At 57.0% G+C, this 203,995-nt stretch carries 190 protein-coding genes, 1 tRNA gene, 1 other RNA gene, 2 pseudogenes and 1 other annotated feature; of the genes and pseudogenes, 112 read left to right on the top strand and 82 right to left on the bottom strand.

Features of this window, described 5'->3' with window-relative positions; genetic code table 11:
* Positions 1-171: 171 nt before the first annotated feature.
* Positions 172-3,303, bottom strand: a complete 3,132-nt coding sequence (gene sbcC, locus AB6V08_RS11030) for an exonuclease subunit SbcC (protein ID WP_368542690.1) — start codon at positions 3,301-3,303, stop codon at positions 172-174.
* Positions 3,300-4,505: an exonuclease subunit SbcD gene (sbcD, locus tag AB6V08_RS11025; protein ID WP_368542689.1), complete on the bottom strand. Its 1,206-nt coding sequence runs from the start codon at positions 4,503-4,505 to the stop codon at positions 3,300-3,302. Before sbcD ends, sbcC begins: the two co-directional genes overlap by 4 nt.
* Before the next feature lie 188 nt (positions 4,506-4,693).
* Between sbcD and phoB the strand changes: the two genes are divergently transcribed.
* The 8 genes from phoB to AB6V08_RS10985 all read left to right on the top strand — a co-directional run bounded on the left by phoB (position 4,694) and on the right by AB6V08_RS10985 (position 15,178).
* Positions 4,694-5,383, top strand: a complete 690-nt coding sequence (gene phoB / locus AB6V08_RS11020) for a phosphate response regulator transcription factor PhoB (protein WP_010428026.1) — start codon at positions 4,694-4,696, stop codon at positions 5,381-5,383.
* A gap of 21 nt (positions 5,384-5,404) precedes the next feature.
* Positions 5,405-6,688 (top strand): phosphate regulon sensor histidine kinase PhoR, encoded by a 1,284-nt coding sequence (phoR, locus tag AB6V08_RS11015; RefSeq protein ID WP_368542688.1) that lies wholly within the window; start codon positions 5,405-5,407, stop codon positions 6,686-6,688.
* Between the two features lie 421 nt (positions 6,689-7,109).
* Positions 7,110-8,429, top strand: coding sequence for a branched-chain amino acid transporter carrier protein BrnQ (gene brnQ / locus AB6V08_RS11010; protein WP_368542687.1), 1,320 nt, complete (start codon positions 7,110-7,112; stop codon positions 8,427-8,429).
* An 80-nt stretch (positions 8,430-8,509) separates the two neighbouring features.
* A complete protein-coding gene (gene proY, locus AB6V08_RS11005; RefSeq protein WP_368542686.1) occupies positions 8,510-9,883 on the top strand; it encodes a proline-specific permease ProY in 1,374 nt (457 codons plus the stop codon).
* Between the two features lie 149 nt (positions 9,884-10,032).
* Complete coding sequence (malZ, locus tag AB6V08_RS11000; RefSeq protein ID WP_368542685.1) at positions 10,033-11,850, top strand: maltodextrin glucosidase; 1,818 nt, start codon at positions 10,033-10,035, stop codon at positions 11,848-11,850.
* Positions 11,851-12,051: 201 nt separating this feature from the next.
* On the top strand, positions 12,052-12,693 hold the full coding sequence (locus tag AB6V08_RS10995) for a hydrolase (RefSeq protein ID WP_234675132.1): 642 nt from the start codon (positions 12,052-12,054) through the stop codon (positions 12,691-12,693).
* Positions 12,694-12,742: 49 nt separating this feature from the next.
* The gene (locus AB6V08_RS10990; protein ID WP_368542684.1) at positions 12,743-13,288 is read left to right on the top strand and encodes an antibiotic biosynthesis monooxygenase; all 546 of its coding nucleotides are present in this window, start codon (positions 12,743-12,745) and stop codon (positions 13,286-13,288) included.
* A gap of 21 nt (positions 13,289-13,309) precedes the next feature.
* Positions 13,310-15,178, top strand: coding sequence for an amidohydrolase (locus tag AB6V08_RS10985; RefSeq protein ID WP_368542683.1), 1,869 nt, complete (start codon positions 13,310-13,312; stop codon positions 15,176-15,178).
* Positions 15,179-15,224: 46 nt separating this feature from the next.
* Here AB6V08_RS10985 and AB6V08_RS10980 read toward each other — a convergent pair whose 3' ends face one another.
* Complete coding sequence (locus AB6V08_RS10980) at positions 15,225-15,827, bottom strand: peroxiredoxin (protein ID WP_131633292.1); 603 nt, start codon at positions 15,825-15,827, stop codon at positions 15,225-15,227.
* Between the two features lie 112 nt (positions 15,828-15,939).
* A complete protein-coding gene (gene acpH / locus AB6V08_RS10975) occupies positions 15,940-16,521 on the bottom strand; it encodes an ACP phosphodiesterase (RefSeq protein ID WP_368542682.1) in 582 nt (193 codons plus the stop codon).
* Positions 16,522-16,614: 93 nt separating this feature from the next.
* Between acpH and queA the strand changes: the two genes are divergently transcribed.
* The 7 genes from queA to AB6V08_RS10940 all read left to right on the top strand — a co-directional run bounded on the left by queA (position 16,615) and on the right by AB6V08_RS10940 (position 23,282).
* Positions 16,615-17,685, top strand: a complete 1,071-nt coding sequence (queA, locus tag AB6V08_RS10970) for a tRNA preQ1(34) S-adenosylmethionine ribosyltransferase-isomerase QueA (RefSeq protein WP_368542681.1) — start codon at positions 16,615-16,617, stop codon at positions 17,683-17,685.
* A 55-nt stretch (positions 17,686-17,740) separates the two neighbouring features.
* A complete protein-coding gene (gene tgt / locus AB6V08_RS10965) occupies positions 17,741-18,868 on the top strand; it encodes a tRNA guanosine(34) transglycosylase Tgt (protein ID WP_020885227.1) in 1,128 nt (375 codons plus the stop codon).
* Positions 18,869-18,890: 22 nt separating this feature from the next.
* Complete coding sequence (gene yajC / locus AB6V08_RS10960; RefSeq protein ID WP_003021544.1) at positions 18,891-19,223, top strand: preprotein translocase subunit YajC; 333 nt, start codon at positions 18,891-18,893, stop codon at positions 19,221-19,223.
* Positions 19,224-19,250: 27 nt separating this feature from the next.
* A complete protein-coding gene (gene secD, locus AB6V08_RS10955; protein ID WP_368542680.1) occupies positions 19,251-21,098 on the top strand; it encodes a protein translocase subunit SecD in 1,848 nt (615 codons plus the stop codon).
* Positions 21,099-21,108: 10 nt separating this feature from the next.
* Positions 21,109-22,080: a protein translocase subunit SecF gene (gene secF / locus AB6V08_RS10950; RefSeq protein ID WP_368542679.1), complete on the top strand. Its 972-nt coding sequence runs from the start codon at positions 21,109-21,111 to the stop codon at positions 22,078-22,080.
* Between the two features lie 141 nt (positions 22,081-22,221).
* On the top strand, positions 22,222-22,587 hold the full coding sequence (locus AB6V08_RS10945) for a VOC family protein (protein ID WP_368542678.1): 366 nt from the start codon (positions 22,222-22,224) through the stop codon (positions 22,585-22,587).
* Positions 22,588-22,601: 14 nt separating this feature from the next.
* Positions 22,602-23,282 (top strand): helix-turn-helix transcriptional regulator, encoded by a 681-nt coding sequence (locus AB6V08_RS10940; RefSeq protein WP_368542677.1) that lies wholly within the window; start codon positions 22,602-22,604, stop codon positions 23,280-23,282.
* A 108-nt stretch (positions 23,283-23,390) separates the two neighbouring features.
* On the opposite strand, the gene AB6V08_RS10935 is transcribed toward AB6V08_RS10940, so the two are convergent.
* Entirely contained in the window at positions 23,391-24,275 is an 885-nt protein-coding gene (locus AB6V08_RS10935) for a nucleoside-specific channel-forming protein Tsx (RefSeq protein ID WP_368542676.1), read from the bottom strand.
* A 267-nt stretch (positions 24,276-24,542) separates the two neighbouring features.
* A complete protein-coding gene (locus tag AB6V08_RS10930; protein WP_368542675.1) occupies positions 24,543-25,082 on the bottom strand; it encodes a DUF3251 domain-containing protein in 540 nt (179 codons plus the stop codon).
* Positions 25,083-25,235: 153 nt separating this feature from the next.
* On the opposite strand from AB6V08_RS10930, the gene nrdR reads away from it, so the two are divergent.
* The 5 genes from nrdR (at position 25,236) to thiL (ending at position 28,840) form a co-directional block, all read left to right on the top strand.
* Positions 25,236-25,685, top strand: coding sequence for a transcriptional regulator NrdR (gene nrdR / locus AB6V08_RS10925; RefSeq protein ID WP_234675142.1), 450 nt, complete (start codon positions 25,236-25,238; stop codon positions 25,683-25,685).
* A gap of 4 nt (positions 25,686-25,689) precedes the next feature.
* Positions 25,690-26,793 carry a bifunctional diaminohydroxyphosphoribosylaminopyrimidine deaminase/5-amino-6-(5-phosphoribosylamino)uracil reductase RibD gene (gene ribD, locus AB6V08_RS10920; protein ID WP_368542674.1) on the top strand — a complete coding sequence of 368 codons (1,104 nt, stop codon included), beginning with the start codon at positions 25,690-25,692 and terminating at the stop codon, positions 26,791-26,793.
* Between the two features lie 87 nt (positions 26,794-26,880).
* On the top strand, positions 26,881-27,351 hold the full coding sequence (gene ribH / locus AB6V08_RS10915) for a 6,7-dimethyl-8-ribityllumazine synthase (RefSeq protein ID WP_014882758.1): 471 nt from the start codon (positions 26,881-26,883) through the stop codon (positions 27,349-27,351).
* A gap of 21 nt (positions 27,352-27,372) precedes the next feature.
* Entirely contained in the window at positions 27,373-27,792 is a 420-nt protein-coding gene (gene nusB, locus AB6V08_RS10910) for a transcription antitermination factor NusB (RefSeq protein ID WP_014069107.1), read from the top strand.
* A gap of 76 nt (positions 27,793-27,868) precedes the next feature.
* Positions 27,869-28,840: a thiamine-phosphate kinase gene (gene thiL / locus AB6V08_RS10905; protein WP_368542673.1), complete on the top strand. Its 972-nt coding sequence runs from the start codon at positions 27,869-27,871 to the stop codon at positions 28,838-28,840.
* Positions 28,841-28,941: 101 nt separating this feature from the next.
* On the opposite strand, the gene AB6V08_RS10900 is transcribed toward thiL, so the two are convergent.
* The 4 genes from AB6V08_RS10900 to xseB all read right to left on the bottom strand — a co-directional run bounded on the left by AB6V08_RS10900 (position 28,942) and on the right by xseB (position 33,008).
* Positions 28,942-29,916 carry an aldo/keto reductase gene (locus AB6V08_RS10900; protein WP_368542672.1) on the bottom strand — a complete coding sequence of 325 codons (975 nt, stop codon included), beginning with the start codon at positions 29,914-29,916 and terminating at the stop codon, positions 28,942-28,944.
* Positions 29,917-29,978: 62 nt separating this feature from the next.
* On the bottom strand, positions 29,979-31,841 hold the full coding sequence (gene dxs, locus AB6V08_RS10895) for a 1-deoxy-D-xylulose-5-phosphate synthase (protein WP_368542671.1): 1,863 nt from the start codon (positions 31,839-31,841) through the stop codon (positions 29,979-29,981).
* Between the two features lie 24 nt (positions 31,842-31,865).
* Positions 31,866-32,765 carry a (2E,6E)-farnesyl diphosphate synthase gene (ispA, locus tag AB6V08_RS10890; protein WP_368542670.1) on the bottom strand — a complete coding sequence of 300 codons (900 nt, stop codon included), beginning with the start codon at positions 32,763-32,765 and terminating at the stop codon, positions 31,866-31,868.
* Complete coding sequence (gene xseB, locus AB6V08_RS10885) at positions 32,766-33,008, bottom strand: exodeoxyribonuclease VII small subunit (protein WP_112018191.1); 243 nt, start codon at positions 33,006-33,008, stop codon at positions 32,766-32,768.
* 192 nt (positions 33,009-33,200) lie between these two features.
* On the opposite strand from xseB, the gene thiI reads away from it, so the two are divergent.
* Positions 33,201-34,649, top strand: coding sequence for a tRNA uracil 4-sulfurtransferase ThiI (gene thiI / locus AB6V08_RS10880; protein ID WP_368542669.1), 1,449 nt, complete (start codon positions 33,201-33,203; stop codon positions 34,647-34,649).
* Between the two features lie 117 nt (positions 34,650-34,766).
* Here thiI and yajL read toward each other — a convergent pair whose 3' ends face one another.
* A complete protein-coding gene (yajL, locus tag AB6V08_RS10875) occupies positions 34,767-35,357 on the bottom strand; it encodes a protein deglycase YajL (RefSeq protein ID WP_368542668.1) in 591 nt (196 codons plus the stop codon).
* On the bottom strand, positions 35,320-36,231 hold the full coding sequence (gene panE / locus AB6V08_RS10870) for a 2-dehydropantoate 2-reductase (protein ID WP_368542667.1): 912 nt from the start codon (positions 36,229-36,231) through the stop codon (positions 35,320-35,322). The genes yajL and panE overlap by 38 nt, the downstream gene beginning before the upstream one ends.
* A gap of 124 nt (positions 36,232-36,355) precedes the next feature.
* Here panE and AB6V08_RS10865 point away from each other — a divergent pair, with 124 nt between their 5' ends.
* The gene (locus AB6V08_RS10865; protein WP_182059823.1) at positions 36,356-36,847 is read left to right on the top strand and encodes a YajQ family cyclic di-GMP-binding protein; all 492 of its coding nucleotides are present in this window, start codon (positions 36,356-36,358) and stop codon (positions 36,845-36,847) included.
* Positions 36,848-36,878: 31 nt separating this feature from the next.
* On the opposite strand, the gene AB6V08_RS10860 is transcribed toward AB6V08_RS10865, so the two are convergent.
* The 8 genes from AB6V08_RS10860 to AB6V08_RS10825 all read right to left on the bottom strand — a co-directional run bounded on the left by AB6V08_RS10860 (position 36,879) and on the right by AB6V08_RS10825 (position 45,759).
* The gene (locus AB6V08_RS10860) at positions 36,879-38,240 is read right to left on the bottom strand and encodes an MFS transporter (RefSeq protein ID WP_368542666.1); all 1,362 of its coding nucleotides are present in this window, start codon (positions 38,238-38,240) and stop codon (positions 36,879-36,881) included.
* A gap of 154 nt (positions 38,241-38,394) precedes the next feature.
* Positions 38,395-39,282, bottom strand: a complete 888-nt coding sequence (gene cyoE, locus AB6V08_RS10855) for a heme o synthase (protein ID WP_368542665.1) — start codon at positions 39,280-39,282, stop codon at positions 38,395-38,397.
* An 11-nt stretch (positions 39,283-39,293) separates the two neighbouring features.
* The gene (locus tag AB6V08_RS10850) at positions 39,294-39,620 is read right to left on the bottom strand and encodes a cytochrome o ubiquinol oxidase subunit IV (protein WP_006176899.1); all 327 of its coding nucleotides are present in this window, start codon (positions 39,618-39,620) and stop codon (positions 39,294-39,296) included.
* Positions 39,620-40,234 (bottom strand): cytochrome o ubiquinol oxidase subunit III, encoded by a 615-nt coding sequence (locus AB6V08_RS10845; RefSeq protein WP_368542664.1) that lies wholly within the window; start codon positions 40,232-40,234, stop codon positions 39,620-39,622. The genes AB6V08_RS10850 and AB6V08_RS10845 overlap by 1 nt, the downstream gene beginning before the upstream one ends.
* Positions 40,224-42,215 (bottom strand): cytochrome o ubiquinol oxidase subunit I, encoded by a 1,992-nt coding sequence (gene cyoB, locus AB6V08_RS10840; protein WP_368542663.1) that lies wholly within the window; start codon positions 42,213-42,215, stop codon positions 40,224-40,226. Before cyoB ends, AB6V08_RS10845 begins: the two co-directional genes overlap by 11 nt.
* A gap of 16 nt (positions 42,216-42,231) precedes the next feature.
* Complete coding sequence (cyoA, locus tag AB6V08_RS10835; protein WP_368542662.1) at positions 42,232-43,179, bottom strand: cytochrome o ubiquinol oxidase subunit II; 948 nt, start codon at positions 43,177-43,179, stop codon at positions 42,232-42,234.
* A 479-nt stretch (positions 43,180-43,658) separates the two neighbouring features.
* Positions 43,659-45,134 carry a muropeptide MFS transporter AmpG gene (gene ampG, locus AB6V08_RS10830; RefSeq protein WP_368542661.1) on the bottom strand — a complete coding sequence of 492 codons (1,476 nt, stop codon included), beginning with the start codon at positions 45,132-45,134 and terminating at the stop codon, positions 43,659-43,661.
* 46 nt (positions 45,135-45,180) lie between these two features.
* On the bottom strand, positions 45,181-45,759 hold the full coding sequence (locus tag AB6V08_RS10825; protein WP_063144771.1) for a lipoprotein: 579 nt from the start codon (positions 45,757-45,759) through the stop codon (positions 45,181-45,183).
* Between the two features lie 305 nt (positions 45,760-46,064).
* Here AB6V08_RS10825 and bolA point away from each other — a divergent pair, with 305 nt between their 5' ends.
* The 11 genes from bolA (at position 46,065) to AB6V08_RS10770 (ending at position 57,156) form a co-directional block, all read left to right on the top strand.
* Positions 46,065-46,382, top strand: coding sequence for a transcriptional regulator BolA (bolA, locus tag AB6V08_RS10820; RefSeq protein ID WP_368542660.1), 318 nt, complete (start codon positions 46,065-46,067; stop codon positions 46,380-46,382).
* Between the two features lie 331 nt (positions 46,383-46,713).
* Positions 46,714-48,012, top strand: a complete 1,299-nt coding sequence (gene tig / locus AB6V08_RS10815; protein ID WP_368542659.1) for a trigger factor — start codon at positions 46,714-46,716, stop codon at positions 48,010-48,012.
* A gap of 260 nt (positions 48,013-48,272) precedes the next feature.
* Positions 48,273-48,896: an ATP-dependent Clp endopeptidase proteolytic subunit ClpP gene (clpP, locus tag AB6V08_RS10810; protein WP_014069126.1), complete on the top strand. Its 624-nt coding sequence runs from the start codon at positions 48,273-48,275 to the stop codon at positions 48,894-48,896.
* 127 nt (positions 48,897-49,023) lie between these two features.
* Complete coding sequence (clpX, locus tag AB6V08_RS10805; RefSeq protein WP_006176908.1) at positions 49,024-50,298, top strand: ATP-dependent protease ATP-binding subunit ClpX; 1,275 nt, start codon at positions 49,024-49,026, stop codon at positions 50,296-50,298.
* 183 nt (positions 50,299-50,481) lie between these two features.
* Positions 50,482-52,836 (top strand): endopeptidase La, encoded by a 2,355-nt coding sequence (gene lon / locus AB6V08_RS10800; protein ID WP_368542658.1) that lies wholly within the window; start codon positions 50,482-50,484, stop codon positions 52,834-52,836.
* Positions 52,837-53,046: 210 nt separating this feature from the next.
* Positions 53,047-53,319 (top strand): nucleoid-associated protein HU-beta, encoded by a 273-nt coding sequence (gene hupB / locus AB6V08_RS10795; RefSeq protein WP_002444653.1) that lies wholly within the window; start codon positions 53,047-53,049, stop codon positions 53,317-53,319.
* 212 nt (positions 53,320-53,531) lie between these two features.
* Entirely contained in the window at positions 53,532-55,403 is a 1,872-nt protein-coding gene (ppiD, locus tag AB6V08_RS10790) for a peptidylprolyl isomerase (RefSeq protein WP_368542657.1), read from the top strand.
* 151 nt (positions 55,404-55,554) lie between these two features.
* Complete coding sequence (locus AB6V08_RS10785) at positions 55,555-55,941, top strand: helix-hairpin-helix domain-containing protein (protein ID WP_368542656.1); 387 nt, start codon at positions 55,555-55,557, stop codon at positions 55,939-55,941.
* A 99-nt stretch (positions 55,942-56,040) separates the two neighbouring features.
* The gene (locus tag AB6V08_RS10780; RefSeq protein WP_368542655.1) at positions 56,041-56,439 is read left to right on the top strand and encodes a YbgC/FadM family acyl-CoA thioesterase; all 399 of its coding nucleotides are present in this window, start codon (positions 56,041-56,043) and stop codon (positions 56,437-56,439) included.
* 47 nt (positions 56,440-56,486) lie between these two features.
* Positions 56,487-56,840 (top strand): type II toxin-antitoxin system RelE/ParE family toxin, encoded by a 354-nt coding sequence (locus AB6V08_RS10775; protein WP_368542654.1) that lies wholly within the window; start codon positions 56,487-56,489, stop codon positions 56,838-56,840.
* On the top strand, positions 56,827-57,156 hold the full coding sequence (locus tag AB6V08_RS10770; RefSeq protein WP_368542653.1) for an addiction module antidote protein: 330 nt from the start codon (positions 56,827-56,829) through the stop codon (positions 57,154-57,156). Before AB6V08_RS10775 ends, AB6V08_RS10770 begins: the two co-directional genes overlap by 14 nt.
* 2 nt (positions 57,157-57,158) lie before the next feature.
* Here AB6V08_RS10770 and queC read toward each other — a convergent pair whose 3' ends face one another.
* Positions 57,159-57,854, bottom strand: a complete 696-nt coding sequence (gene queC / locus AB6V08_RS10765) for a 7-cyano-7-deazaguanine synthase QueC (protein WP_368542652.1) — start codon at positions 57,852-57,854, stop codon at positions 57,159-57,161.
* 65 nt (positions 57,855-57,919) lie between these two features.
* Positions 57,920-59,620 (bottom strand): SgrR family transcriptional regulator, encoded by a 1,701-nt coding sequence (locus AB6V08_RS10760; RefSeq protein ID WP_368542651.1) that lies wholly within the window; start codon positions 59,618-59,620, stop codon positions 57,920-57,922.
* 101 nt (positions 59,621-59,721) lie between these two features.
* On the opposite strand from AB6V08_RS10760, the gene cof reads away from it, so the two are divergent.
* Positions 59,722-60,540 carry an HMP-PP phosphatase gene (gene cof, locus AB6V08_RS10755; protein ID WP_368542650.1) on the top strand — a complete coding sequence of 273 codons (819 nt, stop codon included), beginning with the start codon at positions 59,722-59,724 and terminating at the stop codon, positions 60,538-60,540.
* A 41-nt stretch (positions 60,541-60,581) separates the two neighbouring features.
* On the opposite strand, the gene AB6V08_RS10750 is transcribed toward cof, so the two are convergent.
* The gene (locus tag AB6V08_RS10750) at positions 60,582-61,628 is read right to left on the bottom strand and encodes a PLP-dependent cysteine synthase family protein (RefSeq protein WP_368542649.1); all 1,047 of its coding nucleotides are present in this window, start codon (positions 61,626-61,628) and stop codon (positions 60,582-60,584) included.
* A 115-nt stretch (positions 61,629-61,743) separates the two neighbouring features.
* On the opposite strand from AB6V08_RS10750, the gene AB6V08_RS10745 reads away from it, so the two are divergent.
* The 5 genes from AB6V08_RS10745 to amtB all read left to right on the top strand — a co-directional run bounded on the left by AB6V08_RS10745 (position 61,744) and on the right by amtB (position 67,683).
* The gene (locus AB6V08_RS10745; protein WP_368542648.1) at positions 61,744-62,202 is read left to right on the top strand and encodes an Lrp/AsnC family transcriptional regulator; all 459 of its coding nucleotides are present in this window, start codon (positions 61,744-61,746) and stop codon (positions 62,200-62,202) included.
* A 51-nt stretch (positions 62,203-62,253) separates the two neighbouring features.
* Positions 62,254-64,026, top strand: coding sequence for a SmdA family multidrug ABC transporter permease/ATP-binding protein (locus AB6V08_RS10740; RefSeq protein WP_368542647.1), 1,773 nt, complete (start codon positions 62,254-62,256; stop codon positions 64,024-64,026).
* Positions 64,019-65,800: a SmdB family multidrug efflux ABC transporter permease/ATP-binding protein gene (locus AB6V08_RS10735; protein WP_368542646.1), complete on the top strand. Its 1,782-nt coding sequence runs from the start codon at positions 64,019-64,021 to the stop codon at positions 65,798-65,800. The genes AB6V08_RS10740 and AB6V08_RS10735 overlap by 8 nt, the downstream gene beginning before the upstream one ends.
* Positions 65,801-66,022: 222 nt before the next feature.
* Positions 66,023-66,361 carry a P-II family nitrogen regulator gene (glnK, locus tag AB6V08_RS10730; RefSeq protein ID WP_008503304.1) on the top strand — a complete coding sequence of 113 codons (339 nt, stop codon included), beginning with the start codon at positions 66,023-66,025 and terminating at the stop codon, positions 66,359-66,361.
* A 35-nt stretch (positions 66,362-66,396) separates the two neighbouring features.
* Complete coding sequence (gene amtB, locus AB6V08_RS10725; RefSeq protein WP_368542645.1) at positions 66,397-67,683, top strand: ammonium transporter AmtB; 1,287 nt, start codon at positions 66,397-66,399, stop codon at positions 67,681-67,683.
* 89 nt (positions 67,684-67,772) lie between these two features.
* On the opposite strand, the gene tesB is transcribed toward amtB, so the two are convergent.
* Positions 67,773-68,633, bottom strand: coding sequence for an acyl-CoA thioesterase II (tesB, locus tag AB6V08_RS10720; RefSeq protein ID WP_368542644.1), 861 nt, complete (start codon positions 68,631-68,633; stop codon positions 67,773-67,775).
* Positions 68,634-68,836: 203 nt separating this feature from the next.
* Between tesB and AB6V08_RS10715 the strand changes: the two genes are divergently transcribed.
* On the top strand, positions 68,837-69,367 hold the full coding sequence (locus tag AB6V08_RS10715) for a YbaY family lipoprotein (protein ID WP_368542643.1): 531 nt from the start codon (positions 68,837-68,839) through the stop codon (positions 69,365-69,367).
* 34 nt (positions 69,368-69,401) lie between these two features.
* Here AB6V08_RS10715 and AB6V08_RS10710 read toward each other — a convergent pair whose 3' ends face one another.
* Positions 69,402-69,737 carry an MGMT family protein gene (locus AB6V08_RS10710; protein ID WP_368542642.1) on the bottom strand — a complete coding sequence of 112 codons (336 nt, stop codon included), beginning with the start codon at positions 69,735-69,737 and terminating at the stop codon, positions 69,402-69,404.
* A gap of 179 nt (positions 69,738-69,916) precedes the next feature.
* Here AB6V08_RS10710 and ffs point away from each other — a divergent pair.
* The 3 genes from ffs (at position 69,917) to AB6V08_RS10695 (ending at position 70,741) form a co-directional block, all read left to right on the top strand.
* Positions 69,917-70,013: signal recognition particle sRNA small type (ffs, locus tag AB6V08_RS10705), an RNA gene on the top strand.
* Positions 70,014-70,277: 264 nt separating this feature from the next.
* Positions 70,278-70,529: a hypothetical protein gene (locus tag AB6V08_RS10700; protein WP_368542641.1), complete on the top strand. Its 252-nt coding sequence runs from the start codon at positions 70,278-70,280 to the stop codon at positions 70,527-70,529.
* Positions 70,526-70,741 carry a hypothetical protein gene (locus tag AB6V08_RS10695; protein WP_368542640.1) on the top strand — a complete coding sequence of 72 codons (216 nt, stop codon included), beginning with the start codon at positions 70,526-70,528 and terminating at the stop codon, positions 70,739-70,741. The genes AB6V08_RS10700 and AB6V08_RS10695 overlap by 4 nt, the downstream gene beginning before the upstream one ends.
* A gap of 141 nt (positions 70,742-70,882) precedes the next feature.
* On the opposite strand, the gene AB6V08_RS10690 is transcribed toward AB6V08_RS10695, so the two are convergent.
* Complete coding sequence (locus tag AB6V08_RS10690) at positions 70,883-72,304, bottom strand: PLP-dependent aminotransferase family protein (protein WP_368542639.1); 1,422 nt, start codon at positions 72,302-72,304, stop codon at positions 70,883-70,885.
* 86 nt (positions 72,305-72,390) lie between these two features.
* Here AB6V08_RS10690 and AB6V08_RS10685 point away from each other — a divergent pair, with 86 nt between their 5' ends.
* From AB6V08_RS10685 to AB6V08_RS10675, 3 genes are all read left to right on the top strand, one after another.
* Positions 72,391-73,002: a YitT family protein gene (locus AB6V08_RS10685; RefSeq protein ID WP_368542638.1), complete on the top strand. Its 612-nt coding sequence runs from the start codon at positions 72,391-72,393 to the stop codon at positions 73,000-73,002.
* A gap of 78 nt (positions 73,003-73,080) precedes the next feature.
* Positions 73,081-74,151, top strand: coding sequence for a LacI family DNA-binding transcriptional regulator (locus tag AB6V08_RS10680; protein ID WP_368542637.1), 1,071 nt, complete (start codon positions 73,081-73,083; stop codon positions 74,149-74,151).
* Between the two features lie 103 nt (positions 74,152-74,254).
* Positions 74,255-77,347, top strand: a complete 3,093-nt coding sequence (locus AB6V08_RS10675; protein WP_368542636.1) for a beta-galactosidase — start codon at positions 74,255-74,257, stop codon at positions 77,345-77,347.
* A gap of 32 nt (positions 77,348-77,379) precedes the next feature.
* Here AB6V08_RS10675 and AB6V08_RS10670 read toward each other — a convergent pair whose 3' ends face one another.
* The gene (locus tag AB6V08_RS10670) at positions 77,380-78,939 is read right to left on the bottom strand and encodes an EAL domain-containing protein (RefSeq protein ID WP_368542635.1); all 1,560 of its coding nucleotides are present in this window, start codon (positions 78,937-78,939) and stop codon (positions 77,380-77,382) included.
* Between the two features lie 231 nt (positions 78,940-79,170).
* Here AB6V08_RS10670 and AB6V08_RS10665 point away from each other — a divergent pair, with 231 nt between their 5' ends.
* Positions 79,171-79,431 (top strand): type B 50S ribosomal protein L31, encoded by a 261-nt coding sequence (locus tag AB6V08_RS10665; RefSeq protein WP_368542634.1) that lies wholly within the window; start codon positions 79,171-79,173, stop codon positions 79,429-79,431.
* A 2-nt stretch (positions 79,432-79,433) separates the two neighbouring features.
* A complete protein-coding gene (ykgO, locus tag AB6V08_RS10660) occupies positions 79,434-79,574 on the top strand; it encodes a type B 50S ribosomal protein L36 (protein ID WP_003859006.1) in 141 nt (46 codons plus the stop codon).
* On the opposite strand, the gene AB6V08_RS10655 is transcribed toward ykgO, so the two are convergent.
* Positions 79,571-80,281, bottom strand: coding sequence for a GNAT family N-acetyltransferase (locus AB6V08_RS10655; protein WP_368542633.1), 711 nt, complete (start codon positions 80,279-80,281; stop codon positions 79,571-79,573). The genes ykgO and AB6V08_RS10655 overlap by 4 nt on opposite strands.
* A gap of 99 nt (positions 80,282-80,380) precedes the next feature.
* On the opposite strand from AB6V08_RS10655, the gene AB6V08_RS10650 reads away from it, so the two are divergent.
* Positions 80,381-81,841 (top strand): PLP-dependent aminotransferase family protein, encoded by a 1,461-nt coding sequence (locus AB6V08_RS10650; protein ID WP_368542632.1) that lies wholly within the window; start codon positions 80,381-80,383, stop codon positions 81,839-81,841.
* Here the strand turns inward: AB6V08_RS10650 and AB6V08_RS10645 are convergent.
* From AB6V08_RS10645 to acrA, 6 genes are all read right to left on the bottom strand, one after another.
* On the bottom strand, positions 81,813-82,280 hold the full coding sequence (locus AB6V08_RS10645) for a YlaC family protein (protein WP_368542631.1): 468 nt from the start codon (positions 82,278-82,280) through the stop codon (positions 81,813-81,815). The genes AB6V08_RS10650 and AB6V08_RS10645 overlap by 29 nt on opposite strands.
* Before the next feature lie 113 nt (positions 82,281-82,393).
* On the bottom strand, positions 82,394-82,945 hold the full coding sequence (gene maa / locus AB6V08_RS10640; RefSeq protein ID WP_368542630.1) for a maltose O-acetyltransferase: 552 nt from the start codon (positions 82,943-82,945) through the stop codon (positions 82,394-82,396).
* 212 nt (positions 82,946-83,157) lie between these two features.
* Positions 83,158-83,376: an HHA domain-containing protein gene (locus AB6V08_RS10635; RefSeq protein ID WP_334403273.1), complete on the bottom strand. Its 219-nt coding sequence runs from the start codon at positions 83,374-83,376 to the stop codon at positions 83,158-83,160.
* Between the two features lie 27 nt (positions 83,377-83,403).
* The gene (gene tomB, locus AB6V08_RS10630; protein WP_368542629.1) at positions 83,404-83,778 is read right to left on the bottom strand and encodes an Hha toxicity modulator TomB; all 375 of its coding nucleotides are present in this window, start codon (positions 83,776-83,778) and stop codon (positions 83,404-83,406) included.
* Positions 83,779-84,291: 513 nt separating this feature from the next.
* The gene (acrB, locus tag AB6V08_RS10625) at positions 84,292-87,438 is read right to left on the bottom strand and encodes a multidrug efflux RND transporter permease subunit AcrB (protein WP_368542628.1); all 3,147 of its coding nucleotides are present in this window, start codon (positions 87,436-87,438) and stop codon (positions 84,292-84,294) included.
* 22 nt (positions 87,439-87,460) lie between these two features.
* The gene (acrA, locus tag AB6V08_RS10620) at positions 87,461-88,654 is read right to left on the bottom strand and encodes a multidrug efflux RND transporter periplasmic adaptor subunit AcrA (RefSeq protein WP_368542627.1); all 1,194 of its coding nucleotides are present in this window, start codon (positions 88,652-88,654) and stop codon (positions 87,461-87,463) included.
* Between the two features lie 141 nt (positions 88,655-88,795).
* Here acrA and acrR point away from each other — a divergent pair, with 141 nt between their 5' ends.
* On the top strand, positions 88,796-89,449 hold the full coding sequence (gene acrR, locus AB6V08_RS10615; RefSeq protein ID WP_368542626.1) for a multidrug efflux transporter transcriptional repressor AcrR: 654 nt from the start codon (positions 88,796-88,798) through the stop codon (positions 89,447-89,449).
* A gap of 114 nt (positions 89,450-89,563) precedes the next feature.
* Positions 89,564-92,911: a mechanosensitive channel MscK gene (mscK, locus tag AB6V08_RS10610; protein ID WP_439649876.1), complete on the top strand. Its 3,348-nt coding sequence runs from the start codon at positions 89,564-89,566 to the stop codon at positions 92,909-92,911.
* Positions 92,912-92,927: 16 nt separating this feature from the next.
* Here mscK and rsmS read toward each other — a convergent pair whose 3' ends face one another.
* Positions 92,928-93,098, bottom strand: coding sequence for a pleiotropic regulatory protein RsmS (gene rsmS / locus AB6V08_RS10605; RefSeq protein ID WP_368542624.1), 171 nt, complete (start codon positions 93,096-93,098; stop codon positions 92,928-92,930).
* A 12-nt stretch (positions 93,099-93,110) separates the two neighbouring features.
* Positions 93,111-93,638 carry a primosomal replication protein N'' gene (gene priC, locus AB6V08_RS10600; protein ID WP_368542623.1) on the bottom strand — a complete coding sequence of 176 codons (528 nt, stop codon included), beginning with the start codon at positions 93,636-93,638 and terminating at the stop codon, positions 93,111-93,113.
* 50 nt (positions 93,639-93,688) lie between these two features.
* Between priC and AB6V08_RS10595 the strand changes: the two genes are divergently transcribed.
* The 14 genes from AB6V08_RS10595 (at position 93,689) to AB6V08_RS10530 (ending at position 109,049) form a co-directional block, all read left to right on the top strand.
* On the top strand, positions 93,689-94,066 hold the full coding sequence (locus AB6V08_RS10595; protein ID WP_368542622.1) for a DUF454 family protein: 378 nt from the start codon (positions 93,689-93,691) through the stop codon (positions 94,064-94,066).
* Between the two features lie 153 nt (positions 94,067-94,219).
* On the top strand, positions 94,220-94,771 hold the full coding sequence (gene apt / locus AB6V08_RS10590; RefSeq protein WP_368542621.1) for an adenine phosphoribosyltransferase: 552 nt from the start codon (positions 94,220-94,222) through the stop codon (positions 94,769-94,771).
* Between the two features lie 88 nt (positions 94,772-94,859).
* Positions 94,860-96,785, top strand: coding sequence for a DNA polymerase III subunit gamma/tau (dnaX, locus tag AB6V08_RS10585; protein WP_368542620.1), 1,926 nt, complete (start codon positions 94,860-94,862; stop codon positions 96,783-96,785).
* Positions 96,115-96,179 (top strand) — a sequence feature (DnaX frameshifting element). It overlaps the preceding gene by 65 nt.
* Before the next feature lie 54 nt (positions 96,786-96,839).
* Positions 96,840-97,172, top strand: coding sequence for a YbaB/EbfC family nucleoid-associated protein (locus tag AB6V08_RS10580; protein WP_010428194.1), 333 nt, complete (start codon positions 96,840-96,842; stop codon positions 97,170-97,172).
* Between the two features lie 367 nt (positions 97,173-97,539).
* Positions 97,540-98,070 (top strand): fimbrial protein, encoded by a 531-nt coding sequence (locus tag AB6V08_RS10575; RefSeq protein ID WP_368542619.1) that lies wholly within the window; start codon positions 97,540-97,542, stop codon positions 98,068-98,070.
* Positions 98,071-98,112: 42 nt separating this feature from the next.
* Positions 98,113-98,799: a fimbria/pilus periplasmic chaperone gene (locus AB6V08_RS10570; RefSeq protein ID WP_368542618.1), complete on the top strand. Its 687-nt coding sequence runs from the start codon at positions 98,113-98,115 to the stop codon at positions 98,797-98,799.
* A gap of 37 nt (positions 98,800-98,836) precedes the next feature.
* Positions 98,837-101,389: a fimbria/pilus outer membrane usher protein gene (locus AB6V08_RS10565; RefSeq protein ID WP_368542617.1), complete on the top strand. Its 2,553-nt coding sequence runs from the start codon at positions 98,837-98,839 to the stop codon at positions 101,387-101,389.
* A 29-nt stretch (positions 101,390-101,418) separates the two neighbouring features.
* Positions 101,419-101,952: a fimbrial protein gene (locus AB6V08_RS10560; protein ID WP_368542616.1), complete on the top strand. Its 534-nt coding sequence runs from the start codon at positions 101,419-101,421 to the stop codon at positions 101,950-101,952.
* A gap of 20 nt (positions 101,953-101,972) precedes the next feature.
* Positions 101,973-103,076 (top strand): type 1 fimbrial protein, encoded by a 1,104-nt coding sequence (locus AB6V08_RS10555; RefSeq protein WP_368542615.1) that lies wholly within the window; start codon positions 101,973-101,975, stop codon positions 103,074-103,076.
* Between the two features lie 78 nt (positions 103,077-103,154).
* Entirely contained in the window at positions 103,155-103,760 is a 606-nt protein-coding gene (gene recR, locus AB6V08_RS10550) for a recombination mediator RecR (RefSeq protein WP_368542614.1), read from the top strand.
* 110 nt (positions 103,761-103,870) lie between these two features.
* The gene (gene htpG, locus AB6V08_RS10545) at positions 103,871-105,745 is read left to right on the top strand and encodes a molecular chaperone HtpG (protein ID WP_368542613.1); all 1,875 of its coding nucleotides are present in this window, start codon (positions 103,871-103,873) and stop codon (positions 105,743-105,745) included.
* Positions 105,746-105,950: 205 nt separating this feature from the next.
* Positions 105,951-106,595, top strand: a complete 645-nt coding sequence (gene adk, locus AB6V08_RS10540; RefSeq protein ID WP_022647279.1) for an adenylate kinase — start codon at positions 105,951-105,953, stop codon at positions 106,593-106,595.
* A 125-nt stretch (positions 106,596-106,720) separates the two neighbouring features.
* Positions 106,721-107,683 carry a ferrochelatase gene (gene hemH, locus AB6V08_RS10535; protein ID WP_368542612.1) on the top strand — a complete coding sequence of 321 codons (963 nt, stop codon included), beginning with the start codon at positions 106,721-106,723 and terminating at the stop codon, positions 107,681-107,683.
* A gap of 61 nt (positions 107,684-107,744) precedes the next feature.
* A complete protein-coding gene (locus AB6V08_RS10530; protein WP_368542611.1) occupies positions 107,745-109,049 on the top strand; it encodes an inosine/guanosine kinase in 1,305 nt (434 codons plus the stop codon).
* A 141-nt stretch (positions 109,050-109,190) separates the two neighbouring features.
* On the opposite strand, the gene ybaL is transcribed toward AB6V08_RS10530, so the two are convergent.
* Together ybaL and AB6V08_RS10520 are read right to left on the bottom strand one after the other, a co-directional pair.
* Positions 109,191-110,867 carry a YbaL family putative K(+) efflux transporter gene (ybaL, locus tag AB6V08_RS10525; RefSeq protein ID WP_368542610.1) on the bottom strand — a complete coding sequence of 559 codons (1,677 nt, stop codon included), beginning with the start codon at positions 110,865-110,867 and terminating at the stop codon, positions 109,191-109,193.
* A gap of 232 nt (positions 110,868-111,099) precedes the next feature.
* Complete coding sequence (locus tag AB6V08_RS10520) at positions 111,100-112,305, bottom strand: MFS transporter (RefSeq protein ID WP_368542609.1); 1,206 nt, start codon at positions 112,303-112,305, stop codon at positions 111,100-111,102.
* A gap of 169 nt (positions 112,306-112,474) precedes the next feature.
* Here AB6V08_RS10520 and ushA point away from each other — a divergent pair, with 169 nt between their 5' ends.
* A complete protein-coding gene (ushA, locus tag AB6V08_RS10515; protein WP_368542608.1) occupies positions 112,475-114,127 on the top strand; it encodes a bifunctional UDP-sugar hydrolase/5'-nucleotidase UshA in 1,653 nt (550 codons plus the stop codon).
* A 90-nt stretch (positions 114,128-114,217) separates the two neighbouring features.
* On the opposite strand, the gene ybaK is transcribed toward ushA, so the two are convergent.
* The 3 genes from ybaK to copA form a co-directional block, all read right to left on the bottom strand.
* A complete protein-coding gene (gene ybaK / locus AB6V08_RS10510) occupies positions 114,218-114,697 on the bottom strand; it encodes a Cys-tRNA(Pro)/Cys-tRNA(Cys) deacylase YbaK (protein ID WP_368542607.1) in 480 nt (159 codons plus the stop codon).
* 199 nt (positions 114,698-114,896) lie between these two features.
* A complete protein-coding gene (locus AB6V08_RS10505) occupies positions 114,897-115,691 on the bottom strand; it encodes a TraB/GumN family protein (protein WP_368542606.1) in 795 nt (264 codons plus the stop codon).
* Positions 115,692-115,741: 50 nt separating this feature from the next.
* Entirely contained in the window at positions 115,742-118,240 is a 2,499-nt protein-coding gene (gene copA, locus AB6V08_RS10500) for a copper-exporting P-type ATPase CopA (protein ID WP_368542605.1), read from the bottom strand.
* A 108-nt stretch (positions 118,241-118,348) separates the two neighbouring features.
* Here copA and cueR point away from each other — a divergent pair, with 108 nt between their 5' ends.
* Positions 118,349-118,759, top strand: a complete 411-nt coding sequence (gene cueR / locus AB6V08_RS10495; protein WP_368542604.1) for a Cu(I)-responsive transcriptional regulator — start codon at positions 118,349-118,351, stop codon at positions 118,757-118,759.
* Here cueR and AB6V08_RS10490 read toward each other — a convergent pair.
* The 4 genes from AB6V08_RS10490 to AB6V08_RS10475 all read right to left on the bottom strand — a co-directional run bounded on the left by AB6V08_RS10490 (position 118,756) and on the right by AB6V08_RS10475 (position 123,181).
* Positions 118,756-119,208, bottom strand: coding sequence for an NfeD family protein (locus tag AB6V08_RS10490; protein WP_368542603.1), 453 nt, complete (start codon positions 119,206-119,208; stop codon positions 118,756-118,758). The genes cueR and AB6V08_RS10490 overlap by 4 nt on opposite strands.
* Entirely contained in the window at positions 119,205-120,119 is a 915-nt protein-coding gene (locus AB6V08_RS10485; RefSeq protein WP_368542602.1) for an SPFH domain-containing protein, read from the bottom strand. Before AB6V08_RS10485 ends, AB6V08_RS10490 begins: the two co-directional genes overlap by 4 nt.
* Positions 120,120-120,270: 151 nt before the next feature.
* Positions 120,271-121,125 carry a hypothetical protein gene (locus AB6V08_RS10480; RefSeq protein ID WP_368542601.1) on the bottom strand — a complete coding sequence of 285 codons (855 nt, stop codon included), beginning with the start codon at positions 121,123-121,125 and terminating at the stop codon, positions 120,271-120,273.
* A gap of 367 nt (positions 121,126-121,492) precedes the next feature.
* Positions 121,493-123,181, bottom strand: coding sequence for a hypothetical protein (locus AB6V08_RS10475; protein WP_368542600.1), 1,689 nt, complete (start codon positions 123,179-123,181; stop codon positions 121,493-121,495).
* A gap of 388 nt (positions 123,182-123,569) precedes the next feature.
* Between AB6V08_RS10475 and fetA the strand changes: the two genes are divergently transcribed.
* Together fetA and fetB are read left to right on the top strand one after the other, a co-directional pair.
* Positions 123,570-124,247, top strand: a complete 678-nt coding sequence (gene fetA / locus AB6V08_RS10470; protein ID WP_368542599.1) for an iron efflux ABC transporter ATP-binding subunit FetA — start codon at positions 123,570-123,572, stop codon at positions 124,245-124,247.
* The gene (gene fetB, locus AB6V08_RS10465; protein WP_368542598.1) at positions 124,234-125,016 is read left to right on the top strand and encodes an iron efflux ABC transporter permease subunit FetB; all 783 of its coding nucleotides are present in this window, start codon (positions 124,234-124,236) and stop codon (positions 125,014-125,016) included. The genes fetA and fetB overlap by 14 nt, the downstream gene beginning before the upstream one ends.
* A gap of 41 nt (positions 125,017-125,057) precedes the next feature.
* Here the strand turns inward: fetB and AB6V08_RS10460 are convergent, their stop codons facing one another.
* The 3 genes from AB6V08_RS10460 to tesA are packed head-to-tail and all read right to left on the bottom strand — an operon-like array spanning position 125,058 to position 127,394.
* Entirely contained in the window at positions 125,058-125,912 is an 855-nt protein-coding gene (locus tag AB6V08_RS10460; protein ID WP_368542597.1) for a co-chaperone YbbN, read from the bottom strand.
* A 59-nt stretch (positions 125,913-125,971) separates the two neighbouring features.
* Entirely contained in the window at positions 125,972-126,742 is a 771-nt protein-coding gene (locus AB6V08_RS10455) for an SDR family oxidoreductase (RefSeq protein WP_368542596.1), read from the bottom strand.
* A 19-nt stretch (positions 126,743-126,761) separates the two neighbouring features.
* Positions 126,762-127,394, bottom strand: coding sequence for a multifunctional acyl-CoA thioesterase I/protease I/lysophospholipase L1 (gene tesA / locus AB6V08_RS10450; RefSeq protein WP_368542595.1), 633 nt, complete (start codon positions 127,392-127,394; stop codon positions 126,762-126,764).
* Between tesA and ybbA the strand changes: the two genes are divergently transcribed.
* From ybbA to AB6V08_RS10435, 3 genes are all read left to right on the top strand, one after another.
* Positions 127,365-128,051: a putative ABC transporter ATP-binding protein YbbA gene (gene ybbA / locus AB6V08_RS10445; RefSeq protein ID WP_368542594.1), complete on the top strand. Its 687-nt coding sequence runs from the start codon at positions 127,365-127,367 to the stop codon at positions 128,049-128,051. The two genes, tesA and ybbA, sit on opposite strands and share 30 nt — an antisense overlap.
* Entirely contained in the window at positions 128,048-130,462 is a 2,415-nt protein-coding gene (gene ybbP, locus AB6V08_RS10440) for a putative ABC transporter permease subunit YbbP (protein WP_368542593.1), read from the top strand. Before ybbA ends, ybbP begins: the two co-directional genes overlap by 4 nt.
* Before the next feature lie 182 nt (positions 130,463-130,644).
* Positions 130,645-131,790, top strand: coding sequence for a porin (locus AB6V08_RS10435; RefSeq protein WP_368542592.1), 1,146 nt, complete (start codon positions 130,645-130,647; stop codon positions 131,788-131,790).
* Positions 131,791-131,945: 155 nt separating this feature from the next.
* On the opposite strand, the gene mnmH is transcribed toward AB6V08_RS10435, so the two are convergent.
* From mnmH to ppiB, 7 genes are all read right to left on the bottom strand, one after another.
* Positions 131,946-133,016, bottom strand: coding sequence for a tRNA 2-selenouridine(34) synthase MnmH (gene mnmH, locus AB6V08_RS10430; RefSeq protein WP_368542591.1), 1,071 nt, complete (start codon positions 133,014-133,016; stop codon positions 131,946-131,948).
* An 85-nt stretch (positions 133,017-133,101) separates the two neighbouring features.
* Positions 133,102-134,169: a 5-(carboxyamino)imidazole ribonucleotide synthase gene (purK, locus tag AB6V08_RS10425; protein ID WP_368542590.1), complete on the bottom strand. Its 1,068-nt coding sequence runs from the start codon at positions 134,167-134,169 to the stop codon at positions 133,102-133,104.
* Positions 134,166-134,675, bottom strand: coding sequence for a 5-(carboxyamino)imidazole ribonucleotide mutase (gene purE / locus AB6V08_RS10420; protein ID WP_368542589.1), 510 nt, complete (start codon positions 134,673-134,675; stop codon positions 134,166-134,168). The genes purK and purE overlap by 4 nt, the downstream gene beginning before the upstream one ends.
* A gap of 172 nt (positions 134,676-134,847) precedes the next feature.
* Positions 134,848-135,033 carry a hypothetical protein gene (locus tag AB6V08_RS10415; RefSeq protein WP_368542588.1) on the bottom strand — a complete coding sequence of 62 codons (186 nt, stop codon included), beginning with the start codon at positions 135,031-135,033 and terminating at the stop codon, positions 134,848-134,850.
* Positions 135,034-135,103: 70 nt separating this feature from the next.
* Positions 135,104-135,313, bottom strand: a complete 210-nt coding sequence (locus AB6V08_RS10410) for a YdgH/BhsA/McbA-like domain containing protein (RefSeq protein WP_234674915.1) — start codon at positions 135,311-135,313, stop codon at positions 135,104-135,106.
* Positions 135,314-135,464: 151 nt separating this feature from the next.
* The gene (lpxH, locus tag AB6V08_RS10405) at positions 135,465-136,187 is read right to left on the bottom strand and encodes a UDP-2,3-diacylglucosamine diphosphatase (protein WP_368542587.1); all 723 of its coding nucleotides are present in this window, start codon (positions 136,185-136,187) and stop codon (positions 135,465-135,467) included.
* A gap of 3 nt (positions 136,188-136,190) precedes the next feature.
* The gene (ppiB, locus tag AB6V08_RS10400; RefSeq protein ID WP_010428247.1) at positions 136,191-136,685 is read right to left on the bottom strand and encodes a peptidylprolyl isomerase B; all 495 of its coding nucleotides are present in this window, start codon (positions 136,683-136,685) and stop codon (positions 136,191-136,193) included.
* Positions 136,686-136,859: 174 nt separating this feature from the next.
* Between ppiB and cysS the strand changes: the two genes are divergently transcribed.
* Positions 136,860-138,245: a cysteine--tRNA ligase gene (gene cysS / locus AB6V08_RS10395; protein ID WP_368542586.1), complete on the top strand. Its 1,386-nt coding sequence runs from the start codon at positions 136,860-136,862 to the stop codon at positions 138,243-138,245.
* Between the two features lie 99 nt (positions 138,246-138,344).
* Here cysS and malI read toward each other — a convergent pair whose 3' ends face one another.
* The 4 genes from malI to folD all read right to left on the bottom strand — a co-directional run bounded on the left by malI (position 138,345) and on the right by folD (position 142,679).
* Positions 138,345-139,361 carry a Mal regulon transcriptional regulator MalI gene (gene malI, locus AB6V08_RS10390; protein WP_368542585.1) on the bottom strand — a complete coding sequence of 339 codons (1,017 nt, stop codon included), beginning with the start codon at positions 139,359-139,361 and terminating at the stop codon, positions 138,345-138,347.
* Between the two features lie 83 nt (positions 139,362-139,444).
* Positions 139,445-140,944, bottom strand: a complete 1,500-nt coding sequence (locus tag AB6V08_RS10385) for a PTS transporter subunit EIIC (RefSeq protein WP_368542584.1) — start codon at positions 140,942-140,944, stop codon at positions 139,445-139,447.
* A gap of 654 nt (positions 140,945-141,598) precedes the next feature.
* On the bottom strand, positions 141,599-141,811 hold the full coding sequence (gene ybcJ / locus AB6V08_RS10380; protein ID WP_004143016.1) for a ribosome-associated protein YbcJ: 213 nt from the start codon (positions 141,809-141,811) through the stop codon (positions 141,599-141,601).
* A gap of 1 nt (position 141,812) precedes the next feature.
* Complete coding sequence (folD, locus tag AB6V08_RS10375; RefSeq protein ID WP_112011366.1) at positions 141,813-142,679, bottom strand: bifunctional methylenetetrahydrofolate dehydrogenase/methenyltetrahydrofolate cyclohydrolase FolD; 867 nt, start codon at positions 142,677-142,679, stop codon at positions 141,813-141,815.
* 309 nt (positions 142,680-142,988) lie between these two features.
* Here folD and fimA point away from each other — a divergent pair, with 309 nt between their 5' ends.
* The 6 genes from fimA to sfmF all read left to right on the top strand — a co-directional run bounded on the left by fimA (position 142,989) and on the right by sfmF (position 149,028).
* Entirely contained in the window at positions 142,989-143,552 is a 564-nt protein-coding gene (fimA, locus tag AB6V08_RS10370) for a type 1 fimbrial major subunit FimA (RefSeq protein WP_368542583.1), read from the top strand.
* 66 nt (positions 143,553-143,618) lie between these two features.
* Positions 143,619-144,161: a type 1 fimbrial protein subunit FimI gene (gene fimI / locus AB6V08_RS10365; protein WP_368542582.1), complete on the top strand. Its 543-nt coding sequence runs from the start codon at positions 143,619-143,621 to the stop codon at positions 144,159-144,161.
* Between the two features lie 42 nt (positions 144,162-144,203).
* Positions 144,204-144,896, top strand: a complete 693-nt coding sequence (fimC, locus tag AB6V08_RS10360; protein WP_368542581.1) for a type 1 fimbria chaperone FimC — start codon at positions 144,204-144,206, stop codon at positions 144,894-144,896.
* A 14-nt stretch (positions 144,897-144,910) separates the two neighbouring features.
* A complete protein-coding gene (locus AB6V08_RS10355) occupies positions 144,911-147,475 on the top strand; it encodes a fimbrial biogenesis usher protein (protein ID WP_368542580.1) in 2,565 nt (854 codons plus the stop codon).
* Between the two features lie 10 nt (positions 147,476-147,485).
* A complete protein-coding gene (fimH, locus tag AB6V08_RS10350; RefSeq protein WP_439649874.1) occupies positions 147,486-148,493 on the top strand; it encodes a type 1 fimbria D-mannose specific adhesin FimH in 1,008 nt (335 codons plus the stop codon).
* A 10-nt stretch (positions 148,494-148,503) separates the two neighbouring features.
* Positions 148,504-149,028, top strand: coding sequence for a fimbria assembly protein (gene sfmF / locus AB6V08_RS10345; RefSeq protein WP_439649873.1), 525 nt, complete (start codon positions 148,504-148,506; stop codon positions 149,026-149,028).
* 51 nt (positions 149,029-149,079) lie between these two features.
* On the opposite strand, the gene fimZ is transcribed toward sfmF, so the two are convergent.
* The 3 genes from fimZ to AB6V08_RS10330 form a co-directional block, all read right to left on the bottom strand.
* Positions 149,080-149,712, bottom strand: a complete 633-nt coding sequence (fimZ, locus tag AB6V08_RS10340; protein ID WP_368542579.1) for a fimbria biosynthesis transcriptional regulator FimZ — start codon at positions 149,710-149,712, stop codon at positions 149,080-149,082.
* Positions 149,713-150,287: 575 nt separating this feature from the next.
* Positions 150,288-151,004 (bottom strand): helix-turn-helix transcriptional regulator, encoded by a 717-nt coding sequence (locus AB6V08_RS10335; protein WP_368542578.1) that lies wholly within the window; start codon positions 151,002-151,004, stop codon positions 150,288-150,290.
* A 24-nt stretch (positions 151,005-151,028) separates the two neighbouring features.
* Positions 151,029-151,691: an EAL domain-containing protein gene (locus AB6V08_RS10330; RefSeq protein ID WP_368542693.1), complete on the bottom strand. Its 663-nt coding sequence runs from the start codon at positions 151,689-151,691 to the stop codon at positions 151,029-151,031.
* Positions 151,692-151,998: 307 nt separating this feature from the next.
* Here AB6V08_RS10330 and AB6V08_RS10325 point away from each other — a divergent pair.
* A tRNA-Arg gene (locus AB6V08_RS10325) sits at positions 151,999-152,075 on the top strand.
* A gap of 101 nt (positions 152,076-152,176) precedes the next feature.
* Here the strand turns inward: AB6V08_RS10325 and AB6V08_RS10320 are convergent.
* Positions 152,177-153,289, bottom strand: a complete 1,113-nt coding sequence (locus AB6V08_RS10320) for an acyltransferase family protein (RefSeq protein ID WP_368542577.1) — start codon at positions 153,287-153,289, stop codon at positions 152,177-152,179.
* Positions 153,290-153,401: 112 nt separating this feature from the next.
* Between AB6V08_RS10320 and AB6V08_RS10315 the strand changes: the two are divergent.
* Positions 153,402-153,971 (top strand): annotated as a pseudogene (locus AB6V08_RS10315) (MFS transporter); the annotation flags it as partial.
* 104 nt (positions 153,972-154,075) lie between these two features.
* Positions 154,076-154,852, top strand: a complete 777-nt coding sequence (locus tag AB6V08_RS10310; RefSeq protein ID WP_368542576.1) for a phosphotransferase — start codon at positions 154,076-154,078, stop codon at positions 154,850-154,852.
* A gap of 75 nt (positions 154,853-154,927) precedes the next feature.
* Here AB6V08_RS10310 and AB6V08_RS10305 read toward each other — a convergent pair whose 3' ends face one another.
* Entirely contained in the window at positions 154,928-155,239 is a 312-nt protein-coding gene (locus tag AB6V08_RS10305) for a hypothetical protein (RefSeq protein ID WP_368542575.1), read from the bottom strand.
* A 271-nt stretch (positions 155,240-155,510) separates the two neighbouring features.
* Here AB6V08_RS10305 and AB6V08_RS10300 point away from each other — a divergent pair, with 271 nt between their 5' ends.
* The 3 genes and pseudogenes from AB6V08_RS10300 to AB6V08_RS10290 form a co-directional block, all read left to right on the top strand.
* On the top strand, positions 155,511-156,146 hold the full coding sequence (locus AB6V08_RS10300) for a DUF2268 domain-containing protein (protein WP_368542692.1): 636 nt from the start codon (positions 155,511-155,513) through the stop codon (positions 156,144-156,146).
* Between the two features lie 1,072 nt (positions 156,147-157,218).
* Entirely contained in the window at positions 157,219-157,587 is a 369-nt protein-coding gene (gene iraM, locus AB6V08_RS10295) for an anti-adapter protein IraM (RefSeq protein ID WP_368542574.1), read from the top strand.
* A gap of 101 nt (positions 157,588-157,688) precedes the next feature.
* Positions 157,689-157,778: pseudogene (locus tag AB6V08_RS10290) on the top strand (helix-turn-helix domain-containing protein); the annotation flags it as partial.
* Between the two features lie 89 nt (positions 157,779-157,867).
* On the opposite strand, the gene AB6V08_RS10285 reads toward AB6V08_RS10290, so the two are convergent.
* On the bottom strand, positions 157,868-158,278 hold the full coding sequence (locus tag AB6V08_RS10285) for an ASCH domain-containing protein (RefSeq protein ID WP_368542573.1): 411 nt from the start codon (positions 158,276-158,278) through the stop codon (positions 157,868-157,870).
* Between the two features lie 134 nt (positions 158,279-158,412).
* Between AB6V08_RS10285 and AB6V08_RS10280 the strand changes: the two genes are divergently transcribed.
* The 7 genes from AB6V08_RS10280 to yahO all read left to right on the top strand — a co-directional run bounded on the left by AB6V08_RS10280 (position 158,413) and on the right by yahO (position 164,191).
* Positions 158,413-158,931, top strand: coding sequence for an AAA family ATPase (locus AB6V08_RS10280; protein ID WP_368542572.1), 519 nt, complete (start codon positions 158,413-158,415; stop codon positions 158,929-158,931).
* 131 nt (positions 158,932-159,062) lie between these two features.
* The gene (locus AB6V08_RS10275; protein WP_368542691.1) at positions 159,063-159,437 is read left to right on the top strand and encodes a cell envelope integrity TolA C-terminal domain-containing protein; all 375 of its coding nucleotides are present in this window, start codon (positions 159,063-159,065) and stop codon (positions 159,435-159,437) included.
* A 196-nt stretch (positions 159,438-159,633) separates the two neighbouring features.
* Complete coding sequence (locus tag AB6V08_RS10270) at positions 159,634-159,852, top strand: DUF1272 domain-containing protein (protein ID WP_368542571.1); 219 nt, start codon at positions 159,634-159,636, stop codon at positions 159,850-159,852.
* Between the two features lie 299 nt (positions 159,853-160,151).
* Positions 160,152-161,168: an iron ABC transporter substrate-binding protein gene (locus AB6V08_RS10265; protein WP_368542570.1), complete on the top strand. Its 1,017-nt coding sequence runs from the start codon at positions 160,152-160,154 to the stop codon at positions 161,166-161,168.
* 23 nt (positions 161,169-161,191) lie between these two features.
* A complete protein-coding gene (locus AB6V08_RS10260; protein WP_368542569.1) occupies positions 161,192-162,766 on the top strand; it encodes an ABC transporter permease in 1,575 nt (524 codons plus the stop codon).
* Between the two features lies 1 nt (position 162,767).
* Positions 162,768-163,790, top strand: a complete 1,023-nt coding sequence (locus AB6V08_RS10255; protein ID WP_368542568.1) for an ABC transporter ATP-binding protein — start codon at positions 162,768-162,770, stop codon at positions 163,788-163,790.
* 125 nt (positions 163,791-163,915) lie between these two features.
* Positions 163,916-164,191, top strand: coding sequence for a DUF1471 family periplasmic protein YahO (gene yahO, locus AB6V08_RS10250; protein WP_368542567.1), 276 nt, complete (start codon positions 163,916-163,918; stop codon positions 164,189-164,191).
* 36 nt (positions 164,192-164,227) lie between these two features.
* Here the strand turns inward: yahO and AB6V08_RS10245 are convergent, their stop codons facing one another.
* The 3 genes from AB6V08_RS10245 to AB6V08_RS10235 form a co-directional block, all read right to left on the bottom strand.
* Entirely contained in the window at positions 164,228-165,085 is an 858-nt protein-coding gene (locus AB6V08_RS10245) for an EAL domain-containing protein (RefSeq protein ID WP_368542566.1), read from the bottom strand.
* Positions 165,086-165,139: 54 nt separating this feature from the next.
* Positions 165,140-166,975, bottom strand: a complete 1,836-nt coding sequence (locus AB6V08_RS10240) for a methyl-accepting chemotaxis protein (RefSeq protein WP_368542565.1) — start codon at positions 166,973-166,975, stop codon at positions 165,140-165,142.
* A gap of 228 nt (positions 166,976-167,203) precedes the next feature.
* Positions 167,204-167,644 (bottom strand): transcriptional regulator, encoded by a 441-nt coding sequence (locus AB6V08_RS10235; protein WP_368542564.1) that lies wholly within the window; start codon positions 167,642-167,644, stop codon positions 167,204-167,206.
* A gap of 563 nt (positions 167,645-168,207) precedes the next feature.
* Here AB6V08_RS10235 and AB6V08_RS10230 point away from each other — a divergent pair.
* The 5 genes from AB6V08_RS10230 (at position 168,208) to pheP (ending at position 174,538) form a co-directional block, all read left to right on the top strand.
* Positions 168,208-168,990: a transcriptional regulator gene (locus AB6V08_RS10230; RefSeq protein WP_368542563.1), complete on the top strand. Its 783-nt coding sequence runs from the start codon at positions 168,208-168,210 to the stop codon at positions 168,988-168,990.
* Complete coding sequence (locus tag AB6V08_RS10225; RefSeq protein ID WP_368542562.1) at positions 168,977-169,441, top strand: hypothetical protein; 465 nt, start codon at positions 168,977-168,979, stop codon at positions 169,439-169,441. The genes AB6V08_RS10230 and AB6V08_RS10225 overlap by 14 nt, the downstream gene beginning before the upstream one ends.
* Before the next feature lie 283 nt (positions 169,442-169,724).
* Positions 169,725-170,807 (top strand): YncE family protein, encoded by a 1,083-nt coding sequence (locus AB6V08_RS10220; protein ID WP_368542561.1) that lies wholly within the window; start codon positions 169,725-169,727, stop codon positions 170,805-170,807.
* 53 nt (positions 170,808-170,860) lie between these two features.
* A complete protein-coding gene (locus AB6V08_RS10215; protein ID WP_368542560.1) occupies positions 170,861-173,047 on the top strand; it encodes a TonB-dependent receptor in 2,187 nt (728 codons plus the stop codon).
* 102 nt (positions 173,048-173,149) lie between these two features.
* Positions 173,150-174,538: a phenylalanine transporter gene (gene pheP, locus AB6V08_RS10210; RefSeq protein ID WP_368542559.1), complete on the top strand. Its 1,389-nt coding sequence runs from the start codon at positions 173,150-173,152 to the stop codon at positions 174,536-174,538.
* Positions 174,539-174,580: 42 nt separating this feature from the next.
* Here the strand turns inward: pheP and AB6V08_RS10205 are convergent, their stop codons facing one another.
* Positions 174,581-174,880 (bottom strand): helix-turn-helix domain-containing protein, encoded by a 300-nt coding sequence (locus AB6V08_RS10205; RefSeq protein WP_368542558.1) that lies wholly within the window; start codon positions 174,878-174,880, stop codon positions 174,581-174,583.
* Positions 174,881-174,889: 9 nt separating this feature from the next.
* Entirely contained in the window at positions 174,890-175,231 is a 342-nt protein-coding gene (locus AB6V08_RS10200; RefSeq protein ID WP_368542557.1) for a type II toxin-antitoxin system RelE/ParE family toxin, read from the bottom strand.
* 209 nt (positions 175,232-175,440) lie between these two features.
* Between AB6V08_RS10200 and AB6V08_RS10195 the strand changes: the two genes are divergently transcribed.
* The 4 genes from AB6V08_RS10195 to AB6V08_RS10180 all read left to right on the top strand — a co-directional run bounded on the left by AB6V08_RS10195 (position 175,441) and on the right by AB6V08_RS10180 (position 179,902).
* Positions 175,441-176,679 carry an MFS transporter gene (locus AB6V08_RS10195; protein ID WP_368542556.1) on the top strand — a complete coding sequence of 413 codons (1,239 nt, stop codon included), beginning with the start codon at positions 175,441-175,443 and terminating at the stop codon, positions 176,677-176,679.
* A gap of 15 nt (positions 176,680-176,694) precedes the next feature.
* The gene (locus AB6V08_RS10190) at positions 176,695-177,720 is read left to right on the top strand and encodes a sugar phosphate isomerase/epimerase family protein (RefSeq protein ID WP_368542555.1); all 1,026 of its coding nucleotides are present in this window, start codon (positions 176,695-176,697) and stop codon (positions 177,718-177,720) included.
* A complete protein-coding gene (locus tag AB6V08_RS10185; protein ID WP_368542554.1) occupies positions 177,713-178,855 on the top strand; it encodes a Gfo/Idh/MocA family protein in 1,143 nt (380 codons plus the stop codon). The genes AB6V08_RS10190 and AB6V08_RS10185 overlap by 8 nt, the downstream gene beginning before the upstream one ends.
* 75 nt (positions 178,856-178,930) lie before the next feature.
* A complete protein-coding gene (locus tag AB6V08_RS10180; RefSeq protein ID WP_368542553.1) occupies positions 178,931-179,902 on the top strand; it encodes a LacI family DNA-binding transcriptional regulator in 972 nt (323 codons plus the stop codon).
* 1 nt (position 179,903) lies between these two features.
* Here AB6V08_RS10180 and AB6V08_RS10175 read toward each other — a convergent pair whose 3' ends face one another.
* Together AB6V08_RS10175 and AB6V08_RS10170 are read right to left on the bottom strand one after the other, a co-directional pair.
* Complete coding sequence (locus AB6V08_RS10175) at positions 179,904-181,148, bottom strand: mechanosensitive ion channel family protein (RefSeq protein ID WP_368542552.1); 1,245 nt, start codon at positions 181,146-181,148, stop codon at positions 179,904-179,906.
* Positions 181,149-181,215: 67 nt separating this feature from the next.
* Entirely contained in the window at positions 181,216-182,652 is a 1,437-nt protein-coding gene (locus AB6V08_RS10170) for an MFS transporter (RefSeq protein ID WP_368542551.1), read from the bottom strand.
* Positions 182,653-182,759: 107 nt separating this feature from the next.
* Between AB6V08_RS10170 and AB6V08_RS10165 the strand changes: the two genes are divergently transcribed.
* The 3 genes from AB6V08_RS10165 (at position 182,760) to AB6V08_RS10155 (ending at position 185,454) form a co-directional block, all read left to right on the top strand.
* Complete coding sequence (locus AB6V08_RS10165; RefSeq protein ID WP_368542550.1) at positions 182,760-183,644, top strand: helix-turn-helix transcriptional regulator; 885 nt, start codon at positions 182,760-182,762, stop codon at positions 183,642-183,644.
* A gap of 18 nt (positions 183,645-183,662) precedes the next feature.
* Positions 183,663-184,697, top strand: coding sequence for a DUF2157 domain-containing protein (locus AB6V08_RS10160; RefSeq protein WP_368542549.1), 1,035 nt, complete (start codon positions 183,663-183,665; stop codon positions 184,695-184,697).
* Between the two features lie 154 nt (positions 184,698-184,851).
* The gene (locus AB6V08_RS10155) at positions 184,852-185,454 is read left to right on the top strand and encodes a hypothetical protein (protein WP_368542548.1); all 603 of its coding nucleotides are present in this window, start codon (positions 184,852-184,854) and stop codon (positions 185,452-185,454) included.
* A 28-nt stretch (positions 185,455-185,482) separates the two neighbouring features.
* Here AB6V08_RS10155 and nfsB read toward each other — a convergent pair whose 3' ends face one another.
* From nfsB to AB6V08_RS10140, 3 genes are all read right to left on the bottom strand, one after another.
* Positions 185,483-186,136: an oxygen-insensitive NAD(P)H nitroreductase gene (gene nfsB / locus AB6V08_RS10150; RefSeq protein WP_368542547.1), complete on the bottom strand. Its 654-nt coding sequence runs from the start codon at positions 186,134-186,136 to the stop codon at positions 185,483-185,485.
* Positions 186,137-186,256: 120 nt separating this feature from the next.
* Positions 186,257-186,625 carry an MmcQ/YjbR family DNA-binding protein gene (locus tag AB6V08_RS10145; protein ID WP_368542546.1) on the bottom strand — a complete coding sequence of 123 codons (369 nt, stop codon included), beginning with the start codon at positions 186,623-186,625 and terminating at the stop codon, positions 186,257-186,259.
* Positions 186,615-187,205, bottom strand: a complete 591-nt coding sequence (locus AB6V08_RS10140; RefSeq protein WP_368542545.1) for a TetR/AcrR family transcriptional regulator — start codon at positions 187,203-187,205, stop codon at positions 186,615-186,617. Before AB6V08_RS10140 ends, AB6V08_RS10145 begins: the two co-directional genes overlap by 11 nt.
* A 190-nt stretch (positions 187,206-187,395) precedes the next feature.
* Between AB6V08_RS10140 and AB6V08_RS10135 the strand changes: the two genes are divergently transcribed.
* From AB6V08_RS10135 to AB6V08_RS10125, 3 genes are all read left to right on the top strand, one after another.
* A complete protein-coding gene (locus AB6V08_RS10135) occupies positions 187,396-188,499 on the top strand; it encodes an MBL fold metallo-hydrolase (RefSeq protein ID WP_368542544.1) in 1,104 nt (367 codons plus the stop codon).
* 32 nt (positions 188,500-188,531) lie between these two features.
* Positions 188,532-188,873: a RamA family antibiotic efflux transcriptional regulator gene (locus tag AB6V08_RS10130; protein WP_020885132.1), complete on the top strand. Its 342-nt coding sequence runs from the start codon at positions 188,532-188,534 to the stop codon at positions 188,871-188,873.
* A gap of 178 nt (positions 188,874-189,051) precedes the next feature.
* Positions 189,052-190,620, top strand: a complete 1,569-nt coding sequence (locus tag AB6V08_RS10125) for an alpha/beta hydrolase-fold protein (protein ID WP_368542543.1) — start codon at positions 189,052-189,054, stop codon at positions 190,618-190,620.
* Here the strand turns inward: AB6V08_RS10125 and AB6V08_RS10120 are convergent.
* The gene (locus AB6V08_RS10120) at positions 190,606-190,854 is read right to left on the bottom strand and encodes a DUF1158 domain-containing protein (RefSeq protein WP_368542542.1); all 249 of its coding nucleotides are present in this window, start codon (positions 190,852-190,854) and stop codon (positions 190,606-190,608) included. The genes AB6V08_RS10125 and AB6V08_RS10120 overlap by 15 nt on opposite strands.
* A gap of 499 nt (positions 190,855-191,353) precedes the next feature.
* Between AB6V08_RS10120 and AB6V08_RS10115 the strand changes: the two genes are divergently transcribed.
* The 3 genes from AB6V08_RS10115 (at position 191,354) to AB6V08_RS10105 (ending at position 198,349) form a co-directional block, all read left to right on the top strand.
* Complete coding sequence (locus AB6V08_RS10115) at positions 191,354-194,074, top strand: cation-transporting P-type ATPase (RefSeq protein ID WP_368542541.1); 2,721 nt, start codon at positions 191,354-191,356, stop codon at positions 194,072-194,074.
* A gap of 105 nt (positions 194,075-194,179) precedes the next feature.
* Positions 194,180-195,244: an efflux RND transporter periplasmic adaptor subunit gene (locus AB6V08_RS10110; RefSeq protein ID WP_368542540.1), complete on the top strand. Its 1,065-nt coding sequence runs from the start codon at positions 194,180-194,182 to the stop codon at positions 195,242-195,244.
* A gap of 9 nt (positions 195,245-195,253) precedes the next feature.
* Positions 195,254-198,349: an efflux RND transporter permease subunit gene (locus tag AB6V08_RS10105; protein WP_368542539.1), complete on the top strand. Its 3,096-nt coding sequence runs from the start codon at positions 195,254-195,256 to the stop codon at positions 198,347-198,349.
* Here the strand turns inward: AB6V08_RS10105 and AB6V08_RS10100 are convergent.
* Together AB6V08_RS10100 and AB6V08_RS10095 are read right to left on the bottom strand one after the other, a co-directional pair.
* A complete protein-coding gene (locus AB6V08_RS10100) occupies positions 198,339-199,460 on the bottom strand; it encodes a YbdK family carboxylate-amine ligase (protein WP_368542538.1) in 1,122 nt (373 codons plus the stop codon). The two genes, AB6V08_RS10105 and AB6V08_RS10100, sit on opposite strands and share 11 nt — an antisense overlap.
* Before the next feature lie 120 nt (positions 199,461-199,580).
* On the bottom strand, positions 199,581-199,799 hold the full coding sequence (locus AB6V08_RS10095) for a hypothetical protein (protein WP_368542537.1): 219 nt from the start codon (positions 199,797-199,799) through the stop codon (positions 199,581-199,583).
* 123 nt (positions 199,800-199,922) lie between these two features.
* Here AB6V08_RS10095 and AB6V08_RS10090 point away from each other — a divergent pair, with 123 nt between their 5' ends.
* Positions 199,923-200,396 carry a cold-shock protein gene (locus tag AB6V08_RS10090; RefSeq protein ID WP_368542536.1) on the top strand — a complete coding sequence of 158 codons (474 nt, stop codon included), beginning with the start codon at positions 199,923-199,925 and terminating at the stop codon, positions 200,394-200,396.
* A gap of 57 nt (positions 200,397-200,453) precedes the next feature.
* On the opposite strand, the gene AB6V08_RS10085 is transcribed toward AB6V08_RS10090, so the two are convergent.
* A complete protein-coding gene (locus AB6V08_RS10085; protein WP_368542535.1) occupies positions 200,454-200,909 on the bottom strand; it encodes a hypothetical protein in 456 nt (151 codons plus the stop codon).
* 384 nt (positions 200,910-201,293) lie between these two features.
* On the opposite strand from AB6V08_RS10085, the gene AB6V08_RS10080 reads away from it, so the two are divergent.
* Positions 201,294-201,989, top strand: coding sequence for a GNAT family N-acetyltransferase (locus tag AB6V08_RS10080; RefSeq protein ID WP_368542534.1), 696 nt, complete (start codon positions 201,294-201,296; stop codon positions 201,987-201,989).
* 11 nt (positions 201,990-202,000) lie between these two features.
* Here the strand turns inward: AB6V08_RS10080 and AB6V08_RS10075 are convergent, their stop codons facing one another.
* Genes AB6V08_RS10075 through AB6V08_RS10065 form a run of 3 tightly spaced genes read right to left on the bottom strand, consistent with a single transcriptional unit; the run spans position 202,001 to position 203,805 of the window.
* Positions 202,001-202,648: an anti-sigma factor gene (locus AB6V08_RS10075; RefSeq protein WP_368542533.1), complete on the bottom strand. Its 648-nt coding sequence runs from the start codon at positions 202,646-202,648 to the stop codon at positions 202,001-202,003.
* Positions 202,645-203,199 (bottom strand): RNA polymerase sigma factor, encoded by a 555-nt coding sequence (locus AB6V08_RS10070; protein WP_368542532.1) that lies wholly within the window; start codon positions 203,197-203,199, stop codon positions 202,645-202,647. The genes AB6V08_RS10075 and AB6V08_RS10070 overlap by 4 nt, the downstream gene beginning before the upstream one ends.
* 42 nt (positions 203,200-203,241) lie before the next feature.
* Positions 203,242-203,805 (bottom strand): fasciclin domain-containing protein, encoded by a 564-nt coding sequence (locus AB6V08_RS10065; protein WP_368542531.1) that lies wholly within the window; start codon positions 203,803-203,805, stop codon positions 203,242-203,244.
* Positions 203,806-203,995: the final 190 nt, after the last annotated feature.

The following is a 203,995-nucleotide window of genomic DNA, read 5'->3' as shown; positions in this document are numbered from 1 at the left end:
AGCCTCCCTGACACGTTCACAGGTCGTGTGGTAACAGAGAAGCAGGGAACGTAAGGTGAACGGAACGACCGCCAGAGCCGTATGCACCCCTCACCCTGGCCCTCTCCCCACAGGGGCGAGGGAATTGTTACGTGCGGGCATTATTCATGAAGATGCGGGTGAAGACCCCACTCACTCCACCGCAAACACCCTGTCCAGCTTGCTATACCCCAGCCCGTTGATCTTCTTCACCTTAATCTGCACCGGAATGCGCTCCTTCATCGCCTCGACGTGGCTAATCACTCCGATGGTCTTCCCGGTGGCGTTGAGCGCGTCGAGCGCGTCCAGCGCCGTATCCAGCGTTTCGCTGTCCAGCGTGCCGAACCCTTCATCCAGGAACAGGGAATCAATCCGCGTTTTGTGGCTCACCAGGTCAGAAAGCGCGAGCGCCAGCGCCAGGCTCACGAGGAAGCTTTCGCCGCCGGACAGCGTACGGGTGTCGCGCACCGCGTCGGCCTGCCAGGTATCCACCACTTCCAGCTCCAGCGCGTCGCTTGCCTTGCGCTGGAGCAGATAGCGCCCGTGCAGGCGGTTAAGCTGCTGGTTTGCCAGCCAGACGAGGTTATCCAGCGTCAGCCCCTGGGCGAACTTACGGAAACGATCTCCGGTGCTGGAGCCAATCAGCGCGTTCAGATACCCCCAGTCGTCCGCAAGACGGGCGGCCTCGTCAATTTGCTGCATCAGCGCCTGCTGGTGCAGACGGTTGTCGCTGTCCTGCTTAAGCTGCTGGCGGATCTCGCCCTGACGGGTCGTGTTCTCCCGCAGCTGCAGCGCAAGCTGCTGCAGCTGAGCCTGCAGGGTCGCGGCATCGGCCTCCAGCCCTTCCGGGCGCAGCGCCTGATGCGCCAGTCGCTGCTGGCTGGCCTGCCCGAAGAGCGCCGCAGCCTGCTGATTCTGATTTTCCAGCGTCTGCTTCAGCTGCTCCAGGCGGCGAAGCGTGTCGCTATCCAGCAGCGCGCTCAGGAACGCCTCCTGGCTGGCAAATTCGCTTGCCGCGAGCGCGGCGGCAAACTGCGCCTGCGCCTGCTGCATACGGTCGTTTTCCAGCCCCTCCTGCTGCTGGAGCGTCGCGAGCTGGCTTTGCAGGGAAACGCACTCAGTGTGGATCTCGCGCCAGTTGTCCGGGATAAGCGTTTCGGCCTCCGGGCTATCGGCCTGCGGAAGCGCGTCGAGCAGCGGCGTCAGGGCGTTAATGCGTTCCTGAATAGCCGCGTGCTGAGCCTGATTCTCCTGCCAGCGTGCGGATTCACCTTCGCGCTCGGCCAGCCACGCCGCCTCTGCACCTTCTTCAGGGGCATCAAGCGACAGCGCGCGCAGCGCGGTTTCCAGCGTCTGACGGCTCGTTGCAAGCTGCTGCTGGTGCTGGCGCTGCTGCTCTTCCTGCTCGTTGAGCTGGCTTTGCAGGGTCAGGCGCTGGCTGAGGTGATAAAGCTCGCGCTCGTACCGCTCCTGCTCGTTCATCCACGGGGCGATATCATCCTGAATGTTCAGGCTCACGTTCAGGCTGGCGCAAACCTCCTGCCACTCCTCGGTGAGCGCTTGCGCTTCCCGGGAAAGCGTCTGCCCCTCGTCGGCGTCGCGCTGGATCTGCTGCGTGAGGGCATTTACCTGCCCAAGCACCAGCAAACCTTCTTCTTTCAGCGCCGCCACCTCTTTTGCCATCTCGTCGCGGCGGCGCTGGTTGGCGCTCAGCTCCAGCGCCTGATACGCCGTAACCGCCGGATGCGCGGTGGAGCCGCACAGCGGACACGGCTGCCCGGCCTGAAGCTGGGCGCGCTCTGCCTCCAGGCTTTTGATTTTTTCCTCTTGCCTGCACAGCAGCTCAACGTCCAGATAATGCTGGTTTTTCTCTTTGTACTGCTGCCTGCGCAGGGCCAGCGTGTCGTTGAGCCTGACCTGGTCAGCCTGGGCTTTGTGCAGGCTTTCCGCGTTTTGCGTCAGGCGCTTTTGCAGCGGCTGGTAGCGGGCATGAAGCGCGGTCAGGCGCTGGCGTGCGCTGCGTGAGCGGGTTTGCTGCTCCATCGCCGCACCCACTTCGTCCGCGGTGAGCGTCAGGCTGATCTCCGGCAGGGCGGCGAGCTTCTGGCGCAGCTCCTGGATGCGCGCCGCGAGCGCAGCAAGCTGGCTTTTATCGCGATTAAGCTGGCCGAAGTGCGCGCGCCAGCCGGCAATCTCCTGGCCCCACTGACGATAGCGCTCATGCTCCGCCAGCCAGCGGGCAGCGGACGTTAGCTCGGCCTGGAGCCGCTCCCGGGCCTGCTGCGCGCCGTTGCGAATGCGCGCGCGCAGCGCGGTTCTGGCCTGTAAGCGAGTATTTACTTCATTGATTTGCTGACGGGTCTGCGCAAGGCGAGCGGTCTGCTCCTGCTGGCTTTCCCATAGCGGACGCAGCTGCGCCGCGGGCTGCGCCTGCTGGAGCTTCGCCAGATCGGGAGCGGCCTCCGCGAGCGCCTGCCGCGCCTGCTGCTGCTGGGCCTCCGCGCGCTGCTGTTCGCGCGCCAGCTCGTCCTGACGCGTAAGCCATTGATACTGGTTCTGCTGAATTTGCTGCTGCGCCAGCAGGGTTTTCTCTTCGTCAGTGAGCACCTGCAAACTTTGCTGCAGCTGCTGTTGCTGCTCTTCGCTCAGCAGCACCACGCCGGCGGCCTGGGCTTCGCACATCTCCAGCGCGCTGCGGGCGGCCTTGTGTTTTTCAAAGACCTTCGCTGAAATCTGGCCGTAAATCTCCGTGCCGGTTAGCTCCTCGAGCAGCTCGGCGCGGTCGCCCGGTTTGGCGTTAAGGAAGGCGGCAAACTGCCCCTGGGAAAGCAGCATCGAGCGGGTAAAGCGATCGTAATCCAGCCCGGTTAAGGTGGCGGTTTGCTCCAGCTTGTCGGTGACTTTATCCGCCAGAATTTTACCGTCTTCGCAGCGGGCCAGCTCCACGCGAGGCGCCTGTAAGTTCCCGTCCGGCTGGTTGCGCGCGCGGTTCTGGCTCCAGAATGCGCGGTAGGCGACGCCCTTCACCTCAAACTCGACTTCCGCCAGACACTCGGCGGTGTCGCGGGTCATCAGATCGTTTTGCGCCTGAGACACTTTTTGCAGGCGCGGCGTTTCGTGGTACAGGGCCAGGCAGATGGCGTCCAGCAGCGTGGTTTTACCCGCCCCGGTTGCGCCGGTAATGGCGAACAGGCCGTTGCTGGCAAACGGCTCGGCGGTGAAATCAATTTTCCACTCGCCCTTCAGGGAGTTGAGGTTTTTCAGACGCAGGCTCAGGATTTTCATGCGTTTTCCTCCTCGTCGTTCAGCGTGGCAAGCGTATGGCTGAACAGCTCGTTGAGACGCGCGCGTTTCGCGTCGTCTATTTCTTCCTGCGCCAGCCGGCGCTCAAAAACCTCTTCAACCTTCAGCTCGCTCAGGGTTTCACGCTGCGCGCTGAGCAGAATTTTCTCGCGCTGTTCCCGGCTGCGGCGCACCAGAAGCACCTCGACGGGCAGATCGTCGGTCAGGGCCTGGATTTTGCGCTGCATATCGTGCAGGTATTCGTCGGTGGTGATTTCGATATCCAGCCAGACGGGCGGGTTCAGCGCCGCGCCGCGCCACTGCTCAAGCTGGGCGGTAATGGACGCCAGATCGCCTTTCAGCACCGCCAGCGGCTGGGTGACGGGCACTTCCAGGGACTCCACCGCGCCGAGCCTGCCGTCGGTGAAGCTCACCAGATGCACGATTTTGGCCTTGCCGGTTTCATCAAAGCTCAGCGAAATGGGCGAGCCGCAGTAGCGAATATGCTCGCAGCCGCCAATCATCTGCGCGCGGTGAATGTGCCCAAGGGCGATGTAGTCGGCAGGGGGGAAGTTTTGCGCCGGGAAGGCGTCCAGCGTGCCGATGTAGATGTCGCGTACCGCGTCACTTTTGCTCGCCCCGACGGTGGTCAGGTGCCCGGTGGCAATCACCGGAATGGCGAGATCGCCGCGCAGGGCGCAGGCGTCGGCGTACTGCTGGTGATAATAGTCGGTAATGCTCTGCAGCAGGTGCTGCTGCTTCTCGCCGCCGGAGAGCCCCGCCTGGCTCTGCACGATATCCCGGGGACGCAAAAACGGCACCGGACACAGCACCGCGCCCGGCGTACCGTCGCGCTTTTTCAGGATTTGCGGCGCGTGCCCGGCGCTGGCGACCACGGTGGTGTTAAGGAAGGCGAGGATATCGCGAGACTCGTTCAGCGTCGCCACCGAGTCATGGTTGCCCGCCACAATCACCAGATGACAGCCGGTTTGCTGCAAATTCACGACAAAGCGGTTATAGAGTTCGCGCGCATAGCTCGGCGGCTGTCCGGTATCAAAAATATCGCCCGCCACGATGATGGCATCCACCTCGTGCGACGCGGCGGTTTCCAGCAGCCAGTTCAGGAAGGCTTCATGTTCCGCGGCGCGGCTTTTGCTGTAAAAATTTTGACCCAGATGCCAGTCCGAGGTGTGAAGTATGCGCATAGCGGTTCCGTGGCAAAAAAAAGATGAGGGGGATTATAAGCTTTCGGCGAGGGGAAAATAACCGCTGTAATAAAACAACGGTTTGCCCGTTTTAGTGGTAATGTTTTTCATAAATCTGTCATAAATCTGACGCATAATGGCGCCGCATTACAAACTTGTAACTTAAATAAGATAAGACAGGGCAAAGTATGGCGAGACGTATTCTGGTCGTAGAAGATGAAGCTCCTATTCGTGAAATGGTGTGCTTCGTGCTCGAACAAAATGGCTTTCAGCCCGTTGAAGCTGAAGATTATGACAGCGCGGTGAATCAGCTGAACGAACCCTGGCCCGATTTGATTCTGCTTGACTGGATGCTGCCCGGCGGCTCGGGACTGCAGTTTATCAAACACCTCAAGCGCGAGGCCATGACCCGCGATATCCCGGTTGTGATGCTAACGGCGCGCGGTGAAGAAGAGGATCGCGTGCGCGGTCTGGAAACCGGCGCGGACGATTACATTACCAAACCCTTCTCACCTAAAGAGCTGGTGGCCCGTATTAAGGCCGTGATGCGCCGCATTTCACCGATGGCGGTGGAAGAGGTGATTGAGATGCAGGGGCTGAGCCTCGATCCCACCTCACATCGCGTGATGACCGGCGAAAACCCGCTCGACATGGGCCCTACCGAATTCAAGCTGTTGCACTTCTTTATGACGCACCCGGAGCGCGTCTACAGCCGCGAGCAGTTGCTGAATAACGTCTGGGGAACTAACGTCTATGTCGAAGACCGGACGGTTGATGTACATATTCGCCGCCTGCGCAAAGCGCTGGAGCTGAGCGGGCACGATCGCATGGTGCAGACGGTCCGCGGTACGGGTTATCGATTCTCAACCCGTTTCTGAACAATGACAGGAGTGTGATGCGTGCTGGAACGTCTGTCATGGAAAAGGCTCGTTTTTGAACTCATCTTATGCTGTATCCCGGCCCTCATTCTGGGGGCGTTTTTCGGCCATCTGCCGTGGTTTTTGCTGGCGGCGGTAACCGGCCTTCTTATCTGGCATTTCTGGAATTTACTGCGCCTTTCGTGGTGGCTGTGGGTTGACCGTAGCATGACGCCTCCGCCGGGAAGCGGAAGCTGGGAGCCGCTGCTCTACGGCCTGCACCAGATGCAAATGCGTAATAAAAAGCGTCGCCGCGAGCTGGGCAGCCTTATCAAACGCTTTCGCAGCGGCGCGGAGTCGCTGCCGGACGCGGTGATCCTCACCACTGAAGAGGGCACCATGTTCTGGTGTAACGGCCTCGCGCAACAGCTGCTCGGGCTGCGCTGGCCGGACGATAACGGCCAGAACATTTTGAACCTGCTGCGCTACCCGGAGTTCACGCTGTATCTGAAAAAGCGCGACTTTTCGCGTCCGCATAATCTGAAGCTGAACAACGGTCGCCATCTGGAGATCCGCGTGATGCCCTACAGCGATAGGCAGTGGCTGATGGTGGCGCGCGATGTCACCCAGATGCACCAGCTTGAGGGTGCCCGGCGCAACTTCTTTGCCAACGTCAGCCACGAGCTGCGCACGCCGCTGACCGTGCTGCAGGGCTACCTGGAGATGATGCAGGAGCAAACCCTGGAAGGGGCGCCGCGCGAAAAGGCGCTCCATACCATGCGGGAGCAAACGCACCGTATGGAAGGGCTGGTGAAACAGCTTCTGACGCTCTCTAAAATTGAGGCGGCCCCGTCGCTGGCGCTCAATGAAACCATCGACGTGCCGATGATGCTGCGCGTTGTAGAGCGCGAGGCGCAGACCTTAAGCCATAAAAAACATCAGCTTACTTTTGATGTCGATCCCGCGCTTAAGGTGCGCGGCAGTGAAGATGAGCTGCGCAGCGCCATTTCGAACCTCGTTTACAACGCGGTGAATCACACTCCGGAAGGGACGCACATCACGGTGACGTGGAAGCGTCTTTCGTCCGGCGCGGAGTTTAGCGTGGAGGATAACGGGCCGGGCATTGCGCCTGAACACATTCCACGCCTGACCGAACGGTTCTACCGCGTGGATAAGGCGCGCTCAAGGCAAACCGGCGGCAGCGGGCTGGGGCTGGCGATTGTGAAGCATGCGGTGAATCATCACGAGAGCCGTCTTGATATTCAGAGTACGTTAGGCAAAGGCACGCGTTTCAGTTTTGTCATCCCGGAACGATTAATTGCCTGAATGAGTGCCTGATGGCAGGCGTGTCACCTTAGCTTTCCACGAGCCAGCCATTGCTGGCTCGTTTACTTTGCAGTCAAGCGAAACGCGAATGAATATTATACAGTTGATGGTTTTTTGTTCGCATTATTAACCACGGGTTTTTCCAGTATTTAGCGTATTGTTCTGGTCTGAATTTTCATGCTGGCATATTGTTCTGGTTTTACGATCCCTCCTTGCCTTTAAACGTTATAAGCGTTTAAATTGCGCACCATATACTGTCATACCGACTGTATTTGCGTGGTAAATCGAAAAACTATTCTTCGCCACGACAGGACGGGAGCATTTCCCGCTGAAATTGAGCAAATTTTCCGCTGTATCGTCCCGTTAGGGATAGCGAAAATCTCAACGTTTTCAACACCACATCCACAGGCAGTAAGGTTTTATGACCCATCACTTAAAATCGCGTGACATCATCGCACTGGGCTTTATGACATTTGCGCTGTTCGTTGGCGCAGGCAACATCATTTTCCCTCCAATGGTTGGCTTACAGGCAGGCGAACACGTCTGGACTGCGGCTTTTGGTTTTCTGATCACCGCGGTGGGCCTGCCGGTGCTGACCGTTGTCGCGCTGGCGAAAGTGGGTGGTGGCGTTGATAGCCTCAGCTCGCCGATCGGTAAAGTGGCGGGCGTTCTGCTGGCGACCGTGTGTTATCTGGCCGTTGGCCCGCTGTTTGCGACCCCGCGTACCGCAACCGTCTCTTTCGAAGTGGGGATCGCCCCGCTGACCGGCGACGGCGCGATGCCGCTGTTTATCTACAGCCTGGTCTACTTCGCTATCGTGATTCTGGTTTCCCTCTATCCGGGCAAGCTGCTGGATACCGTGGGTAACTTCCTTGCGCCGATGAAAATCGTCGCGCTGATCGTGCTGTCCGTCGCCGCCATCATGTGGCCGGCAGGTCCTATCAGCGAAGCGATGGACGCCTATAAAAACGCCGCGTTCTCTAACGGTTTTGTGAACGGCTACCTGACGATGGATACGCTGGGCGCAATGGTGTTCGGTATCGTTATCGTGAACGCCGCGCGTTCCCGTGGCGTGACCGAAGCGCGTCTGCTGACCCGCTACACCATCTGGGCTGGCCTGATGGCGGGCGTTGGCCTGACTCTGCTGTACCTGGCGCTGTTCCGCCTGGGTTCAGACAGCGCGATGCTGGTTGATCAGAACGCGAACGGTGCGGCTATCCTCCACGCTTACGTGCAGCACACCTTCGGTGGTGCAGGCAGCATGCTGCTGGCGGTGCTGATTTTCCTGGCGTGTCTGGTGACCGCCGTTGGCCTGACCTGCGCGTGCGCCGAGTTCTTTGCGCAGTATCTGCCGCTCTCCTACCGCACGCTGGTGTTCATCCTGGGCATCTTCTCTATGGCGGTATCGAATCTGGGTCTGAGTCACCTGATTCAGGTTTCCATCCCGGTGCTGACGGCCATTTACCCGCCGTGTATCGTGCTGGTGGTGCTGAGCTTCACGCGTCCGTGGTGGAATAATTCCTCCCGAATTATTGCTCCGGCAATGTTCATCAGCCTTATTTTTGGTATCCTTGACGGGATCAAAGCATCAGCATTCAGTGAAGTGCTGCCAGCCTGGACGCAGCGTCTGCCGCTGTCCGAACAAGGTCTGGCATGGCTGATGCCTACCGTTGTAGCGCTGGTTCTGGCCATTATCTGGGACCGTGCAGCAGGGCGTCAGGTTACTTCTAACGCGCATTAATCAACGGCAACAAACTGTTTAACCACGGGGCTTAAGGCCCCGTGGTTTTTTGTTTTTTCGTGTTGAATGGCAAGATTTAAATGGAAAGCACTAACAAACTTAAACGTGGACTGAGCACCCGCCACATCCGCTTTATGGCGCTCGGCTCGGCGATCGGTACTGGCCTTTTTTATGGCTCGGCAGATGCCATTAAAATGGCAGGTCCAAGCGTGCTGCTGGCCTACATCATTGGGGGTGCTGCGGCGTATATCATTATGCGCGCGCTGGGCGAAATGTCCGTACACAACCCGTCCGCAAGCTCTTTCTCCCGCTACGCTCAAGAGAACTTAGGCCCGCTGGCCGGGTACATCACGGGCTGGACCTACTGCTTTGAGATCCTGATTGTTGCCATTGCCGACGTGACCGCGTTTGGCATCTACATGGGCGTCTGGTTCCCGACGGTGCCGCACTGGATTTGGGTGCTAAGCGTGGTGCTGATTATCTGCGCCATCAACCTGATGAGCGTGAAGGTGTTTGGCGAGCTGGAGTTCTGGTTCTCGTTCTTTAAAGTCGCCACCATCATCATCATGATTGTCGCCGGTTTCGGCATCATCATCTGGGGGATCGGCAACGGCGGGCAGCCAACCGGCATTCATAACCTGTGGAGCAACGGCGGCTTCTTCAGCAACGGCTGGCTCGGCATGGTGATGTCCCTGCAAATGGTGATGTTCGCCTACGGCGGTATCGAGATTATCGGTATCACCGCCGGGGAAGCGAAGAACCCTGAGAAGTCCATCCCGCGCGCGATCAACTCCGTGCCGATGCGCATTCTGGTGTTCTACGTGGGAACGCTGTTCGTCATCATGTCCATTTACCCGTGGAACCAGGTCGGCACTCAGGGCAGCCCGTTCGTGATGACCTTCCAGCATCTGGGCATTACCTTCGCCGCCAGCATTCTGAACTTCGTGGTGTTGACCGCATCTCTGTCGGCGATTAACAGCGATGTGTTCGGCGTGGGGCGTATGCTGCACGGGATGGCAGAGCAGGGCAGCGCACCGAAAGTCTTCGCCAAAACCTCGCGCCGCGGCATTCCGTGGGTGACGGTGATGGTGATGACCATCGCGCTGCTGTTTGCGGTGTACCTCAACTACATCATGCCGGAAAACGTCTTCCTGGTGATTGCGTCGCTGGCGACCTTCGCCACCGTCTGGGTGTGGATCATGATCCTGCTGTCGCAGATCGCGTTCCGCCGCCGCCTGCCGCCGGAAGAAGTTAACGCGCTGAAATTCAAAGTGCCGGGCGGCGTCGTCACCACTGCTGTCGGGCTGGTGTTCCTGGTCTTTATTATCGGCCTGATTGGCTATCACCCGGATACCCGTATCTCGCTGTACGTGGGCTTCGCGTGGATTGTGCTGCTGCTGGTGGGCTGGATGTTTAAGCGCCGCCGCGACCGTCAGCTGGCGCAGGCGCAGTAATCCGCAATGCCCTCTCCCCGTGGGAGAGGGCATCACGCTGCACTGGCGCCTCCTCCCCCGTCCTCCTCCCCCAATAAATCTCTTCATGATGAACTAACCTGAACTACCCTGTGGCAAGGTGACGTCAATTTCATCAAAGGGGATTCGTGATGTTGAACGCCTGGCACCTACCGGTTGCCCCATTTGTTAAGCAAAACAAAGACAACCTCGTCATAACGCTCTGGCTGGCGGGTGAAAATCAGCCTGAACGCGTAACGCTCCGCGCCGAAGTGGATAACGAAGAGACGTCGCTGACCATGCACAAGCAGCGCAGCCAGCCGCAGCCCGGCGTGACGGCGTGGCGGGCGAATATCGATCTCCGCAGCGGGCAGCCGCGGCGGCGCTACAGCTTTAAGCTGCTGTGGAATAACCGCCAGCTGTGGTTTACCCCGCAGGGGTTCAGCCGTTTTCCGCCCGCGCGGCTGGAGCAATTCGCCGTTGATTACCCGGATAATGGCCCGCAGTGGGTCAACGATCAGGTCTTCTACCAAATCTTCCCTGACCGCTTCGCGCGCAGTAAAAAGCGCACCGCGCAGCAGGATAAGGTCTATTACCACCACGCCGCGGGTCACGACATTATCTTTAAGGACTGGGACGAGCCGCTGACCGCCCAGGCGGGGGGCTCCACCTTCTATGGCGGCGATCTGGACGGTATCAGCGAAAAGCTGCCGTATCTGAAAAAGCTGGGCGTGACGGCGCTGTACCTCAACCCGGTCTTTAAGGCGCCGAGCGTACACAAGTACGACACCGAGGATTATCGCCACGTTGACGAGCAGTTTGGCGGCGACGACGCGCTGCTGCGCCTGCGGGAGAACACCCGGCGGGAGGGAATGCGCCTGATTCTGGACGGCGTGTTTAACCACAGCGGCGATTCTCACGCCTGGTTTGACCGTCACAATCAGTCGATGGCCGGCGCGTGCCACAACCCGGATTCGCCGCAGCGCGAGTGGTACAGCTTCGATGACGAGGGCCGCGCGCTGGACTGGCTCGGCTACGCCAGCCTGCCGAAACTCGATTTCCAGTCCCCGACGCTGGTTGACGAAATCTACGGCGGTGAGGACAGCATCGTGCGCCACTGGCTGAAGGCGCCGTGGAGCATGGACGGCTGGCGTCTGGACGTGGTGCATATGCTCGGCGAGGCGGGGGGCGCGCGTAATAACCTTCAGCACGTCGCCGCCATCACCCGCTCGGCGAAAGTGGCGCAGCCGGAGGCCTTTGTATTTGGCGAACACTTTGGCGATGCCCGCCAGTGGCTGCAGGCCGATGCCGAAGACGCCTCAATGAACTATCGCGGCTTTACCTTCCCGCTGTGGGGCTTTCTCGCAAATACCGATATCTCTTACGATCCGCAGCACATCGATGCGGAAACCTGTGCGGCGTGGATGGACAACTACCGCGCCAGCCTGTCGCAGCAGCAACAGCTGCGCATGTTTAACCAGCTGGATAGCCACGACACCGCGCGCTTTAAGTCTCTCCTCGGCAAAGACGTGGCGCGGCTGCCGCTGGCGGTGGCCTGGCTGTTCACCTGGCCGGGCGTCCCGTGTATCTACTACGGCGACGAGGTGGGCCTGGATGGCAACAACGATCCGTTCTGCCGCAAGACCTTCCCGTGGGAGTCGGACAAGCAGGACAAGGCGCTGTTCGGCCTCTATCAGCGTCTGGCGAAGCTGCGCAGGCAAAATCAGGCCCTGCGCTACGGCGGCTGTCAGGTGGTTTACGCCCACGATAACGTGGTGGTATTCGTCCGCGTCTATAACCAGCAGCGGGTGCTGGTGGCGATAAACCGGGGCGAGGCCTGCGAAGTGGTGCTGGACGATTCCCCGCTACTTAACGTGAAGGCCTGGCAGCTGAAAGAGGGCAAAGGCGCGCTGCAGGAGGGAATACTCTCTCTGCCGGCCATTTCCGCCAGCGTGTGGTTTGGTAATTAATCTTTGCCTGCAGCCGGTGTTATTCACCGGCTGCAGAATATATTTTTAAGTCGTTCTGTTTAATTAAACAGAGCAGACAAATTTCTTTAATATCCCCTAATTCAATTCTCGCTATACTCAATTTGCTTTATCAGTCAGGGCCCTTTCTCATATAGCACACAAAACTTTTGGCTTTTAACATTTTGATTAAAAGGTACTTTTATGTCTATTCGTGAACTGATTGACCCATCCAATTCCGCACTGATTTTTATCGATCACCAGCCGCAAATGTCATTTGGCGTTGCCAATATCGATCGTCAGCTGTTGAAGAATAATACGGTCGCCCTGGCGAAAGCCGGCAAAATATTTGATGTTCCGGTTATCTACACCTCAGTCGAAACTAAAAGTTTTAGCGGCTATATCTGGCCGGAATTACTGGCCGTTCACCCTGACGTTAAGCCTATCGAACGGACGTCAATGAACTCCTGGGAAGATGAAGCGTTTGTTGCGGCGGTAAAAGCAACGGGCCGCAAAAAACTCATCATCTCTGCCCTGTGGACCGAAGTGTGCCTGACCTTCCCGGCGCTGATGGCGCTGGACGAAGGCTTTGAAGTGTACGTGGTGACCGATACCTCCGGCGGCACCTCCGTGGATGCGCACGAACGCGCTATCGACCGCATGGTGCAGGCGGGCGCGGTGCCGGTGACCTGGCAGCAGGTTCTGCTCGAATACCAGCGCGACTGGGCGCGCAAAGGCACCTATGACGCGGTGATGGATCTGGTGCGCGAGCACAGCGGTGCTTACGGGATGGGCGTTGATTATGCCTACACCCTCGTTCACGGTGCGCCAGAGCGCAAAGCGTAATCCTTTCCGGGCGGGGTCATCCCGCCCTTCTACAATCCAGGGAACCTTTATGGCGCAAACTTCACATGTGACGCTGGTGATCACCCATACGTTGCTTCCGGGGCAAACCGAGCGTTATGAGCAGTGGCTGGGCAAAATTATGCCCATCGCAGCGGAATTTCCCGGTCATCTTGGCGCGAACGTGATCCGTCCGTCCGGGGAGCAATCCCCGTGGACGGTGATTATTCGCTTCGACACTATCGAGCACCTCTACGCCTGGACGCAGTCCGACACCCGCAACGTGCTGGTGAAAGAGATTGAACCGCTGCTGGCGGAAGGGGATAAAACCGAGGTTCGCACCGAGGCGGCGTTCTGGTTTACCCCGCCGGAGCCGCACGTGCGTAAGCCGAAGCAGTGGAAGCAGTTTCTTATTACGCTGCTGGTGATCTTCCCGAGCACCAACGTAGTGCCGCTCGTCACCGGGGCGCTCCTGCCCGGCCTGAAAGGTTCTTTACTGCTGCATTTGATTAACGATGCCTGTGTGGTCGCGCTGGTGGTCTGGCTGTGGATGCCCATCGTGACCCGTCTGTTTGCCGGATGGCTAAAAAAAGCCTGATCCGGCCCAAAGGAGTACGTTATGTCTCAAACTGCTACGCTGATCTTAACCAAAGGTCAGATCCATACGCTTGACCGCGAAAACCCGATTACGGAAGCGGTGGCGATCGCCAACGGTAAGATCCTCGCGACCGGAAACCACGATCGCATCATGAGCTATGCCACCCAGGGCACGCAGATTGTCGATTTACAGGGAAGCACGGTGATACCGGGTCTTAACGATTCGCACCTGCACCTGATCCGCGGAGGGCTGAACTACAACCTCGAGCTGCGCTGGGAGGGCGTCCCGTCCCTGGCCGACGCGCTGCGTATGTTGAAAGATCAGGCCGACCGCACGCCGTCGCCGCAGTGGGTGCGGGTGGTGGGCGGCTGGAGTGAATTCCAGTTCGCCGAGCGCCGGATGCCAACTATTCAGGAGCTTAACGACGCCGCGCCGGATACCCCGGTGTTTGTTCTCCACCTGTACGATCGCGCGCTGCTGAACCGCGCGGCGCTGAAGGCGGTGGGCTATACCAAAGAGACCCCGAATCCCCCGGGCGGTGAGATCGTGCGCGACAACAACGGCAATCCGACCGGCATGCTGATCGCCAAACCGAACGCCATGATCCTCTACTCGACGCTGGCGAAAGGGCCGAAGCTGCCCCTTGAGCAGCAGGTGAACTCGACGCGCCAGTTTATGCGCGAGCTGAACCGCCTGGGGCTGACCAGCGCCATCGATGCGGGGGGCGGTTTCCAGAACTACCCGGAAGACTACGAGATCATCGAGCAGCTACACGCCAAAGAGCAGATGACGGTGCGTATCGCCTATAACCTCTTCACCCAGCGTCCGAAGCAGGAGCTGGAGGATTTCGAGCGCTGGACAGATATGCTCAAGCCGGGGCAGGGAACCGATTTCTACCGCGCCAACGGGGCGGGCGAGATGCTGGTCTTCTCGGCGGCCGATTTCGAAGACTTCCTCCAGCCGCGTCCGGATCTGCCGGAAGGCATGGAGGATGAGCTGGAGCGCGTGGTGCGTCACCTGGTAGAAAACCGCTGGCCGTTCCGCCTGCACGCCACCTACGACGAATCCATCAGCCGGATGCTGGACGTGTTCGAGAAGGTGAACCGCGATATTCCGTTCAACGGGCTGCACTGGTTCTTTGACCATGCTGAAACCATCACCGAGCGCAATATCGAGCGCGTGAAGGCGCTGGGCGGCGGGATTGCGGTGCAGCACCGTATGGCGTTCCAGGGCGAATATTTCGTCGATCGCTACGGCAAAGAGGCGGTGAAACACACGCCGCCGGTAGCGAAAATGCTGGAGCTGGACGTGCCTGTCGGGTTAGGCACCGACGCCACCCGCGTGGCGAGCTATAACCCGTGGACGGCGCTCTACTGGCTGGTGTCCGGGCGCACCGTGGGCGGGCTGGCGATGTATGACGATAACAACCGCCTGCCGCGCAACGTGGCGCTTGAGCTGTGGACGGCAGGCAGCGCGTGGTTCTCCAGCGAGCAGGGCAAGAAAGGCCGTCTGGTTGAGGGGCAGCTCGCGGATCTGGTGGTGCTGTCGAAAGATTACTTCAGCGTGCCGGAAGAGGAGATCAAGGGTATTGAGTCGGTGCTGACCGTGGTGGACGGCAAAGTGGTTTACGCCGCCGGGCATTTCAGCCCGCTTGCGCCGCCGCCGATCCCGGTTCTACCGGAGTGGTCGCCCGTGGTCAAGGTGCCGGGGCATTATCGCTCCGCGCCGCCGGCCGCCAGCAAGGTGGGTGCGGTAGTGCAGATGCACCAGTGCATCGGCAGCTGCGGCGTGCATGGCCATGCGCACGGCATTGCGCGCCAGTCGGCTATTCCGGTATCCGATGAGCAGGCGTTCTGGGGCGTGCTCGGCTGTTCATGCTTCGCGTTCTAAAACAAAAAGGCCCGCGTATGCGGGCCTTTTTCGTAAACCGTGCCGATTACAGGCTGGATACGTTCTCGGACAGGTATTTAGCAACGCCGTCTGGAGAGGCGTTCATACCTTCTTTGCCTTTTTCCCACTGAGCCGGGCACACTTCACCGTGCTCTTCGTGGAACTGCAGCGCGTCAACCATGCGCAGCATTTCGTCGATGTTACGACCCAGCGGCAGATCGTTCACAACCTGGTGACGAACGATGCCGTTCGCGTCGATCAGGAAGGAGCCGCGCAGCGCAACGCCAGCGTCCGGATGTTCGATACCGTAAGCCTGCTGGATTTCGCGTTTGATGTCCGCAACCATCGCGTATTTCACCGCACCGATGCCGCCGTTGTCGACAGGGGTGTTACGCCATGCGTTGTGTACAAATTCAGAGTCGAAGGACACGCCTACCACTTCAACGCCACGTTTCTGGAATTCTTCGTAACGCTTGTCGAATGCGATCAGTTCAGACGGGCAAACGAAGGTGAAGTCCATTGGCCAGAAGAACAGAACGGTCGCTTTACCGTTGGTGTGCTGTTTGAAGTTGAAGTTTTCAACGATTTCACCGTTGCCCAGAACTGCTGCAGCTGTAAAATCCGGAGCCGGACGAGTTACCAGAACCATGTGATTCTCCTGTAGATACTAAGGTTATTTGGAACGCAACGCGGGCCAGTATAGAGCCTGTTCATCAGGAAGACAAAGAGGCGATAACAATCGTTCAACAAGTTTTCACCTATCAAAGCGATTTGTTTTTCGCCTGGTTCATCATGCGCGGGTAAAACTGCCAGAAACGCGTTTCCAGCGCAGCGTAATGTTCGTCCAGATCATGCCAGGAGTCGCGCAGGGCGTCGAGACGCGGGCGGCGGCTCGCCATCCCGTTCAGGACGTTCTGGATAAAGGCCATTTCGCGATACCGCTCGAGCCAGCGCTCGGACCACAGGTAGTTATTCAGGTTAACGAAGCGGGGCGGCGATTCCGGCAAAATCAGCGACACCTGCGCGTGGGCGTACTGGACGAAATCCTGCAGCGGCATATCCGGCGAAAGCTGCGCCCAGTGGCGCGACAGGAAATGATCCCACATCACGTCGAGCGTAATCGGCGCCACGCGGCGGGTCTGCGGGCGGAACCACTCTTTCGCCTCTTTCACTTCGGGCAGGTTGTCCGTCAGCACGTCGATGCGGCGATGCATAAAAATCCCTTCAACAACGTCAGCGGAATAGGCTTCCGCGGGATTGCCGCGCACAAAATCAGCCAGCAGGTTCCCGGAAAGGGAGCTGTCGGCGAGGTGGGCGAGGTGCAGGTGAGCGAGAAAATTCATGCGTTTTATTTGTCCAGAAGGCGGCTAGTTGTTGCAGCAAAAGGGTGTGAGCACTAGACTATGCCGCCTGTTTTTAAGTCACGAGTATACGTCATGCGCGTCACCGATTTTTCCTTTGAACTACCTGAGTCCCTGATTGCTCACTATCCAATGCCTGAGCGCAGTAGCTGCCGCTTACTGTCACTGGACGGGCCAACGGGCGCGCTGACGCACGGTACTTTCACCGATTTGCTCGACAAGCTCAACCCTGGCGATCTGCTGGTCTTTAACAATACCCGCGTGATCCCGGCGCGTCTGTTTGGCCGTAAAGCCAGCGGCGGCAAGATTGAAGTGCTGGTCGAACGTATGCTCGATGATAAACGTATTCTGGCACATATTCGCGCATCCAAAGCGCCGAAGCCGGGCGCCGAGCTGCTGCTGGGCGACGACGAAAGCATCAAAGCGACCATGATCGCGCGCCACGACGCGCTGTTTGAGGTGGAGTTTAACGACGAGCGCACGGTGCTGGATATTCTGAACGCCATCGGCCACATGCCGCTGCCGCCGTACATCGAGCGCCCAGACGAAGAGGCCGACCGCGAGCTGTATCAAACCGTTTATAGCCAGAAGCCTGGCGCGGTTGCCGCCCCGACGGCGGGCCTGCACTTTGATGAACCGTTACTGGAAAAGCTGCGCGCAAAAGGCGTTGAGATGGCGTTCGTGACGCTGCACGTTGGCGCGGGAACCTTCCAGCCGGTGCGCGTCGACACCATCGAAGATCACATCATGCACTCCGAGTATGCGGAAGTGCCGCAGGAGGTGGTTGACGCGGTGCTGGCGGCGAAAGCCCGCGGCAGCCGCGTTATCGCGGTGGGGACGACCTCCGTGCGCTCCCTTGAGAGCGCCGCGCAGGCCGCGAAAACGGATTTGATTGAGCCGTTCTTTGGCGATACGCAAATCTTTATCTACCCGGGCTATCAGTACAAAGTGATTGATGCGCTGGTGACCAACTTCCATCTGCCTGAATCAACGCTGATTATGCTGGTTTCCGCTTTTGCGGGGTATCAGCACACCATGGCCGCCTACAAGTCTGCGGTAGAACAAAAATATCGCTTTTTTAGCTACGGGGACGCGATGTTTATCACGTACAATCCGCAAGCTTTGAATGAGCGTGTCGGGGAATAAGTCCGCGGCACCAGAATAATGTGTTGGACTGTTTTTCTGGCACAGAGGAAGAAAAATGAAATTTGAACTCGATACCACCGACGGTCGCGCGCGCCGCGGTCGCCTGGTGTTTGATCGCGGCGTGGTCGAAACCCCCGCGTTTATGCCTGTGGGGACTTACGGCACCGTAAAAGGGATGACGCCGGAAGAAGTTGAAGCCACTGGCGCACAAATTATCCTCGGTAACACCTTCCACCTGTGGCTGCGTCCTGGCCAGGAAATCATGAAGCTGCACGGCGACCTGCACGACTTCATGCAGTGGAAAGGCCCAATCCTGACCGACTCCGGCGGTTTCCAGGTCTTCAGCCTGGGCGATATCCGTAAGATCACCGAGCAGGGCGTCCACTTCCGTAACCCAATCAACGGCGATCCGATCTTCCTCGATCCTGAAAAATCGATGGAGATTCAGTACGATCTGGGCTCAGACATCGTCATGATCTTCGATGAATGTACGCCATACCCTGCCGACTGGGACTACGCGAAGCGCTCTATGGAGATGTCCCTTCGATGGGCGAAGCGCAGCCGCGACCGTTTTGACTCGCTGCAAAACAAAAACGCGCTGTTCGGCATTATCCAGGGCAGCGTTTACGAAGATTTACGCGATATCTCGGTTAAAGGTCTGGTAGAGATAGGCTTTGATGGCTACGCTGTCGGCGGTTTGGCTGTAGGTGAGCCAAAGGAAGACATGCATCGCATTCTTGAACATGTTTGCCCGCAAATCCCTGCAGATAAACCCCGTTACCTGATGGGTGTGGGTAAACCAGAAGATCTGGTTGAAGGCGTGCGTCGCGGCATTGATATGTTCGACTGCGTCATGCCAACCCGTAACGCGCGTAACGGCCATTTGTTCGTTACCGATGGCGTGGTGAAAATCCGTAACGCGAAGCATAAGAGTGACACCAGTCCGCTCGATTCCGAGTGCGATTGCTACACCTGTCGCAATTACTCTCGTGCGTACCTGCACCATCTCGATCGTTGCAATGAGATTTTGGGTGCGCGTCTGAATACCATTCATAATCTTCGTTATTATCAGCGCTTAATGGCTGGTTTACGTAAGGCTATCGAAGAGGGTAAATTAGAGAGCTTCGTGACCGATTTCTACCAACGTCAGGGTCGAACCGTTCCACCTTTGAACGTTGATTAATATTAATAATGAGGGAATTTGAATGAGCTTTTTTATTTCTGATGCGGTAGCGGCAACAGGTGCTCCAGCGCAGGGCAGCCCGATGTCTCTGATTCTGATGCTGGTTGTGTTCGGTCTGATCTTCTACTTCATGATCCTGCGTCCACAGCAGAAACGCACCAAAGAGCACAAAAACCTGATGAACTCCATCGCGAAAGGCGATGAAGTCCTGACCAACGGTGGCCTGGTCGGTCGCGTAACCAAAGTAGCGGAAAGCGGCTACATTGCAATCGCACTGAACGACACCACTGAAGTGGTTATCAAACGTGACTTCGTAGCTGCCGTTCTGCCGAAAGGCACGATGAAGGCGCTGTAATTCAAACTTTTCCCAAAGGGAACTGCCGTGTTAAACCGTTATCCTTTGTGGAAGTACATCATGCTGGTCGTCGTGATTATCGTCGGCCTGCTGTACGCGCTTCCCAACCTGTATGGTGAGGATCCGGCCGTTCAAATCACTGGCGCGCGCGGTGTCGCCGCCAGTGAGCAAACGCTGATCCAGGTCCAGAAAACGTTACAAGAAGAAAAAATTACCGCGAAGTCTGTGGCACTGGAAGAGGGCGCAATTCTTGCTCGCTTCGACACCACCGACACGCAGCTCCGCGCTCGCGAAGCGCTGATGGGCGTGCTGGGTGATAAATATGTCGTGGCGCTGAACCTTGCTCCTGCAACGCCGCGTTGGCTAGCTGCACTGAATGCAGAGCCAATGAAGCTCGGTCTTGACCTGCGTGGTGGTGTTCACTTCCTGATGGAAGTGGATATGGACACCGCTCTGGGCAAACTGCAGGAACAAAATATCGACAGCCTGCGCAGCGATCTGCGTGAAAAAGGCATCGCATACACCACCGTGCGTAAAGAAGATAACTACGGCATGAGCATCACGTTCCGCGACAGCGCGGCACGCGATCAGGCTGTATCTTACCTGTCTCAGCGTCACCGTGACCTGGTGATCACCTCTCAGGGGAGCAACCAGCTGCGTGCGGTCATGACGGACGCGCGTCTGAGTGAAGCGCGTGAGTACGCCGTTCAGCAGAACATCAACATTCTGCGTAACCGTGTGAACCAACTGGGCGTGGCGGAACCGCTGGTACAGCGTCAGGGTGCTGACCGTATCGTGGTTGAACTGCCGGGTATCCAGGATACCGCGCGTGCGAAAGAGATTCTGGGTGCAACCGCAACCCTGGAATTCCGTCTGGTTAACTCCAACGTCGATCAGTCTGCTGCTGCCTCTGGGCGTATCCCGGGCGACTCCGAAGTGAAACAGACCCGCGAAGGTCAGCCGGTTGTGCTGTACAAACGCGTGATCCTGACCGGTGACCACATTACCGACTCCACTTCCAGCCAGGACGAATACAACCAGCCGCAGGTTAACATCTCGCTGGATAGCGCGGGTGGTAACATCATGTCTAACTTCACCAAGGACAATATCGGCAAACCGATGGCGACCCTGTTCGTGGAGTACAAAGACAGCGGTAAGAAAGATGCCAACGGGCGTGCCGTGCTGGTGAAAGAGGAAGAGGTGATTAACATCGCCAATATCCAGTCTCGTCTGGGTAACAGCTTCCGCATCACCGGTATCAGCAACCCGAACGAAGCGCGTCAGCTCTCTCTGCTGCTGCGTGCCGGTGCGCTGATTGCGCCAATTCAGATTGTTGAAGAACGTACTATCGGCCCAACCCTGGGTATGCAGAACATCAAGCAGGGTCTGGAAGCGTGTCTGGCCGGTCTGGTGGTCTCCATCCTGTTCATGATCTTCTTCTATAAGAAGTTTGGTCTGATTGCGACCTCCGCGCTGGTGGCTAACCTGGTGCTGATTATCGGCATCATGTCCCTGCTGCCGGGTGCGACGCTGACCATGCCGGGTATTGCGGGTATCGTTCTGACCCTTGCGGTGGCGGTCGACGCCAACGTACTGATAAACGAACGTATTAAAGAAGAGCTGAGCAACGGTCGTTCTGTGCAACAGGCGATTGAAGAAGGCTATAAAGGCGCGTTTAGCTCCATCTTCGATGCGAACGTAACAACACTGATTAAGGTTCTGATCCTGTATGCAGTGGGTACCGGCGCGATCAAAGGCTTTGCTATCACCACCGGTATCGGTGTGGCAACGTCGATGTTTACCGCTATTGTCGGCACCCGTGCCATCGTGAACCTGCTGTATGGCGGCAAGCGCGTCAAAAAGCTGTCTATCTGAGGAGTGCGTTGTGGCACAGGAATATACTGTTGAACAATTGAACCACGGCCGTAAAGTCTGGGACTTTATGCGCTGGGACTACTGGGCCTTCGGCATTTCGGGTTTCCTCCTGATTTTGTCCCTCATCATTATGGGCGTGAAAGGCTTTAACTGGGGTCTGGATTTCACCGGTGGTACGGTGATTGAAATTACCCTGGAAAAACCGGTCGATATGGACCAGATGCGTGACGCTTTGCAAAAAGCGGGCTTTGAAGAGCCACTGCTGCAGAACTTTGGCAGCAGCCGCGACATCATGGTGCGTATGCCGCCGGTACACGATGCCAACGGCAGCCAGGAGCTGGGCAGCAAGGTCGTACACGTGATTAACGAAACGACCAGCCAGAACGCGACCGTTAAGCGTATTGAGTTTGTCGGCCCGAGCGTGGGTGCAGACCTGGCGCAGACCGGCGCGATGGCGCTGATGGTGGCGCTGATCTCCATCCTGATTTACGTCGGTTTCCGCTTCGAGTGGCGACTGGCGGCAGGTGTGGTTATCGCTCTGGCGCACGACGTGGTGATCACCATGGGCGTACTGTCTCTGTTCCACATTGAGATCGACCTGACGATTGTGGCATCCCTGATGTCCGTTATCGGTTACTCACTGAACGACAGTATCGTGGTATCTGACCGTATTCGTGAAAACTTCCGCAAGATCCGTCGCGGTACGCCGTACGAAATCTTCAACGTGTCGTTGACCCAGACGCTTCACCGTACGTTGATCACATCCGGTACCACCTTGATGGTTATCCTGATGCTGTATCTCTTCGGTGGCCCGGTGCTGGAAGGCTTCTCGCTGACCATGCTGATCGGTGTGTCTATCGGTACTGCTTCGTCTATCTACGTTGCATCCGCGCTGGCGCTGAAGCTTGGCATGAAGCGCGAACACCTGCTGCAGCAGAAAGTCGAAAAAGAAGGGGCGGATCAGCCGTCAATTCTGCCGTAATCCGACGCTTAACGCTGTATCGAATCCCGGTCTTATGGCCGGGATTTTTTTTGCCCGCGGCTGATAAACACTCCTGACAGTATGCTGTCAGGAGCCCTGTCGTAGACTCCTTCTGAACCCAAACAACAGGCAGGAGGAAGTATGAAAAGTGTCATTAACTGGTTTGAAATCCCGGTCGCCGATATGGATCGCGCCATCAAATTTTATGAGCCGGTGATGCAGGTTGCGCTGCGTCGCGAGAAGATGGACGTCGCGGAGCTGGCCATTTTCCCGCACGACGACCCGGCTACCGGCGGCGCGCTGGCAAAATTTGACGGCATTACACCCTCGTCGCAGGGCGCTATTATTTACCTGCATACCGACAACCTGGCGGCGACGCTTGACAGAATCGCCTCCGCAGGCGGCGAGTGCGTGTTTGGCCCGCTGGCGCTGCCAGAGGGGATCGGCACCATTGCCCTGTTTACCGACAGCGAAGGCAATCGCGTCGGGCTCCATCAACCCGCTTAAGAGTTAAAAAGACCATGACCCGACGCGCTGACCGTTTGTTTCAGATTGTGCAGATCCTGCGGGGCAGGCGACTGACGACGGCAGCACATCTGGCGGAGCGGCTTAATGTGTCCGAGCGCACGGTGTACCGCGATATTCGCGACCTGTCGCTTTCCGGCGTGCCGGTGGAAGGCGAGGCGGGGAGCGGGTATCGGCTGATGTCGGGTTTTGACCTGCCGCCGCTGATGCTAACCAGCAAAGAATCCGAGGCGCTGATAGTGGCGATTCGCCTGCTCAAAACCTGGGGCGGCGAATCGCTGTCGCGCGAGCTGGAGTCGGCGCAGGAGAAGGTGCTGGCGATCCTGCCGGAGGAGAGCCGCCGCAGGGCAGAGCAGACGCGGATCTACGCTCCGGACATTGCCCTCCAGCCGCATTCCCGCAGCGGGTTTGATGCGATCCATCAGGCGATATCCGCCCAGCGCGTGCTGGCGCTGCACTATCGCGATGAGGCCGGGCAGTTAACCTGGCGTGAGGTGCAGCCGCTCGGGCTATTCTTCTGGGGGGAGCACTGGCTGCTGGCCGCGTGGTGTGAACGACGGGATGACTACCGCTGTTTCCGGCTCGACAGATGCCTCAATATTGTGACTACGGAAAGGCGGTTTAGCGAGAGTGCGGACAGGTCTCTGGCAGATTTTTTGCGCAAGGTGAAGCAGTAAAAAGCCGGGTGGCGAGGTAAATGCAAAACGGCAACGATGTTGCCGTTTTTTGTGTTTGCGCCCTCTCCCGTGGGAGAGGGAAGGGGTGAGGGCACCAGCCCGCACAGATTAGAAGTTGTAACCCACGACCAGGTAACCACCCCAGCCGGTAGAACGGACGCTGAAATCGCCATTACCGAAGTTCAGGCTTGCATCGTCGTTCCACTGACCACCGTTGTGCCAGTAACGCGCCACCACCGAGTAGTGCCAGTGATCGTAGTTCAGCGCCAGGATGTGGCTGGAGGCGATGGAGTCGTTGGTGCGCGCTTTCTTACCGTTCAGATCGCGGAAGTCGTTGTCGCCCAGGTCTGAGCCCCAGTCAAAGTTGGTGAAGCCGATATAGCTCAGGTTGCCGCCCCACAGCTGGGTGATTGGCACAAAGTATTTCACTTTGAAACGGTAGCCATCCCACTCGTTTTCGTTCGCTGCACCGTAGTTCTGCCACTGGTATTTAGCATACACGTTCAGGGACAGGCTCATCGGCAGGCCGGTGTCGATGTCAGTACCCAGACCCATGTACCAGGTGCTCTGGCGACCGGACGCGTTGCGGCCCATGTCGTAGATGTAGTTGTTCGCGAAGTACCACTCTTTGAACGGCCCGAAGCTCAGGTCAGTGCCGGTCAGCTTGTCGATGGAGAAGCGCGGTTCGATTTCCATGAACAGCGGAGAACCGTGGTTCCAGATACCTTTCGCATCGGTGTTACCGCCGAAGAAGACTGGCGCATCCATGTAACCATAGAAATCAAACCAGTCTTTCTTGGCGAACGCTTCGTATTCCAGGTAGGTATCGTTGCGGATCTGTGGCCCGAAACGGGTGTGGTAGCTGCCCACCACGTTAACGCTCTGGTGCCACCAGTCGGACAGGTATTGTGGTTTATCGTTTTCCGCTGCGTTAACAGTGAAAGAGGAGGAGAGTGCCAGCACTGCGCCAGCTGCGAGTAATGTTTTTTTCATAATCATGCCACTGATTGAAATTCCCTTCCGGGAGTGAAAAATGCGCGAATTGCGTTTCTAAATATTTCGTGTTTCTGCGGAGCCTATTATAGGAATCCTTGCTCACAAAAATATGTGTTGTTTCACATATCTCTCATGCGCGTAATCGATTGCGTTCACGTTTGCGTACTTTAAACGGCGGGGATTGTAACGGCAACCATTTATGTTGCCAATGTTTGCGGAGTGTAAATGTTAGCGGAGTAACATTGCACTCCGCTGGGGAAGGGGTTACTGCGCGGCGGGCTGGATGTCGTGAATGCGGACAAAACCTAACTGATCCGGGGCGATCCCGCTCAGCTGCAGCGGAATATCGACGTCGCTCGGCGCCAGAATGCTGGCGGGTGCGCTGAACAGCTGGTTTTTAACGTTCACTTCCTGGTAGTTTTCCGTGGTGCCCTGGATTTGACCCCACTCGACGGTGCCGGTAAAGGCCGGCAGCGGATGGTTGGACTCGCCCTGAATGCGCAATGTTGCGCGCGTACCATCGGCGTTAGCGGCCACGTTGACCAGCGACATTTTTAGCGTGCCGATCTGGCTGTTCAGCCGCGCAGGGGTGTTCGCGCCCGGCAGCAGATAAACGCCGCTGGTGGATTTGGCATTCAGCGCGTTTTGCTGGGTGATCTTCACGGTTTCTTTATTCAGCTTGTCCATGGCGGTGTTGAGCGTATTCACGCTTTGTTTCATTTCGCGGACTTCGGTTTGCTGTGCGCACGCACTCAGGGAGAAGAGGCTTCCCACCAGGAGAATTCTTAGGTAACGTCTTGTCATTGCGTTTATTTCCTTGAAAGAACGGATCGCCGTAATGGTAGCCAGCAACGCGCGGTCAGGCATAGATCCTTTGTCTCAAAAAGCGCTTTCCTTTGTTGTCTGCCCAGATCAGGGTAAAATAGACATCAGTTAAACAGATATCAGGGACACCGTATGCATTGCCCATTCTGCTCCGCTGTGGATACCAAAGTAATCGACTCTCGCCTTGTGGGCGAAGGTTCCTCCGTACGCCGCCGTCGGCAGTGTCTGGTTTGCAACGAACGTTTCACCACCTTTGAGGTGGCGGAGCTGGTAATGCCGCGGGTAGTGAAAAGCAACGACGTTCGCGAGCCTTTCAACGAAGAAAAGCTGCGCAGCGGGATGCTAAAAGCACTGGAAAAACGGCCTGTCAGCTCAGATGACGTCGAAATGGCCTTAAATCACATCAAATCCTACCTGCGCGGTACCGGCGAGCGCGAAGTGCCGAGCAAGATGATCGGCAACCTGGTGATGGAGCAGCTTAAAAAGCTCGATAAAGTTGCCTATATCCGCTTTGCCTCGGTGTACCGCAGTTTCGAAGACATCAAAGAGTTCGGCGAAGAGATCGCCCGCCTACAGGATTAAGCCCATGCAGGATGAGATTTACATGGCGCGAGCGCTGAAGCTGGCGCAGCGCGGGCGTTTTACCACCCATCCCAACCCGAACGTCGGCTGCGTTATCGTGAAAGACGGCGAAATCGTAGGGGAGGGGTTTCACTATCGCGCCGGAGAGCCTCACGCAGAGGTTCACGCGCTGCGGATGGCCGGGGAAAAGGCGCGCGGTGCCACCGCGTACGTCACCCTTGAGCCGTGCAGCCATCACGGGCGCACGCCGCCGTGCTGCGAAGCGCTGATTGCCGCCGGGGTCTCCCGCGTGGTGGCGTCGATGCAGGATCCTAACCCGCAGGTGGCGGGACGCGGTCTGTATCGCCTGCAGCAGGAAGGGATCGACGTCAGCCACGGCCTGATGATGCAGGACGCCGAAGCCATTAATAAAGGCTTCCTGAAACGTATGCGCACCGGGTTCCCGTTTATTCAGCTGAAGCTTGGCGCCTCGCTCGATGGCCGCACGGCGATGGCGGACGGCGAAAGCCAGTGGATCACGTCCCCGCAGTCAAGGCGCGATGTGCAACGTCTGCGTGCGCAAAGCCATGCTATCCTCACTACCGCTGAAACGGTGCTGGCTGACGATCCGGCGATGACCGTGCGTTGGGATGAGCTGAACGCCGATACCCAGTCGCGCTATCCGCAGGAGAATCTGCGCCAGCCGCTGCGCATTGTGATTGATAGCCAGAACCGCGTGACGCCGGAGCACCGTATCGTGCAGCAGCCGGGGGAAACCTGGATTGCGCGCACCAAAGAAGATGACCGTACCTGGCCGGAAGGCGTGCGCACCATTCTGGTGCCGGAACACAACGGACGCCTCGATTTAGTGGTGCTGATGATGTTACTGGGCAAACAGCAGGTGAACAGCATCTGGGTTGAAGCTGGCCCAACGTTTGCGGGCGCGCTGCTCCAGGCAGGGCTGGTGGATGAGATGATTGTCTACGTAGCGCCTAAACTGTTAGGTAGCGACGCGCGCGGCCTGTTTGTGCTGCCCGGCCTTGAAAAGCTGGCCGAGGCACCGCAGCTTAAATTCAGCGAGATTCGTCCGGTCGGCCCGGATGTCTGCCTCCATTTAACGACAGCGTAATTGCTCCCGAAATAGGGAAGCAGTGCGCAAAGTATTATGATAAAATCCGCCCCCCTGCGGGGCCAAATGAACCCGTAAAGGAAGAGTATGAACATTATTGAAGCTGCTGTAGCTACCCCAGACGCTCGCGTCGCCATCACCATTGCGCGTTTCAACAACTTCATCAACGACAGCCTGCTGGAAGGTGCGATTGACGCCCTGAAACGTATCGGCCAGGTAAAAGATGAAAACATTACCGTTGTTTGGGTTCCAGGTGCTTACGAACTGCCACTGGCAGCTGGCGCGCTGGCTAAAACCGGTAAATACGACGCGGTGATTGCGCTGGGTACTGTTATTCGTGGCGGCACTGCGCACTTCGAATACGTTGCGGGCGGTGCAAGCAACGGTCTGGCACACGTTGCCCAGGATGCTGAAATTCCTGTCGCGTTTGGCGTGCTGACCACCGAAAGTATTGAACAAGCCATCGAACGTGCTGGCACCAAAGCCGGTAACAAAGGTGCAGAAGCTGCACTGACCGCGCTTGAAATGATCAATGTATTGAAAGCCATCAAGGCCTGATTTTTTTGTAAGGGGAATTCCGTGAAACCTGCTGCTCGTCGCCGCGCCCGTGAATGTGCCGTCCAGGCACTTTACTCCTGGCAGTTGTCCCAGAACGACATCGCTGATGTTGAATACCAGTTCCTGTCAGAGCAAGACGTGAAAGACGTTGATGTTCTGTACTTCCGTGAACTGCTGTCGGGAGTGGCGACTAATAGCGCGTATCTCGATGGCCTGATGAAGCCATACCTGTCCCGCCTGCTCGACGAGCTGGGTCAGGTAGAAAAAGCAGTGTTGCGTATCGCGCTGTTTGAGCTGTCTAAACGTGATGATGTGCCGTACAAAGTGGCCATCAACGAAGCAATCGAACTGGCGAAAACCTTCGGTGCAGAAGACAGCCACAAGTTTGTAAACGGCGTACTTGATAAAGCAGCACCTGCGATCCGTCCCCACAAAAAGTGATCCGCAAACCGGAGTCTTGCATTGCCTTACCGGCAGTGCGGCTCCGGTTTTTTCTTTTCTTTGCTGAGGCATACGTATGGCTTGCGGCGAATTTTCCCTGATAGCCCGTTATTTTGACCGTGTCAGAACCTCTCGTCTTGATGTTGAAACGGGCATCGGCGATGACTGTGCACTTCTCAATATTCCCGAAAAACAGACGCTGGCGATCAGCACCGACACCTTAGTGTGCGGGCGTCATTTCTTACCGGATATCGATCCCGCCGACCTGGCGTACAAAGCGCTGGCGGTGAACGTGAGCGATCTGGCGGCGATGGGCGCCGATCCGGCGTGGTTGACGCTGGCCTTAACGCTGCCAGAGGTTGACGAAGCCTGGCTCGAGGCGTTCAGCGACGCGCTCTTTGACCAGCTTAACTATTACGATATGCAGCTGATTGGCGGCGATACGACCGCCGGCCCGCTGTCGATGACCCTTGCGATCCACGGCTACGTGCCGGTCGGACGCGCGTTGAAGCGCTCGGGTGCGAAGCCCGGAGACTGGATCTACGTTACCGGCACGCCGGGCGACAGCGCCGCAGGGCTGGCCATTTTGCAGGATCGCCTGAGCGTGAAGGATGCCGACGATGCCGCTTACCTGGTTCAGCGCCACCTGCGCCCGACGCCGCGCATTCTGCACGGCCAGGCGCTGCGCGAGCGCGCCAGTTCGGCTATCGATCTCTCGGACGGGCTGATCTCCGATCTCGGCCATATCCTGAAGGCCAGCGGCGTCGGCGCGCGCGTTGACCTCGATCTGTTCCCGCTCTCAGAGCCGCTTCGCCGCCACGTCGAACCCGAACAGGCGCTGCGCTGGGCGCTGTCCGGCGGAGAAGATTACGAGCTGTGCTTCACCGTGCCGGAGCTGAACCGCGGCACGCTGGACGTGGCGCTGGCGCATCTCGGCGCACCGTTCACCTGCATCGGGCAGATTATGCCGGAGAGCGAAGGGCTGCAGTTTATCCGCGAAGGCGCGCCGGTTGCGCTTGACTGGAAAGGGTACGATCACTTCGCGTAAGTTTGTGCGCTCTGTATTGCCGGGTGGCGCTGCGCTTACCCGGCCTACAAATAGGGTGCGATCGTAGGCCGGGTAAGGCGAAGCCGCCACCCGGCAAGTGTTTACTTAAACCCCACCACCGGATGCGGCTGATACGGCGTTTCCAGCTCCGCGATCTGTTCCGGCGTCAGCGTGATGTCCACCGCGCTCAGCAGCTCGTCAAGCTGCTCCTCCCGCGATGCGCCGATAATCGGTGCCGCTACGCCGCGTTTGCTCAACAGCCACGCCAGCGCCACCTGCGCGCGGGTGGCGCCCGTGTCATCGGCAATACCCGCCAGACGTTCGGCAATCAGCGCATCGCTCGCCTCGGTGCTGTCGTAGAGCTTTTTACCCACTTCGTCGGACACCAGTCGGGCGGTAGTTTCCCCCCACGGGCGGGTTAAGCGTCCGCGTGCCAGCGGGCTCCACGGAATGACCGCCACGCCTTCCTGATAGCAAAGCGGCAGCATCTCGCGCTCTTCCTCGCGATAGATAAGATTGTAGTGATCCTGCATGGTGACAAACCGCGCCCAGCCGTGCTGCGCCTGGAGATTCAGCGCGGTAGCAAACTGCTCTGCGTGCATGGAGGATGCGCCGATGTAGCGCGCCTTCCCGGCTTTCACCACGTCGTTTAACGCTTCCAGAGTCTCTTCAATCGGCGTGTTGTAATCCCAGCGGTGGATTTGCAGCAGGTCGACATACTCCATGTTCAGGCGTCGCAGGCTGTCGTCAATGGAGCGCAGGATCTGCGCGCGGGAGAGGCCTTCCGTCAGCGTGCCGGAAGGGTAATAAACCTTGGTGGCGACAACGATATCTTCGCGGCGCGCAAAGTCCCGCAGGGCGCGGCCGACAATCTCTTCGCTGCTGCCGTCGGAGTAGCTGTTGGCGGTATCAAAGAAGTTAATTCCGCCTTCCAGAGCGCGTTTAATGAGCGGGCGGCTGCTCTCTTCCGGCAGCGTCCAGGCGTGATTCCCCCGGTCAGGCTCGCCGAACGTCATGCAGCCGAGACAAAGGCGGGAAACCTTAAGGTCAGTTTTTCCTAATGTGTTGTATTGCATGCTCCACTCCTGCTGTTTTAAACATTACGTTTAAGCATAGCAGGAGCGGAAAAGGGGAGGGATTAGGCCAGCCAGGCGCGGATTTTTGCTTCGATACCCGCAGCGTCCAGGCCGATGTCGGCGCGCGCTTCGTCCTGAGTGCCCTGCGGAATGAAGCGATCCGGCAGGCCGAGGTTCAGCACCGGCACCGCCTTGCGGTTCGCCATCAGCACCTCGTTCACGCCGCTGCCCGCGCCGCCCATGATGGCGTTCTCTTCCAGCGTCACCAGCACGTCATGGCTCTCCGCCATGCTGAGGATAAGAGATTCATCGAGCGGCTTCACAAAGCGCATATCCACCAGGGTGGCGTTCAGCGTTTCCGCCACGGCGGCGGCTTCCGGCATCAGCGTACCGAAGTTCAAAATAGCGACTTTCTCACCGCGACGCTTCACCAGCCCTTTGCCGATGGCGAGTTTTTCCAGCGGCTGCAGCTCCACGCCCACGGCGTTACCGCGGGGGTAACGCACGGCGCTTGGGCCATCCTGATAGTGATAGCCGGTAAAGAGCATCTGGCGACATTCGTTTTCGTCGCTCGGGGTCATGATGACCATATCCGGGATGCAGCGCAGGAAGGAGAGATCGAACGCCCCCTGGTGCGTCTGCCCGTCCGCACCCACGATGCCCGCGCGGTCGATGGCGAACAGCACCGGCAGCTTCTGGATGGCAACGTCGTGGATAACCTGGTCGTAGGCGCGCTGCAGGAAGGTGGAGTAGATAGCGACAACCGGTTTGTAGCCGCCGATGGCAAGCCCGGCAGCGAAGGTGACCGCGTGCTGTTCCGCAATGGCAACGTCAAAATACTGGTCTGGGTATTTTTTGGAGAACTCCACCATGCCGGAGCCTTCGCGCATGGCCGGGGTGATCGCCATCAGCTTGTTGTCTTTGGCGGCGGTTTCGCACAGCCAGTCGCCGAAGATCTTCGAGTAGCTCGGCATGCCGCCGCTGCTTTTTGGCAGGCAGCCGCTGGTCGGATCGAATTTTGGTACGGCGTGGAAGGTGATCGGATCTTTTTCCGCCGGCTCGTAGCCGCGACCCTTTTTGGTCATGATGTGCAGGAACTGCGGGCCTTTCAGGTCGCGCATGTTCTTAAGCGTAGTGACCAGACCCAGCACGTCGTGACCGTCCACCGGGCCAATGTAGTTAAAGCCCAGCTCTTCAAACAGGGTGCCCGGCACGACCATGCCTTTGATGTGTTCTTCGGTGCGTTTGAGCAGCTCTTTGATGGGCGGTACGCCGGAGAAGACTTTTTTGCCGCCTTCGCGCAGCGTTGAGTAGAGCTTGCCGGAGAGCAATTGCGCCAGATGGTTGTTCAGCGCGCCGACGTTCTCGGAAATCGACATTTCGTTGTCGTTGAGAATGACCAGCATGTCCGGCTTGATATCGCCCGCGTGGTTCATGGCTTCGAAGGCCATACCTGCGGTGATTGCGCCATCGCCGATCACGCAGACGGTGCGGCGCTGCTTGTTCTCTTTTTCGGCGGCAACCGCGATGCCGATACCCGCCGAAATGGAGGTGGAGGAGTGGCCGACGCTTAAGACGTCGAACTCGCTCTCACCACGCCACGGGAACGGGTGCAGGCCGCCTTTCTGGCGAATGGTGCCAATTTTATCGCGACGACCGGTCAGAATTTTATGCGGATATGCCTGGTGACCCACGTCCCAGATTAACTGATCGAACGGCGTGTTATAGACGTAATGCAGCGCCACGGTCAGTTCAACCGTGCCAAGCCCGGAGGCGAAATGGCCGCTGGAGCGGCTAACGCTGTCGAGCAGGTAGCGACGCAGTTCGTCGCACAGCTTCGGCAGGCTCTCTTTCGGCAGCAGACGTAACTCCTGGGTGGAGTCCACTAACGCCAGTGTCGGGTATTTGGCAATATCAAAACTCATCAAAGGCTCATCGAGATAGGTAGTTTATTTATCACGCTGGATTATATAGTCCGCTAGCGCTTCCAGTGCCGAGGTATCCAGTGATTGGGCGGCCAGCTGATTCAGCGACTGGCGGGCATCTTCAATCAGGTCCCGGGCTTTACGTTGGGCTTGCTCAAGGCCCAGCAGGGCGGGGTAGGTACTTTTGCCAAGCTGCTGATCCGCACCCTGACGTTTACCCAATGTTGCAGTATCGCCCACCACATCCAGAATGTCATCCTGAACCTGGAAAGCCAGACCGATACTTTCTGCGTATCTGTCGAGGATCGGCAGGGCTTTTCGCCCCTGCTCGCCCGCGCTCAGCGCGCCCAGGCGAACGGCTGCACGAATTAACGCCCCTGTTTTATGACGGTGAATGCGCTCAAGCTGTTCCAGATTAACCTGACGTCCTTCGGCTTCCAGATCCAGCGCCTGTCCGCCGCACATGCCCGCCACGCCGCTGGCCGATGCCAGTTCGGAAACCATCGCCAGACGATCACGGTCGGCCACTTCATTCATTGGCGCATCGCTTAAGATCGAGAACGCCAGCGTTTGCAGGGCATCCCCCGCCAGAATCGCGTTCGCTTCGCCAAACTTAATGTGGCAGGTTGGCTGTCCGCGGCGCAGATCGTCATCGTCCATCGCCGGGAGATCGTCGTGGATCAGCGAATAGGCGTGAATACACTCAACGGCCGCCGCCGGGGCATCCAGCGTGCTTTCGCTGATGCCAAACATTTTGCCGGTGGCATAAACCAGGAACGGACGCAGGCGCTTTCCGCCTAAGAGTGCGCCATAGTGCATGGCCTCAACCAGTGGAGTGTTCTGAAAAGGCTGCGGTGCGATAAAGCGGCGCAGGGCGTCATCGGCTCGCCCGACGCACGCCTGAAGCTGGGTGGAAAAATCCATTTACTCGGCGTCCGGTGTGAAAGGCGTGGTGTTAGCGTCTTCGCTGTCGGAGAGCAGGATTTGCACGCGCTGCTCGGCCTGCTGCAGTTTGACCTGCCCCTGACGCGCGAGCTGCACGCCACGTTCAAATTCGTTGAGCGCGTCTTCCAGCGGCAGGTCGCCACTCTCGAGACGGGTAACAATCTGCTCCAGTTCACTCAGCGCAGTTTCGAAACTGGCCGGTGCGTCGTTCTTCTTCGGCATAGTGAATTGACTCTTAAATTTTAAGCCCCGACATGGTAACGGACTCGGGCGGATAAGCAAATAACGCGCAATGTGCACAGGAGCGACGCGATGGTGGTATACTTGCGCGCCTGGAAGCAGCCTTCGGTTAAAGGGGCTGCTGTACTTTTCCATTACAAGCCTTTCAAAGCTTGCCTAAGAAACATTGCCGCCATGAAGTTTATCATTAAATTGTTCCCTGAAATCACCATCAAAAGCCAATCTGTGCGTTTGCGCTTTATTAAAATTCTCACCGGGAACATTCGTAACGTATTAAAGCACTACGACGAAACGCTGGCCGTTGTTCGTCACTGGGACCACGTTGAAGTCCGCGCTAAAGACGAAAACAAGCGTCTGGATATTCGCGACGCGCTGACCCGTATTCCGGGCATCCACCATATTCTGGAGGTGGAAGACGTTCCTTTCACCTCTATGCACGACATCTTCGAAAAAGCGCTGGTGCAGTATCGCGACCAGATCGAAGGTAAAACCTTTTGCGTGCGCGTGAAGCGCCGCGGCAAGCACGAGTTTAGCTCCATTGAAGTAGAACGCTACGTGGGCGGCGGGCTGAACCAGCACGTTGAAACTGCGCGCGTGCGTCTGACCAACCCGGACGTGACCGTGAACCTGGAGATCGAAAACGATCGTCTGCTGCTGGTGAAAGGCCGCTACGAAGGTATCGGCGGCTTCCCGATCGGCACCCAGGAAGATGTGCTGTCGCTGATCTCCGGCGGTTTCGACTCCGGCGTCTCCAGCTATATGCTGATGCGTCGCGGCTGTCGCGTGCATTACTGCTTCTTTAACCTCGGCGGCGCGGCGCATGAAATCGGCGTTCGTCAGGTGGCGCACTACCTGTGGAACCGCTTCGGCAGCTCCCACCGCGTGCGTTTTGTGGCCATCAACTTTGAGCCGGTGGTCGGCGAAATCCTCGAAAAAGTGGACGACGGCCAGATGGGCGTGGTGCTGAAGCGCATGATGGTACGTGCGGCCTCCAAAGTGGCCGAGCGCTACGGCGTGCAGGCGCTGGTGACCGGCGAAGCGCTGGGCCAGGTCTCCAGCCAGACGCTGACCAACCTGCGTCTGATCGACAACGTGTCCGATACGCTGATTCTGCGTCCGCTGATCTCCCACGACAAAGAGCACATCATCGACCTGGCGCGCGAAATCGGCACCGAAGACTTCGCCCGCACCATGCCGGAATACTGCGGCGTGATCTCGAAAAGCCCAACCGTTAAAGCGGTGAAGGCGAAGATCGAAGCGGAAGAAGAAAACTTCGATTTCGACATCCTTGAGAAGGTGGTGGCGGAAGCGTCCAACATCGATATCCGCGAAATTGCCCAGCAGACCGAGCAGGACGTGGTTGAAGTTGAAACCGTGAGCGGTTTTGGCGCGAACGACGCGATTCTGGATATTCGTTCCATCGACGAACAGGACGATAAGCCGCTGAAAGTGGAGGGCGTGGAAGTGGTTTCTCTGCCGTTCTACAAGCTGAGCACTAAGTTTGGCGATCTCGACCAGAGCAAAACGTACCTGCTGTGGTGCGAGCGCGGGGTGATGAGCCGCCTGCAGGCGCTGTACCTGCGCGAGCAGGGCTTTGCCAATGTGAAGGTGTATCGCCCGTAGTTTATTGTCGGGGAGTGCGGCCTGATGCCCTCACCCCGACCCTCTCCCACGGGGAGAGGGAGAAAAGATAGATGAGCACGTGTAGGCCGGGTAAGGCGCAGCCGCCACCCGGCTTTTTTATTCGTAATAATTATAAATCCCCGCCGGCATCACCAGCGACGACGCCACTTCGTAGGCTTTTTCGCGCCCGACCAGCAGGTCGATAATCTTCAATGCAAAATCAATCGCGGTGCCCGGCCCCTGGCTGGTGAGAAGCTTAACGCGCGGATCCCAGACCACACGCTTATCCACCCACTGATCGTCCGGGATGCGGTCCTTCAGTGCCGGGAAGCCGGTCATGTTCCCGAGCGGGAACAGCTCGTGGGGAACCAGCACCGTGCCCGCCGCCGCGCAAATAGCCGCGACGATACGGCCGGAAAGATGGAACTGGCGCACCGTTTCAACCAGCAGCGGGCTGTCGCGGAAATTCTCGGCGCCCTTCAGGCCGCCGGGCAACACGATGATGTCGTAATCGCCGTCCGCCACCTGCACAAGCGGCGCATCCGCCAGGATCTTCACCCCGCGGGAGCAGGTCACGGCGAGGCTGCCGTCGCTGGCAACGCTTGCCGTGGTGACCGTAATGCCGCCGCGCACCATGAGATCGATGGTGGTGACCGCTTCCATCTCTTCGCTACCAGGGGCGAGGCAGACCAGTGCTGACGCGCTCATATTCACTCTCCTTACGTTTAACCATGTCATACAGGCGGGCGTTTTCAGGCACGCTGATGCCGTGTGCGCGGGCGCGCTTTAGCAGATACCCCGTAATGTAGTCAATCTCGGTGTGGCGTAGCCCCCGAACGTCCTGCAGCATCGACGAGATATTTTCCGCCGTGCTCTCAATGACCTGATCGACATAGTCGCGGATGTCATCTACCGAGGTGTGTAAGCCCTCACGTTCAATTACCGACGCAAGTTCAGCGCATAGGGCAGCCACCTCCTGCGGATGATTTTTCAGCTCGCCGTTCGGGCAGTTCCACAGCGCGGTCAGCGGGTTAATCACGCAGTTGACCGCCAGCTTGCGCCACAGCTGCGGGCGAATGTTGTCGTGCCAGGCCACGTCCGGCAGCACAGTTTGCAGCACGTCGGCCAGATAGCTGTAGTCGCCATCCTGCTCGCGAGCCGGGCCAATGTGCGTTACGCCGCTGGCGACGTGAACGATAATATTGCCGTCGCGACGGGCGGCGTGGGTGGTGGTCGCCATCAGCAGCGGCTGCCGGATGCTTTTCAGTTCATCAATGGTGCCCATGCCGTTGTGCAGCAGTAAAACGGGCGACGTGGGGGGGAGCTGAGAGGCCAGGGCTTTCACCGCATCGGACACCTGCCACGCTTTCAGGGTGACCAGCAGCAGGTCGCTCTGGGCCAGAAAATCGGGATCGTTGGCGGTGAGCGATTCGTTAAAGATACTTCCGTCTTCATCAATCAGGTTTACACTGCAATACGGCTGCGGGACGCGTAGCCAGCCTTGTACCTCGTGTCCGTGTTTGCACAGCGCCGTCAGCCAGAGCTGACCCAGCGCGCCGCATCCAAGCACAGTAATTTTCATTGTTCCTCCTCACCTGCAACTACGCCAGGTGTTACGGCCTAAGTATAGCGCCGTCAGCTAAGCTTCTCGTTATGCCTCGTAGCGGGTATTATGCAACGCAACAAAAGTGAAGGGAGAAGAAAAGATGCCATCTTTCGATATTGTTTCCGAAGTTGATATCCAGGAAGTACGTAACGGCGTGGATAACGCAAGCCGTGAAGTTGAGTCACGTTTCGATTTTCGCGGCGTTGAGGCAACATTTGAGCTGAACGATGCAAATAAGACCATCAAGGTTCTGAGCGAATCGGATTTCCAGGTCAATCAGCTGCTTGATATTTTGCGCGCGAAGCTGCTTAAGCGCGGCATTGAAGGCGCATCGCTCGACGTGCCGGAAGAGTTTGTCCACAGCGGCAAAACCTGGTTTGTTGAAGCGAAGCTGAAGCAGGGCATTGAAAGCGCGGTGCAGAAAAAGCTTGTGAAGCTGATCAAAGACAGCAAGCTGAAGGTGCAGGCGCAGATTCAGGGCGAGGAGATCCGCGTGACCGGGAAATCCCGCGACGACCTGCAGTCCGTGATGGCGCTGGTGCGCGGCGGCGATCTGGGGCAGCCGTTCCAGTTCAAAAACTTCCGCGATTAAGCATAAAAAAACCCGGTTCAACCGGGTTTTTTTATGCCTTCAGCGCCTGTTCCACTTCAAAGCGGTTGGTCACTTTGCTGTCGATCTTCACGTAGGCGCTGCGCTCCTCCGGAACAATCATCACTTCGCTGATCCCCTCTTTCGCTTCAAGACGCTGCTTTAGCGCATCGCTTATGTCCACACCGTCCGGGATCTCCACGCGCAGGCTGCTCACGTAGCGCGGCTCTTTCATGGTGCTGGCCACCAGCAGCCAGAGCATCGCCAGCAGCGCGCCGGCCAGGAACACGGTCTGGGAATCAAACAGGCCGTCGACCCAGCCACCCAGCGAGCCGCCAATCGCCACGCCGAGGAACTGGCTGGTGGAGTATATGCCCATCGCCGTGCCTTTATAGCCCGCCGGGGACTCTTTACTGATAAGTGACGGCAGCAGCGCTTCCATCAGGTTAAAGGCGAGGAAGAACAGCTGAACCCCTGCGACCAGCTCCCAGAAGTGCGGGCCGGAGCCCCAGAGCACGATTTCGGCGATCAGCAGTACCGCGACGCAGCCGAGGAAGACGCGCTTCATCTTGCGCTTCACTTCTGCATAGATGATGAACGGCACCACGGAGACAAATGAGATCAGCATCGTCACCAGGTAAATTTTCCAGTGCTCGGCGGCGGGGAACCCGGCGGCGGCAAGCTGGCCCGGCAGGGCGACGAAGGTCGACATCAGTAAAATGTGCAGACACATAATGCCGAAGTTCAGCTTTAACAGGCGCGGCTCGACGATGACTTTGCTAAAGCAGCCTTTCACCATCCCGGATTCACGGTTGAGCACGTGGTTTTTGCTGTCCGGCACCACCCACAGAGTTAAGGCAATGCCGATGGTCGCCAGCACGGCAATCATCCAGAACAGGGCGTGCAGGCCGAGCTTATGGGTAATGATTGGCCCGAGCACCATCGCGATGGCGAAGGTGACGCCAAAGCTGACGCCGATAAAGGCCATCGCCTTGGTGCGGTTCTGCTCGCGGGTTAAATCCGACAGCAGCGCCATTACGGCGGCGGCAATCGCCCCGGAGCCCTGCAGGGCACGGCCGAGAATAATGCCCCAGATGGAGTGGGAGAGGGCGGCGATGACGCTGCCAAGCACAAACACCAGCAGCCCGCCGACGATAAGCGGTTTGCGGCCCACGCGGTCAGACAGCAGGCCAAACGGGATTTGGAACACCGCCTGCGCTAACCCATAGATCCCAATTGCCAGCCCAATCAACGCTTCGCTGGCGCCCTGCAGCGCCATGCCGTACGTGGTCAGAACCGGCAGGACCATAAACATACCGAGCATCCGTAGCGAGAAAACTGTCCCTAACCCCCAGGTCGCGCGTAGCTCGCCCGGTGTCATTTTATAATCGTTCATTACCACCTCAGTTCAAAAGCAGGCACTAGTTTAGGCGGGGGGGGTAATTGCGGTAAATAGGTGTTTGTTTAAGAGATATTACCATCGTGCAAGCATAGCGCCGCCGGGCAAAAAAAAGCCAGGTGATTAACCTGGCTTTTTCAATTCAGAACACTTACCAGACGTAAGTGAGCAGGCTGTGCGAATCAGGCACCATAAAATCGACCGACATCATCACGCTCAGAGCGGTAATGGCGATGATGGAGAAGCCGAACAGCTTGCGCGCCCAGACTTTGTCATCTTCCACTTTGTAGCCGCGCAGCGCCATGCCGAGCCACCAGACGCTTACTGCCGCCGCCACAACCAGATATTTATATCCGGCGTAGCCGCCCAGAGAGAGCATCAGGGTCGCCACGGCGAAGGCGATGATGTACAGCGTAATGTGGTTCTTCGCGACTGAAATGCCCTTAACGACCGGCAGTACCGGGATGTTCGCCGCCTGATAATCCTTAAAGCGGAAAATCGCGATGGCGTAGGAGTGCGGCATCTGCCACAGGCTAAAGATAGCCAGCAGGATCAGCGCACCGCTGTCGAACTCGTTAGTGACGGCGCAGTAGCCAATCACCGGCGGCGCAGCGCCGGAGAGAGAACCAATCAGCGTGCCGTAGACGGAGTGGCGCTTCATATACAGGCTGTAAACGCCCACATAAACCACGAACCCCATCACCCCCAGCCAGCAGGCCAGAGGGTTGGCGCCAAACCACAGCAGCATAAAGCCAGCAATACCCAGCAAGGTGGCGTACACCAGCGAGACAGAAGGGGCGATCAGGCCTTTAACCAGCACCCGATTTTTAGTCCTTTCCATCTTCTTGTCGATATCCATGTCGATGTAGTTGTTAAATACACAACCGGACGCAACAACCAGTGACACACCAATCAGCGTAGAGATGAAGAGGGTGTAATCGATGCTGCCCTTAGAGGCCAGCAGGAACCCTCCGATCACGGAGATCAGGTTGCCAAAGATGATGCCTGGTTTCGTTACTTGCAGGTATTGCTTAAACATACTCGCCGCTCTTAGTGAACCATCATGTTGTAGTTGAGGTTCCACATAATCCAGATGGAACCGACTACCAGGATAGCGATGATAATCACGGTAAAGATAAAGGCGGTCATATTCCAGCCTTCATCGGACTTGGTGTTCATGTGCAGGAAGCAAACCAGATGCACCAGAATCTGAATCACCGCGGTCACCAGGATTGCACCCAGAATAACCGGCTTAGACGCAGAACCGCTCATCACCATCCAGAACGGGATCACCGTCAGGATGATCGACAGGATAAACCCTGTCATGTAGGTTTTTACGCTACCGTGGGAAGCGCCATGATCGTTTGAATGACTCATTACATCGCCCCCATCAGATAAACAACAGAGAACACACAGATCCATACAACGTCCAGGAAGTGCCAGAACAGGCTCAGGCACATGATACGTGTACGGTTAGTGCTGGTCAGGCCGCGACGGGATACCTGGAACATCAGTACCGCCATCCAGATCAGACCAGAGGTAACGTGCAGACCGTGGGTACCGACCAGCGCGAAGAACGCTGACAGGAAGCCACTGCGATCCGGACCGAAACCTTCCATGATCAGGTGATGGAATTCATAGATTTCCATCCCGATAAAGCCAGCACCAAACAGCCAGGTCAACGCCAGCCAGGAGACAACCTGGCTCTTGTTGTTTTTGTACATGGCGATAGCCGCCATGCCGTAGGTGATGGAGCTGAATAACAGCAGTGCGGTTTCCACCAGAACGAACGGCAGTTCAAAGATGTCCTTACCGGTCGGGCCGCCCGCTGTGCCGTTCACCAGAACGGCATAGGTCGCGAACAGACAGCAGAACAGAATGCAGTCGCTCATCAGGTAGATCCAGAAGCCGAAGACTTTCGTCGGCCCTGTATCGTGGTGCGCATGATCATGCGCGTGGGCAGTAGAGTGCGCCAAAGTATCAGTTGCCATTTTTCAGCCCCGCTTTAGAAATCTCGTCGAAATGCTGGTTTTCCAGTTTCTCGACTTCACGGACTGGTACGTAGTAGTCCACGTCCTCGTCAAAGCTCTTCACAATCCAGCTGATCAGGATGCCGGCAAAGCCAACAATCGCCATCCACCAGATGTGCCAGATCATTGCGAAACCAAATACCGTTGCGAAGGCGGCGATAACAATGCCCGCACCGCTGTTTTTCGGCATGTGGATCTCTTCGTAATGAGCAGGTTGCTTGTACGCTTCACCTTTTTCTTTCATTTCCCAGAATGCGTCGCGCTCGTGGATCTGCGGCACAATGGCGAAGTTATAGAAAGGAGGAGGAGAAGAGGTTGCCCACTCCAGCGTACGGCCACCCCACGGGTCACCGGTCAGGTCACGGTTCTGCTCGCGGTCGCGAATAGACACGTAGTACTGAATCAGCTGGCAAGCGATACCGCAGGCGATCAGCGCCGCACCACAGGCTGCAACAACCAGCATTGGGTGGAACTGCGGATCAATCTGCTGGCTCAGACGACGGGTCATACCCATGAAGCCCAGCACGTACAGCGGCATAAATGCAACGAAGAAGCCGATGATCCAGAACCAGAACGCGCGTTTACCCCAGGTTTCGTTCAGGGTAAAGCCGAACGCTTTTGGCCACCAGTAGGTTACGCCAGCGAAGCAGCCGAAGACCACGCCACCGATGATAACGTTATGGAAGTGCGCAATCAGGAACAGACTGTTGTGCAGAACGAAGTCAGCACCCGGTACTGCCAGCAGTACGCCGGTCATACCACCCACGGAGAAGGTCACGATGAAGCCGATGGTCCACAGCATAGCTGAGTGGAACACGATGCGACCCTGATACATGGTGAACAGCCAGTTGAAGATCTTAACCCCGGTAGGGATTGCGATAATCATCGTGGTAATACCGAAGAAGGCGTTTACGTTCGCGCCCGCACCCATGGTGAAGAAGTGGTGCAGCCAAACGATGAACGACAGAACGGTAATACACACGGTTGCCCACACCAGCGAGGTGTAACCAAACAGGCGCTTACGCGAGAAGGTTGCTGCGATTTCGGAGAACACACCGAACACAGGCAGAACCAGAATGTACACTTCCGGGTGACCCCAGGCCCAAATCAGGTTGATGTACATCATCATGTTGCCACCCATATCATTCGTGAAGAAATGGGTGCCCAGGTAGCGGTCCAGGGTCAGCAGCGCGATGGTGACGGTCAGAATTGGGAAGGAGGCAATAATCAGGATGTTGGCGCACAGAGATGCCCAGGTAAATACCGGCATCTTGAACATGGTCATGCCAGGGGCACGCATCTTGATAATGGTCACGAAGAAGTTAATACCGGTCAGGGTTGTACCGATACCGGAGAGCTGAAGCGCCCAAATCCAGTAATCGACGCCAACGCCAGGACTGTATTCAATTCCTGAAAGCGGCGGGTAGGCCAGCCAGCCGGTCTGAGCAAACTCGCCCACACCCAGTGACAGGTTAACCAGGATAACGCCGACAACCGTGAACCAGAAGCTCAGGTTGTTCAGGAACGGGAACGCAACGTCGCGCGCGCCGATTTGCAGCGGCACAACCACGTTCATCAGACCGATAACCAGCGGCATCGCCACGAAGAAGATCATGATAACGCCGTGAGCGGTAAAGATCTGATCGTAGTGGTGCGGCGGCAGGAAGCCGGCTTCACCCGCAGAGGCAAGCACCTGCTGGCTACGCATCATGATCGCATCCGCAAAGCCACGAATTAACATGACGATACCGACGATGCAGTACATGATACCGAGTTTTTTGTGGTCAACCGAAGTCAGCCACTCATTCCACAGGTAGCTCCACTTACCGAAGTAAGTGATTAAGCCCAGTAAGGCCGCACCACCAATGATAATTGCAGCCACCGTAACCACGATAATGGGTTCATGGTAGGGCACTGCATCCAGTGTCAATTTTCCGAACATTTTCTTCCTCGGCCCCTTAGTGAGCGGTTTCCGCGTGACTCATGTCCATGCCTTCCATACCTTCGTGTGCGCTGTGCTCACCTTCAGGTTGGGTCATGTCCATGCTCTTACCGTGATCCATAAATTTGCCAATAACGTCTTTGAACAAATCAGGTTTCACGTTAGAGAAGTACTCCACCTTGTTGTATTCGCTAGGTGCAGCCACTTTGTCGAACGCCGCCATGTCAGACATGGTGTTCTGAGACTGCTTCGCTTTTTCAACCCACTGGTCGAAAGCGGCACGGTCTGGCGTCGCGATAGCTTTGAACTTCATACCTGAGAAGCCCGGGCCACTATAGCTGGCGGAGATACCATCGTAGGTGCCTGCTTCATTGGCGATCAGGTGCAGGTTAGTCTGCATACCGGCCATCGCGTAAATCTGGCTACCCAGACGCGGGATGAAGAAGGAGTTCATTACGGAGTTGGAGGTCACTTTGAACTGAACCGGAGTGTTCGCCGGGAAGGCGATTTCATTCACGGTAGCAATGCCTTGTTCCGGATAGATGAAGAACCATTTCCAGTCCATGGAGACCACTTCGATGGTAATCGGTTTTTCATCGTGAACCAGCGGTTTGCTCGGCTCAAGTGAGTGAGTGGTTTTCCAGGTCAGCACGGCAAGGAACAGGATGATCAGAATAGGCACTGTCCAGACCACAGCTTCCACTTTATTGGAGTGTGACCAGTTAGGGCTATACTTCGCATCTTTATTGCTCGCACGATACTTCCAGGCGAAACCAACAGCCATCAAAACGGCAGGAATAACCACAATCAACATCAGGCCAAATGCCGTCAGTATCAATGAGCGTTGTTCCAGTCCAATCTGTCCTTTGGGGTCAAGTAGTGCAGAATCGCAGCCGCTGAGTAATACAGTGCCTGCAAATAATGACAACCATCCCAAACTTTTATTGTATTTCCTGAGTCTCATTTAACGACCTCAATTCCACGGGAGTCTGGTGGCGTTTAAAGTGTGGGGGCATTTTACGGGAAGGTTACATTACTGTAAACATCATTAGGGCAGTGTCAGGAAGGTGTTACTGGGTTCTGCCGCTCATGTCACAAGTGTTGCAAATTATGTCGCTTTTTAAGACGTAAGCCGCACGGCACGGGCGTTATAACGAAAGGACCCCCAAGCATACCTCAAAAAGGGCAATTGGTATAACCATTATCAACATTATACAAATAATTAACAATTAATTATCAATAAAAAGACAATTAAAAAACGAAAAATCAATCTTTCAAATGCTGAATCGTTTAGTGAAAAATAGTGAAACCGAGAAGGCTCCAATAATTTCCAAATTTTATCCCGCACAAAACAACAAATAATTTTTTTACCGATTGACGGTTATTTCGCCGTTATAATTTCGCCTGGTGATTACAACGGGAAATAACCTTTCGTTTTTTTCTTCATACTTCCTGCGTTTTACGTAACGCGAGGAAATCGAGCAGCCCGCCCGTCAGAATGCCGGCGATAGCCAGCAGCGCGCCGGCGTCCAGAAGCAGGGCTTCAAAGGGGAGTGCAAGAGAGGTTGCGGCATTGATAATTAACACCACCAGCCACAGCGCCAGGGCCAGACAACCCACCATTAACAGGCGCAGCGCAAAGCGGTAGGCGCGCTGATACTCGGTGCGCGGCATAAAGTGTTCTGTCCGCTGGGTATATTCCAGCGTCTGACGACACACCAGTAAAAGTAAAATACCCGGCACCGCGGCAACGACGGAGAAAAGATAGAACGTCGGCCAGCCGTGCGCTTCCACAAACCAGCCCGCAATCGGGCCGACGTAGACGCGGCCCACGGCAGAGAGCGCGGAAAGCAGGGCGAACTGGGTCGCGGAAAACGACTTGTTGCACAGGGTCATCAGCAGCGCGACAAAGGCCGCCGTTCCCATGCCGCCGCACAGGTTTTCAAAGAACACCGCCGCCGCCATGCTGAACATGTGCTTGTCGGTAATCGACAGCACCCAGTAGCCGGCGTTAGAAACGCCCTGCAAAATGCCGAAGATGAACAGCGCGCGGAACAGCGTCAGGCGCTGCATCAGCACGCCGCCGTACAGCGCCCCCACGATGGTGGCAAACAGCCCCAGGGTTTTATTGACCACGCCCACTTCCCCGGCGTCGAAACCAACGCCGCGGATCAGGAAGGTGGTGGTCAGGCTCATGGCAAAGGCATCGCCAAGCTTATAAAGGACGATGAGCAGCAAAATCAGCCAGGCGTTGTTGCGGCCAAAGAAATCGCGCAGCGGCTCGGCAACGGCTTGCTCCAGCGAGCGCGGAACCGGGATCACATCGCTCGGCTCGGGCGCGAGCAGGGTGGCGATAATGCAGGGGATCAGCAGCGCGGCCATCAGCCAGTACATGCCCTGCCAGCCGAGATAGCGGTCGGCAAGCCACAGCGCCAGCCCGCCGGAGACCAGCATCCCCAGGCGATAGCCCAGTACGCTGATGGCCGCGCCTGCGCCGCGCTCTTCGGCGGGCAGAACGTCCGTTTTCCAGGCATCAAAAACGATGTCCTGAGACGCCGAGCAGAACGCAATCACTACGGCGAGCGCCGCCATCCAGCGCAGCTGCGTGGAAGGCTCAAGGAAGCCCATGGCGGCAATCGCCAGCAGCAGCAGAACCTGGGTCATGACCAGCCAGCCGCGACGACGCCCCAAAAACGGCGGGGTGTAGCGGTCCATCACCGGCGACCACAGGAATTTAAAGACGTAGGCCTGCCCCACCAGCGAGAAGAAACCGATGGTTTTAAGATCGATATTCTCAACGGTCATCCAGGCCTGGAGCGTGCCGGACGTGAGCGCGAGGGGTAAACCGGAGGCGAAGCCGAGGATCAGCAAAATCGCTGATTTCGGTTGATGGAAAATGCGTAAGTAATGGCTGGACATGTGTCGATAGCGCTGACCCGGCGAAGCGCCGGGTCAGGATGCAGGATTAACGAGCGTTTTGCTTGATGAAGTCGTGGATGCTGGTGTCCTGAGCCATATCTGCGATGGTGTCGGTCAGCACGCTGTTAACGGCGTTAGCAATGTTCTGGTTGGAAGCCTGGAAAGCGCCTTCAACAGAGTAGCTCGCGCGGTAGTTTTTGTTCATCTTGTTGCCGTTCTTCGCGGTAGCGATGATGGCGATATCCGCTTTGGTCGCGATGTTGTAGCGCACGTTACCCTGGGATACGTCGGCATACAGGTTGTTGACGATGATCTGCAGATCAACCGCGCCGCTTGGGCCAATCATATAGCCGCGAGCGGTCATTTGTTTCTCCAGCACTTCCTGCAGCAGGAAGCGCAGGTCGCGGGACGCGGTCAGCGTCACCTGCTGGTTGTCGCGGGTGACTTTCGCCAGGGCCTGATCCTGACGCTGGTCGGCACCGTTGATGCTAACGGTCACGCCCATCAGGCTTGGATCCTGCTGTGGCAGAGTGATTTTTGGTGAAACATCGATGGTGGTTGGCGGGGTTGCGCAGCCGGCCAGCATGAAAAGTGCTACCAACGGAAAGAAGAGTTTTTTTAACATTTTCAGGTTCTCAACGAATCGTAAGCATAGAGTGCGAAAAATTGGCGCCATCATAACATCGCCAACGACGAGGGGAAGTGGTCAACGCATGTAAATTCATCGCCTTGTCCGAAAAATGACCACTTCTTCTGTTTTCGCTGCCAGTCAAAGACAAAACGTATGAGGCTCATAGTGAACTTCATTCGTTTGACTGAGAAAATCAGACGAAAGCTAAATATTTGTTGTCTTGTTGTAATGGAAACGGTAAAAGCGGCTAACATTTAAAGGGATGGGTGACATCTTAGCGTTGTCGGAGGAGTAATTTCATGATGATACGTGAGCAAATAGAAGACAAATTAAGGGCAGCGTTCAACCCCGTGTTCCTCGAAGTCGTCGATGAGAGCTATCGTCACAACGTACCGGCAGGGTCTGAAAGTCATTTCAAAGTGGTGTTGGTAAGCGACCGCTTCGCAGGAGAGCGTTTCCTCAACCGACACCGAATGATCTACGGCACGTTGACAGAGGAACTCTCCTCCACTGTTCACGCGCTGGCGCTACATACCTATACCATCAAAGAATGGGAAGGCTTACAGGATACGGTTTTTGCATCGCCGCCTTGTCGCGGTGCGGGCAGCATCGCCTGATAAATCGTATTTGCAACCGCTGGAGTTTTTCCAGTATGTTGCTACCAGATTACGTCAAAGCGGCCTTCGGGCCGTTTTGTTTTGTCTGAGTTTTGAACGTATGGTGCATTTTTAAAGCTAAAAATAGCCTTAAAGTGTGAAAAAAGCCGCAGCAACATGCCCTAACCGTTCTCGACTCACCTTAGTGATGCCGCTATAATGCCGCGTCTTATTGAATGTCTTCGGGATGATTCTGGCGACAGGGAATGTGAATCTGCTTATAAGAGAGCATCCCGGTAAAACAGACAGATTCAGAGTTGACCGAGCACTGTGATTTTTTTGAGGTAACAAGATGCAAGTTTCAGTTGAAACCACTCAAGGCCTTGGCCGCCGTGTAACGATTACTATCGCTGCTGACAGCATCGAAACTGCTGTGAAAAGCGAGCTGGTCAACGTAGCAAAAAAAGTACGTATTGACGGCTTCCGCAAGGGCAAAGTACCAATGAATGTTGTTGCTCAGCGTTATGGCGCTTCCGTGCGTCAGGATGTGCTGGGTGAACTGATGAGCCGCAACTTTATCGATGCGATCATCAAAGAAAAAATCAATCCAGCTGGCGCGCCGAACTATGTTCCAGGCGAATACAAGCAGGGCGAAGACTTCACCTACTCTGTAGAGTTCGAAGTGTACCCGGAAGTTGAGCTGAAAGGTCTGGAATCTATCGAAGTTGAAAAACCGATCGTTTCCGTTACCGACGAAGACGTAGACGGTATGCTGGACACCCTGCGCAAGCAGCAGGCGAACTGGAAAGAGAAAGAAGGCGCTGTTGACGCGGAAGACCGCGTAACCATCGACTTCACCGGTTCTGTAGACGGCGAAGAGTTCGAAGGCGGTAAAGCGTCTGACTTCGTACTGGCAATGGGCCAGGGTCGTATGATCCCAGGCTTCGAAGACGGTATCAAAGGTCACAAAGCTGGCGAAGAGTTCACTATCGACGTGACCTTCCCGGAAGAATACCACGCTGAAAACCTGAAAGGTAAAGCCGCTAAGTTCGTCATTAACCTGAAAAAAGTTGAAGAGCGCGAGCTGCCAGAACTGACTGAAGAATTCATCAAGCGTTTCGGCGTGGAAGATGGTTCTGTAGCCGGTCTGCGTACCGAAGTACGTAAAAACATGGAGCGCGAGCTGAATGGCGCTGTGCGTAACCGTGTTAAATCTCAGGCAATCGACGGCCTGGTGAAAGCGAACGAAATCGACGTTCCAGCTGCCCTGATCGACAGCGAAATCGACGTTCTGCGCCGTCAGGCTGCACAGCGTTTCGGTGGCAACCAGCAGCAAGCGATGGAACTGCCGCGCGAACTGTTCGAAGAGCAGGCAAAACGCCGCGTTGTTGTTGGCCTGCTGCTGGGCGAAGTAATTCGTACCCACGAGCTGAAAGCTGACGAAGAGCGTGTGAAAGGCCTGATCGAAGAGATGGCTTCTGCATACGAAGATCCATCAGAAGTTATCGCGTTCTACGGTAGCAACAAAGAGCTGATGGACAACATGCGCAACGTAGCGCTGGAAGAGCAGGCTGTTGAAGCGGTACTGGCGAAAGCTAAAGTGTCCGAAAAAGCGACCTCTTTTAACGAACTGATGAACCAGCAGGCGTAATTTCGCCTCAACGGTTTAAAGTTTGAACAAAAAACCCGTTGCCTTATGGCGACGGGTTTTTTTTATCACACCAATAGGCCAGGAAGAGTGCTAAAACACCCTTTCAGTGTTAGCGTAACAACAAAAGGTTGTTATGCTTGAAATAGGGCAAAGTGAACCCCATAACCAGGTAATCACGACGAATGAGACTGGCTGATAATCCGTCCATAAGGTTACAATCAGTACAGCAGGTGTTTTCAATTTAGATCCAGGAGACGGAAATGTCATACAGTGGCGAACGAGACAACTTTGCACCCCATATGGCTCTGGTGCCAATGGTTATTGAACAGACCTCACGCGGTGAGCGTTCTTTTGATATCTATTCCCGTCTGCTCAAGGAACGCGTTATCTTTCTGACCGGCCAGGTCGAAGACCACATGGCTAACCTGATCGTGGCGCAGATGCTGTTTCTGGAAGCGGAAAACCCGGAAAAAGACATTTACCTGTATATTAACTCCCCTGGCGGCGTGATCACGGCGGGTATGTCTATTTATGACACCATGCAGTTCATCAAGCCAGACGTGAGCACCATCTGTATGGGGCAGGCGGCATCTATGGGCGCCTTCCTGTTAACCGCAGGCGCCAAAGGCAAGCGTTTCTGCCTGCCGAACTCTCGCGTGATGATTCACCAGCCGCTGGGCGGATATCAGGGCCAGGCGACGGATATCGAAATCCACGCACGCGAAATTCTGAAAGTAAAAGCGCGCATGAATGAACTTATGGCGCAGCATACGGGTCAATCCCTTGAGCAGATCGAGCGCGATACCGAGCGCGATCGCTTCCTCTCTGCCCCAGAGGCAGTAGAGTACGGCTTAGTTGACTCCGTATTGACCCATCGTAATTGATGCCCGCGACGCGAGTGTGCCGCTATACTAAGGTAGGGCGGCATTCTGCTTGAGAGCAGCTTGCGTCTGAGAATGGCATTTGCGTCGTCATGTGCGGCACAAAGAACTTAAAAAGAGGTTTGGACTCATGACAGATAAACGCAAAGATGGTTCGGGCAAACTGCTGTACTGCTCTTTTTGCGGCAAAAGCCAGCATGAAGTGCGTAAACTGATTGCCGGGCCGTCCGTGTATATCTGCGACGAATGTGTCGACTTATGTAACGACATCATCCGCGAAGAGATTAAAGAAGTCGCGCCGCACCGTGAGCGTAGCGCGTTGCCAACCCCGCATGAAATTCGCCACCACCTTGATGACTACGTCATCGGTCAGGAACAGGCGAAAAAAGTGCTGGCGGTGGCGGTGTACAACCACTACAAGCGTCTGCGCAACGGCGATACCAGCAATGGTGTTGAACTGGGTAAAAGTAACATTCTGCTGATCGGCCCAACCGGGTCCGGTAAAACGCTGCTGGCCGAAACGCTGGCGCGCCTGCTGGATGTACCGTTCACCATGGCTGACGCCACCACGCTGACCGAAGCCGGCTACGTGGGTGAAGACGTAGAAAACATCATCCAGAAACTGCTGCAGAAGTGTGACTACGACGTTCAGAAAGCGCAGCGCGGGATCGTGTATATCGATGAGATCGATAAGATCTCCCGTAAATCCGACAACCCGTCCATCACCCGTGACGTGTCGGGTGAAGGCGTACAGCAGGCGCTGCTGAAGCTGATCGAAGGTACGGTTGCCGCGGTTCCACCGCAGGGCGGCCGTAAGCATCCGCAGCAGGAGTTCCTGCAGGTTGATACCTCCAAGATCCTCTTCATCTGTGGCGGTGCGTTTGCAGGCCTGGATAAAGTGATTTCTCACCGTGTTGAAACCGGCTCCGGCATTGGTTTTGGCGCAACCGTGAAATCCACGTCTGAAAAACCGAACGAAGGCGAACTGCTGTCGCAGGTTGAACCAGAAGATCTGATCAAGTTTGGTCTGATCCCTGAGTTCATCGGTCGTCTGCCGGTGGTGGCAACGCTGAACGAGCTGAGCGAAGACGCGCTGATCCAGATTCTGAAAGAGCCGAAAAATGCGCTGACCAAGCAGTATCAGGCGCTGTTCAATCTGGAAGGCGTAGAGCTGGAATTCCGTGACGAAGCCCTGGATGCGATTGCGAAAAAAGCAATGATCCGCAAAACAGGCGCGCGTGGTCTGCGTTCTATCGTAGAAGCCGCTCTGCTCGACACCATGTACGATCTGCCGTCCATGGAAGATGTTGAGAAAGTGGTGATTGATGAATCTGTGATTGGTGGCCAAAGCAAGCCGCTGCTGATCTACGGTAAGCCCGAAGCGCAGCAGGCATCTGGCGAATAATTCACCAAATCATACAAGCAGTTATTAAAAAAGGGGGGATTTTATCCCCCCTTTGCTTTTTCCGTATTCATGACGTTGAATGTGTGGGAAACATCCCCATATACTGGTTACATGTTAAGAGTTGTGTGAAGCACAGTCACATAACCTGATTACCTGGCGGACACTAAACTAAGAGAGAGCTCTATGAATCCTGAGCGTTCTGAACGCATTGAAATCCCCGTATTGCCGCTGCGCGATGTGGTGGTTTATCCGCACATGGTCATACCCTTATTTGTAGGGCGGGAAAAATCTATCCGTTGCCTTGAAGCCGCCATGGATCATGATAAAAAAATCATGTTGGTTGCGCAGAAAGAAGCTTCAACGGATGAGCCGGGTGTAAACGATCTTTTCACCGTCGGGACCGTGGCCTCTATTTTACAAATGCTGAAACTGCCGGACGGCACTGTCAAAGTGTTGGTTGAAGGTTTGCAGCGTGCGCGTATTACCACTCTGTCTGACAACGGCGAACACTTCTCTGCAAAAGCAGAGTATCTCGATTCGCCGGAGCTGGATGAGCGCGAGCAGGAAGTGCTGGTGCGCACCGCGATCAGCCAGTTCGAAGGCTATATCAAGCTCAACAAGAAAATCCCACCAGAAGTGCTGACGTCGCTGAACAGCATCGACGATCCTGCACGTCTGGCGGACACCATCGCCGCGCACATGCCGCTGAAGCTGGCTGACAAACAGTCCGTGCTGGAAATGTCCGACGTGAATGAACGTCTGGAATACCTGATGGCGATGATGGAGTCTGAAATCGATCTGTTGCAGGTTGAGAAGCGCATTCGCAACCGCGTGAAGAAACAGATGGAGAAATCCCAGCGCGAGTACTATCTGAACGAGCAAATGAAAGCGATTCAGAAAGAACTCGGCGAAATGGACGACGCGCCGGACGAAAACGAAGCGCTGAAGCGTAAGATCGACGCGGCGAAAATGCCGAAAGAGGCGAAAGAAAAGGCCGAAGCTGAACTGCAGAAGCTGAAAATGATGTCTCCGATGTCGGCGGAAGCGACCGTAGTTCGTGGCTACATCGAGTGGATGGTTCAGGTTCCGTGGAACGCCCGCAGCAAGGTCAAAAAAGACCTGCGTCAGGCGCAGGAAATCCTTGATACCGACCACTACGGCCTGGAACGCGTCAAAGACCGTATTCTTGAGTATCTCGCGGTGCAGAGCCGTGTGAACAAGCTCAAGGGCCCAATCCTGTGCCTGGTCGGGCCTCCAGGGGTAGGTAAAACCTCCCTGGGTCAGTCGATCGCGAAAGCGACCGGCCGTAAGTACATCCGTATGGCGCTGGGCGGCGTGCGTGACGAAGCTGAAATCCGCGGTCACCGCCGTACCTACATCGGCTCAATGCCGGGTAAACTGATTCAGAAAATGGCGAAAGTGGGCGTTAAAAACCCGCTGTTCCTGCTCGATGAAATCGACAAAATGTCGTCTGACATGCGTGGCGATCCGGCTTCCGCACTGCTTGAAGTGCTGGATCCAGAGCAGAACGTCGCGTTCAGCGATCACTATCTGGAAGTGGACTACGACCTGAGCGATGTGATGTTCGTGGCTACCTCTAACTCCATGAACATTCCGGCACCGCTGCTGGATCGTATGGAAGTGATCCGTCTGTCGGGCTACACCGAAGACGAAAAGCTGAACATCGCCAAGCGCCACCTGCTTTCTAAGCAGATTGAGCGTAATGCACTGAAAGAAAGTGAGATCACGGTAGACGATAGCGCGATTATCAGCATCATTCGTTACTACACCCGCGAAGCGGGCGTGCGTGGTCTGGAGCGTGAAATCTCTAAACTGTGCCGTAAAGCGGTTAAACAGCTGCTGCTGGATAAAAGCCTTAAGCACATCGAGATTAACGGCGATAACCTGCACGAATACCTCGGCGTTCAGCGTTACGACTACGGTCGCGCGGACAACGAAAACCGTGTGGGACAGGTTACTGGCCTGGCATGGACCGAAGTGGGCGGCGATCTGCTCACCATCGAAACCGCCTGCGTTCCGGGTAAAGGTAAGCTCACCTATACCGGTTCTCTGGGCGAAGTGATGCAGGAATCCATTCAGGCTGCGCTGACCGTGGTGCGCGCGCGTGCGGAAAAACTGGGCATCAACCCAGACTTTTACGAAAAACGCGACATCCACGTTCACGTGCCTGAAGGGGCGACGCCGAAAGACGGCCCAAGCGCAGGTATCGCAATGTGTACCGCTCTGGTCTCCTGCCTGACGGGTAACCCGGTGCGTGCCGATGTTGCGATGACCGGTGAAATTACCCTGCGCGGTCAGGTTCTGCCAATCGGTGGTCTGAAAGAAAAACTTCTGGCAGCGCATCGCGGTGGGATCAAAACCGTATTGATTCCGCATGAAAATAAGCGCGACCTGGAAGAGATCCCGGACAACGTTATCGCCGATTTAGATATTCACCCGGTGAAGCGTATTGAAGAAGTTCTGACCCTCGCATTGCAGAATGAACCTTCTGGAATGCAGGTTGTAACCGCAAAATAGTGACCTCGCGCAAAGAGCGTCAATAAAAACAAGGCTGGTAAGTCATTTCGGACTTGCCAGCTTTTTTTTGTATAGCTAATTTAGATTGCTGATTGGGTTAGCCATCAACAACGGGTGTTGTAAGGTCATGGCAGGCCTGATATAACTGCTGCGCGGTCGCACTGTGAAGGATTCAGGTGCGATATAAATTATAAAGAGAGGAAGAGAACAGTGAATAAATCTCAACTGATTGACAAAATTGCTGCGGGTGCTGATATTTCTAAAGCTGCAGCTGGACGTGCGTTAGATGCTTTAATTGCTTCTGTTACTGAATCTCTGCAAGCTGGGGACGACGTTGCACTGGTTGGTTTCGGAACTTTCGCGGTTAAAGAGCGTGCTGCCCGTACTGGCCGCAACCCTCAGACCGGTAAAGAAATCACTATTGCTGCCGCTAAAGTGCCGGGCTTCCGTGCCGGTAAAGCGCTGAAAGACGCAGTAAACTGATTGCTTTCTCGCTTCAGGGAAGCTGAAAAGTACAAGGGCGCATCATTTGATGTGCCTTTTTTGTTTGTCCAGGCCTGATTTGTTCGAGTTTATGCGAGTTGTGGGCTGACAATTGCCCCGGTTTCTTGTCACAATACGCCTTTACGCGCGACGGTAAGGATTTCCCGTCAGCGTCAGGTCACCAGTCACCTACAGCGGAGTGTTGTTACACCATGATGGACAGCTTACGCACGGCTGCTAACAGTCTCGTGCTCAAGATTATTTTCGGTATCATTATCGTGTCGTTCATATTGACCGGCGTGAGTAGTTACCTGATCGGCGGTAGCAGCAACTACGCCGCAAAAGTGAATGGCCAGGAAATCAGCCGTGGACAGTTCGAGAATGCCTTCGCGGGTGAACGTAACCGTATGCAGCAGCAGCTGGGAGATCAGTTCTCAGAGCTGGCATCTAACGAAGGTTACATGAAAACCCTGCGCCAGCAGACTCTGAACCGCCTGATTGATGAAGCGCTTCTGGACCAATATGCTAAAAACCTCGGTCTGGGCATCAGCGACGATCAGGTTAAAAAAGCCATCTTCTCCACCCAGGCATTCCAGTCTAACGGCAAATTCGACAATACCCGCTACAACGCTATCGTGAACCAGATGGGCATGACCGCTGACCAGTACGCGCAGGCGCTGCGTAATCAGCTGACAACCCAGCAGCTGATTAATGCCGTGGTTGGCACTGATTTCATGCTGAAAGGTGAAACTGACGAGCTGGCTGCGCTGGTTGCTCAGCAGCGTGTTGTGCGTGAAGCTATCATCGACGTGAATGCATTAGCGGCGAAGCAGCAGGTTAGCGACGAAGACGTTAACGCGTTCTACGAGCAAAACAAGAACACCTTCGTTGCCCCTGAGCAGTTCCGCGTAAGCTACATCAAACTGGATGCCGCCGCGTTGCAGGAAACCGCCACCGACGCGGATATCCAGTCTTACTACGACCAACATCAGGATCAGTTCACTCAGCCTCAGCGTAACCGCTACAGCGTCATTCAGACCAAAACTGAAGCGGATGCTAAAGCTGCGCTGGATGAGCTGAACAAAGGCGCCGATTTCGCGACCGTTGCAAAAGCAAAATCCACCGACATCATCTCCGCTAAAAACGGCGGTGATATGGGCTGGCTGGAAGATGCCACAACGCCGGAAGAGCTGAAAAATGCGGGCCTGAAAGAAAAAGGCCAGCTGTCTGGCGTGATTAAATCTTCCGTTGGTTTCCTGGTTGTGCGTCTTGACGACGTTCAGGCAGCAAAAACTAAGCCGCTGGCTGACGTGCGTGACGATATCGCGGCGAAAGTGAAGCAGGAAAAAGCGCTGGATGCCTTCTACGCGCTGCAGCAGAAAGTGAGCGATGCCGCCAGCAACGACAACGAGTCGCTGGCAGGTGCAGAGCAGGCTGCTGGCGTAAAAGCGGTTGAAACGGGCTGGTTCGGCCACGACAACCTGCCGGAAGAGCTGAACTTCAAGCCGGTTTCCGACGCCATCTTCAACGGTGGTCTGGTGGGCGAAAATGGCACACCGGGCAGCAACTCTGACATCATCACCGTGGACGGCGATCGTGCGTTCGTCCTGCGCGTGGCGGAGCACAAAGCCGAGTCCGTTAAGCCTCTGGCTGAAGTGAAGGATCAGGTTGTGGCGCAGGTTAAGCACAACAAAGCTGAGCAGCAGGCGAAACTGAACGCAGAGAAACTGCTTTCTGACCTGAAAGCAGGCAAAGGCGACGACGCGCTGAAAGCCGCAGGCCTGAAGTTCGGTGAAGCGAAAACCCTGAGCCGTACCAGCCAGGATCCAATCAGCCAGGCGGCGTTTGGTCTGAGCCTGCCGGCGAAGGACAAACCAAGCTTCGGTACGACGACCGATATGCAGGGTAACGTTGTGCTGCTGGCGCTGGACGAAGTGAAAGCGGGCACCATGCCGGAAGAGCAGAAGAAAGCGATGGTTCAGGGCATTACCCAGAACAACGCCCAGATTGCCTTCGAAGCCATGATGAGCAACCTGCGTAAAGACGCCAAAATCAAGCTGGGTGACATCATTACCCAGCAGTAATAATTACGCGTCTGCTCGCAGATTTTCGTAACGCACTGCAATATTTAAAGGCCGCTTTCGCGGCCTTTTCCATTTCTGCAATCTGCTGTTTGTGCCTGTTTTTGCCCGCGGTTATGGTGGCGTGGCTGTCAACAAACAAGGAGATAACAACATGAAACGTGGAATCAAAGCTCTATTCATTACCCTGGCCTTCGCCAGCACCGGTATCGCACATGTCGCCTTTGCAGCGACGGCTGCGGACAAACCGCAGGCCGTACAGGTCAAAACAGACGCAGCGGCGGCTTCGCAGGCGCCAGCACACTCCAAAGCCCTGCCGGGCGTGAAAAGTGCTGATGAGGAAGGTACCCGGGTCAGCATCAACACGGCCTCGGCGGACGAGCTGGCGCGGGCGCTGAACGGCGTAGGGTTGAAAAAGGCGCAGGCAATTGTCAGCTATCGGGAGGAGTACGGCCCCTTCAAAACGCTTGACGATCTCAAACAGGTGCCGGGAATGGGCAGCGCGCTGGTTGAGCGCAACCTCTCGCATCTGACGCTGTAATCGCGCAATAACTTGCACAGTGGCATAAATTTGCCAGGATAATGAGGTCATACCAGTTGTGACCTCTGATCCTATAACAAAATACAAGGCTATTGCGCTATGCAGACAAAAATCAAAGTACGTGGATATCACCTCGACGTTTACCAGCACGTGAATAACGCCCGCTATCTCGAATTCCTCGAGGAGGCGCGCTGGGACGGGCTGGAAAATAGCGAAAGCTTTCAGTGGCTGACCGCACACAACATCGCGTTTGTGGTTGCCAATATTAATATCAACTACCGCCGCCCGGCAGTGCTGGGCGATCTGCTGACCGTCACCAGCCAGGTACAGCAGCTAAATGGAAAAAGCGGCGTTCTCAGTCAGGTGGTCACGCTGGAGCCCGAAGGGCAGGTGGTTGCAGACGCGCTGATCACCTTTGTCTGTATCGACCTTAAGACCCAGAAAGCGCTGCCGCTGGAAGGTGAGCTGCGCGAGAAGCTGGAGTTGATGATCGCCTAGGATTTTGTCTTTTATAAAAGACAAGGAAGCCATTCAGGGATAGAATGATGGACAGGGACTACGTCGTTGAACGTTACCGGGCCCGTGACGGAAAAATTCCGTTTGAGGACTGGATGGCGAAGATGAAGCGCAAGGATCCGGACACCGTGTTTCGGATCCTTGTGCGAGTTAACCGTGCGATAAAACGTAATTTTGGCGATTACCGATACCTCAGAGAAGGCGTCTGGGAAATGCGGGTCGACAGTGGTCCCGGTTACAGGATCTATTTTGCTGTTGAGCATCGGCAGGTTTTATTACTACTGATAGGTGGTGATAAAAAGAGTCAAAAAGCGGATGTAAAACTGGCAGTGGATTACTGGAAAGATCATCAATCAAAAGGAAAACCGGATGAGCCCCGCTGAACGAAAATACTCAAGCTCCGTTAGCCATCATGATGCCGTAGTGAAGATGCTGCGCGAAAACCCCGCCGATGCTCAGCTTTATCTGCAAACAGCACTAGAAGAAATCTATGAGGATCAGGGTATCCCTGCCTATCTTATTGCGCTTCGACAGGTCATCGAAGCCCGGGGCGGCATCAGTGAAATCTCGGCTAAATCAGGGCTATCTCGCCAGCAGCTTTACAGAACCCTGTCCGAAAACGGTAACCCAACCCTGACGACGCTGATGAAAATAACTCGTGCTGCCGGCGTTAAACTGTTCGACAGCACGGTGAAGTAGGCTTATTTCAGACCGGTTTTGTTCTTCATGGCTGCCATCACGCCAGGCTTATCGGCGAGATAGTGATTCAGCCCGTTAGCACGCAGATTACAGGCCGCGCACTGTCCACAGCCGTCGCCTTTGATGCCGTTGTAGCAGGTCAGGGTTTCGCTGCGCACCAGATCCAGTTTGCCCCAGTAATCTGCCAGCGCCCAGGTTTCTGCTTTATCCAGCCACATTAACGGCGTTTCGAAGCGGGTCTCTTTTGCCATGCCCAGGTTAACCGCGTGATTTAACGCCTTCACGAACTCATCGCGGCAATCCGGGTAGCCCGAGAAGTCGGTCTCGCACACCCCGGTAATCACGGCTTCGGCTTTAACCTGATAGGCGTAAATGGCCGTCAGCGTCAGGAAGAGAATATTACGACCGGGCACGAAGGTGTTTGGAATGCCGCTGGCATCCGGTTCGTAATCAGGAACGGGGATACTGTCGCGGGTGAGACTGCTTACGGCCAGTTCATTTAACAGCGTGACGTCCAGCACCTTATGTGCGCGGGCGCCCAGTTTCAGCGCCAGTTCGCGGGCGACGTCAATCTCGGCGCGGTGGCGCTGACCATAGTCAAAGGTGACGCAGTGAACTTCATCGTACTGATGGAGCGCCTGAACCAGGCAGGTGGTGGAATCTTGTCCTCCGCTGAACACGACGACGGCACGTTTCATAAGTAGTCTCAACAATAACGGTAAAACGCCATGTTACCGCCTGACCACGACGGCGACCAGCTTCTTCACGATTTGGGCGCCGGAAGCCAGGCCTCGGTGAAATCAAACCAGCCGCGGGTGTTCAGGCGGATGCCGTTTACCCCCGGCGGGGCGCTAATCTGGTACTGATAGTTGAACAAAGGCGTCAGCACCGCGCTTTCCATCAGCTGAGTGAATATCGCTTTAAGCCCCGCGTGCCGGGCCTGTTCGTCGGCCTGGGTTTGTACCGCGTCCAGCGTGGCCTGCAGATGGGCGAACTGCGGGGCGCTCAGAAGGTGCGGCCAGAGGGTATCGCAGCGCAGCCACTGCTCAAGCGTATATTCCGGCGCTTCACCGATGAGCCTGTCGCCCATCATGATGTCCGCGTCCGCCAGCGTCTGGCATCCGTCCCAGGTTTTCGCGTCATGGAAGATAACCGTCAGTTCACAGCCTTGCCGGGCAAGATACTCCTTAAGCTGGCTTGCCATGGTGTGGAGCTCAACGGGCAGGTGATAAATCAGCGTCAGCGCCGTTGGCAGTTGCACGTCCTTCATCTCGGCCCATTGCGGTATCCGCCAGCCGGGCAGCATTTCCTGCGTAGGGGTGATCAGCCCTTCGTTGAGCGGCAGGGTGTGCAGCAGAGTGGAGAGGTGGATGATGTTGATAAGCCGCCTCGCCTGCATTTCGCTCAATCGTGGGCTGTGCTTGAGCGTGAGATAGCAAAACCCCAGGCTGGTGCTGTTGCTTACCAGCCGGAGGCTACCCAGTTCGTCCGGCTCGCCGATGGCGATTTGAACCGGGTGGCGGCAGCTTGTGCCCAGCCCGTAGTCAAACAGGGTAGGGGTGATCCAGTACTCAATCGCCTTAAGCAGCGGATGGCTAAGATGATACTGCTCGTGGCTTTCCAGACGCACCAGGTCGGGGTCGTAAACCGCCAGCCTGAAGGGGCCGCTGCCCGTCATGGGCAGTTCAGGGTGCGCAAGCCGGCTGCAATAGGTCGCCAGGCGGTGCGCCAGCCAGTAATCCGGCTGGTGGAGGATAAACGTCAGGCACTGCGGATGGGTGACTTCTATGCGCAGCACGCTCTGAAACAGCTTGCGCAGGGCAGGCAGCCCGAGTAGCGCACGAAGGCTCTCCTGCAGCTGCGCCGTTTCGACCTTATCGCCGTTATGCCAGTGCAGCGTGGAGCGAATGTAAAAATGCCAGCGCAGACCGTCGGGGGAGACCTCCCAGTGGTGGGCGAGATCGCCTGTCGGCTCGCTGCGGGTGCCGCTAAACCGCGTCAGGCCGGAGAAAACTTGTCCCGCCAGATGCTGCTCGGCGCGGCCCGGTAAAAATCCCGGGTGGAGCGGGTCGAGAGACCGGTAGTAGGGAATGCGCAGCGTCGGGGTGTCGTTTTGCCACTGCCCGCCCAGAAACGGATGCAGCAGCGCGCGTAAATCCTCGGGGGCGAGCTGTGCCAGCTCCAGCGCGTTGTGCTGATGCCCGCTTTTGAGCGCCTGCTCCATCATCTCGTTACGCAGCGATTCCGGCGTGACGTGAAAGGTCAGTTCGCCGCGCTTGCCGCGCCCGGACTGAGCCCGCCAGCTTAGCCAGCCCGCGTCCTGCGCCTGGCGCAGCAAGGTTCGCACGTGCCGCTCGCTGCAAAAACAGCGGCTGGCAAGCTCGGTGACGGTAACCTGCTGCGGCGCACCGGATGACGGTTGCCACAGGCGTTGATACTGGTTGAGGCGATTAAGCTGGCGCATGAGAAACCCGGAACAATAATTCCTATCTATTCACTATTACTTCCGTATATCTCAGTCGATACTGATGCACAAGTTAATCGCATCACATTTCAGGAGTAATCATGGCCCGGCTCGCTGCGTTTGATATGGACGGCACTCTGTTAATGCCGGATCACCGTTTAGGGGATAAAACCCTGAGCACCCTGAAGCGCCTGCACGAGCATGATATTACGCTGACGTTCGCTACGGGCCGTCACGTGCTGGAGATGCGTCATCTGCTCGGATCGTTTTCTCTGGACGCCTTTCTAATCACCGGAAACGGCACGCGCATTCACTCTGTCGAAGGGGATGTGCTGCACCGTCAGGATCTTAACCCGGAAGTGGCGGATATCGTTCTGCACAGCACCTGGGACACGCAGGCCAGCATTCACGTCTTTAACGACAGCGGCTGGTTCACCGGGCGCGAAATCCCCGAGCTGCTGCACGCCCATGTCTACAGCGGCTTTAAGTATCAGCTAACCGATCTGCGCCGCATTCCGGCTCACTCGGTGACGAAGGTCTGTTTCTGCGGCGATCACGACGATTTGTGCCGCTTGCGCATTCAGCTCAACGAGGCGCTGGGCGACCGCGCGCACCTCACGTTCTCGGCGGTGGATTGTCTGGAAGTGCTGCCCGTGGGATGCAACAAAGGCTCCGCGCTGGCGGTGCTGAGCGACCACCTGGGCCTGACGATGCAGGATTGCATGGCGTTTGGCGATGCTATGAACGACCGCGAGATGCTGGGCAGCGTCGGTCGCGGTCTGATTATGGGGAATGCGATGCCGCAGCTCATTGCGGAGCTTCCTCATCTGCCGGTTATTGGACACTGCCGCAACGAAGCCGTGTCCCACTTTTTGACTCATTGGCTGGACAAAAACAACCTCCCATATTCCCCCGAATAGTGAGACCCTTCCAGCAAGCCAGACTTCGGTCTGGCTTTTTTTTATTTCACCAGCTGCGCAATCTGCGCTGTCCACGGCGTAATATCGCCGATGTTTGTCTCCACCCACTCCGCGTTGTAATAGGTGTCGAGATAGCGCTCCCCGCTGTCGCACAGCAGCGTAACGATTGAACCGGTGCGGCCCTCTTCGCGCATCCGCGCAGCCAGCTGCAGTGCGCCCCACATGTTGGTGCCCGTGGAAGCACCCACCTTGCGGCCAAGCTGGGTTTCAAGCCAGTGCGCGGTCGCCACGCTTGCTGCATCCGGTACGCGCAGCATTTCGTCCACCACATCCGGAATGAAGGAAGGCTCCACGCGCGGGCGGCCAATGCCTTCGATTTTGCTGCCAACCGGGCTGCGCAGGGCGGCATCGCGGGTTTGCCAGTAGTCGAGGAACACGGAGTTCTGCGGATCGACCACCATCAGCTGCGTGTTGTAGCCCTGACAGCGAATGTAGCGGCCAATGGTCGCGGACGTCCCGCCGGTGCCCGCGCTCATGACCACGTAGGCAGGAACGGGGTTTGGCTCGTGGGTCATCTGACGGAAAATACTGTCGGCGATGTTGTTGTTCCCGCGCCAGTCGGTGGCGCGCTCGGCGAAGGTGAACTGATCCATATAGTGGCCGTTCAGCTCGCGGGCCAGCATTTCAGAGGCCGCGTAGATTTCGCAGGCGCTTTCAACGAAGTGGCAGCGTCCGCCGTAAAATTCTATTTGCTCGATTTTGCGTTTCGCGGTGCAGGAAGGCATCACGGCGATGAAGGGCAGCCCAAGCAGGCGGGCAAAATAGGCCTCTGACACCGCCGTTGAGCCGGAAGATGACTCAATAATCGTTGTGCCTTCTTTGATCCAGCCGTTACACAGGCCGTATAAGAACAGCGAGCGCGCCAGGCGGTGCTTCAGGCTCCCGGTGGGATGGGTGCTTTCATCTTTCAGGTAAAGCTGAATGCCCGGAAAGCCCGGCAGGGCAAGGCGAATGAGATGGGTGTCCGCCGAACGTTGATAGTCGGCATTGATTTCGCTGATGGCGTGTTTTACCCAGGTGCTATTCATCGTGATTATCCGTTTGTCATTTTGTGCCCAGCATAGCGAAAAGCACGGAAAAAATTGTTGCTATCTGGCCTTTAAAATAGAATGTAAGGAGAAAAATTTTCTCTGTGGGGTGGGTATGCTAGATAAAATTGACCGCAAGCTGCTTTCGTTGCTGCAAAACGACTGTACCCTCTCTTTGCAGGCGCTGGCAGATGCCGTTAATCTGACCACCACACCCTGCTGGAAGCGCCTCAAAAAGCTCGAAGACGACGGTGTTCTGCTGGGACGCGTCGCGCTTTTAGATCCCGAAAAACTGGGGCTTGGACTGACCGCCTTCGTCCTGATAAAAACCCAACATCACAGCAGCGACTGGTACTGTCGTTTTGTGACTCAGGTTTCCGAGATGCCTGAGGTGCTCGGCTTCTGGCGCATGGCAGGGGAATATGACTATCTGATGCGCGTCCAGGTGGCAGACATGAAGCGGTACGATGATTTTTACAAGCGGCTGGTTAACAGCGTACCGGGCCTGTCGGACGTCACGTCGAGTTTCGCCATGGAACAAATTAAGTACACCACTGCATTACCCATTGAATAAATCGAACAATTTCCCGGCTGCGCCGGAACAATACCTTCAGGAAAATACCGCGTGCGATTATTTGCCCAACTAAGCTGGTACTTTCGTCGGGAGTGGCAACGCTATCTCGGCGCCGTATTCCTGCTTATCATTATTGCCATTCTGCAGCTGATCCCGCCGAAGGTGGTGGGGTACGTCGTGGACGGCGTCACCGAGCAGCATTACACCACCGCACGGGTGATGATGTGGATTGGCACGCTGGTGCTGACGGCGGTGATTGTCTATCTGCTGCGCTACGTCTGGCGCGTGCTGCTGTTCGGCGCGTCCTATCAGCTCGCCGTTGAGCTGCGCGAAGATTTTTACCGCCAGCTGAGCCGCCAGCACCCTGAGTTTTACCTTCGCCACCGCACCGGGGACTTAATCGCCCGCGCCACCAACGATGTAGATCGCGTAGTGTTTGCCGCCGGGGAAGGGGTGTTAACGCTGGTGGATTCGCTGGTGATGGGCTGCGCGGTGCTGATTGTCATGTCCACCCAGATAAGCTGGCAGCTGACCCTGCTGGCGCTGCTGCCGATGCCGCTGATGGCGCTGGCGATCAACCGCTACGGTGAACAGCTGCACGAGCGCTTCAAGCTCGCGCAGGCGGCCTTCTCCGCGCTGAACGACCGTACCCAGGAGAGCATGACCAGCATTCGCATGATCAAAGCGTTTGGTCTGGAAGACCGCCAGTCCGCGCAGTTTGCCGCGGACGCTGCGGATACCGGGGCGAAAAACATGCGCGTCGCGCGGATTGATGCGCGGTTCGACCCGACGATCTATATCGCCATCGGCACCGCAAACCTGCTGGCTATCGGCGGCGGGAGCTGGATGGTGGTGCAGGGCACGCTGACGCTCGGCCAGCTAACCAGCTTTGCGATGTATCTCGGGCTGATGATTTGGCCGATGCTGGCGCTGGCCTGGATGTTTAACATCGTTGAGCGCGGCAGCGCGGCGTACAGCCGTATTCGCGCGATGCTCTCCGAAGCGCCGGTGGTCAACGACGGCAGCGAAGCCGTGCCGCCAGGGCGTGGAGTGATGAAGGCGGATATCCGCGCCTTTGTTTATCCGCAGACGGAACACAAGGTGCTCGAAAACGTGAACTTCACGCTGGAGCCGGGCCAGATGCTGGGCATTTGCGGCCCGACGGGCGCGGGCAAAAGCACCGTGCTGTCGCTTATCCAGCGTCACTTTGACGTCACCGAGGGCGATATTCGCTTCCACGACGTGCCGCTGACGCAGCTGCTGCTGGACGACTGGCGCAGCCGCCTGGCGGTGGTCAGCCAGACGCCGTTTTTATTCTCGGATACCGTTGCCAACAACATCGCGCTCGGCCACCCGAACGCTACCCAGGACGAGATCGAGCACGTGGCGCGCTTAGCCAGCGTGCATGACGATATTCTGCGCCTGCCCCAGGGCTATGAAACCGAAGTGGGCGAGCGGGGCGTGATGCTCTCCGGCGGTCAAAAGCAGCGTATTTCCATTGCCCGCGCGCTGCTGCTGAATGCCGAAATCCTGATCCTCGACGACGCGCTTTCGGCGGTCGATGGCCGTACCGAGCACCAGATCCTGCACAACCTGCGCCAGTGGGGCGAAGGGCGCACGGTGATCATCAGCGCGCACCGTCTGTCGGCGTTGACCGAGGCCAGTGAAATCCTGGTCATGCAGCACGGGCATATCGCCCAGCGCGGTCAGCACGAGCAGCTTGCGGAGCAGCCCGGATGGTATCGCGATATGTATCGCTATCAGCAGCTTGAAGCGGCGCTCGACGACGCGCCGGAACGGGATGAGGAGGCTGCAAATGCGTAAGTTTGGACAGCTCTGGCCAACGCTTAAGCGCCTGCTGGCCTACGGTTCACCCTGGCGCAAGCCGCTCTCCCTTGCGGTGCTGCTGCTGTGGATCGCCGCCATTGCCGAAGTGACCGGCCCGCTGCTGATTAGCTATTTCATCGACAACATGGTGGCGAAGCGCTATCTGCCCCTGGGGCTGGTGGCGGGGCTGGCCGTGGCCTACGTGGGGCTTCAGCTGCTGGCGGCATCGCTGCATTACGTGCAGTCGCTGCTGTTTAACCGCGCCGCCGTCGGCGTGGTGCAGCAGCTGCGTACCGACGTCATGGATGCCGCGCTGCGCCAGCCGCTGAGCGAATTTGATACTCAGCCCGTTGGGCAGGTGATCTCCCGCGTGACCAACGATACCGAAGTGATCCGCGATCTTTACGTCACGGTGGTGGCAACGGTGCTGCGCAGCGCCGCGCTGGTGGGCGCCATGCTGGTGGCAATGTTCAGCCTCGACTGGCGCATGGCGCTGGTGGCAATCACCATCTTCCCAGCGGTGCTGATCGTCATGATTGTCTATCAGCGCTACAGCACGCCGATCGTGCGCCGGGTGCGCGCCTATCTGGCCGATATCAACGATGGCTTCAACGAAGTGATCAACGGCATGAGCGTGATCCAGCAGTTCCGCCAGCAGGCGCGCTTTGGCGAGCGTATGGGCGAGGCCAGCCGCTCGCACTACATGGCGCGAATGCAGACGCTGCGTCTGGACGGGTTCCTGCTGCGCCCGCTGCTGAGCCTGTTCTCGGCGCTGGTGCTGTGCGGCCTGCTGATGCTGTTTGGTCTCTCCTCAAACGGGACGATTGAAGTCGGGGTGCTGTATGCCTTTATCAGCTATCTCGGTCGTCTGAACGAGCCGCTGATTGAGCTCACCACTCAGCAATCCATGCTGCAGCAGGCGGTGGTCGCCGGGGAGCGCGTCTTCGAGCTGATGGACAGGCCGCGTCAGACCTACGGCAACGACGATCGTCCGCTGCAAAGCGGCGCTATCGCGTTTGATAATGTCTCGTTTGCCTATCGGGACGATCGTCTGGTGCTGCAGGACATCAGCCTTGAGGTGCCTTCGCGCGGGTTTGTGGCGCTGGTGGGGCACACCGGGAGCGGGAAAAGCACGCTTGCCAGCCTGCTGATGGGCTATTACCCGTTAACCCAGGGGGAGATCCGCCTTGACGGTCGTCCGCTGTCGTCCCTGAGCCACGACGCGCTGCGCAAAGGCGTGGCGATGGTGCAGCAAGATCCGGTCGTGCTCGCGGATTCGTTCTACGCTAACGTCACCCTGGGGCGGCCTTTTACCCACGAGCAGGTCTGGGACGTGCTGGAAAAAGTTCAGCTGGCGGAGCTGGCGCGGGGCCTGAGCGACGGCATCGATACTCGCCTGGGGGAGCAGGGGAATAACCTCTCCGTTGGGCAGAAGCAGCTGCTGGCGCTGGCGCGCGTGCTGATCGACACGCCGCAGGTGCTCATTCTCGACGAAGCGACGGCGAGCATTGACTCCGGCACCGAGCAGGCCATTCAGGAGGCACTGGCCTCCGTGCGCGATCGCACCACGCTGGTGGTTATCGCCCACCGTCTTTCCACCATCGTCGATGCGGATACCATCCTGGTGCTGCATCGCGGACAGGCGGTTGAGCGCGGTACGCACCGCCAGCTGCTTGAGGCGAAAGGGCGCTACTGGCAGATGTATCAGCTGCAGCTGGCGGGCGAAGAGCTGGCCGCGAGTGCGCGCGAGGAAGAGTCCCTGAGCGCCTGATGCACCAAAAACAGGCAATGCGCTAACAGTCACAGCTGTTGGTGCAACACCGAAACGCACCCTGCACTGCCATGGTGCGTTTTTTTTCGCCATGCGGTCACGAACGCCCCGATGACGCTCAGCGAGCCGCATTTTCCCCTCTTTTTCAATTCTGGCACACCCCTTGCAATGTCTCTGACGTGTTAGCTGCGGCCTTTACCGAATTCTGACTGGAGGGGATTTATGAAGCTGGTTACGGTTGTAATCAAACCATTCAAACTTGAAGACGTGCGTGAAGCCTTGTCTTCCATGGGTATTCAGGGACTGACTGTCACCGAAGTGAAAGGCTTTGGTCGTCAGAAAGGTCATGCCGAGCTTTATCGCGGGGCGGAGTACAGCGTTAACTTCCTGCCTAAAGTGAAGATTGACGTCGCTATCGCTGACGATCAGCTTGATGAAGTGATTGATGTCATTAGCAAAGCGGCCTACACGGGCAAAATTGGCGACGGCAAAATTTTCGTTGCCGAACTGCAGCGCGTCATTCGTATCCGTACGGGCGAATCCGACGAAGCGGCGTTGTAAGTAACTCCTGGCACACAGTGATAGGGATCGAGAAAATGAAGATAGCAACAATCAAAACGGGTCTGGGTTCGCTGGCGCTGCTGCCGGGCCTGGCAATGGCTGCCCCTGCGGTGGCAGACAAAGCCGATAACGCCTTTATGATGATCTGCACCGCGCTGGTGCTGTTTATGACTATTCCGGGCATTGCGCTGTTCTACGGCGGCCTGATCCGCGGCAAAAACGTCCTCTCCATGCTGACCCAGGTTGCCGTGACCTTTGCGCTGGTGTGCGTGCTGTGGGTGGTTTACGGCTACTCGCTGGCGTTCGGCGAAGGCAACGCCTTCTTCGGCAACTTCAACTGGGCGATGCTGAAAAATATCGAGCTGACCGCGCTGATGGGCAGCTTCTACCAGTACATCCACGTGGCGTTCCAGGGCTCGTTTGCCTGCATCACCGTGGGGCTGATTGTGGGCGCGCTGGCCGAGCGTATTCGCTTCTCCGCGGTGCTGATTTTCGTGGTGGTCTGGCTGACGCTCTCGTATGTGCCGATTGCCCACATGGTGTGGGGCGGTGGTCTGCTGGCCGCTCACGGTGCGCTGGACTTCGCGGGCGGTACGGTTGTACACATCAACGCCGCGGTTGCGGGCCTGGTGGGTGCTTACCTGATTGGCAAACGCGTGGGCTTTGGCAAAGAAGCCTTCAAACCGCACAACCTGCCGATGGTGTTTACCGGTACGGCTATCCTCTACTTCGGCTGGTTCGGCTTTAACGCCGGTTCAGCGAGCGCGGCTAACGAAATCGCGGCGCTGGCGTTCGTGAATACCGTTGTGGCAACGGCGGGCGCGATCCTCTCCTGGGTATTTGGCGAGTGGGCCGTTCGCGGTAAGCCGTCGCTGCTGGGCGCGTGTTCCGGTGCCATTGCGGGCCTGGTCGGGATTACCCCAGCGTGTGGTTACGTAGGCGTGGGCGGTGCGCTGCTTGTCGGCATCGTGGCCGGTCTGGCGGGCCTGTGGGGCGTGACGGCGCTGAAACGCATTCTGCGCGTTGACGACCCTTGCGACGTATTCGGCGTTCACGGCGTGTGCGGTATCGTTGGCTGTATCATGACCGGTATCTTCGCCGCGAAATCCCTCGGCGGCGTTGGCTACGCGGAAGGCGTGACCATGGTTCACCAGGTGCTGGTGCAGCTTGAAAGTATTGCCATCACGGTGGTGTGGTCTGGCGTGGTAGCCTTTATCGGCTACAAACTGGCGGACATGACGGTTGGCCTGCGCGTGCCGGAAGAGCAAGAGCGCGAAGGGCTGGACGTAAACAGCCACGGCGAGAATGCGTATAACGCCTAAGTAAAAGCAAAACGGCAACCTTTGATTGCCGTTTTGGTGTTTGCACCCTCTCCCCGTGGGAGAGGGTGAGGGCATCAGGCCGCACACCATCATCCCCGATTCCGCATTACCCCTTCCTGAACCGTCGACGCCACCAGCACGCCGTCTTTGGTATAAAACTCACCGCGCACAAACCCTCGCGCGCTTGACGCCGAGGTGCTCTCCACGCTGTAGAGCAGCCAGTCGTTCATATCAAACGGACGGTGGAACCACATGGAGTGGTCGATGGTCGCCACCTGCATCCCTTTCTCAAGGAAGCCCACGCCGTGCGGCTGCAGGGCAACCGGCAGGAAGTTGAAATCTGAGGCGTAGCCCAGCAGGTACTGATGGACGCGGAAATCCTCCGGCACGGTGCCGTTGGCGCGGATCCAGACCTGGCGCTTCGGCTCGGCGGTATGGCCTTTCATCGGGTTATGGAACTCCACCGGGCGGATCTCCAGCGGCTTGTCGCACAGAAACTTCTCTTTTACCTGCGGTGGCAGAAGGTGGGCCAGCGCCCGTGCGATATCGGTTTCTGATTTAAGCTCGTCCGGCGATGGTGCGGGCGGCATCTCTTTTTGATGCTCGTAGCCGGGCTCCGGCGCCTGGAAGGAGGCGGTCATATAAAAGATAGGCTTGCCGTTCTGGACTGCGGCCACGCGGCGGGCGCTAAAGCTGTTGCCGTCGCGCAGTACTTCGACGTCGTAAACAATCGGTTTGGCGCTGTCGCCCGGACGCAGAAAATAGCTGTGGAAGGAGTGAACCAGGCGATCCGTCGGAACGGTTTCTTTGGCGGCATACAGCGCCTGCCCCACGACCTGTCCGCCAAAGACCTGGCGCAAGCCCAGATCTTCGCTCTGTCCGCGATAAAGTCCTTCCTCAATTTTTTCCAGGTTCAGCAATGTCAGCAGATTGTTCAGTGCTTGACTCATAGTCGTCCTCAATAAACGCCGTAGCGAAAGATACGCAGAGTATAACGCAGAAATGAAAGTGGTCGGATGGGTAGATTAGTCTGAATATCGGCATGAAATTAGGCATTAATCAGTGATTTGTGCCACACTTGTTTCGTTAAATGAATGTAAACGACATCGGATGGGATCGATCCCGCTGGTGCATTGATGATAAGGAGACTTCAATGAAACTCGTGCCTATGCTTAGTGGTATTGCCATTGCGGTGGCGTTGTCCGCCTGTGCAGGAAAGAGCGCCCCGGTGCCGGTGCCCGCTGCAGATCCTAATGGGATTAATACCCTTTCACAGCAAGCCATTCAGCAACCTAATGTTTCCGGTACCATCTGGATCCGCCAGAAAGTTGCCCTGCCGCCGGACGCGGTATTAACGGTTACCTTGTCTGATGCTTCGCTGGCAGATGCGCCGTCTAAAGTGCTGGCGCAGCGAGCGGTTCGAACTGAAGGTAAACAGGCGCCGTTTAGCTTCGTGCTGCCGTATACCCCTTCAGAGGTTCAGCCTAACGCCCGTATCCTCCTGAGCGCCGCGGTAACGATCAACGATAAGCTGGTCTTTATCACCGATACGGTGCAGGAAGTGATCAACAACGGCGGGACAAAAGCTGACCTGAATCTGGTTCCCGTGCAGCAGACCGCCGTGCCGGTCGCGCCGCAGACGAACCAGCCGGCGATGCCTGCTACGCCACCAACCCAGCTGTAACACGTTAAGGTGTCCTCTCCTGACGGGGAGGACGTCAGTACACCCACCGATACTTCTGCAAATCAATCTGCCCCGACCCCGACACCTGTATCCCTTCTGATAAAAGAGCCTGACGCTGACGCTGTAGATCCGGCCCGGTAAGCGAAATCGCGCCGTGGCGATTGACCACCCGATGCCAGGGCAGGGTGCTGCCTTCCGGTAGCCGTTTTAACACGCCGCCCACCTGACGCGCCGCGCGCGGTGAGCCCGCCAGACGGGCAACGTCGCCGTAGGTTGTCACGTAGCCTTCGGGTATTGAGGCGACAATCTGCCAGACCCGCACGGGGAAGGAGTCGGGCACCGGTTCAGGGATGGGGTCGTAAGAGTCCATTTGGCTTTCCAGATAGGGAAAACCACAGGATAGGCGACCGCATGATGATTGTGAAGATTCAGGCAAAAGTCCGGGGTTGTGCAATAAACCGTCATCCGGTCGCTGGCGGCTTGCAATTGCCGGACAGCACAGGGATAATGCGCCAGCGCGTTGGTTAACAACGCTCTCAATGGGGGCTCTGTTGGTTCTCCCGCAACGCTACTCTGTTCACCAGGTCAGGTCCGGAAGGAAGCAGCCAGGGCAGACGACGTGTGTGCCGGGATGTAGCTGGCAGGGCCCCCACCCATTTCTGCAGTCCGCCAGTACGCCTGACTTCAAAACTTATTTTCCCCGCGTAATTCCACATAAATAATATGCGTAATGCGATATGTCATATATCATTCATTAAGCTGAAATAGTAATGTCATAAACCTGTAATAATAGACTGTCATTTTATTATTGGACGTCTTTTTTCCGTCATAAGCAAAAAATATAACTCTGGATTAGAACGTTAACTTCGTGTATTAAATAAAGAACTTATTCCGAAGGGAAGTAATAACCATGGCTACTGCGGTATTAAACGTTAAGATTGACGAAGCGCTAAAAGAAAAACTTCGCCATTACGCTGAAGTGAATAATGAAAATTTAAGCGTGACCACGGAGAAACTTCTGCAGCTGGCATTCGAAGCGGTAGAAGAGGCGGGAGTATCGGAAGAGGATATTGATAACCAGCATACGGAAGAAGAGAGTGTTTCTCCTTTTACTCCTAAAGAAATCAAGGCTCTACGTAAACTTCTGAAGAAGAGAAAATGAAACAACAATCGTCAACCGCCAGCGACTACAACGAGGCCTGCAATCTGTTACGCTCAGGCTATGTTAAACACGTCCGTCTTGGCTGGAATGTCGGCAGTGATGAGTTCTTTCGAATTGCGTCTGACTGGTGTGATACGGGCGCAAAAATAAAGAAAGAAGGCGAAAGCTTCGTTATATCGCTTAAGGGTTTCCCTATTCCTCCTCAGCACTGACAGACGCCCCGTGAAAACTGCTGACTGCATAATTACAGTCAGCAGTTTTTATTTATTTCCTGCCGCTATTATCTGTGATTATTATCACGGCTTAATATGTAACCGATAAAGTTTTCACTTTTTGCTTTTATCATTCTCACACTAAACCAGGCTGCGTTTGACCGGCGAGGCTGTCTTATTCAGCGCCGCCCACAGCGGTTTTATCCTCAGCAGCGCGCGCTCCAGCTCGGCCGGGTCGAGGGTGAAGGGCATCCGCAGATAGCGGTCAAACGAGCCTGAAAGCCCAAAGCGTGTTCCGGTGCCAAGATTGATCCCCTGCGTTTCGGCGCGCGCCGCAAGCTGCGTCGCCAGCATGCCCGGCAGCTCAACCCAGTACGAAAGCCCGCCCTCTGCCTCCTGAAACGTCCATTCCGGGAAATGTTCCCGCAGCAGCTCGCTGCAGCGGCGGCGGCGTTCGGCCAGCATCGCCCGGCGCGCGGGTAAAAACGCGCCGCTATTTTCGATAAGCCACAGCGTTGCCAGCTGTTCCAGCATCGGTGAGCCTAAATCCAGGGTGTCGCGGGTCTGGGCGAGGGTGGCGATGGTGCGCGACGAGGCGCGGATCCAGCCCAGCCGCAGGCCGCCCCAGAAGCTTTTTCCCGCTGAACCGAGCGTTATCACCGACGCGTCCGGGTTAAACGACGCCAGCGGCGGGGGAGGCGGCGCGTCAAACCAGAGGTCGACCATCGTTTCATCCACCACCAGCGTGGTGCGGGTCTGCGCGGCAATATCGGTTATCGCCTGGCGGGTCGCCGCGTCCATGCAGCGCCCGGTCGGGTTGTGAAAATCCGGCATCAGATAGGCCAGACGCGGCGCGGTTTGCGCGAGGGTGGCGGCAAAGCCGTCGGTATCCCATCCACTTTGCGGGAGCGAAACGCCCACCGGGCGGCACAGGGCGCCCTGAATGGCGGCAATCGCCAGCGGATAGGTGGGATGGTCAACCACCACGCGATCCCCCGGGCCGGTCATCATGCGCAGAACCAGCGCCAGGCCGCTTACCGCGCCGTTCACAACCATCACCTCGTCGGCGCGGGTCGGCAGGCCGCGGTCGGCGTAGCGCGCGGCAATGGCTTCCCGCAGCGCCGGTAATCCGAGCTGGTCGTATCCCGTGAGCGACAGGTGCTGCGTGATGGCGGTCAGCGCGTGGGTGTACGCCTGGTGAATTTCCGGCCCGGCGTTCAGCGCGGCGGTGGAGAGATCGAGCGCCGCGCTGGCCGCTGAAAGAGTCGGCACGGCGCGGGCGTCGGGCAGGATCACCCGCGATCCGCTGCCGTGACGGCTCTCGAGATATCCCTCGTCCCGCAGGTGCGACAGCGCGCTGCTGATGGTGGTGCGGCTAACCTCCAGCGCAGAGGCCAGTTCGCGTTCGCCCGGCAGACGCGTGTTGAGCGCCAGCCTGCCGTCCAGAATCAACAGCCGCAGCGCGTCTGCCAGCTGTCGCCAAAGCGGCGTGCGGGACGAGGCCTGCTGCCAGTGGCCCATCAGGCGTACCAATGACTGACTTCCGAAACGACGAGATGACATATGCAGTCCACTATTTAAAAACTGGACATTAATCATAAGACCATTTTCACCGAAGATGAAAGCCTGGTTCATCGGAGAACAAAAAAATGCTGCGTCGTCTGGTACAACTTTATGTCGGTCTGGGGCTGTACGGCCTTTCAACCGCGATGTTTATACGTTCCGATCTGGGTGTCGATCCGTGGGACGTTTTTCACCTTGGGGTGGCCATCCAGCTCGGAATGAGCATTGGTACGGTGATCATTTTGACCGGAGCCGCGGTGCTGCTGCTGTGGATCCCGCTGCGCCAGCTTCCTGGCCTCGGCACGATCAGTAACGTCATCTGTATTGGCCTGGCGGCAGACGCAACCATGGCGCTGATCCCGGAAATGACCTCGCTGCCCCTGCGCGTCGCGCTGCTGGTGGCGGGGATTGTGGTCAACGCGATAGCCACGGGGATGTATATCGGCGCAGGCTTCGGGCCCGGCCCGCGCGACGGACTGATGACCGGAATTCACGCAAGACTGGGCTGGTCGATCCGCAGCGTGCGTACCGCCATTGAGGTGTCGGTGCTGTTGATTGGGATCGTGCTCGGCGGCTCCTTTGGCGTCGGTACGGTTCTCTACGCGTTAACCATCGGCCCGCTGATCCAGATCTGTTTACCCTGGTTCCGCCAGAAGCCGCGCGTGGAAAAAATCCCCCAGCCTGAGCGCGTTGTTTAATTTTGCGAAGCGCTCACATGTAAAGCTGGCCGCTCTGTGCCAGAATATCCGGCATCATTTGTTGCGGTGCCGGAAAGCATGAAAGCTATCACTCTTTATGACGTTGCCCTCCTCGCCGGAGTCTCTTATCAGACCGTTTCCCGCGTGATTAACGATGCGGAGCATGTCTCCGCCCGCACGCGGGAAAAGGTGCAGCAGGCCATGGCGGAACTGCACTACGTGCCCAACCGCGGCGCGCAGCAGCTGGCGGGTAAACGCACCCGCACCCTGGGTCTGATTACGACCGATCTGGCGCTTCACGCCCCGTCGCAGATTGCCTCTGCGGTCAAAACCCGCGCGGTAGAGAAGGGCGCGAGCGTCCTGATTTCGATGGTTGAAAACCCCCAGCGCTGCCAGGCGGCGGTGCAGGAGCTGCTGGCGCAGCGCGTCGAAGCGCTGGTGGTGAACGTGCCGCTGGAAGAGAGCGAAGCCGCGCAGCTCAAGGCGCTGGCCTCGCCCGTGCCGGTGCTGTTTCTTGATGTCTCCCCGGAGGCGAAGGTGAACAGCCTGGTGTTTGACGCCGCGCAGGGCGCACGGCTGGGTGCGGAGCACCTGCTCGCGCTGGGCCATCGGCGCATTGCGCTGCTCAGCGGGCCGGAAAGTTCCGTCTCCGCCAGAGCGCGACGGGCGGGCTGGCAACGCGCGCTGGTGGACGCCGGGCTTGCGCCTGCCGGGGAAGAGTCGGGTGACTGGAGCGCGGCCTCCGGCTACGAAAAGGGCCATCAGCTCTTATCCGGGGCGGAGCTGCCGGACGCCATCCTGGTGGCGAACGATCAAATGGCGCTCGGCGTGATGCGCGCCTGCGCGGAAAAAGGCATCGCGGTGCCGGGGCAGATCTCGGTGGTCGGTTTTGACGATACCGCGGACAGCGCCTGGTTTTCGCCGCCGCTCACCACGGTACGCCAGGCGTTTCGCGAGGCCGGGGAGCAAAGCGTTGAATGGCTGCTGGCCCCGTCCTCCGCGGACGCGTGCTGGCAAAAGCAGCTTCCGGTAACGCTGGTAACCCGCCACTCCACCGCCCGCCGCACCGGCCAGCAGGCCAGCCGTGAAGATCTGGCGCAGCAGCTAAAAAGCCTGGCGATCCTGGCGGAGCAGCTTGCGCGGCAATAAGACTTTTGTGATCTGACTCGCTTCGCGACGATCCTTTGCTTTACCGCCGCTCTTTTTCTGGGCATGTTGACTAAAATTGTGAGCGCTTCGCAAAGAGGTTTATATGTCCACCACATCGCCGCTGACTCTCAGCGCACTTCTGGCTCGTCGGGACTGGGAAAACCCCGGCGTAACGCAATGCAACCGTCTGGCGGCGCACGCGCCGTTTCACAGCTGGCGTGATGAACGCGCGGCCAGGGATGACGCGCAATCTCTCAGCAGGCGCTCCCTGAACGGCGAATGGCGCTTTAACTTTTTCTCCGCCCCCGAGCAGGTTCCGTCGGCGTGGGTCACGGAGGATTGCGCCGACGCCGTCCCGATGCCCGTGCCGTCAAACTGGCAGATGCAGGGCTTCGACACCCCGATTTACACTAACGTCACCTATCCGTTTGCCGTGAATCCGCCGTTCGTTCCGGCAGAAAATCCAACGGGTTGTTACTCGCTCACATTTGAGGTAGACGACGCCTGGCTGAAGAGCGGACAAACCCGCGTCGTGTTTGACGGGGTGAACTCCGCGTTCTACCTGTGGTGTAACGGCTGCTGGATTGGCTATTCGCAGGACAGCCGTCTGCCCGCGGAGTTTGATCTCAGCAGCGTGCTCAGGCCGGGGCAAAACCGCCTGGCGGTGATCGTCTTGCGCTGGTGCGACGGCAGCTACCTTGAGGATCAGGACATGTGGCGCATGAGCGGCATCTTTCGGGACGTCACGCTGCTGCACAAGCCCGACACGCAGATTGCGGATTACCACTACGTGACCGAGCTGAATGCCGAACTGGATCGCGCCACGCTGCGGGTTGATGTCGCGCTGGCGGGAACGCATGTCGCGGAGTGTGAAGTGGCCATCGCGCTGTGGCGCAACGGCGAGAAGTGCGCCAGCGCCACCCGGCGTGCAGGCTCGGACACGGTGGACGAGCGCGGCGGCTGGGATGAGCGCCTGACGGTGTCGCTGCCCGTGGCTGAGCCCGCGCTGTGGAGCGCAGAAGTGCCTGCGCTCTATCGTCTGACCATCGCGCTGATTGACGCGCAGGGGCAGGTGGTGGAATGCGAGGCCTGCGACGTTGGCTTCCGCAAAGTGGAAATCAGCAACGGCCTGCTCAAACTCAACGGCAAACCGCTGCTGATCCGCGGTGTGAACCGTCACGAGCATCACCCGGAAAACGGGCAGGTGATGGACGAGGCCACCCTGCGCCGGGACATTGAGCTGATGAAGCAGCACAACTTCAACGCCGTGCGCTGCTCACATTATCCCAACCATCCGCTGTGGTACAGGCTCTGCGATCGCTACGGCCTGTACGTGGTGGACGAGGCCAATATTGAAACGCACGGCATGGTGCCGATGAGCCGCCTGGCGGACGATCCCCGCTGGCTTCCGGCGATGAGTGAACGCGTGACCCGCATGGTGCAGCGCGACCGCAACCATCCGTCGATCGTCATCTGGTCGCTGGGGAACGAATCGGGGCACGGCGCGAACCACGATGCGCTCTATCGCTGGCTGAAAACAGCCGATCCGACGCGTCCGGTGCAGTACGAGGGCGGCGGCGCCAACACGGCGGCGACCGACATTGTCTGCCCGATGTACGCGCGGGTGGATCAGGATCAGCCTTTCCCGGCGGTGCCGAAATGGTCAATCAAAAAGTGGATCGGGATGCCGGATGAAACGCGTCCGCTGATCCTGTGCGAATACGCCCATGCGATGGGCAACAGCTTTGGCGGCTTTGCCAAATACTGGCAGGCGTTTCGCAGCCATCCGCGCCTGCAGGGCGGATTTGTCTGGGACTGGGTCGACCAGGCGCTGACCAAAAAAGACGACGCGGGAAATGCCTTCTGGGCCTACGGCGGCGATTTTGGCGACAAGCCTAACGACCGACAGTTCTGCCTGAACGGTCTGGTCTTCCCCGACCGCACGCCGCATCCGGCGCTGTATGAAGCCCAGCGGGCGCAGCAGTTCTTCACCTTTACCCGGGTGAGCGACTCTCCGCTGGTGATTGAGATAGCCAGCGACTATCTGTTCCGCCCGACCGACAACGAGCACCTGACGTGGTCCGTTGTCCGGGACGGCGAGGTGCTGGCGAGCGGAGAAACGGCGCTTTCCATTGCGCCGCAGGGGACGCAGCGTCTGGAGATTGCGCTGCCCGAGCTGAAGCCACTGCCGGGAGAAGCCTGGCTGAACGTCGAGGTGTATCAGACCCGCGCGACGCCGTGGTCGCCGGCAAACCATCGCTGCGCCTGGCACCAGTGGCCGCTCGCAGCGCCGCTGTACGTCGCGCCCGCCCCGGCGGCTGGCGTCGCGCCGCGGTTAACGGTCGGCGATGCCGGGGTTGAGATTAGCCATCAGCACCAGCGCTGGTGCTTTGACCGCAGCACCGGGAACCTGACGCAGTGGTGGAACGACGGCGCAGAAACGCTGCTGTCGCCGCTGGAGGATAACTTTACCCGCGCGCCGCTGGATAATGACATCGGCGTGAGCGAAGCCACGCGCGTTGACCCGAACGCCTGGGTCGAGCGCTGGAAAGCGGTGGGGATGTACGATTTATCTGCCCGCCTGCTGCAGTGCGACGCGGAGCAGCAGGGCCAGAGCGCGGTGGTGACCACGCAGCATGTCTGGGAATATCAGGGCAAGACGCTGTTCGTGAGCCGTAAAACCTGGCGAGTCGACGGCCACGGCGTGCTGCACGGTGACGTGCAGGTCGAGGTGGCGACGGATATTCCCGAGCCTGCGCGAATCGGCCTGACGTGCCAGCTTGCGCACGCGCCTGATACCGTGCGCTGGCTGGGGCTCGGGCCGCATGAGAACTATCCGGATCGTAAGCTTGCCGCACGGCAGGGGCGCTGGGAACTGCCGCTGGACGCCATGCAGACTCCCTATATCTTCCCGACGGAAAACGGCCTGCGCTGCGAAACCCGCGAGCTGGCGTTCGGGCCACATCGGCTTGCCGGGGATTTCCACTTTGCGGTCAGCCGCTACGGCCAGCGGCAGCTGCGTGAAACCAGCCACTGGCATTTGCTGTGCGAGGAGCCGGGCTGCTGGCTGAATCTGGATGCCTTCCACATGGGCGTGGGGGGCGATGATTCCTGGAGCCCGAGCGTGTCCCCGGAATTTATCCTGCAAAACCGCAGGCTGCGGTACGCCTTTAGCTGGAGCCAGAACGCCCGCTAACGAATCATGCGGCCAGCGTTCGTGGCCGCATTTTACCTGCCCTCAAGGTTCTTCTCTGCCCAGAGAATAAACTCCAGCTTCGGTAAGGCCTTGCTGTAGAACCAGCCCTGTCCGTACTGGACGCCGTGGCTGTGCAGCCACGCGAGCTGTCCGGCCGTTTCAATGCCTTCTGCGACCATCGCCAGATTGAGGGATTTCGCCATCTCGATGATGTGCGGCGTAACGTTTTTGTACTCCAGCGCGTCGACGAAGGATTTATCGATTTTCAGCGTGTCGACGTCCAGATCCTGCAAATAGCTGAGGCTGGAATATCCCGTGCCGAAATCGTCGATGTAAACCGCGTGCCCGGAACGACGGAACGCCGCAATGGCCGGGGCGCTGATTTTCGGATCGGCAAACCCGCGCTCGGTGAGCTCAAGCGCGATTTGCTGCGGATGAAGCCGCCAGTGGTTTAACAGGCGGCTTAGCATCGGCGGCAGTTTGCCGGACGTGAGATCCGCAGGGGAAAGGTTAATGGAGATGTGCTGGTCAGGACGTTCCTGCAGCCAGCTTCCCATATCCTCGAAAACCTTTTCGATAATCAGCTGGGTTAACGGCGAAATCAGCCCGGTCTGCTCGGCAAGCGGAACAAAAATCTCCGGTGAAAGATAGCTGCCGTCGGGCTGCGGCCAGCGTGCGAGCGCTTCGGCACCCACTATTTTCCCGCTGCCTAACGCCACAATGGGCTGATAATGCACGACAAAGTCGCGGCTGTTGATCGCATCAAGCAGGCGGTTTCGCGGAGACTGTAAGCGCCGCAAAATTCGCAGGACAAAGAGGGCGGCAACCAGGCTGACGAGGAATCCAAAAGGAAGCCAGAAAAGTAGCTGCTGGTGCCAGCTTCGGTCGAGCGGCTGCAGCGTCGCCCAGGCGACGACGGTGAAGCCCAGCTCGGGAACGGGCTTCGACACGTACATCGAGCCCTTGTACTGCAGGCGCATCTGCTCTTTTGATTCCAGCAGCTTGCGCACGTGGGGATTGAGCGCGTTGGTGCTGGCGAAAACGATGTTATTTGCGTGGCCAATCAGCGCCGCGTCGACGGGGAGCGTGCCGAAGGGGATCACATCCACCAGCGACGCGGGATCCATCATCACCAGATAGCGTCCGCGTCCCAGCGCGGCCATGTAATGATTGAGGCCCAGATCGTTTTGCCGGGTGAGCCAGGCGTTGTAACCGTCGCTGGTTATCCGCATCGGCGGCGGATAGGACGCGGAATTGATGACCTCTTCAAGGGAGGAGCAAATCGGCTTGAGATTGTCGAGATACACGACTTCCTGAATATAGCGCCAGGAAAACGCCACCCGGCGCATTTCGCGCAAATGCGGGTGGCTGCACGGCGTACCTTCAAATCGTTGTAGCTGCGTGAGCGCGTCTTTGGCCTGCTGGACGACCATGTCCGTGCGGATCAGAACCCGTGAAGAGTAGTTGTCCAGCGCATCGATAAATTTCTCTTCCGCCTGACGGTGCGCCAGCCAGACGCTAAGGCAAATGGGGGCCAGCACGGAAAAAATAAGAATGCCGGTCACCAGGCTGACCAAATGTCGGGTTCTCATGCACCTTTTCCTTTCTCAAATGCCCGCTCCCGGAGCATTGAGCCTGCGCGCCAGCGGAGAAATATTTTATCGTGAAATGATACAGTTATAGCACGTGACAAAGACTGATTTTAGTCCAGGAAAAGAGAATCAGAAAAAAGATCGGTCAGGCTTTGCGGGGATCGGGGGTTGTTTTTGCAGCATGACTCGGATAGTATTTTGTTATGTTATAACAAAACATGAGAGTCTACGATGAAGCCTGATATTCACCCAGCCTATCGCACCGTTGTTTTTCACGACACCAGTGCCAACGAATACTTTAAAGTCGGTTCGACGATCAAAACCGACCGCGTGATTGAACTCGACGGTGAAACATTCCCGTATATCACCATCGAGGTGTCATCCAAATCACATCCGTACTACACCGGGAAGCAGAAGACGTTCTCGACGGAAGGCAGTGCAGCACGCTTCCGCCAGCGCTTTGGCGGCTTTCTTAATGCGAAACGAGGCTAACCATGCAGGTACTTAACTCGCTGCGCAGCGCAAAGCAGCGCCATCCCGATTGTCAGATAGTCAAACGCAAAGGGCGCCTGTACGTCATTTGCAAATCCAATCCGCGCTTTAAGGCCGTACAGGGGCGCAAGAAAAGACGCTAAAGGCGCGCTTCACGCCAGCTTTCCAGGGATCTTATCTGCTTGCCATCGGCGGTAAAATTGTCGGTGGCAAGCCAGTTCTGAAAGGCGCCGTTCAGCGTCTGCCACTCTTTATCGACGATCGAAAACCAGTCGGTATCCCGGTTATGGCCTTTCACCACCAGCGCCTGGCGAAAACGGCCTTCATACTGAAATCCCAGACGCAGCGCCGCGCGGCGCGACGGTTCATTCAGGCTGTTGCACTTCCACTCATAGCGGCGGTAGCCGAGCTCGTCGAACACGTACCGCATCAGCAGATACTGCGCCTCGGTGGACATCGGCGTGCGGCTGAGAAGCGGGGAAAAATGCACGTGCCCGACTTCAACCACGCCGTTTTTCGGATCGATACGCATCAGCGCCAGCGTGCCCACGGGCACGCCAGTCCGGCTGTCGATTACGGTGAAGTGGATCGGATCCGCTAATTCGCAGACGCTGGCGACCCAGCGGGTAAAGTCGCCCACCGTGGCGTCCGGCTCCCGCAGCAGCCACGTCCAGCTGCGCGTATCTTCTGCTTTTTGATAGGCGGCAAACAGCGCTTCGGCGTGCTCCACCCGCAGCGGCTCAAGGCGGCAATACTGCCCGTTCAGCACCACTCTGGCAGGATGCGGGCGCGGCTGCCAGTCCACAAGTTCAACCCCGATAGCTTGTCCAAACTGATTGAATGTATTCATGTTAACGTCCGTGGCGTTTAAAAGAATGTCAGGTTAGGGAATAACTGGTTCCTTAAAAAGATCCACCAGGCTATGTTCTGGTGGTACCACGGAGGAAACATGAACATACCCGGCGACGATTTTTACGCCCTGATCCTGAAAACCCTGAACCGACCCGGCGAAGAAACGCTGCAGCGCAGGCTCTATCTTGCCCTGCGGGAAGCCATCCTCGAGGGAAGATTGCTGGCGGAAAGCCGCCTGCCCGGCTCCCGGGTTGTCGCCCGCCAGCTTGGGCTGTCGCGCAACACGGTGAACGCCGCGCTGGAACAGCTCACGCTGGAGGGCTATCTGCTGCGAAACCGACAGGGGACGCGGGTGGCGCAGCTGGCTTCTCGCCATATTGAGCAGGTTTTACCTGCGCCCGCCGTTTCCCTTTCAACGCGCGTTTCACACCTGCCTGCGCCAACCCCGCGCGGCACCCCGGTGCCTGCGTTTACCCCGGGCACGCCCGCGATTAACTATTTCCCGCTGCCGCTCTGGCGGCGGCTGTACGATCGCGTGCTGCGCGAGGAGGGCAGCGCGCTGCTGGGCTATGGCGATCCGGCGGGGGAGCCGTCCCTGCGCGAGGCCATCGCCCGGCATCTTGCCCTATCGCGCGGGATTGACTGCGACGCCAGCCAGATTGCGATCACCGAGGGCGCCCTCGAAGGGGTGAATCTTTGTACCCTGCTGCTGAGTGAGCCGGGAGACACGGCCTGGGTTGAAAATCCGGGCTACGCGGGGGCGAAAACCGCGTTTGCCAAAACCGGGCTATCGATGGTCGGGATGCCGGTTGATGATGAAGGGATGTGCTGGGACGGGCAGCAGGCGCGCGCGCCGAGGCTCATTTTTACCTCGCCGTCGCACCAGTTTCCCTACGGAAGCGTGCTGAGCGCGCGTCGACGGCTGGCCCTGCTGGCGCTGGCGCAGCAGCACAACGCCTGGATTATCGAAGACGATTACGACAGCGAGTTTCGCTACAGCGGTGAGCCGGTGCCGGCGATGTCGGGGATGGTGAAACATGCCCCCGTGGTGTATCTGGGCACCTTCAGCAAAACGCTTTTCCCGTCGCTGCGCATCGGCTTCATGGTGCTGCCTCCCGCGCTGGCGAAGGCCGCCGTTCCGGCCATCGGCGCGCTGCTGCGGGGCGGGCATCGCGCCGAGCAGCGCACGCTGGCGCGGTTTATCGAAGAGGGGCATTACGCGCGTCATCTGGCGGCGATGCGGCGTTTATACCGCAAGCGCTACAGGCAGCTGCGCGAGGTGCTGGGCGCTGAACTGCACGTCGAGCATCGGGTGCTGGCAGGAGAGGGGGGAATGCACCTGACGGTGGCGATTGACGGTATTGATGACAAAGAGGTTGTGCAGCAGGCAAAAGCGTATCAGCTTGCGCCTGCCGCACTGAGCGGGTACTACCTTGACGCCTCTAGGGCGCAAACCGGTCTGGTGCTGGGCTACGGCAATACCTCTGCCTCTCAGTTCACGTCGGGGATCCGGTGTTTACAGCGCCTTATTACGCAGCAGCGGGGCGCGAAAGGGTAAAGACATCGTAGAACGAAAGCTCGCCTTTGGTGGAGACCATTTTTTGCAGCTTCTCTTTCTGCCCGCTGTCGACATCCGGCGAGTGCAGAATGCTGTCGATAAGCTCCGGCGGCACGTAGCGGGTGTTGTACCACTCGCCGTTGTAGCAGACGCGGAAATCGAGCACGTCGATATCCTCGTAGCGGTAGCGGGGGTTTACGTCGAAGAAGAAGAACGCGTTAAACACCACAAACAGCACAACGAGCAGCCAGACGGAATCAACCAGGGTTTCGGAGCGCAGCATCACAATCAGCGTTGCCAGCCAGGCGGCGTACATCGCCACAAACAGGCCCGGATGTTTACGGATAAAGCTGATGCTAAAGCGCGGGCGATTATCGCGCTTTTCACGGATGTTAAGATCGTCGATGGTGGCAGTGAGCAGGCGCTGTATCTCGGTCATTTTTTGCCTTCATGAATATTGAAAATACAGGGATCTGCCTATTTTAAGGGGCGCACTGGGGTGAAAAAAGTAACAGTTATGCGGGGAAAGATCATAACAGTTACCGTTTCGGCTTAAAGCATTTTGATGATTCTGGCGGGATTGCCCCCGACCACCGCATTGGCGGGAACATCTTTGGTGACCACCGCGCCGGACGCCACGACGACGTTATCGCCAATGCTAACGCCCGGGTTAATGACCGCGCGTCCGCCAATCCAGACGTTGTTGCCGATGGTGACCGGCTTGCCAAACTCCACGCCGCTGTTGCGCTCAACAGGATCCAGCGGATGCGTCGCCGTATAAATATGCACGCCCGGCGCCAGCATGCAGTAGTCGCCAATGTGAATCGGGCACACGTCCAGCATCACGCAGTCGAAGTTCGCGTAGAACGCTTTGCCGAGGTAAATATTGTAACCGTAATCACAGCGGAAGCTGGGTTCGATATACGCGCCTTCACTTTTTCCGAGTAATTCGGTCAAGATGCGCTTGCGTTCAGCTTTGTCGTCGGGAGCGGTGTGGTTATAGCTGTGTACCAGATGCCGTGCGCGCAGGCGATCGGCGCGAAGGGTCTCGTCGCCGGGACGATAATGTTCGCCAGCAATCATCTTTTGTTTTTCTTCACTCATGGGAACCTCACTGGAAAATTCAACGATCTATAAAGTAATGATCATAAACCAGAAAGGGAACGTTCCCGATGGAGTGGCGTGATAACAATCACAACATTGTTGCTGATGAGCACATTTAGTACGGGGGCCTGTCTGGTTAACAGGAGTCGTAACGTGAAAGGTGAATTCAGCTTAGAAAGCGGTGTACTGCCTCAACGGTCAACATTTCGTGATTAACGAACAAACTTCCAGACTGAAGATGGAATTTTGTCGTAAAGCTTATTCATTGTTAGCTCGGCAAGACGGTGATCCGCTGCTGAATAAAATACAGCCAGTTCATTATCAGAAAGCTCGTATTTATTTTTTTCAATAACACGCTCGAGAGTGTCGAGCGACTGGCAGCGTCGCAAGCGCATCAAATAATCAATCTTTGTTAATGGTTTATCAGACATAAATTTACCTTAAACTTTGTAATAATTTTAACAGGAAAGGCTAACGGGGTTAGCTCTACTCACATTGACAAAACAGCGGAATAGGCGGTTTCCCGATTTACGCCATTTTTGCAAATCCTGTGCGTTAATGCCGTAGCTGCTGAACAACATAAAGGTGTCGTCCAGGTATTCGTCAATTTGCTCAATCAGCTTATTATCTTCATTGTACTTAATTTTGTAATTAAGTGCGAAGGTCGCAATATGCTCGATCAACTCATTTAGCTGTAAATTGATGGCAGACGTAGGGTCATTCACCCAGCCGTGGTTACTTTCATCAAGATTGGCAAGACAGTCATGGTACAAGGATTCGCAGAGAAATTTCAACTGCGCGATATCATGTCTTTTTGGCGTGTACTCGTCCATAGCGCATCCCCTTTTGAGTGATTTCTTACTCACCGAGCATCAATGTCGGGATGGATACAACATACTTAGCCGCAACGGGTGCTGTGTTCCTGATATCTTAACTATAAGCCACTCCTTTCAAGATTTCACCGCGCTATTACTAAAAATTACAAATAAAAGCGGGGCAACCTGATTTTACCAAATGACCAGAGATAAGTGGGGCTATTTTATCTTAATCGGCGATAGCTTTTTTAAGGCTTCCTTAAGATTCATTACCTTAGCTAAGCGTTTCAAATGAAGTCCAGATTCGGAGTTCTTCCGCAATTCTGACGTAACTTAGGAATATTCCTAATAAACTACGCGACGAAATGAAATTAAAAAAACCATAAGTTCATCGATTAAGTTAAGTCTTAAATATGTTATGCCATATAAAGATGACAGAAAATAAATAGTCCGACAATAAGCGTAATTTATGATTTTTTTCTGAAATGAAAAAGGCCGCTAATGCAGCCTTTTTTAAGGATGAAACCGGTATCAGTGATGTTCTACTGAATGGCTGTGTTCGATATCTTCATTCTTGCGGCTGAAGCGGCGGCGAACCACCACGAAGAACACCGGCACGAAGAAGATAGCCAGCACCGTCGCGGTGACCATGCCGCCCATTACGCCTGTACCTACTGCGTTCTGCGCACCGGAACCCGCACCAGAGCTGATTACCAGCGGCATAACGCCGAGGATGAACGCCAGGGAAGTCATCAGGATTGGACGCAGACGCATACGTACCGCATCAAGCGTCGCCTCAATCAGCCCTTTGCCCTCTTTCTCCATCAGATCTTTGGCGAATTCAACGATAAGTATCGCGTTCTTCGCCGACAAGCCAATGGTTGTCAGCAGGCCCACCTGGAAGTAAACGTCGTTCGTCAGGCCGCGGAACGTTGCGGCAAGCAGCGCACCGATAACCCCGAGCGGAACAACCAGCATAACGGAGAACGGAATCGACCAGCTCTCGTACAGCGCCGCCAGACACAAGAACACCACAATCAGTGAAATGGCGTACAGGGCAGGGGCCTGGTTACCGGACAGACGTTCCTGATAGGACATCCCCGTCCAGTCATAGCCGATACCCGATGGCAACTTGCTGGCCAGCTCTTCCATAAGGTTCATCGCTTCACCGGTGCTTCGACCCGGCGCAGCCTGACCCAGGATTTCCATGGACGGCAGACCGTTATAGCGTTCCAGACGCGGTGAACCGTATTCCCAGCGCGAGGTGGAGAAGGCGGAGAATGGCACCATCTGTCCGTTGCTGCCGCGCACGTACCAGGAGTTGATATCGTTCGGCAACATGCGGTATTCCGCCTCGGACATCACGTACACTTTCTTCACGCGACCGCGGTCGATGAAGTCGTTGACGTAGCTACCGCCCCAGGCAGCGCCCAGCGTGGTGTTGATGTCGCTGATGGAAACGCCCAGCGCCTGCGCTTTTTCCTGGTCGATATCGATTTTGTACTGCGGGGTATCTTCCAGACCGTTAGGACGCACGCCGACCAGCAGGTCAGGGTGTTTCGCCACTTCACCAAACAGCTGGTTACGCGCCTGCGTCAGTTTTTCGTGACCCAGACCGCCCTGGTCGATCAGCTGGAAGTCGAAACCGGTAGCCGTACCCAGTTCAACAATCGCTGGCAGGTTAAAGGCGAACACCATCGCGTCTTTAATCTGCGAGAAGGTTCCCATCGCACGGCCGGTAATCGCTTCTACTTTATTCTCTGCGCCTGGACGATCCGCCCAGTCTTTCAGGGAAACGAAGGCGATACCGGTGTTCTGACCACGACCCGCAAAGCCAAAGCCGTTAACCGCAAACACGGATTCAACGTTCGCTTTCTCTTTGGTGAGGTAGTAATCGGTCACTTCATCCAGCACTTTCTGAGTACGTTCTTGCGATGCACCCGCCGGAAGCTGCGCCATGGTCAGGAACACGCCCTGGTCTTCATCGGGCAGGAACGAGCTTGGCAGACGCACGAACAGGAAGGCCATGCCCACAACGATGATGATATAGAGCAGCAGGTAACGACCGGTGCTGCGCAGGATGTTACCCACGCTGTCGGTGTAGTGGTGCGTGCTCTTCTCAAACATGCGGTTAAACCAGCCGAAGAAGCCTTTGTGCTCGCCGTGACCGCCTTTCGCAATCGGCTTCAGCATGGTCGCACACAGCGCTGGCGTCAGGATCAACGCAACCAGCACCGACAGCGCCATCGCCGATACGATGGTAATGGAGAACTGACGGTAAATCGCACCGGTAGATCCCCCGAAGAAGGCCATCGGGATGAATACCGCAGACAGCACCATCGCGATACCGACCAGCGCGCCCTGGATCTGGCCCATAGACTTACGGGTTGCTTCCTTCGGCGGCAGACCTTCTTCCGCCATTACACGCTCGACGTTCTCTACCACTACGATGGCATCATCCACGAGCAGGCCGATGGCGAGCACCATCCCGAACATCGTCAGGGTGTTTATCGAGTAGCCAAATATCGACAGGATCGCAAAGGTCCCGAGCAGTACCACCGGTACGGCGATAGTAGGGATCAGCGTCGCGCGGAAGTTTTGCAGGAACAGGTACATCACCAGGAATACCAGGATGATCGCCTCAACCAGCGTTTTAACCACTTCGTGAATCGAGATTTTAACGAACGGCGTGGTGTCGTACGGATAAACGATTTTCAGACCTGACGGGAAGAACGGTTCCATCTTCTTCAGCTCTGCACGAATCGCCGTTGCGGTGTCGAGGGCGTTCGCCCCGGTCGCCAGCTTGATACCCAGACCAGACGCAGGTTTGCCGTTGAACTTCGCAATGATGTCGTAGTTCTCACCACCCAGCTCGACTTTCGCGACGTCGCGCAGGCGCACCTGAGAACCGTCCTGATTCACTTTCAGCAGAATTTTGCTGAACTCATCGGCGGAGGTCAGACGGGTCTGAGCGATGATCGAGGCGTTAAGCTGCTGGCCTTTCACCGGCGGCGTACCGCCTAACTGACCGGCTGCCACCTGGGCGTTCTGCGCTTTAATGGCGCTGATCACGTCAACGGGGGTCAGCTGGAAGTTGTTCAGTTTGTTCGGGTCCATCCAGATACGCATCGCGTACTGAGAACCGAACAGCTGAACGTCACCCACGCCGGAAGTACGGCTGATGGCGTCCTTCATGTTGGCGCCCACGTAGTCGGAAATATCCTCCTGCGTCATGGTGCCGTTGGTATTGATAACGCCCACAACCATCAGGAAGCTACTGGACGATTTCTCGACGCTCACACCCTGCTGTTGAACTTCCTGCGGCAGCAGCGGCATCGCCAGCTGCAGTTTGTTCTGCACCTGAACCTGCGCGATATCTGCGTCAGTGCCTGACTCGAAGGTCAGGGTGATCTGAACTGTACCGGTTGAGTCACTGTTTGAGGACATGTACATCAGGTTATCGATACCGTTCATGTTCTGTTCGATAACCTGCGTAACGGTATCCTGCACCGTTTTGGCATCAGCACCCGGGTAGGTTGCGGAGATCGTCACCGCCGGTGGCGCAATCGTTGGATATTGCGCGACGGGCAGCTTCAGGATCGCAAGTCCCCCAGCTAGCATGATGATTATGGCGATCACCCAGGCAAATATAGGGCGATCGATAAAGAAATTAGGCATGTCTTAACGGCTCCTGTTTAAGTTAAGACTTGGTTTGTTCTGACTGGCCAGCGGCTGAAGCTTGTTGTTTCTCGTCAGATTTCACTTCCTGTGCTTTTACCTGCGCGCCAGGACGTACTTTTTGCAAACCAGTAACAATCACGCGATCGCCATCTTTCAGACCTTCCGTCACCAGCCACTTATCGCCAATTGCCTGGGTAGCGGTGATATTGCGCATTTCGACTTTGTCGTCCGCACCCACAACCAGCGCGCTCGCATCGCCGCGTGGCGTACGGGTCACACCCTGCTGAGGCACCAGAATGGCGTTAGGGTTAGTCCCTTCTTCCAGACGTGCGCGAACGAACATACCTGGCAGCAGATTCTTATCCGGGTTAGGGAAAATCGCACGCAAGGTAATAGAGCCGGTGGTCTGGTCGACCGTCACATCAGAAAATTCCAGTGTGCCCGTCTGTGAGAACTTGATACCGTCGTTGGTAATCAGCTCCACTTTGGCTTTGCCGTTTTCCTGCTTCAGCGTGCCGTTAGCCAGCTCTTGTTTCAGACGCAGGAAATCGTTGCTGGATTGGGTGACGTCAACGTAGATAGGGTCAAGCTGCTGCACGGTAGCCAGCGCAGTGGTCTGCCCGTTCTGTACCAGCGCCCCTTCCGTAACGGAAGATTTACCAATGCGACCGCTGATAGGGGAGGTCACTTTGGTATAGGCCAGGTTGATACGTGCAGTTTCAACCGCCGCTTTAGCCGCGACAACGGCTGCGTTGGTCTGTTGAGCATCCGCCAGGGCAGTATCGTAATCCTGTTGGCTGATGTACTGCGTACCGAGCAGTTTTTTGTAGCGATTCAGCGTCAGCTGAGAAATTTTCGCAGCGGCTTCAGCTTTCGCCAGATCGCCTTTCGCGCTCTCGTAAGAGGCCTGATAGGTTGCAGGATCAATCTGATACAACGAAACACCCGCTTCAACGTCGCCACCCTCGGTGAAGTTACGTTTCAGGATAATCCCGCTCACCTGAGGACGAACTTCTGCAACGCGATAAGCGCTTGTACGACCGGGTAATTCTGTTGTGATCTGAAGAGGTTCAGTTTTGAGCGTCACGACGCCAACTTCTGGCGCCTGCTGAGCTCCCTGTTGAGCCTCTTTTTCGTCACATCCTGTTAGCGCTAAGCTGCCTGAGAGCATCAGAACGACCGCCAGAGGCGTTAACCCTCTGTTTTTGTTCATATGTAAACCTCGAGTGTCCGATTTCAAATTGATCAATGGTCCTAAGTCAAAAAACCCATTGCTGCGTTTATATTATCGTCATGCTATGGTACATACATTCATAAATGTATGTAAATCTGACTCCTGTAAATTCACTGACGCATGGCACGAAAAACCAAACAACAAGCCCTTGAAACTCGTCAACACATACTTGATGTGGCTATCCGTCTGTTTTCTCAGCAAGGTGTGTCTTCTACCTCACTGGCTCAGATTGCTCAGGCCGCGGGTGTTACGCGGGGTGCGATTTACTGGCATTTTAAAGATAAATCAGATCTGTTTAGTGAAATTTGGGAGCTGTCAGAATCTAGTATTAGTGATTTAGAAACTGAGTATCGGGCAAAATTCCCTGACGATCCACTCTCAGTATTGAGAGAAATTTTAGTATATATCCTTGAAGCAACAGTCGTTGAAGAACGCCGCCGGCTGATGATGGAAATTATCTTCCACAAATGTGAGTTTGTTGGCGAAATGGCTGTTGTTCAACAGGCGCAGCGCAGCCTGTGCCTGGAAAGCTATGACCGCATCGAATATACGCTAAATCAATGTATTCAGGCAAAAATGTTACCGGCTAATTTACTCACCCGCCGGGCCGCCATTCTGATGCGCAGCTACATTTCCGGGATCATGGAAAACTGGCTTTTCTCTCCGCAGTCCTTTGATCTCAAAAAAGAAGCGCGCGATTACGTCACCATCCTGCTGGAAATGTATCAGTTCTGCCCGACGCTTCGCGGCGATACCCCCACTCTCCCGGCCTGAGTTTTTCCAGGAATTATCTCATAGCGCAAGGTTCTCGCTATTCTGCTTCAGGCGGGCGTGATATTCTGCACGCCGGACTATTTTCGGTCATTCTCAGACATCATATTCATGACTATGCTGCACTCCAACCGCTCGCAACATCCTGTTTTAGCATTTGTTTTCTTCATGCTGTTTTTCTTCACGGCGATCCCGGCTTCTTATGCGCGTGCTGACAGCTCCACGGATGTCCCCTCGCGTGCTGACGTTCAGTCGCAGCTCGATTCCCTGAACAAACAAAAAGCGCTCTCGCCGCAGGATAAGCTCGTCCAGCAGGATCTTACCGAAACGATTGAAACGCTGGATAAAATTGAGCGGGTAAAAGCCGAAACCGCCCAGCTTCGACAAAAAGTGGCGCAGGCGCCGGACAACATGCGCAAAGCGACGGATGCCCTGAGCGCCCTGAGCGATGTGGATAACGACGCGGAAACGCGCAAAACGCTCGCCACGCTGTCGCTGCGCCAGCTTGAGTCGCGCGTCGCGCAGCTGCTGGACGATCTGCAAACCGCGCAGTCCGATCTCGCCACCTACAACAGCCAGCTCGTGTCCCTGCAAACCCAGCCCGAGCGCGTGCAGAACGCGATGTACTCGGCCTCTCAGCAGCTTCAGGAGATCCGTAACCGCCTGAACGGCACCACGGTGGGCGAGGGGGCACTGCGCCCGACGCAGCAGACGCTGCTGCTCACCCAGCAGTCGCTCCTCAACGCGCAGATTGAACAGCAGCGTAAGAGCCTGGAAGGCAATACGATATTGCAGGACACCCTGCAAAAGCAGCGTGATTACGTTACCGCCAATATCAACCGTCTTGAGCACCAGCTTCAGCTCTTGCAGGAGGCGGTGAACAGCAAGCGCCTGACCCTGACGGAAAAAACGGCGCAGGAAGCGGTATCGCCGGACGAAACCGCCCGTATTCAGGAAAACCCGCTGGTGAAACAGGAGCTGGACGTTAACCATCAGCTCAGCCAGCGCCTGATCGCGGCGACCGAAAACGGCAACTCGCTGGTTCAGCAAAACATCAAAGTGAAGAACTGGCTGGATCGTGCCCTGCAGGCCGAGCGCAACATTAAAGAGCAGATTGCGGTGCTGAAAGGCAGCCTGCTGCTGTCGCGAATTCTCTACCAGCAGCAGCAGACGCTGCCGTCCGCCGACGAGCTGGAAGATATGACCAACCGCATTGCCGATCTGCGTCTGGAGCAGTTTGACGTCAACCAGCAGCGCGATGCGCTTTTCCAGAGCGATACCTTCGTCGCCAAACTGGAAGATGGCCACACCAGTGAAGTGAACAGCGAGGTTCACGACGCGCTGTTGCAGGTGGTGGATATGCGCCGCGAGCTGCTCGACCAGCTCAACAAGCAGCTGGGCAATCAGCTGATGATGGCCATCAACCTGCAAATCAATCAGCAGCAGCTGGTGAGCGTATCGAAAAACCTGCAGGAGATTTTGACCCAGCAGATTTTCTGGGTGAACAGCAATAAGCCGATGGACTGGGACTGGATTAAATCCTTCCCGGAAACCCTGAAGTCCCAGATCAAGAGCATGAAAATCACCGTCAACTGGGAGAAAGCCTGGCCTGCGGTGATGATTGCCTTCCTGGCCGGTTTGCCGCTCTTGCTGATTGCCGGACTTATCCGCTGGCGTCTGGGATGGCTGAAAAATTACCAGGCGAAGCTGGCGCAGGAGGTGGGGCAGCTGCGTAACGACAGCCAGCTGCACACGCCGAAGGCGATCCTTATCGATCTGATCCGCGCGCTGCCGGTGTGCCTGCTGATTCTGGCCGCGGGCCTGATCCTGCTCACCATGCAGCTCAACGTCAGCGATCTGCTGTGGGCATTCAGCAAAAAGCTGGCGCTGTTCTGGCTGGTATTTGGACTGTGCTGGAAGGTGCTGGAAAAAGACGGCGTTGCCGTGCGCCATTTCAACATGCCGGAGCAGCTCACCAGCCACTGGCGTCGCCAGATTGTGCGCATCAGCCTCGCGCTGCTGCCGCTGCACTTCTGGTCGGTGGTGTCTGAGCTTTCCCCGCTGCATTTGATGGACGATGTGCTGGGGCAGCTGGTTATCCTGCTGAACCTGCTGTTAATCGCCGTGCTGATGTGGCCGATGTGCCGCGACAGCTGGCGCGATAAAGAGTCGCACAATATTCGTCTGATCACCGTCACCGTGCTGGCGATCATCCCGCTGGCGCTGATGGTGCTAACCGCAACGGGCTACTTCTATACCACGCTGCGCCTGGCAGGGCGCTGGATTGAAACCGTCTATCTGGTGATTATCTGGAACCTGCTGTTCCAGACCGTTCTGCGCGGTCTGAGCGTCGCGGCGCGCCGCATTGCCTACCGCCGCGCCATCGCCCGCCGTCAGAATCAGGTGAAAGAGGGTGCCGAAGGCGCAGAGCCGCAGGAAGAGCCGACCATTGCCCTGGAGCAGGTGAACCAGCAAACCATGCGTATCACCATGCTGGTGATGATTGCGCTGTTTGGGGTGATGTTCTGGGCGATCTGGTCTGATTTAATCACCGTCTTCGCCTATCTCGACAGCATTACGCTGTGGCAGTACAGCGGCACCGAAGCGGGTGCCGCGGTGATGAAAAGCGTCACCATGGGAAGCTTGCTCTTTGCCATTGTGTCGTCGATGGTGGCCTGGGCGCTTATCCGCAACCTGCCGGGCCTGCTGGAAGTGCTGGTGCTGTCCCGCCTGAACATGCGTCAGGGGTCGTCCTATGCGATCACCACCATCCTCAACTACGTGATCCTCGTCGTCGGTGCGATGACGGTCTTCGGATCGCTAGGGGTTTCCTGGGACAAGCTGCAGTGGCTGGCCGCCGCGCTCTCGGTAGGTCTGGGCTTTGGCTTGCAGGAGATCTTCGGTAACTTCGTCTCCGGCCTGATCATCCTGTTCGAACGTCCGGTGCGCATCGGCGATACCGTAACCATCGGCACCTTCTCCGGCACGGTCAGCAAGATCCGTATTCGTGCGACCACCATCACCGACTTCGATCGTAAAGAGGTGATCATTCCGAACAAGGCGTTCGTGACCGAGCGTCTGATCAACTGGTCGCTGTCCGATACGGTCACCCGCGTGGTGATCCGCCTGGGCGTGGCCTACGGTTCGGATCTGGATAAAGTGAAAGAGGTTCTGCTGCGCGCGGCAACGGAGCATCCGAAAGTGATGCACGATCCGGCGCCGTCGGTGTTCTTCACCACCTTCGGCCCAAGCACGCTGGATCATGAGCTGCGCTTATACGTGCGTGAACTGCGCGATCGCAGCTACGCGGTGGACGAGCTGAACCGCACTATCGATCGTCTGTGTCGCGAAAACAACATCAACATCGCCTTCAACCAGCTTGAAGTTCACCTGCATAACGAGAAGGGTGACGAGCATACGGAAGTGAAGCGCGAGATTAAGGGCGACGATCCGACGCCAGCATAATCAATTTCCCCTCTCCCTATGGGAGAGGGTTAGGGTGAGGGCAGCAGGCCTTCACCTTTCCTTCAAAATCCCGCCGTACAATCTCCAGCGCCTTGAGCACCGTTTCCGCCGGGATCTCATGGTTTTCCAGCAGCATAATTAAATCAACGGCCAGCTTCACTTCATCCGGGGCGTTTTCAAGCGACATGGGGTGTTCCTTTTATCGGGTCAGGCGTGCGATGACGCGCTCAATCTCATCCAGCGCCTGACGGCAGCGAACAAGGCGTCCTTCCAGAGCAGTAATTTCTCGCATCAACAGCTGCTGCTCCTCCAGCGTTTCGCTATTGTTCAGGCGCGCTTCGCGCTCGCGTTTCATCTCGAACAGCCGGCGCTCAAACTCCTGGTTCTCCAGACGCTTGCGCTGCCATTTTCCGGCGCCCGGCGAGGCGCTGTCCCAGGCGCGCAGCGGCCAGGCCGCAATCTCGCGGTGCAGGGCGGTGATCTGCTCGGTGAGATGTTCGGCAAGCCAGGCCACCTGTTCCGTCTGACCGCTGTCGACCGCATGGCGCAGCTCATCAAGATTCAGCTGCGCCTCATCAAGATAGTCTTTGATTAAGGTACTGCGCGTGCGAAACAGCTGTCGGTCGAAGCGCGGTTTCAGCGTGGCATGGCCCATCAGCGGCGTTGCCTGTTCACGCAGCACGGACAGCTGATTTTGCAGCGTATTCAGAAGCAAGGCTGTTTTCAATGCGCTCTCCAGTGGTAAAGTAGCCGTTCAGTTTGATAACGATTCGCATTATGCAGCGTACTATTTTAATCATCATTGGCTGGCTCGCGGTAGTGCTTGGCACGCTGGGCGTCGTTTTGCCGCTCCTGCCCACCACGCCCTTTATACTGCTGGCGGCCTGGTGCTTCGCCCGCTCGTCGCCGCGCTTTCACCACTGGCTGCTCTACCGCTCGTGGTTTGGCGGCTATCTGCGCCACTGGCAAAAACACCGCGCGATGCCGCCTGGCGCAAAGCCGCGGGCGATCGCCGTTATCCTCATCACCTTCGCGATTTCACTCTGGCTGGTGAAAATGATGTGGGTGCGCATTCTGCTGCTGATTATCCTGACGTGCCTGCTACTCTTTATGTGGCGAATTCCGGTGGTTGATGAAAAGCAACAAAAGCACTGACGCCTCATAATCTCTGTTGCAATTATCGCGCGCAGCCAGTAAATTCGACCGTTTTCGAGCACAGGTGCACCTGGTTAAAGGTTAAGCAATTGTTACCTTGACCAACCTTTCGCGTGCACTGTGAGTAACACTGTTTCATTTAGGCACAAACCGATGACCGCAACTACACAGCAGCTTGAATATCTGAAAAACAGCATCAAAAGCATCCAGGATTACCCAAAGCCTGGCATTCTTTTCCGTGATGTCACCAGCTTGCTGGAAGACCCGAAAGCGTACGCGCTCAGCATTGAACTGCTGGTCGAGCGTTATAAGAACGCCGGGATCACCAAAGTAGTAGGTACCGAAGCCCGCGGCTTCCTGTTTGGCGCACCGGTTGCGCTGGCGATGGGCGTTGGTTTTGTGCCGGTGCGTAAACCGCGCAAGCTGCCACGCGAAACCATTGCTGAGAGCTACGAGCTGGAATACGGCACCGATCAGCTGGAAATCCACGTTGATGCGATCAAACCTGGCGACAAAGTGCTGGTGGTTGACGATCTGCTGGCGACCGGTGGCACCATCGAAGCGACCGTGAAGCTGATCCGCCGCCTGGGTGGTGAAGTGACCGACGCCGCATTCATCATCAACCTGTTCGATCTGGGCGGCGAGCAGCGCCTGGAAAAACAAGGTATTACCAGCTACAGCCTGGTGCCATTCCCGGGACATTGATCCCGTTAGTCACAACCTCGCTCAATGGGTGAGGTTGTGATAGCATTCCCCTCCATAAATTCACCTTCCAGCGTTGCAGAGCCTGCCCATGAGTTATCAGGTGTTAGCCCGTAAATGGCGACCACAAACCTTTGCTGACGTTGTCGGTCAGGAGCATGTGCTGACGGCCCTGGCGAACGGCTTGTCGCTAGGTCGCATCCATCACGCCTATCTTTTCTCCGGCACCCGCGGGGTCGGTAAAACCTCTATCGCCCGTTTGCTGGCGAAGGGGCTGAACTGCGAAACCGGGATCACCGCCACGCCGTGCGGCGTATGCGATAACTGCCGCGAAATCGAGCAGGGGCGTTTTGTCGATCTGATTGAAATCGACGCCGCGTCGCGCACCAAAGTTGAAGATACCCGCGACCTGCTGGATAACGTCCAGTACGCGCCGGCGCGCGGACGCTTCAAGGTCTACCTGATCGATGAAGTCCACATGCTGTCGCGCCACAGCTTCAACGCCCTGTTGAAAACGCTGGAAGAGCCGCCCGCGCATGTGAAGTTCCTGCTGGCGACCACCGATCCGCAAAAGCTGCCGGTGACGATTCTGTCGCGCTGCCTGCAGTTCCATCTTAAAGCGCTGGACGTTGAACAGATCCGCACGCAGCTCGAACACATTCTTGACGAAGAGAAGATTGTCCATGAACCGCGCGCTCTGCAGCTGCTGGCACGCGCGGCGGACGGCAGCCTGCGCGACGCGCTCAGCCTCACCGATCAGGCGATTGCCAGCGGTGACGGCAAGCTCTCAACGGATGCGGTCAGCACCATGCTCGGCACCCTCGACGATGACCAGGCGCTGTCGCTGATTGAAGCGATGATCGGCGCCAACGGCGAGCGCGTAATGTCGCTGGTTAACGCAGCCGCCGCGCGCGGCGTTGAGTGGGAAGGGCTGCTGGTCGAGATGCTCAGCCTGCTGCACCGCGTGGCGATGCTCCAGCTTTCTCCGTCGGCGATTGGCGCGGATATGGCAACCATCGAACAGCGGATGCGCGAGCTTGCCCGCACCGTGCCGCCCGCCGACGTTCAGCTTTACTACCAGACGCTGCTGATTGGCCGCAAAGAGCTGCCGTTTGCCCCTGACCGCCGCATGGGCGTCGAAATGACCCTGCTGCGCGCGCTGGCGTTCCATCCGCGAATGCCGCTGCCGGAGCCAGAGGTGCCGCGGCAATCTTTCGCCCCCGTTGAGCCTACGGCGGTGATGTCGCCTCAGCAGGTGCCCCCGCAGCCGACGCCGCCGCCGCAAAACGTGCCGCTGTCGGATGCCACCAGTTCGGTGCTTGCCGCACGAAGCCAGCTGCAGCGTGCGCAGGGAGCAACCAAACCAAAAAAGAGTGAACCGGCAGCGCCAGGAAGAGCGCGGCCGGTGAACAACGCCGCGCTTGAACGACTGGCCTCGGTAACGGAGCGCGTTCAGTCGCGCCCGTCGCCATCCGCGTTCGAGCAAAAAGCCCCGGTGAAGGAAGAGGCTTACCGCTGGAAAGCGACCACGATTGTTGAAACGGTAAAAGAAGAAGTCGCCACGCCGAAGGCGCTGAAAAAAGCGCTGGAGCATGAAAAAACGCCGGAACTGGCGGCGAAGCTGGCGGAAGAATCTATCGAGCGCGACGCCTGGGCCGCAGAGGTCAGCAAACTCCAGCTGCCGAAGCTGGTGGAGCAGGTCGCGCTGAACGCCTGGAAAGAGCAGGAGGGCAACCAGGTTCGCCTGCATCTGCGTCCGGGACAGCGGCACCTGAATTCACCCGGCGCACAAAAGGCGCTGGCTGAGGCCCTCGCCACATTACAGGGCTCGCCGGTTGAATTGACTATCATTGAAGATGATAATCCGGCGGTGCGAACGCCGCTGGAGTGGCGACAGGCCATCTATGAAGAGAAGCTCGCGCAGGCGCGCGAGTCGATTATTGCGGATAACAACATCCAGACCCTGCGCCGATTCTTCGACGCCGACCTGGATGAAGAGAGTATTCGCCCCATTTGATCGTGAGTCTGACTTACGGTTGTCATCGTTAAACGTGAAAGAAGAGAGAAGCCTATGTTTGGTGGAAAAGGCGGTCTGGGTGGTCTGATGAAGCAGGCCCAGCAGATGCAGGAAAAAATGCAGAAGATGCAGGAAGAGATCGCTCAACTGGAAGTCACGGGTGAATCCGGTGCCGGTCTGGTTAAGGTGACCATCAACGGCGCGCATAACTGCCGCCGCGTTGAAATCGACCCAAGCCTGCTTGAAGACGATAAAGACATGCTGGAAGACCTGGTTGCAGCCGCGTTTAACGATGCCGCTCGCCGTATCGACGAAACGCAGAAAGAGAAAATGGCCTCTGTGTCCAGCGGTATGCAGCTGCCGCCGGGCTTCAAAATGCCTTTCTGATGTGATTGATAAGCGGCGTTCATCGCCGCTTTTTTTTGCCCTTATTATTTTCCCGCCGCCTTTTTCTCACTATTTAATTTGCGATATAAATACTTGTCTGGCTTATATAGATCACATTGATCAATTTTCTGGTTTTATAAATTATAAAAATTGTGAATATGTTCGATTTTTTCAGATCGTTAGTTCGTTTGCCCTATCAATATCTGTCTTTTTTTGAGTAAAGCGGATCGAAAATGCTAATTTAGTACCGGGTGTTAATATTCAATGTGCGGAGTTTATTTTTTGGGATTATTATCAGCCTCGTTCTTCGAAGCAACACTCTATTTCCCAAGTAAATATTAATTAATGATCTAATAAAGGATTTATTATGAAGCTCAATTCATTGAACACGTCTTGTCTTTTCTTGCTGTCTGCTCTGGGTTATTCCACATTCGCGTCAGCCGCTGATAATCAAATTACCTTTACCGGCCAGGTATTAGATACCGCCTGTACCGTCAACGTTAATGGCGGGAATTCTAAAGTTGAATTAGGCGGAACGTTAAAATCGGATATTAGCAAACAGGGTGAAACCGGCGCGCCAAAACAATTTACCATTGCATTAACCGCCTGTCCTGCCGATGGCCCAACCGCTGCCTATATTAAATTCTCCGGTGAAACCGACGGGAATACCAGCTGGTTTAAAAATACCGAAGTTGACTCTCCTGCAACCAACGTCGCGGTATTAATTAAACAGGGAAATACCACGGTAAATGCGGACGACGCGAATGATTCAGTTTCTATTCCGGCAACGGGCGGCGATGTGAATGTGGATTATACCGCGCAATTAATTGCGACCGCCGATGGCGCAACAAAAGGCGGCGTATCCAGCACCCTGACCTATAACGTTTCCTACCAGTAAGCACAGAAAGGGAGGAGGAGACTCCTCCCTTAAGGATTGACAATGAAATTGCATACCCTGGCCGCCGGACTTTCGCTCGCGTGCTGCTTTATTCTTCCAGCACAGGCCAGTTTACTGATTGGCGGAACGCGCCTGGTGTTCGACGGTTCCCGCCAGGCGGCTACCCTGTCGGTAGAAAATAAAGATCCCGTCACCAACCTCGTCCAGTCATGGCTTTCGGCAACGGATAAAGCCTCTCCCGACAAGGATGCCTTTATTATTACGCCTCCGCTGTTCCGCCTGGAGTCTGGCGGCCAGGCCGCCATTTGGGTTGTGCGCTCGGGTAAACCGCTGCCGGAAGATCGAGAATCAATGCTGTGGCTCAACGTGAAAGGTATTCCCTCCTCAGGCGACGGGCCGGGAACCAATTCGCTGCAAATTGCCATTAACTCGCGCATAAAATTAATTTACCGTCCGGCGGCGCTAAAAGGTACGACGCCGACGCGCAACGCTGACAAATTACAGTGGCACGTTAACGGCACTGCGCTTGAAGTGAATAACCCTACGCCTAATTATATGAATTTCTCTTCGTTATCCGTGAACGGAGAAACGCTGTCCGATCTCTATTTTGTTGCGCCCTATTCGACAATGACAATCGCCGACCGAAAATTCCCGGCTCACGGGAACGTCGCGTGGAAAATACTGGATGATTACGGCATGAGCTCGAAGGCGTATTCGCAGACGTATTGATTATTTTAAATGGAAGCGTCAGGTTTGGATGGATATTATGAGCCGTATCACCCGATATACATTCTTTTCCGTTTTGAAGATTTGGCTGATTATATTTCTTGCCCAGCGCTCTGCTGTCGCGAAGGAGTATTTTAATCCGCATCTTCTGGAAACGTCAGATACGTCAGTACCTGAATTAGATCTTTCGTTATTTGCCCAGGATACCGCGCCGCCCGGTGATTACAACGTCGATATCTATATCAACGGGAGCTATGTCGATACCCGCACGTTATCCTTTTTTGATACGCAGGAGGAGGCGGGTCAGCCTCGTGCGCTGAGGGCATGTCTGGATGCCGCCCAGCTCAGACAGTGGAATATTCGCACGGATAACTATCCGCAGCTCGCTAAAACCGAGCAGGGCTGCGCGCCGCTGAACATTATTCCGGACGTGAAAGAACGCCTGGATATTACTCGCCAGCGCTATGAGCTTTCCGTGCCGCAGGTGGATATGCAAAACGCGATGCGCGGATATGTGCCGGAAGCGCGCTGGGATGAGGGAATTACCGCCGGGTTGCTGAACTACAGCCTGTCCGGGCAGGTCGTGACGCCGCGAGAGGGCGGTGACACCGAGAGCAGCCAGTTTCTCTCTCTCCAGCCGGGCGTTAACGCAGGCCCCTGGCGGCTTCGCAACTACTCCACCCTGAATCATGACCGGGACGGGCAAAGCTGGAACGCCGTTTATACCTATCTGTCCCGGGATATTCACGCCCTGCGCAGCCAGATGGTGGTGGGGGAGAGCAATACCCAGTCGGACATATTCGACAGCATGGGCTTTACGGGCGTGATGCTCTATTCGGATACGGAAATGCTGCCCGACAGTATGCAGGGGTTTGCGCCGGTCGTGAGGGGAATTGCCCGGACAAATGCCGAGGTAACGGTTTACCATAATGGCTACGTTATCTATAAAACCACCGTTTCCCCCGGGGCGTTTGCCATCAGCGATATTTACCCGACGGGCAGCTCTGGCGATCTTCAGGTGGTGGTGAAAGAGTCCGACGGCTCTGAAAAGCGTTTTTCCGTGCCCTATGCCTCGCTGGCGATTCTTCAGCGCGAAGGCCAGGGGCGTTATTCCGCAATCGTGGGCAAGACGCGCAGCGAAAACCATCAGTCCCGGGCGTTTAACTTCGTGCAGGCCTCCGGCGCCAGAGGTTTTGCCGGTGGGGTGACGCTGTACGGCGGGTTTATTCAGGCCGAGGACAAATACACCAACCTGCTGGTGGGCGCCGGGCTGAATCTGGGGGCGGTGGGGGCGTTTTCTCTGGATGCGTCCCAGGCCTGGACGCAGCTAAAGCCCGGATCGCCCGCCGATGCCGCCCGCGACGAAGGGCAGTCCTACCGCCTGCGCTACAGCAAAACGCTGCAGGCGACGGATACCACGCTGTCCGTGGCGGGCTATCGCTATTCATCGAATGGATACTTCTCGTTTCAGAATTTTAGCGATAGCTGGAACGCAGGCGGCGATCCGAGTGATACCGGCAGGCAGCAAAACCGCTTCGACGCGTCGGTCTCGCAAAGCACCGACTGGGGGAGCCTCACGCTGTCGCTGGTCAGCGAGTCCTACTGGGATAACTCCAGAACGGATTCGCTAAACGTCGGCTACAGCAATACTCTCGGCAAGCTTTCTTATTTTATTAACTATGCCCATAACAAGAACTACGCTTCGGCAAACGATGATGATGCCTCGAACGACAATGCCCTCTCTGTCACCTTTAGCCTGCCCTTCAGCGCGTTCAGCCATGATGAGCAGTGGCAGCGCGTGTCGGCCAACTACGCGGCCAACAGCGATGGCCATAGCGACACGACGCACAATGTCGGTCTTACCGGCTCTCTGCTGAAGGACAATGCCTTGAACTGGCAGGCGTCAGAGGGCTATGACTCCCGCTCGGCGAAAACCAACGGAAATCTTAGCGTTAGTTACCAGGGCGGCTACGCCGATCTCTCTGCTGGCTATGGATACGATGAATACCATAATCGCTACAGCTATGGCGTAAGGGGTGGCGCCGTCGTCCATTCGGGCGGGCTTACCCTCTCTCGGGCGTTGAACGAAAGCATTGCCCTGGTGCAGGCGCCCGGCGTCGCGAACGTGCCGGTGGCGGGGCAGACCAACGTTCATACCGACTGGCTGGGGAACGCGGTGATCCCTTACGTCAGGCCGTACCATATTAACGACGTGACCCTGGACACCTCGGACAGAGAGATCGCCAACGCGGATATGGATAACCTGAATAAAAAGCTGGTTCCGACCCGCGGGGCGGTAGTTCTCGCACGCTACAAAACCTGGATTGGCTATAAGTCGATGATGACCCTCCGCTATCTGGGCCGGGCCGTGCCTTTCGGCGCCGTTGTGACCACCGAAAATAGCGATAGCGATGCGGCACGCACCAATATTGTCGGTGAAGACGGCCAGGTTTATCTGGTGGGGCTCCAGGAGAAAGGGAAGCTGCACGTTAAATGGGGCGAAACCGCGGATAAACAGTGCTGGGTTAATTATCGTCTGCCGAAAGCGGAATCGCTAAATAACATCGTCTTCTACACAGGGCAGTGCCGTTGATAACGGCTGGAAAAGCAAAAGGGAATAATATGAATCAATGGCCTTACGCGGCGCTGCTCCCGTTATTATTCGCACATACAGCATCGGCGTTTAATAGTCAGGACGTGGTTAATTTTTCGGTGAGTGGAAATATTATTCAGCCGCTCTGCACCGTAAGCGTTCCTCCGCGGGTGGATTTGGGCGTTTATAGCCGGCAGGCGCTCTCCGTCGCTGGCGCAAACAGCGCCAATATTCCGCTCACGCTCTCCCTGAGCGGGTGCTCACGCGGGCTGACGCAGGCCGTCGTTACCTTCTCCGGCACGCCCTACGACGACGGGCTGTGGGGAACGGCGATATATGCCAACCAGCTGGAAGAGGGGGCAAAGGGGCTCGGATTACAGCTCTACAACGACGACGGCAACGTGCTGGTTAACCTTGCCAACGGGGCGAGCTACCGCTTTCCCGTTGATGCGCAGACCGCGAGTGGATCGCTGAATTTGATTGCCAGAATGTATTCTCCCGAGGGCAAGACCACTGCAGGGGATTTTCAAACGGCCATCACGCTTAATTTTTCCTATAACTAACGACACCGCAGGAAAAAACCATGCAGTTTATTTATCTGACAGCCGCCATCTTATTCATGCTGTCGTTTTCATCCCGTGCGGACTGTAATCGGGACAGGAACGACAGCGTTTCGGTTTCAACTATTTCGCTACCGGATCACATCCTTATTAACAGCGGGAGCTATGCGAAAGGCACGGTTTTATATGACTCCGGGTTTGTGGCCGGCAGCGACAATAGCGTGACGATCAAAGACTGTTATCAGACCTATTACGTCGGGTTTATTTATCTCTCCGCGCCGCAGACCGGCAGTACGCTTGGCGATAATATCTACCCCACCAGCCTGGAAGGGGTCGGCGTCAGGGTTTATGCCCTTAACCAGGCCGGGCCTTATGACGGCGCCCGGGCGATTGATAACAGCTGGCAGGTTGGCGATGGCGGCATTCTGTACTCAAGCCACACCCTGAATAACTCCTCTTATAAACTGCAGCTGGTCGCCACGGGAGGCGCAATCAGCAGCGGGGCGCTAACCCTGCCGTCGCCGCTGGCGCGGGTCGATTTCCGCGAAAACAAAACGATGACCAGCTCGGGGGATATCGCGTCCAGCCTCTCTGTCTCCTCCAGCCAGGTAAACGTCAGGGCGATGGGCTGTATCGCCGACCGGGCGTCGCTGAACTTTGATATGTCGGATATTAACGTGGCGCGGTTTGACGCCGCTTCCCGCGTGGGCGGCGTGACGCAGTCCCTGAACCTCGCCTGCGAGCCGGGGACGAATGTCGCACTGACCGTGCAGGCGCCGCCGGTGGCGGACGGGGATAATCAGAATAACACCCTGATTGCGCTGTCCCAGGACGGGGCGTCCGGCGCGGCGGACGGCGTGGGCGTGCAGCTCAACCTGCGCCTGGCGTCGGGAAGCTACGACAGCGGGCAAAATGGCCTGCCGCTGAACGCGCCCCTCGCGATCCTGAGCTCGCAGCGCGTCGTCAACGGCAGCGAAGGCTACACCGCTTTTTCTGACGCCGGCAACCCGGGCGGCGCCCAGGCCAGCGAAACGCTGACCTTTACCGCAGACTATTATAAAAACAAAGCCACCGTGACGCCGGGCAGGGCCAATGCGGCGGGCACGCTGACCTTCATCTACAACTGAGCGATGTTTTGTCGGCTGACTGATGCTACTCTATGCCACTTTGTTTTCTCGTACTCAGCTTCAGAAAGGAAGACTTTCATGCAAACCAGTCCGCTGCTCACGCAGTTAATGGAAGCACTGCGCTGCCTGCCGGGCGTTGGCCCGAAGTCGGCCCAGCGCATGGCGTTTACGCTCTTGCAGCGCGACCGCAGCGGCGGGATGCGCCTGGCGCAGGCGTTGACCCGCGCCATGTCGGAGATCGGCCACTGTGCGGATTGCCGTACCTTTACCGAGCAGGACGTGTGCAACATCTGTTCGAACCCGCGACGTCAGGAAAACGGTCAGATTTGCGTGGTGGAGAGCCCGGCGGATATCTACGCCATCGAACAGACCGGGCAGTTCTCCGGCCGCTACTTCGTGCTGATGGGGCATCTTTCGCCGCTCGACGGTATCGGCCCGGATGATATCGGCCTCGATCGTCTTGAGCAGCGCCTCGCCGCCGAGTCGCTGACCGAAGTGATCCTCGCCACCAACCCGACGGTGGAAGGTGAAGCGACGGCGAACTACATCGGCGAACTGTGCGGCCAGTACGGCGTTGTCGCCAGCCGCATCGCTCACGGCGTGCCGGTGGGCGGCGAGCTGGAGATGGTGGACGGCACCACGCTGTCGCACTCTCTGGCAGGGCGTCACAAGATTACTTTCTGACCAAACGGAGGCTGCCGCGGTGGCCTCCGCTTGAAATTTTCCCCGCCTATCCCCATCTCACTCTCAACGTTTTAAAACCCCATTAAATGGCATTGTTGAGGTCGAAATAGATGAAAGGACAAGAAACCCGCGGTTTCCAGTCAGAAGTAAAACAGCTTCTGCACCTGATGATCCATTCCCTGTATTCCAATAAAGAAATCTTCCTGCGTGAGCTGATTTCCAACGCCTCCGATGCGGCGGACAAGCTGCGTTTCCGCGCGCTGTCCAACCCGGATCTGTACGAAGGCGACGGCGAGCTGCGCGTGCGCGTCTCTTTTAACAAAGACAACCGCACCCTGACCATCGCCGATAACGGTATCGGTATGACCCGCGACGAGGTGATCGACCACCTCGGGACTATCGCAAAATCGGGCACCAAAGCATTCCTGCAGTCCATGGGGTCCGATCAGGCGAAAGACAGCCAACTGATTGGCCAGTTCGGCGTCGGCTTCTACTCGGCGTTTATCGTGGCGGACAAAGTGACCGTGCGTACCCGCGCTGCGGGCGAGAGCGCGGAAAGCGGCGTGTTCTGGGAATCCCAGGGCGAAGGCGAATACACGGTTGCGGATATCACCAAAGCGGATCGCGGCACGGAAATTACCCTGCATCTGCGCGAAGGCGAAGACGATTTCCTGAATGACTGGCGCGTGCGCTCAATTATCAGCAAATACTCCGACCACATTGCGCTGCCGGTTGAGATTGAAAAACAGGAAGAGAAAGACGGCGAAACCGTGGTTTCCTGGGAGAAGATCAACAAGGCGCAGGCGCTGTGGACGCGCAACAAGTCTGAAATCAAAGACGACGAATATAACGAATTCTACAAGCACATCGCCCACGACTTTACCGATCCGCTGACCTGGAGCCACAACCGTGTGGAAGGTAAGCAGGAGTACACCAGCCTGCTGTACATCCCGGCGCAGGCGCCGTGGGACATGTGGAACCGCGATCACAAGCACGGTCTGAAGCTGTACGTGCAGCGCGTCTTCATCATGGATGAAGCCGAGCAGTTCATGCCGAACTACCTGCGCTTTACCCGCGGGCTTATCGACTCTAACGATCTGCCGCTGAACGTCTCCCGTGAGATCCTCCAGGACAGCACCGTGACCCGCAACCTGCGCAACGCGCTGACCAAGCGTACCCTGCAGATGCTGGAAAAGCTGGCGAAAGACGACGCGGAAAAATACCAGACCTTCTGGAAACAGTTCGGTCTGGTGCTGAAAGAGGGCCCGGCGGAAGATGCGGGCAACATTGAATCCATCGCTAAGCTGCTGCGCTTTGCTTCTACGCACGCCGACACCTCCGAGCAGAACGTGTCGCTGGAAGATTATATCTCCCGCATGAAGGAAGGGCAGGAGAAGATCTACTACATCACCGCCGACAGCTACGCCGCGGCGAAGAGCAGCCCGCATCTGGAGCTGCTGCGTAAGAAAGGCATTGAAGTGCTGCTGCTTTCCGACCGCATCGACGAATGGATGATGAACTACCTGACCGAGTTCGACGGTAAAACCTTCCAGTCCGTTGCCAAAGCCGACGAGTCCATCGACAAGCTGGCGGACGAGGTGGATGAGAGCGCGAAAGAAGCTGAAAAAGCGCTGGAGCCGTTCATTGAGCGCGTGAAAACCCTGCTGGGCGACCGCGTGAAAGAGGTGCGTTTCACCCACCGTCTGACCGATACCCCGGCGATTGTGACCACCGACGCCGACGAAATGGGCACCCAGATGGCAAAACTGTTCGCTGCGGCGGGCCAGGCGATGCCGGAAGTGAAGTACATCTTCGAGCTGAACCCGGATCACCCGCTGGTGAAACGCGCGGCCGATACTCAGGACGAAGCCCGCTTCGCCGAGTGGGTTGAGCTGCTGCTGGATCAGTCCCTGCTGGCCGAGCGCGGCACGCTGGAAGATCCTAACCTGTTCATTAAACGTGTGAATGCGCTGCTGCTGGCGTAATTGACCACGCCTCCCCTGGTCTTCTCCCTCTCCCCGTGGGAGAGGGCCGGGGTGAGGGCACCAGACCGCACCAGACCCCACCAACCCAAATAATCTTCCCCCATTAACCGTTTCAGCCTTCCCACCTTCCTTGAGCCACGTCCGTTCTGGTGGTATTGTTTAGCGCTTTTGAAAAATTGAACCAACTTTTGAGGGGATTTTCGCAATGCGTATTATTCTGCTTGGCGCTCCGGGCGCGGGTAAAGGAACTCAGGCTCAGTTCATCATGGAGAAATACGGTATTCCGCAAATCTCCACCGGTGACATGCTGCGTGCCGCTGTAAAATCTGGCTCTGAGCTGGGTAAACAAGCTAAAGACATCATGGACGCAGGCAAACTGGTGACTGACGAACTGGTTATCGCACTGGTCAAAGAGCGCATTGCTCAGGAAGATTGCCGCAACGGTTTCCTGCTGGACGGCTTCCCGCGCACCATTCCTCAGGCTGACGCCATGAAAGAAGCGGGCATCAACGTAGACTACGTTCTGGAGTTCGACGTACCGGACGAGCTGATCGTTGACCGTATCGTTGGCCGTCGCGTACACGCCGCTTCCGGCCGCGTTTACCACATCAAATTCAATCCGCCTAAGGTTGAAGGCAAAGACGACGTGACCGGCGAAGAGCTGACCACCCGTAAAGACGATCAGGAAGAGACCGTGCGTAAGCGCCTGGTGGAATACCATCAGATGACCGCGCCGCTGATCGGCTACTACTCTAAAGAAGCGCAGGCGGGTAACACCAAATACGCGAAAGTTGACGGCACCAAAGCCGTTGCTGACGTGCGTGCAGAGCTGGAAAAAATCCTCGGCTAATTGCATGCCTCTCACCCGGGTTCTCCGGGTGAGAAACTTTCTCATTTTATCTATTACAGCAATGTGTTTCGTTTAAACGCATTTCCGCTACAATTGACAACCATTCAAATGGTTAAGAGGCGTGAATGAGTCAGGCGAAAACCGGCATCTTGCTTGCCAATCTGGGCACCCCAGAAGCACCTACCCCTGAGGCGGTAAAACGCTACCTGCGACAGTTTTTAAGCGATACGCGCGTCGTGGATACCCCAAGATTGCTGTGGTGGCCGCTGCTGCGCGGCGTCATTCTGCCGATTCGCGCTCCGCGTGTGGCAAAGCTTTACCAGTCCGTCTGGATGGACGAAGGCTCTCCGCTGATGGTCTACAGCCGTCGTCAGGAGAAAGCGCTGGCGGCCCGCCTGCCGGATATGCCCGTGGCGCTGGGCATGAGCTACGGCAAGCCATCCCTTGCCAGCGCGGTTGACGACCTGCTTTCCCAGGGCGTTGATCATATCGTCGTCCTGGCGCTCTATCCGCAATACTCCTGCTCGACGGTGGCCGCCGTCTGGGACGAGCTGGCGCGCATCCTGGCGACCCGCCGCCGTATTCCGGCCATCACCTTTATTCGCGATTACGCCGACAACGAGCTGTACATCAACGCTCTCGCCAACAGCGCGCGCGCGTCGTTTGAAAAGCACGGCGAGCCGGATCTGCTGCTGCTCTCCTATCACGGCATTCCGCAGCGTTTCGCCGACGAAGGGGACGACTATCCGCAGCGCTGCCGCGACACCACGCGCGAGCTGGTGTCCGCGCTCGGGCTGCCGCCGGAAAAGGTGATGATGACCTTCCAGTCGCGCTTTGGCCGCGAGCCGTGGCTGACGCCGTATACCGACGAAACCCTCAAAATGCTGGGCGAGAAGGGCGTGAAGCATATTCAGGTGATGTCGCCGGGCTTCTCGGCGGATTGTCTGGAAACGCTGGAAGAGATTGCCGTGCAAAACAAGGAGTTCTTCCTCGAAGCGGGCGGTACGAAGTACGAATACATTCCGGCCCTTAACGATGCGCCCGATCATATCGAGATGATGGTGTCGCTGGTCAAGAACAGCCGCTGATCGCGCGACGGGCCGGGTTTGTGCTACCATTCCCGGCCCATATTCTTGCATAGCTCAGACCATGAAATTTCCCGGTAAACGCAAATCTAAACACTACTTCCCCGTCAACGCCCGCGATCCGCTGCTGCAGCAAATCCAGCCGGTGAACGAAACCAGCGCCGCCTGGGTCGTCGGTATCGATCAGACGCTGGTGGATATTGAAGCCAAAGTGGATGACGCGTTTGTCGCACGCTACGGTCTGAGCGCCGGGCACTCGCTGGTGATTGAAGACGACGTGGCCGACGCGCTGTACCAGGAGCTGGTGCGCGAAAACCTCATTACCCATCAGTTCGCCGGTGGCACCATCGGGAATACCATGCACAACTACTCCGTGCTGGCGGACGACCGCTCCGTCCTGCTGGGCGTGATGTGCAGCAACATCGAGATTGGCGGCTACGCCTATCGCTATCTGTGCAACACCTCCAGCCGTACCGATCTGAACTACCTTCAGGGCGTGGACGGGCCCATCGGCCGCTGCTTTACCCTGATCGGTGAATCCGGCGAGCGTACCTTCGCCATCAGCCCCGGCCACATGAACAAGCTGCGCGCCGAGAGCATCCCGGAAGAGGTTATCGCAGGCGCGTCTGCCCTGGTGCTGACCTCCTATCTGGTGCGCTGCAAGCCGGGCGAGCCCATGCCCGAAGCCACCATGAAGGCGGTGGAATACGCGAAGAAATACAACGTGCCGGTGGTGCTGACCCTGGGCACGAAATTCGTGATCGCCGATAACCCGGAGTGGTGGCAAGCGTTCCTGAAAGAGCATGTTTCTATTCTGGCGATGAACGAAGAAGAGGCCGAGGCCTTAACCGGCGAAAGCGATCCGCTGCTGGCGTCCGACAAGGCGCTGGAATGGGTCGATCTGGTGCTCTGCACCGCCGGGCCGGTGGGTCTGTACATGGCGGGCTTTACCGAAGAAGAGAGCAAGCGTAAGACTCAGCATCCTCTGCTGCCGGGAGCGATTGCCGAGTTTAACCAGTTTGAGTTTAGCCGCGCCATGCGCCATAAGGATTGCCAGAATCCGCTGCGCATTTACTCGCACATCGCTCCGTACATGGGCGGTCCTGAGAAGATCATGAACACCAACGGCGCGGGCGATGGCGCCCTGGCGGCGCTGCTGCACGACATCACCGCAAACGCGTACCACAAAACCAACGTCCCGAACTCCAGCAAGCACAAGTTCAGCTGGCTGACCTATTCGTCGCTGGCGCAGGTGTGCAAATACGCGAACCGCGTAAGCTATCAGGTGCTGAATCAGCACTCTCCGCGCCTGACGCGCGGCCTGCCGGAAAGGGAAGATAGCCTCGAAGAGGCGTACTGGGACAGGTAAAAGAACCCCCCTCACCCTAACCCTCTCCCCATAGGGGAGAGGGGACAAGGTAAAAGAAAACGGCAACCAGGTTGCCGTTTTTAGTGTTTATTCCCTCTCCCCGTGGGAGAGGGCCAGGGTGAGGGCATCAGGCCGCACAGGCTAACCCGTCACCATCTCCTCTACCGGCGGCTTCTCCAGCAGCGTCAGCATCGTATTCGCAATCTCGCGCTCGCCCATCACCACCTGATTCGCACCGCGCTCGGTAATGTACTCCACCTCGTCGTCGTAGTGCGCGCGGGCGATAATCTCGATATTCGGGCACTTCTCGCGGGCGGAGGCCACAATCTCGCCGGCCTCGTAGCCGTTCGGGATGGTCAGCAGCAGCCAGCGGGCGCAGTCCAGATGCGCCAGATTCATAATCTCTTCGTTCGCCGCATTCCCCAGCACCGCGCGGATGCCGCGCTCGCGCAGCTCGTCGACGCGGGTACGCGAAGTCTCAATCACCACCAGCGGAATGCCCTGCGCCATCAGCTTCTCGCCGAGCAGGCTGCCCACGCGGCCAAAGCCGACCAGCAGCGCGTGGTTGCAGATATCCACCGGGATCTGCTTCTCTTCTTCAATAGCCTCTTCCAGCGTCTGCTCTTCGAGGGTTTCGGTCTTATCGAGGTATTTCTCCAGCAGCGCGAACAGCACCGGGTTCAGCATGATGGAAAGAATCGCCCCCGCCAGCACCAGATTCTGCCCGGCCTGCGGCAGCAGGTTCAGCGCCATGCCCAGCCCCGCGAGGATAAAGGCAAACTCACCAATCTGCGCCAGGCTGGCGGCGATGGTCAGGGCGGTACGCGGCGAGTGTCCGAACAGGCGCACCAGGAAGAAGGCGGCCACCGACTTACCAAAGATGATGATCGCCAGCGTGCCGAGCACCGCCAGCGGCTGGTCGATAAGGATCAGCGGGTCAAACAACATGCCGACGGAGACAAAGAACAGCACCGCGAAGGCGTCACGCAGCGGCAGGGTATCGTGCGCGGCGCGGTGGCTCAGCTCGGATTCGTTCAGCACCATCCCGGCGAAGAACGCGCCGAGGGCAAAGGAAACATCAAACAGCTCCACGGCACCGAAGGCGATACCCAGCGCCAGCGCCAGCACCGAGAGGGTGAACAGCTCGCGCGAGCCGGTTGCCGCGCTGCGGGACATGATCCACGGCACCAGACGACGCCCTACCAGCATCATAATCGCGATAAACGCCACCACTTTGCCGATGGTGATCCCCATATCCAGCGCCAGGGAGGCGAAGCCGACGTTATCTTTTTCCATCATCCCGGCAACGGCCGGCAGCAGAACCAGCGTCAGCACCATCACCAGGTCTTCAACAATCAGCCAGCCGATGGCGATTTGCCCGCGCTGGCTGTCGATCAGCTGCCTCTCTTCAAGCGCGCGCAGCAGCACCACGGTACTGGCGGTAGAGAGACACAGCCCAAATACGATACCGGTCATCAGCGACCAGCCCAGCATGGCCGAAAGCGCCATCCCCAGCAGCGTCGCCACCCCTATCTGGGCGATCGCACCGGGTATGGCGATATTCTTTACCGCCATCAAATCCTTCAGGGAGAAATGCAGACCCACGCCGAACATCAGCAAAATTACGCCTAATTCCGCCAGCTCCGGCGCCAGTTTGGTATCGGCCACAAAACCCGGCGTGAACGGCCCCGCCAGCACACCCGCTAACAAATAGCCCACAAGAGGCGAAATACGCAGCTTATTGGCAATCATGCCGAGGATAAACGCGAGCACAAGACCACCAACAATGGTGGTAATAAGGGGTGTGGCGTGATGCATTCGTTCTCCTTTCGTCGTGAGTGTTCCATTTCTGGCATAAATACCAAAAGGCCAGGTAATAGTTTATGACAATTTTTCCCGTTATGTTTATGAATAATTATTGAAATTTGAATAAAACAGCAATAAGCGTGAAAAAAAGCAGATTTTGATAAATTGCAGACAGACTACGAGAGGAAAGCCTTATGGCATCAGGGGGTAAGGCCACCAAAGTAAAACTTTGGTGGCCGTTAAATCACGCTTTGTGACGGTTGTCAGGTAAGAATATGGTCAACATCCCCAGAAGTGGGAGGAAAGCGCAGATTTTATAGACCAGGAAGATGCTGGTGTGGTCAGCAACCATGCCCAACACCGCGGCGCCAAGCCCGCCCATACCAAAAGCGAAACCGAAGAATAGCCCGGAAACCATACCGATACGCCCCGGAAGCAGCTCCTGCGCGTAGACCAGAATGGCTGAAAAGGCCGAGGCAAGGATAAAACCAATGATCACGGTTAAAATCCCGGTCCATTCAAGGCTGGCATACGGCAAAATGAGGGTGAAAGGCGCCACGCCGAGGATAGAGCCCCAAATCACATATTTACGGCCAATCTTATCCCCCACAGGCCCGCCAATGACCGTCCCCGCCGCCACGGCAAACAGGAACGCAAACAGGTGGAACTGGGCGTTTTGTACCGATAATCCGAATTTTTGCATCAGATAAAAGGTGTAATAGCTGCTGATGCTCGCCATATAGAAGTATTTCGAGAAAATCAGCACCAGCAGCACGCTCACCGCCAGGATAACCTTGTTGCGAGGCAGGGGATTGATAACCTTCACTTTAGGTTTGCCTTTGTTGACGCGATGCTGCGCGGCATACCAGCGGCTGATCTGCGCCAGCACCACGATCGCCAGCAGCGCTGCCAGAACAAACCACGCCACGTTGCCTTTACCGTAAGGGGCAATAATCACCGCCGCCAGCAGCGGGCCGAGGGAGCTGCCAAAGTTTCCGCCCACCTGGAACAGCGACTGGGCCAGCCCGTGACGCCCGCCGGACGCCATGCGCGCCACGCGGGATGACTCCGGGTGGAACACCGACGAGCCCGTTCCCACCAGCGCGGCGGCAAGCAGGACGGCTTCAAAGCTTCCCGCCATCGCCAGCAGCACCAGCCCGCTGAGGGTGAAGCACATGCCAATCGGCAGCGACCACGGCATCGGGTATTTATCCGTCCAGTAGCCCACCACCGGCTGCAGCAGCGACGACGCCAGCTGGAAGGTGAGGGTGATCATCCCGATCTGTACGAAGGTGAGTGAAAACTCGGACTGCAGTAACGGATAAATCGCCAGAATCAAAGACTGGATCATATCGTTAAGCAGGTGAGAGAGACTGATCGCGCCTAATACCTTAAAGGAAGTGCGCGATGCGGGCGGCGAGCCCGGCTGGGTTGTTTCGCTGATTGCCATAAATAGAGATACCACGTCGTTTGTTATTAGAAATGCAGGGTGTAATTATTATCCGCCTAACATACGCGCCCGCGACATTTGAAGAAAGTCGCAATTCTGAAAACTTATTTGTCTATTCTTGTTACTCGCTGTAATTTTTGCGTTTGTCTATTGGTCAGGGAGTGAAGAGATGAAGTTAATGAAGCGTGGCGTTGCGCTGGCGCTGCTTGCCGCCTGGGGGCTGACAAGCCTGCCGGCTCAGGCATATGAAAAAGATAAAACCTATAAAATCACCATTTTGCACACCAACGATCACCACGGTCATTTCTGGCGCAGTGAGTACGGTGAATACGGCCTGTCGGCGCAAAAAACGCTGGTGGACGGCATTCGCAAAGAGGTGGCTGCCGAAGGCGGCAGCGTGCTGCTGCTGTCGGGCGGGGATATCAATACCGGCGTACCGGAGTCCGATCTCCAGGACGCAGAGCCGGATTTCCGCGGCATGAACCTGATTGGCTACGATGCGATGGCCGTCGGCAACCACGAGTTTGATAACCCGCTGTCCGTTCTGCGCCAGCAGGAGAAGTGGTCTAAATTCCCGTTCCTCTCGGCCAATATTTACCAGAAAAGCACCGGCGAGCGCCTGTTCAAGCCGTATGCGCTGTTCAAGCGCCAGGATCTAAAGATCGCGGTCATCGGCTTAACCACCGACGACACGGCGAAAATCGGCAATCCGGAGTTTTTCACCGACATCGAATTCCGCAAGCCCGCTGAAGAAGCGAAGCTGGTGATTCAGGAATTGCAGATGAACGAAAAGCCGGACGTGATTATCGCCACCACCCACATGGGCCACTACGACAACGGCAATCACGGCTCGAACGCACCGGGGGACGTGGAGATGGCGCGCAGCCTGCCAGCGGGCTCTCTGGCAATGATTGTGGGCGGTCACTCACAGGATCCGGTGTGCATGGCGTCTGAGAATAAAAAGCAGGTGGATTACGTTCCGGGCACGCCGTGTGCGCCGGACCGTCAGAACGGCATCTGGATTGTGCAGGCGCACGAGTGGGGCAAATACGTTGGCCGCGCGGACTTCGAGTTCCGCAACGGCGAGATGAAAATGGTTCACTACCAGCTCATTCCGATCAACCTGAAGAAGAAGGTGACCTACCCGGACGGGAAGAGTGAGCGCGTACTTTACACCCCGGAAATTGCCGAGAACCAGCAGATGCTTTCGCTGCTGACGCCGTTCCAGAACAAGGGCAAAGCGCAGCTGGACGTGAAGATTGGCACGCTTAACGGTCGTCTGGAAGGGGATCGCAGCAAAGTCCGCTTCGTGCAGACCAACATGGGCCATCTGGTGCTGGCCGCGCAAATGGCGCGCACGGGGGCTGATTTCGGCGTGATGAGCGGCGGCGGTATCCGCGACTCCATCGAAGGCGGAAACATCACCTACAAAGACGTTCTGAAAGTACAGCCGTTTGGCAACGTGGTGGTCTATGCCGACATGAGCGGGAAAGAGGTCATCGACTACCTGACCGCCGTGGCGCAGATGAAGCCGGACTCCGGGGCCTATCCGCAGTTCGCTAACGTCAGCTTTGTGGCGAAAGACGGCAAGCTTAACGATCTCAAAATCAAAGGCGAACCGGTCGATCCGGCGAAGACCTACCGCATGGCGACGCTGAGCTTTAACGCCACCGGCGGCGACGGCTATCCGCATATCGACAACAAACCGGGCTACGTGAATACCGGCTTTATCGATGCGGAAGTGCTGAAGCAGTTTATCCAGCAGAACTCGCCAATAGATGTGAATGCTTACGAACCGAAAGGTGAGGTGAGCTGGCAGTAGCGCGGTTTTTATGCCGGGTGGCGGCTACGCCTTACCCGGCCTACATTCGAATCGTAGGCCCGGTAAGCGCAGCGCCACCGGGCAAATTCCTCACTCTCTGCGCGCAATATCCGCAAACTTCGCATCCAGCATTTTCGCCAGATCCGCTGCCGCAAGCTCAATATCCAGCCCGCGCTTGCCGCCGGAAATGTAGATGGTGTCAAACGCCTGCGACGGGGCGTCGATCAGCGTCGGCAGCCGTTTTTTCTGCCCCAGCGGGCTAATCCCGCCCACCAGATAGCCCGTTGTACGTTGCGCAACCATCGGGTCTGCCATGTCGACCTTTTTCGCGCCCAGGGCTTTAGCGACTTTCTTCAAATCCAACTGACCTGCCACGGGCGTGACCGCCACGGCGAGGTGCTTCATATCGCCGTTCACCGCAACCAGCAGCGTTTTATACACCTGGTCGGCGTTCAGCCCCAGCTTGCGCACCACTTCATCACCAAAATTGGTTTCGTGCGGATCGTGATCGTAAGTGTGGATCCGGAAAGAAATTTTGTTTTTTTCGAGTAATTTAACGGCGGGAGTCATAGCTATCCTTCTTACGACAGACAATTAATGCCAAAAGCATACGCCTGACGTTTGTCTAAAAAATAGCACCATCTTGCGCAATAGTGTTGGCAGTGATGGTCACTTTGAGCGACAATCGGCTCAACCGAAGGTCTCCTTCGGCATAATAAAAACGATGAAATTCCTCTTTGACGGGCCAATAGAAATATTGGCCATTTTTTTACGTCAACAGCGACGGCAAATTCCCTTCTCCGTACAAATGTAATGCCCCCACGGCCACCACGTAACGCCCGGCAGGCAGCGCCTGAAGCGCCCGTTGCCATGCCCTGTTGCGCTCGTTCATCAGCACATCATACAGCGACTGGCTGAAGGTGGCGGGCAGTTCCGGTTTGTCTTCCGCGGGCGGCGATTCCAGCCACCAGCCGACCATCACCTGCAGCAAACGCGCGTTGGTATGCCAGTGCGTGAGGGTGTCATCCAGCAGCAGCAGGCCGTCATCCGGGAGCTGGCGGAGTAATTCCACCTGACTCTCGGCGCCTTCCAGCTCGATAATCGGCAGGCTTTGCGCCCGGGCGACGTTAAGCAGCTGATAGTCAATGCCGTACTCGCCGCGCAGACCCAGACGCTGCGCCTGGGTGGCCTGGAGCACCATCGCGATTTGCCACAGCGGCTGGGTTTCCATCATCGACAGGGATAACCCCAGCTCATCCGCCACGCGCGTCAGTTCGCCAAGCTGGGCTTCGCTCAGCCGCGCGTTCAGCGGCGGGGGAATGTCCAGATCCGCAAACGGCGATTCCGTACCGGAGATATCCGCCTCGACCACCAGCGCGTCGGCGTTGCGCACCATTTTGAGCAGCGCCGGCGGGAGTGGCGACATCCCGGAGGTGCCCATGTGGATACTGCCAACCAGGTGCAAATGCTGGCCGCCCGGCAGTGAAATATCCATGCCGGGCCAGGGGTAACGACGGGGAAACAGGGCGCGAAACGATGTTTTTATACGATTAAACAGACCCATACGCGCTCCATGAACGGAAAAGTTCATGCTAGCGCGTAGGAGGAGAAGGTTCAATCTTTCGGTTTATAGCGCAGCAGACGGTTGGCGTTGCTCACCACGGTGATAGACGACAGCGCCATTGCGGCCCCTGCCACCACCGGATTCAACAGCGTGCCCGTCAGCGGCCAGAGGATCCCGGCGGCAATCGGAATACCCAACGCGTTGTAGATAAACGCCCCGAGCAGGTTTTGCTTCATGTTGCGCAACGTGGCTTTGGAGATAGCCAGCGCGTCGGCAACGCCCATCAGGCTGTGGCGCATCAGGGTGATGGCCGCGGTTTCAATCGCCACGTCGCTCCCGCCGCCCATCGCAATCCCGACCTCGGCCTGGGCCAGCGCAGGGGCATCGTTGATGCCGTCACCGACCATCGCCACCTGGCGACCCTGGCTTTGCAGCGTTTTGATGGCGTCGGCTTTACCGTCCGGCAGCACCCCGGCGATGACCTCATCGATACCCGCTTCTTTGGCAATCGCGTTAGCCGTCACGGGGTTATCCCCGGTCAGCATCACCAGGCGATAGCCCGCCCGATGCAGACGCTTGAGGGCGTCAACGCTGTCCTGACGCAGCGGGTCGCGGATGGCGAACAGCGCAGCGGCTTTGCCGTCGACCGCCAGCAGCACCGGCGTGGCGCCCTGAGCGGCCTGCGCTTTAAGGGACTCGTCCAGCGCGGCGGTATCAATGCCGTTTTCGTTCAGCAGCGCCTGGTTGCCGAGCAGCAGGGCGTGCCCTTCGGCTTCGCCGCTCACGCCCAGCCCGCGCAGGGTGCGGAAGTGGTTGACCTGCGCAAGTGACGAACCCGAGGCTTTATCCAGAATGGCGCGCGCCAGCGGATGGCTGGAGCCCTGTTCCAGCGCGGCGGCCAGGCGCAGCGCGTCGGTCTCGGTAATGCCGGAGGTGAACACCGCCACCACCTGCGGTTTGCCTTCCGTCAGCGTGCCGGTTTTATCAAACACCAGCGTATCGAGGGTGCTGGCGCGCTGCAAAGCGTCCGCGTCACGCACCAGAACGCCAAACTCTGCGGCGCGGCCGACGCCGGAGATAATCGACATCGGCGTTGCCAGACCGAGGGCGCAGGGGCAGGCGATGATCAGCACGGTGGTGGCGATCACCAGGGTGTAAACAATCTGCGGCGCCGGGCCAAAGACGTACCAGATCGCGGCGCTCAGCAGGGCGATACAGACCACCACCGGGACGAAAATCGCGGAAATTTTATCGGCAAGCTGGCCGATCTCCGGCTTGCTGCTTTGCGCCTGGCGAACCATGCGGATAATGCGCGACAGCGTGGTATGGCTGCCGACGGCGCTGGCGCGAAACAGCACGCTGCCGTCCTGCACCACCGTCCCGGCGTGTACCGCGTCGCCCTGGGATTTCTGCTGCGGAACCGGCTCGCCGGTCAGCATGGCTTCATCCAGCCAGGCGTCGCCCTGGGTGATTTCCCCGTCAACGGGGACGCGGTCGCCGGTGGTCAGGCGCAGCGTCATACCCGGCTGCACTTCAGCCAGCGGCAGGCTCTTTTCGCCTTCGTCGGTCACCACGCGCGCGGTTGGCGGGGTTAAGTCGAGCAATCTTTCCAGCGCTTTTGAGGAGCGCTGGCGGGCGCGGGCTTCAAGCATCTGGCCTAGGTTGATCAGACCGATAATCATCGCGCTGGCTTCGTAATAAAGATGCCGCGCTTCCATCGGGAACCACTGGGGCCAGACGTTCACGCTCATGGAGTAGAGCCACGCCGCGCCCGTGCCGAGGGCGACCAGGGTGTCCATGGTTGCGGTGCGGTTTTTCAGGCTTTTCCAGGCGCTGGAATAGAAATGACCGCCCGCAAAGATCATAACCGCAAGGGTAATTACCCCGATGACCAGCCACAGGCTGCGGTTGTCGTCGGTGACCATCATGTTGTCGCCGATCATCCCCCAGACCATCACCGGGATCCCCACCAGCAGCGCGACAATCGCCTGCCAGCGGAAGCGTTTCATGGTGGCAACGGCGGTTTCCTGCTGGCGCTCACGGCGTTTGGCATCATCTTCGATGGCCTCTGCGCCGTAGCCCGCTTTCTCAACCGCCTGCACTAAATCAGCGGCGGAGGCACTGCCCATCACCAGCGCAGTACGCTCCGCGAGATTGACCCGTGCCTGCGCGACGCCCGGTACGGCCTGTAAGGCATTTTGCACCCGGGAAACGCAGCTGGCGCAGCTCATGCCGTTGATCAGCAGCTGTTGGCTGTCATCAATATCATCAGCTACCGGAAGCTCAGGAGTGGCCGCTGTCAGTGCTTCCGACGGGAGTGATGACTCTGCCAGCGGTTTAGCCTTTGGGTGGCTTAGCTCCGCGCCGTAACCGGCCTGTTTGATGGTGTCGATCAGCGCATCGGCGCTGGCGCTGCCGGTTACGGCTGCATGATCGATAGTTACGTCCGCGCTCTCAACGTCAGGGCGCTGTTCCAGACTTTCCTTAACGCGTTTGACGCAGTGGCCGCAGGAGAGGCCGTCCAGCGTCAGATCGATGGTGTGAGACATAATAAAACTCCCGTATAATTATCTGGTCAGTTATTGACCTTCACTACGCTTTTCGCTAACTGTTATGAAGGTTAAACCTTCCATCAAGGGGAAGGTCAAGGGGGAAATGTGAATATCAGTGACGTTGCGAAAAAAACCGGGTTGACCAGCAAAGCGATTCGCTTTTACGAAGAGAAAGGGCTGGTGACGCCGCCGCTGCGCAGCGAAAACGGCTACCGCAGCTACACGCAGCTGCACCTCGATGAGCTGACGCTACTGCGTCAGGCAAGGCAGGTGGGCTTTAATCTTGAAGAGTGCGGCGAGCTGGTGCAGCTGTTTAACGATCCGAAGCGCCACAGCGCGGACGTTAAAAGCAGAACCCTGGAAAAAGTGGCTGAGATCGAACGCCATATCGCCGAGCTGCAAACTATGCGTGAACAGCTGCTGGCGCTGGCGGAATCATGCCCGGGCGATGACAGCGCCGACTGTCCGATTATCGATAATCTTTCCGGCTGCTGCCATCGTAAGGTGAGTGCTTAAAGAGCCTTCACCCGCAGGGTGATCCCTTCCACCGCAATGACCTCCACCCGCGTACCCGCGCTGAGGTCAGTGTCTGCCACCACCGGCCACGAGCTGTCGCCCACGCGCATGTGGCCGCGTCCGTTTACCAGCGCGGTGTCCAGCGTGAACTGCTTGCCGACGATCTGCTGCCCGCGCTGGTTAAGATGCGCATCGGCGGGTTTTTGCTCTTTCACCCGGCGGTTCAGCCAGCGCCACCACAGCCAGGCGGCGACGAGCGTAAGAACGGCAAACATCGCCCCCTGCCACGCCCAGTCGAGAGGCAGGATCCAGACCAGCAGGCCGGTGATCACCGCCGCGACGCCGCTCCAGAGCAGGTAGCCGTTGCCGCCAAGCATCTCGGCGGCCAGCAGTAGCCCGCCCAGGCTCAGCCAGAAGGCATGAGGATGTGCGACGATAAGCTCAATCATTTTCTGCGCTCGTTTCCGCTGTCTTTGATCAGTTCAGCGATGCCGGCGATGGAGCCCATCAGGCTGCTGGCATCCAGCGGCATCATCACCACTTTGCTGTTGTTCGCAGAGCCAATCTCTTTCAGCGCATCGGTGTATTTTTGCGCCACGAAGTAGTTCACGGCCTGAATATCCCCGGCGGCAATCGCTTCGGACACCATCTGGGTGGCGCGGGCTTCCGCTTCTGCCGAACGCTCGCGCGCTTCTGCCTGCAAGAAGGCGGACTGACGATCCCCCTCCGCTTTAAGAATTTGCGACTGCTTTTCCCCTTCGGCTTTGAGGATCTCAGCCTGACGCACCCCTTCGGCCTCAAGAATATAGGCGCGCTTGGTACGTTCGGCCTTCATCTGGGCGTTCATGGAGGCGATAAGCTCCGCCGGTGGGCGCACGTCGCGGATCTCAATACGGGTGACCTTGATCCCCCACGGATTGGTGGCCTCATCGACGATGTGCAGCAGGCGGGTGTTAATGCTGTCGCGCTGGGAGAGCATCTCGTCAAGCTCCATCGAACCCAGCACGGTACGGATGTTGGTCATCGTCAGGTTAACAATCGCCAGCTCAAGGTTGCTCACCTCGTACGCCGCTTTCGGCGCGTCGATCACCTGGATAAAACAGACGGCATCGATGGTGACGTTGGCGTTGTCTTTAGAAATCACTTCCTGAGAGGGGATATCCAGCACCTGTTCCATCATGTTGATCTTGCGGCCAATGCGATCCATAAACGGGACGATAAGGCTCAGGCCGGGCTGCAGCGTGTTGGTGTATCGACCAAAGCGTTCGACGGTCCACTGATAGCCCTGCGGGACGATTTTGACACCCGCGCCCACGATAACCAGCGCGACGAAAATAAGGACAGGAATAACGATGAGCATAAAACCTCCTGTTTTGAATGCTGTGATAAGAAAACGAAGTCGTTGTTATGGGTAAGTATATCGGCTATTGGTCAGAAATTCGCCCCTGTAAAGAGGTGGGAATCGGACCCGGAGGAATAAAACGCCCCGCGGGTGAGCGGGGCGCGAGGGGTTACTCTTCGGAATAGGTGTAGCTGAAATCGGTAATGAAGCCGTCACCCGCCTCGGCAATGGCTTTCGACAGCCCCTGATAGTAATTTTCCAGCCCAATGGCTTCGACCTGCTGAATGTGCTCGCGAATAGGGGCGCAGAACAGCACCGCGTTCCCCGCCTCCACGCGCTTGTTGTTAGGCGGGAGATCGCCTGCGATGGCTTTAAACCAGGTTCGGATCCCCTGCTTCAGGTTGTGCGGGGCTTTCGACAGGTTATCGATGCCGGTCAGCACCTGTAAGGTCGGAAACTCGTCGGCCAGCACCGCCGTTTTCATCCGTTCAAAGAACTGGCTGAACAGCTCAAACGACCCGAGATCGGTCACGCGCGGCTTAGTGGTTTTGCCGTTCTTGTTGCCAATCTTCCCGGCCGGAGAGACGGGCGCTGGCGCGGCGTTCACTTTATGCAGATCCAGCCCGAACAGCAGGTTGCAGTGTGCGCGACGCTCCTTGAGCGGGTAGGACATCAGCACTTCAATGAACTGCGTTGCTTTTACGTCGGCCAGATCGTGGTTGATCATCCACTGGGTGCGGGCGAATTCGGCAGGAGAGACAAACCAGTCCGGCACTTCGTTAGAGCGCTTTGATTTGCCTTTGCTGTCAAACTCAATGAAATGGGCGCCATCGTCGAAGGCGAACCGGCAGTTTTTAAAGCTGATGATGGTGGTATTAACAATCAGCGCCTTTTTGACGAAATCAACAACCTCGGGGCCGATGACAAAACTGGTGAGCTCTGAAGAATTGATGACTTCCATTAATGTTTCTACATCAGGAACACCAGGCTTCAGAGAAGAGAACTCATAAAAGATATGTGTCATGCTGCATACTTCCTATAGTTATAAGCGAGCCAATTTTTCGCGAAAAAGTGTAACACCACTCATAGCCTGAGGCTATTGGCCAGGCGTGCGGGAACCGCGCGGGGATCACAAATGGAAGATATACGTTACTTTTTAATGTCAACATGTCAAATATGGTTGACATATTGAAGACTCATTTTTTGTAAGCTTCTGCGGTTTTTGTCTCTGACAGGGCGAATACATTACCGACACTTAACTAAGACTGGCATCAGAGACAAAAAAAGCCGCCCGATCGGCGGCCTGAGGGGATATTCACAGCGAAGATTAATAAGAGAATGTTATCAGGTCATTTTTCATGATGGCCTGAAGGATAAAAATGTCTGTGAACTTAAAAATCACCCGAAATTCCGGCCCCTGCCATCCAGCCGCTGTCAAATGACGTTGACGCCTGCATGTTAACTGCCACATGGCTGGTGATCCCTTTCTGAAGCCCGCCGGCCAGCGCCGCGCCATCGCCGTTCGCCGTTCCGGTGGACAGTGCCCAGGCGTTATCAGAGTGATAGTGAAGGCTGGACATGGCCGCGGCATTGTTCAGGCCGCGCTTGAGATCGTTGCGGGTATCGTCAATCTCCTTCTGGTTGCGGTCGATGCGCTGGCTGTTATTGGCAATCTGCTGACTGTTGTGATCGATCCGCTGGCTATTATCCGTCACCTGACGGCTATTCTGTTGAGTCACGTAGAAGCTGTTGACCTGGTTAACCGTGGTGACGTTATAGGTCGCACCGCTTTTCTGGCTGGTGGAAGCGGTGGTGGTCGGCTTTTGCGCGCCGTTATCCACTTTGGTGACGGAAAATGTGCTTGCCGTCGTTTTTGGCGTGTTATCGATAATCGTCACGCCCGGCGCGTAAGGTTTCTGTGGATTGATCACGGTTCCCTTCGGCAGGCCCGCAACCAGCGTGCTCTTCGATTGTTTGGTCACGATTTGCGTTGTCGGGCCAGAGTAAACCGTTGAAAGCGGCTGCGGTGTTTTCTGCACCGGGAGCTGAGGCACTTTTGGCGGCACGGCCTGCGACAGCATCGGCGGGACATTCATTGGCTGCGGTGTTTTCTGCACCGGGAGCTGAGGCACTTTTGGCGGCACGGCCTGCGACAGCATCGGCGGCACATTCATCGGCTGCGGTGTTTTCTGAGCAGGCAGCTGCGGTCCCTTTGGCGGCACTGCCTGTGAAAGCAGAGCTGGCGCTTTCGGTGGCACGGCCTGCGACAGCACTGGCGGCACATTCATTGGCTGCGGTGTCTTCTGAGCAAGCAGCTGCGGTGTCTTTGGCGGCACGGCCTGTGAAAGCAGAGCTGGCGCTTTCGGTGGCACGGCCTGCGACAGCATCGGCGGCACATTCATTGGCTGTGGTGTCTTCTGCGCAGGCAGCTGCGGTGTCTTTGGCGGCACGGCCTGTGAAAGCAGAGCTGGCGCTTTCGGTGGCACGGCCTGCGACAGCACTGGCGGCACATTCATTGGCTGCGGTGTTTTCTGCGCAAGCAGCTGCGGCACTTTAGGCGGCACGGCCTGTGAAAGCAGAGCTGGCGCTTTCGGTGGCACGGCCTGCGACAGCATCGGCGGGACATTCATTGGCTGCGGTGTTTTCTGCACCGGGAGCTGAGGCGCTTTTGGCGGCACGGCCTGTGACAGCATCGGCGGGACGTTCATCGGCTGCGGGATCTTGCCGGGCGTCGCCACTGGCTGTTTTGGCGGTACGGCGACTAACGCTGGCGTGGGAGTCGGGGTTGGGGTGGCGACCGGGGCAATTGAACCATCGCGAAACGCCCGCAGCGCGGCATCAACCTGAACCCGGCCGATTCTGGCATCCTGACGCGCCCTGGCGACCTGCGCCAGGGCGGCATCGTGCGCCAGCGCTGCCCGCTGGGTTTCAACAGAGCTATCGCCATATTTGAATGCGGTATTGCTCAGTGCAAGACTGGTCGCACGCTCATTGTAGAGGGCGCTGCTATACACTTTATCCGCGAGGTGGGAAAATTGTTTCGCTCCGGCGAGATTCGCGGCGGCTTGTTCAGGGCTCATTGCAAAAGCCGCAGGCACACTACACAGACTCAAAGCAGTGACCAGCAATTTAACGGTGGTATTCATGTTTATTTCCTGACGGTAATAGAGTGAGTTATGTCTTTATTGCAGGCTTTGTTTTGGTGTTATTAAGACTAATTAATGTCTTTTGTGTGTCTGATTCTAGAGTGTGTGAAAGTGTGTATTTTTGATTTAAATCATTAAACAGTATTTCATAAGTCAATAGTTAATCATTTTTCAATCTTTAAATAGTCTGCTGTTTCAGATGAAAATCGTCGATTTTGTGATCGAAATGAAGCGGCGAGGCGGGTTGTCAGAAGTAAAATCGAATAACAAATGTATACATTAAGTCATTGTTAAGTCTTTGCGGGTAGTTACTGGAAACAATATGAACGACAAAAACGTTATTTTGCATATCAAGGATGTGGGGTATCGTGCGGGCGAAAATACCATTCTCCAGCACGTTGATTTTTGCCTCTCGCCCGGCGAATTCAAGCTGATCACCGGCCCGTCAGGCTGCGGTAAAAGTACGTTGCTGAAAATCGTGGCCTCGTTGCTCAGCCCGACAGAGGGCGCCATTCTGTTTGAGGGCAAGGACATTGCGACGCTCTCTCCCGAAGGCTACCGCCAGCAGGTTTCCTACTGCGTACAAACCCCTTCGCTGTTCGGTGAAACGGTCTACGACAACCTGATTTTCCCGTGGAAGATCCGCAACAAAACGCCGGAGCCGGAAAGATTCATCACCGATCTGACCCGTTTTGGCCTGTCGCAGGACACGCTGACCAAATCCATTACCGAGCTTTCGGGCGGTGAAAAGCAGCGCGTATCGCTGATTCGCAACCTGCAGTTCTTGCCTAAGGTGCTGCTGCTGGATGAAGTCACCAGCGCGCTCGACGAAAGCAATAAACGCAACGTGAACGAGATCATTCATCGCTACGTGCGCGAGCAGAACGTTGCCGTGCTGTGGGTGACGCACGATTCAACTGAAATCAGCCATGCGGACGATGTCATCCGGCTACAGGCGCAGGGCGGGAAAATGCAGGAGGCAAACCGTGGGCGGGCATAACATCACTAACGAATCCCTGGCCTTTTCTATGGTGCTGGTGCTGATTGCGATTCTGGTTAGCTATCGCGAGAAGCTGGGGCTGGAGAAAGATATCGTCTGGAGCATCTGCCGGGCGGTCGTACAGCTCGTTATTGTCGGCTACGTGCTGAAGTACATCTTCAACGTCAACCACGCCATGCTGACGCTGCTGATGGTGCTGTTCATCTGCTTCAACGCCGCGTGGAACGCGCAAAAGCGCAGCAAGTATATCGATAAGGCGTTTGTGTCGTCGTTTATCGCCATTACCACCGGCACGGCGCTCACCCTGGCAGTGCTGGTGCTGTCGGGCTCGATAGAGTTTGCGCCAATGCAGGTGATCCCGATTTCGGGGATGATTGCGGGGAACGCGATGGTCGCCGTGGGGCTGTGCTACAACAACCTCGGGCAGCGTTTTAGCAGCGAACAGCAGAAGATTCAGGAGAAGCTCAGCCTGGGCGCCACGCCGAAGGTCGCCTCCGCGCGGCTGATTCGCGAGAGCATCCGCTCGTCGCTGATCCCCACGGTGGATTCCGCGAAGACGGTCGGCCTGGTGAGCCTGCCGGGGATGATGTCGGGGCTGATTTTTGCCGGGATCGACCCGGTAAAGGCGATTAAATATCAGATTATGGTGACCTTTATGCTGCTCTCTACGGCGAGCCTGTCGACCATCATTGCCTGCTATTTAACCTATCGGAAGTTCTACAACGCGCGCCACCAGCTGGTGGTGACGCAGTTGAAAAAGCGGGACTAACTCTTGCAGGCCCGGCGGGCTGGCGCTCACCGGGCTTTTTATCAGTAGAGCAGGGCGTAAAGCTGACGACGATACTTCGACGCCAGCGCGTCACCGGTGCCCAGCGCGGCGAGAATTTCCTGGAACATCTTGCGCGCCTGGCCGTCTGCGGCGGTCAGGTCCTTTTGCAGATGGCGGAACAACAGCTCCAGCGCCTCTTCGTTACGCCCCACCTGATGCAGCTGAAGCGCAAGCTGGCTGGCGAGCGCGGCGTCGTCCGGGTTATCGGCAACCTGCTGCTGAAGCTGCTGGATCTCCGGCGTGTCTGCGGCCTGTTTCAGCAGCTCAATCTGCGCCACCAGACCCTGATAGCGGGTGTCCTGATCCTGCATCGGCACGGTTTTCAGCACCGCTTCTGCATCCTCCGGGCGGTGCAGGGCAATCTGGGTTTCCGCCAGCAGCAGGCCAATCTGGCTATCCTGATTCGACAGCTGCCACGCGTCTTTCAGCAGCGGCAGCGCCTCGTCGTATTTCCCTTCCTGCATCAGCGCGACCGCTTCCTGCGCTTTCAGCTCTTCTTCGCGCGGCAGCACTTTTTCCAGCAGGGCGCGGATCGCCTCTTCCGGCTGCGGCCCCTGGAAGCCATCGACAGGCTGACCGTTCTGGAACAGATAGACCGTAGGAATGGACCGCAGGCCAAACTGAGAAGCCACCATCGGCTCGGCGTCGCAGTCCAGCTTCGCCAGAATGAACTGACCGTTGTACTGCGCGGCAAGGCTTTCCAGCACCGGGGTCAGCTGCAGGCAGTGTTGGCTGCGCTCGGACCAAAAGTAGAACAGCACCGGTTTGGTCATCGACTGTTCGAGCGTCTGATGCAGGTTAGCTTCTGTAATGTTTACGATATTCTGTGCGGACATACGTCATTCTCTGTTAATCAGTTTGTTCTTACATGGGGGGCAAGGCGCGAGGCTTCAACTCAACCCTGTAAAATTTTGTCCATCATCCGGCCTGGCAACAGGCGTTTTAGCCAGCCGACCGCGTGGGTGACCAGCGTCACCGGATAGCGCATTTTCGGGCGATCGCTTTCAAAAGCATGGCGCACTTTGGCGACAACCGCTTCCGGGCCGAGGGTAAAACGTGCGGCAATGCCGGGGTTTTCCACCGGTTTGTCTGACTGCGTCTGGTTGACGTTATCGGTGAAGCGGGTGCGGATAGGGCCGGGCTCAATCAGGCTGACCCTAATGCCGCTGTGGCGCAGCTCCATGCGCAGGGCGTCTGACCAGGCCTCCAGCGCGTATTTGCTGGCGGCGTAGGCGCCGCGTCCCGGCGTGGAGATCAGCCCCATCACCGAGGACGTCATGACGATCCGCCCCTCGCCGTGGGGGATCATCGCGGGCAGCAGGCGCAGGGTGAGCTGGTGAACGCCAAAAAAGTTAGACGAAAACTGCTGCTCCAGCTGTTCGCGGGAGATGGTTTGCAGCGGGCCGTACACGCCGTAGCCCGCGTTGTTGAAAAGCCCGTACAGACGGTTGTCGGTCAGCGCGATGACCTCATCCGCCGCCCGTTCAACGCTTTCGGGGGAGTCCAGATCCAGCTGCACGCCGGTAAACCCCATTCCGTTCATGCGCTCAACGTCTTCGGGTTTGCGGCAGGCTGCCAGCACCCAAAAACCCTGGCGCTTCAGTTCGAGGGCGCTCTCAAGGCCGATTCCGCTGGAACATCCTGTTATTAAGACCGATTTTTGCATAACTTTACCTGTCAGGATCTCAGCTGTTTGACGAGTCGTGTTTAACTAAAGGAGCCAGCCGCGTTGCCATCCAGTCGGCAATAAACGGCTGGGCATCGCGATTGGGGTGAATACCGTCGTCCTGCATCCACTGCGGTTTGAGATAGACCTCTTCCATGAAAAATGGCAGCAGCGGAATATCAAACTCTTTGGCAAGCTTAGGGTAAATCGCGCTAAAGGCCTCATTATACCGACGACCGTAGTTGGCCGGCAGGCGAATTTGCATCAGCAGCGGTTTCGCATTCGCGGCCTTGATGTCCTGCAAAATGGTGCGCAGCGTTTGCTCCGTTTGCTGAGGCTGGAAGCCGCGTAATCCGTCGTTGCCGCCGAGCTCCACCAGCACCCAGCGAGGCTGATGCTGTTTAAGCAGGGCAGGCAGGCGCGACAGCCCCTGCTGCGAGGTATCGCCGCTAATGCTGCCGTTAATTACCGTGGTCTGGGTCTGCCATTTATCGTTGAGCAGCGCAGGCCACGCGGCGCTTGCCGCCATGCGATAGCCTGCGCTCAGGCTGTCGCCCAGAACCAGTAACGTATCCGCAGCTGCCACGCGGAAGGTCATCAGCATCAAAAACAGGAAGGGCAAATGCCAGCGGAAAACATTGTTGAAGTTCATCGTCTTAAGAAGTCCGTCGGTCAGGGTGAACACCAGCTGTCCATCCTCACCGGAGTTGAACTTGTTGTCAAACGTGGTGAAAGTATCGCCCTGATAGGCGAATCGGGTTCCGGTAAGTCCACGCTGCTGGCGATTCTGGCCGGGCTGGACGACGGCAGCAGCGGCGAGGTAAATCTTGTCGGCCAGCCGCTGCACGCGCTGGATGAAGAGGCGCGCGCCGCGCTGCGTGCGAGACATATCGGCTTTGTCTTCCAGTCCTTCATGCTCATTCCCACCCTCAACGCGCTGGAAAACGTCGAGCTGCCCGGCCTGCTGCGCGGGGAAAATACCCGTGAAAGCCGCAATCACGCCAAAGCACTGCTGGAACAGCTGGGGCTGGGCAAGCGTCTTGACCATCTTCCGGCGCAGCTCTCCGGCGGGGAGCAGCAGCGCGTGGCGCTGGCGCGCGCCTTCAACGGTCGCCCGGAGGTGCTCTTCGCCGATGAACCGACCGGAAACCTCGACCGCCACACCGGGGACAAAATTGCCGACCTGCTTTTCTCGCTCAACCGCGAGCACGGCACCACGCTTATCCTCGTTACCCACGATCCGCAGCTCGCCGCCCGCTGCGATCGCCGCCTGCGCCTGGTGAACGGTGAACTCCAGGAGGAAGCATGATTGCCGGCTGGTTCTGGCGCGAATGGCGCTCGCCGTCGCTGCTGATTGTGTGGCTGGCCCTGAGCCTGGCGGTGGCCTGCGTGCTGGCACTCGGCAGTATCAGCGACCGCATGGAAAAGGGCTTAAGCCAGCAAAGCCGTGAATTTATGGCCGGCGACCGGGCGCTGCAAAGCTCCCGCGCCGTTCCGCCCGCCTGGATTGCCGAAGCCCGTAAGCGGGGGCTGAAGGTCGGCGAGCAGATAACCTTTCAGACCATGACCTTCGCCGCCGACACGCCGCAGCTGGCGAGCGTGAAGGCCGTGGATGATATCTACCCGATGTACGGCGAGCTGCAAACCAGCCCGCCGGGGCTAAAACCCCAGCCCGGCACGGTGCTGCTGGCCCCAAGGCTGATGGCGCTGCTGAACCTGAAAACCGGCGACAGCATCGACGTGGGGGATGCGACGCTTAACATTGCCGGGGAAGTGGTGCAGGAGCCGGACTCCGGCTTTAATCCGTTCCAGCTTGCGCCGCGGCTGCTGATGAACACCGCGGACGTGGCGAAAACCAACGCCGTGCAGCCGGGCAGTCGCGTCACCTGGCGCTATAAGTTTGGCGGCACGCCCGCGCAGCTTGAGGCGTATGAAAAATGGCTGTTGCCGCAGCTTAAGCCGGAGCACCGCTGGTACGGGCTGGAGCAGGATGAAGGCGCGCTGGGGAAATCCCTCGAGCGTTCTCAGCAGTTCCTGCTGCTTTCAGCGCTGCTCACCCTGCTGCTGGCGGTCGCTGCGGTGGCCGTCGCGATGGGGCACTACTGCCGCAGCCGCTACGATCTGGTGGCGATCCTCAAAACCCTCGGCGCAGGGCGCAAGCAGCTGCGCAGGCTGATTGTCGGCCAGTGGCTGATGGTGCTGGCCCTGGCGGCGGTCACCGGCGGTGCGATGGGGCTGCTGTTTGAAAAGGTGCTGATGCTGCTCCTCAGGCCGGTGCTGCCCGCCGCGCTGCCGCCCGCGAGCCTCTGGCCGTGGCTGTGGGCAGTTGGCGCGATGGTGGTGATTTCTCTGCTGGTCGGGCTGCGTCCGTATCGCCTGCTGTTGGCCACGCAGCCCCTGCGCGTGCTGCGCCGGGACGCGGTGGCGAACGTCTGGCCGCTGAAGTTTTACCTGCCTGCTATCGTCGCGGTGACCGTCGGCCTGCTGGCCTGGCTGATGGGCGGCAGTACGCTGCTCTGGGCGGTGCTGGCGGGAGCGGTGGTGCTGGCGCTGCTGTGCGGCGTGCTCGGCTGGGTGCTGCTTAACGTGCTGAAAAAGCTGACGGTCAAATCGCTCCCGGTGCGCCTGGCGGTCAACCGCCTGCTGCGCCAGCCGTGGTCGACCCTAAGCCAGCTTTCGGCGTTTTCGCTCTCCTTTATGCTGCTGGCGCTCCTGCTGGTGCTGCGCGGCGATCTGCTGGACAGGTGGCAGCAGCAGCTTCCGCCGGAAAGCCCGAACTATTTCCTGATCAACATCGCGCCGGAGCAGGTCACGCCGCTGAAAGGCTTCCTCTCTGAGCACCATATTGTGCCGGAATCGTTCTACCCGATCGTTCGCGCGCGCCTGACGCAAATCAACGGGCAGTCGACGGAAGGCAATAAGGACGAGTCGCTCAACCGCGAGCTGAACCTGACCTGGCAGGACAAACGCCCGGATCACAATCCGATTGTCGCCGGCGCCTGGCCACCCAAAGCCGGAGAGGTCTCGATAGAGGAGGGGCTGGCAAAGCGCCTGAACATCAGGCTCGGCGATACGGTCACCTTCACGGGCGACACCCAGGACTTCAGCGCCAAGGTGACCAGCACGCGTAAGGTTGACTGGGAAAGCCTGCGGCCAAACTTCTTCTTCATCTTCCCGGCAGGGGCGCTGGACGGGCAGCCGCAGAGCTGGCTCACCAGTTTCCGCTGGGAAAACGGCAACGGCATGTTGACCCAGCTCAACCGCGAATTCCCGACCGTGAGCCTGCTGGACATCGGCGCGATCCTCAAGCAGGTGGGGCAGGTGCTGGAGCAGGTGAGCCGCGCGCTGGAGGTCATGGTGGTGCTGGTGACGATCTGCGGCGTGCTGCTGCTGCTGGCGCAGGTGCAGGTTGGAATGCGCCAGCGCCATCAGGAGCTGGTGGTGTACCGAACCCTGGGAGCGGGCAAAAAGCTGCTGCGAACAACCCTGTGGTGCGAGTTCGCCCTGCTCGGGCTGGTGGCGGGGCTGGTGGCGGCCATCGGTGCGGAAACGGCGCTGGCGGTGCTGCAAACGAAGGTCTTCGACTTCCCGTGGGAGCCGGACTGGCGCCTGTGGCTCACGCTGCCCGTTTGCGGAGCGCTGCTGCTCTCGCTGTGCGGCGGCTGGCTCGGCACGCGCCTGCTAAAAGGCAAAGCGCTGTTCCGCCAGTTTGTCAGTTAATTTAGTCACTTGATGATTACGCACCGGTTTATATGCTGGTGCGTAATCTTTTAGAAGCACAAAACGATAATACCCACTCTTTTAGTAGCACAAATCATTAAAAACCCGCCCACACAGCCAGATTATTTCCAGTTAATATTCTCCTGCTAAATATTTAGCAGCGTGTCTATCAAGGAAAAAGAATGACTATAAAAAAAACAGCGCTGGCGGCAACGATCGGCGCAGCAGTGGCATTAACGTCTTTCGCTACTCAGGCGGAAATCACTGTTCTGAAACAAGATCCGCAGGCGGGCGATCCGCTGAGCCGTCTTAACTTCACCGTTGGCGGCAGTATCCGTCCGCAGTTCAACATGATGACGGGCGACGGCGACAAAGGCTCCTACAAACGTAACGGCTTCGACGGCGGCACCCGTTTCCGCTTCGCAGCAGATTACTATCTGTTTGATGACATCAGCTGGGTGAGCTACTACGAGCTGGGTGTGAACATTCCTGCGCTGTTCAACTGGGACAACCACTACGCGGAAGGCGCTAACGACACCTCTCGCCGTATGCTGTACACCGGTCTGAAGAGCGACACCTGGGGTACGCTGACCTTCGGTCAACAGAACAGTGTGTACTACGATGTGGTTGGCGTGAAAACCGATATCTGGGACTACGACATGATTGGTCAGGCGCCGGGTAACGGGATCAACGGCGACTACGACGGTTCTTATCGTTCACGCAAAATGCTGAAATATAAGAAAACCGTGGGCGATGCGGATATCTATGCATCCTACCTGTTCGAAGACAGCGAATACCTGCCGGGCAACGGCCTGCGCTACAAACGTAAAGGCGGCGGCTCGCTGGGTGTGGATTACCACCTGACCGACGATCTGACCTGGGGTACGGCGTGGAACTATACCCGTGCGGAAATGCGTAACCCGGAAAACAGCGACAGCAAAACCTACGACCAGAACATCCTGGGTACGGCGCTGAGCTGGACGCCTGATAACTGGACCTTCTCCGCGGGCGGCGGCTGGTATCAGAACTTCATGACCACCAAAAAAGTGTCCACCAACAACTACTTTGCCGGTGACGCATGGGGTATTGAGTACTTCGCGGGCTACAAATTCCCAATCGACCAGTATGCGGTTAAATCTATCCAGCCTTACTTCATGGGCGATCGCATCGAATACGTGAATGGTCGTAACTACCAGCGTATCGACAACGGCGTGGGTATCAGCTTCCAGCTGGACTACGGCTTCCGTGTTGACTACGAACACGTCTTCACCTCCAGCACCGACGACCTGGGCGATATGAACCTGGTGCGTCTGCGCTACGACTTCTAAGTCTCACCCTAACTCTCTCCCTGAAAGGGAGAGGGAACAGTAGGGTTGCGGCCTGATGCCCTCACCCTGACCCTCTCCCACGGGGAGAGGGAACAAACATTAAAAACGGCAACCAGGTTGCCGTTTTGCTTTTACCTCGACACCCGGCTTTTTTTTCAGCGATTAAGCCACTCGGCAATCTCTTCAAACGTCCCGCGATAGACAATCTTCTCCGCCTTTTTCTCCAGCTGATAGCCGTACATCGGGTCGTAATAGTCGTTGAGCAGCGGCGCAAGCCAGCTCAGGTGCGCCTCGGTGCTGCCGGAACGCTGCTGTTCGCTCAGCGCTGAATCCAGCAGCGTCGTGAACTCAGCGTAGCGCTGCAGCCCCAGACGGCGGCGAATGGCGAACAGGCCGTGGAGGAGATACTCGCCGTACTCCTTCCAGCCTGCCTCTTCGCCATACGCGGAGGCAAAATCCGCCCACATGTGGTCGAAATACTCTTCGCGCAGGCGCGCAAGGCGGATCTCAAACGGGTCTTCCACCACCACGATAGGGGATTCAACCATGCGGTCGCGCAGGCACTCCGGCAGGTGGTTGGAGCCAATCATCCGGCCTTCGTCTTCCAGCACCCAGCGGGAGGCGTCCTTTTTTAACAGCTCTACCGCCAGGTGATTCTCGAAGCTGGCCTGAGAAAGCTGCGGCGTGAGCGTGCGGCCAAACGACGAGCCGCGGTGGTGCGCCAGCCCTTCGAGATCCACTCCCTGGGCGTGCTGCTTCACCAGCAGCGTTTTGCCGCTGCCCGTGCAGCCGCCGATCAGCACCATCGGTTTTTGTACCTGCTCCGCCGTGGCCTGGATCGCGGTCTGGCGCAGCATCTTATAGCCGCCTTTGATAAGCGGATAATCAATGCCGGACGCTTTCAGCCAGGCCTGGGTGATATGCGAGCGCTGGCCGCCGCGGGCGCAGCAGAGATAGCCATCGGGGTGTTGCAGGCAGGCATCGCGCCAGGCGCTGAGGCGTTCGTCACGGATTTTGCCCGTCACCAGGCTATGCCCGAGCGCCAGCGCCGCCTCGGGCCCCTGACGCTTGTAGCAGGTGCCCACGGCGGCGCGTTCGTCGTCGTTCATGAGCGGCAGGTTGCGTGCGGCGGGCATCGCGCCCTGTGCGAATTCGATCGGCGCGCGAACGTCGATTAATGGGGTATCAGACGCGAGGATCGCGCGATAGTCCGTTCCATCGTTCATGGGTATTCCAGAAGAAAGCTAAGCAGCAATGGGCGGGAATTGTACGCCGGGGAAAGAGGAGGTCAACTCCCCGGCGGAGGGAGAACTAGTTAAGCTTAGACTGCGCCCAGACGATCCCGCTCGCGTACTCCGGCGGCAGCAGCGGAACGATGGCCTCAAGCGTGGCGCTCAGGCGATCGGTATCCGAATCGTTCAGGTTCAGGTGGCCCACTTTACGACCGGGGCGAACCTCTTTGTCGTACCAGTGCAGATGCACCAGCGGCAGCTTCAGCCAGTCGTAGTTCAGATCGGTGCCGATCAGGTTGATCATCACCGACGGGCTGTTGACCACCGGCTGCGGCAGCGGCAGATCGGTAATCGCGCGCAGGTGCAGCTCAAACTGGCTGATGGACGCGCCGTTTTGCGTCCAGTGGCCGCTGTTGTGCACGCGCGGCGCCAGCTCGTTGATCAGCAGTCCGGCAGGGGTGACAAAGCACTCCATCGCCATCACGCCCACGTAGCCCAGCTCGTGCATGATGGCGGACAGCATCTCTTCGGCCTGGGCCTGCTGAGCGGCATTCGCCTGCGGGAAGGCCACGCTGGTGCGCAGAATTCCGTCCTGATGCAGGTTGTGGGTCAGGGGATAAAACACGGTGCTGCCGTCGTGCGCGCGGGCGCCAACCAGCGACACTTCGCCGCTAAAGTTGATGCCCTGCTCAACGATGCACTCGTCGTAGCAGTCGTCCGGCAGCTCTGCGGTGTCGTTTGCGCGCAGACGCCACTGGCCGCGACCGTCGTAACCGCCGACGCGGCGCTTCACAATCGCCAGCTCGCCGAGCATGGCAAACACGTCGTTCCATTCGCTTTTATCAGACAGCAGTTGCCACGGCGCGGTCGCCAGACCCAGCTTGTCGAACAGCTGTTTTTGGGTCAGGCGGTCGGCAATGATCGGGAAGACGTCGCGGTTAACGAAGGCGTTGTGACGCGCCAGCTCGCGGGTCAGGGCGGTTTCCGGCCAGCGTTCGATTTCAGCGGTGATCACGCTTTGCTGGAACGGCACGGCTTCCGGCTCTGCGTCCAGACCCACCGGCCAGACGGCAATGCCCAGCGGCTCACCGGCCTGACGCAGCATCCGGCCCAGCTGACCGTTGCCGAGAACGCAAACCTGCTTCATGCCTCACCCCGCGGGTCCGGGTTATCCAGCACCTCGTCGGTCTGGGCTTTACGCCAGGCCGCCAGGCGCTGATGAAGGTCTTTATCGTGGGTCGCCAGAATCTGGGCGGCGAGCAGTGCGGCGTTCGCGGCACCCGCTTTGCCAATCGCCAGGGTTCCAACAGGAATGCCGCGCGGCATCTGAACGATAGAGTAGAGGCTATCGACGCCGCTCAGCGCGGCGCTTTGCACCGGCACGCCCAGTACCGGCACCAGCGTTTTAGCGGCAATCATGCCCGGCAGATGTGCTGCGCCGCCCGCACCGGCGATAATCACCTCGTAGCCGTTCTCTTCTGCGCCTTCGGCGAAGCTAAACAGTTTGTCGGGGGTGCGGTGTGCGGAAACCACTTCTACGTGGTGCGGAACATTCAGGATTTCGAAGATTTCGGCGGCGAACTGCATGGTAGCCCAGTCGCTTTTGGACCCCATCACGATGGCGACACGCGCCGGGTTATTGCGGGAAGACATGCGTCTTAAAACTCCTGTGGTGCGAAACACACTGCTTTCGAGGGCACAGAGAATAGCATGTAATACCGGCAAGGAAAACGGTTGCGCGGTTAAAACTTAAGCGGTTGCAGGCGGCAACCGATAACAAAACAGGCCGCGCGTGGCGGCCTGTTTAAAGAAGCATTCGGGACGTTTACAGCAGATTACCTGCGGTCAGATTCTCTTTATCGAAGGCGTGGCTGACATCAATATGATTTTGCACGCTGGTATCGATATTTGAACCCGCTTCCGGGGTGGAGAAGCGATTCTCCGCCGCCGTTGCGCCAGTTGACAGGACAGCGGTCAAAAGCAGGGCGCTCACGATGCTGATATTTTTCATTCTCTTTTCCTTCTTCATCGTATTGTCGCTGTCGCTTGTCGAGTTGCTGGCGGCACGGCAATCAGGGCAATTATTTGGTCAGTTCGGCGGTCATGTGAACGCGGTTGTTGAACTGCGCGCTGGTGATTTTATAAGAAGCACCTTCCTGCGCTGCCTGAGCGGCAATTTTCGCTTCTGCACGGTCAAGGGTAGAGGCGGTGGCGCTCACGCTTTGTGCGAAAGAACCGAAAGAGATCAGAGAAAGAGCGGCAACTGCAACGAAAGTTTTGATGGATTTCATGGTCGTATTCCTTAAGTGTTTTGTCTTGGATAGGGCGTGTTGCCCTGATGTGATAAATCATAGTCCGACCACGGCGTGATTAAAATCGAAACAATTTGCGGATATCATTCAAATAAATTGAATGCGTTTGATCATTTAGTGCGGAAATGTATCAGAAGGGAAAGGCGATCAGCTCAACGGCGTCTGGCGTGACTTTCACCATCGACCCTTCGCTGTGCCAGGCGCCGAGCACCACGCGGTGGGCGGGCTCGCCGTTGGCCGTCAGGCTGTGGACGTCCGGGCGATGGGTGTGCCCGTGGATAAGCCACTGCACGCGGTGTTTTTCCATTACGTCGACAACCGCCTGCGGGTTAACGTCCATAATGGTCATCGATTTGCTGCTGTTGGCGGCCTTGCTGCCCGCCCGCATTTTCGCGGCGATGCGGCTGCGGATAAACAGCGGCAGGGCCAGAAACAGCGTCTGGATCCACGGGGTGTGAACCTTGGCGCGAAACGCCAGATAGCCGGTGTCGTCAGTGCAGAGCGTGTCGCCGTGCATAATCAGCAGCTTGCGGCCATAGAGGTCGAGCACCTGCTCTTCCGGCAGCAGTATCATGCCGCTTTCGCGGGCGTAGCGCTTGCCGAGCAGGAAGTCACGGTTGCCGTGGATGAAGTAGCAGGGGACGCCGGAATCGACCAGCGACGTGATGGCGGCGGCCATTTCGCGGTGCAGCGGATTGGGATCGTCGTCGCCGATCCAGGCTTCAAACAGGTCGCCAAGGATGTACAGCGCATCGGCGCTTTTCGCTTCACCGCGTAAAAAACGCAGAAAACCGGCGACGATCGCCGGTTCTTCTGTTTGCAGATGCAGATCTGCAATAAAGAGTGTCGCCACGAATTACTCGCTGACGGTCACGCTTGTAATTACAACGTCTTCTTTAGGAACATCCTGGTGCATACCGCTGCGGCCAGTAGAAACGGCTTTGATCTTGTCAACAACGTCCATACCTTCAACCACTTCTGCGAATACGCAGTAGCCCCAACCCTGCAGGCTTTCGCCGGAGAAGTTCAGGAAGTCGTTGTCAGCTACGTTGATGAAGAACTGTGCGGTTGCAGAGTGAGGCGCCTGGGTACGGGCCATTGCCAGCGTACCACGTGTGTTTTTCAGGCCGTTGTTTGCTTCGTTCTTGATCGCTTCTTTCGTTTCTTTCTGGTTCATACCAGGTTCGAAACCGCCGCCCTGGATCATAAAGCCGTTGATCACACGGTGGAAGATGGTGTTGTTGTAGAAACCTTCGCGGCAGTAGTCCAGGAAGTTTTTAACTGTTTCAGGCGCTTTGTCATCAAAGGTCTTGATTACGATATCGCCATGATTAGTGTGGAAAGTAACCATTTTTGCATCCTGTTCCGTTATTGTGGTGCGTCGACCCCCATTCGGGTCACATATAGGGGCTTGTTATAGCATAACCACAGGATGCGATCACCTTGCATTGTGTGCTGCTTCGGGTTTGAATTACGGGTAGAATAATCGGTTTTCGTCCACACACGTGTTTACATGGAATCTTCGATGTTAAAAATCTTTAATACAATGACGCGCCAAAAAGAGGAATTTAAACCTATTCATGCCGGGGAAGTCGGCATGTACGTGTGTGGTATTACGGTTTACGATCTCTGTCACATCGGCCACGGCCGTACCTTTGTTGCCTTCGACGTGGTTTCTCGCTACATTCGCTTCCTGGGGTACAACCTGAAGTACGTGCGTAACATCACCGACATCGACGACAAAATCATTAAACGCGCTAATGAAAACGGCGAAAGCTTCGTGGCGCTGGTCGACCGAATGATCGTCGAAATGCACAAAGACTTTGATGCATTGAACATCCTGCGCCCGGACAGCGAGCCGCGCGCGACCCACCATATTCATGAAATCATCGATATCACCGAGAAGCTGATCGCCCGCGGTCACGCCTACGTGGCGGATAACGGCGACGTGATGTTCTCCGTCCCGACCGATCCGGCCTACGGCAAGCTCTCCCGTCAGGATCTGGACCAGCTCCAGGCCGGCGCGCGCGTTGACGTGGTCGACGTGAAGCGTAACCCGATGGACTTCGTGCTGTGGAAGATGTCGAAAGAGGGCGAACCAAGCTGGCCGTCCCCGTGGGGCGAAGGCCGTCCGGGCTGGCACATTGAGTGTTCTGCCATGAACTGCAAGCAGCTGGGCAAGCATTTCGATATTCACGGCGGCGGTTCGGATCTGATGTTCCCGCACCACGAAAATGAAATCGCGCAGTCTACCTGCGCCCACGGCGGCGAGTACGTTAACTACTGGATGCACTCTGGGATGGTGATGGTTGACCGCGAGAAGATGTCGAAATCCCTCGGCAACTTCTTCACCGTGCGCGACGTGCTTAAGTATTACGACGCAGAAACCGTGCGCTACTTCCTGATGTCAGGCCACTATCGCAGCCAGCTTAACTACAGCGAAGAGAACCTGAAGCAGGCCCGCTCGGCGCTGGAGCGTCTGTACACCGCCCTGCGCGGTACCGACAAGTCCGTGGCGGCGGCCGGCGGCGAGGCGTTTGAAGCGCGCTTTATCGAGGTGATGAACGACGATTTCAACACCCCGGAAGCCTATTCCGTGCTGTTCGACATGGCGCGCGAAGTGAACCGTCTGAAAACCGAAGATATGGCGGCGGCGAACGCGCTGGCCTCCCATCTGCGCAAGCTCTCTTCCGTGCTCGGCCTGCTGGAGCAGGAGCCTGACGCGTTCCTGCAAAGCGGTGCGCAGGCGGACGACGGTGAAGTGGCTGAGATCGAGCGGCTTATCAACGCGCGTCTGGAAGCGCGTCAGTCAAAAGACTGGGCGGCGGCAGATGCGGCGCGTAACCGCCTGACCGAGATGGGTATCATTCTGGAAGACGGCCCGCAGGGGACGACCTGGCGTCGTAAGTAATTTTACCCTCTGCGGTCGGGTGCCCTCACCCCAGCCCTCTCCCACAGGGAGAGGGGGCAAACATTAAAAACGGCAACCTCGGTTGCCGTTTTGCTTTTATCACGCCGACTCCCGCGCAATAAGCTGCCCGGACAGCGTAATCCGCTGCGTTTGCAGCTCCGGCTCTTTCAGCTTGCGGATGATCAGACCCGCCGCCTGACGCCCGGTCTCTTCGCTCGCAGAGGAGACATAGGTGAACGACGGGGAGGTGAGATTGACGTGAAGCATATCTTCAAACCCGACCAGCGCGACCTGCTGGGTTAAAAACACGTCTTTCCCGACGGTGCGCCCAACCTGGTGAATGCCTGAAATCGAGCCGATCATGGCATCCGGAGAGTGGCAGAGCAGGGCGGTGATGGTGTTGTTCTTTTCAAGCAGTTGGCGGGTCACCGCCCCTGCGGCCTGGGTGTCGTCGCTGCACGCGGGGGCGGCTTCTTCGCGGTTGACCAGCCCGTATTGCGCCATCGCGCTGTGAAAACCGAGCAGGCGCTGCTCGCGGATAAGACAGCCTTCGCGTCCGCCAATGTAGGCGATGTTGCGGTGGCCGCGCTCAATCAGATAGCGGGTGGCAAGGTTCGCCGCCTGGCGGTTATCGCGCATTACCAGGTTGCACGGCTCGTTTAGCAGCGACTGCGACACCACCACCAGCGGCAGCGGGCACTCGCGGATCTGCGCGGGTAGCGATGAGGTTCGGGTGTCCGAGGCCAGATAAATGACCCCGGCAACGCCCTGCTGTTTGAAGGAGAGCAGGGTACGCTCCAGATGGTCACGATCGTTCAGCGGCTGGCCGAGAAAGACCATAAACCCTTGCTTTTCCAGCTCCTGAACGATGCTCGCCATCACCTTGATGGAAAAGCTGTCGCTGAAATCGCGCAGGATCAGGCCGATGAGATTAGAGGTGTTGGCGCGAAGGTTGGCGGCAGCGGTGTTGTGAACGTAGCCAAGCGTATTGATGGCAGCATGAACTTTCTCAATCGTTGCCTCTGAGATTTTCCCTTTCTGGCGCAGCACCAGCGACACGGTGGAAACCGACACGCCCGCCTGCTTTGCCACATCAATAATGCTGACTTTCTTCAAAACCGCTCCCTGAAATTTGCTGATTATCAGCCAGATAAAACACGTCTTCCAGAGTACAGAAGACGTGTCGTTCCGGCATCTTATTATTTGCCGATCATGGTGGACATGGTCTGGGCGATAAACTGTGCTCTTGCACCGAAAATCACCTGGATGCCGTTGTCGCCGACGAAGACCACGCCGCGCGCGCCCAGCCCGTTCAGGCCATCTTTATCCACCTCATCGCTTTTCGCGACTTCCAGACGCAGACGGGTAATGCACGAGCCGACGGAGTCGATATTCTGCGCGCCGCCGAGCAGGGCGATGATTTCGGTCGCGAGTTCGGTGTCGGTTTTGTCGTTGGCGTTGGCGGTCACCTCGGTGCGGCCCGGCGTTTTCACGTCGAAGCGACGGATCACGAAGCGGAACGTGAAGTAGTAAATCAGCGCCATCGGAATACCAATAATAATGGCGCTCAGGAAGTTGGTCTGATAGCCGTTAAACGATGGCAGAATGCCGAACGACAGGTAGTCGATAAAGCCCGCGGAGAAGGATTTCGCGATATGGGCATGCAGCAGGTACATGGTCATGTACGCGAGGCCCGCCATGATGGCGTTAAAGACGTACAGGATTGGCGCAACGAAGATAAAGGTGAACTCAACCGGCTCGGTGATCCCGGTCAGGAAGCAGGTGAGCGCCGCGGAGAACAGAATACCCGCCGCGATTTTCTTATTTTTGGTGTGCGCTTCGTGGTACATCGCCAGACAGGCCGCAGGCAGCGCGAACAGCATCAGCGGGAACTCGCCCTGCATGAACTTACCGGCATTCTGGTAGGTGTCGCTGCTGAAGGATTTCACTCCCTCTTCCAGCATTTTGAACCAGATGGTCTGATCGCCGTGAATAACCTGGCCTGCCTGGGTGGTGTAATCCCCGAAGGAGTACCAGAACGACGGATACCAGATATGGTGCAGGCCGAGCGGGATAAGGGCGCGTTCAACCAGGCCGAAGATAAAGGTCGAGGCCGCCTGGTTATCGCCGTTCACCACCACGGAAAGCGCGTCGATGCCGGACTGAATATGCTGCCAGACGTACGGCAGCAGCAGGCCGAGCACGAAGGAGAGAAATGCGGTGGCAATGGCGACAAAGCGCTTGCCCGAGAAGAAGCCGAGGAATTCCGGCAGCTGCATGGTGTGGAAGCGGTTATAGCACCAGGCGGCGAGAATGCCGCAGATAAGCCCGCCGAAGACGCCCATTTGCAGGGTCGGGATGCCGACCACCATCGCGTATTTTCCGCCCTGAGAGGCCATCTCCGGGGTGATGCTCAATACGGTACTGATGGTGATATTGGTGACAAAGACCGACACCGCCGCCGACAGCGCGGCAATCCCGGATTCAGACGCCAGCCCCACGGCAGAGCCGATGGCGAACAGCATGGGGAGGTTATCAAAAATAACCCCGCCCGCGTTCATCATCAGCGGCAGGTGGAATTTATCCCCGAAGGCCAACAGCAGGCCCGCGGCAGGAAGCAGTGAAATTGGCAGCATTAACGCGCGACCAATCATCGATAACTTAGACAGCGATTTAACAAACCCTGATATCAGACTCATGCTGATTTCCCCCGAGAAGCGCTTTTTAAGCGCCGTTATTGTAAGTAGAACGTTTTAGTAGAACGTTCTACTTATCGTGAGGAAAGCGTGAAAAACGTGCAACAAGATTTTCATCCTGGAGCAGATGAAATAGTGATTATTTGAAGTTGATCGATAATTAACCGTGATGGTTATGGGGGATTTGAAACGTTTTGCCCGGTGGGCTTAGAGATCCCCCACACAAACTGTGGGCACGGACAACTCCCTCTCCCTTTGGGAGAGGGTTGGGGTGAGGGGGAACATACGGCTCGGGTGGTTGTTCCGTTCACCTTACGTTCCCTGCTTCTCTGTTATCACAACACTTGTGAACGTGTCAGGGCGGCTCAGTCGCCGCCGCCCTGACAACCCGGGCTCCCGGCAAGAAAATCGTCGCTTCGCGATGTCCTCAGCGTTTGCTCCAGGCTAATCGGGGGCGGGCGGATGAAACGTCCCTGTAAAGCCGCCCTCGACGCGCATCCATGCGCGTCGCCCCGGCCTTCCGTAAACGCTTCGGCGATTTTCAGCCGGAACAGGGCGCCGCTGTAAGCCTGTTAGTTCAATGAAAACGCGAATCGCATCGAGGGATAAACATCAGAGGGGAACCCTCTCCCGTGGGAAGAGGGTTTTAAGAGGGGCTCAGGCCGTCACGGTCACGCTCTGACCTTCAAAACTCACGGTCTGCCCTGCAACAATCTTGCAGCGCTTGCGGGTTTCCACCGCCCCGTCGACCTTCACCAGCCCGTCGGCAATGGCGATTTTGGCCTGCGCACCGCTTTCGCTCCAGCCTTCCAGCTTCAGCAGATCGCACAGCTCAACGTGCGGGTGTTTACCTAAAGAAAAAGTGGCCATCTTACGCGTCCTCTACGTCGTGATACTCCTCGCATGCCTGCAAGGTATTCTGAATTAATGTGGCGACCGTCATCGGGCCTACGCCGCCCGGCACCGGGGTGATGTAAGACGCGCGCGCGGCGGCATCTTCAAACACCACGTCGCCGACCACTTTGCCGTTTTCCAGACGGTTAATGCCGACGTCCACGACAATCGCGCCCTCTTTGATCCACTCGCCAGGGATAAAGCCCGGCTTGCCGACTGCCACGATCAGCAGGTCAGCGTTCTCTACGTGGTGGCGCAGGTTTTTGGTGAAGCGGTGGGTCACGGTGGTGGTGCAGCCCGCCAGCAGCAGCTCCATGCTCATCGGACGGCCAACGATGTTGGAGGCGCCAATCACCACGGCGTTCAGGCCGTAGGTGTCGATGTTGTAACGCTCGAGAAGGGTCACGATACCGCGCGGGGTACATGGACGAAGACGCGGCGCGCGCTGGCACAGGCGGCCTACGTTGTACGGGTGGAAACCGTCGACGTCTTTGTCCGGCGCGATACGCTCCAGCACCTTCACGTTGTCGATGCCCGCAGGCAGCGGCAGCTGAACCAGAATCCCGTCGATCTCTTTATCGGCATTCAGGGTGTCAATAAGTTCCAGCAGTTCTGCTTCGCTGGTGGTTTCCGGCAGATCGTAGGAGCGGGAGACAAAGCCCACTTCTTCGCACGCTTTGCGCTTGCTGCCGACATAAATCTGCGAGGCCGGGTTGCTGCCAACCAGCACAACAGCCAACCCTGGAGCGCGTTTTCCGGCCGCTGTGCGCGCCTTCACTTTTTCCGCAACCTCAGAGCGCACCTGCTGCGCAATCGTTTTACCGTCAATAATCTTTGCTGCCATCAGAGAGATGATTCCGTCTGTAACGTTTGAAAGGGGGGATTGCCTATATTTTGTCAGAAGCGAGCGCCGCTGTCAGTCACCCATTGCGAGATTTCCACAACGGCAGCTAAACCCACTGGATTAGCATGGACAATTTCCTAGGAATGATTAGGACGTAGCCTGGCTAAATCGCAGCGTTTTTACATATTTAAATATTTATTCCTGCGCTACTTTGTTGGCTCTGAAATAAGCCTTCAATTACACGATTGAATGTATTTCTAATTCCCGATTTTCAACGGGAAGGGTATTTTACATTTTAAAGGAATAGATATGAAATTCAGCAAAATTGCTTCTACCGTTATTGCTTCGCTGGCACTGGTTGCGGGCGCAGCTTACGCAGAAGATACCACTACACCTGTTTCCGTAAATGGCGGTACTGTTCATTTTAAAGGTGAATTAGTCAATGCGGCCTGTTCAGTAAATACCGAATCTTCCGAGCAGACGGTTAATCTTGGTCAGTACCGTACCGCTAAGTTCACCAAAATTGGTGACACCACGTCCAATATTCCATTCAACATCGTTCTGAATGACTGCGATCCGCTGGTGGCTAAAACCGCAGCCGTAGCCTTCACCGGTCAGCTGGATGCAACGGACAAAACTCTGCTGGCCGTGACCTCCGGCAGCAACGACAACACCGCGAAAGGTGTTGGTATCGAAATTCTGGACAGCAAATCCACCACGCTGACCCCGGACGGTGCAACCTTCTCTGCGGCGCAGAACCTGATTGAAGGCACCAACACCCTGAGCTTCACCGCGCGCTACAAATCCACGGCGGCGACCACTGCGCCAGGCCAGGCGAACGCGGACGCTACCTTCGTAATGAAATACGAATAAGCCTGTTTAACAGGGAGGTTATCGGCCTCAGGGATGAGGCCTGTTAGCGAATGTCGGGAGCGAAGGATGACAAGGACCGGGATACTGCTGTTGGCCCTCTTTAGCGCACCCTCAGCGGTGGCGCATACCGTGGTGGTGGATGGCGGAAAAGTTCACATCAGAGGCGAGCTGGTCAACGGCGGATGTGCCGTGGCGCCGGACAGCCAGAGTATGCGTATCGACATGGGGCAGTACCGGACTAACGCGTTTTCCGGCGTGGGCAGTTTTTCTACCGTCAACGTCCCGTTCACCGTGCGGCTGCTTGATTGCAGCGTGGACGTGTCGCGCCTCGTTGGCGTTCAGTTTCAGGGTGTGACCCCCGCGGAAGATCCGCAGGTCTTTATGGCGACCTCCCGGCCTGGCGAAAACCCCGTCAGCAGCGGCGTGGGGCTGGCGCTGTTCGACGAACAGCAGCGTCAGATTATCCCTAACGCGACGGCGGTTAGCTGGTTGCCCATTAATACCAGCGAACTGGTATTTCATTTCAGCGCCCGCTATCGGGCTATTTCCGAACATCTTGTGCCAGGCAATATTCAGTCGGATGTCTGGTTTACGTTGATTTATCCCTGATGCCCCCTGGCCTGCGAGCAAATAACGAAAGGTATTGTTGTGATGAGCACCCTATTTAAACCCGGACTGATTTTCTCACTTATTTTGCTGATGGTTTCGGCATCGGCAAATGCCTCCGGCGGTATCGCTCTGGGGGCGACGCGCGTTATTTATCCGGCGGATGCCAAACAGACCTCGCTGGCGATCACCAACAGCAATAAACAGGAACGGTATTTAATTAACGCGTGGATTGAAAACGCGAACGGACAAAAAGAAAAAACCTTTGCCGTGACCCCGCCGCTGTTTGTCAGCGAGCCGGACAGCGAAAACACCCTGCGCATTATTTACGCCGGGCCAGCGCTGCCCGCCGACCGCGAATCGCTGTTTTTCATGAACGTGAAGGCGATCCCGTCGGTGAACAAGGCGCATCTGGAGGGCAACAACGTCCTGCAGCTGGCGATTTTGTCGCGTATCAAGCTGTTCGTGCGCCCGGGCAATCTGGCGATGCAGCCGGAAGAGGCGCTGTCTCATCTGCGCTTTGAACGGGCGGGAAATCACCTCAAGGTGAGCAACGCTTCGCCGTACTACATCACCCTGGTGAATATGAAGCTCGGCGGGCAGACGCTGGAAAACCTGATGGTGGCCCCGAAAAGCTCGGCGCAGCAATCGCTCCCGGCAGCGGCGGGCGGCACTCTCTCCTGGCAGAGCGTCAATGACTACGGCGCCATTACCCCGGCGCGTAGCGTTAACCTGTGAGCAGAGTCAGGGCGATGAAAACTCAATGGCGTTACTGCCCGGTTGCTCTGGCGCTGATGGCGGCGCTCTGGCCGCTGGACGGACGGAGCGAAAGTTATTTTAACCCTGCCTTTTTGTCAGACGACGCTCAAAGCGTGGCGGATCTGTCGCGCTTTGAGCAAGGCCATCAGCAGGCGCCGGGGATCTACCGCGTCGATATCTGGCGCAACGACGAATTTATTGGAACCCAGGACGTGCGCTTTGAGCAGGCCACCGAGAAAACGCCGCCCGTCGCCGGGGGGCTTTCGGCGTGTATCACCCGCGCGATGCTTGAGCGTTTCGGGGTGAATTTTGCCGCGTTTCCGGAACTGGCGAACGCCCAGGGCGATACCTGCGTTCCGTTAACGAAGGCGCTGCCCGGCAGCGAAGTCGTCTTTAACTTTGCCTCCCTGCGCCTTAACGTCAGCCTGCCGCAGGTGGCGATGCAAAACAGCGTGCGCGGCTACATCCCGCCCGACCAGTGGGACGAAGGGATCCCCGCCGCGCTGCTCAACTACAGCTTTACCGGCAACCGGGGCAGCGACGACGACAGCTACTACCTGAATCTGCAAAGCGGCCTGAACTACGGGGCCTGGCGTCTGCGCAACAGCGGCGCGTGGCGCTATACGCAAACCAACGGCGACAGGCACAGCAGTTGGGAAAATATTGGCACCTGGGCGCAGCGCACCGTGATACCGCTCAAGAGCGAGCTGGTGCTGGGCGACAGCAACACCGGTAACGACGTGTTTGACAGCGTCGGTTTTCGCGGCGGGCGGCTCTACTCCTCCGACAGCATGTACCCGGACAGCCTTCAGGGCTACGCGCCAACCGTGCGCGGTATCGCCCGCACGCCGGCCAAGGTGGTGATACGCCAGAACGGCTATGTGATTTACCAGAGCTACGTCCAGCCGGGCGCGTTCGCCATTACCGACCTGAACCCGACCTCATCAAGCGGTGACCTGGAGGTGACGGTTGAGGAAAAAGACGGCAGCCAGCAGCGCTATACCGTGCCGTATTCCACCGTTCCGCTGCTCCAGCGCGAGGGTCGCTGGAAGTACGATCTGGTGGCGGGGGATTACCGCAGCGGGAACAGCGAGCAGGACACGCCGTTCTTTACCCAGGGCACGCTGATTGCGGGCCTGGCCGACGGCTATACGCTCTACGGCGGTACGCAGCTCGCCTCGCGCTATACCGCGCTGGCCATCGGCGCGGGAAAAAACTTCGGCGACTGGGGCGCGGTATCGCTGGATATCACCCACGCCCGCAGCCAGCTTGCCGACGACAGCCGCCACGAAGGGCAGTCTTTGCGCTTCCTCTACGCGAAATCCCTCAACGGATTCGGTACCAACTTCCAGCTGCTCGGCTATCGCTACTCCACCAAAGGCTTTTACACCCTCGACGACGTGGCCTGGCGTTCCATGGAAGGCTATCAGTACGGCGACAGCAAGGATGAGGACGGCGTACCGGACGTGCAGAGCTATCACAACCTGACGTGGAATAAGAAGGGGCGCTTCCAGCTCAATATCTCCCAGTCTCTCGGCGATTACGGATCGCTGTATGTCTCCGGCAGCCAGCAGAGCTACTGGGGCACCAGCGAATCGAACGTCTGGTATCAGCTCGGCTACGCCGGAGGATGGCAGGGGATTAACTATTCCGTTTCATGGTCGTGGAACAAAGCGGTGGGCATTGAGGGTACGGACAGGATCGCGTCGTTCAACGTATCGGTGCCGTTCAGCCTGTTTACCCGCCACGGCTACCGTCGCGACAATGCCATCGACCGCGCTTACGCCACCGCCTCTGCCAGCCGCAATAACAACGGCGACAGCAGCTGGCAGACCGGGGTGAGCGGCACGCTGCTGGACGATCGCAACCTGAACTACAGCGTGACGCAGGGCCATACCAGCAATAATGGCAGCAGCGGCAGCGCCAGCGCCAACTGGCAGGCCACCTACGGCACGCTCGGCGTGGGCTACAACTACGCGCGGGATCAGCACGATCTCAACTGGCAGCTTTCCGGCGGGGTCGTGGGGCATGAAAACGGCGTCACCTTCAGCCAGCCGCTGGGGGACACCAACGTGCTGATTAAAGCCCCTGGCGCCTCCGGCGTCAGCGTCGAAAACCAGACCGGGGTGAAAACCGACTGGCGGGGCTACGCGGTGATGCCTTACGCCACGGTGTATCGCTACAACCGTATCGCGCTGGACACCAACACCATGAGCAACAACACCGATATCGAAAATAACGTCAGCAGCGTTGTGCCGACCAAAGGCGCGCTGGTCCGCGCCAGCTTCGATGCCCGCATCGGCGTGCGCGCGCTGCTGACGGTAAAACGCGGCGCGCAGCCGGTGCCGTTTGGCGCGGTGGTGCGTGAAACCCAAAGCGGCGTGACCAGCATGGTGGGAGACGACGGGCAGATTTACCTGAGCGGTCTGCCGCTCGAGGGCGAGCTGCTGATCCAGTGGGGCGAGGGGATGCAGTCCCAGTGCCGCGCGCACTACCGTTTACCGCCTGAAAGCGAGAGCCAGGCCATTACGATGGCAGGAGCACGCTGTGAACGATAACAGGAACCGAATGATGAGATTTCCCCGCACTCTGTTAGGCGCTGCGCTGCTGTGCGGCGCGCTGCCCGCGTGGGCGACGGTGTGTCAGAACGCGGACGGCGTGGCGAAAGACATTTCTTACGACCTCTCCAACGTCTTCGACAGCTCCAACAACAAGCCAGGGCAGATTGTCACCCTGGCGCAAAAGTCCGGTCTGGTGGGGGTTTACGCTATCTGCCCGAAGGGCACTTCCGGCAAAACGACCATGCGTAGCTACGTGACCGATTTGCCCGTTACCACCGAGATCGACAGCTACAAGTACGTGAAGCTCAACGATTATCTGGATGGCGCGATGCAAATCCACGATGACTTCGCCGGGACGTTCTACCCGCCGGCGAACTACATCCAGATGGGGCAGCACCCAAACGTGCCGAACAACAAAGCCTTTCCGGTCACGGATTCGAAGCTGGTCTTCCGCCTTCGCGTGACGCGGCGGTTCATCAATATGGTGGTGATCCCGCGGCAGACGATGTTTAAGGTCTACGTCACCACCACCTCTGGCGATCCGCTCAGCACGCCGGTGTACACCATCAGCTACAGCGGGACGATTCAGGTGCCGCAAAGCTGTGAAATCAACGCCGGTAAGGTCGTGGAGTTTGATTTTGGCGAGATCGGGGCTTCGCTGTTCAGCCAGGCCGGCGCCGGCAACCGACCGGACAGAGTCTCGCCCCAGACCAAATCCATCGCCATCAAATGCACCAACGTGGAGGCTAACGCCTATCTGACGATGCGTATTGAAGCGGAGCAAGTCTCCGGCAACGCGCTGGTGTCCGATAACCCGGACCTGGGGTTTGTGGTAGCCACCCAAAGCGGTACGCCGCTGACGCCCAACAACCTGACCAGCAAAATTCCGTTCCGTCTGGACGATAGCGCGCAGGCGCAGGTGGCGATCAGGGCCTGGCCGGTGAGCATTACGGGGAATAAGCCTGCGGAAGGGCGTTTTACCTCTCGCGGCTATTTGCGCGTGGACTATGAATAAGGGAGGCGCGATGCGGATCTGGAGTAAACCACTGCTGCTGGCGACGCTGGCGATGGCGAACGTGAACGCCCACGCCGCCACGGCGCTCGGGGAGATCAACATTGAGCTGTATGGCCACATTGTGGACTTCACCTGCGTGGCCGAGGGCAGCGACAGCGATAAAACCGTGACGCTGGGCACCTGGCCGACCAGGCAGCTCAAGACCGCCGGCAGCCGGACGCAGGCGATGCCCTTCACGCTCAAGCTGACCGGATGTCCGCCCGGCGCGGCGTCGATTACGTTTTCCGGCAAACCGGACGGCAGCGACAGCAGCCTGCTGGCGCTCAATGATACGAGTCAGGCGAGCAGCGTGGCGGTGGAGATCCGCGACCGCGACAAGACGCGTCTGCCATTGCAGCAGGCGAGCCAGACGGTGACGGTGGATGCGCAGGGAAATGCGGAGCTGGCGTTTTACGCAAATTATATTGCGACGGCAGATAACCCGCAGCCGGGTAAGGCTGATGCCGATGCGACCTTCATGATTAATTATAATTAGGGCTGACCGCACTCCCTGCAACTCATATAAGTTGCAGGGAGTGAATTCAGGTTATAGCAGTTCGTGGGCTTTCGCATAATCAATTAACTCAACGATGCTCTGCACGCCCAGCTTGGAATAAATATTGGATTTATGAGCACTTATTGTTTTGTTACTTAACAACAACTGCTCGGCGATTTCTTTATTTGACATACCGTTTGCCAGATAGCGCAGTACCGTTACTTCGCGGTTTGATAATGGCATATCCATCGGCATTCCTTTACCTGTCCCAATGTGATTTATAAAGCTCAAGGTTTCCGTCGGGAAAAAGGAATAGCCCGTCAGTAACATTTCAACGGCATTATAGATCTCGCCTAAATCTTTTCGTTTACTGACAAAACCATTGGCGCCTGCGCGAATAGCGCGTCCGGCATAAAATGCTTCTGATTTTGATGAGAGGAACAGAACCTTAATGTCTTTATTTAAGTTCCTGATTCTCTTAAGTAATGTAAAACCGTCGGTGCCGGAGAGTTCGATATCCAGGATCACCAGATCGATAGGGTGGTTGCGGATGCAGTCAAGAACCTCATGGCTGTCGCCTGATTTCAGTTTGACCACGATGTTTTTATTTTTCTGTAGCAGGACTTCTATCGACATTCTGACGATAGGGTGTTCGTCCATAATGATAACGGATGCCGGTTTCATTTGTTATGCCTCAGATTGTTAAACGCGTTATGCTGAGTTTTGTAAAAACTCACGAAATGCCGGAAGGATAATTATGCAGATCCTTATACGGTAGTAATTCCCTGGAAGAGCGAAAGCATCCTTGTTAACGTAGCGATAAAAACAGTGCCATTTGACAATTAATTAGTGCAAATGGCGGTGACAAAAAAGTGTTTTCTTATTCATCTTTGAAACACATCTTATTATACCGTGTAAGTTTTCTCCGAAAAGCCTGTAAATTATTTACAACTTATTCTCATGTATTATCTTCTGGATCCTCAGAGGTATTATTTTAAATTTGGTTGAATTATCCCTCTATTCCATTTACTGCAATTTATCATCTTCATGTAATAACAAAAAATAACATATAGCGCTATATGTTGATCATTTGTTAATTAATAAAACGTGAAAAATGGGATGGGTGTTCCTGATGTGAACGGTTAGATCAATTAGGAATAGTTGTAATTTCGCATATTTTGTTAAATTAAACATTAATTTAACAAAATTAGTAAGAAAATTCTTAAAGGTCTTTAGGAATTAAGCAGTTAGTTGCTAAGTTAAAATGTAAATTCTGAAAAATTATTCAGCAGGTGCAAAAGCTCCTGGCGATGATTCAGCCCAAGCTTTTTTAGGATGCATCCCAGACGATAGATGATGCGGCTGTAGGGGCGATTCTGGAGCAGCGCAATTTCCCGCAGCGACTTTCCCTGAGATAAAAGCTGAATCACGGGCCACTCGTTGCGGGAGAACCATGCCTTATTGCTGTGGGGAAACGGATGCGCCTCAAGAAGCCCTTGCCGTATGGCCTGGGCGGGAAGCTGGCGTTCCAGAAGGTGAAAGGGGCCCGCCGCCGCGCAAAAAAGGCGGGCGTCGTGGTTTTTAGCCCCGATCAGCAGGTGCGGGGTGAGAAAGGGGGCATAGAGGCTCTGCCTTCGAAGCTTGTCCAGCATATCGATAAGCGTGATGGCGCGGCTGTCGGTATCGACCAGCAGTCTGGCCGTAGGCCAGTGATGTAGGGCGCTAAATGCCTCTTCCAGCGTTTCACAGTCAAGGCACTGATTAAGGGGCGCCTCCCCCTGCAAAAAACCCGTGCGCAGAAAGTTATCCTGCGTGACCAGAACGAGAAAGGGGGCATCCGTTTTACGTGTCTGATTTATAGACTGACTCAAATACTCGAGGCGGTCGAAGAAAGGGGGAGGATACGGCGACTGTGCAAATCCCAGCGAATCACTTCCTGTTCTACGCCGCCGGTAACGGCGTACGGTCATTCGCATAGCTTCCCTCTCGGCGATGACGGATTACACCTCCGGCCAATACCAGGATGGCCATAAATACCCCTGGCCCAGCCCTGCTCCTGCCTGGAGCGCGTATGCGCGATCCTGCTCTGTCTCAATGCCTTCAATAAGCACTTGCCCGGCAACCTGCGAGCAAAGCCCCACCAGTGCAGCAAGCGCGGAGGTGGCGCGTAACCGCCAGAATGCGTCCTTATCGATTTTGATGCCGCATAAGGGTAGCTGGCAGGATAAAAAAGGCCGGATTAATGCTTCATCAACATCATCCAGCCAAAGGCGGTGACCCTGCATCGTTAACAGCTGCAGGCGCTGGGTCACGCATTCGCGGAGCCCCGCCGACAGGCTGAAAAAAGAGGCCGGCTCAACCAGCTCAATATTCAGCGGCGGGCTTTTTACGTGCAGAAGCCGCTGAAACAGTTCGCTTACCGTTAATACGGTTATCGGCAGATTGATAAAAAGGTTACTGACGCTATGGACGTTTTTAAGCGTGGCAAGTTGCGCTTCAAGCAGCATAAGCGACTGAGCGGCGGATTGATCGCTGAAAAAGCGTTCATTTTGCTGGTGTGATGTGAGCACGCTCAGCACTTCTGCCCCAAGGGTACGAGAAGTGGAGAGATCAACGATGGGTTCCAGTTTGATACCGATGATGTCGTGAGAAAGCTGCTGCAAGCGAGAGGGAAGATATGTCTGGTTTTGCGTTGTCACTCCGTTGTCCTGTTGTCTGTCTGTCCTGGACATAGTGTGACGACGGGAAACAGAGGAAAACAGCAGGCGTTACTTAAATGCGGCTAAGCCTTTTCGCAGCGATGAAATCGGTAACAGAATGCGCACAAATGTTGAAAAAACAGACGTATTTACAGTCAGGTAGCGGGGATTGGCAGAGAAGAGGGGCAATCCTGCCAAAAGGCATTGACTCACCTGCCATTGACCGTATAATTCCACGCATTTCACCACCGCGAAGTTCACTCTTCTCAGTGCGCCCTTAGCTCAGTTGGATAGAGCAACGGCCTTCTAAGCCGTAGGTCGTAGGTTCGAATCCTACAGGGCGTGCCATCTCAGCTGTACACTGACTAGCGTTCATTAACTCCTTATGTTTGCCGTGGCGGTAGTTGTAACCAAAGAAGTGCCGCACAGAGGCGGCATCTTTCTCATGATTAAGCGATGGCTCGACCTGACGACCGGCCTTCCAGATAATTAATAAGTCGCTTGCCTGTCCTGTTTCCAAATGCCTCAATAGTTTTATACGTAATTGTGGCTATACCATAAACGACACCAAATGTGGTTACGCATAATAACAGGTAAGAAATGTATTCATTGCCAACACTATTCTTAATCCACCATGTAACAGGAGACAATAAATAAACAACGGTTGGATGGACAAGATACATTGAGTAACTTATTTTTCCTGAGAAAATTGAAAAGTTGTTTACGATTGCTTTTGGCCTAAATGCCAGTAGTCCAATGATAAGTATGGAAAATATGGTGGCCTTAATAAGGTTAGCATCATAATTTTTTTCAACGAAATTATTGTTGTAGCACACAACCAGGAAAGAAATGATACTTATCAACACCATTGCCATTCCTTTTGACCGACTTAACCATCCAGAGGTCATGGCATCTTTGTAAACATTGTAGGTAATCATTCCGATAATGAATGCCGGAGCATGGCGTACGACTGTTGTATTATAGAATAATAAGGTGGCTTGATTATCACCCATTTGACTTAGCAACACTTGTTTAATTATTTCTCTGAAAATTAAAGCTACTCCAAGAACTAAAACAGAGCTTAATAAGGTTTTGGAGTATTTATAGATGATTGGGAATACAACATAGAAGGCCATTTCAACCCCAATTGTCCACCCAGCCCATGCAATGCTGCTTTGTTTGCCCGGAATAAAATTGAAGATAAAAAGGATATTGTTCATTATGTCCTGTGGCGTGTTCACAACATTGAATATGTATATATTTCGTATTATGGAAACCGCAAGTATAAAGTAGAAAAGAGGTGCAATCCTAAAGAACCTACGGATAAAGTAGTTCCTTACATGTTTGGTTTCTGTGGCAGAGCGCGAATCCATTGACATACAAAGCGTAAAAGCGCTCAACACAAAGAACAAGATGACCCCAGAGCCGCCATTGTTAATTATCGGCAAAATGAATGACGGAGGGTTGAAAGCAGGCCATGTCACATGTCCTATGTGGTACAAAACGACGTAAAATGCAGCTATACCCCTTAGCGCATCTATAAAATCAATCTTCTTTTGCATGAAACCTACATTAATCGTTAAATTCGGAGAGATCTTAAGTTTATCATTCAAGAAGCGCTCGATCGACCTGCACAGTGATAACGCCCTTAAACCATCTCTCATTGCGTGGCCTTTAAGCTCGTGGCTGCTGAGCTATAACCAGCTCTATCTGGCGCTTCCGGTGGAGATCTAGCGCTCAGGCGGCAGCGAGAAAGATCTCGGGCCGCTTTTTATGCTGGCCTCGCTTCTGATCATTACCCTGCAGCTTCCGCTCGCGCGTTTCGCCCGCCGAAAAGTCGCGATCAGGATCCTCCCGGCGGTTTTTTTACTTCTCTCCGCAGCCTTTGCCAGCGTGGCATTGTTTGCCGCCTCGCCCGCGCCGGAAGGCTGGCTGCGTCTTCTGCCATCTATCTGCATGGTGACGCTGCTGACGCTGGGGCAGATGCTACTGGTGCCTGCGGCAAAGGATCTGATCCCTCGCTTTGCCGAGGAGTCGACGATGGGCGCGCACTACGGCGCACTCGCTACCGCCGGAGGCATCGCGGTGCTTGCTGGGAATATGGCGTTTGGTCGACTGCTTGATAACGCGCTCATCCCCGCAACGCAGGCCCTTTACCCTTGGATGCTTCTGACGTTGTTTCCATTGTGCAGCGCCGTAGCAATGGTACTGATTTGCCGCCCGTTTCAGAAAACCCTTGGATGACCCGCGGGCATTTTTTCTCTCATCGGATATTTTTTTATTATCCCGATTGATCATTGCATGACCGGGAAATAAAACTTACCGTCCATTTCAAAGAAGGAAAAGGCATGTCTGACAGGGATTTATCCAGAATGGGCGCGGCGAGCGTCGTGCTGAGCGGCCAGCAGGTTATTGAAAAGCACCCCGTCAGCGCGGTGGAAAGGGCTTTTTATCAGCACGTCGCCCCGGAGCTTAAGCTGGCGGGGATTAACACCCCAGCGCTTATCTTCCTCGACGTTCCTCTGCGAAAGTTAAGGCTGGAGTTTATCCCTCACCCGCTGGAGCAGGCAGATGTCGCGAGCGATGAGGCATTAGCGATGCTCGGTCGCCTGCACCGCTATCCGCCCCATCCTCAGTGGCTTTACCATCCGCATTCGTGGCCAGCGCTGGCGCTGGAAAAATCCCTTAGTCTCCTGCAGTTACCGGAGATTAGCGCCCGCCAACTGCGTTTTTTCCAGCAACACAGCGATAGTCTGTTTAGCTACCCGGGGCTGATTTCCGGCGACAGCAACGCCGGAAATTGGGGGCGGAGGGAGAGCGGAGAGCTGGTGCTGTTCGACTGGGAAAGGTTCGGTACGGGTAGCCAGGCTATCGATCTGGCGCCCCTTATCAAGGGCATGGGTACGCAGCCGATGTTTGTCGACCTTGCGGAACGCTACTGCCGGTTAACGGGTCATTCCGACCCTGGTGCGCTGGCACGAGAAATTGCGCTGGCGAAAGCATGGATTGTCACCGAAGTGATCGTGCTGCTCGACGCGCGGGAAAAGGCGGCTTTTTCGCTATATCAGGGCTGGTATAAAGAGCATCTTCCCGGCTGGCTGGACGCCGTGGTGGGGATGATTTGATGGGCGCCGGAAGAGCGACGCTGATGCGGAGTAATGAACATTCGGAGTTACCACCCGGTAACTCCGAAAGCGAAATTACAGCGGGGAGAAATCCTCAACAACATGCTGGAAAACGTAAGGATCGGAGAGGAGCTCAAATTCTTCGTCATCAGGATAGGTGACGGCTACGTGATAATTTTCCCCGGCAAACGCCTTTACCGACTCGAGATCCTGCCAGTAGGTCGCCAGGAAAAAATGCTCCCAGCTATCCTGCGTCTCCCTGCGAACGAACGCGCCTTTATTTCCCGGTATGCTCCTGGAATGGTCAACTCCCGTTTTCTCAAGGTGCTTCGCAAAGCCTTCCGCATGCTCAAGCGGAACACAACCGTGCCAGGTTCTGACAATCATTAGCTTTCCCTCTTGTGTTGATGTAGGGATAACCTTATCACCGCAGGGGCGCTCAGTGTGACTTAAGGCCATTTTCCTATTAGTCGACGTCGATTGCTTCGGTCGGTTGTTTTGTTTTTTTTGGGGGAGGTCGGGTGTTTTTTTGTCCGCTTTGTGCCAGGAGCAGATGTTGAAGATGAAAGCCTCGGTCCAGTACCACTCAGCAATACAATACCCAGAGATTATTTCTGTTAACATGTGGTTATTAATTGACCTTCCAGGTGGAATCATAATGTCTCAAATGACCCTCCATTTTCTGAATGCTCAAAAAAAACTAACCACTCACTGTGAATGGCTTCATAAAAGCCTGGCTGGTACATACGAACGAGCCATAAGGGTGATGCAGATCCCTGAGCTGGATGTTGTGATTAAAGCGGGTAAATTTGTTATCCCGGAAAAAGGGCATCTCGGATTTTGTCCGGAGGTTGGCGTTGTGTATTTGACTGTTGATCCTGATAATCCCGCATTCTACAAGAATGAGGCGCAATCCCTTGAACGGATGTTTGCACATGAACTACACCATGCGGCGAGGTGGGCTGGGCCGGGATACGGTTTAACTTTGGGAGAAGTGATGGTGTCGGAAGGGCTTGCTGGGCACTTTTCTCTTGAGCTTTTAGGAGGCGAACCTGAGCCATGGGAAAGCCTTAAATCAGATGTTGTTCAGCACTATAGTTCACTAATAAATGAAAACTGGCATCGCACTGATTACGACCATAATGAATGGTTTTTCGGCGCAGGGAGTTTACCCAGATGGTTGGGGTATACCGTAGGATTCAGCTTGGTTTCCAGATACCTTACAACATTCCCACATTCGAAGGCTTCAACGCTGGCGAACATAAATGCAGAAGACTTCAGGGGATTTATTTGAAAGAGCAGATGCTTAATTATCATCGAGCTCAATATTTTGAGCATTAGAAAAAGTAGTACATTCCGCTCTTCGCTCATAGCTGCATCCAGCCGCAGAGCTTGTGCCCGATATTTATCAATCAGTATCTCCCTACCGCCAGTGCGCTGCTGGTGACAAACAATACAAGAGATTTTGAGCGGGCGCCGGGGTATGGTGCTGGAAGACTGGGTGAAGTAAATCGCTCTCTTCAGATTGATTTCGGTGAGTTTGACCTAAAGAAACTTATCCCGTAGCAAAGCTAATGTCAAAAAGCGTAGCCGCTGACACTGCTAACTCTTTTGCTTTTTCCAAAGGTTGGCGACGATTCTTTAATCATGTCCGAATCAGCGAATTATTAAACCCATGTCCATAATGCTTTAATGGCATAGTAAGTCAGACGTAAATTTAATAGATCCGGTTTAAATGCATTAATTACTCGTAACTGTTGCATGAAGAATCCAATAAAGTTTACCTGCATAGAGGCTTCGTTTGGGGGCAGGAATAATGTAATGCTGTAATGCAAACGGGATATCCTGAGATCCTTCACCGATATTATTCAATTGGTTATTAGTGCCAAAATTTCTACCTGTATTGTTTCTGTCAACTAACTGAAGGAAAACGTAGGGGTTATAGCCAGAGAAACATCCTGGCATGGCATCACAGCCATAACGACGACAGCGCGGGGACGCCGTCATGAGCACAGGCACCGTACATTTGATTGTGACCTGCACGCGTCGCAAAACGGTGGCTGCAGTGGCAGGTGGCTTCCCAGCCAGTGGATAACAACCTGTAGGTGTGATCTGTTAATTTTTCAGGGGCCCGTTCAAGGGGACTGCTTGAAAACGGAATATATCATTCCCTGTTGAGACATCTCTTACAATAATAATGAAAATTGCACTTAAGTTGCATAAAAATCTTGCTGCATGTCATTGTTATAGAAGGTTAAAAATCCAAAATCATGAAAATATTGATCAATATCAATGAGTTACGATTTGATGAATGCCAGTTGTCATGCTAAACCTAATTAAAGTTTAATAATGTCTTAGGAAAATGCATGATGTCATGGCGAGTATTAAGTTCTGTAATTTGCCCTAATACTGGAATTGTCTATTCTAATATTGTAGGTTTGAAATTAATTAGATTAATCATTTGGTATGAAAGTGACATTTATCTATTGCCAGGCGACAGAATACATACGGTTAAAAATGGCATTTTTATTAATGGGGTTTTTAGTCAGATAACTCTCTATAATGTTGCTCCTTATAATGAATTCATTTGGAATGAGATTAAGAATAAAATGGCATGTCCTTTTAATAAGAGTTTAGATTCTGAAATGTGTTCATATTCTGTTCATTGTAACGCGCGAAGATGCCCACACGGTTTTGAAACCAATCCTTTAATAATAAGAGTGAATAAGGATTAATTCTGATGAAATGGCAAAATTAAAAAAGCGTTTCACCGGTACGGCATAGGGGGCGCTCAGTCCTTCTGTACCGGTAAGCCATCATTTTTTTTCCTGTGTACCTTAACGCCGGGATCAGTATCAGCGTCATCGCGCGGGAATTTAATACTGCCAGGCAAACCATACTCAGAGTAAAGGCAGAACATCAATAACCTTGAGTTCTCAGCTGGACGGGCTGCTATGTACCAAAAGCAGACCTTAAAAAAAAGGTGATAAAAAACCACCAGAAATTTCTCTCCGATTACAGCACCTCAACCACTTCAAACTCTTCTGCGATCAACTCCATATCTTCAGAAAAATGACCTTCACGGCTGAAAAATCGCTTATGCTCTTTCTGCCAGTATGCAAGGCTTAAATCGCCTTCACCCTCTTTGCGGGCGAATTCCTCATTAACATCGCAAAAACGCACCAGCTGCATCGAAATCAGCCGGATCACGCATACCGGAACATTCTGTCCATCAAGAATAATGTTATAGCTCCCAATCCTCGGAGCAGGCTCTTCCTGTTGGTAAGAGGCAAAAGATCCGCAAGAAGCCGTTTTAATCCCTTTTTTAATCAGCTCCGCAAGCTCGCTTGCCAGCTCTGGACTGTCGCCCATTTGCCAGACTCCTGCGCTTGGATACTTCATTTTTATTTCGTTAACCTTATTCATTAATCGTCCTGCCTGACCGTTGATCGAAAGAAACGTAATAACGGTTTTAGCATGAGTTGCCCCAGCAGTAACAGTAATGCGTTACCTCGGGGAGTATGCTCCGCTCTCTCTTTCCAGACCTAACCGGAGAAACGATGTTATACATTTTTAGCGGCCTGCCCGGCACGGGAAAAAGCACCATTGCAAAATTGCTGTCAAAAAAACTCGGCGCCGTTTATCTGCGGGTCGATACGGTTGAGCAGGCGCTTGCTTCCGCGTCTGAACAGAATCAAGTCATCGGCCCGGAGGGCTATTTTGTCCTCTATGAACTGGCGCGTGAAAATCTTCAGCTCGGCGCCCGCGTGGTCACCGATTCGGTTAATGATATTAAGCTGGTGCGCGATGCCTACCGCGATATAGCGATATCGCTGAACGTCCCATTCATGGAAATTGAAATACTCTGTTCAGATAAACAGCAGCATCGCTACCGCGTGGAGAACAGGCTGTCTGATATTCCCGGGTTAACGCCTCCTGACTGGGAAAAAGTACAAAACCGTCACTATGAAACCTGGGACAGGGAACGTTTGATACTGGATACCGCCGTTTTATCAGCTGCGGAATGTGTCGATAGCATTCTCGCTCAGCCCCTTATCCATGCGCAGAAAACGCCATGAAACGCCACGCGGACAGCCAAAATTAGCGGTTGATAAGGTGTTCAGGATGCCTGAATAATATGCCCGTCTGTTAAATCGTCAGGAAACGGGAGTGCGTGGTGGGATCCTTTAAGGCCGTAAAAATTATCATTATGCTGGCCGCGGCGGGCAGCCTGGCTACCGGCTGTGCGCCGTTACATCCTTCCGGCTGCCATAAGACCACGGCGACGGGAAGCTGCAGCTCTGGCCGCTGGGACGATCGGGACGAGTGGGGCGCGCAGGCCCGTGCAATCAGGGATGCGGTCAATGCCCAAATTGCCGAGCCAGAAAAATGGAAGGGAAAGAAGTGCAGGCTGCATCTTGAATTTAAAGAGGATGGCACGGCGTCTAACATATCGACCAGCAACGGCAATAAAGCCTACTGCGAAGCGCTAGAATCAGCGGCGAAGAATGCTAAATTCCCGGCGTTCACCAATCCAACGGTATATCAGGACTTTCAGAAATCGGGCTTCGATATGCGCGGCTAAACGCAAAGCGTTTATTTCAATGTCTGCATGATAAAAATAACATAGCGCTGGCGGCATAAATGACAGCATATAACGTCGCAGGCGCTTATTTCCGGCAGGCTTGCGAATAAGGGCGGTCTGATGTATCAAATTAAGTGAATAACATCCCCACCCGGTAAGCGGGGCTGAATATATTCCTTAAATAACGGGAGCCGCCATGCTTGAACTTCGCCCCAACTGTGAATGCTGTGATAAAGACCTGCCGCCAGAATCCCTCGAAGCCTGTATCTGTTCATTTGAATGCACCTTTTGCATCGGCTGCGTCACCGGGCGGCTGAAGGGAATATGCCCCAACTGCGGCGGCGAGCTGGTGCGCCGTCCGGTGCGCCCGGAAGCGGCACTGCTGCGCCATCCTGCGTCCACGCAGCGCCGATAGGCTCATTCGATTCTCTGTAATCTGTATTTCCCTGTAATTTCCGCGAAAATTGAATGTCTGAAAATAAATAGAACGCTAATCAATAAACCTTATTTCGCACTCTTAAGGTTTTCCTAAGGTTTTATTTTGCCGTGCTTCAAGGTTAGATTTTTATCATTCCAGATTCACTCTAAAACAGATATTCCACTTTTACGCTAAAGCATGATTGATAGTCATTATCATTAGCGTTTTTATATGCTTTAATCCTCATCCGCTAAGCCATTTGTTGTTATTCACTTTGGTCTGTTAAGGATATTTTCATGAAATCTCGCCTGCTGTCTTGCTTCTCGCTTGCACTATTGTCTTCATCAATTTTCCTTTCAACTCAGTCCGTTGCCGCAGAAAACGGCGACGGGCTGGTGGTTTATAACGCGCAGCATGAAAATCTGGTGAAGTCGTGGGTTGATGGCTTTACGAAAGAAACCGGAATCAAAGTCACCCTGCGCAACGGCGATGACAGCGAGCTGGGTAATCAGCTGGTTCAGGAAGGGGACAAATCCCCTGCAGACGTCTTCCTGACAGAAAACTCTCCGTCGATGGTGCTGGTGGATAACGCCAACCTGTTTGCGCCACTGGATGCGGCAACCTTAAAACAGGTGCCTGCGCAGTATCGTCCTGCGCACGGCCGCTGGATTGGCATTGCGGCGCGCAGCACCGTGTTTGTCTATAACCCGGCGAAACTGAGCGAGCAGCAGCTGCCAAAATCGCTGATGGATCTGGCGAAGCCAGAGTGGAAAGGCCGCTGGGCGGCATCGCCGTCAGGCGCAGATTTCCAGGCGATCGTCAGCGCGATGCTGGCGCTGAAAGGCGAGCAGGCGACGCTTTCATGGCTGAAAGCCATGAAAACTAACTTTGTGGCCTACAAAGGCAACAGCACGGTGATGAAAGCGGTCAACGCCGGGCAGATTGATGGCGGGGTGATTTATCACTACTACCGTTTTGTCGATCAGTCCAAAACCGGTGAAAACAGCAAAAATACCCAGCTTTACTACTTCAAACATCAGGATCCGGGCGCGTTCGTAAGCCTCTCCGGCGGCGGCGTTCTGGCCTCCAGCAAGCACAAAGCGCAGGCGCAGGCGTTCATTAAGTACATCACCGGCAAAGAGGGGCAGGATGCGCTGCGCACCAACAATGCCTTCGAATACGCCGTGGGCGACGGCGCCGCGTCTAACCCGAAGCTGGTGCCGCTGAAGGATCTGGACGCGCCGAAAGTTGAGCCTTCTACCCTCAACAGTAAGAAAGTCATTGAGCTGATGACCCAAGCCGGTCTGCTGTAATCTCTGAGTGAAGTGAAAGCCTTATGTCTGGTCTGAGTCTCGACCTCGGTAAAAACGCGCCGCGCTCGCCTGTCCGCAGGCGTCCGGCGCTGCCGATGGTTGCGTTAGCGGTTCTTTTCTCGTTGATGGCGCTGCTGCCGTTGGGTTTTATCATTGCCATCGGCTTTGAAACGGGCTGGCAGACCATTAAGGCGCTCGTGTTTCGCCCGCGCGTTGCTGAGCTGCTCGGCAACACGCTGTGGCTGACCGCGATCGCCGTCCCGCTCTGCATTATCCTCGGCGTGTCGATTGCCTGGCTCACGGAGCGGACCACGCTTGCCGGGCGTCAGGTGTGGTCTGCGCTCGCCGTGGCTCCGCTGGCGATCCCGGCGTTTGTGCAGAGCTATGCCTGGGTCAGCGTGGTGCCGTCGATGCACGGCCTGCCTGCGGGCGTGTTTCTCTCCGTTTTGGCCTACTATCCCTTTATTTATATGCCCGTCGCCGCGGTTCTGCGCAGGCTCGATCCCACCCTGGAAGACGTTGCCGCCTCGCTCGGCACGCCGCCGTGGCGGGTCTTTTTCCGCGTGGTGCTGCCGCAGCTTAAGCTGGCTATCTGCGGCGGCGCGCTGCTGGTGGCGCTGCATCTGCTGGCGGAATATGGCCTGTACGTGATGATCCGCTTCGACACCTTTACCACCGCCATTTACGATCAGTTCCAGTCAACTTTTAGCGGCCCGGCAGCCAATATGCTGGCAGGTGTGCTGGCGCTGTGTTGTCTGGCAATCCTGCTCCTTGAAGGGGCAACGCGCGGCAAAGCCCGCTATGCGCGCATTGGCGCCGGGGCGGCGCGGGAGCAAAAGCGCTGGCCGCTGAAGCCCGCCGCCGCGCTTTTCGGGCAGACGCTGTTCCTGGCGCTGACGATCCTGGCGCTGGGCGTGCCGCTTATCGTGCTGTGCCGCTGGATCTGGCTCGGCGGCGTGGAAAACTGGATGAGCGCCGAGCTGTGGCTCTCGCTTCGCCAGACCCTGATGCTCGGCGTCGGCGGCGCGCTGCTCACCACCGCGTGCGTGATCCCCATCGCCTGGCTCGGCATCCGCTATCCGCACCGGGTCTTCCGGATGCTGGAAGGGTGCATTTACATCACCAGCTCGCTTCCGGGGATTGTTACCGCCCTGGCGCTGGTGACCGTGACCATCCATTACGCGCGTCCGATTTATCAGACCGAAGTGACGCTGTTCCTCGCCTATCTGCTGATGTTTATGCCCCGCGCGCTCATTAACCTGCGGGCGGGCATCGCCCAGGCGCCGGTGGAGCTTGAAAACGTGGCGCGAAGCCTCGGCAGTTCGCCTGCGAAGGCGCTCTGGAGCGTCACCATGCGCCTCGCCGCGCCCGGTGCGGCGGCGGGGGCGGCGCTGGTGTTTCTCGGCGTCAGCAACGAGCTGACGGCAACCTTGCTGCTCTCTCCGCTCGGCACGCGCACCCTCTCAACCGGCTTTTGGGCGCTCACGAGCGAGATTGATTACGTGGCCGCGGCGCCTTACGCCATGCTGATGATCCTGATCTCGCTGCCGCTGACCGGGATCCTTTACGTGCAGTCTAAAAAAATCGCAGGGCTTTGAGATGCTTGAATTAACGTCGATTTCTAAATCATTTGCCGATACGCGCGTGCTCGATAGTCTGAGCCTTAACGTCGCGCCCGGCAGCCGAACGGCCATCGTAGGGCCGTCGGGTTCAGGCAAGACCACGCTGCTGCGCATACTGGCCGGTTTTGAAACTCCCGACAGCGGGCGCATCGTGATGCAGGGCAAAACGCTGTTTGATGAGGCCAGTTTCGTTCCGGCTCACCGGCGCGGGATCGGTTTTGTGCCGCAGGAGGGGGCGCTGTTCCCGCACCTTAGCGTCGCGGATAACATCGCCTGGGGGCTGGACGGCTCCCGGCAGGAGAAGCGCCAGCGGGTTGCGGCGCTGATGGAGATGGTGTCGCTTGACCAGGCGCTTGCCGGCCACTGGCCGCACGAAATCTCCGGCGGGCAGCAGCAGCGCGTGGCGCTGGCCCGCGCCCTGGCGCAGCGCCCGTCCCTGATGCTGCTGGATGAGCCATTCTCGGCGCTGGACACCGGGCTTCGCGCCACGACGCGCAAGGCCACGGCGGATCTGCTCGCCGAAGCGGGCGTGGCCTCGATTCTGGTCACCCACGATCAAAACGAAGCCTTGTCCTTTGCCACCCAGGTGGCGGTGATGCGCGCGGGGCGATTCACCCAGGTGGGAACGCCGTTTGAGGTGTATACCCGCCCGGTCGACGAAGACACCGCGCTGTTCCTGGGGGAGGCGCTGGTGCTGCCCGCCGAACTCAGGGCGGGGAAGGCGATATGCGCCCTGGGCGAAGTGGCCACGGACAGCGCGCAGGCCAGCGGTCAGGGCCGGGTGATGCTGCGCCCGGAGCAGCTCAGCATCGCGGCGTGCGCGCCGCACGAAAGCGCGATCGCTATCGTCGACGTGGATTTCACCGGGCAGTTATCCACGCTCACGCTCGCCCTTGCCGGGCAGGCCGAGCCGCTTGTGCTCAAAACGGTTAGCCAGCCGGGATGGCGTCCGGGGACGCCGGTGAAAATTGCCGTTGCGGGGACCGCGCGCGTTTTCTGATTATTAATAAACGTTAGTCTTTTTCGGTACATGGCAATTTCCGCGTTTCTCTACCATGCTGATAACACCTCACTTTCAGGAGTGAGGTTTTTCGTAGTTGCTGATTAATCTCAAGGAAAAAGGTTATGAAAAAGACGACTGCTATTTTGTTGGGAACTGCGTTTTTGTTTACCACCAATGCCTTTGCCGCTGAACTGCTGACGAAAAACGATTTCGAGAAAGTGGAGTCTCAGTACACCAAAATCGGTACCGTAAGCACCACCGGCGAAGTCTCGGTGGATGATGCGAAAAAAGAGCTGATTGAAAAAGCGGACAAGCAGGGCGCGGACGTGCTGGTGCTGACGTCTGGCAATACCAACAACAAAATCCACGGTACGGCCAATATCTACAAGAAAAAGTAAGCTTCTTCGCCCCATCCCGCGTTCGGGGTGGGGCGTTCACCGTGCGGCCTTGCTGGCATAGCCGTGCTGGGCAATCACCGTTCGAATAAGTTCCCCTGCCGGAACCGGCCTGCAAAAATAGTATCCCTGCATAAAATCGATCGCTTTCTCCCGCAGGTAGTCCGCCTGCTGCGCGGTTTCTACGCCTTCAGCAATGACCGTCATCTGCATGGTGCGGGCCAGATCGATAAGGCTGTCCACCAGGCGCGTGTCGCCGTTTTCCCTTATCTGGCTGACAAACAGCTTGTCTATCTTGATGAACTCGGGCTCCAGGGCGCAGATGTAGGAAAGGTTCGAATACCCGGTGCCGAAATCGTCCAGCGCGATGGCGATGTTGGATTTGCGCAGCGTGGCAAACCACTCGCTCAGCTCCGGCGTAAAATGCAGGGGGTGCTTCTCGGTTATCTCAACGACCACCTGAACCTGGCTGGCGGCAAGACGGTGCAGCAGCTCGACGGTGTCCGTTTCGAAGCGCGGGTCGAGGCAGTTCCAGGCGCTGAGGTTCAGCGTGATGTACAGCCCCTTCGGGAACAGATGGATGTGGTGCTGCAAATCCGCAATCACCTGCTGGATCAGCTGGTGGGTGAGCGGGGCGATGAGATGATGCTTCTCGGCCATCGGTATAAAGGTGTCCGGGGAAATATCGCCGTACAGCGGGTGTTTCCACCTGGCGAGCACTTCGATCCCGGCGATTTTGCCCGTGTGGCTGTCGATAATCGGCTGATACACCGGCGTTATCTGGCGCTGAGCAATGGCGGAGTAAAGCGAGCTTCCCGGCGCGATGGCAAAAAAGCGGGCCAGCAGGGCGTTAATGCCGGAAAACAGGGCTGGGGCGTGTCGGGTTGAGGTATTCATCGCGAGTAATCTCAGTGCGGCTGCCGGAGGGGGCTGGCAGCCGCGTGGCTGTTATCAGAATTGGACCCAGTCGTTCTGGTCCTGAGCCGCAGGGCGTTTCACCGGTTTCAGCGTGGAGATGCTGCCCCCGCCGACGCGGCGTTTTTCCGTACGGGCTATGCCATCTTTCGAGACGCGGAAGATAGAGACCACTTTCTCCAGCTGTACGGCCTGATCTTCCAGCGAGCTGGCGGCAGCAGAAGACTCCTCGACCAGCGCGGCGTTTTGCTGGGTGGTGGTGTCCATCTCGGCCATCGCCTGGGCAATCTGGGAAATCCCGCGGCTTTGCTCGTCGGTGGCGGCGGCAATTTCGCCCATGATGTCGCGCACCTGGGCAACGGAGTTCTCGATTTTAAACATCGCGTCGCCCGCGCTTTCGACCAGGTTAAACCCGGTATCAACATGCACAACGGACTCGTTGATCAGGTTTTCGATCTCCTTCGCGGACTGGGCGCTGCGCTGGGCGAGGGTACGCACCTCGGCGGCAACCACCGCAAAGCCTTTACCCTGATCCCCGGCGCGCGCGGCCTCTACCGCGGCGTTGAGCGCCAGAATGTTGGTCTGGAACGCGATGCTGTTAATGACGGTGGTGATCTCAGAAATACGGTGCGAGCTGCTGCGCACGTTTTTCATGGTGTCGATCACTTTGCGGGAAATCTGGCTCCCCTGGCTGGCGTTTTGCGAGGCTTCTTCTGCCAGCAGGCGCGCCTGGTTTGCGTTTTCCGCGTTGAGCGCCACGGTAGAGGTCAGCTCCTCCATACTGGCGGCGGTTTCCACCACCGCGGCAGACTGCTGCTCGGTACGCGCCGAGAGATCCATATTCCCGGCGGCGATTTCCGAGGACGAGCGGGCTACGCTTTCGACACCTTCACGCACGTCGTTAATGATGTTTTTCAGGTTATCGTTCATGGTCGACACCGCCTGCATCAGCAGGCCCGGCTCGTCGCGACGGGTGCTGGTCAGCGTGCTGGTCAGGTCGCCTTTGGCAATTTGCTCCGCCACGTTCAGGGTTTCGTTCAGCGGACGCGTAATAGAAAGCGTAATGCCCAGCGCCAGAAGAATGCCCGCAATAATGCCGATGGTAGCGACAACGGTCATCTGCACTTTCACGTTGCCTACGGTTTCGGTGACCTGCGCTTGCTGGGTCAAGAAGAGGTTCTGAATGGACGCGGTAACTTCAACGGCCTGCGCTGCCATGCGGTTTGAAAGCTCAATTTCAGTGCTTGAAACCCGCTGATAGGTATCAATTTCGGCAGTGATGGATTTGATATCGTCAATGCCTTTCTGGATCCAGGATTTCTCGCTTTCTGGCACATTCTGGAGCAACAGCTCAGAGTCAGACAGACCAATAGCTAAACGAGCGCGCAAGTATTTTTCCATTTGATCGTTTGGCTGCGATTTGAACAGACTCATCTGGGAGTCAATGTCGCTCATAATGAACGCCACCTGTGCAGCGATCAGCGCCTGCTGCGGCGCCAGGATCCCGCTTCGGCTGAGCTTGTCCGCAATGACGGAGTTGGCACAGAGCTCTTCCGTGCTAAGCCTGGCGTCACTGTCGTGCATCTGACTCAGGGCGGCCAGGAACGGATCCTGAATCACCACATAGTGATTGATCGCTTCTGCTGTGCGATCCAGCGCGACTTTGTTTTTTTCAAGCCAGGTAAACTGCTCCAGTTTGGCCACCGTATCCTGCATGTGGGTGGTGGCTGTTCTGACCTGATCGAGATATTTTTTATCAAAGGTGTATTGGTAGTTCAGACGCCCGGTACGCATGTCGGTCAATGCGCTGGCCAGATCTTCGACCCTACCGGTTTTATCCACTTTATCTCTGATGTTGGCGAGCCCCAGCATACCCGCTGCGACAATAACGACAGCACACAATATGACGGTGGCAAAACCTAAAAATAGTTTTTTATTGATTTTTAAGTTTGAAAAGAAAGGAATTATATTCATATTTTTGTCCATTCCCGTAATCGTTAATATTCTACGGGGTTTGCTGTATATCATCATTATTGACGTGTTTGGCTAAAAAAATGCCCCTCACACTCACGTGGTAAGGGGCGAACACCTGAGTTGACATCACTCACTCAGGGTATCTGTCTTCTCCTCTTTTTTAACCGAATGAGCCGGGAGTTCACTCATTCTGTAATAAACGGGGATCACATCCGGATAATTAACGATGTAACCACGCCCTCTAATATTTTGGATAAAATTCCCTGGCAGGCCCAACAGGCTCAATTTAGTGTTCAAATTATGAAGAACTTGCCACAGGCGCTGTGTCGAAGGGCTCAGGTCGTGTGACTCCCAAATCTCCTCAAACAGTTCTTCTTTGGTTATCGGCGTTGTTCTGCCGTTTATCAGCATATAAAGAAAAAGCCTTAGCATCGTTTCATTAAAATAGATCGACGCAAATGCAATACTTTTATCAGCGTGGCTTCCCGACAGTCGGTAAAGCCTGCGGTTCGCAATATCGAAATGAATTTCATCACCGATCATAAATCCATACAGACGATAGCCCATCTCTTAATACCTGCATTAATTTTTGACTGAAATGTACCCCGATATATAAGACTGGTGATAATCCATACTCTTTGTATGGGGGATTATATGGCTGCTATACAAGCTTTCCAATCCACAACGCGATGCGCTATATGAAGCCGTTCGTTTAACATTCGTTGATGGTAGGTTTGGCGCATTAAATGAAATCTACAATTTTTTACTCTGCGTTTTTCGTTCGGATTCGGCGTTTGTTCTGATTTTGCGTAATGACCGTAACGCTCAACATGAAATCCCGAATTTATGTTCATCTACAGAATGATATCCAGCGTCTCGCCCCTCTCCGGCGGTGTGCCGTCGGCTTCGCTTTTGATAAACAACACGATAAGGGCAAAACGCGCTGGGGAGGAGTGATGTTATTTGATTTATACTGATTCATAACGCGCCGCAGGACGGGAAGATGACAAAATCTGTGCGTTTTAACTATTTGGTTTATAATGATAAAAATCTGAATCAGAAATTTTAGCCGCCGACGAGCGACATACCGTGAACACGATGTTCCCCTGCCAGCTGCAAATGGTTATGCCATGAAAAACGTTTTTCTGATCAATGACGCGATCCTGTTTGAACCGGAACGTCGCCGCCTGGGGCCGCTCGCTGGCTACCCGGAGCGGGCCGTTACGCTTCACGGCCCGGTCAATGCGTGCCTGCTGCAACTGCTTGAACACAATGAGCAAGTGCTTACTCAGCGCTATCTTTTTTCTACCGTCTGGGAAAAACAGGGCGCGATAGTGACCACTAACGCCCTTTATCAGACCATCGCCTCTATCCGCAAAGCGTTGAAAACCGCCGGTCTGGCGGACGACATCATCAAAACGCTGCCCAAGGAGGGCTTTAAGTGCGTCGCCCGGGTGCGCGTCGGGGAAATCGAAACATTCCTTGCGCCGCAGAAAATCCCGGACGAACCGGTTTTAGACGCCACAAGCTCCGCCATGGCCGAATCGCCAGCAACCGCGAAAAAACGTCCCTTTGCCTATTGGATTGCCGGGCTCTTGTTTATTTTATCCTGCGGGGTGTTTTACCAGACGTGGAAAATCGATGAGCCGGTGTTGGCGTCCTATCATAACGTCGGCCAGATTAATCAGTGCGACGTTTATTCTTCCTGGTTTGACCGGGATAAAAGCCGCCGCGCTTTCGAATTGCTGTCTGAACGATATCCGCTTAGCTGCAATCCGGGAGAGAGGGCATATTTAACGCTCAACCATGCCCAGCACGGCGTTACCGTCATTATTTGTGATAAAAATCCGCAGGACACCCGCGCGCGCTGTCACTCTATTTATTACAGGCAGGAATATCATGAAGAGGAATAAGGGCATCGTGCGCTGGTCGTTTATCGGCGCGGCAATTATTGCGCCGCTGCTGGGCGCCGCCTGGATCCACCATCAGCGTGATAATTTCAGCTGTGAGATCCACTCCGCTATTGTGGATGAAAACAGAATGCTGGATGTGATCCTCGATTTTAGCTTCAACAATGGCAACGGCTTTTACGAGTCGGCGGGGGAGTTAATTGAAAACGGTGGTTCCCCGCAGTCCGTCAGTAATAAGATCGCATTCCGCTACTGGCGCGAAGACGGCTCCGTCATTCTGGTGTCAGATGAAACTAACCCGCTGCCCACCCGGCATGAAACGTTCAGGAAATATATCCCTGACTTTTTCCAGCACCGCGAGCGCGGTCTTCGCCTGCAAATAACCCCCGTTAACGCCTCGAGCTATATTTTCACCTACGGCGGCGCACCGGTTTTCTACTGTTCGAAAAGCTAGCGCGAGGGGAAATCCCGCGCTAACGCTCCGGCTATTTTTTTAATCCTCATCCGTATTTACGCTTGATTACAAAAAAGTAATGAGTATAGTTCTCATTCTCTTTAGTGTTTGCGGAAACGACGGACGCCTCCCGCAGCAACAGTGAGTGCCTGCTCACAAGGAACACTGAGTAATTACGGTGGACTTTGCCCGGGCCTTACCGCCTGACATTACGCAGATCGCACAGCGACATATAACGCAAATTCCCGCCTGACTTTCTTTTGTACGGTAAAGGATGTTCCTGATGACTCAAAAAATGTCTGCGCTGGCATGGCTTGTTGCTGTTTCTCTTTCCGGCTGTGCCGCCCCGCACGCTGCCTCTACGCCCGCGCCCCCGGCGAACGCCACGGTAACGGCACCGGAGAAAACCGGCGTGATTCAACGCGACCTGGCCGACGGGCTGTACGAAATGGTGCTCAGTCCGAAGGGCGACGCGCTGTACGTGGCCAGTTCTGAAGGGTTCAAGGACGTTCAGGGCGGCGTCATTTACAAGCTCGATCCCGCCACGCTGAAAACTATTGGCCGCAGCCATACCGACCTGAAAAACTTCGCCATGGCGATGTCCCCCGACGGGCAAACGGTCTATGTCACCAACTCGCTGGACGGCGGCATCAGCGCCGTGAGCACCGCTGACGGCAAAGTGAAAAATCGCCTGATGTTTACCGAGCGCAACAAAGAGGGCTTCCCGTTCGGCGCGCGAGAAATTCTGCTGCACGACGGGCTGCTGTACGTGGGCGGCGTGGGCGATCCGGCGGTGATTTGGGTGGTTGACGCTAACACGCTGAAGCTGAAAAAAACCATCAAAAACGCGGGCCAGTGGGTGACCGGGCTGCTGTGGTCTGAACAAACCGACAGGCTCTACGCGGCCAACGGCGGCGGCGAGATCCTGGTGATTAACCCACACAGCCACAAAATCGAAAAACGCTGGAAGCCGCTGGGCGACAAGCCTGCGCTGCTGCTGAACATGGCGGAAGATAAGGCCACCGGGCGCCTTTTCGTCACCGATAACTCAAAAGCTAAAACCACGCTGGTGCTGAATATTCAGACCGGCGACGTCATTAAGCAGCTTGCTGTAGGGGATTCCCTGGCGGTGAAATTCAACGCCAAACGCAGCGAGATTTACATCACCCAGCGCGAAAGCGGCAAGCTGCTGAGGCTGGATGCCACCACCTATGCCGTTAAGCAATCCTGGGATCTGCCGCCGAATCCGAACAGCCTGCTGCTGTCGGCGGACGGCCAGACGCTGTACGTCACCGTTAAGCAGGCTTTCAACAAAGACCATTCCACTAACGGGCCGGACAGCGTTGTTCGTATTGCTCTTCAATAAATTCTAAGGCCCGGCAACGGGCCAATTTTGCGCGTACTTTTAACGGGTTATTTATGAACAACACCACAATGCACAAAACGCTGCTGGCGCTCGCTATCGGCGCGGTTACGCACTCCGCCTTCGCGGCGGACGGCAAAAAAGAGGACACCATTGTTGTCCAGTCCGCGCCGGCCAGCGATTTCAAACCCGGGGGCGATACCCCGGTGCCGGCCTTCCTCGACGGACAGGTGGCAAACGGCGGGCGCATGGGGATGCTCGGCCAACAGAACGCGATGGACGTGCCGTTCAACATCATCAGCTACACCTCGAAGCTGGTGGAAGATCAGCAGGCGAAAACCATCGCCGACGTGGTCGCCAACGATGCGGGCGTGCAGTACGTTCAGGGCTACGGCAACAGCGCTGAAAGTTTCCGCATTCGCGGCCTGAAGTTTGACGGCGACGACATGACCTTTGGCGGCCTGTCCGGCGTGCTGCCGCGTCAGGTGGTAGATGCGCAGATGGTGGATCGCATTGAGATCTTCAAAGGCGCGAACGCCCTGATGAACGGCGCGGCGAGCTCCGCCGTGGGCGGGATGATCAACCTTGAGCCGAAGCACGCGGGCGAAACCCCGCAGGCGAAGGTGGGCGTGGATTACACCTCCGATTCGCAGATTGGCACCACGCTCGACGCGGGCCGCCGCTTTGGCGACAGCGACCAGTTTGGCGCGCGCGTAAACCTGGTTCACCGGGAAGGGGAGACCGGCGTGCCGAACGACCGTCGCCGCACGACGCTGCTCTCCACCGGGCTGGATTACAAGGGCGATAATTTCCGCACCTCGCTGGACGTGGGTTATCAGAAGAAGACCTTCCACGGCAGCCCAACCAGCGTCAACATTTCGGCGGTGGATTTCGTGCCCGAGCCGCCGAAAAACGACCGCAACTTCTCGCAGAAATGGGCCTACAGCAATATCGAAAATGAATTCGGCATGTGGCGCAGCGAGTACGACATCACCGAGGGCTGGACGGCCTACACCGGGCTCGGCGCGCAGCACGCGCACGAGGAGGGCTTGTACAGCGCGCCAAAACTGCTGGACAAGAGCGGCACCGCCACCGCCAGCCGTCTGGACACCAACCGCATCAGCGATACCGTCAGCGGGATGGCGGGCATTCGCGGCAGCTTCGATACCGGGTTTGTGTCGCACAAGGTTAACGTCGGCTATTCGGCGATGACCAAAAATGAAAAGATTGCGTGGAAAATGTCGGCGACGGCGGACAACCCGACCACCAACATCTACCACAACACCGGGGTTAACGCCCCGGACAGCACCAACCTCAACGGCTCCGGCGGGAAGTACAGCGACCCGCTGACCAGCGGACGCACCCGCACCCAGGGCTGGCTGCTGAGCGATACCCTCGGCGTGCTGGATGACAGGCTGCTGTTCACCGCCGGGGCGCGTCACCAGAAGGTGGTGATCCGCGGCTACAACAAAATCACGGGTGCGGAAAACGCCGCGGACGGCTTCGACGGCAGCCGCTGGATGCCAACCTACGGCGTGGTTTATAAAGTGCTCGATGAAGTCTCTTTATATGCCAACCACACCGAAGCGCTGCAGCCGGGCAAAACTGCGCCGAACACCGCCACCAACTACGGGCAAAGCACCGGGATCGTTCACTCTAAGCAGAACGAAGTGGGCGTGAAGGCCGACTTTGGGCGCGTGGGCGGATCGCTTGCGCTGTTTGAAATCAAAATGCCGTCGGCGATCCTCGACAGCCAGACTAAGCACTACGGCCTGGACGCCGAGCAGCGTAACCGCGGCGTGGAGCTGAACGTCTTTGGCGAGCCGATGCTCGGGATGCGTCTGAACGCCAGCGCGACCTGGCTTCAGGCGGAGCTGACCAAAACTAACAACGGCGTGAATCAGGGCAACGATGCCATCGGCGTGCCGAACTTCTACGCGGTGCTGGGCGCGGAGTATGACATCAAGCCGATCGACGGGCTGACGGCCACCGCGCGCGTGAACCACTCCGGCTCGCAGTACGCCGATCTGGCGAACAGCAAGAAGCTCGACAGCTACACCACCCTGGACCTGGGCGTGCGCTATCGCTTCGCGGTGAATCACAATGAAAACCAGATGACCGTTCGCGCGGGCGTCGACAACGTTACCGATGAAAACTACTGGGCGTCCGTGGATGATTCCGGTACTTACGTCACTCAGGGCGAACCGCGCACCTTTAAGGTGTCGGTTGGCTACGAGTTCTGAGTTCCACCCTCGTTATCCGGGGCACGGATGCCCCAATCCCTTGCTCGCGCCAGCATGAAGTGTTAAAACGTGCCCCTTCTAAAAAAGAGACAGGGGTAGGACGTGAAAGACGCGTCATCCGCTTCAGGCCATGAGAGCGCTGAAGCCTCGTCGGAACAGAATCCGACGCTGCAACGCGGGTTGCAGAATCGACATATTCAATTAATTGCCCTCGGCGGCGCCATCGGTACAGGCCTGTTTCTGGGGATCGGGCCTGCGATCCAGATGGCGGGGCCGGCGGTACTGCTGGGCTACGGCATCGCCGGGATTATCGCGTTTCTGATCATGCGCCAGCTCGGCGAGATGGTGGTTGAAGAGCCGGTATCCGGCTCCTTCGCCCACTTCGCCTACAAATACTGGGGCCCGTTCGCGGGGTTCCTGTCCGGCTGGAACTACTGGGTGATGTTTGTGCTGGTGGGGATGGCAGAGCTGACCGCCGCGGGTATCTACATGCAGTACTGGCTGCCGGACGTCCCGACCTGGGTCTGGGCAGCGGCCTTCTTTATTATCATCAACGCCGTCAACCTGGTGAACGTGCGCCTTTACGGCGAAACCGAGTTCTGGTTCGCGCTGATCAAGGTGCTGGCGATTATCGGCATGATTGGCTTTGGCCTGTGGCTGCTCTTCTCCGGCCACGGCGGCGAACGCGCGACCCTCGATAACCTGTGGCAGCACGGCGGCTTTCTGGCGACGGGCTGGAAGGGGCTTATCCTGTCGCTGGCGGTGATTATGTTCTCCTTCGGCGGGCTGGAGCTGATTGGCATTACCGCCGCCGAAGCGCGCGACCCGCAAAAAAGCATTCCGAAAGCGGTCAACCAGGTGGTGTACCGTATCCTGCTGTTTTATATCGGCTCGCTGGTGGTTCTGCTGGCGCTGTACCCGTGGGTAGAAGTCAAATCCGACAGCAGCCCGTTCGTGATGATTTTCCACGATCTGAACAGCAACGTGGTGGCATCGGCGCTTAACTTCGTGATCCTCGTGGCGTCGCTTTCCGTGTACAACAGCGGCGTGTACTCCAACAGCCGTATGCTGTTTGGCCTCTCCGTGCAGGGCAACGCGCCGAAGTTCCTTACCCGCGTCAGCCGCCGCGGCGTGCCGATCAATTCGCTGCTGCTCTCCGGGGCGATCACCTCGCTGGTGGTGCTGATCAACTATCTGCTGCCAAAATCGGCCTTCGGCCTGCTGATGGCGCTGGTTGTCGCCACGCTGCTGCTGAACTGGATCATGATCTGCCTCGCGCACCTGCGTTTTCGCGCCGCGATGCGCCGCAAGGGCCGCGACACCCAGTTCAAAGCGCTGCTCTACCCGGCGGGGAACTACATCTGTATCGCCTTCCTCGCGATGATCCTCGTGCTGATGTGTACCCTCGACGACATGCGCCTGTCGGCCATGCTGCTGCCGGTGTGGGTTATCTTCCTGTTTGTGGCCTTTAAGCTGTCGCGTAAGAAGTAGCCGTGTTTCCGCCCTCTCCGTGTGGGAGAGGGCGCTCGATCGTTAAATCTGAAACCCGACCCGCTTGCCGTTCGGCAACGTGACGTCAATACTCAACTCCCCGCCAAGTGCCGCAACATAGCGTTTTAGCGTGGACAGGCGCGGGTCATTGCCCGGCTGTTCAATTTTTGCCAGAGTGGGCTGCTTTACTCCCATGGCCGCAGCCAACTCGGTCTGCGACATATTCAGCTCTTCGCGAAGCTGATTGAGCGCCACAACGCGGCGCATTTCTTCTACTTTAGCGGCAATGCGCTCCTGACTTTCTGCGCTCTGCTGTGCCATCAGTTCTTTTAGCGTAGCCATATGTCTTCCTCACTTCGCCAGATGTTTGCTGAATTCATCGTCAGCCACTTTGATCATCTCTTTGTAAAACCGTTTTTCTACCCGGCCCGTTTTATCACCCGCGCACAGCACGATAGCTTTGCGGCTGGGATCAAAAGCAAAGAAGGCTCTCACCGGATGTCCTGCATGTTGAATGCGTAACTCTTTCATATTGGGATACGCTGAGGCATTCACAGTATCAACATACGGGCGCCCAAGCTGAGGGCCAAACTCAGCGAGAATATGCATCGCAGCCAGCACATCCTCTTTTAACGCCAGGCTCTGGTCATAAAACCACTCATCAAATCTATCCGTTGTTTCGACGTCCCACATCGTTCATCCCTTATAGCATCCTGGCTATAATCAGTTTATAGCCAAAAAGCTATAATCTCAACGCGAATGCCTCTCACGGTGTGCAAAAGATCTTTATCGTGACACCCCTCCCAATTCTGTCTCGATCCGCAGGATCTTTATTTTGTAATCGATTACTTTTCATTTGAACTGTTTTGTAATCGATTACTTTTACTCGGGTGAGGCTCATTATGGTGTCGACAACTGAAAGTAGTGGAAAGGCGATAGCGCAGCACCGGCTACTGGTGCCGCGCCTGTCGCTGATGATGTTTATGCAGTTTTTTATCTGGGGAAGCTGGTCGGTCACACTCGGCCTGGTGATGACCCAGCACAACATGTCTTTGCTGATTGGCGATGCGTTCTCCGCCGGGCCAATCGCCTCTATCCTCTCGCCGTTTGTGCTCGGGATGCTGGTAGACCGCTTCTTCGCCTCGCAGAAGGTGATGGCGGTCATGCATCTGGCGGGGGCGGCGATCCTGTGGTTCGTGCCGGGGGCGCTGATCGCTGAAAACGGCGCGCTGCTGATTGGCCTGCTGTTTGGCTACACGCTCTGCTATATGCCAACGCTGGCGCTCACCAACAATATCGCGTTTCACAGCCTGGCGAACGTCGATAAAACCTTCCCGGTGGTGCGGGTGTTCGGCACCATTGGCTGGATCGTGGCGGGGATCTTTATTGGCGTCACCGGCGTGGCCTCGAGCGTCACCATTTTCAAGGTCGCGGCAGCGTGCTCTGTGCTGCTGGCGCTCTATAGCCTGACCCTGCCGCACACCCCTGCGCCGGCGAAAGGGCTGCCGGTGAAGGTGCGCGATCTCTTCTGCGCCGACGCCTTCGCGCTGCTCAAAACGCGCCACTTCTTTATCTTCTCGCTCTGCGCGATGCTGATTTCCGTCCCGCTCGGCACCTATTACGCCTACACCGCCTCCTATCTGGCGGACGCGGGCATTGCGGACGTCAGCACCGCCATGTCCTTCGGGCAGATGTCTGAAATTTTCTTCATGCTGATCATCCCGCTGCTGTTCCGTCGTCTGGGCGTGAAAATCATGTTGCTGATCGGGATGCTGGCGTGGTTCGTGCGCTACGCCTTCTTCGCCCTCGGCGTGAGCGAGGAGGGGCGCTTCCTGCTCTATCTCGGCATTCTGCTCCACGGCGTGTGCTATGACTTTTTCTTTGTGGTCGGCTTTATCTACACCGACCGCGTGGCGGGCGAAAAGGTGAAAGGCCAGGCGCAGAGCATGATCGTCATGTTCACCTACGGTATCGGGATGCTGCTCGGCTCGCAGATTTCGGGCGCGCTCTACAACCAGCTGGTGGCCGGGCAAACGGTGCCCCAGGCGTGGGTGACGTTCTGGTGGATCCCGGCGGTGTCGGCCGCCGTTATTGCGGTGCTTTTCCTGCTCACATTCCGGTACGACGATGACAAAGCGTAATTTTCAGGAGGCGGTATGAGGACGATTAAGGGACCGGGCATTTTTCTCTCGCAGTTTATCGGGGCGCAGCCGCCGTTTAACACGCTGGACGGGCTGGCGGGCTGGGCGGCGGACAAGGGCTATAAAGCCCTGCAAATTCCCTGCAACCACCCGCACATTTTTGATGTGGAGAAAGCCGCCGAAAGCCAGGCCTATTGCGATGAAATCACCGCCAGGCTGGCGGGGTATGGCCTGACGATAAGCGAACTCTCGACGCATCTGGAAGGGCAGCTGATTGCGGTATGCGACGTCTACGGCGAGGCGTTTGACCACTTTGCCCCGGCGTCGGTGCGCGGCAACGACGCGGCGCGGCGGGCGTGGGCCACGCAAAAGCTAACCCAGGCGGCAGCGGCGTCGGCGCGGTTAGGACTCACCGCGCACGCGACGTTTTCCGGCTCGCTGGCGTGGCCGTTTTTCTACCCGTGGCCGCCGCACAACGAGCAGCGCTTCAACGAGGCGTTTCAGGAACTTGCCCGCCGCTGGCGGCCGATTCTCGATGCCTTCGACGAGCAGGGCGTTAACGTCTGCTTCGAGCTGCATCCGGGGGAGGATCTGCACGATGGCGTCACCTTTGAGCGCTTTCTGGCGCTGGTGGACAACCACCCGCGCTGCAACATTCTCTACGATCCGAGCCACATGCTGCTGCAGCAGATGGACTATCTGGCCTTTATCGACATCTACCACGCGCGGATCAAAGCGTTTCACGTTAAGGACGCAGAGTTCCGCCCCGGCGGGCGCAGCGGGGTCTACGGCGGCTATCAGCCGTGGCTGAATCGCGCCGGGCGTTTCCGCTCGCTGGGGGACGGGCAGATTGATTTTAAGGGCATTTTCAGCAGGCTGACCGAGTACGACTACGACGGCTGGGCGGTGCTGGAGTGGGAATGCTGCCTGAAGGACGGCGACGCCGGAGCCCGCGAGGGCAGCGAGTTTATCCGCCGCCACATCATTCCGGTATCCGACCGGGCCTTTGACGATTTTGCCGCAGGAGGCAGCCATGATTAACGTCGGAATCATCGGCAGCGGGTTTATCGGCCCGGCGCACCTTGAGGCGCTACGCCGTCTGGGGTTTGTGCAGGTTGTCGCCCTGTGCGACAGCGAGCTTTCACAGGCGCAGGAAAAGGCGCGTCAGCTTAACATCCCCCACGCCTGCGCCAGCGTGGCGGAGCTGCTCGCCCATCCGGATCTGCACGCGGTACATAACTGCACGCCGAACCATCTGCACGCCGAAATAAACCGCCAGATTTTGCGCGCGGGTAAGCACGTCTTCTCCGAAAAGCCCCTGTGCATGACCCCGCAGGAGGCGCGGGAGCTGGTGGCGCTGGCCGAACGGGCGGGCGTGGTGCATGGCGTGAGCTTCGTCTATCGCCAGTTTGCAATGGTGCGCCAGGCTGAGAGCATGATGCGCGCGGGCAGCCTCGGGCGGCTGTTTGCTGCCCACGGCAGCTATTTACAGGACTGGATGCTGCTCGAAACCGACTACAACTGGCGCGTGGATGCCGCGCTCGGCGGGGCGTCGCGCGCGGTGGCGGATATTGGCTCCCACTGGTGCGACACGGTGCAGTTTGTCACCGGGCGACGAATCACCGAGGTGATGGCCGATCTCTCCATCGTGTGGCCGACGCGCAAGGCCAGCGCCGGGGGCAGCCAAACCTTCGTTCACGACCCGCACGCGCGGTACGAAGATAAGCCCGTGAGCACGGAGGATTTTGGCTCGGTGCTGTTCCGGTTTGACGACGGCAGCAGGGGCAGCTTTAACGTGTCGCAGGTGAGCGCCGGGCGTAAAAACCGCCTGACGTTTGAGGTCAACGGCAGCGAGCGGTCGGTGGCGTGGGATCAGGAGGTGCCCCAACAGCTGTGGATCGGGCATCGCGAACAGGCCAACCAGCTTCTCACCGACGATCCTGGCCTGCTGAACCGCGACGTGGCCGACAGCGCCCATTTCCCCGGCGGACACATTGAAGGCTGGCCGGACGCCTTCAAAAATATGATGGCGCAGTTTTACCGGGCGGTGCAGGCGGGGAACATGCCGGAACGGCCGCTGTTCGCCACCTTCCACGACGGCGCGGACGTGATGTATATCATTGATGCGATAGTAAAAAGTCATCAGCAACGGCGCTGGATACGCATTGAGCGATGACGCGCTGTCCGGTTCGCCGGGCAGCCAATTTATGATAGCCTGCATAAAACGCTAACCGCAGGATGTGTCGTCGTTATGTCTATTCAGAAAATCGCTCAGCTGGCCGGGGTCTCCGTGGCGACCGTGTCGCGCGTGCTTAATAACAGCGATACGGTGAAAGAAAAAAACCGCGAGCGCGTCCTGCAGGCGATCAAAGAGAGCAACTACCAGCCGAATTTACTGGCGCGCCAGCTGCGCACCGCCCGAAGCTATATGATTCTGGTGATGGTCTCGAACATCGCCAACCCGTTCTGCGCCGAGGTGGTGAAAGGCATCGAGGAAGAGGCCGAGAAAAACGGCTACCGCATTCTGCTGTGCAACTCCGGGTCGGACATCGAGCGCTCCCGCTCGGGCCTGAGCCTGCTGTCGGGTAAAATCGTCGACGGCATTATCACCATGGACGCCTTCTCAAAGCTGCCGGAACTCTCGGCGCTGATTGGCGCCGCTCCCTGGGTGCAGTGCGCCGAATACGCCGACAACGGCTCGGTCTCCTGCGTGGGCATTAACGACGTCGACGCTTCCCAGCACGTGGTGAGCGAGCTTGCCCGGCGCGGGCGTCAGCGCATCGCCCTGATTAACCACGACCTGAGCTACAAATACGCGCGCCTGCGCGAGCGCGGCTATAAAAGCGTGCTCCATCTGCGCGGCCTGGAGTATCAGGTGGTGGAATATGCCAGCGAACTGAGTTCGGCGGCGGGGATGGCGGCGATGCAAAAGCTGCTGAAAGAAAACCCGCCGGACGCGGTCTTTGCGGTGTCCGATACCCTGGCCGCGGGCGCGCTGCGCGCCATTCAGCAGGCCGGACTGCGCGTGCCGGAAGATATCGCCGTGGCGGGTTTTGACGGTACCGAGCTGGCGGAGATGATTTCGCTTTCCACCATCGAACAGCCGTCGCGGGATATCGGGCGCAAGGCCGTCGATTTATTGCTGAATAAAATCGACAACCCGGACGCGCCCGCGCAGAGGATAATGATGGAATGGCGCTTTATTTCCCGCGCCAGCGCGTGATTTATTTCGTCAGCGCACCCGCCAGCGAGCGAATATCGTTTCCGGTCGGCGCCTGGTGAACGCGTAAACCAAATTCTTCCACCACCGCGAAAATATGGTCGAAAATATCGGCCTGAATGGTTTCATATTCCGCCCAGATTACCGTATCGGTAAAGGCATATATTTCCACCGGCAGACCGTTTGTACCCGGCTCAAGCTGGCGCACCATCAGCGTCATATCTTTGCGGATGCGCGGGTGGTTGCGCAGATATTCATTCAGATAGGCGCGGAAGGTGCCAATATTGGTCATCTTGCGCACGTTGAGTACCGAATTGCCTTCCCCGTTTTGCTGATTCCACAGGCTAATTTCTTCATGACGCGCCGCCATGTACGGCTTAAGCAGCTTCGCCTGAATCAGGTTCTGCTGCTCCTGCTCGTCGAGAAAATGAATGCTGGTGGTGTCAATATTCAGGCTGCGCTTGATGCGCCGTCCGCCGGACGCCGACATGCCGCTCCAGTTGATAAACGCGTCCGACACCAGCGCCCAGGTGGGGATGGTGGTGATGGTGTTATCGAAATTACGCACCTTCACGGTGGTCAGGCCGATGTCCGTCACCGTGCCGTTCGCGCCGTATTTAGGCATCTCCAGCCAGTCGCCGAGCTTGAGCATGTCGTTGGCGGAAAGCTGAATCCCCGCCACCAGGCCGAGGATCGGGTCTTTAAAGACCAGCATCAGCACCGCGGCCATCGCGCCCAGGCCGCTAATCAGAATGGCGGGAGACTGACCAATCAGCACGGAGATAATCAAAATCCCCACCAGGATGGCGCTCACCAGCTTAATCCCCTGGAAAATCCCCTTCAGCGGCAGCTGCGAGGCGGTGGCCATTTTTTGCGAGAGGTTGAAAATGACGTCCAGCAGCGAGAAGAACGAGAGCAGGGCATAGACCATCACCCACAGCTTCGCGCAGGTGGTCAGTATTTCCGCCGCTTCGCTGCCTCTTTGCAGCCACAGCACCGCCTGGACGTTGACGATTATCCCCTGAAGGGTAAAGGCCAGACGGTGAAATAATTTATTCTGAGTAATGATCTGCAGCCACAAATGGCTGCTGGCGCGCGCGCGCTTTTCAAAGGCGCGAAGCACCAGCTTGTGCAGAATAAGATGGATGACGATGGCGGTAAGAAAAATAATACCAAAGATAATCACTAACGACGTGGTGTGGTTAATTTCAATCCCTAACTCTTCTACCTGAGCAATTAATTCCTGCATAAAATCTCCTGTATTGTTGCAGCCCCATAATGGCGGCTGCGGATCTATTATGCAAATTCAGGGGGGATTATTTCGCGAGCTGGCAGCGCTTCACCTCCGGCAGAGAGAGGCGATGGCGCATCCATACGGTAGCCAGCGCCAGCGCGATCATCATGCCCGTCTCGACGGCTAAAAAGACGTTGATGGCCCGGGCGTAATCCCCGTGATGGTGCTGCAGCGCGTGGAGCAAAATCGCCCCGAAGATGGCCGGGCCCAGTCCCAGCGCGGCCTGTTGCAGGGTGCTGAGAATGGCGCTTGCCGCCCCGGCATCGTCCGGCTGAATGTCGCGCATGCCGATGCGGTAAAAGCTGTTCACAATCAGCGCCTGCCCGTAGCCGACCAGCCCGGTAGCCGGGGCCAGCGTCAGCGCGGTGTTCTGCATCCCCCAGAGGCGGAAGGTGGCGATCAGCGCCAGCAGGCCGGCTATCTGGATCCCCAGCCCGATCAGCAGGATGTTGCTGGTGCTGTAGCGGGCGATCAGGCGCGGGGCAAACCACGCCGAAACAAAATAGGTCACGCCCAGGGCGATAAAGCTGTTCCCGGACTGCCACGGCGCCATGCCCAGACCCGTTTGCATGGTCAGCGCCATGCAGAACATAAACCCGGACCAGACGCTGAAAAAGAGCATCGCAATCAGCACGCCAAAGCGAATGCTGCCAAGCTGCATCAGGCGCGGTGGGATCAGCGGATGGTCGCCGTTGCGCTCTTTGCTGCGCGCGTTCTGCACCATCAGCCAGGCCAGCGGAATAAGGGCGATCAGCGCCGCCTTCAGCGGCCAAGACCAGTGCCACTGCGGGCCGAGGGCCATCGGGAACAGCAGGCAGCAAAGCATGACCGCCAGCAGTGCGGTGCCCGTCCAGTCGATGCGCGACGCGGTTTCGCGGCGCGTTTCCGGCACGTAGCGGCGGCTGAGCGCCAGCACCACGAGGCAGATCGGCACGTTAATAAAGAAGGCGTTACGCCAGCCCAGCCCGGCGATATCCGCCGAGACCAGCCAGCCGCCGCCCATCTGGCCGACGATAAACGCGATGCCGCCAATGCCGCCAAACAGGCTTATGGCCTTCGCGTGGGCCGTGCCTTTGAGCGTGACGTGCAGGGTGGCGAGGATCTGCGGCACGATCAGCGCCGCTCCCGCCCCCTGAACGATGCGCGCGGCGAGCAGCTGTTCCACGCTGCCCGCCATGCCGCACAGCAGGGAGGCCAGGCCAAAAATCGCCACCCCGGTCATAAACAGGCGGCGGCGCCCGAGGTTATCCCCAAGCTTGCTGCCGAGCGCCAGGCAGACGGCAAAGGCCACGCCGTACAGCGCGACAATCAGCTCCAGCTCGGTGGCGGTGGCCTGTAGGGAGCGGGTGATGGAGTCCAGCGCCACGTTGGTGATCGAGGTATCAATCAGCGGCAGCATCTGGCCGGTTAACAGCAATATCAGGCCTGCACGACCCGGTGAAACAATTGACGTATTCATGGTGACTCCATTGCGTCAAACAGCGTAGAGTCGTAGCATCAACGATCTGATAAACGGGTACCAGTTCTTGCTTATACTGGTACTGGCACTACCATGCAGGGGGAAATATGGCGCTGATGTCTGAACCGGTCACCTCACTTCAGGATGACACCCGCAAGCAGCTAGGGGCTTTTTTGCGCGCGCGCCGGGAAAGTCTCGACCCGCAGCGGCTGGGCCTGCCGCGCAGCGGGCGACGCCGCACCCCTGGCCTGCGCCGGGAAGAGGTGGCGATGCTGGCCGACGTGGGCGTGACCTGGTACACCTGGCTTGAGCAGGGCAGGGACGTGAATCCCTCTGGCGCGGTGATGGCGGCGGTGGCAAAGGCGCTGCAGTGCACGCCGACCGAAGCCCGTCATCTGTTCGTGCTGGCGGGTTTACCGCCGGGCGAAGCGCCGCAGGCCGTGCAGTGCGAGGGCATCAGCGAAGGCACCCGCCGCCTGCTCGACACCCTGATGCCAAAACCGGCGAGCATTCAAAAGCCGAACTTCGATATCGTAGCGTGGAACGACAGCTTCGGGCATTTGATGGGCGTCGATTTCAATGACATTCCCCCCGAAGATCGCAACTGCATCTACCTGTTCCTGACGCATCCGGCCTGGCGCGCCCGCCTTGGCAAGCGCGATGACGTGCTGCCCATTTTCGTCTCCTATTTCCGCGCGGCAATGGCCGAGCACCGGGGCGACCCGGCGTGGGAAGCGAAGCTGGCGCGCTTCTTTGCGGTATCCGAAGAGTTTGAATCCCTGTGGCACCAGCGCAACGACGTGCGCGGCGTGGAAAACCAGCTCAAGCTGTTTACCCATCCCGAGATTGGCGATTTTAATTTGCAGCAGATGTACTGGTACTCCGCGCCGCGAAACGGCTCGCGGCTGCTGGTCTATTTACCGGTGGACGAGGGCGGAGAGCGGGCACTGGCGTGGCTGGCGGAGCAGGCTGTTATACTCAATAAAATCTGACACTTTCAGGGAATGAAGATGAACGTTACCCGCAAACAGGAACGCCTCCTTCGCCGCGCGCTCAGCGAGTGGGAGCAAGAGGGCGCATTAACCGCCGACGAGCATCAGCGTCTGGCGGGCAGCTTAACCCGCGTCACCATGGACTGGCAGCGCCTGAGCCGCTACGCCTTCTGGACGGCGCTGGCCTGCGTCATCATCGCCATCGGCAGCCTGTTCTCGGACAGCGAGCTGATGGCGCACATTATCGAATTCTTCGCCTTCTCCTCCATCGCCCGCATCGGGCTGCCCGCGATGGTGGCCGTTGCGTGTTATCTGTGGGGCTTCAGCCGACAGCGGCGGGAAACGCGGTGGCACTACAGCACCGAAGCCATTTTGTTCCTCGGCGTGTTTTTTACCGCCATCGCCCTCTGGCAACTTGGGGAACGGCTCGATAACGGCAGCGGCCACGTTGCGCCGCTGTTCCTGGCCGGCTGCGCCGTATACGGGCTGGTGGGATATGTCGGGCGCTCCGGGCTGGTATGGCTGTTCTTTTTACTCTCGCTCGGCAACTGGTTTGGTGCCGAAACGGGCTATATGTCCGGCTGGGGCGCCTACTGGCTGGGCATGAACTATCCGGTGCGCTTTATCTTCTTCGGCGCTGCGCTGCTGGCGCTGTGCTGGCTGCTGCGAGCCGTATTGCAGGCGCGTCATCTCTATACCACCAGTAAAGCGATGGGGCTGACGTACCTGTTTGTCGCGCTGTGGATCATGTCGATTTTCGGCAATTACGATATCGATAGCTGGTATGGCGTCACGCAGGCTTCGCTCCTGCCGTGGGCGCTGCTGTTCGCGGTGGCGGCGGTGCTGAGCATCTACATTAGCCTTAAAACCGACGACGGCATGCTGCGCGGTTTTGGCCTGACCTTCCTCGGGATTAACCTCTACACCCGCTATTTCGAATACTTCTGGGATGGCATGAACAAGGTGGTGTTCTTCCTCATTCTGGCGGCATCGCTGGCGGCGATCGGGCGCTATGCGGAGCGGATTTGGCATACGGGAAGCGGGAAGCAGTAGGTATTTTGCGAGGCGCTTTCAGGTAATAAAGGCTGAGTCTGTTCTCATGAAGTAAAGCGTGTAGTGTTGCCGACGAATATTAAGCAACCCGCTGAATTTCCATCATTTCGGCGAGTAATAAAGTGGACTATACTCACGGAATGAGAAACAACCCATGTCGCCACTGATGATTGATTCCGCAGACTTCAGCCAAAAGTTAGGGCTTATCTCCCGAAACGTTGAACATACCGAGGCCTTTCTGGCGCGCGGCACGGTGGATTTTCAGCTGCCGGGATTTATCCTGCCTGTGGGATATCGACTGTTGAAATCACGCGTCAGCGACGAGTACCGTCTGGTCACCACCGAGGGCGGCAAGCCCTACACGGCGTATGCCGTGAAGCTGAAGTTTCATAAAGAGATCACCTTTCCGCACAGCGCAGCGACGCAGGTCATGGTCTGGCGCACGCCGCGTGCCGTTCACCAGCGTGTGATTAGCGGGTTTCCGCAATTATTCTTTCAGTGGGTGCTAAGCGAATACGACATCGTTGTTTCCGACAGCGAACAAACCGGCGACGGGCAGCGATTCTGGCTGCGAATGATCGACTGGGCGTTCAGCATGAATTATCAGATAAGCGTGGCGGACGGCACGGTCGGGGAGGAGTGGGAGCTAACGCCCGTCAGGTCCTATGCTGAACTTGAAGAGCGCTGGATTGCCTTTGCATGGGGGCACGACAGTCATGTTCATCCGCATCGCAGGCTGGTGATCGGTAAAACGTAGCGGGCCGCGTTAAGCGACCCGCCAGCAATTAACACTCGGTCACGATCTCACTCAGCGGCAGGCGAGATTTCGGCAGCGTCGCGTTGAAATCTTCCACGCTGTGGTGTCCAACCGGCACAACCACCAGGCTGGTGAAGCCTTTCTCTTTCAGGCCAAACTCTTCGTCGAGGATCGCGGCGTCAAAGCCTTCGATTGGCACTGCGTCCAGGCCCATTGCGCCTACGCCCAGCAGGAAGTTGCCGACGTTCAGGTAAACCTGTTTCGCCATCCACTGATCGTCATCTTTCAGGTCAACGCGGTGCATATCGGCAAAGTAGCGGCGGCCTTTGTTGTTAGCGGCTTTTGCTTCCGGGGAGTTGAAACGGCCGTCGGCATCTTCCTGGTCAACCACGCGGTCAAGCCACGCGTCGTCCATCGCGGTTTTCGCGCAGAACACCACGACGTGAGAAGCATTCAGCATTTTGCGTTCGTTAAATACGTAAGTACCTGCGGCGGATTTCGCCACGCGCGCTTTACCCTCTTCGGTGTTGGCAACAATGAAATGCCACGGCTGCGAGTTGGTGCTGGACGGGCTGTACTGCAGCAGGGTTTTGATTTTTTCCGCTTCGTCTGCGGTCAGTTTTTTGCTTGCGTCGAACGCCTTGGTTGAGTGGCGTTTCAGGGCGACAGAAATGATATCCATAACAACTCCTGGTAATGAAATTCGCCCGTACCCGGGCGCGAAAGAAAAGCAGATTACAGCGGGAATCGGCAAAAGATAAGTGCGATTCGAGCGGTTAAACTGTTCGCCTCAGACGAACAATCACGCCGGTCGTATCCATTTGCGATCCTTTTTGGGCAGCTTATCGACGATCAGATTCCACGAGTCGGAAACCAGATCGGAGACTAATTCGGGCGTGATATCGTCGGTGCCGTACAGCGAGATCCAGTGCTTTTTATTCAGGTGAAAGCCGGGCTCAATGCCGCGGTAAATCTGCTGATTTAAGAGGGATTTTTCGGGTTCGGATTTCAGGCTGACGTGCGGCCTGCCGTGGGCGACGGCCACAATCATGAAAATTTTCCCGCCCACCTTAAACACGTCGAACTCCGGTCCAAACGGCCAGCAGTGTTCGGTGAAGGGCATCTCCAGCGCCACGCGTTTCGCGTGCTCCTGCAACGATTTACTGTCCATCAATATCCTCGCAGGCAAGCCCGCGCCACATGGCCTCAAAGCCGAGCGCTTTAAAATCGACGGCGCGGGACGGATCGCGGGTGGCAAATTCCATGGTGGTTTCGGCGAGCGACAGGAAAATGGCGTCGCCAAAGGTGCGAAACTCGTCGGACATAAACACCGGGCGCACCGAGCGGCGGCACAGCTCGTGCAGCTCCGGGAACATATCCTTCACCGCCTGTTCGGTCTCAGCGTTGATCTTTTCGCTGACCCCAAGCTGGCGGATCGCACCGTGGGCAATGGGATTGCGAATGCCCCAGTCCACGTAGCTGTTCCAGATATTGCGCGTGTGCTCTTTGGGTAGGGTGATGGTGCGGTCGAGATTGGCCAGCATCGTCTGGCAGAGATCCTGCTTCAGGTGCAGGTAGAGGGCGTTTAGCAGATCGTCTTTGGTAGCAAAATAGCGAAACAATGTGCCTTCGGCGACGCCCGCGTTACGGGCGATAAGCGCCGTGGAGGCAGCGATCCCTGACTGCGCAAAGGCAGCAGTTGCTGCTTCCAGTAAGGCCTGTTTTTTATCTTCACTCTTCGGACGTGCCACTAAAATTTTCCCCCTGTCAATGTCAAAAACCCTGATTGAAACATGCGCGTAGTCAGGCTGCAACGGCGCAGATCAAATATAAGAAAACGTCTTGACGACTTTATCGCCACACCTATAATGAGTGCTTACTCACTCATAATCAAGTTAACCCGCGCAATCCATCGGAAGGGGCGCGTAGCCGGGTCAGGATATGAAAAAGCCTCTGTTCATCTGCGTGGTGTTTGTCATGATTATTGCTTCAGCTGCAAGTCTGCCTTTTGTTCTTAACGCCGGATTTGGCCAGCCGCCGCAGGGTGAGCAGCTCAATGAGGTCGAAGCTTCTCCGCACTATCGCGACGGGAAGTTCCACAACGCGCTCCCGACGCCGGGCTTTACCGGCGAGCAAAATATGCTGGTGGCGTGGTGGCAATTTCTGACCCGCAAAACCGAAAACGCGCGTCCTGCGCAGCCGCTGCCGTTGGTGAAGACCGATCTTGCCAGCCTGCCGCTGGAGGAAGACACCCTGGTGTGGCTTGGACACTCCTCCTGGTATATGCAGCTCGCGGGGGAACGCATTCTGATCGACCCGGTGCTGGGCGACTACGCCGCGCCGTTCTCGTTTCTTAACAAAGCGTTTGCCGGAGAGTACCCGTGGCGCGCGGCGACCATGCCGGAGATCGACCTGCTGATTATCTCCCACGATCACTACGATCATCTGGACTACGCCACCATCAGAGCATTGCTGCCGAAGGTAAAGCGCGCGGTCACGCCGCTGGGCGTGGGATCGCACCTGCGCTACTGGGGCATGAACCCGGACATTATCGACGAGCGCGACTGGAACCAGTCGGTGCGCATCAGCGATGCCCTCACCGTGCACGTGCTTCCGGCGCGTCACTTCTCCGGACGCGGGATCAAGCGCGATCGGACGCTCTGGGGCAGCTTCATGTTTGTCACGCCGGAGCAAAAAATCTACTACAGCGGGGATTCCGGCTACGGCCCGCACTTCAAAGCCATCGGAGAACAGTTTGGCGAGGTGGATTTAGCCATCATGGAAAACGGCCAGTACGACCAGGACTGGAAGTACATCCACATGCTGCCGAATGAAACGGCCCAGGCCGCGGCGGATATCAACGCGAAAGCGGTTGTGCCGGGGCATAACGGGCGCTTCGTGCTGGCAAAACACACCTGGAACGACCCGCTGATCCAGCTGGCAAAAGCCAGCCAGGATAAAAGCTACCGGCTGCTCACGCCGGAGCTGGGCGAGCCCGTTCGCGTGGGCGATACCGCCCAGCAGTTTAGCCAGTGGTGGGAATAATGTTTAATCGAGGAGTAGAGGGGGAGAGCAGTATGACTATTTCCGCTCAGGTCATCGACACCATCGTCGAGTGGATTGACGACAACCTGCATCAGCCGTTGCGCATTGAGGAAATTGCCCGTCACGCGGGATATTCGAAATGGCATCTGCAGCGGCTGTTTATGCAGTACAAAGGGGAGAGTCTGGGGCGCTATATCCGCGAGCGCAAGCTGCTGCTGGCGGCGCGCGATCTGCGCGAATCGGACGAAAGGGTGTATGACATTTGCCTGCGCTACGGCTTTGATTCGCAGCAAACCTTCACGCGCATCTTCACCCGCACCTTCAACCAGCCGCCTGGGGCCTACCGCAAAGAGAACCACAGCCGCACGCACTGAGTCGCTTTAAGCCCGGGGGCGGCTGCGCCTTGCCGGGTTTACCGTCGTTATCGTTACCGCCGCCCGGCAACGTCCCCTGACCGCCACTAAAACCCTCGTTGGTTGCTTCAATCAATATTGCAAATCATTACCATTTGCATTAGCGTTGTGGGCAAATTTCGTTGGGGAACAAGCGGTAATGAACAGGGTCTGGAGCGGTTTGCTGTTAGGGATCGGTACGCTGCCCGCGCTGGCGGCAACGTGCGAGCATTCATCCATTCAGGGTGAGGTGAAGGGGAAATTTGATGCCAGCGGCGAAGTTTGCTTTGTCCTGCCCGCCCTCGGTGAAAACTACGTTTCCGCCACGCTGAACGGCGTGACGGATGCCCGTCTGCTGGATGGGCAAAACCGCCGCATTCGTACCCTGATTGAACATGGCCCTGCGGATGGCGAACACGCGCTGCTCTTTGCCCTGCCGGTACGGCAAAGCACGTCGCTGGTGCTGCATGGCGAGGAGGGTAAGCCCTGGCGTTTTCGCTGGCAAATGAAAGAGACCGCGCCGCTCTCCCGCACGCAAGTGCTTGACCCCGAAAGCCCCGCGCTAAAAGCGCTGGCAACATCTCTTGCGGCCGGCGGGAGTACAGAGGCGTTCTGGCAGGAACAGGCTCGTCAGGGAACGCCGATGGTGGAGCCGGTGGATGCCGGCCACAAGCGGGTGACGTTTTTATGGCGCGGGGCGCGGGATAACGTGTTTCTTCTCGGTTCCCCGGCGGGGGAGCACGATCCGCTGTTCCGCCTCGGGAGCAGCGACGTCTGGTTTCGCAGCTTCGTCGTGCCTGCCGATACGATCTTGCAGTACAAGCTGGCCCCGGACGTGCCGGATATCAACGGATCGCCGCACGATCGGCGACGGGCGATCCTGGTGAGCGCCCAGGCCGATCCCCTCAACCCTCACGCCTTTGGTGAACCGAACGCGGATCGCTGGAACCGCTTCTCGCTGCTCGATCTCAGCCAGGCGCGCTACTTCTCCACGCAGGCGATGGCGCAGCCGCTGGTGAACGGCACGCTGACCCGCGAGACGTTCACTAGCCAGATCCTGGGCAACGCGCGGGAGGTGATGATTTACAAGCCGCGTGGCGCACAGCCCGCGCGCTGGACGCTGGTGCTTTTCGACGGTCAGATTTATCAGGATGAATACCGTTTCGCCAACGTGCTGGACGGCCTGATCGCCCGCCACCATCTGCCGCCCGTCAACGTGGTCTTTATTGACAGCCTTGACCATCCCCGCCGCGGGCACGAGCTGCCGCCGAACCCCGATTTTGCCGATTTTATGGCGCACGAGCTGCTGCCGTGGCTGCGCGGGCAGGGCGTTGCGATGCAGCGCCAGAAAACGGTGCTGGCGGGCTCCAGCTACGGGGGGATTGCGGCGTCGTGGGTAGCGCTGCGCTATCCGCGCCTGTTTGGCAACGTGCTCAGCCTGTCGGGATCGTACTGGTGGGCGCCGAAAGGGGAGGCGCCCGGCTGGCTGACGCGCCAGTACCGGCAGTCGCCGCGCTATCCGATCGCTTTCTGGCTGCAGGCAGGGACGTTTGAAATCGCCGGGCCGGGCGGCGGCAACTATCCTGGCACCCTGGCGTTTGAGCAGGTGCTACGGGAAAAAGGCTATCGCGTCAGCTTCCATCCGTGGTCCAGCGGCCATGATTACACGGCGTGGTGCGAAGCGTTGATCCACGCCATGCGCGACTTTACCGGCTTACGACGCCAGTGAGAACCAGCGGCGCCAGACGAAGCGCAGAATGAAGAATTCGATGGCGCCGAGCAGCAAAAACCACAGGCAGAAGAGGATGGTGTAAAGCTGGTTAAGATCGACCAGGTGGAAGGTTGCCATCATCTTTTGCGCCAGCACCAGCCCCAGCGAGGGCGCGGGTAACAGCAGGCAGGAGAGCAGAGCCATCAGTAAAATGCCTCCGGCTGTTAGCAGCGATTCTAACGGGTGTTTCATATTAATGTTAATCGTCAGTTAAAAAAGTTATTGTCCGGGAAATTGTTTCGTAAAGCAATATAAACCCAGCCGCTCGTTTTTAATCAAACAAAAGGCGCATTCCGGAAAATATCACCAGAAACAGAATAATATTCCTGAAGCGATTAAATTAATATTGGCTTGTGTAAATTAATGTCTGCTTCAGGTGAATAATTTTACAAATGTATATGTGCTATATCCAATTAACGTTGCAATAACAATGGCAGCGATTATATACAACGCCAGGCGGCGCCCGCGATAAATGCCAAACATGGTGTCTCCTTGTTTAGAGTTGGTTTAGAAATATTTTGTAAGAATCATCTTAACAAATTTAGTGTAATTAGTTTTGAATAACCCGTCAGTAATTATTTTGCGGTAGATCAATTTACACCGCAAGAATTTAAAACGGCAGTTATCAATAATATTTAAGCCAGAAAGGAATTCAGGCTTCCGTCCACCGGATATTGAAGGAATTGAATCAATGACCAAGATGATAAACTCACAAAATATGCCGCCCGCAGGGGGGAGTGTGCAGGGCAAAGCCTACCAGCAGACCGTTGAGCAAGTGCTTGCTCACAAGCAAAGCCAGGCTAACGGCCTCGACCGCGCGGAAGCAAAAGCGCGCCTCGATCAATATGGCCCAAACGCCCTGCCGGAGAAAAAGGGCAAACCCGCCTGGCTGCGTTTTCTCGCCCATTTTAATGATGTGCTGATATATGTCCTGCTGGCCGCCGCTGTGCTGACGGCGGTAATGGGGCACTGGGTCGATACGCTGGTTATTTTAGGCGTGGCGGTCATTAATGCGCTGATTGGTCATATCCAGGAAAGTAACGCGGAAAAATCGCTGCAAAGCATCCGCAATATGCTCTCCAGCGACGCGCGCGTTATTCGCAACGGCAGTCATGAAACTATTCCAACAACTGAAATAGTCCCGGGCGATATTATTGTATTACGCGCGGGCGATCGTATTCCGGCAGATATGCGCCTGATTGAAGCGCATAATTTGCGCGTGGAAGAAGCCATTTTAACCGGCGAATCCACCGTGGTAGATAAACACACGCAGCCGCTGGAAGGCGAACTGCCGCTGGGCGACCGCACCAACCTGGTGTTTTCCGGCACCACGGTCAGCGCCGGTGGCGGCGTGGGCGTCGTCATTGCCACCGGGCAGGACACCGAGCTGGGCCACATCAACCAGATGATGGCGGGCATTGAAAAGCACCGTACCCCGCTGCTGGTGCAGATGGACAAACTCGGCAAGGCGATTTTCGTCATTATTCTGGCGATGATGGCGGCGCTGTTTGTCTTCAGCCTGGTGCTGCGCGATATCCCGATGGGCGAGCTGCTGCTCTCCCTGATTAGCCTGGCGGTGGCCTCCGTACCGGAAGGTCTGCCGGCGATTATCTCCATCATTCTGTCTCTCGGCGTTCAGGCGATGGCGCGCAAGCGGGCCATTATCCGTAAGCTGCCGACGGTCGAAACGCTGGGCGCGATGACCGTGGTCTGCTCGGATAAAACCGGCACCCTGACCATGAACGAGATGACCGTGAAGGCGATTATCACTGCCGACACCTGCTACCGCGTGGACGGCAACAGCTACGAGCCGGTGGGGAACATCTACCTTGAGGGCAGCGACGAGCCGGTGCAGATCCAGCCGGACACCGTGCTGGAGCAGTATCTGCGCACCATCGACCTGTGCAACGACAGCCAGCTGATTCAGGACGAGCGCGGGCTGTGGGGCATCACCGGCGGGCCAACCGAAGGGGCGCTGAAGGTGCTGGCGGCGAAAGCCCACCTCGCGCCGGTGATGACCACCCTTATCAACAAGATCCCGTTTGACTCGCAGTACAAGTACATGAGCACCCACTACCAGATTGGTAGTGAGGAGCAAATCCTGATCACCGGCGCGCCGGACGTGATTTTCGCCCTGTGCGAGCAGCAGCAGACCCGCAACGGCGCGGAAGCCTTCAACCGCGCGTACTGGGAAGCGGAGATGGAGCGCTATGCGCGTCAGGGGCTGCGCATGGTTGCCGCGGCGTTCAAGCCGGCGAACGGCGAAGCGTCGCTGACCCATGACGACCTCAGCCACGGCCTGATCTTCCTCGGGATTGCCGGGATGATGGACCCGCCGCGTCCGGAAGCTATCGATGCAATCCACGCCTGCCAGCAGGCCGGGATCCGCGTCAAGATGATCACCGGCGATCACCCGCAGACCGCCATGAGCATCGGTCAGATGCTGGGGATCACCAACAGCGCCCAGGCGGTGACCGGATACCAGCTGGAGAAAATGGACGACCAGGAGCTGGCGAACGCGGCGGTGGAGTACGACATCTTCGCCCGTACCAGCCCGGAGCATAAGCTGCGCCTGGTGAAAGCGTTGCAGGACAAAGGCGAAATCGTCGGCATGACCGGTGACGGCGTGAACGATGCGCCAGCGCTGCGCCAGGCGGACGTCGGGATCGCGATGGGCATCAAAGGCACCGAAGTGACCAAAGAAGCGGCGGACATGGTGCTGACCGATGACAACTTCGCGACGATTGCCAGCGCGGTGAAAGAGGGGCGTCGCGTCTACGACAACCTGAAGAAAACGATCCTGTTCATCATGCCAACTAACCTGGCGCAGGGTCTGCTGATTGTGATTGCGCTGCTAGCGGGGAATATTATTCCGCTGACCCCGGTGCTGATTTTGTGGATGAACATGGCGACCTCCGCGACGCTCTCCTTCGGCCTGGCCTTTGAAGCCGCCGAGCGCAGCATCATGAAGCGCCCGCCGCGTCAGACCGGACAGCACGTCATGGACGCCTTTGCCGTATGGCGCGTGGCCTTCGTGGGCACCATGATCGCCATCGCCGCGTTTGCTCTGGAAGCCTGGCTCGCGCCGCGCGGCCACAGCGCGGAGTTCATCCGTACCGTGCTGCTGCAGATGCTGGTGTGTGCGCAGTGGGTCTACATGATCAACTGCCGTAACACCGACGGGTTCTCCCTGAACCGCGGCCTGCTGGCGAACAAAGGTATCTGGCTGGTGACCGGCGTGCTGCTCCTGCTGCAGCTGGCGATTATCTACCTGCCGTTTATGCAGATGCTGTTCGGCACCGAAGCCCTGCCGCTGCGCTACTGGGCTATCACCCTGGTGATTGCGGGCGCGATGTTCTTTGTCGTCGAAATCGAGAAGCGACTGACCCGCAGGTTCCGCAAGGCTGCATAACCCAAACCTTACCCCTCACCCAGCCCTCTCCCTGACGGGGAGAGGGTGTTCAAATTCCCTTTTCCCTTCAGGAAGAGGGGGAGGGGAAAATACTGAGGTACTCCCATGAAATTCCCACTCCTGTTCGCCCTTCTCGCCGCTACCCTGCAACCTGCCTTCGCTGCCGCAATCCCCGTGCGCGTCGCCGCCGTGGAGCAAGCCGCCCACGCCGCAGAGCGCCAGATCCCGGGCCGTGTTGAAGCCATTCACACCGTTGAACTGCGGGCGCGCACGGAGGGCGTGATTACCAAAACCCATTTCCGCGACGGGCAGTATGTGAAAAAGGGCGACGTGCTGTTTGAGCTGGACGACGCCGAGCCGCGTGCCGCGGTGCGCCTGGCTCAGGCGGAGGTGAAAAGCGCTGAAGCCACGCTGCGCCAGGCGCAGCAGCAGCTCACGCGCTTTGAGAGCCTGAAAACCGGCAACGCCATCAGCCGTAACGATGTCGATAACGCACGGATGCAGCGCGACGTGGCGAGCGCCGCGCTGGAGCAGGCCCGGGCACGCTTAGAGGCGCGCAACGTCACGCTGACCTACACCCGCATCGTATCCCCCATCGACGGGCGCGTGGGGCACAGCCGTTTTCACCAGGGCAGCCTGGTGAATCCGTCCAGCGGCGTGCTGGTGGACGTGGTGCAGCTTGACCCGATCCGCATCGCCTTTGCGCTGGAAGAGGGGGTGTTTGCCACCAAGGCCGGGCAGCACGCGGACATCGGCAAGCTGAAGCAAGCCTGGCTTGCGCAAATTGACACCGACGGCGGACGCGAAAGCGGCGAGTTAACCTCGGTGGATAACCGCATCGATCCGCGAACCGCCAGCGTGATGGTGCGCGCCGAGTTTGCCAACCCGCGCCACGCTCTGCTGCCGGGAGGCAGCATTAACGTCTGGCTGCGTCCGCAGTCGGCGCAGACCGCGCTGTTTATCCCCGCGGCGGCCGTGGTGCAAAACGGCAGCGGATTCTTCGCCTGGGTCGTTGACGCGCAGAACAGCGTGCAAAAGCGCCCGCTGACCCTTGGCGCACAGTCGGGCCAGCAGTATCAGGTGCTTTCCGGCCTGCGCGCAGACGAGCGCGTGGTGACGGATGGCGCGCAGCGTTTGCAGGATGGCATGACCGTCCAGGTACTGAATTAAGGAGCCGCTATGCTGACGTTTTTCATAAAACGCCCGCGTTTCGCGATGGTGATTGCGCTGGTTATCACGCTGCTGGGGGCGATTGCCCTCAGGCTGATCCCGGTGGAGCAGTACCCGCAAATTACGCCGCCGGTGGTCAACGTCAGCGCGTCCTGGCCGGGCGCCAGCTCGGCTGACGTGGCTGAGGCCATCGCCACGCCGCTGGAAACCCAGCTCAACGGCGTGGATCACATGCTGTACATGGAGTCCACCAGTTCGGACGAAGGGGCCTACAGCCTGAACATCACCTTCGCCGCGGGCACCGATCCCGATCTGGCGGCTATCGACGTGCAAAACCGCGTGGCGCAGGCGCTCGCGCAGCTTCCCGCAGAGGCGCAGCAAAACGGCGTGCAGGTGCGCAAGCGCGCCAGCAACCTGATGATGGGGGTAAGCCTTTACTCACCGGAAAACACCCACTCGCCGCTGTTTGTGAGCAATTACGCCAGCACGCAGGTGCGTGAAGCGCTGGCGCGTCTGCCGGGCGTCGGGCAGGTGCAGATGTTTGGCGCGCGGGATTACAGCATGCGCATCTGGCTGCGTCCGGATCGCATGAACGCGCTCAACGTGACCACCGACGATATCGCCCAGGCGCTGCGCGAGCAGAACGTGCAGGGCGCAGCGGGCCAGGTGGGCACGCCGCCAGTGTTTAACGGCCAGCAGCAGACGCTGACCATCAACGGGCTGGGGCGTCTTAACCAGGCCGACGATTTCGCCAGCATCATTATTCGTGCCGGAGAGCAGGGCCAACTGGTGCGCCTGCATGACGTCGCGACCATCGAGCTGGGCTCCCGCAGCTACAGCTCCGGGGCGCAGCTGAACGGGCATGATTCCGCCTATCTCGGCATTTACCCTACGCCGTCCGCCAACGCGCTGCGCGTGGCTGAGGCCGTGCGCGGCGAGCTGGAGCATCTGGCGAAACGCTTCCCGCAGGATCTGACTTACGAAGTGAAGTTCGACACCACGCAGTTCGTGGCGGCGACCATCAAGGAGATTGGCGTTTCGCTTGCGCTGACGATGCTCGCGGTGGTGGTTGTGGTGTCGCTGTTTTTGCAGAGCTGGCGAGCAACCCTGATTGTGGCGCTCGCCATTCCGGTGTCGCTGATTGGCACCTTTGCGGTGCTCTACGCGCTGGGCTATTCCGCCAATACCCTGAGCCTGTTCGCCATTATTCTGGCGCTCACCATGGTGGTGGATGATGCCATCGTCGTGGTGGAGAACGTTGAAACGCTGATGGCGGAAGGGCAGAGCCGCACGGCGGCGACCGCCCTGGCCCTGCGCCAGATTGCCGGGCCGGTGATTGCCACCACCCTGGTGCTGCTGGCGGTGTTTGTGCCGGTGGCGCTGCTGCCGGGGATTGTCGGCGAGCTGTACCGCCAGTTTGCGGTCACGCTTTCGACCGCCGTGACGCTCTCAAGCATGGTGGCGCTGACGCTGACCCCGGCGCTGTGCGCCCTGCTGCTGCGCCCGCGTCCTGCGCGCCCGGCGGCGATTTTCCGCGGCTTCAACCGCGGTCTGGACGCCACGCGCCGGGGCTATACCCGTCTGGTGACTGTCTTCAACCTGCGCCCGCTGCTGGCGCTGGCGGCGACCGCCGCCGCGGCTGCCGTGGTGGCGTTCAGCTTTATGTCGATGCCAAAGGGCTTCCTGCCGCAGGAGGATCAGGGCTACTTCTTTGCCAGCGTCCAGCTGCCGGAGGCGGCCTCTCTTGAGCGTACCGAAGCGGTGATGACGAAGGCGCGGGAATTGAGCGCGGCCAACCCGGCGGTGGAGGATGTGATTCAGGTGTCCGGGTTTAATATCCTCAACGGCACCAGCGCGTCGAACGGCGGGTTTATCTCGGTGATGCTGAAAGACTGGAGCGAGCGCCCGCCGCTGGATGAGGTGATGGGCACGCTGCAGCGCCAGCTTCTCGCCCTGCCGGAGGCGACCATCATGACCTTTGCACCGCCGACGCTGCCGGGGCTGGGCAACGCCTCGGGCTTTGACCTGCGTATTCTGGCGCAGGCCGGACAAACCCCGGCGGAGCTGGAGCAGGTCACGCGCGGCATTCTGCTGAAGGCGAACCAGCATCCGCAGCTTCAACGCGTCTTTACCACCTGGAGCAGCAACGTGCCGCAGCTGACGCTGAGCGTCGATCGCGAGCGCGCGGCGCGTCTGGACGTGCCGGTCTCGCGGATCTTCAGCAGCCTGCAAACCGCCTTCGGCGGCACGCGCGCCGGGGATTTCAGCGTCAACAACCGCGTGTATCACGTGGTGATGCAAAACGAAATGCAGTGGCGCGAGCGCGCGGAGCAAATCAGCGATCTGTACGTGCGCAGCAACGGCGGCGAGCGGGTGCGGCTGAGCAATCTGGTGACCATCACCCCAACCGTAGGCGCGCCGTTCCTGCAGCAGTACAACCAGTTCCCGTCCGTGTCGGTGAGCGGCTCGGCGGCGCAGGGCGTGAGCAGCAGCACGGCGATGGCGGCGATGGGCGAACTGCTGGCCGAAAATCTGCCCGCCGGGTACGACTACGCCTGGAGCGGCATGTCGTATCAGGAGCAGCAGACCGGGAATCAGGCTATCTGGATTGTGCTGGCGGCGGTGGTGATGGCGTGGCTGTTCCTCGTCGCCCAGTATGAGAGCTGGACGCTGCCCGCCAGCGTGATGCTGTCGGTGCTGTTCGCCATCGGCGGTGCGCTGGTGTGGCTGTGGATGGCCGGATACGCCAACGACGTGTACGTGCAGATTGGTCTGGTGCTGCTGATCGCCCTCGCGGCAAAAAACGCAATCCTGATCGTTGAGTTCGCCCGCACGCGGCGCAACGAAGGGCTGGCGATCGTCGAGGCCGCGCGCGAGGGGGCGTCACGCCGCTTCCGTGCGGTGATGATGACCGCAGTGTCGTTCATTATCGGCGTACTGCCGATGATGCTCGCCACCGGCGCCGGGGCGCAGAGCCGTCGCATCATCGGCACCACGGTGTTTAGCGGAATGCTGGTGGCGACCGTCATCGGGATCGTGTTTATCCCGGCGCTGTTTGTGCTGTTCCAGCGCCTGCGCGAGTGGGGGCACCGGCTTACGGACTAGTCGCCCAGAGTTCGCAGTGTTTTTGCACCAGCGAGGTCAGCGAACCGCCGTCGTTGATGAAATCCCGCATTTGCTGCGCCTCGCTTTTGCCCTGTTTCAACATCAGGGCAATTCCCTCAACGGCGCTTGTTGCCCCCAGCTTTTCCGCAGAGGGGGCAACGCGCTCCAGCAGCCAGGCAATGTCTTCTGCAATGGTTTTTTGCTCCCCGGTATGAACGTCCGTCAGGATCCCCTCCAGCCCGTAGCGGCAGGCCTGAAAACGGTTAAAGCGGTAGAGCAGAAAATCTTTTTCCTGATGTTTGAAGGGCCGCGTGGTCAGCAGCCAGTGCGAGGTCGCCTGGATTAGCCCGGCGATGTTAATCGCGTGGGCCAGGGTCAGCGGCGTATCCATCACCCGCACCTCCACGGTGCCAAAGTGCGGGCTGGGGCGGATATCCCAGTGCAGATCCTTAATGCTGTCGATCATGCTGGTGGAGCTTAGCCGACGGAACAGCCCTTCGAATTCCGGCCAGCTGTTGACCCACGGCATCTGCCCGTTGTCCGGGAACCCGGAAAAGATGTTCAGGCGCGACGAGGCAAACTTCGTGTCCGTGCCCTGCATATAGGGCGACGCCGCTGCCAGGGCGATAAAGTGCGGAACAAAGTGCGACAGGCCGTGGAGCAGGTATATGGCATCGTCACCGTTTCGACAGCCGATATGCACGTGCTGACCGAACACCGTGGCCTGCAAAATCAGATACCCGAAGTGCTCGAGGGTCACGTTGTAGCGTTCATCTTCGCACACCTGCTGACGCTGCCACTTCTGAAACGGATGCGTCCCGCCGCCGCAAATCTGGATATGCTGCTCGCCCGCCGCACGCAGTATGCTCTGCTGCATCGCGGAAAACTGTGCGGCCGCCTGGTTGATGTCCTGACACACGCCGGTAGCGATTTCGAGCATGCTTTCGGTGATATCGTGCTTCACCTCGCCGGCTTTGATGTCGTTTTTCACGGTGGCGATCAGGGCAGATGAGTCCTGGCTGAGATCGTACCCCGGCGGATTAACCACCTGGAGTTCGAGTTCAATGCCCATGGTAAAGGGTTCAGAGGAATGAAAGTCGGGTAATGGCATGGCGCACTCCGTTGTCTGGTATGGGTTGAGTATAGACAACGGCGGGTGAGCCTTGGGCCGCGACACGGCCTTCCCCTACACACAATCCGTTATAGATTCTGAAGTCCACCCCTGGTCAAATCAGCCCAGCAACAACCAAACCCCCACGCCCAGCATTATCACGGCCATGAGCGCATTCATTAAAATCTGGGGAATGAAGGATTTTTCGCCACGATAATGATAAACGTAGGGCGCCATCTTTCGGTATTCCTTAAACACGCCTTTCTTATAAGAGGTATAGCTGTCGATAAGCGCATAACAGCCTAAAAAAAACGAAAGACAAATAACAAATATCTTCACTCTCAACCCCCTGCTCTTTATGGGTATTAACCTCACCAAAACTCTCGCCCCCGGCCGCATTGTGTTTTACACTCCGCCCTGCAAAAATTGAGTTAACGAACGATCAGACAGGCGGTAGCAGCGATGAACGGTACAATCACAACGTGGTTTAAAGATAAAGGCTTTGGATTTATCAAAGATGAAAACGGTGACAACCGCTATTTTCATGTGATTAAGGTCGCTAACCCTGATCTGATCAAGAAAGACGCGGCGGTAACCTTCGAACCCACCACCAACAACAAAGGCCTTTCTGCCTATGCGGTGAAGGTTATCCCTGAAAGCCAGTACATCTATATTGCGGGTGAGCGTCTGAAACTCACCTCTATCAAGTCTTTCGTGGTGTTCAGCGAGGAAGTACCCGCTGATACCGGTATTGATAAAGCCAATGCGGTGCTGTCGGTCGGGCTTCTGATGAACAACATCAAACCGAAAACCGCGGCCAAGCCGGGTGAAATGCGCACGGTGAAAAAACTGGCGATCACCACCTTCCAGAAAACGACGCATATCTTCTCGGAAGACGAGATTGATATCGACGCCACCATCAAAATGCTTAAGTAATTCGGTGCCGAAATTCTGCACCTGATATCCGCAGAATTTCGGCATTGCCTTCAGGTTTCAGTGCGTCGCGAGCATCGGCTCCTTCACAAACTCCGCCAGCAGCCAGACCATATCGTGCAGCAGCCCGGTGAGATCGTTCTCCACCCCGGCTGGCAATGTCCCCCCCTGAATCGCCTGAGTTAACGCCAGCGCATAGTCCACCTGGAGCGAAGCCTCCTGCCAGCAGGCCGGTACGCAGGAGCGAACCTTTTCGCCTTCAACCAGCCGTTCGATCAGATGCGGCGCAAGCGCGGTATCGCAACGCGAGCGCAGCGCAGCGAGCGTGTCGTTCAGACGCTGGCACAGTGCGGCGCGGGTTTCGGCGTCGGGCGTTTCGACCAGCACGCTCACGTATGCCGTACAGGCATCGGATAATTCAACGCGATCCGCAGACGCTGAAACAGGCATTGCCAGTAAGTGCTGAATAAAGCTTTCTTCAGATTGCGGGTAAGACAGGCCAGGGATAGTAGCCATTTGGCATCCTCTTTATGCAAAAAATAATTAACCACCAGGTGAGTACCTACTCTCAGAGGGGGCAACGCTGACGGAGGTAGGAATACCGTGCATAAAGAAAACGGCCAACCTTAGGGTTGCTCCGTCAGCGCCACCTGACTGAAAGGCGCTGCCGCGATAAAAATAGCGTTTTATGCCAACGGGTTCCTACGCCCGATTGCGGGTTGTGCCGCAACGCAGGCACTTTACGACCACCCAAAAATAAATAAAAGCCTTATCCCTGCATTAAGCGCGGTTACTTTTCAGGTTTGCGAGGCTCCTTCCAGAAAGCGTCGGAGCCGCGCACTTTTCGTTCGCCTTTTAAGCTGCTATAACAAATTCCTTACCTTTCAAGGAGTCCCCCCTGTGCCGGAAATCAACCAACATGGTCAGACCGTTAACGATCCCGTTCCTGACTGGAACGGCGCGCGCGTCCTTACCCGCACGCCGCTGGCGGGCCGCTACTGCCGGCTTGAGCCGCTGAATACTGAGCGCCACGCCGCCGATCTGTTTGATGTCTACTCCCTGGGCGACGACAGCGACTGGACGTGGCTTGCCAGCACCCAGCCGATGAGCGTTGAGGCCACGGCCCATTGGGTGCAGGGAAAAGTGATGGACGACGCGCTGGTGCCCTATGCCGTTATCGATTTGCGCTCTGAACGCGCGGTGGGCCTGGTGAGCTATATGGCGATCGAGCGGCAGCAGGGCTCCGTCGAGATCGGCCACGTCACCTGGTCACGCAGGATGAAGGGCTCTCGTCTGGGAACGGAAACGGTGTGGCTGCTGCTGAAAAATGCTTTCGCGCACGGATATCGCCGCGTGGAGTGGAAGTGTGATTCGATGAACGTCGCCTCGCGCAGCGCCGCCGAACGCCTGGGGTTCGTCTGGGAAGGCCGTCTGCGCCAGAAGCTGGTGCGTAAAGGGCGCAACCGCGACAGCGATATGCTCTCGATTATCGATGGCGAATGGGACGCTCGGGATGCCGAGCTTCGCGGGTGGCTGGCAGAAGAGAACTTCGACGGGGAAGGGCGGCAGATTCAGCGCCTCGAGGCCTTCAGGTGAAGGCCTGAGGTTTAAATTTTTCCGCTGAACAGCACGGGCCCGGTAGGCTGGCCCGTCGGCGAGCCGCCTTTTGGCTCGAGGCTGATGGCGATCACGGCATCCGCGTTGATGGTTTCGTTTTTCACGGTTAGCCGGGTCGGCGTCTGGTTATCCACCAGGCCGAGAGAGACCGGCGCCTGCCCGGACGGGATCAGCCACAGCTCCAGGCTTTGGCTGGCGGAAAGCGCGGCAGGGCGCAGGGGCGTAACGTTCAACCGCTGGCGATCGGCATCCGCGCTAACGACCCACTGCCCGTGCTGCTGCGCGTCGTTAAGCACCACCAGCGGGGCGAGCGCGGGTTCCCGTGTTGCTACCCAGGTCACGACGCTAAGGGCCGCGATGGCAGCGGCCGTCAGCCAGCCCAGATAAGGTTTGCGAGTGCGAACGGGCGCTTGCGCGGGCAGGCTAAGCTCGATTTTCTTCCACACCGCTTCGGGCGGCGGGACGGGAGCAAGATGATTGTCCAGGGTGCTGAACAGGCTTTCCCAGCGCGCCACGCGTTTCGCCAGGCCCGGGTCGTGGATCAGGCGTTTTTGAAATCGCAGTCGCGCCGCGCCGCGCAGGGTGCCGAGCGCGTATTCGGCTGCCAGCGCCTCGTCGCGTTTTTCGTTCTCATTCATAGCCCGACGCACTCCCGAAGATGTTCTATCGCGCGGCGTATCCAGCTTTTGACCGATCCAACGGGCTGCTGGAGCCAGCCTGCGATATCGCTGTGGGACATGCCCTGATAATAGGCCAGCGTAATACTCTGGCGCTGTTCCGCACTGAGATGCTCAAGGCAGTGGCGCAGGCGGTCTGCTTCGGCGTCGTCATGCCAGCCGTTGCGCTCGTCGCTCTCTGTGATGTCCAGCATCTCGGTGTACTCTTCTTCGTTGCGCGCCTGGCGGGCAGGCCCGCTGCGCAGCCAGTCGATGCAGCGATTGCGCACAACATGGGTAAGCCAGGTTATCGGCGAACTGAGCGTAGAGTCGTAGGTTTCCGCCTTATTCCAGACGGTGATGAAGCAGTCGTGCAGCACCTCTTCCGCCCAGCCGCGCTCGCGCAGCATGCGCAGGGCGACGGCAAAAAGGTGCGGCGAGGTCAAACGGTACAGCTGTTCAAATGCGCGGCGATCGCCTTTCGCGACCGCCTGCATTAATTTTATTTGTCGCTCAACCAGCACATTGTCCATGTTTTTACCGGAAGTCAGCATTCACTTCCGAAGTATAGACAACTACTTAGGCATCAGGACGGTATCGATCACATCGATGACGCCATTTTTCTGGTGGACGTCATAGGTGCTGATATTGGCCACGTTGCCTTTGCCGTCTTTAAGCTGAATGTTGTGCGGTCCGTTGCTCATTATCCACAGCGGCTGCCCGTTAACGGTTTTCAGCTCCGCGTGCCCGCCACCCTGTTTGATTTTCGCTTCCAGCGCTTTCATGTCGTACTTACCGGCTACCACGTGGTAGGTCAGAATGCTGGTGAGCACCGCTTTGTTTTCGGGTTTGACCAGATTATCCACCGTCCCGGCGGGCAGCTTCGCGAACGCGGCGTTGGTCGGCGCGAAGACGGTAAACGGCCCTTTGCTCTGGAGCGTGTCCACCAGGCCGGCGGCTTTTACCGCCGCCACCAGCGTGGTGTGATCTTTCGAGTTAACGGCGTTTTCAACGATATTTTTGCTCGGGAACATTTCTGCTCCCCCCACCATCACCGTACCTGAATCCATTGCCGCTGAAGCGCCTGCACAGAACAGTAAAGCGCTGGATACACATGCAACACTGAGTAGCTTTTTCATCATTTATCCTCGGAGTAAGGAGCAAAGGCGTTGCTCACATACAGACATACGAGGGCAGGGGGGGAATTGGATGCAGGATGATGAAAATAAATTTTGGGGAGTAATGCGTGCCTGCCGCCTACGATCGAGGAATCCCCGGTAATTATTTAATCAGGAAGCGGTAAGCGTTTTACATAAGGTGCAAAAGTCA

It is taken from the genome of Enterobacter soli (genome assembly GCF_964208575.1).
GTDB classification, from domain to species: Bacteria; Pseudomonadota; Gammaproteobacteria; order Enterobacterales; family Enterobacteriaceae; genus Enterobacter; species Enterobacter soli_A.
This window is presented reverse-complemented; position numbering and strand designations above follow the sequence as displayed.

Bases quoted from the DNA above. Each gene is read 5' to 3' on its own strand.
- AB6V08_RS10385 (WP_368542584.1), bottom strand. From the start codon at position 140,944: ATGAGTCTGATATCAGGGTTTGTTAAATCGCTGTCTAAGTTATCGATG.
- tesB (WP_368542644.1), bottom strand. From the start codon at position 68,633: ATGAGTCAAGCACTGAACAATCTGCTGACATTGCTGAACCTGGAAAAA.
- AB6V08_RS10530 (WP_368542611.1), top strand. From the start codon at position 107,745: ATGAAATTTCCCGGTAAACGCAAATCTAAACACTACTTCCCCGTCAAC.
- lon (WP_368542658.1), top strand. From the start codon at position 50,482: ATGAATCCTGAGCGTTCTGAACGCATTGAAATCCCCGTATTGCCGCTG.
- AB6V08_RS10275 (WP_368542691.1), top strand. From the start codon at position 159,063: ATGCTGGCCGCGGCGGGCAGCCTGGCTACCGGCTGTGCGCCGTTACAT.
- brnQ (WP_368542687.1), top strand. From the start codon at position 7,110: ATGACCCATCACTTAAAATCGCGTGACATCATCGCACTGGGCTTTATG.
- AB6V08_RS10930 (WP_368542675.1), bottom strand. From the start codon at position 25,082: ATGACAAGACGTTACCTAAGAATTCTCCTGGTGGGAAGCCTCTTCTCC.
- bolA (WP_368542660.1), top strand. From the start codon at position 46,065: ATGATGATACGTGAGCAAATAGAAGACAAATTAAGGGCAGCGTTCAAC.
- sbcD (WP_368542689.1), bottom strand. From the start codon at position 4,505: ATGCGCATACTTCACACCTCGGACTGGCATCTGGGTCAAAATTTTTAC.
- AB6V08_RS10125 (WP_368542543.1), top strand. From the start codon at position 189,052: ATGAACAGGGTCTGGAGCGGTTTGCTGTTAGGGATCGGTACGCTGCCC.
- AB6V08_RS10170 (WP_368542551.1), bottom strand. From the start codon at position 182,652: ATGAATACGTCAATTGTTTCACCGGGTCGTGCAGGCCTGATATTGCTG.
- ykgO (WP_003859006.1), top strand. From the start codon at position 79,434: ATGCAGGTACTTAACTCGCTGCGCAGCGCAAAGCAGCGCCATCCCGAT.
- cyoE (WP_368542665.1), bottom strand. From the start codon at position 39,282: ATGTTTAAGCAATACCTGCAAGTAACGAAACCAGGCATCATCTTTGGC.
- tomB (WP_368542629.1), bottom strand. From the start codon at position 83,778: ATGGACGAGTACACGCCAAAAAGACATGATATCGCGCAGTTGAAATTT.
- AB6V08_RS10655 (WP_368542633.1), bottom strand. From the start codon at position 80,281: ATGAATACATTCAATCAGTTTGGACAAGCTATCGGGGTTGAACTTGTG.
- AB6V08_RS10355 (WP_368542580.1), top strand. From the start codon at position 144,911: ATGAAAACTCAATGGCGTTACTGCCCGGTTGCTCTGGCGCTGATGGCG.
- AB6V08_RS10280 (WP_368542572.1), top strand. From the start codon at position 158,413: ATGTTATACATTTTTAGCGGCCTGCCCGGCACGGGAAAAAGCACCATT.
- tesA (WP_368542595.1), bottom strand. From the start codon at position 127,394: ATGAACTTCAACAATGTTTTCCGCTGGCATTTGCCCTTCCTGTTTTTG.
- AB6V08_RS10305 (WP_368542575.1), bottom strand. From the start codon at position 155,239: ATGATTGTCAGAACCTGGCACGGTTGTGTTCCGCTTGAGCATGCGGAA.
- AB6V08_RS10745 (WP_368542648.1), top strand. From the start codon at position 61,744: ATGCTAGATAAAATTGACCGCAAGCTGCTTTCGTTGCTGCAAAACGAC.
- AB6V08_RS10865 (WP_182059823.1), top strand. From the start codon at position 36,356: ATGCCATCTTTCGATATTGTTTCCGAAGTTGATATCCAGGAAGTACGT.
- ybbP (WP_368542593.1), top strand. From the start codon at position 128,048: ATGATTGCCGGCTGGTTCTGGCGCGAATGGCGCTCGCCGTCGCTGCTG.
- ribD (WP_368542674.1), top strand. From the start codon at position 25,690: ATGCAGGATGAGATTTACATGGCGCGAGCGCTGAAGCTGGCGCAGCGC.
- AB6V08_RS10945 (WP_368542678.1), top strand. From the start codon at position 22,222: ATGAAAAGTGTCATTAACTGGTTTGAAATCCCGGTCGCCGATATGGAT.
- AB6V08_RS10195 (WP_368542556.1), top strand. From the start codon at position 175,441: ATGGTGTCGACAACTGAAAGTAGTGGAAAGGCGATAGCGCAGCACCGG.
- fimC (WP_368542581.1), top strand. From the start codon at position 144,204: ATGAGCACCCTATTTAAACCCGGACTGATTTTCTCACTTATTTTGCTG.
- AB6V08_RS10415 (WP_368542588.1), bottom strand. From the start codon at position 135,033: ATGAAAAATATCAGCATCGTGAGCGCCCTGCTTTTGACCGCTGTCCTG.
- AB6V08_RS10320 (WP_368542577.1), bottom strand. From the start codon at position 153,289: ATGCAAAAGAAGATTGATTTTATAGATGCGCTAAGGGGTATAGCTGCA.
- ampG (WP_368542661.1), bottom strand. From the start codon at position 45,134: ATGTCCAGCCATTACTTACGCATTTTCCATCAACCGAAATCAGCGATT.
- AB6V08_RS10090 (WP_368542536.1), top strand. From the start codon at position 199,923: ATGAACGGTACAATCACAACGTGGTTTAAAGATAAAGGCTTTGGATTT.
- clpP (WP_014069126.1), top strand. From the start codon at position 48,273: ATGTCATACAGTGGCGAACGAGACAACTTTGCACCCCATATGGCTCTG.
- tig (WP_368542659.1), top strand. From the start codon at position 46,714: ATGCAAGTTTCAGTTGAAACCACTCAAGGCCTTGGCCGCCGTGTAACG.
- AB6V08_RS10980 (WP_131633292.1), bottom strand. From the start codon at position 15,827: ATGGTTCTGGTAACTCGTCCGGCTCCGGATTTTACAGCTGCAGCAGTT.
- fimI (WP_368542582.1), top strand. From the start codon at position 143,619: ATGACAAGGACCGGGATACTGCTGTTGGCCCTCTTTAGCGCACCCTCA.
- nfsB (WP_368542547.1), bottom strand. From the start codon at position 186,136: ATGGATATCATTTCTGTCGCCCTGAAACGCCACTCAACCAAGGCGTTC.
- ybcJ (WP_004143016.1), bottom strand. From the start codon at position 141,811: ATGGCCACTTTTTCTTTAGGTAAACACCCGCACGTTGAGCTGTGCGAT.
- cyoB (WP_368542663.1), bottom strand. From the start codon at position 42,215: ATGTTCGGAAAATTGACACTGGATGCAGTGCCCTACCATGAACCCATT.
- malZ (WP_368542685.1), top strand. From the start codon at position 10,033: ATGTTGAACGCCTGGCACCTACCGGTTGCCCCATTTGTTAAGCAAAAC.
- AB6V08_RS10070 (WP_368542532.1), bottom strand. From the start codon at position 203,199: ATGGACAATGTGCTGGTTGAGCGACAAATAAAATTAATGCAGGCGGTC.
- thiL (WP_368542673.1), top strand. From the start codon at position 27,869: ATGGCTTGCGGCGAATTTTCCCTGATAGCCCGTTATTTTGACCGTGTC.
- iraM (WP_368542574.1), top strand. From the start codon at position 157,219: ATGATGTCATGGCGAGTATTAAGTTCTGTAATTTGCCCTAATACTGGA.
- AB6V08_RS10985 (WP_368542683.1), top strand. From the start codon at position 13,310: ATGTCTCAAACTGCTACGCTGATCTTAACCAAAGGTCAGATCCATACG.
- AB6V08_RS10065 (WP_368542531.1), bottom strand. From the start codon at position 203,805: ATGAAAAAGCTACTCAGTGTTGCATGTGTATCCAGCGCTTTACTGTTC.
- AB6V08_RS10435 (WP_368542592.1), top strand. From the start codon at position 130,645: ATGACTATAAAAAAAACAGCGCTGGCGGCAACGATCGGCGCAGCAGTG.
- ribH (WP_014882758.1), top strand. From the start codon at position 26,881: ATGAACATTATTGAAGCTGCTGTAGCTACCCCAGACGCTCGCGTCGCC.
- mnmH (WP_368542591.1), bottom strand. From the start codon at position 133,016: ATGAACGATGGAACGGACTATCGCGCGATCCTCGCGTCTGATACCCCA.
- AB6V08_RS10735 (WP_368542646.1), top strand. From the start codon at position 64,019: ATGCGTAAGTTTGGACAGCTCTGGCCAACGCTTAAGCGCCTGCTGGCC.
- AB6V08_RS10100 (WP_368542538.1), bottom strand. From the start codon at position 199,460: ATGCCATTACCCGACTTTCATTCCTCTGAACCCTTTACCATGGGCATT.
- AB6V08_RS10990 (WP_368542684.1), top strand. From the start codon at position 12,743: ATGGCGCAAACTTCACATGTGACGCTGGTGATCACCCATACGTTGCTT.
- sfmF (WP_439649873.1), top strand. From the start codon at position 148,504: ATGCGGATCTGGAGTAAACCACTGCTGCTGGCGACGCTGGCGATGGCG.
- AB6V08_RS10180 (WP_368542553.1), top strand. From the start codon at position 178,931: ATGTCTATTCAGAAAATCGCTCAGCTGGCCGGGGTCTCCGTGGCGACC.
- AB6V08_RS10110 (WP_368542540.1), top strand. From the start codon at position 194,180: ATGAAATTCCCACTCCTGTTCGCCCTTCTCGCCGCTACCCTGCAACCT.
- ppiD (WP_368542657.1), top strand. From the start codon at position 53,532: ATGATGGACAGCTTACGCACGGCTGCTAACAGTCTCGTGCTCAAGATT.
- AB6V08_RS10245 (WP_368542566.1), bottom strand. From the start codon at position 165,085: ATGAATACCTCAACCCGACACGCCCCAGCCCTGTTTTCCGGCATTAAC.
- AB6V08_RS10075 (WP_368542533.1), bottom strand. From the start codon at position 202,648: ATGAATGAGAACGAAAAACGCGACGAGGCGCTGGCAGCCGAATACGCG.
- AB6V08_RS10670 (WP_368542635.1), bottom strand. From the start codon at position 78,939: ATGAGAACCCGACATTTGGTCAGCCTGGTGACCGGCATTCTTATTTTT.
- AB6V08_RS10145 (WP_368542546.1), bottom strand. From the start codon at position 186,625: ATGGACAGTAAATCGTTGCAGGAGCACGCGAAACGCGTGGCGCTGGAG.
- AB6V08_RS10935 (WP_368542676.1), bottom strand. From the start codon at position 24,275: ATGAAAAAAACATTACTCGCAGCTGGCGCAGTGCTGGCACTCTCCTCC.
- AB6V08_RS10750 (WP_368542649.1), bottom strand. From the start codon at position 61,628: ATGAATAGCACCTGGGTAAAACACGCCATCAGCGAAATCAATGCCGAC.
- AB6V08_RS10900 (WP_368542672.1), bottom strand. From the start codon at position 29,916: ATGCAATACAACACATTAGGAAAAACTGACCTTAAGGTTTCCCGCCTT.
- dnaX (WP_368542620.1), top strand. From the start codon at position 94,860: ATGAGTTATCAGGTGTTAGCCCGTAAATGGCGACCACAAACCTTTGCT.
- AB6V08_RS10480 (WP_368542601.1), bottom strand. From the start codon at position 121,125: ATGACACATATCTTTTATGAGTTCTCTTCTCTGAAGCCTGGTGTTCCT.
- hemH (WP_368542612.1), top strand. From the start codon at position 106,721: ATGAGTCAGGCGAAAACCGGCATCTTGCTTGCCAATCTGGGCACCCCA.
- AB6V08_RS10575 (WP_368542619.1), top strand. From the start codon at position 97,540: ATGAAGCTCAATTCATTGAACACGTCTTGTCTTTTCTTGCTGTCTGCT.
- AB6V08_RS10505 (WP_368542606.1), bottom strand. From the start codon at position 115,691: ATGGGTCTGTTTAATCGTATAAAAACATCGTTTCGCGCCCTGTTTCCC.
- AB6V08_RS10995 (WP_234675132.1), top strand. From the start codon at position 12,052: ATGTCTATTCGTGAACTGATTGACCCATCCAATTCCGCACTGATTTTT.
- sbcC (WP_368542690.1), bottom strand. From the start codon at position 3,303: ATGAAAATCCTGAGCCTGCGTCTGAAAAACCTCAACTCCCTGAAGGGC.
- AB6V08_RS10190 (WP_368542555.1), top strand. From the start codon at position 176,695: ATGAGGACGATTAAGGGACCGGGCATTTTTCTCTCGCAGTTTATCGGG.
- AB6V08_RS10845 (WP_368542664.1), bottom strand. From the start codon at position 40,234: ATGGCAACTGATACTTTGGCGCACTCTACTGCCCACGCGCATGATCAT.
- AB6V08_RS10235 (WP_368542564.1), bottom strand. From the start codon at position 167,644: ATGGGCTATCGTCTGTATGGATTTATGATCGGTGATGAAATTCATTTC.
- maa (WP_368542630.1), bottom strand. From the start codon at position 82,945: ATGAGTGAAGAAAAACAAAAGATGATTGCTGGCGAACATTATCGTCCC.
- AB6V08_RS10165 (WP_368542550.1), top strand. From the start codon at position 182,760: ATGGCGCTGATGTCTGAACCGGTCACCTCACTTCAGGATGACACCCGC.
- phoB (WP_010428026.1), top strand. From the start codon at position 4,694: ATGGCGAGACGTATTCTGGTCGTAGAAGATGAAGCTCCTATTCGTGAA.
- dxs (WP_368542671.1), bottom strand. From the start codon at position 31,841: ATGAGTTTTGATATTGCCAAATACCCGACACTGGCGTTAGTGGACTCC.
- AB6V08_RS10215 (WP_368542560.1), top strand. From the start codon at position 170,861: ATGAACAACACCACAATGCACAAAACGCTGCTGGCGCTCGCTATCGGC.
- AB6V08_RS10580 (WP_010428194.1), top strand. From the start codon at position 96,840: ATGTTTGGTGGAAAAGGCGGTCTGGGTGGTCTGATGAAGCAGGCCCAG.
- acrA (WP_368542627.1), bottom strand. From the start codon at position 88,654: ATGAACAAAAACAGAGGGTTAACGCCTCTGGCGGTCGTTCTGATGCTC.
- xseB (WP_112018191.1), bottom strand. From the start codon at position 33,008: ATGCCGAAGAAGAACGACGCACCGGCCAGTTTCGAAACTGCGCTGAGT.
- fimH (WP_439649874.1), top strand. From the start codon at position 147,486: ATGATGAGATTTCCCCGCACTCTGTTAGGCGCTGCGCTGCTGTGCGGC.
- AB6V08_RS10225 (WP_368542562.1), top strand. From the start codon at position 168,977: ATGAAGAGGAATAAGGGCATCGTGCGCTGGTCGTTTATCGGCGCGGCA.
- AB6V08_RS10780 (WP_368542655.1), top strand. From the start codon at position 56,041: ATGCAGACAAAAATCAAAGTACGTGGATATCACCTCGACGTTTACCAG.
- AB6V08_RS10255 (WP_368542568.1), top strand. From the start codon at position 162,768: ATGCTTGAATTAACGTCGATTTCTAAATCATTTGCCGATACGCGCGTG.
- proY (WP_368542686.1), top strand. From the start codon at position 8,510: ATGGAAAGCACTAACAAACTTAAACGTGGACTGAGCACCCGCCACATC.
- AB6V08_RS10175 (WP_368542552.1), bottom strand. From the start codon at position 181,148: ATGCAGGAATTAATTGCTCAGGTAGAAGAGTTAGGGATTGAAATTAAC.
- rsmS (WP_368542624.1), bottom strand. From the start codon at position 93,098: ATGTCGCTTGAAAACGCCCCGGATGAAGTGAAGCTGGCCGTTGATTTA.
- AB6V08_RS10860 (WP_368542666.1), bottom strand. From the start codon at position 38,240: ATGAACGATTATAAAATGACACCGGGCGAGCTACGCGCGACCTGGGGG.
- amtB (WP_368542645.1), top strand. From the start codon at position 66,397: ATGAAGATAGCAACAATCAAAACGGGTCTGGGTTCGCTGGCGCTGCTG.
- AB6V08_RS10785 (WP_368542656.1), top strand. From the start codon at position 55,555: ATGAAACGTGGAATCAAAGCTCTATTCATTACCCTGGCCTTCGCCAGC.
- panE (WP_368542667.1), bottom strand. From the start codon at position 36,231: ATGAAAATTACTGTGCTTGGATGCGGCGCGCTGGGTCAGCTCTGGCTG.
- copA (WP_368542605.1), bottom strand. From the start codon at position 118,240: ATGTCTCACACCATCGATCTGACGCTGGACGGCCTCTCCTGCGGCCAC.
- queC (WP_368542652.1), bottom strand. From the start codon at position 57,854: ATGAAACGTGCCGTCGTCGTGTTCAGCGGAGGACAAGATTCCACCACC.
- ispA (WP_368542670.1), bottom strand. From the start codon at position 32,765: ATGGATTTTTCCACCCAGCTTCAGGCGTGCGTCGGGCGAGCCGATGAC.
- AB6V08_RS10115 (WP_368542541.1), top strand. From the start codon at position 191,354: ATGACCAAGATGATAAACTCACAAAATATGCCGCCCGCAGGGGGGAGT.
- AB6V08_RS10265 (WP_368542570.1), top strand. From the start codon at position 160,152: ATGAAATCTCGCCTGCTGTCTTGCTTCTCGCTTGCACTATTGTCTTCA.
- ybaK (WP_368542607.1), bottom strand. From the start codon at position 114,697: ATGACTCCCGCCGTTAAATTACTCGAAAAAAACAAAATTTCTTTCCGG.
- AB6V08_RS10520 (WP_368542609.1), bottom strand. From the start codon at position 112,305: ATGGCAATCAGCGAAACAACCCAGCCGGGCTCGCCGCCCGCATCGCGC.
- ppiB (WP_010428247.1), bottom strand. From the start codon at position 136,685: ATGGTTACTTTCCACACTAATCATGGCGATATCGTAATCAAGACCTTT.
- folD (WP_112011366.1), bottom strand. From the start codon at position 142,679: ATGGCAGCAAAGATTATTGACGGTAAAACGATTGCGCAGCAGGTGCGC.
- AB6V08_RS10260 (WP_368542569.1), top strand. From the start codon at position 161,192: ATGTCTGGTCTGAGTCTCGACCTCGGTAAAAACGCGCCGCGCTCGCCT.
- nrdR (WP_234675142.1), top strand. From the start codon at position 25,236: ATGCATTGCCCATTCTGCTCCGCTGTGGATACCAAAGTAATCGACTCT.
- AB6V08_RS10695 (WP_368542640.1), top strand. From the start codon at position 70,526: ATGAAACAACAATCGTCAACCGCCAGCGACTACAACGAGGCCTGCAAT.
- AB6V08_RS10120 (WP_368542542.1), bottom strand. From the start codon at position 190,854: ATGAAACACCCGTTAGAATCGCTGCTAACAGCCGGAGGCATTTTACTG.
- AB6V08_RS10205 (WP_368542558.1), bottom strand. From the start codon at position 174,880: ATGGCTACGCTAAAAGAACTGATGGCACAGCAGAGCGCAGAAAGTCAG.
- AB6V08_RS10825 (WP_063144771.1), bottom strand. From the start codon at position 45,759: ATGTTAAAAAAACTCTTCTTTCCGTTGGTAGCACTTTTCATGCTGGCC.
- acrB (WP_368542628.1), bottom strand. From the start codon at position 87,438: ATGCCTAATTTCTTTATCGATCGCCCTATATTTGCCTGGGTGATCGCC.
- purE (WP_368542589.1), bottom strand. From the start codon at position 134,675: ATGTCTTCCCGCAATAACCCGGCGCGTGTCGCCATCGTGATGGGGTCC.
- AB6V08_RS10560 (WP_368542616.1), top strand. From the start codon at position 101,419: ATGAATCAATGGCCTTACGCGGCGCTGCTCCCGTTATTATTCGCACAT.
- AB6V08_RS10455 (WP_368542596.1), bottom strand. From the start codon at position 126,742: ATGCAAAAATCGGTCTTAATAACAGGATGTTCCAGCGGAATCGGCCTT.
- AB6V08_RS10710 (WP_368542642.1), bottom strand. From the start codon at position 69,737: ATGGACTCTTACGACCCCATCCCTGAACCGGTGCCCGACTCCTTCCCC.
- AB6V08_RS10850 (WP_006176899.1), bottom strand. From the start codon at position 39,620: ATGAGTCATTCAAACGATCATGGCGCTTCCCACGGTAGCGTAAAAACC.
- AB6V08_RS10485 (WP_368542602.1), bottom strand. From the start codon at position 120,119: ATGCTCATCGTTATTCCTGTCCTTATTTTCGTCGCGCTGGTTATCGTG.
- thiI (WP_368542669.1), top strand. From the start codon at position 33,201: ATGAAGTTTATCATTAAATTGTTCCCTGAAATCACCATCAAAAGCCAA.
- fetA (WP_368542599.1), top strand. From the start codon at position 123,570: ATGAACGACAAAAACGTTATTTTGCATATCAAGGATGTGGGGTATCGT.
- AB6V08_RS10130 (WP_020885132.1), top strand. From the start codon at position 188,532: ATGACTATTTCCGCTCAGGTCATCGACACCATCGTCGAGTGGATTGAC.
- AB6V08_RS10650 (WP_368542632.1), top strand. From the start codon at position 80,381: ATGAACATACCCGGCGACGATTTTTACGCCCTGATCCTGAAAACCCTG.
- AB6V08_RS10135 (WP_368542544.1), top strand. From the start codon at position 187,396: ATGAAAAAGCCTCTGTTCATCTGCGTGGTGTTTGTCATGATTATTGCT.
- yajL (WP_368542668.1), bottom strand. From the start codon at position 35,357: ATGAGCGCGTCAGCACTGGTCTGCCTCGCCCCTGGTAGCGAAGAGATG.
- AB6V08_RS10155 (WP_368542548.1), top strand. From the start codon at position 184,852: ATGTCGCCACTGATGATTGATTCCGCAGACTTCAGCCAAAAGTTAGGG.
- AB6V08_RS10300 (WP_368542692.1), top strand. From the start codon at position 155,511: ATGTCTCAAATGACCCTCCATTTTCTGAATGCTCAAAAAAAACTAACC.
- AB6V08_RS10680 (WP_368542637.1), top strand. From the start codon at position 73,081: ATGAAAGCTATCACTCTTTATGACGTTGCCCTCCTCGCCGGAGTCTCT.
- purK (WP_368542590.1), bottom strand. From the start codon at position 134,169: ATGAAGCAGGTTTGCGTTCTCGGCAACGGTCAGCTGGGCCGGATGCTG.
- ybbA (WP_368542594.1), top strand. From the start codon at position 127,365: ATGCCAGCGGAAAACATTGTTGAAGTTCATCGTCTTAAGAAGTCCGTC.
- AB6V08_RS10675 (WP_368542636.1), top strand. From the start codon at position 74,255: ATGTCCACCACATCGCCGCTGACTCTCAGCGCACTTCTGGCTCGTCGG.
- yajC (WP_003021544.1), top strand. From the start codon at position 18,891: ATGAGCTTTTTTATTTCTGATGCGGTAGCGGCAACAGGTGCTCCAGCG.
- AB6V08_RS10240 (WP_368542565.1), bottom strand. From the start codon at position 166,975: ATGCTGGGGCTCGCCAACATCAGAGATAAAGTGGATAAAACCGGTAGG.
- fimZ (WP_368542579.1), bottom strand. From the start codon at position 149,712: ATGAAACCGGCATCCGTTATCATTATGGACGAACACCCTATCGTCAGA.
- queA (WP_368542681.1), top strand. From the start codon at position 16,615: ATGCGCGTCACCGATTTTTCCTTTGAACTACCTGAGTCCCTGATTGCT.
- AB6V08_RS10200 (WP_368542557.1), bottom strand. From the start codon at position 175,231: ATGTGGGACGTCGAAACAACGGATAGATTTGATGAGTGGTTTTATGAC.
- AB6V08_RS10555 (WP_368542615.1), top strand. From the start codon at position 101,973: ATGCAGTTTATTTATCTGACAGCCGCCATCTTATTCATGCTGTCGTTT.
- AB6V08_RS10285 (WP_368542573.1), bottom strand. From the start codon at position 158,278: ATGAATAAGGTTAACGAAATAAAAATGAAGTATCCAAGCGCAGGAGTC.
- fimA (WP_368542583.1), top strand. From the start codon at position 142,989: ATGAAATTCAGCAAAATTGCTTCTACCGTTATTGCTTCGCTGGCACTG.
- AB6V08_RS10185 (WP_368542554.1), top strand. From the start codon at position 177,713: ATGATTAACGTCGGAATCATCGGCAGCGGGTTTATCGGCCCGGCGCAC.
- apt (WP_368542621.1), top strand. From the start codon at position 94,220: ATGACCGCAACTACACAGCAGCTTGAATATCTGAAAAACAGCATCAAA.
- recR (WP_368542614.1), top strand. From the start codon at position 103,155: ATGCAAACCAGTCCGCTGCTCACGCAGTTAATGGAAGCACTGCGCTGC.
- AB6V08_RS10645 (WP_368542631.1), bottom strand. From the start codon at position 82,280: ATGACCGAGATACAGCGCCTGCTCACTGCCACCATCGACGATCTTAAC.
- AB6V08_RS10700 (WP_368542641.1), top strand. From the start codon at position 70,278: ATGGCTACTGCGGTATTAAACGTTAAGATTGACGAAGCGCTAAAAGAA.
- AB6V08_RS10635 (WP_334403273.1), bottom strand. From the start codon at position 83,376: ATGTCTGATAAACCATTAACAAAGATTGATTATTTGATGCGCTTGCGA.
- AB6V08_RS10715 (WP_368542643.1), top strand. From the start codon at position 68,837: ATGAAACTCGTGCCTATGCTTAGTGGTATTGCCATTGCGGTGGCGTTG.
- AB6V08_RS10475 (WP_368542600.1), bottom strand. From the start codon at position 123,181: ATGAGCCCTGAACAAGCCGCCGCGAATCTCGCCGGAGCGAAACAATTT.
- AB6V08_RS10570 (WP_368542618.1), top strand. From the start codon at position 98,113: ATGAAATTGCATACCCTGGCCGCCGGACTTTCGCTCGCGTGCTGCTTT.
- AB6V08_RS10085 (WP_368542535.1), bottom strand. From the start codon at position 200,909: ATGGCTACTATCCCTGGCCTGTCTTACCCGCAATCTGAAGAAAGCTTT.
- ushA (WP_368542608.1), top strand. From the start codon at position 112,475: ATGAAGTTAATGAAGCGTGGCGTTGCGCTGGCGCTGCTTGCCGCCTGG.
- AB6V08_RS10410 (WP_234674915.1), bottom strand. From the start codon at position 135,313: ATGAAATCCATCAAAACTTTCGTTGCAGTTGCCGCTCTTTCTCTGATC.
- AB6V08_RS10160 (WP_368542549.1), top strand. From the start codon at position 183,663: ATGAACGTTACCCGCAAACAGGAACGCCTCCTTCGCCGCGCGCTCAGC.
- AB6V08_RS10230 (WP_368542563.1), top strand. From the start codon at position 168,208: ATGAAAAACGTTTTTCTGATCAATGACGCGATCCTGTTTGAACCGGAA.
- adk (WP_022647279.1), top strand. From the start codon at position 105,951: ATGCGTATTATTCTGCTTGGCGCTCCGGGCGCGGGTAAAGGAACTCAG.
- AB6V08_RS10775 (WP_368542654.1), top strand. From the start codon at position 56,487: ATGGACAGGGACTACGTCGTTGAACGTTACCGGGCCCGTGACGGAAAA.
- tgt (WP_020885227.1), top strand. From the start codon at position 17,741: ATGAAATTTGAACTCGATACCACCGACGGTCGCGCGCGCCGCGGTCGC.
- AB6V08_RS10105 (WP_368542539.1), top strand. From the start codon at position 195,254: ATGCTGACGTTTTTCATAAAACGCCCGCGTTTCGCGATGGTGATTGCG.
- AB6V08_RS10490 (WP_368542603.1), bottom strand. From the start codon at position 119,208: ATGATTGAGCTTATCGTCGCACATCCTCATGCCTTCTGGCTGAGCCTG.
- AB6V08_RS10335 (WP_368542578.1), bottom strand. From the start codon at position 151,004: ATGCGAATGACCGTACGCCGTTACCGGCGGCGTAGAACAGGAAGTGAT.
- clpX (WP_006176908.1), top strand. From the start codon at position 49,024: ATGACAGATAAACGCAAAGATGGTTCGGGCAAACTGCTGTACTGCTCT.
- AB6V08_RS10665 (WP_368542634.1), top strand. From the start codon at position 79,171: ATGAAGCCTGATATTCACCCAGCCTATCGCACCGTTGTTTTTCACGAC.
- AB6V08_RS10220 (WP_368542561.1), top strand. From the start codon at position 169,725: ATGACTCAAAAAATGTCTGCGCTGGCATGGCTTGTTGCTGTTTCTCTT.
- AB6V08_RS10270 (WP_368542571.1), top strand. From the start codon at position 159,634: ATGCTTGAACTTCGCCCCAACTGTGAATGCTGTGATAAAGACCTGCCG.
- cysS (WP_368542586.1), top strand. From the start codon at position 136,860: ATGTTAAAAATCTTTAATACAATGACGCGCCAAAAAGAGGAATTTAAA.
- AB6V08_RS10460 (WP_368542597.1), bottom strand. From the start codon at position 125,912: ATGTCCGCACAGAATATCGTAAACATTACAGAAGCTAACCTGCATCAG.
- AB6V08_RS10760 (WP_368542651.1), bottom strand. From the start codon at position 59,620: ATGCGCCAGCTTAATCGCCTCAACCAGTATCAACGCCTGTGGCAACCG.
- cyoA (WP_368542662.1), bottom strand. From the start codon at position 43,179: ATGAGACTCAGGAAATACAATAAAAGTTTGGGATGGTTGTCATTATTT.
- AB6V08_RS10690 (WP_368542639.1), bottom strand. From the start codon at position 72,304: ATGTCATCTCGTCGTTTCGGAAGTCAGTCATTGGTACGCCTGATGGGC.
- AB6V08_RS10770 (WP_368542653.1), top strand. From the start codon at position 56,827: ATGAGCCCCGCTGAACGAAAATACTCAAGCTCCGTTAGCCATCATGAT.
- AB6V08_RS10940 (WP_368542677.1), top strand. From the start codon at position 22,602: ATGACCCGACGCGCTGACCGTTTGTTTCAGATTGTGCAGATCCTGCGG.
- AB6V08_RS10565 (WP_368542617.1), top strand. From the start codon at position 98,837: ATGAGCCGTATCACCCGATATACATTCTTTTCCGTTTTGAAGATTTGG.
- cof (WP_368542650.1), top strand. From the start codon at position 59,722: ATGGCCCGGCTCGCTGCGTTTGATATGGACGGCACTCTGTTAATGCCG.
- AB6V08_RS10685 (WP_368542638.1), top strand. From the start codon at position 72,391: ATGCTGCGTCGTCTGGTACAACTTTATGTCGGTCTGGGGCTGTACGGC.
- AB6V08_RS10595 (WP_368542622.1), top strand. From the start codon at position 93,689: ATGCAGCGTACTATTTTAATCATCATTGGCTGGCTCGCGGTAGTGCTT.
- AB6V08_RS10310 (WP_368542576.1), top strand. From the start codon at position 154,076: ATGTCTGACAGGGATTTATCCAGAATGGGCGCGGCGAGCGTCGTGCTG.
- acpH (WP_368542682.1), bottom strand. From the start codon at position 16,521: ATGAATTTTCTCGCTCACCTGCACCTCGCCCACCTCGCCGACAGCTCC.
- yahO (WP_368542567.1), top strand. From the start codon at position 163,916: ATGAAAAAGACGACTGCTATTTTGTTGGGAACTGCGTTTTTGTTTACC.
- glnK (WP_008503304.1), top strand. From the start codon at position 66,023: ATGAAGCTGGTTACGGTTGTAATCAAACCATTCAAACTTGAAGACGTG.
- ybaL (WP_368542610.1), bottom strand. From the start codon at position 110,867: ATGCATCACGCCACACCCCTTATTACCACCATTGTTGGTGGTCTTGTG.
- acrR (WP_368542626.1), top strand. From the start codon at position 88,796: ATGGCACGAAAAACCAAACAACAAGCCCTTGAAACTCGTCAACACATA.
- htpG (WP_368542613.1), top strand. From the start codon at position 103,871: ATGAAAGGACAAGAAACCCGCGGTTTCCAGTCAGAAGTAAAACAGCTT.
- mscK (WP_439649876.1), top strand. From the start codon at position 89,564: ATGCTGCACTCCAACCGCTCGCAACATCCTGTTTTAGCATTTGTTTTC.